This window comes from Micromonospora sp. NPDC051543, assembly GCF_044454415.1.
Lineage (GTDB): Bacteria > Actinomycetota > Actinomycetes > Mycobacteriales > Micromonosporaceae > Micromonospora.
In genome coordinates, this window is sequence record NZ_JBITDT010000013.1 from 1 (window position 1) to 185,525 (window position 185,525).

Genomic DNA, 185,525 nt, shown 5'->3' on the forward strand with positions numbered 1-185,525 from the left:
AACTCAACGGCCGCCCCCGCCAGACCCTGGGATGGGACACTCCCGCAGAAGCCCTTGATCGGCTACTGCTTGCACCGACACCCTGAACCCGCCGCGGTCCGGATGACGCGAACCTCTTGATCAACCCCGCTGGGTGGGGAGGTGGACCGTGAAGGTTGAGCCTTTTTCGGGGGTGCTTTCGGCCTGGACCGTGCCCTCGTGGGCTTCCACCAACTTGCGGACTATGGCCAGGCCCAGGCCGCTGCCGCCGGTCTGCCGGCTGCGGGACTTCTCCGCCCGCCAGAAGCGGTCGAACACCCGGGGGAGATGCTCGGCGCTGATGCCGCTGCCCGTGTCCGCGACGGCGATCCTCACCTGCCCGTCGGCCGTCCCGGCGCTGATGGTGACACGCCCGCCGTTCGGAGTGTGGCGTACCGCGTTGCCGACCAGGTTGCCGACGACCTGACGCAGTCGCACCGGGTCGGCGTACACCTGCGGGTCGGCGTCGAGGAGCACCGACAGCGTCACGCCGGCCAGGTCGGCCTGCACGCGGTACGCCTCGGCCACCTGGCCCAGCAGGTCGGCGAGGTAGACCGTCTCGGGGTGCAGCCGCAGCGCGCCCGCCTCCGCCTCGGCGAGATCCTGCAGGTCGGCGATCACGTGTTGCAGCAACGTCGCCTCCTCCAGCAGCGACGACACCAACCGCCGGTCCAGCGGTGCCACGCCGTCCTCGGCGGCCTCCAGCCAGCCCCGGATCGTGGTGACCGGGGTGCGTAGCTCGTGGGCGATGTCGCTGACCATGGCGCGTCGGAGCTGTTCGAGGCGTTCGCGCCGCTCGGACATGTCGTTGAACGCCTCGGCCAGCCGGGCGATCTCGTCCCGGCCGGTGACGCGGACACGGGCCGCGCCGTCGCCGTCGCGCATCCGCTGGGCAGCGCCGGTCAGCGCGTGCAGTGGACGGGTCAGCCGGACACCGGCCAGCACCGTGACGCCGACGGTCACCAGCAGCACGAGACCGGCGACCGCCACGATGCGGGCCTGGTTGGCGCGGGACAGGTCGAAGGTCGTGGTGGGCCGGCCGCCCGGATCGGAGACGAACAGGCTCGCCGCCGGCGCGACGTACGGGAGGAGTTGTTCCCTGCGGCTGGTGCCCAGACAGGCCTTGACCGCCTCGCTGTGGTCCTGGTCGGCCTCGGTGACGTCGGCGCGGCTGCTCCGCGTGGGGGCAGGCTGCGTCTTCCACGTCCAGTCCAGGTCGACCCTCACGGGCGCCAGTTTGCGACGGGCCAGGCAGGTGTTCACCAACGCGTTGAGCTGCGCCAGGCCCTTGCTCTCGGTGGCGGTCGGGTCGGCCAGCTTCCGCCGCGACTCGCCGCAGATGGCGTCGTCGCCCAGCTCGGTGCCGGGGGTCTCGATCCGGGGCCGGCCGGTCGGCCCCTGCGCCACGACGGCCGCGATCCTGGGCCGTACCCGAAGGCACAGCACGGCCTGGTCCGCCCGGTCGAGCAGCGTGCGGCGCTCGTCGGGCGGGAGCAGGTACGGGCCGGCGGCGCGGGGGTCGATCCGCGCGGCGTCGACGACCGCGGGGGAGCCCGGGGTCAGCGTGGTGTCGACGGCGAGCGCGTCGATGGTCGCGGAGGGCTTGGTGGGCAGCGGACCGGCCTGCGGCGCCGAGTCGGCGAGCGGCGTACCCGACTCGGTGGTCAGGGTGATCCGTCGGCCCACCCGCTCGGCGAGCGGTCGCAGGGCGGTGTCGACACCGTCCCAGCTCGGGTGGGTCGCCGCGTAACCGATCAGGGTGTCGTAGATGCGGGCGTCGTCGGCGAGCGCCTGGCCCTGTTCCTGCCGGATCGCCCCGGTCGTGGTGCGGACGGCCAGCCAGGCCGTGGCGGCGATCGAGCCCACGGCGATGAGGACGGCCAGCGCGAGCAACCGGAGCAGCAGGCTGCGGTGCAGCGGCACCTTACGCCGCATGGTGGCTCGCCTCCGCCAGCTTGTAGCCGACGCCGTAGACGGTCAGCAGGCGGACCGGTCGGCGCGGGTTCGGCTCGATCTTCCGGCGCAGGTTCATGACGTGGACGTCGACGGTCCGGCCGGTGATGTACTTGTCGAAGCCGTGCAGGTGGCTGAGGAGTTGGTCCCGGGTGAAGGCCCGTCCCGGCTGGGCGGCCATCGCCTGGAGCAGTTGGAACTCGCCCGGCGTGCAGTCGACGGGTCGTCCGTCGACGCGTACCTCGTGGCGGATCGGGTCGACGTGCAGGTCACCGACCCGCAGCACCGGGTCGGCCGCGTGCGTCGTCCGCTGGCTGCGGCGCAGCAGCGTCCGCACCCGGGCCACCAGCTCGCGGGGGCTGTACGGCTTGGTCATGTAGTCGTCGGCGCCCAGGTCGAGGCCGAGCAGCAGGTCGTCCTCGGTGGCGCGGGCGGTCAGCATGAGCACGGGCAGGTCGGATTCGCGGCGCAGGATGCGGCAGACGTCCAGGCCGTCGACCTTCGGCATCATCACGTCGAGGATCAGCAGGTCCGGCGGGCGTTGGCGAAGGTGCTCCAGGGCGGCCCGCCCGTCGCCGACGACGACGACCGTGTGCCCCTCCCGCTCCAGGTAGCGGCGGACCAACTCGGCCTGCTTCTCGTCGTCCTCGGCTATCAGCACCCGCGCGGTCACGGCAGCGACTGTACGTGTTGCGGGCCGTCCTGAGCCGCCCTCGGCGACGCCCGTGAGCTGGGGCTACCGGATGAGGACCGCTTCCTGACAGGTCTCTGACAACTGTTCGTGAGGCTGCCGCCATGACGAACGCACCACGACGAGCCGGGCTCGCCGCGCTCACCCTGTTCGCCACGGTCCTCGCCGGCTGCGGCGGTGAGAAGTCCGCCGCCGACGGTGCCGCCGATGTCGCCTCCCTCGCCACGGCGTCCGCCACGCCGAGCACCTCCACGTCCGGCGCGACCACGATCGGTCGGCCGCAGTTGCGCCTGGACACGACCGACGAGGAGGAGAACCGGCTCTGGTACGCGTACCACCTCTGCCTGCGGGACAACGGCGTGAAGGAGAACAAGGGCCGCTCGGCCGGCGCTACGGGGAGCGGCCCGGGCATCTCGCTCGACCAGAGTGGCGAGCCGAAGGCGGCGTACGTGGCGTGCGCCAACAAGCTGCCCCTTCAGCCGCCGGAGCTGGACGAGAAGAGGAACCCGAACTACGAGAGCCAGTGGAACGACTACGTGCAGTGCCTACGGGGTCGCGGCATGAAGATCCACTCGCTCCCGGACGGCTCCGGCTGGACGTACGACGACGGGGTCGCCGACCCCTCGGGCGGCTTCGACGGACCGGCGCTCTCGCAGGTGGAGCGCGAGTGCACGATGGAGGCCTTCGGTGGACGGTAGGCCGAAGCGGCGGACCGCGCTCGTCGTGGCCGTGGTGACAGTCGTGGTCGCCGTCGGCGCGGGCGTCACGGCGCTGACCCTGCGGCGGCACGACGACGGTACGGCGAGCGGCCCGCCGCCGGTGACGACGGCCACGGTGAGCCGCACCGACCTGTCGGACAGCCGCTCTCTCGACGGAACGCTCGGCTTCGGCCCGGAGCGGGTGGTCAAGGGTGCCGGCGAGGGCGTCGTCACCCGCCTGCCGAAGGTCGGTGACACGGTGGCCCGGGGCACGCCCCTGTACTGGGTCGACGACCGACCGGTGCCGGTGCTGTTCGGCGGCACCCCGCTCTTTCGTACCCTCGACAAACCCGGCCTGGTGGGCAGCGACGTGCTGATCGTGCGGGACAACCTGAAGGCGCTCGGGTACGCCATCGGCACGCAGCCGACCCGCGCGAAGGACGGCACGAGGATCGGCCCGGGTCGGGCCCTGCTCACCGACACGCTGGTGGCCGCGATCAAGAAGTGGCAGCAGGCACTCGACGTGGAGCCCACCGGCCGGATCGAGGTCGGGCAGGCGGTCGTGCTGCCGGGGCCGGTCCGGGTGAGCGCGGTGAAGGCCCTGCCCGGTGACCCGGTCGGCGGTGAGTTGGTGGCCGTCACCGAGAAGGTCAAGCTGGTGACCGTCGCGGTCGAGGCGACCGAGGTCGGCAGCATCCGGGTGGGCGCCACGGTCGCGATCACCCTGCCCGACACGACCGAGGTCCCCGGCCGGGTCGCCTCGATCTCCCACACCGTGCAGGGCGCAGGCCCGGACGCGGGGACCGGTCAATCCGGCCCACCCAGGGTGGACGTCCTCGTCACGCCGGCCAAGGCATCGGACGTGGGGAAGCTGGACGCGGCGTCGGTCCAGGTCACGTTCACCACGAGCGCCCGCCGGAACGTGCTGGCCGTACCGGTCGGCGCGCTGGTGGCGCTCCGCGAGGGCGGGCACGCCCTCCAACTGCCCGACGGCGGGCTGCTGGCCGTGGAGACCGGGATGTTCTCCCGGGGGCTCGTCGAGGTCAGCGGGGACGGTGTCACCGAGGGGCTCACGGTGGTGACCGCCGCGTGAGCACGGTCATCCCCTTCCCGGTCCGGGACGCGCCGACCGAGGTGATCCCGGCGTACCCGGAACCGGTCCTGCAACTCGACGGGGTGAGCCGGACGTACCCGGGCGGCGTCACCGCCCTGGACGACGTCTCGCTGACCGTACGCGCGGGAGAACTCCTCGCCATCGTCGGACCGTCCGGGTCCGGCAAGTCGACCCTGCTGAACATCATGGGCACGCTCGACCTGCCCACCAGCGGCCGGGTACGCGTCGCCGGGCAGGAGGTGACGGACCTGTCCGACCGGCGGCTCTCCGCGCTGCGGGGTCGGTGGCTCGGCTTCGTGTTCCAGCAGTTCCACCTCGTCGGAGGGCTCGACGCCGCCGAGAACGTCGCCACCGGGCTGCTCTATGCCGGCGTACCCCGTCGTCGCCGTCGCCGCACGGCCATCGACGCGCTGGCCCGGGTCGGCCTGGCGCACCGGGTCGACCACCTGCCGCACCAGCTCTCCGGCGGGGAACGCCAGCGGGTCGCCATCGCGCGGGCGCTGGTCAACGACCCGGCGCTGGTCCTGGCCGACGAGCCGACCGGCGCCCTGGACACCGCCAACGGCGAGGCGGTCCTGGCGCTACTGCTGAGCCTGCACGCCGAGGGCACCACCATCGCCATGATCACCCACGATCGGGACCTCGCCGCCCGTACCCCTCGGCAGGTGGACATCCGCGACGGGCGGATCGTCTCCGACACCCTCGACAGGACGCACCGATGACCACACCCACGGCGGCACCCGGCGGCCGGCCGCCCCGGCTCGCCCCGAGCGACGTACTCCGGCTCGGTCTGCTCGGGCTGACCAGCCGGCGGATGCGGGCGGCGCTGTCCGCCCTGGGCATCTCCATCGGCATCGCCACGATGATCGTCGTGGTCGGCATCCCGGCGTCCAGCCAACGCGACCTCATGGACCAGCTCTCCGCTCTCGGCACCAACCTGCTGCGCGCCGAACCCGTGCCGGACCAGGACCCGCCCGTGCTGCTGCCGGCGGAGTCGGTGGCGATGGTGGACCGGATCGGGCCCGTGGAGACGGTGAGCGCGGTCGCGAACACCCACGTCGCGGTCCGCCGCAACGACCTGGTGGACCGCTACGACACGTCGGGACTCACGACCCTCGCCGCGCGCCCGGATCTGCTGGCCACCGTCAACGGACGGGTCCGCGTCGGCCGGTTCCTGGACGACGGCACGGCCCGGCTGCCGACCGCCGTCCTCGGCTACGTGGCCGCGAGCCGGCTCGGGTTCGCCACCGTCGACCCGGCCCGGCCGCCCCAGGTGCTCGTCGGCGAACGGTGGTTCACCGTGATCGGCGTACTCGATCCGCTGCCCATCGCCCCCGACCTGGACCGGTCGGTGCTGGTCGGCTGGGACGCGGCCCGGAACCTGCTCGGCTTCGACGGGCATCCCACCGTCGTGTACGTGCGGGCCCGCGAGACCGCGCTGGAGGACGTGCGTGCCGTGCTGCCGGCCACCCTCGACCCGCAGTTGCCGGGGCTGATCCAGGTCAGCCGCCCCTCGGACGCGCTCGCCGCCAAGCGGGCCACCGAGAACACGTTCTCCGCGCTGTTTCTCGGGCTGGCCGCCGTGGCGCTGCTGGTCGGCGGGATCGGGGTGGCCAACACCATGGTCATCTCGGTGCTGGAGCGCCGCCGGGAGATCGGTCTACGCCGGGCGCTCGGCGCGAACCGGGGCCAGATCCGGGTGCAGTTCCTCACCGAGTCGGTGCTGCTGTCCGTGCTCGGCGGGGCCGCCGGAGCGGTGCTCGGCGTGCTCGCGACGGTCGGGTACGCCAGCTACCAGGGCTGGCCGCCGACGATCCCGGTGACCTCGGTGGCCGGCGGCATCGCCGGCGCGATGGTGGTCGGGATGGCGGCGGGCGTCTACCCGTCGATCCGCGCCGCCCGCCTCACCCCCACCGAAGCGCTCGCCAGCGCGTGATCAGCTCGACCGCTGGGCGCGCCAACGCGAGAGTGCCAGGGTGGCGGAGTAGCCGGCCAGGACGATCACGTGGAACACGTACAGCCACAGGAGCACGGCGACGCCCGCGCCGATCGGGTCGAAGCCGCCGAACGGCACGCCGAGGTCCAGCGGCAGGGACGCGAACAGCACGAAGCCGTGCAGGAACCCGGAGAGGTTGGCCGCCGTGAACGAACCGATCGCGAGGGTGGAGAGCCAGTCCGGCGACGCCGGCCCGACCACCCGGAACACCCACATCAGCACCGGTGTGAGCACCAGCCAGACCGCCAGGAAGGACAGCACGATGCCCAGCACGCCGACCCAGCCACCCTGACGGACCAGGCGGGTGGTGAGCGGCAACGCCAGCAGGATCGACAGCAGCAGCGCAGGGGCCGGCGCGAGCAGCGGCAGCAACAACAGCCGTCCCCGCCACCCCACCAGGTGCTCGTCGCTACGCGGCGCCGCCACCGACACGAACGCCCGGCGCAGCCCCTCGCCGTAGAGCGACGCCGGCAGCAGTGAGGCCAGCGCCAGCAGCGGGGTCAACTGCACCCCGGCGTCGACCAGTGCGGCCACCGCCCGGGGCGCGCCGATCGCCGTCGGCAGGGCCTCCACGGCGTACGACGTGAGTCGGCGTACCCGATCGGCGCCCGCGATCAGCGAGGTGAGCCAGAGGGCCAGCAGCGCCACCGGGACCACGGCGATCGCCCCGTAGAAGGTGATCGCTGCGGCGTGCAGCGACAGGTCGCGTCCGCGCACCGGACGGAACGCGGCACTGATGATCCGTTTCGCGCGCTGCCAACCGCTGCCCATCGGCTTCTCCTTCCCTGTCGTGCGGGCGGTCACTCCCTAAGATCGCCGTTCATGACCGTTGTCACCACCGAACGCCTGAACCTGCGCGACTGGACCGACGACCCGGCGGATCTGGCCCGGATCTACGACATCTACTCGCGGGCCGACGTCACCCGGTGGTTGAACGTGGTCGGCCTGCCGATGAGCGACCCCTCGCAGGCGGCCGAGCGGCTGCGGTTCTGGCAGGAGCGGCACGCCAGCGACCAGGGACGGTACGGCACCTGGGCGATCGAGGTACGCGACACCGGGCAGGTGGCCGGAACCGTCCTGCTCAAGCCGCTGCCGGGGCGCGACGGGACACGGCGTACCGACGACATCGAGGTGGGCTGGCACCTGCACCCCGATTCGTGGGGTCACGGCTACGCCACCGAGGCGGCGCGTGCGCTCATCGCCCGGGAGTTCGCCACCGGCACCTCCGAGATCTACGCGGTCGTGTCGCCGGGCAACGAGCCGTCGATGGCGGTCTGCCGGCGACTCGGCATGGCGCACGTGGGCCGGCGCACCGACTGGTACGGCGGCGAGGCGCTGGAGACCTTCGTCCTGCGCTGACCCGCGAGCACGCCCATCAATAGTCACGTGGGTCGAAGTGTTGACGCTCCCGTAGCACGTCAGTAACCTTTGGCCAAACTCGTGCAAGATTTCGACAAAGCGATGCTTGGTTTCGTGCATCCCTTCGGAAATCCTCGCTAGTCGTGTCTTGCATGTCGCCGCACCCCTCACCCCCAGCCGCGGTCACCCCCGCCCGCGGCAACCGTCCCCCGACGACAGGACAGTCATGAGACGACGAGCGACACTGTTCAGGATGGTGGCGGCGACAGTCGCGACCACGCTGATCGCGACCGCCCTCGCGAACCCGGCCCTCGCCACTGCGGCCTCCGCCGCCCGCCCCGCCGACCAACCGGCCGCCGCCAGCAGCGCCCTCGCCGCGGCGGCCACCAACCTCGCCCAGGGTCGTCCCACCCAGGAGAGCGGGCACGCCGACGTCTACGACTCGTCGAAGGTCGTCGACGGCAACGCGGGCAGCTACTGGGAGAGCGTCAACAACTCGTTCCCGCAGTGGGTGCAGGTCGATCTCGGCTCGTCACAGTCGGTCAACCAGGTCGTGCTGAAGCTGCCGACCTCGGGCTGGGGCACCCGTACGCAGACGTTGAGCGTGCGGGGCAGCGCCGACGGTTCGTCGTTCACCGATTTGGTGGGGTCGCAGACCTACACCTTCAACCCGGCGAGCGGCAGCACCGCCACGATCAACTTCAGCGCCACCGCCACCCGCTACGTCCGGATCACCATCACCGCCAACAGCGGCTGGCCGGCCGGGCAGCTCTCCGAGCTGGAGGTGTACGGCAGCGGCGGCACCACCCCCGACACCACCGCCCCCAGCGCGCCGGGCAACCTCTCGTACACCCAGTCGGGCACCACCATCAGCCTCGCCTGGGTCGCGTCCACCGACAACTCGGGCGGTAGCGGTGTCGCCGGCTACGACGTCTACCGCAACGGCGCGTTCCTCCAGTCCGTCGGTACCGTGACCACGTTCAACGACACGCAGCCCACCACGGCGACCGTGTCGTACTACGTCCGGGCGCGTGACGCCGCCGGCAACGTCTCCGGCAACAGCAACACGGTGACCCGCACCGGCAGCGGCGACACCACCGCGCCGAGCGTGCCGGGGACGCTGTCGCAGAGCACGTCGGGCAGCACGATCACGCTCACCTGGGGCGCCTCCACCGACACCGGTGGCAGCGGCCTGGCCGGCTACAACGTCTACCGGGGCGGCAGCCTGATCGCGACGCTGGGCACCGTCCTCACGTACCAGGACAGCCAGCCGACCACGGCGACGGTGTCGTACTACGTCCGCGCCCGCGACGGCGCCGGCAACCTGTCCGGCAACAGCAACACCGTCACCCGGACCGGCAGCAACCCCCCGGCCTGCACGAACGTGGCGCAGGGCAAGAGCATGACGGCGAGCGGCTCCACCTTCACCTTCACCCCCGACAAGGCGAACGACGGGCAGCTCGGCACGTACTGGGAGGGCGCGGCCAGCTACCCGCAGAACCTCACCGTGGCGCTCGGCGCGAACCACTCGATCTCCGGCGTCACCGTCAAGCTCAACCCCGACTCGTCCTGGGGCACCCGTACCCAGACGATCCAGATCCTCGGCCGCGACCAGGCGTCGTCGTCGTACACCAGCCTGGTGTCGGCGGCGGCCTACCAGTTCGTCCAGGGCGTCAACACGGTGACCATTCCGGTCAGCGCGACCACGGCGGACGTGCAGTTGCGGTTCACCGGCAACACCGGCGCTCCGTCCGGCCAGGTGGCCGAGCTGGAGGTCTGCGGCACGCCGGCCCCCAACCCGGACCTGGTCGTCAGCTCGCTGTCCTGGTCGCCGACGTCGCCCAGCGAGGTCTCCGCGATCACGCTCTCGGCCGTCGTGCAGAACATCGGCACCGCCGCCGCGGCGGCCACCACGGTGAACTTCAGCCTGGCCGGGGCCCTCGTCGGTAGCGCCACGGTGGGCGCGCTCGCCGCCGGTGCCTCGACGACCGTTTCGTTCAACGCCGGTACGCGACCGATGGGCAGCTACGCCGTGTCGGCGGTGGTCGACCCGACCAACACGGTCGTCGAGCAGAACAACGGCAACAACAGCCTCACCGCGGCGTCGCCGCTTGTGGTGGCGCAGGCGCCGGGGCCCGACCTGCAGGTGCTGAGCATCGCCTCGAACCCGCCGAACCCGGCCGTCGGGGCGTCCGTCACCTTCACCGTGGCGGTCCGCAACCGGGGCACCACCGCGACCGGCGCGACCACCGTCACCCGACTGGTGGTGGGCAGCACCACGCTCAACACGAACACCGCCTCGATTGCCGCCGGCGCGACGACCACCGTGGCCGTCAGCGGTAGCTGGACCGCCACCAGCGGCGGCGCGACCATCACCGCCACCGCCGACGCCACGAACGTGGTCGCCGAGACCAACGAGAGCAACAACACCTTCAGCCAGTCCATCGTGGTCGGACGCGGCGCGGCGGTGCCGTACGTCTCGTACGAGGCGGAGGCCGGCCGTTACTCGGGCACGCTGCTGGAGGCCGACCCGCTGCGCACGTTCGGGCACACCAACTTCGCCAGCGAGTCCTCGGGCCGCAAGTCGGTACGCCTCACCGGCACCGGCCAGTTCGTCGAGTTCACCTCGGCGAACCAGGCCAACGCCATCGTGGTGCGCAACTCCATCCCGGACGCGCCCGGTGGCGGCGGCATCGAGGCGACCATCAGCCTCTACGTCAACGACGTCTTCTCCCGCAAGCTGACCCTGTCGTCGAAGCACAGCTGGCTCTACGGCAACACCGACGGGCCGGAGGCGCTGACCAACACCCCGCAGGCCGACGCCCGCCGACTCTTCGACGAGTCGAACGCGCTGCTGTCGCAGTCGTACCCGGCGGGCACCCGCTTCAAGTTGCAGCGCGACTCGGGCGACACCGCCTCGTTCTACGTCATCGACATGATCGACCTGGAGCAGGTGGCCCCGCCGCTGAGCCAACCGTCCGGCTGCACCTCGATCACGCAGTACGGCGCGGTCCCGAACGACGGGCTCGACGACACCGCCGCCATCCAGCGGGCGGTGACCGACGACCAGAACGGCGCCATCAGCTGCGTCTGGATCCCCGCCGGTCAGTGGCGGCAGGAGCAGAAGATCCTGACCGACGACCCGCTGAACCGGGGCATGTACAACCAGGTCGGCATCAGCAACGTCACCATCCGGGGCGCCGGCATGTGGCACTCGCAGCTCTACACGCTGACCGAGCCGCAGAACGTGGTGGGCGGCATCAACCACCCGCACGAGGGCAACTTCGGCTTCGACATCGACAAGAACACCCAGATCTCCGACATCGCCATCTTCGGCTCCGGCCGGATCCGGGGCGGTGACGGCAACGCCGAGGGCGGCGTCGGTCTGAACGGCCGGTTCGGCACCGGCACCAAGATCAGCAACGTCTGGATCGAGCACGCGAACGTGGGCGTCTGGGTGGGCCGCGACTACGACAACATCCCCGACCTGTGGGGGCCGGCCGACGGGCTGGAGTTCAGCGGCATGCGGATCCGCGACACGTACGCCGACGGCATCAACTTCAGCAACGGCACGCGCAACTCGCGGGTGTTCAACTCGTCGTTCCGGACCACCGGCGACGACGCGCTCGCCGTCTGGGCCAACCCGTACGTCAAGGACCGCAGCGTCGACATCGCGCACGACAACCACTTCGTCAACAACACCGTCCAGCTGCCCTGGCGGGCCAACGGCATCGCCATCTACGGCGGCTACGACAACTCGATCGAGAACAACCTGATCTACGACACCGCCAACTACCCGGGCATCATGCTGGCGACCGACCACGACCCGCTGCCGTTCTCCGGCACGACGCTGATCGCCAACAACGGGCTCTACCGCACCGGCGGCGCGTTCTGGAACGAGGACCAGGAGTTCGGCGCCATCACGCTCTTCCCCTCGACCCGGGACATCACCGGCGTCACCATCCGGGACACCGACATCATCGACTCGACGTTCGACGGCATCCAGTTCAAGAACGGCGGCGGCAACATGCCGAACGTCGCCATCACCAACGTACGGATCGACAAGTCGAACAACGGTGCCGGCATCCTCGCGATGAGCGGCGCGCGCGGTAACGCCAACCTGACGAACGTGACCATCACCAACTCGGCCGACGGCAACATCGTCATCCAGCCGGGCTCGCAGTTCGTCATCAACGGCGGCTGACCCGCCGCTTAATCAACACGGTTTCAATGAAATCGGGGTGTCCGCGAGCCGCGGACACCCCGATTTTCATGAATCCGAGTCGATCGCCATTGCGCAGCGTCCGTCGTGGGCGTCGGGCCGCCGGCACCGGCCCGCGCCGTCGAGCCGGGCGTCACAGAACACTCGGGTACGCAGAAACTGTGCGTCCTCCTCGCTGAGCGTGGTCTCGCCGAAGTCGACGACGGTGAGGTGACCGAGCGAGTCGCGCAGCGCCACGGCCAGGGCGGTGACCTCGTCGAGGCTGGTCAGCGTGGTCGGCAGATGGATGATCCAGCGGGGCGCGGTTGCGACGTTCATGGCAGGACCACCGTTCCGCCGTCCACCAGCGTCTGGATCTGGCCGTCGGTCAGCCCGCGCTCGTGCAGGACGCGGCGGCCCCAGCGGTGCAGCCGGCACGGGTGCCGAGCGTCATCCCTGCGGCAGTGCTCGCCGTCCGGTCGCTGCACGGGGGCGTGCACGCTGATCGCCCGCAGTGCGAACACGACGTCCTCTTTGGTCACGTAGGGCGGCAATGGCAGATCGTCGGTCGCTTCCATGGCCGTCCTTCGGTGGGATTTTCGCGGTCGCCGTCATCAATGAGGGTCATTCCACTGATGGCCCAGCACAATCTTTCGGAGCAGAATCCGGACCAAGGGACGAGGCGTCTTACGCGACGACAGTCAGGGAGATGACGTGGACGACTCCGGCAGCACAGTTCCACGCAGGCAGCTCGGCAGATATCTGAGAGAGCTTCGCGAAAACGCGTACGTGACGGTCACCGCGGCGGCCAAGGAATTGGAATGGTCGGCACCCCGGATCTGGCGGTACGAGACCGGCCAGGTCTCCATGCACCCGAACGACGTGGCGGCCATGTGTCGCGTCTACGGCGCGTCCCCGGAGACGATCGAGACGATGCGGTCGCTGGCTCGGGAGACCAAGGCGCACGGTTGGTGGCACAGCTACGGCGAAGCGATCAAGGACTGGTTCAAGCTCTACGTCGGCCTGGAAGCCGCCGCCACCCGTATTCGCAAGTACGAGGCGGACCTTATCCCCGGGTTGTTGCAGACGGTCGAGTACATGACCGAGGTGATCGCCACCGATCATCCGCAGATGAGCGAGGCGGATCGCCGGGCGAAGGTGGACGTGCGGCTGCGCCGGCAACGCCTGCTGGCCCGTGCGATACCGCGTGCTCCGCGCCTCGACGTGATCCTGGACGAGGCGGTGCTGCGCCGGCCGCTGCGGGATCGCGCGGCGATGGCCCGGCAACTGGACTCCCTGGTGGTGTCGTCGCGGCAGCACAACATCGGCATCCGGGTGTTGCCGCTCGCCGCCGGCCTGGTCCGCTGGGCGCAGGCCGGCACCTTCACCATGCTCGACTTCCCGTCCGACGTGCGCGAGCCGGAGCCGACCACGATCTACATGGACGGGCCGTGCGGCGCGGTCTACCTTGACAAGACCCACGAGATCGAGATCTATGAGGACGCCTGGCGCTCCCTTGGCGAGCGGGCGCTGAGCGCCGACGAGTCCCGTGAGCTGATCGCGGCCACAGCGAAGGAGATGACCCATGGAGCGTGACGGAGTCTGGCGCACGTCCACCCGATCCGGCGGCGAGGGCGACTGCGTCGAGGTGGCCGGTTTCGCCGACACGGTCGGCGTCCGCGACAGCAAGGACCGGCAGGGGCCGACGCTGACCTTCACACCCTCGGCTTGGGCCGCGTTCGTCCAGTTCACGGCGGTGCACCAGCCCGTGCAATGATCACGGCCGGCTCGCTCGCGGGAGGCTGAGAATCACGATGGGTGTCGTCGCGACCGGTCTCTGCCTCGCCGTACCCGCTGTGTTCGTGCTCTGGCTGTGGGGCGGACCTCTATTCACCGGCAGGTGGAGGACCCCGGGCTGGTTTGTCGCGACGGCCGGGCTTTCGATCGCTGCCGCCGCCGTCACCTGGTTCGTCGGGGCGTTCGCGGGTTCCTCCATGAGCTCGGAGGAGTCTTGCCGACAGGCCGGCGTCAGCTACGACAGTGCCTACCGCGCCGTGCACTGGCGTGAGTCGTCGCGATGGTTCCCCCTGCGCGATCGATGCAATGCCACCTACGACCTGGTGCCCGTCTGGGTCAACCCGGCCCTGGTGCTGCTGTCCCTGCTGGCCGTCTCCTGCATCGGCGCAGCGGTCTGGCTGGCCGTCGTACGGCACCGGACCACGACGAGCCGGCGGCGCCGCCCTTGATCGACACGGTTTCGGCGATGTGGGGGTGTCGGGGAGCGGGGATACCGCCAGGCCGGCGATGTGGTGTTGATCTTCGCGCTTCTCGGCTGCGGTAGGGCAGCATGCTGGGGATCTCCGGGAAGGGGCCCGTCGTGACCGATCACCACACCTACCTGAACGTTCACTCCCGCTGTGCAGCGACCTTCGATCTTTCAGTCAGATTGCCTGACCAGGTCTTTCGTGAGATCGAGGGGGAGTCGCTGTTCGGTGAGTTCGACGCGGTCCTCGCCCCGGATTTCTGGCCGGCGCTCTCTGCGATGGCCCGCTGGCATGGCGACGAGCGCGTCGAGCTGTTGGTCCTGGAGCCGGATTGCGATACGTACTACCTGTCGGAGTACGGGTCGTACCCGGCGCTGTCGTTGTCCGTCGAGGCCAGCGAGGACGACTACTGGGCGCTGATCGGCCACGAGGCCGCCAGCGACATCTTCGGTTCGATCGCGATCTCGGCGAACGTCATCGCGGTGACCGGACCGTCCCGCAGATGGGGGTGCTGGGGCGAGCGGGATCCCGAAGTAGCGGTCTTCCGGGGGTTCCCGACCTCGGCCGTACGCCGCGAATGGCAGGAGCGGTTCGGCCCCATGCTGGACGCGGGCGGCGCGTTGCAGGAGTACCTCCCGCTGGCCTTCCGCGGTAGGACCGTTCCGGACGTGTGGGCCGCGACCCTGGCCACCAACTACGGCGACGGCGTGGTGCCTGCCCGGCCCGTGGATCAGAACCAGTGCGGCTGAGCGTGCGGCAATCGCGCGTCGGACGGGGTGTGCGATGACGCACATCGTGGGCGGCGGTGGCTAGGCTGACCTGAGCATGATGGTCCGCTGAGGGGGTGAGCCCGGATGGCCCAGGCAGCGTTCGCGCCGGAGCCGGCGCCGCAGCACACCGAGCCGTCGTTCGACGTGCTGCGGTGGCATGACGAGCCGTGGACCGCGCAGCTCGCCCTCGACCTGTTGCCGGAGACCAACGGCCCCAAGGTTGAGGTCCTGAGCGGAAGCGTGATCGTGACACCACATGCCGGGTACGACCATCAGGACGCGGAACTGGACCTCGCGTTCCACCTCAAGCAGGCAGCCCGCCGGGCCAAGCTGTGGCTCTACCTTGAGACGAACATCGTCTCGGGCCAGGACCTGTTCATCCCGGACATCGTCATCCTCGACGCCCCGGGTGGCGGTCGAACGACCATGGCCATCGACCACGCCGTGCTCCTCGGGGAGATCGTCTCTGCCGGAAACCGGCGAAAGGACATCATCGACCGGCCGCGTGAGTACGCCGCCGTCGGCGTGCCGTTCTTCCTCCGGGTCGACCTGCGCAATCGGGTCCCCACCATCGCGCTGTACGAGTTGACCGAGGGCGAGTACCGGCCGGTGGCCGCCGCTGCGGCCGGGACGCGTTTCGTCATGCGGGAGCCGTTCGAGTTCTCGATCGACCCGGCCGACCTGCTCGGCGAGGAGGCGACACCCGACGAGCCGGCCGGGGAGGGGTGAGGCCCGCACGCGCTTGATCGACTCGGGTTCGGTGATGTGGGGGTGTCCGGGAGCTGCGGATACCCCGAGGTCGGCGAAGTCGTGTGGATCAAGGTTGGCGGCGGCGGGCGGGGTGGGCTGAGGCTCCCAGCGGGCACACAGCGGCGGTGGGGGAGAATGGTCCGGTGACTTCCCCCCGCGATCTTGTTCTGCTCGGGTCCACCGGTTCGATCGGCACACAGGCCATCGACATCGTCCGGCGTAACCCGGACCGGTTCCGGGTGGTGGCGATCGGGGCGGGTGGCGGCAACGTCGAGTTGCTCGCCGCGCAGGCCCTGGAGCTGGGCGTCGAGGCGGTCGGGGTGGCCAAGGCGTCCGCCGCGCAGGACCTGCAACTCGCGTTCTACGCCGAGGCGAGCCGGCGCGGCTGGGCCACCGGCGACTTCAAGCTTCCCAAGATCGTGGCCGGGCCGGACGCCATGACCGAGCTGGCGCAGTGGCCCTGCGACGTCGTGCTCAACGGGGTGGTCGGCTCGCTGGGCCTCGCTCCTACGCTGGCCGCGCTGCGCGGTGGTCGTACTCTGGCGTTGGCCAACAAGGAGTCGCTCGTGGCCGGCGGCCGGCTGGTCAAGGCCGCGGTGACGCGGCCGGGGCAGATCGTGCCGGTGGACTCGGAGCACTCGGCGCTCGCGCAGTGTCTGCGGTCCGGGTCGCGCGGCGAGGTGCGGCGGCTGATCGTCACGGCCAGCGGCGGCCCGTTCCGGGGGCGGCGGCGCGACGAGTTGACGCAGGTCACACCCGAGCAGGCGCTCGCGCACCCGACGTGGAACATGGGCCCCGTCGTCACGATCAACTCGGCGACCATGGTCAACAAGGCGCTTGAGGTGATCGAGGCGCACGAGCTGTTCGACGTGCCCTACGGCGACATCACCGTCATGGTGCACCCGCAGTCGGTGATCCACTCGATGGTCGAGTTCGTGGACGGGTCGACGATCGCCCAGGCCAGCCCACCGGACATGCGACTGCCGATCGCGCTCGGCATCGGCTGGCCGGACCGGGTGCCCGAGGCTGCCGCCGCCGTCGACTGGACGGCAGCGCACACCTGGGAGTTCGCGCCGCTGGACGACGAGGCGTTCCCGGCCGTGGCGCTCGCCAAGGCCGCCGGGAAGGCCGGGCGCTGCCGCCCGGCGATCTACAACGCGGCGAACGAGGAGTGCGTGGCGGCGTTCGTTGCCGGGCGGCTGCCGTTCCTCGGCATCGTCGACACCCTCGGACGCGTGTTGGAGGAGGCTCCGGACTTCGGCGAACCAGGTACCGTCGAGGACGTGCTCGCGGCCGAGTCGTGGGCGCGCGCGCACGCGCAGGAGATCATCGCGGGTTCGGTGGAAGGAGCTTGATGTCTAACCTGCTCGGGGTGGTCCTCTTCGCCCTGGCCATTCTCATCTCGGTCAGCCTGCACGAGGCGGGTCACATGCTGACCGCCAAGGCGTTCGGGATGAAGGTCACGAAGTACTTCGTCGGTTTCGGCCCCACGATCTGGTCGTTCCAGCGGGGCGAGACCGAGTATGGCATCAAGGGCATCCCCCTCGGTGGCTTCTGCAAGATCGTTGGGATGACGCCGCACGACGACGACGTCGACCCGGCCGACGAGCCGCGTGCGATGTGGCGGTTCCCGGTGTGGAAGCGCACGATCGTCATGTCCGCGGGCTCGATCACCCACTTCGCGCTGGCGCTCGTCACCATCTGGCTGGCGGCCGTCACCCTCGGCCTGCCCAATCCCAAGTTCCCCACGAACGACGCGCAGGTCCGGCAGGAGCCGGCGGTGATCGCGCTCTCCGACTGCGTGCTGCCGAAGATCGACCAGCGCGCCTGCGCCCCCGGTGACCCGGCCAGCCCGGCGGCCCAGGCCCAGCTTCGCGACGGCGACCGGATCACCTCACTCAACGGCAAGCCGGTCAACAACTACGGTGAGATGCTCACCGGCCTGCGCGCGTTGAAGCCCGGCGAGACCGTGAAGATCGGGTACGTCCGCGACGGGCAGGCCGCCGAGACCAGCACCGTGCTGGCCCAGACGGAGCGTCCGCCGCTCGACAACCCGAAGGGCACCGTCGGCCCGGTCGCCGCGCTCGGCGTCGGGCTCACCATCACCACCCCGAACCTCGTCACGTACGGTCCGGTCGCCGCGTTCGGCGCCACCGGCGACTTCACCCGCGGGCTGGCCGTCGGCACCGTCGAGGCGTTGCAGCGGCTGCCGCAGAAGGTCCCCGCCCTGTGGACCGCCATCACCGGCGGCGAACGTGACGTGGACACCCCGATCAGCGTGGTCGGGGCCAGCCGCCTCGGCGGCGAGGCGGTCGCCCACGGGGCCTGGCTGATGTTCATCCTGCTCTTCATCTCGCTGAACTTCTTCATCGGCGTGTTCAACCTGCTCCCGCTGCTCCCCCTGGACGGCGGCCACATCGCCATCGCCTGGTTCGAGCGGGCCCGCTCCTGGCTCTACGCGCGGATCGGTAGGGCCGACCCGGGTCGGGTGGACTATCTCAAGCTGATGCCCTTCACGTACGCGGTGATCCTGATCGGTGGCGTGTTCACGCTGCTGACCATCACCGCGGACGTCGTCAACCCGATCACGCTCTTCCCAAGGTGAGTGCTGAAGTGACCGCTATCAGTCTCGGCATGCCCGCTGTGCCGCCCCCGCCGCTCGCACCCCGCCGGGCCAGCCGCCAGATCATGGTCGGCTCGGTGCCGGTCGGTGGCGGCGCGCCGGTGTCCGTGCAGTCGATGACCACGACCCTCACCTCCGACGTCAACGCGACCCTGCAGCAGATCGCCGAGCTGACCGCGTCCGGCTGTCAGATCGTCCGGGTGGCGGTGCCGTCCCAGGACGACGTCGAGGCGCTGCCCGCGATCGCCAAGAAGTCGCAGATCCCGGTGATCGCGGACATCCACTTCCAGCCCAAGTACGTCTTCGCCGCCATCGACGCCGGCTGCGCGGCCGTCCGGGTCAACCCGGGCAACATCCGGCAGTTCGACGACAAGGTCAAGGAGATCGCCGCAGCGGCCTCCGCCGCCGGTACGCCGATCCGGATCGGCGTCAACGCGGGCTCACTGGACAAGCGACTGCTCGCCAAGTACGGCAAGGCCACCGCCGAGGCGCTCGTCGAGTCGGCGCTGTGGGAGTGCTCGCTGTTCGAGGAGCACGGCTTCCGCGACATCAAGATCTCGGTGAAGCACAACGACCCGGTCGTGATGATCCGGGCGTACCGGCAGCTCGCCGAGCAGTGCGACTACCCGCTGCACCTCGGCGTCACCGAGGCCGGGCCGGCCTTCCAGGGCACCATCAAGTCGGCGGTCGCCTTCGGCGCGCTGCTCGCCGAGGGGATCGGCGACACCATCCGGGTGTCGCTCTCCGCCCCGCCGGTCGAGGAGATCAAGGTCGGCAACCAGATCCTGGAGTCCCTCGGCCTGCGCGAGCGCGGCCTGGAGATCGTCTCCTGCCCGTCCTGCGGCCGTGCCCAGGTGGACGTCTACAAGCTCGCCGAGGAGGTCACCGCCGGCCTCGAAGGGCTGCCGGTGCCGCTGCGGGTCGCGGTCATGGGCTGCGTCGTCAACGGTCCGGGCGAGGCCCGCGAGGCCGACCTCGGTGTCGCCTCCGGCAACGGCAAGGGCCAGATCTTCGTCAAGGGGCAGGTCGTCAAGACCGTGCCCGAGGGGCAGATCGTGGAGACGCTGATCGAAGAGGCGCTGCGTATCGCCGACGAGATGGGCGCGGAGCTGCCCGAGGAGCTGCGCGGGCTGGTCACCGGCCCGACGGTCACCGTGCACTGAGCCAGTTCGACGAAAGCGGGCCGTTCCCCCTCGGGGAGCGGCCCGCAGTCGTTCCGGCGCGCTGTTTCCCCTCGGGAGCGGCCCGCATTCGTCCCGGCGCAGCTCAGTCGGATTCGGCGAGGATCGCGTACAGCCTGCGTCGGGTCTCGTCGAGGACCTGGGCCGCCCGCTCACGCTGGTCGTCGGTGCCGTTCATCATCACCTGCCGCAGGGCGTTCATCGCCTGAGCGCCGGAGTCGCGGATGTCGTGCCAACTGCTCACGGTGTCCTGAGCGACGTCCGCCCAGGGCGGCGTCTGCGCGGCGGCGGTGGCCTCGGCCTGACCGTCCTCGGTGACGGTGAACCGCTTCCGTCCGCCGCTGGACTCCTCGGTGCTGGCGGCGATCACACCCTCGTCCTCCAGGAGTTGGAGCGTGGGGTAGATCGAACCCGGGCTGGGCCGCCAGGCCCCGCCGGTGCGGGAGTCAATCTCCTGGATCATCTCGTAGCCGTGCATCGGCCGCTCGGTGAGCAGGGCCAACACCGCGCCACGGACGTTGGGGCGTCGCCCCCTGCCTCGGCCGTGCCCGCGACCGCGGCCGCGCCCGCCGTGCTCGTGGCCGTGCTCGTGGGGGCCGGGCGGGACCGGCGGGAAGCCGAAGCCCCGCATCCGAGCCTCGTGCATCGGGTGGTGCTGTCGATGGAACCGCATGGGGTTCTCCTTCTCTACGTACTGTCGCTGATGCATCAACGATATATCGGCAATGCATCACCGACAAGTCGGGGGGAGTATGTCGGGGCTGCAAGAGCTGTGGCACTCCGCCGCCGGCTGGGGAATCTCCTTCGGGCTGGCGCCGGCCGACGCGCACGGGCAGTACCAGGGGACGTACGGCATGGGTTACGAGCTGGGCAAGATGCTCGCGCCCGTCGTCGTGACCAGCCTCGCCCTGGGTTGGGGCGTACCGGGATGGCTCGTGCTGGCCGGGCTTTTCCTCCTCCTCGGCGCCCTGGTGTCCCCGGTCGTCCAGTGGGCGGGCCGCACCCGACCGGCCAGCCGGGTCAGCGAGCCGGCGACCATCTGAGGTCGGGCTCGCCACTCGGCCGGCGGGGCGGGGGTCGATCTGGCAGGCTGGTAGTCGTGCTGACGGTGCCGGTACGGCAACTGGGGGAATCGGAGCGCCGCGCGGTCGAGCGCCTGCTCGACCGTGACCCGTTCGCGGGCGCGCAGGTCGCCGAGCGCATCGCCGCGCGCGGACTGTCCTGGTGGCGGGCTGAAGGGCGGATCCTGGGGTACGGCGCCCGGCGCAACCTCGAATCACTCTGCTGGCTCGGCGGCAACCTGACGCCGGTGCTCGCCAGCGACGCCGCCGTGTCGGCCTTCGCCGACCTGCTCGCCGGGGAAGACCGGCTCTGCTCCTCGATCGTCGGCCGTGCGGACGCCGTCCTCGCCCTCTGGGACCGGCTCTCCCACACGTGGGGCCCGGCCCGCGACGTCCGTCCCAACCAGCCGCTGCTGGCCACCGACACAACGCCGGCCGTTCCGGCCGATCCAGAGGTACGCCGCGTTCGCTCCGGCGAGGTCGACCGACTCTTTCCGGCGGCGGTCGCCATGTACACCGAAGAGGTGGGCGTCTCCCCGCTCGCCGAGGACGCCGGACGCAGCTACCGACGCCGGGTCAACGACCTGGTCCGCGCCGGCCGCGCGTACGCCCGGTTCGTCGACGGCAAGGTCGTGTTCAAGGCCGAGTTGGCCGTCGTGACCAAGCGGACCGCCCAGGTCCAGGGCGTCTGGGTCGCCCCGGAATGGCGGGGCCGTGGCATCGCCGCCGCCGCGATGGCCGCCGTGGTGTGCGACGCGCTGGCCCGGGTCGCTCCCACGGTCAGCCTGTACGTCAACGACTTCAACCTCCCGGCCCGCCGAGTCTACGAACGCTGCGGCTTCCAACCGGTCGGCACGCTCGCCACGGTCCTCTTCTGAAGCATCTTGCTGGGAGTACGGCGATGGCCGGCACCCGTTGTCGGGTGCCGGCCATCGGTGGTTTCTTAGCTGTTCCAGTTGTGGGCGACGAGGTCGGTGGCCTGCTGCTCCCACTGGGCGTAGGCGTCGGGGTAGGCGGAGACCTGGACGGTCTGGGCGGCGTCGGTCAGGGGCATGTCCTGCCAGCCGTCGACCTGCTTGAGGCCCTTGAGGAACGCGGTGGTGGAGTATTCGGGGTTGGTGATCTGCTCGGGGGTGCCCCAACCGGAGGTGGGGCGCTGCTGGAACAGGCCGAGGGAGTCGTGGTCGTTGGCGTCGCCGAGGTGGCCGAGGTTCTCCAGCTTGGACTCCTGCAGGCTGGTGGCGATGGAGATGACCGCGGCCCGCTCGGGCAGACCCGCCTTCTTCGTGGCGGCGATGATGGCCTTGACGTTGGCGGTCTGCTCACCGTTGAGGGTGATGTGGGACTGGTCGCCCTGCGGCTTGGGTGCGGTGGTCTGCACCGCGACGGCGGCGGGTTTGGCGTCCACGGCCGGGGTGGCGGCGTGGGCGGCGATGGGGCCGGCGAAGATGCCACCGGCGAACGCGAGACCAGCGACGGACAGCATGCTCTTGCGGAAGATCGTGTTCATGGGGGTTGCTCCTTCGGGGGTAGGAAACACCCACACCACCCGTTCGGGGGGATCAGGTGACGCGGGGTGTCAGCACCTCGTCCGGGCGCTCAAAAAGTTTGGGGGGCCTGCGAGCCGGGGGGCTCGTGGCGGCCGGTCCGTGTGTAACGACCTGCCGGCCGGGGCCATTCCCGGGGGCTGGCGATCCGGGGGGGATCGGGGGTTGCCGCGCCGGGACCGTGTGTAACGACCTGCGGTCCGGGGTCATTCCCCCGGGGGGTGGGCGGCCTGCGGGCGGGTTCCTCGCAGCGGCCGGTCCGTGTGTAACGACCTGCCGGCCGGGGCCATTCCCCGCAGGCGGCGGCCCTGTGATCAGGGGGTGCTCGTCGCGGCGGGTCCGGGTGTAACGACGGGCGGTCCGGGGCCATTCCCCGGGCCGGGGGGCGGTGGTGACCCGCCTTTGCTCTGCTTCAACCGAGGAAACACCTGCCGTCCGATAATCGGACACTGGGTGTCTCCTGGGTTGAAGCAGAGCAAAGGACGCGCGGTGATGAGGCCCGACCTGACGGGCGGCGGGCGGTGACGTGCGCTCCTGCGATCGCCGGGGGGCCACGACGGCCGGACGCGCCAACGACCCGCCCGCCGAGGCACACCCGGTCACCCCGTGAAGACGCCCACAGCCGGACATACCGCCGGCCGGGGCGATCGGCGGGGCGCAACCGAGCGGTGATCGGCTCGACGTCGCCGAAGTCGGGGTGTCCGGGGCCGGATGACACCGCGATATCGGTGATCTCGTGTCGATCATGCTGGTCCGGGGTGGGGCCGATTGGGCATGGTGCCGATCTGGTGCCGCCGGGGTGCGCCGGGCTGCGCGGGGTGACGCATTGGAGTTGGTCGGTGGTGATCCACACGAGATCGCCGAAGTCGGGGTATCCGGGGCCGGTTGATGCCCCCGGGTCGGCGATGTCGAGTCGATCATTGCGGTCCGGGGCCGGTCGATACCCCCAGATCGGTGATCTCGTGTCGATCATGTCGATCCGGGGTTGCGCAGGTCTCGCGCGCCCGTTGTCGGCGCACCGTGCATCGGGGGATGTCCTGCTCAGGGGCGGCTAAATCGGTTGAAGGGACCGGGGAGCTGCCGGCACGCTGGGTGTTCCGCCACCCACGTCCGGAGGAACTTTCCATGCGCCTGCTCCGTGATCTGTGGGACACCTCGCCACGCCGTCTGACGCTCGTGGCCATCCTCATCGTGCTGGGCGCCGCCGGTCAGGCGGGCGCGTCCGCGCTCGCCGGCTCGGTGCTCGTACACCGGTCGGCCGTTTCCTTCACCGTCCTCGCTGCCGCGTTGGCCGCCGTGGTGCTCAGCGACCTGGTGGTGAGCCTGGTGATGGCCGGGCTGACCGCCGACTGGTCCGCCGACGTCCGTCGGCGGCTCTGCCGGGTCGCGCTCGGGCAGGATCTGCCGAGCCTCGAGACCACCCCGGTGGGCGAGCTGCTGGACCGCATCGACGGGGATGTCTACCAGGTGGCGTCGGCAGTTCGTAACCAGGGTTCGCGGCTCGCCCAGGGGCTCTGCGTCGGTCTGCTGTCGATGGTCGTCGCGCTCGCCGTGTGGTGGCCGGCCGGCATCGCGATGCTGCTGCTGACCGTGGTGCTCGGGGCGGGGCTGCGCCGGCCCACGGCACGGATCGGTCCGGCCCGGATGATCGAGGAAGAGGCATGGTCGGACCTGGCGGCCGTGATGGAGGAGGCGGTGCACGGCCAGGACGACGTGCGGACCAGCCTGGCCCAGCCGTACGTGCTGCGGCTCTATGCCCGGCGGGCCGCCGCCGTGCTGTCCCGTGGCCATCGGGTCTGGGTGCTCTCCGCCAAGGTGGCGACCGTCGCCACCGCCACGATCCGGGTCGGCGTCGGCGCGGTGGTGCTCGGCGGGGCCTGGGCCCTGGCCACCGGCCGGGTCGACGCCGCCCGACTCACCGCCATCTGGCTGCTCGCCCTGGCCTTCGGGGCCACCGCGGAACACGTCGGCCGGATGGTGCCCGAACTACAGGAGGCCCTCGGCGCGTGGGCCCGCGTCCAGTTGCTCCAGAAGGTTCGGCAGGAACCGGTTGGCGGGGCCACCCCGGTCGAGGGCGACCTGCGCATCCGGGACCTGACGTTCGGGTACGAGGTGAGCGGCCCGGAGAGTGGTCGGGGTCCGGCCCTGCGCGGGCTCAGCCTCACCTTCGCGCGGGGGCGCTCGTACGCCCTGATCGGGCGTACCGGGTCGGGCAAGTCGACCCTGGCGAAGGTGCTCACCCGGGCCGTGGACGTGCCGCCGGGCACCGTCTTCCTCGGCGGCACCGACCTGTGCGACCTCGACGTGGAGGAGTTGCGCCGCTGGGTGGCGCTGGTGCCGCAGCGCACCGAGATCGTGGCCGGCACGCTGGCCGAGAACGTCGCGCTCTACGACCCGGAACTGCTGGACGCCGCCGCCCGGGCGCTCGACGAACTGGGCCTGGCCGGCTGGATCGCCGAGCTGCCCGACGGGTTGGCGACCCGGCTGGGGGAGGGCGGGCACGTGCTCTCCGCCGGCCAGGAGCAGTTGGTGGCGTTCGCCCGGATCCTGGTGCGTGACCCGCACGTGGTGATCCTCGACGAGGCCACCGCCCGGTTGGACCCGGTGACCGAGGCGCGGGTGCAGCGGGCCACCGAGCGACTGCTGCGCGACCGGATCGGCATCGTGATCGCGCACCGGCTCTCCTCGGTGCGCCGCTGCGACGAGGTGGTGGTGCTCGCCGACGGCGCGGTGGTCGAGGCCGGTCCGTTGGAGACGTCGACGCGGTTCGCCGAGTTGCTGGCGAGCAGTCACGCCGCCGTCTACGCCGGCGGGGCGTCGGCGTCCCGCACCGGCGGCGGCACCGACCTCCTGACCGGCCCGAGCATCGCCGCCGCCGACCTCCTGGCCAGCCCGAACACGGCGGGCACCGACCTGCTGCCCGGCCCGAACGCGGCCGGCCCGAACACGGCCGGTCGGGACACCGCTGGTTCGGTCGATGCGGCGGCGGCGGCGGGGGCCGGGTCGGTGCCGGCGTCGCGTACCGAGCCGCCGCCGTTGCCGCCGACGCCGCCGGCGCGGACCTTCCGGGAGATCATCCGGCTCTGCACCAACGATCCCCGGTACGGAGCCGCCGCGATCGCGCTGTTCCTCGGGCTCAGCCTGCTCGGACTGGACGGTCCGCTGCTGCCGTGGCTGTGGGCCGACCTGGTCGACGGATCCGGCAGTCCGTACCTGCCGGCGTTGGGCATCGTGGCCGGGCTGCTGGTCACCCTGCCGCTGCCGTTCTACACGCATGTGTGGTTCCCGCACTGGTGGGTGCGGCAGATGCTGCGGATCGGTCTGCGGCTGGTGCACGGCCAGACCGGCCCTCGCCGGGTCAGCTCGCACAGCCCGGCGGAGGTGGTGGCCCAGGGTGGCGACACCGAGCGGGTGGTGCAGCTCGCCGACAACGTGCTGGACCAGACCGTGGCGGTGGTGCTGGTGGTGGCCATGACGGCGGTCACCGGCAGCGTCGTACCGGGGCTGTTCTTCCTCGGCACGATGGTGGTCTCCGGCCTGGCCGCGACGTTGTTCGGGCCGAAGCTGGAGCGCGCGGCGCGGGCGACCGTCGCGGCGCGGGCCGCCTTCGCCACCGCGCTGGTCTCCGCGCTCTCCGCGGCGCGGACGGTCAAGCTCGCCGGTGCGACGTCGGCGGTGCTGCGTCACCTGTCCGACCTGGACGTGCTGCGCAGTGACCGGCAGCGCCGGGAGATCGCCGTGCAGGTGTGGTCCCGCTCGACGCCGGCGGTGGTCAGCGGGCTGCTGCCGATCGGCGCGTGGGCCCTCTACCTGGGCGGCGAACTGTCGGCCGGCACGGTGCTGGTGGCCGTCTCCACGCTGGGTGCGGCCCGGTGGTTCGCCTGGACCACCGCGTCGTTGATCTCCCAACTGCCGTCGGCGCGGGTGTGGACCCGGCGGACGGTGGCGATGACGGGCGTGGGGGCGTACTCGGTGGGGGTTCCGGCGGTCGACCTGGCCGGCGGCACCGCGCCCGCGCCGACGCCGCCGCCCCGCCGCCCACTGCGCCGGTTGGAGCTGCGCGGCTTCTCGGTGGTGCACTCCGACGGCACGGTCGCCGTGCGCGACGTGGACCTGACGGTCCAGCGCGGGCAGTTGGTGCTGGTCGTCGGGCCGGTCGGAGCGGGCAAGTCCTCGCTGCTGCGAGCGCTGGCCGGCATCGTGCACCACACCGGCGAGCTGCGGTGGAACGGTGACACGGTCACCGAGCCCGAACTGTTCCTGCGCCCGAACCAGGTGGGGTACGTCGGCCAGCTACCCCGGGTGCTCTCCGGCACGGTGGTCGAGAACATCGCGCTCGGCCACCAGGTGGACGCGGCGGACGCGGTCAGCACGGCCCAGCTCGACCACGACCTGGCCGCCGCCGGGGGTGGGCTGGGCCTGCTCATCGGGCACAAGGGCACCCGGCTCTCCGGCGGGCAGCTTCAGCGCCTGGCCCTGGCCCGGGCGCTGGCGCCGCGTACCGAACTGCTGGTCGCGGACGACGTGTCGTCGGCGCTGGACGTCACGACGGAGCTGGCGCTGTGGCAGGCGCTGCGGGCGCACGGCGTGACCGTGGTGGGGTCCACCGCCAAGCGTGCCGCGTTGGTCCGGGCCGACCACGTGGTGGTGTTGGGGGAGGGCACGGTGGTGGCCCAGGGGACCTGGCGGGAGCTGGAGGGCGACTGGTCGCACCTCGCCGGCTGAGAGCGCGTACGGGCGGCTGTCCGGATCGACAGCCGCCCGTACCGCGTTCGGATCAGGCGCGGGCGTACTGGGCGGGACCGCTGTACGCGACGCCGAGCTTGGCGGCGGCGCGGCGCGGCCAGTACGGGTCGCGCAGCAGTTCCCGGCCGAGCAGCACCAGGTCGGCCTCGCCGCTGGCGACGATCTGCTCGGCGTGCTCCGGCTCGACGATCAGGCCGACCGCGCCGGTGGGTACGCCGGCCTCGCGGCGGATCTGGGCGGCCAGCGGCACCTGGTAGCCGGGGCCGAGCTGCGGGATGCGCTGCTCGGTGCTGACGCCCCCGGAGGAGGTGTCGACGAGGTCGACGCCGACGGCGGCCAGCTCCCCGGCGAGCACCACGCTGTCCTCGACCGTCCAGCCGCCCTCGACCCAGTCGGTCGCGGAGATCCGGGTGAGCACCGGCACGCTCTCGCCGACGGCGGCGCGTACCGCGCGGGCGACCTCCAGGGTGAGCCGCATCCGGCCGGCCCGGTCGCCGCCGTAGGAGTCGGTGCGGTGGTTGGTCAGCGGCGACAGGAACTCGTTCAGCAGGTACCCGTGCGCGGCGTGGACCTCCACGGCGGCGAAGCCGGCGGCGAGGGCCCGCTCGGCGGCGGCGGCGAACGCGTCGATGACGCCCGCGATGCCCGCCGCGTCGAGCGTGGTCGGCGTCCGGTAGCTGGGGCTGAACGGGTCGGCGCTCGGGGCGACCGGCGTCCAACCGCCCTCGGCGTCCGGCACCCCGCCCTTGCCCGAGTCCCACGGTCGGTAGGTGGAGGCCTTGAAGCCGGCGTGTGCGAGCTGAACCGCCGGCACCGCGCCGTGCGCGGCGACGAACGCGGCCACCGGCCGCCAGGCGTCCACGTGCGCGTCGGACCACAGCCCGGTGTCCTGCGGGGAGATCCGACCCTCGGGGAGTACGGCGGTCGCCTCGGTCAGCACCAGTCCGGCCCCGCCGATCGCGCGGGTGCCGAGGTGGACGAGGTGCCAGTCGGTGGGCAGGCCGTCCGGGCCGGCGGAGTACTGGCACATCGGTGCCATGGCGACGCGGTTGGGCAGGGTGACCCCACGCAGGGCCAGCGGTGTGAACAGGGAACTCATGTGCTCATCCTCTCGGTACGACGACGGACCCCGCTGTCGAGGGGTCCGTCGTCGTGGGAAAACGGGTCAGGCGGGTACGGGGTTCAGCTCCGGGCGGGTGTCGGCGGCCACGGTCTCCGGCTCGGTGAGGTCACGTCGGCCGGCCGAGTCGTACGCGGCCCGGTCGAGGGTGCCCTCCCGGGCGGCGACGACGGTCGGCACCAGCGCCTGCCCGGCAACGTTGGTGGCGGTGCGCATCATGTCCAGGATCGGGTCGATGGCGAGCAGCAGGCCGGCCCCGGCCAGCGGCAGGCCCAGCGTGCTCAGGGTGAGGGTGAGCATCACGATCGCGCCGGTCAGGCCGGCGGTGGCCGCCGAGCCGACCACCGAGACGAAGGCGATGAGCAGGTAGTCGGTGAGGCCGAGCTGCACGCCGAACACCTGGGCCACGAAGATCGCGGCGAGGGCCGGGTAGATCGCGGCGCAGCCGTCCATCTTCGTGGTGGCGCCGAACGGCACCGCGAACGAGGCGTACTCGCGGGGGACGCCGAGGCGCTCGACGGAGCGCTGGGTCACCGGCATGGTGCCCACCGAGGAGCGGGACACGAAGGCCAGCTCGATGGCGGGCCAGGCGCCGGCGAAGAAGCGCAGCGGGTTGAGTCGGCCGGCGAGGATCAGCACCAGCGGGTAGACCACGAACAGCACGATGGCGCAGCCGACGTAGACGGCGGTCGTGAACTTCGCCAGCGGAGCCAGCAGGTCCCAGCCGTACGAGGCGACGGCGTTGCCGATCAGGCCGAGCGTGCCGATCGGGGCGAGCCGGATGACCCACCACAGGGCCTTCTGCACGATCTCCAGCAGCGAGCGGTTCAGCGCCACGAACGGCTCGGCGGCCTCGCCGACGAGCAGAGCCGCCGCGCCGATGACGACGGCGAGGAAGACGATCTGCAGGACGTTGCCCTCGACGAACGCGCCGACCGGGTTGGTGGGCACGATGCCGGTGAGGAAGTCCGTCCACGAGCCGGTCTTCTTCGGCGCGGCCGCGCCGCCCAGGTCGAGGGTCACGCCCCGGCCCGGGTCGACGAGCAGGCCGAGGCCGATGCCGATGCTCACCGAGATCAGCGCGGTGATGCCGAACCACATGAGGGTCTTGAGGGCGAGCCGGGCGGCGTTGGCCACGCCGCGCAGGCTGACCACGCTGACCACGATGGCGGTGAAGACCAGCGGCGGTACGGCCAGCTTGAGGAGCTGGACGAAGAGGGAGCCGACAGTGTGCAGGGTGGTGGTCAGCCAGCTCACGTCGTTGGCGCGGGCCAGGAAGCCGAGCGCCACGCCGAGTACGAGGCCGAGCAGGATCTGCACGGAGAAGGGGATTTTGCGCAGGCCGAAGGGCATGGGATGTCCAAGTGGGGTGGTCTGGTCGGGGTAGGCGTGTGGAGGACGGCTACGCCGGACAGATGCCGCTGGCCTGCAGTCGGAGATCGACATACAGGCGGACGGTGAGGCCCCAGACATTGTTCATCGTTGGTCGACGATACGCCGATAAGTTCGATCTGCAAGGTGTGATGCTCGTGACGCTCCTTACAGACTTCTCTCGCGGAAAGTCAGGGCCAGTGCGGTGCCGGTGGCCACGCCCCACAGCACGGCCAGCGCGAGAACCACCCGCTCCACCACGCCCACCAGCGAGCCCCGCCCGACCACGAGCATTGCCAGGCCGATCGTGGCGCACAACGGCAGGGCCAGCGCCGCCGTCACCGCGGCCAGACGGCGTACCACCGGCCCGGCCGGCCCGGACACGGCCAACGCCACCATGGCGAGGACCACCGCCGCCGTCGCCGCGATGCTCGCGCCGCCGTGCACCAGGTCGGCAACCGTGGTCCGCTCGAACGGCGGCAGCGGGCATCCGGCAGAGCAGGTCACCGCCCCGGAGACCGCCGTGAGCACCGCGCCGCCGGCGAGCAGCGCCGGCGCGACCCGGACCCCGGGCGGCAGCGCCGCGGCGATCAGCAGCAACGCGCCGGCAAGGGCCAGAATCCCGATCCGGTACGTCACGGCGTGCGCGCTGCCCGCGATACCGGCCTCGCTCACGTACCCGGTGAAGCCCGGACCGGGACCGGCGACCACCGCGACCGTCACCGCGACCGCCCCGGCCACCGCGCAGCCGGCGGCAGCGGACGCGGCGACCCGGCGGGCCAAGCTCCCCTGGCCGGGAGGCGTCGTGGCGGTGCCGGCCCGACCCGGCTCAGCCACGTCCGTGCGGCGTCGTCCAGCCGGACTCGTCGGGCCCCAACGGCACGATGCCGGTCGGGTTGATCTCCCGGTGGGTGCCGTAGTAGTGCCGCTTGATGTGGTCGAAGTCCACCGTCTCGCCGAAACCCGGCGTCTGGAACAGGTCCCGGGCGTACGCCCAGAGCACCGGCATCTCGGTCAGCTTGTTCCGGTTGCACTTGAAGTGCCCGTGGTACGCCGCGTCGAAGCGGACCAGCGTGGTGAACAGCCGCACGTCCGCCTCGGTGATCGCGTCCCCCATCAGGTAGCGCTGGCCGCCCAGCCGCTCGGAGAGCACGTCCAGCCGGGCGAAGAGCGCCCGGAACGCCTCGTCGTACGCCTCCTGCGAGGTCGCGAAGCCGCACCGGTAGACGCCGTTGTTGACGTCGGTGTGGATCTCGGCCATCAGCGCGTCCATCTCGGGGCGCAGCGCGACCGGGTACAGATCCGGGGCGTCGGGGGCGTGCAGTGACCGCCACTCGGTGGAGAAGTCGAGGGTGAGCTGCGGGTAGTCGTTGGTGACCACCCGGCCGGTCAGGGTGTCGACCAGCGCCGGCACGGTGACCCGGCCGGTGTAGTCCTCGTCGGTGGCCAGGTACGCCTCGGAGAGGAAACGGACGCCGAGGACCGGGTCGAAGCCGTCCGGGTCGAGCGCGAACGCCCAACCCCGCTCGTCCCGGATCGGGTCGACGGTGCCCAGCGAGATCGCGTCGTCCAGCCCGAGCAGGCCACGCACGATCCTCGCCCGGTGCGCCCACGGGCACGCACGGCACCAGATGAGCCGGTACCGGCCGGCCTCCAACGGCCAGCGGTCCTGCTCGTCCGGACCGCCGCCGGGAGGGGAGGTCGAGTCGGCGGTGACCCGACCGGTGAACCGGTTGGGCTGACGGACGAACGCGCCGCCACGGCTGGTCTCTGCGCTGAACTGGGCCCGGGCCATGCCGTCAACCTATCCGTTGCCGGCGTGGATATCCTGGCGGCCGGCAGCCCCCGCGATCCGGTGGGCGTGCCCCACCCCCCGCCGTCTGCACCCCTGAAGGACTCGCGATGACCGTGGCATACCTGGTGGCCGGTGTCCGTACCCCGATCGGCCGGTACGCGGGCGCGCTGGCCGGCGTCCGCCCCGACGACCTGGCCGCCCACGTGATCCGCGAGCTGGTCGCCCGGCACCCGTCGGTGGACTGGGCCCGCGTCGACGACGTCGTGCTCGGCTGCGCCAACCAGGCCGGCGAGGACAACCGCAACGTGGCCCGGATGGCGGCGCTGCTCGCCGGGCTGCCCGAAGAGGTGCCGGGCAGCACGGTCAACCGGCTCTGCGGCTCCGGCCTGGACGCCCTCGCCACCGCCGCCCGCTCCATCGTGGCGGGGGAGGCCGAACTGGTGATCGCGGGCGGGGTGGAGAGCATGAGCCGGGCGCCCTTCGTCGTGCCGAAGGCGACCTCGGCGTACTCCCGCTCCGCCGAGATGTACGACACCACCCTGGGCTGGCGGCTGGTCAACCCGCTGATGCGCGACGGCTGGGGGATCGACTCGATGCCCGAGACGGCGGAGAACGTGGCCGCCGAGTACGGCGTCGACCGCGCCGAGCAGGACGCCTTCGCGTACCGCTCGCAGCAGCGCGCCGCCAAGGCGCAGGCCGACGGCCGGTTCGCCGAGGAGATCGTCCCGGTGTCCGTTCCCGCCGGCCGTCGGGAGACCCGGCTGGTCGAGGTCGACGAGCACCCGCGCGAGACGTCGCTGGAGAAGCTGGCCGCGCTGCCCACGCCGTTCCGCGACGGCGGCACGGTGACCGCCGGCAACTCGTCGGGCGTCAACGACGGCGCGGTGGCCCTGCTGGTGGCCGGCGAGGCCGCGGTGCGGCGGTACGGCCTCACCCCGCTGGCCCGCGTCGTCGGCGCGGCGACGGCCGGCGTGCCGCCCCGGATCATGGGGATCGGCCCGGTGCCGGCCACCCGCAAGCTGCTCGACCGGACCGGCGTCGACCTGGCCGCGGTGGACGTCGTCGAGCTGAACGAGGCGTTCGCCGCGCAGTCCGTGGCGGTGCTGCGGGAACTGGGACTGCCCGTCGACGCCGAGCACGTGAACCCCAACGGCGGCGCGATCGCGCTCGGGCACCCGCTGGGCGCGAGCGGCGCGCGGCTGGCGCTCACCGCCGCGCTGGAGCTGCGCCGCCGGGGCGGCCACCGGGCGCTCGCCACCATGTGCATCGGTGTCGGTCAGGGCATCTCGCTGCTGCTGGAATCCGCCACCTGAGTGCGGAAAGTTACGTGAGGGGATCTCCCGTACGCGGTGGCCGGCGGCCTAGAGTGGTCCACACCACACGACCCGCGGGGTCGGCCGGCGGCCGCGTACGCCCGTCGACGCCGGTGCCGCCTCGCGCCGCGGCGACGAACTGGGGGGCACACCGATGCCGGACGCACTGCCGACCGAGATTGACCTGACCCGGCCGAGTGCGGCCCGGGTGTACGACTACTTCCTGGGCGGGGCGCACAACTTCGAGATCGACCGGCAGTTGGCCGAGCAGATCGCCAGCATGACCCCGAACCTCGCGGCCACCATGCGCTCCGGCCGCGAGTTCCTGCGCCGCGCCGTCCGGGCGCTGCTCGACGCCGGTATCGACCAGTTCCTCGACATCGGCTCCGGCATCCCGACCGTGGGCAACGTGCACGAGGTGGCTCAGGCGGCCAACCCGAAGGCCCGGGTCGTCTACGTCGACATCGACCCGGTGGCGGTCGCGCACAGCCGGGAACTGCTCGCGGGCAACGACCTGACCGGAGTCATCCACGCCGACCTGCGCGAGCCGGAGCGGATCCTCGCCGAGACCCGACGGCTCGGGTTGATCGACTTCGAGCGTCCCATGGGCATCCTGCTGGCCGGGGTGGTGCACTTCGTTCCGGACGCCTACCGTCCCGACGAGATCCTGGCGACCCTGCGGGCCGCCGCCGCGCCGGGCAGCTTCCTGGTCGTCTCGCACTCCACCTTCGAGGACCAGCCGCAGGAGATGCTGGACGCCCAGCGCCTCTCCTCCCGGACCGACACCGAGATCACCCTACGCTCCCGCGCGCAGGTCACCGGCTTCTTCGGCGACTGGACGGTGCTCGAACCGGGCGTCGTGCACATGCCACTGTGGCGCCCCGACTCGCCCGAGGACGTCGACGAGCACCCCGAGCGGTTCGGCGCCTTCGGCGGCGTCGCCCGGTACGACCAGCCCGCCGGCTGACCCCGTGGCCGCCGTCCCGGACCCCACCGGGGTCGACGTCGGCCGGACCGGTGTCGAGGCGTACGCCGCTGACTGGGCCCGTGTCGTACGCCGCATCGGTTTCGTGCCGCTCAGCGCGGCCGAGACCGAGCGGTTGCTGCTGCTGCACACCGTCCGGCTGGCGGAGATCGTGCGCGCCGAGCCGTTCAGCGCCCGTCCCGCCGAGGAGGTGGGGCGGGCCCTGGTGGAGGCGCACCTGACCGAGCCCCGGGCGTTGGAGTGGTCGCTGCGTGCGCTCGGTGACGACTTCCCCGCCCGGGTGCTGGCGGCCGACGGTCGACCCGCCGATCTGGGCGACCGGATCGCGGCGGCGCAGGGCGCGTTGGCGGCCGGGTTCGCCCGTGCGCTGCGCGACCGCACCTTCGCCCAACAGGAGCGCATCGCCCGTTCGGCGTGGCAGGCGCGGGACGAGGTCGAGCAGGCGTTGCGCGACAGCGAGGCGCGGTTCCGGGCGGTCTTCACGGGCGCCGCCATCGGTATCGGCATCGCCGGGGTGGACGGGCAGATCATCGACGTCAACACGGCCTTCGCCGAGATGCTCGGCTACTCGATCGAGGAGCTGCGCCGGATCAACGTGGCGGCGCTGTTCCACGCCGACGACGCCGCCGGCATGTGGGAGCTGTACCAGGAGCTGATCGAGGGCAAGCAGGACTCGGCCCGGGTCCAGAAGCGCTACTACCGCAAGGACGGCAGCGTCGTGTGGACGGATCTGGCCGTGTCGCTGATCCGGCACGACGACGGCCGGCCACGGTTCACCGTCGCGATGATCGAGGACATCACCGAGCGGTACGAGCTCCAACAGCGGCTGCGCTTCCAGGCACTGCACGATCCACTCACCGGGCTCCCCAACCGGACGTTGTTCTTCGAGACGTTGGGCCGGGTCTTCGACACCGCCGCCCCCGGCCAACGAGTCGGGGTGTGCTTCCTCGACCTGGACGGCTTCAAGGCAATCAACGACAGCCTCGGCCACGACCTCGGCGACCGGCTGTTGGTCACGATCGGCCGGCGGCTCGCCGAGTGTGTGGCCGACCGGGGTCACCTGGTCGCCCGGATGGGCGGCGACGAGTTCGTCATCCTGGTCGACGGCGGTGGTGACGTCGAGGACGCGGTGGCGGTGGCGGAGGCCGCGCTGGCCGCCGTCGCCGCGCCCGTACACGTCGGCGACCAGCAGTTGGCGGTCTCGGCCAGCGTCGGGATCGTGGACTGCCCGGCCGCGGAGACCACCGCCTCGGAGCTGATGAAGGCCGCCGACACGACGCTCTACTGGGCCAAGGCGGCCGGGCGGGGTCGGTGGGCGGTGTACGACCCGGAGCGCAGCGCCCGTGACCTCGCCCGCTCGGCGTTGGTCGCCGGACTGCCGGCCGCGCTGGACCGGGGCGAGTTCGTGCTGCACTACCAGCCGATCGTGTCGCTGCTGGAGGGCACGATGCTCGCCGTGGAGGCGCTGGTCCGCTGGGAGCACCCGGAGCTGGGTCTCATCGGTCCGGATCACTTCATCGGCCTCGCCGAGGAGACCGGTCTGATCGTCCAGCTCGGCGAGTGGGTGCTGCGGCAGGCCTGCCGCGACGCCGAGCGGTGGTGGCGGGAGTTCCCCGAGGCGCGGGTCGTGGTCAGCGTCAACCTGGCCGCCCGGCAGGCCGACGACCCGGCGATCGTCGCGACGGTGGCCGACGCGCTCGCCACCAGCGGTCTGCCGGCGGAGCTGCTGCAACTGGAACTGACCGAGAGCGCCGTCATGGGCAGCGCGGGCGAGCCGCTGCGCAGCCTGCACCGGCTCGCGGCGCTGGGCGTCCGGCTCGCGGTCGACGACTTCGGCACCGGCTACTCCAACCTCGCGTACCTGCGGCGGCTGCCGATCCACTGTCTGAAGCTGGCCGGCCCGTTCGTCGAGGGCATCCGCGCCGACGGTACGGATGAGGCGGCGGACCACCGCGACGAGCGGATCGTCGACGCGTTGGTCAGGTTGGCGCACGCGTTGGAGCTGTGGGTCACGGCCGAGGCGGTGGAGACCGGCGTGCAGGCGGAGCGGCTACGGGCCCTGCGCTGCGACACCGGGCAGGGGCGGTACTTCGGCGCGCCGGTGCCCGCGCAGGACATTACGGCTCGGCTCCGGCAGGCTACGGCGTGAGGCGCGCGGGCTGGCCGGCGACGGACGGCGACGGCGTGAGCGGCGGGCCGGTCCGGTCCGCGTGGTGCCGACGGAAGGCGACGGCGTGAGCCTGAACGACTCGCAGACGGTGGTGACCGTGGTGGCCGCGCTGGCCATCGTGGCCGGGCTGGCGGGTGTGGTGGTGCCCGGCCTGCCGGCGCTCCCGCTGTGCTGGGGCGGGGTACTGGTGTGGGCGATCTTCGGCGGGGCCGGCCTCGCGGGTTGGGCGGTGTTCGCCGCCGCCACGCTCGTCGCGGTCGGCGGCATGATCGTGAAGTATCTCTGGCCGGGGCGGAACCTCAAGCGGACCGGCGTGCCGACGTCGTCCCTGCTGGCCGGGGGCGCGCTCGGGCTGGTGGGGTTCTTCGTGATCCCCGTGGTCGGCCTGCTGCTGGGTTTCGTCCTCGGGGTGTGGGCGGCCGAGCGGCTGCGGCTGGGCAGCAACCGGCTCGCCTGGCCGTCCACCGTGCAGGCCCTCAAGGCGGTCGGCCTGTCCATGCTGGTGGAGTTCCTGGCCGGCCTGACCATCGGCGCCCTCTGGGTCGGCGGCCTCCTGCTGACCTGAGCGGATCCGCGACGGGCGGGGTGCCCGGCCGTCCGGCCAGGCACCTCGCCCCGACCGTCGGCCTAGTAGTCCTCGGAGCGGGTGAACTTGCGACTGCCGTTTGCTCCGTCCTGAACCCACACGGTCACCCGGACCTTTTCGTTGGGCGTGGGGTTGGCGTAGTTGCCCCCGTCGCAGGTGTTGACGCCGCTGGCGGCCTCGGCTCTGGCGATGATTTGGCCGGTGCGGACGATCTTCATCTCCGCCTTCGCCCGGTAGCCGTCCTTCGCGTCGTCGCAGACCGACAGATCCCAGGCGTTGTAGACACTCAGGTACGCCGTCGCGGAGCCGTTCGTGGTCCCGACGACGATCTCGTAGAGGGCGGCGGTCCGCGCGGCAGCGGTGCCCGCCTGGGCCGCCGTCGCGCCGACGGGCAACAGCATGAGCATGGCCAGGGCGATGGTTGAGATCCTTCGCAGCACTGGGCGTCCTCCCGATCGTGTGCCGGCCGCAATCAGGTCGGCCGGATGACTCCACGGTGGGGGCGCCGGATCAACCGGGGCAACGGTGGTGGGCGTTCGGGACGGTTCCGAACAGCCGGCCAGGGCCGGGCGCGGCGGCGCGGGGCGCCTTTGTCGGATACGGCGGGAGGCCGTACGCGAGAGAGAGGCGGCGCCCCGCGCCACCGGGTGCCGGACGTTGCCGAGCGCCCGGCGGAGCCCGTCGCGATCGGGCCTGGTCACGGGTAACAGCATGCGGTCGTCCACGGTCCGGTGGCAACGGGATTAGCGGGACGGCACCCACGACGTATTGACCGCCCCTGATCATCGGGACGACACTTTGCGCACTCGTTCACGGAACCACCTCAGGGAGGTGCGCAGTGGCCACGACGCCCGTTCCGACCGCAGAGCAACCAATGGACGACGACGCCCGGCGACTCGCCGAACTCGGCTACAAGCAGGAACTGCGCCGCAAGTGGAGCGGCTTCTCCAACTTCGCCATCTCGTTCTCGATCATCTCTATCCTGGCCGGCTGCTTCACCACGTTCGGCCAGGCGTGGAACAACGGCGGGCCGGTCGCCATCTCCTGGGGCTGGCCGCTGATCTCACTGTTCATCCTGATCATCGGCTTCTGCATGGCCGAGCTGGTGTCGGCGTACCCGACAGCGGGCGGCATCTACTGGTGGGCGGCGACCATGGGTCGTCCGGTGCACGGGTGGTTCACCGGCTGGTTGAACCTCATCGGCCTGGTCGCCGTCACCGCGTCGGTCGACTACGGCTGCGCTACCTTCCTCAACCTCACCCTGTCGGCGCTCTTCGACGGGTGGGCCGGGACGCTGCGGCAGGCGTTCGTCCTGTTCGTGATCATCCTGGCCCTACACGGGCTCATCAACATCTACGGGCACCGGATCATCGACGTACTCCAGAACGTCTCGGTCTGGTGGCACGTGGCCGGCGCGGCCGTCGTGGTGGCCATCCTGGTGTTCGTCCCGGACAACCACCAGAGCTTCCAGTTCGTGTTCACCGAGCGGTTCAACAACTCCGGCTTCGGTGACGGTGACACCGGCGGCCTGACGTTCTGGTTCTACGTGCTGCCGCTGGGCTTCCTGCTCACCCAGTACACGATCACGGGCTTCGACGCCTGCGCGCACGTGTCCGAGGAGACCCGGGGCGCGTCCCAGGCCGCCGCCAAGGGGCTCTGGCAGTCGATCTTCTACTCGGCGGTCGGCGGCTGGATCCTGCTGCTGGCCTTCCTGTTCGCGGCCACCGACGTCGAGGCGGTCAACGCCGCCGGCGGCTTCTCCGGCGCCATCTTCGAGTCCGCGCTGACCCCGGTCTTCTTCAAGATTGTCATCATCATCTCCACCATCGGGCAGTTCTTCTGCGGCATGAGCTGCGTGACGTCGATGAGTCGCATGGCGTACGCGTTCAGCCGCGACCGCGCCGTGCCGGGCTGGCGGCTCTGGTCGAAGGTCGACCGCAACGGCACCCCGGTCAACGCGATCATCGGCGCCACGATCGCCGGCCTGGTGCTCACCCTGCCGGCGCTCTACGAGAGCTCGGCCGGCATCCCGATCGCCTTCTACGCGGTGGTCTCCGTCGCGGTGCTCGGCCTCTACCTGTCCTTCCTCATCCCGATCGCGCTGCGGCTGCGCATGGGCGACCGATTCGTGCCCGGTCCCTGGACGCTGGGACCCAAGTACAAGCTGCTCGGCTGGATCGCCGTCATCGAGATCGCGGTCATCGCCGTGTACTTCGTGCTGCCGATCGTGCCCGCCGGGGTGCCCGGCAACGACGAGTTCACCTGGTCGGCGGTGAACTACGCGCCGCTGGCCGTCGGCGGGGTGCTGCTGGTGGTCGCCGTCTGGTGGTACGCGTCGGCCCGCAAGTGGTTCACCGGCCCCGTCCGTACCGTCGAGGAACGTGCGCCGGCGGCCGAGCCGACGCCTGTCGACGGCCCGGCCTGACCCGCGCCCGGCGGGGTGGCCATCGCGGCCGCCCCGCCGGGTTTGCCGCCCGCGCCGGCGGGGGCATTGACGGTGATCCGGTTTGCCAGTAGACCTTGGTGATGGAGGCCCGCTCATGAGGAATGCGCCGCTCACGCTGGAACAACTGCGGGTCGCCGTCGACGATGGCGAGATCGACACGGTGGTGCTGGCCCTGGTCGACATGCAGGGCCGGTTGCAGGGCAAGCGGTTTCACGCGCCCTTCTTCCTCGACCAGGTCGTCGAGGGCGGCAGCGAGGGCTGCAACTACCTGCTGGCGGTGGACGTCGACATGAACACCGTCGACGGGTACGCGATGTCGAGCTGGGAACGCGGCTACGGCGACTTCGCCATGGTGCCGGACTTCGACACCCTGCGCCGGGTGCCCTGGCAGCCCGGCTCGGCGATGCTGCTGGCCGACCTCGCCTGGCTGGACGGCTCCGGTGACGTGGTCGCCTCGCCCCGGCAGATCCTGCGCCGGCAACTGGACCGGCTGGCCGAGCACGGGCTGACCGCGTACGCCGGCACCGAGCTGGAGTTCGTGCTGTTCCGCGACTCGTACGAGGACGCCTGGCGGCGCGGCTACCGCGACCTCACGCCGGCGAACCAGTACAACGTGGACTACTCCCTGCTCGGCACCGCCCGGGTGGAGCCGCTGCTGCGACGGATCCGCACCGAGATGGCCGGCGCCGGGCTCACCCCGGAGAGCGCCAAGGGCGAGTGCAACCTCGGCCAGCACGAGATCGCCTTCCGGTACGACGAGGCGGTGGCCTGCGCCGACCACCACGTCATCTACAAGAACGGCGCGAAGGAGATCGCCGCCCAGGAGGGCATGTCGATCACCTTCATGGCCAAGCCGAACGAGCGGGAGGGCAACTCCTGCCACATCCACTTCTCGCTCCGGGACGCGTCCGGCTCGTCGGCCATGCTCGGTGACGGGCCGGCGCACCTGAGCGAGACCGGGCAGCAGGTGCTCGCCGGGCTGCTCGCCACCATGCGGGAGTTCAGCCTGCTCTTCGCCCCGAACATCAACTCCTACAAGCGTTACCAACCGGGCTCGTTCGCCCCGACGGCGCTTCGCTGGGGCGTCGACAACCGCACCTGCGCCCTGCGGGTGGTCGGGCACGGGCAGGGCATGCGGGTGGAGAACCGGGTGCCCGGGGCCGACGTCAACCCGTACCTGGCGATCGCCGGGCTGGTCGCGGGCGCGCTGCACGGCATCGAGCAGGGGCTGGAGCTGGGCGCGGAGTGCACCGGCAACGCGTACGACGACCCGGACGCCGAGCGCGTCCCCACCACGTTGCGCGACGCCCTGACCCTGTGGGAGAAGTCCGACGTGGCCCGCGAGGCGTTCGGCGACGAGGTGGTGGCCCACTACGCCAACCAGGCAAAGGTGGAGCTGAGCGCATTCGACGCGGCGGTAACGGACTGGGAGCTGACCCGTGGCTTCGAACGCCTCTAGCCCGGGGCCGTCCTCCGCCGCGATCTTGCACTTTCTGTCGTTGGTTTGGGATGACCCACGGCTTATGTCGGCACAGAAACTGCAAGATCGCGGGGGATTGGGCGAGGGGTGGGGCGCGTGAGCGTGCTTGTTGATCCGGCTTCCGGGGTGGGGTTTCGGGAGGTTGTCGGGGCTTCGGTTGGGGACGTCGACGCCGCGATCTCGCGGGCCGCGAAGGCGTTTGCGACGTGGCGGGACGTTGCTCCGGGGGATCGGGGGCGGTTGTTGCGGCGGTTCGCCGCCGTTGTCGACGCGCATCTGGACGAGCTGGCCCGGTTGGAGGTGCGCAACTCCGGGCACACCATCGGCAACGCCCGCTGGGAGGCCGGCAACGTCCGCGACGTGCTGGACTACTACGCCGGTGCGCCGGAGCGGTTGACCGGCCGGCAGATCCCCGTACCCGGTGGCCTCGACGTCACCTTCCACGAACCGCTCGGTGTGGTCGGCGTGATCGTGCCGTGGAACTTCCCGATGCCGATCGCCGCCTGGGGGTTCGCCCCGGCCCTCGCCGCCGGCAACACGGTGGTGCTCAAACCCGCCGAGCTGACCCCGCTCACCGCGCTGCGCCTGGCCGAGCTGGCCCGCGAGGCCGGCCTGCCCGAGGACGTGTTCACCGTGCTGCCGGGCGAGGGCGCGGTGGTGGGGGAGCGGTTCGTCAGCCACCCGGCCGTCCGCAAGATCTGCTTCACCGGCTCCACCGAGGTCGGCACGCGCATCATGGCCGGCTGCGCCGCCCAGGTGAAGCGGCTCACCCTGGAGCTGGGCGGCAAGAGCGCCAACATCGTGTTCGCCGACGCCGATCTGGAGACCGCCGCCGCGACCGCGCCCGGCGCGGTCTTCGACAACGCCGGCCAGGACTGCTGCGCGCGGTCGCGGATCCTGGTCCAACGACCGGTGTACGACCGGTTCCTGGAACTGCTCGAACCAGCGGTACGCGCGGTGCGGGTCGAGGACCCGTCCCGCGACACCGCCGAGATGGGCCCGCTGATCAGCGCCGCTCAACGGGACCGCGTCGCCGGTTACGTGACCGGCGCGAACGTCGCCTTCGCCGGCTCGTGCCCGGACGGCGCCGGCTTCTGGCACGCGCCCACCGTGCTGCTGGCCGACTCGCCGGCCGACCGGCACTGGCGGGAGGAGATCTTCGGGCCGGTGGTCTCGGTGCTGCCGTTCGACGACGAGGCCGACGCGGTGCGGCTCGCCAACGACACCGAGTACGGCCTCTCCGGCTCGATCTGGACCCGCGACGTCGGGCGCGCGCTGCGGATGGCGCGTGCCGTCGACTCGGGCAACCTCAGCGTCAACTCGCACTCCTCGGTGCGCTACTGGACCCCGTTCGGCGGGATGAAGCGCTCCGGACTCGGCCGTGAGCTGGGCCCGGACGCGCTGCACTCCTTCACCGACGTCAAGAACGTGTTCATCGCGACGAAGGAGTGAGGCCAGTGCAGGGTCGGTTGCAGGACCGGGTGGCTGTGGTCACCGGAGCGGGCAGCGGGATCGGGTTGGCCACCGTCCGGCGGTTCGCCGCCGAGGGGGCGCGGGTGGTCTGCGTCGACATCGACACGGAGGCCGGCGAGAAGGCCGCCCAGGAGTGCGGGGGCGAGTTCGTCCGCGCCGACGTCGCCGACGAGGCGGCGGTACGTGACCTGTTCGACGGGGTGGCCGAGCGGCACGGCCGGGTGGACATCGCGTTCAACAACGCCGGCATCTCCCCGCCGGACGACGACTCCATCCTGGACACCGGCCTGGACGCCTGGGAGCGGGTGCTGCGGGTCAACACCACGAGCGTCTACCTGTGCTGCAAGTACGCGATCCCGCACATGCGGCGGCAGGGCAAGGGGTCGATCATCAACACGGCCTCGTTCGTGGCGTTGATGGGGGCGGCGACGTCGCAGATCGCGTACACCGCGAGCAAGGGCGGGGTGTTGGCGATGACCCGCGAGTTGGGTGTGCAGTTCGCCCGCGAGGGCATCCGGGTCAACGCGCTCTGCCCCGGACCGGTGGCCACCCCGCTGCTGCTGGAGCTGTTCGCCGCCGATCCGGAGCGGGCCGCCCGCCGGCTGGTGCACGTGCCGATGGGTCGCTTCGGGCAGCCGGCGGAGATCGCCGCCGCGGTGGCCTTCCTGGCCAGCGACGACGCCTCGTTCATGACCGCCGCGCAGTTCGTCGTCGACGGCGGGATCACCGGCGCGTACGTCACTCCCCTATGAAGCGGCCACTGATCGGGATCAGCGCGTACGCCGAGCCCGTCGACTGGGCCGTCTGGCGCGGTGTGCGGGCGGTCCTGGTGCCCGAGGCGTACGTGCGGGCGGTGACCGCCGCCGGTGGCCGGGCGGTGGTGCTGCCCCCGGACGACGCCGACGCCGACGTGCTGGCGGTCCTCGACGGGCTGCTGCTGGCCGGGGGCGCCGACGTGGGCCCGGGGCGGTACGGCCAACAGCCGCACCCGCGGACCGAGGACCGGCCGGAGCGGGACGCCGGTGAGCTGACGCTGCTGGCGGCAGCCCTCGCCGCCGACCTGCCCGTGCTCGGGGTCTGCCGGGGGATGCAGCTGCTCGCCGTCGCCTACGGCGGCACCCTGCACCAGCACCTGCCGGACGTGCTCGGCTCCGAGGCGCACCGGCCGGCGCCGGGCGTCTACGGCGCCCACCCGGTGCGCTTCGCGCCGGGCAGCCTCGCGGCGCGGACCCTGGCCGGGGTCGAGCAGGTCAACTCGTACCACCATCAGGCGGTCGCCACCCCGGGCCGGCTCACGGTGACCGGCTGGGCGGCCGACGGTGTGATCGAGGCGGTGGAGGATCCGGACCGCGCGTTCGTGCTGGGCGTGCAGTGGCATCCGGAGAACGAGCCGGACCCACTGCCGATCACCGCGCTGGTCCGGGCCGCCCGGGGGTCCGGCCCGCCGGTGAGTGATCAGGACGAGGAGGTACGCGTGGCGGAGTCACCGGTGCTGTGACGCAGGTCGCCCCCGCCGCGTGGGTCGGGCGGTGGGAGGATCAGGGCATGGGCAAGGTCTATCCGGAGATCGACGGTCGTCTGCGGGAGTTCATCGCGGCCCAGCAGGTCTTCTTCGTGGCTACCGCGCCGTCCGGTTCCGAGGGGCATGTCAATGTCTCACCGAAGGGCATGACGGGCACCTTCGTGGTCCTCGGCCCGCACCGGGTGGCCTACCTCGACTATCACGGCAGCGGGGCGGAGACCATCGCCCACCTGCGCGACAACGGCCGCATCACGCTGATGTTCTGCGCCTTCGACGGGCCGCCGAAGATCGTGCGCCTGCACGGCAGGGGTCACACCGTGGCGGTGACCGAGGCGGGCTTCGCCGACCGTCTCGCCGAGTTTCCCGCTCCACCGGACGTGCACGCCGTGCGGGCCGTCATCACCGTCGACGTGCAGCGGGTCAGCGACTCCTGCGGCTACGCGGTGCCGCTGATGGACTACCGCGCGGAACGCGACCTGTTACTCACCTCACACTCCCGCCGTACGGCCGATGATCTGGTGACCTATCGCGCCACCAAGAACGCCGCGAGCATCGACGGCCTGCCGGTCTTCTGAGTGGTCAGAGCCCTCTGAGCCCTCGTCGGCGGGCCGCGTCCGTCGCCTGTTCCCGGGTCGCCGACGACCGGACCGCCACTAAACAGCGTCCACGGGTCGTCATGCGTTACGTTGCTGGTCCGCCGGGGTACAAGTCGGAGCACGGCGCTTGAAGATCAACGGCTGCGGGGTACGGCCGAGGCGGGGAGGCTGCATGAGCTCGGCCCAGGGGGGCGCGGACGCGGGGAGTCCGTTCGCGTACGGCCACGAGGTCCCCCCGCTGTTGGCCGCCGCCTTCGCGAACGGCGGTGAGCTGGGCGAGCGTCTCCGCGCCTTCGACTGGGCCACCGCGCCACTCGGCGGGCCGTCGCACTGGCCGACCGCGTTGGCCAGCGCCGTCGGCATGATGCTCTCCTCCAGCGCGCAGATCGTCATGTTCTGGGGCGACGACCATCTCGCCTTCTACAACGACGCGTACCGGCCGACCATCGGCAGCAAGCACCCGCACGTGCTCGGTCGACCGGCCCGACACCACTGGGCCGAGACGTGGGACGTCCTCGGTCCGCTGCTCGAAGGCGTCCGCAGCACCGGGCTCTCCTACCGGGGCGCCGACCACCCCTTCCTGCTGGACCGCTCCGGTTTCGTCGAGCAGACCTACTTCGACGTCTCGTACGACCCGATCCGCGGCGCCGACGGCTCGGTCAGCGGCGTCTACTGCATCGTCAACGAGACCACCGGCCGGGTGGTCGGTGAACGCCGACTGCGGGCGTTGTCCGAACTGGGCGCCGAGCTGGCCGACGTGAGCAGCGCCGGCGAGCTGGGCCGGACCGCCGCCGACGTGCTCGGCCGATACTCCGCCGACGTGCCCTTCACGCTCATCTACCTCGCCGACGACACCGGTCAGTTCCGGTTGACCGGGGCCAGCGGCGTCGATCCGGCGGCGGTCGACGCGCCACCGGCGAGGTTCGCCGAACTGGTCGCCGAGGGCGCCTCCGCCACCGTGCGGGTGCGCGACCTGGTCGCGCAGCGACCGGCCGACGCCTCCGACGTGGCGCTCGTGCTGCCCGTGAAGGCGACCAATGAGACCGTCGGCGCGCTGGTCGTCGGCGTGGCCCGCCTGCTGCCGCTCGGCGACGAGTACCGCGACTTTCTCGACCTGGTGGCCGCGCAGGTCTCCCGGGCGGTCGGCACCCAGCGGGCGTACGAGCAGGAGCGCGCCCGGGCCGCCGAACTGGCCGCGCTGGACCGGGCGAAGACCAACTTCTTCGCCAACGTCAGTCACGAGTTCCGCACCCCGTTGACGCTGGTGCTCGGCCCGCTGGAGGACATGCTGGCCGACCCGGAACTGCCAGCCGCCTACACCGACCGGCTCGTCGTGATGCACCGCAACGCGATGCGGCTGCTCAAGCTGGTCAACACCGTGCTCGACTTCTCCCGGCTGGAGTCCGGCCGGCTCGCGGCCCGCTACCAACCCACCGACCTGGCCGACTACACCGCCCGACTGGCCAGCACCTTCCGCTCGGCCACCCAGCGCGTCGGCCTGCGACTGGTCGTGGACTGCCCGCCGCTGCCCGCGCCGGTCTTCGTCGACCGGGACATGTGGGAGAAGATCGTCCTCAACCTGGTGTCGAACGCCGTGAAGTTCACCTTCGACGGCGAGATCCGCGTCCGGGTCCGGGCCGACGGCGATCTCGCCCGGCTGGATGTCGTCGACACCGGCGTCGGGATCGTCCCGGACGAACTGCCGCATGTCTTCGAGCGTTTCCACCGGGTGCCCGGGGCGCGCGCCCGTACCCACGAGGGCACCGGTATCGGGCTGGCGCTGGTCCGCGAGCTGGTCGAGATGCACGGCGGTACGGTCGGGGCGACCAGCCAGGTCGACGAGGGCAGCACCTTCACGGTGACCGTCCCGTTCGGGTCCGATCACCTGCCCGCCAACCGTGTGGTCGCGTTCGCCCCCCTGCCGACGGGCGAGCCCGAGCAGGCCCGGCTCTTCGTGGCGGAGACCGCCCTGTGGGCCGCCGAGGACGCCACCGGGGAGGCCGGCCAGCAGCCGGCCGACGTCGCCCCGGGCGGTCGGATCCTGGTCGTCGACGACAACGCCGACCTGCGTGAGCACGTCACCCGGTTGCTCTCGCCGACCTGGGAGGTGGTCACCGCCAGCGACGGTCTGGCGGCCCTGACGCTGGCCCGTGAGGGCGGGTTCGACCTGGTGCTCAGCGACGTGATGATGCCCCGGTTGGACGGGTTCGGTCTGGTCAGCGCGCTGCGCGCGGACCCCCGTACCCGTGATGTGCCGATCGTGCTGCTCTCCGCCCGCGCCGGCTCCGCGGAGGCGGTCGCCGGCCTCGCGGTCGGCGCCGACGACTACCTGACCAAGCCGTTCTCCGGGCAGGAGTTGGTCGCCCGGGTCCGGGCGAACGTCGAGCTGGGTCAGCTACGCGGCCAGATCATCCGTCGTCTGCGGGCGCTGGCCGACGCGGCGGTGGCGGTCAACACGGCCCGGTCCACCGGCGACGTGCTCCAGGTCGCCGCCCGGCACGCGCTCAGCCTCGCCGAGGCGGCCCGGGTCGTGGTCAGCGCGGCCGGCTCCCGGTTCGAGGCCGACGCCGGCGGTGACACGGCCGCCGATCCGACCTTCGTGACCCCGCTGACCGGGACCAGCCGCGAACAGCTCGGCGAGCTGCGGGTCTGGCGGGCCGCCGACGACGACGCGCAGGCCGACGAGGCCGCGCTCACCCAACTGGCCCGGCTGGTCGGCGTCCGACTGGAGAACGCCCAGCTCTACGAGGCCGAACACCACATCGCCACCACGTTGCAGCACAGTCTGCTGCCGAGGTCGCTGCCCCAACTGCCGGGCGCCGTCGTCGCGAGCCGCTACCTGCCGGGCAGCGCCGACGTCGAGGTCGGAGGGGACTGGTACGACGTGCTCGCGCTCGACGGCGACAACCTGGTGCTGGTCATCGGCGACGTGGTCGGCAAGGGCGTCCAGGCCGCCGCGGCCATGGGCCAGCTGCGCAACGCGCTGCGGGCGTACCTGCTCGAGGGCTTCGACCCGGGTGAGTCGCTGACCCGGCTCAACCGGCTGGTCGTGTCCACTGAGGAGTCGTCGTTCGCGACGGTGGTCTGCCTGCTGTTCAGCCCCCGTACCGGCCGCCTGCGCTACGCCAGCGCCGGCCACCCGTCCCCCCTGCTGATCCGAGGAGACGACGTGGCGTTCCTGCACGACCGTGCGCTCGGCCCGCCGGTCGGCGCCATCCCCGGCGCCACCTACCGCACCGTCGAGGGTGAGCTGCCCGCGGGCAGCCGACTGCTGCTCTACACCGACGGGCTGATCGAGGACCGTCACCTCGGCATCGACGCCGCCCTGGCACAGTTGCGGGTCGACGCCGCCGCACCGAGCCACCACGTGGCGGATCTGGTCGACACGGTCGTCGAGCGGGTGACCGGGCGACAGCGTCGCGACGACGTGGCGGTGCTCGCCGTGGAGGCGGCGGAGCTGAACCGGTTCGTGTTGCGGCTGCCGGCCGACCCGACCCGACTGAGCGTGCTCCGCAAGCGCCTGGAGGACTTCCTCGTCGCGCACAACGTCGGCGAGACGGACCTGTTCGACCTGACCGTGGCGGTCTCGGAGGCCGCCGCGAACGCCATCGAACACCCCGTCCAGCCCGCCGAGGCGGTGATCACCGTGGAGGTGGCCATCGAGGACCAAACGGTGATCGCCACCGTGCGGGACACCGGCCAGTGGCGGGAGTCCACCGACTCCGGCTTCCGGGGGCGCGGACTGTCGCTGATCAAGGCGTTGGGTGACCTGATGGTGCGGCGTACCGACGAGGGCACCGAGGTGACGCTGCGCCGGCAGTTGCAGGGCTGACGGCGCGCGGCCGGGGCTCAGACCGGATCGAGCCAGGGCTGGTCGCCCAGGCCGGAGATCTCCAGCACGCGGCGTACCTGCCGGGACGGCAGCACGGTGAGCGCGCCGGAGAACCGCTGGGCGAGCCGGACCACCGCGTGGATGGCCGCCGAGTCGAAGAAGGTCACCGCGCGCAGGTCGAGGGTGATCCGGCTGGCGGGCTCACGTAGGGCGGTCTGCAGCATCGTGTCGGCCGTCGCCATGTCGACCTCGCCGGTCACCACCACGTGGAGGTGCTCTCCGTCGATCTCCGCGCGGGCGGAGAAGACGGGTGGTGCTCCCCCTTGATCCACGCAGACACGATGGCACAGCCGCCCTGGCGGGGCAACAACCGCTCCCGACCGGCCGTGGCGCGGGTCACCGACTGCCACGGCGATAGGCTTGCGGCATGACCGTCCGTGCGCCGCTGACCCCCGGCACGCTCTCCCCGACGCGACCGGTGCCCGCCCACATTCCCCGCCCGGAGTACGTGGGTAAGAAGGGCCCGCAGCCGTGGCACGGCTCGCACGTGCAGACGCCGGAGACCATCGAGAAGATGCGGATCGCCAGCCGCCTCGCCGCCCAGGCGACGCAGCTCGCCGGCGAGCACTGCAAGCCCGGCGTCACCACCGACGAGATCGACCGCGTGGTGCACGAGTTCCTCTGCGACCACGACGCGTACCCGTCGACGCTCGGCTACCGGGGGTACCCCAAGTCCTGCTGCACCAGCCTCAACGAGGTCATCTGCCACGGCATCCCGGACTCCACGGTCCTGACCGACGGTGACATCATCAACGTCGATGTGACCGCGTACATCGGCGGTGTGCACGGTGACACGGATGCCACCTTCTGCGTCGGCGAGGTCGACGAGGAGGCGCGGCTCCTCGTCGAGCGCACCCACGAGGCGATGATGCGCGGCATCCGCGCGGTCGCGCCGGGTCGCCAGATCAACGTGATCGGTCGCGTCATCGAGTCGTACGCCAAGCGGTTCGGCTACGGCGTGGTCCGCGACTTCACCGGGCACGGGATCGGCGAGACCTTCCACAGCGGCCTCTACGTGCCGCACTACGACAGCCCCCGACCGACGGACGTCATGGAGCCGGGGATGACCTTCACCATCGAGCCGATGATCACCCTCGGCACCTACCAGTACGACATGTGGGACGACGGGTGGACCGTGGTCACCAAGGACCGCAGGTGGACCGCGCAGTTCGAGCACACAATCGTCGTCACCGACGACGGCCACGAGATCCTGACGCTCCCGTGAGCGCGAGGAACGCAGCGAAGCGGAGTCCCGCAGTCGCGAACGAAGGGCATGCGCCGTGACGGAGACCCCCGCCGCCCTGCGTGAGGCACACCACGCGGACGTCTCCGGTGGCTGGCTGCGCCCGGCGGTCTTCGGCGCGATGGACGGCCTGGTGACCAACATCGCCCTCATCGCCGGCGTCGGCGGCGGTGGCGTCTCGCCGCACAGCATCGTGCTGACCGGCACCGCCGGCCTGGTGGCGGGCGCGATCTCGATGGGGCTCGGCGAGTACACCAGCGTGCGCTCGGCCAACGAGCAGGTCGCCGCCGAGGTCGCCAAGGAGCGGCGCGAGCTGGAACGGCACCCCGAGGCCGAGGCGCGCGAGCTGGCCGACGCCTGGGTGGCCCGGGGCCTGCCCCGCGACCTCGCCATGCAGGTCGCCGAGGCGGTACGGCGCGACCCGGAGGAGGCGCTGCGGGTGCACGTCCGCGAGGAGTTGGGCGTCGACCCCGACGACCAGCCGAGCCCGTGGGCGGCGGCGATCTCCTCGTTCGTGTTCTTCTCGCTGGGGGCGCTGATCCCCCTGCTGCCGTACCTGCTCGGTGCCACCGAGCTCTGGCTGGCGCTCGCCGTCGGCGGGCTCGGGCTGTTCGCCGCCGGCGCGGTGGTGGCCCGGTTCACCCACCGACCCTGGTGGACCAGCGGCCTGCGTCAACTCGTACTGGGCGCCGCGGCGGCCGGGGCCACCTACCTGGTCGGTTCGCTGATCGGGGTGCAGGGCGGGCTGTGACGCCCGGTCAACCGCCGAGCAGATCGTCGATCGTGCCGTCGACCGGGCGGCCGCGCGCCGCCAGCTCCTCGGCCTGCCGGGTCAGTACCGCACCGACCTCGGTCATGTCCGCGCCGGCCAGACCCGTACGCCGCACCGCGTCACCCGGATCGCGGTAGTAGGTGCGACCCAGCAGGCCGGTCACGGTCGCCGCGGCCAACCGCGCCTCACCGAGCATCAGCAGCGCCTGGTCGGTCTCGTACCACTCGGCCAGTCGGGCCGCCCGCGCGTGCGCGGCGCTGCCCCGGTACCAGGCCTGCCGTGCCGCCGTGCTGAACTCCGCCGGCCGGGCCCGGGCGAGTCGGCCGAGGTGCTCGTCGCGCAACGTCCGCAGCCAGCTCGTCGGGTCGAACAGCGACCGGGTGGTGACGTACCGGTCGGCCGTCAGCGGCCACAACGGAGACAGCATCCGGGCCTGACCGAGGTAGTCGTCGGCGGCGGCCACGGTCAGGTCGACCAGCACGCCGTCTACCCGCCGGGTCGCCGGCGGCGGCCCGCCTCCCGGCCGGTAGGTGACCACCAGCATCCCCACCTCGCCGTTGCCGCCACCGTCGTCGTCGCCGTGCGCCAGGGGGCCGTGGACCGCGATCGCCAGCACGTCGGCCGGGAAACGTCGCTGGACCGCCTCGGCCACCCGCTCCGCCACCGACCACCGCCGGTCGTCACCTAGCGCGCTCACGGATCTGGCACTGTTCGCGACTGCGGGGCTCGCAGGACCGGCTCACTCCTCGCGCTCACGGGTCCACAACCTCCCCCTGGGGCGACTGGCGTCAGCCTAGCCAGCCGACGGCGGGCTGGCCGGCCCGCCGCGCCCGGTCGGCACCAGCCGGAAGATGCGGATCTCACGGCCCCCGGCCCGCTCGACGTACGTGCGGTACGCCGGCCACTGGGCAACGAGCAGGTCCCACAGACGGTCCCGCTCGGCCCCGGACGCCGGCTCGGCCCGCACCGGGAGCCGGCGGCCCTTCACGTCCACCTCGGCGGCCGGGTCGGCGAGCAGGTTCATCGCCCAACCGGGCTGGTGGGTCTGACCCCAGTTGGAACCGATCACCACGTACGCGTCGCCGTCCGGCACGTAGAGCAGGGGGTTGCTGCGCGGTTTGCCGGACCGGCGGCCGGTCGTGGTGATCACCAGGGACGGCAGCAGGCCGAGCGCGACCACCCGTCCGCGGGTGAGCCGGCCGACGATCCGGTCGGCGGGTACGAGCAAGCGGGCGGCGGTCCCGAACCAGCGGTGGTGGCCGAGTCGGCGGGTGAGGGTGGTGAGCGCTGACACGCGGATCAGTCTGCCGGTTGCCCCGCACCGACGGCACCCCCGGACGGTCCGCTTCCGATCGTGCGGTCGAGGACTCAGTCCAGGCGACGTTCGATCGGCAACCGGGCCCGGGTGAACAGGCCCGCGCCGAACATCGCCACCACCGGCACCAGCACCAGGACGCCCAGCGCCGGCCACGGCACCAGGTAGGGGTACGGCTCCAGCGCCGGCCAGGCCGTCGCGTACTCCCGGTTGGCCGAGAACAGCACGATCGCCGCCGTGCCGAGACCGGCCACGATGCCGAGCACCGAACCGAGAACCGCGATCACCCCGGCCTGACAGATCGCCAGCAGTCGGCGTACGGCGGGGGCCGCGCCGACCGCCGCGAGCGTGGACAGTTCGGCGCGGCCCTCGGCGGCGGCGAGCGCCGTGGCGATCCCGGCCGCGCCCATCGTGATCACTCCGGCCGCGGCGGCGAGCAGCAGCAGCAGCGGCGAGTCGTCACGAGGGGCGGCACCCTGCTCCACCTGGAGGGAGAACGTTCCGAAGCCCCGCAGGTCGGCGGTGAACCGGTCCTGGCGGCGTTGGCTGGGCGGCGTCGACGTGTTGATCACCCAACCGTTCGAAACCGGCTTCAGGGCGAGCTGCCGGGCTGCTGTCGGGGACAGCAGGAGGCGAGGCTGGCCTCTCGTCGGCGTCAGGGCGTACCCGGGCAGGTCCCAGCGCGTGGTGGTCACCTCGTCCCGGCCGGCCCGTACCTCGTTCACCTGCACGGTCACCAGGCCGTCGTGCAGGTATTGCGGATCGGTCACCACCACGCCCCCGGCGTGCAGCACGGCGATCGCGGCGGTGGTCGCCGCCGGGTCGGCGCCGGTGAGGAGCGGCAGCGCGCTTCCGTCGTCCACGAGCGTCTGCACGTAGCTCCCGAAGTAGTCCGCCGAGCGGTCCCGGCAGCGCGGGTCGGCCAGCGCCTGCCGACGTTGGGTCGCGGACAGGTTGTCCCCGGGCTGGAAGGGGCAGGCGTGATCCGGCAGGAGTTCCGGTACGACGTAGCAGTAGCTGGCCGGGCCGCCCACCGACGGGCAGGCCGTGCCCTGCACCAGGGCGACGGCGCTGGCGCCGAAGTGTTGCCGGGCGGCGGCGCTGACCTGCTCCAACGACGGTTCCGGCCGCAGCGCGGGGTCATCGCGGTTGACCAGGACGTGACCGGTGGGCAGCAGCGGCTGATAGGTGCGGGCGTCGCGGACCGCGTCGCTGGCCAGGTAGCCGCCGAGCGCGACGCTGCCGGCCACCGCCGCCATCACGGCGCAGATGGCCGGCGCCGCGGCGGCCCGGTTACGGCTCGCGTCGCGCAGCGCGATCCGCGGCGCCGGCGGCAGCACCCGACCGAGCCGGGCGAGCCCGCCGATCAGGGTGGGTGTGCAACAGACCAGGCCCAGCTCCCCGAGGATCAGACCGGCCAGGATGACCGCCGGGGACGTCCGACTGGCCCCGAACGCCGCGAGCGCCGCTCCGCCGACGACCAGCGCCAGTCCGCTGACGAGCGCCCGGGCCCGGGGCGGGGGAGGGGTCCGTCGACCGGCGAGCCCGGCCATGACGTCCTGCCGGGCCGCCGTCCAGGCCGGCGCCAACGCCGCGAGCACTCCGGCCAGCACCGCGACCCCGCCGAGCACGACCAGGGCCAGCGGCCAGCAGCGGTACGCGCCGAAGCGGGCGCCGAACACGTACTGCTCCATGAGCGGACGTCCGGCGAACGCCGCGCCGACACCGAGCAGCAGCCCGGCCGCGGCGCCCAGCACCCCCAGCACCACCCCGTCGGCGAGCACGACCCGGCGGAGGTGGGCCGCGTCACCGCCGGCCACCGCGACCAGTGCCAGGTCTCGGCGTCGACGGCGAACCCCGACCGCGAACGCCGGCCCGACCAGCAGCACCACCTCCAGCAACCCCAGCCCGACGATCAGCACCATCGTGCTCAGGTCGCTGGCGTCGGCGGGCCCGACGTACCCGATCAAGCTCCGGGAAGACGTCGTCGAAGCCGGCACGTGGCGACGCGCCACCACGACTCCGCGTTCGTTGAGCCGGGCGACCATCGCCGCGTCGACGGTGCCGGGCACGTCGATCAGCCACCGACTGTCCGGCTGCCCGTCGGCCCGGCCGACGGCCGCCGGGTGCAGCGCGATCACCGGGCCGAGGTCGTCGGGGAACTCGACCACACCGACCACCGTGTACGTCCGGGTCCGGTCGGCGGTGGGCACCGCCTCGCCGAGGCGTCCGTCGAGCCGGCGCAGCGCCGTCGGACTCAGCGCGACCTCTCCGGGTTGCTGCGGCGCCCGCCCCGAGCGGAACCGCACCAGACCGCGGGCCAGCGGGTCGCTGAGGTCGAGGATCCAGGCCTGGAGGGTCTCGTCACCGCGCGGGCCCCGCACCGTCACCGGGCTGCCGGCACGTATCTCGGTGACCCGGCTGCCGGGGCCGAGCAAAGCGGTCACCTCGTCGGCCGTGGTCGGACGGCTCATCGCCGACTGGCCGTCGTCACGGGGGTACCAGGTGTCGCCCCACTCGTCCTGGACGACCGGGGCGTCGGCGAACCACCGCAGCTCCGCGTCGGCGACGCCGAGCCGGCGGTCGAGCTGTTCCCGCGGTGTCAGCTCGGCCATGTCGTAGCTCGCCGCCAGGAAGGCCAGCACCAGCACCGGAAGCGCGATCATCGCCAGCACCAGGGCGGTACGCCGTCGCGCCCGTCGTGACTCCCGGCGGGCGATCCGCAGCGCCGCCCGCCACGAGCCGGTCAGTTCGGCGAACCGTCGCCGCCGCCCGGGTTCGAGCGGTGTCGGTGGCCCGACCGGAGCGTCGACGCTGCGGCCTGTCACCGGCGTCCGGCGCAGGGTCAACGGTCGCTACCGGAGAGGAGCTGCTCGACGCTGCCCAGCGGCGCGGTCGTGTCGACCAGCACGCCGTCGCGCAGGAACACCACCCGGTCGGCCCAGCCGGCGTGCCGCGCCTCATGGGTGACCAGGATGCCGGCGGCGCCCGCGTCGACCCGGCGGCGCAACAGGTGCAGCACCGCCTCACCGGTCTGCGAGTCGAGCGCCCCGGTGGGTTCGTCGGCGAGCACCAGCCGTCGCTCGCCGACCAGCGCGCGGGCGATGGCGACCCGCTGCTGCTGGCCACCGGAGAGTTGATCGGGGAAGCGGTCACCCAGCGCCGGCAGGCCCACCTCGGTCAGCGCGGCCAGGGCGGCTGCCCGGGCCCGCCGGCCGCCGACGCCGTCGAGTTCCAGCGGGAGCGCGACGTTCTCCAGCGCGCTCAGGCTGCCCAGCAGGTTGAGGTGCTGGAAGATGTAACCGATGCGCCGTCGGCGTAGCTGCGCCAGCCCGCGGCGGTCCAGCGCGCCGAGCGGCTGCCCCTCCACCCGGACGTCGCCCCGGGTCGGGCGGTCGAGGCCGCCGGCGAGGGCCAGCAACGTCGACTTCCCGGAACCGGACGGCCCCATCACGGCGACCAGCTCGCCCGGCCGGACGACGAGGCTGACACCGCGCAGCGCGTGCACCGCCGCCGGGCCGACCCCGTGGGTGCGGTGGACGGCGCGCAGGTCAAGCACGGCGTCGTCCGATCCGCTCACCGTCGCGCCTCCTCGTCGGCCCACCGTGCGGCGTCGGACGCGTCGCCGGCGCCCGGTCGGGGAGGGCTGCCCGGTGAATGCCGCACCAGACTGCTCTCGCAGTGGTCCAGCCAGCGCACCTCGGCCTCGGCCTGGAACACCATCGAGTCCAGGACCAGCCGCCACGGCAGGTCCTCCGGCCGGTCGTTGCCGTACTTCAACCTGGTCAACTCCTGCAACGCCCGCATCGTCGCGCTGCGCTGGGCCTGCACCACCGAGCGGACGTCCACGCCGGGCGTGGTGAGCGCCAGGGCCAGTTTGATCGCCAGCTCGTCGCGCGGCCGGTCGGTGCGGCTGATCGGCGTGGCGAACCACAGGGTGAGGTCCGCCCGGCCGGCGTCGGTGATCTCGTACGGGCGCTGCCCGGCCTCGCTCTCCGGCAGCGGGCGCACCAGACCGTCCCGTTCCAGCCGGGCCAGCGTGGTGTAGACCTGCCCGATGTTCAGCGGCCAGGTCGAGCCGGTCGACTCCTCGAAAGCGGCGCGCAGCTGGTAGCCGTACATCTGGCCGCGTTCGAGGAGGGCGAGCAGCCCGTGACGGATGGACATGGCAACGGAGTATGCATACCTGGTATGGGCTCCGCAACCGGGGCGGATCGGTTCAGCTCGGGCGGCCGGGAAATGCGACAGTCGGCGGGGCCACCCCGGCGGCCTTGCGCCACTTGGTGGCCCGTACGGCGTACTCGACGAGGGCGGCCAACGCCTGGTCCCGGTCGGCGCCGGTGGTGGACGCCAACGCGGCACGCCAGTGCGCCGCGGTGCGCTCCTCCACCTCGATGGCCAGCCGGAGGGCGCTCGCCCGATTGGTGACCGGGAACGGCAGCGCGTAGCCGGCCCGGCCCGGTGGAACGGTGCCCCCCGCGGCGCTCAACTGCACCACCACCGCGTCGCGTCGGCGTCGGTGCGCGGCCTCCGCCTGGTGCGCGGCGTCGCGAACCGCGCCGGTGAGTCGGACCCCGATCCGCCCGTACGCGTAGATGGCCGCGTACTCGGCGGTGAGCGCGGCGGCGAGGGCCTCCTCGGCGGTGGGCAGCTTCACTTCAGTGCCTCCTGGTGGGTGGCCCGCGCCGCGGCGATCGATCCGAGCAGCGCGGCCCGTGCGGCGGGCGCGGCGGCGCAGGCGGCGGTGGCGGACTGCTGGGCGGCCTTCTCCCGCGCGCGAAGGTCGGCGAGCGCGCCCGCGGGCTCGGTGGCCGCGGTGGCGCTCGGGTCGACGGCGGGTGCGGACGGCAGGGTGATGCCGACGACCCGGGCGAGTTCGGTGGCGTGCGCGGTGTGCGTCTCGGCGATGGGATTGAGGCGGTCGGCCAGGTCCGGGTGGGCGGCGGCGCTCGCCCGGTACGCCGTGGCGAGGCTCAGTGACTCGTCCACCATCGACCGCAGTGGGTCCGGCGGTGGCGTCGGTTCGTCGTCACGGTCGAAAAGATCACAGCCTGTCAGCGGCGCCACCGCGCCGCCGAGCGCCAGGAGAGCGCCGGCTCGTAGAAGCTTTCGCCGAGATTGTCCGAATACTTGGTCGCGCTGAGTCGTTCTGCCGATCCCCACCGGGCAAGTCAACACCATCAGGTCGGGTCCGGGCGTCACCGGCGTCGGTGCGCCGCCCGGCCCGCCGCCCGGCAGGCGCGTTACGCTCTGCGCAGCCACCGGCGCGTCCGCTCCGGTGGCGTGCCGGCATGGCGGGACGACGTCCCGATCGACCAGGGAAAGGGTGCGTACATGACGCAGCGTGGCCGTGCCACCAGGTCGACGGGTCGACCCCGCGACGGCGCGGGCCCCCGCGCTCCACGTGGCGGCGGTGATCTCGCGGCCCGACGCACCCGGTTGCGGACCGTGATCGAGCCGGTGGTCAACGGCGTGGGCTACGACCTGGAGGACCTGTCGGTGTCCCGAGCCGGACGCCGGCACGTGGTGCGGGTGATCGTGGACGCGGACGGCGGGATCGACCTGGACGCCGTCGCGGACGTCTCCCGCGCGGTCTCCAAGGCGCTGGACGCGGCCGAGGAGGCCGACGGCGACATCGTCGCCGGGGAGTACCAGCTCGAGGTCAGCTCGCCCGGCGTGGACCGGCCGCTCACCCTGCCCCGGCACTGGCGACGCAACGTGGGCCGACTGGTCAAGGTCACCGTCCGGGGCGCCGCGGCGCTGCCCGGCCAACGCGGCGAGCAGCCCTCGGGGGACCGCCAGGTGACCGGCCGGGTGCTCGGGGCCGACGACGAGGGCGTACGGCTGGAGACCGACGGCGGCGAGGCCCGGTGGGCGTACGCCCAGCTGGGCCCGGGCCGGGTTCAGGTCGAGTTCACGCGCCTCGCCGAGCTGGGTGAGCCGGACGAGTTCGACGACGTGGACGAGACCGACGAGTACGACGATGCAGACGACATCGACGACGATGATGATGTGGAGGACGAGGAGAGGTGAACATCGACCTCGCGGCGCTGCGCGCACTCGAGCGCGAGCGGGAGATCCCGTTCGACACGATCCTCGCGGCGATCGAGACCGCGTTGCTGACCGCCTACCGGCACACCGACGGCGCCGAGCCGCACGCCCGGGTGGAGATCGACCGTAAGTCCGGCGCGGCCCTGGTGTACGCGCAGGAGATGGACGACGACGGCTCGCTGGTGCGGGAGTGGGACGACACCCCGCACGACTTCGGCCGGATCGCCGCCATGACCGCCAAACAGGTGATCCTTCAGCGCCTGCGGGAGGCCACCGACGAGGTGCACTTCGGCGAGTACGTGGGCCGCGAGGGTGACCTGGTCACCGGCGTGGTGCAGGCGCACGAGACGCGTACCGAGAAGGGCATCGTCAGCGTCGACCTGGGCAAGTTGGAGGGTGTCCTGCCGCAGTCCGAGCAGGTGCCCGGCGAGCGGTACGCGCACGGCGAGCGCGTCCGGTGCGTGGTGGTGCACGTGGCCAAGGGCATGCGCGGGCCGCAGATCACCCTGTCCCGCTCCCACCCGGCGCTGGTCAAGAAGCTGTTCGCGCTGGAGGTGCCGGAGATCGCCGATGGCACCGTCGAGATCGGCGCGATCGCGCGTGAGGCAGGTCACCGTACGAAGATCGCGGTCCGCTCCACGACCCCCGGCGTCAACGCCAAGGGCGCCTGCATCGGTCCGATGGGCCAGCGGGTGCGCGCCGTGATGAGCGAGCTGCACGGCGAAAAGATCGACATCATCGACTGGTCGGATGACCCGGCCACCTTCGTCGGAAACGCGTTGTCGCCGGCCAAGGCGCTGCGGGTCGAGGTCGTGGACCTGGCTGGCCGGGCCGCCCGGGTGACCGTCCCCGACTTCCAGCTTTCGCTCGCCATTGGCCGCGAGGGGCAGAATGCCCGCCTTGCTGCCCGGTTGACCGGTTGGCGGATCGACATTCGGTCCGACGCGGAGCAGATCGCTCCGGCGGCGCGGGGGGCGGCGGATCAGGTGCCGGAGCCGGGCGGCGCGATCTCGGGCAGCTAGGGGTAGACTTCTTCCAGTGGTACGACGCGCGCAGCCGGAGCGCACCTGTGTGGGCTGCCGGAAACGTGCGCCGGCCAGCGAATTGCTGCGGATCGTCGCGATCAGGGACGAGGCTGGTCACAGCCTCCGGCCTGATCCGCGCCGCAGGCTGCCGGGTCGGGGAGCGAACATGCACCCGGATCCGGCCTGCTTCGCGCTGGCGGTGCGGCGCCGCGCCTTCGGGCGAGCGCTGCGGATCACCGAGGTCCTCGACCACGGTGTGCTGGCAGAGCACGTCGATGCGCCAACCACTACGTCCGGTCAGCCCGACCGGGCGAGGGTCGCTAGCAGGGTAGGACGACCGACATGAGCACACGATGAAGTCCCTGAAATGACCAGGCTTCAAGTGCACGAGTGAGGTCGCTGCGGGTGCTGCCCGCACGACCTCGGAGTGAGGAGTGCAGTGGCAGGCAAGGCCCGCGTACACGAGCTTGCAAAAGAGCTCGGGGTCGAGAGTAAGACCGTTCTCGCCAAGCTCAAGGAGATGGGCGAGTTCGTCAAGTCCGCGTCCAGCACGGTCGAGGCGCCCGTCGCCCGACGGCTGAGGAACGCATTCGTCGCGTCCGCCGGTGCTTCGGCGCCGGCCGCCCCGTCGGCGCCCGCGCCGACGCCGGCTTCGACGCCGACCCCGACGCCGTCACCGACCCCGGGCGCGCCCCGGGTCTCGGCCAAGCCGATGCCGCCTCGGCGGCCGGCCGCGCCGGTGCCCGGTCCGAAGCCCAAGGGTCCGGTGCCCGGTGCGCCGCAGACGGCGGCCCCGGTCGCCAAGCCGGCGAGTGCCCACGACATCGAGGTGGCGGCCGCCGAGGCGCGCGCCGCCGCGCTGAAGGCTGAGCAGGAGGCCGCGGTCAAGGCCGCGCAGGCAGCCCGCCAGCAGCAGCGTGACAACCCCGTCCGCCGGGAGCCTCCGGCCGACGGCAACCGGCCCGGTCCTCGGCCGGGTCCCGCGGCGATGCCGCCCCGTCCCGGTTCACCGGCAGCTCGTCCGAGCACGCCGGCTCCGGGTCCGGGTGCCCGCCCCGGCGGTCGTCCGCCGGCGCGCGGCGCCGGCAACAACCCGTTCGGCATCCAGGGTGGCCAGCAGCAGCGGCCCCCGGCCGCCGGCGCGGGTGGCCCCCGGCCGAACAGCCCGGCGGGTATGCCGCCGCGGCCGAGCCCGAACTCCATGCCGCCGCGGCCCAGCCCGGCGTCCATGCCGAGTCAGCGTCCGGCCGCCGGTCGTCCCGGCCCCGGTGGCGCGGGTCGCCCCGGTGGCGGCGCGGGTCGTCCCGGTGGCGGTGGCGGCGGGTTCCGTGGCGGTCCCGGCGGTGGCGGTGGCGGCGGTGGTTACCGCGGCGGCCCCGGTGGCGGCGCGGGTGCCGGCGGTGGCGGTGGCTACCGTGGCGGTCCCGGCGGCGGTGGCGGTGCTCCCGGTGGCGGTTTCCGTCCGGGTGGTCCGGCCGGTGGCGGCGGTCGTCCGGGTGCGGGCGGTCGTGGCCGTGGCGGCGGCGCCGCGGGTGCCTTCGGGCGTCCGGGTGGTCGGCCGACGCGCGGTCGCAAGTCCAAGAAGCAGCGCAGACAGGAGTTCGACAACCTGTCGGCTCCGACCATGAGCTCGGGTGCTCCCCGGGGTCAGGGTCAGGTCGTCCGGCTCTCCCGTGGCGCCTCGCTGTCGGACTTCGCCGACAAGATCAACGCCAACCCGGGTTCGCTGGTCCAGGAGATGTTCAACCTGGGCGAGATGGTCACCGCGACCCAGTCCTGTTCTGACGACACCCTGCACCTGCTGGGTGAGCACCTGGGCTTCGACATCCAGATCGTCAGCCCGGAGGACGAGGACCGCGAGCTGCTCGCGCAGTTCAACATCGACCTCGACGCGGAGGTGGCCGAGGAGCGTCTGGTCAGCCGTGCGCCGGTGGTGACCGTCATGGGTCACGTCGACCACGGTAAGACCAAGCTGCTCGACGCCATCCGTAAGGCGAACGTGGTGGCCGGTGAGGCGGGTGGCATCACCCAGCACATCGGTGCGTACCAGGTCCACGTCCCGCACGAGGGCGAGGACCGGGCGGTCACGTTCATCGACACCCCGGGTCACGAGGCGTTCACCGCCATGCGTGCCCGTGGTGCCCAGGTCACGGACATCGTGATCCTGGTCGTCGCGGCCGACGACGGCGTGATGCCGCAGACCATCGAGGCGTTGAACCACGCCAAGGCGGCCGACGTGCCGATCGTGGTCGCGGTCAACAAGGTCGACAAGCCGGACGCCAACCCGGACAAGGTCCGCCAGCAGCTGACCGAGTACGGCCTGGTCGCCGAGGAGTACGGCGGCGACACCATGTTCGTCAACGTGGCCGCCAAGCCGGGCATCGGCATCGAGGAGCTGCTCGAGGCCGTCCTGCTCACCGCCGACGCGTCGCTGGAGCTGACCGCTCCGATCGACGGGCCGGCGCAGGGTGTGGCCATCGAGGCGCACCTGGACAAGGGCCGCGGTGCGGTGGCGACGGTGCTGGTGCAGAAGGGCACCCTGCGGGCGGGCGACTCGATCGTCGCCGGTGGGGCGCACGGCCGGGTCCGGGCCATGCTCGACGAGAACGGCAACCAGCTCTCCGAGGCTGGTCCGGCGCGTCCGGTCATGGTTCTGGGTCTGACCGCGCCGCCCGGTGCGGGTGACACGTTCCTCGCCGCGGCGGACGACCGTACGGTGCGGCAGATCGCCGAGCAGCGCCAGGCACGGCGGCGGGCGGCGTCCTTCGCCAACTCCCGTGGCCGGGCCACCCTTGAGACGCTCATGGAGCAGCTCAAGGAGGGCGAGAAGACCTCGCTCAACCTCATCCTCAAGGGCGATGTCTCCGGTTCGGTGGAGGCCCTCGAGGACGCGCTGTTCAACCTCGACATCCCCGAGGAGGTCCAGCTCAAGGTCCTCGACCGGGGCGTCGGCGCGATCACGGAGAGCAACGTCATGCTCGCCAGCGCGTCGTCCGAGCCGGTCACGATCATCGGCTTCAACGTGCGGGCCTCGAACAAGGTCCGCGAGATGGCCGACCGCGAGGGCGTGGAGATCCGGTACTACACGGTCATCTACCAGGCCATCGAGGAGATCGAGGCAGCGCTCAAGGGCCTGCTCAAGCCGGAGTACGAGGAGGCCGAGCTGGGCACCGCGGAGATCCGCGACGTGTTCCGCTCGTCCAAGATCGGCAACATCTCCGGTTGCATCGTCCGGTCGGGCATCATCCGACGCAACGCGAAGGCTCGGCTGCTTCGGGACGGGACGGTCGTGGCGGACAACCTCACGATCACCTCGCTCAAGCGGTTCAAGGACGACGCGACCGAGGTCCGCGAGGGCTTCGAGTGCGGTCTGACCCTGGGTGGTTACAACAACGTCCAGGTCGGCGACGTCATCGAGACCTTCGAGATGCGGGAGAAGGTTCGCGCCTGATCCGGCAGTGACACGCTGATCAAGGGGTTTACGCCGACCGGCGTAAACCCCTTGATCATGCGGGGTGGGGTGGCGGTATCGTCCGGGGCGATGTTCACCGGAACCGCGGTCTTCGACCTGCTGCTGCCGGGCGACTCCCGGTCGCTCAAAGCCAAGAGATCATATGTACGGCCGATCGTGGCGGCCCTGCGCCGCTTCGAGGTGTCGGCCGCCGAGGTGGGTGCGCTCGACCTGCACGGTCGGGCGGAGATAGGGGTGGCCGTGGTCGCCGCCGAGGCGGCGCACGTCCGCGAGGTGCTCGACTCCTGCGAGCGCCTGGTGGCCGCCCGTCCCGAGGTCGAACTGTTGTCGGTTCGACGCCGGTTGTACGGCGTGGACGACGACTGACCCACGGGCCCGGCGGTGCCCGGCGACCGGCGCCGCCGCGAAGGTAGTGTTCGAGATGTTGGCCGGTCGGCCGGCGGCCTCCAGGGCCGCCGGGCCGGCCGGGAGCGGGACGCCGTGGAGGTGGCGAGATGTCTGATCCGGCCAAGGTACGCCGGCACGCGGAACGAGTGCGTGAGCTGGTCGCTTCGGTGGTGCGGAGCCAGATCAAGGATCCGCGCCTGGGCATGATCACCATCACCGACGCCCGGATCACCGCCGACCTGCGCGACGCGACGGTCTTCTACACGGTGCTGGGTGACGCGGTGGCCCAGGCGGACACCGCGGCGGCTCTGGAGAGCGCCAAGGGGTTGCTGCGCAGCACGGTCGGTAAGGCGCTCGGGCTGCGGCACTCGCCCACGTTGACGTTCGTTCTCGACGACGTGCAGGACCAGGTCAAGCACATCGACGACCTGCTCGCCGCCGCCCGCAACGCCGACGCGGAGGTGCAGCGGCTCGCCGCGCGCGCCGAGTACGCGGGCGACGCGCAGCCGTACCGCGTCGAGGACGAGGACGAGGACGACGAGACGGGCGAGGAGGCCGACGCGGCCGCCGACGTCACGGAGACTCCCCGGGGTGGGGCGGCGCGGTGACGGGCGCCGCCGGTGCCCAACTCGCCGCGACGGTCGACGTCGGCCCGTCCGAGGCGGACTGGGCGGCGGCCGAGGCGCTGATCCGTGCTCTCCCGTCGACCGGCCGCGTGCTGCTGATCTGCCACGTCAACCCGGACGGCGACGCGTTGGGCAGCATGCTCGGCTTCGGTCTGGGCCTGCGTCAGTTCGGCGTACAGCGTTTGCAGGCGACCTTTCCCGGGCCGCCGGAGGTGCCCGAGCCGTTGCGGGGTCTGCCCGGGTTGGAGCTTCTGGTCCCGGCGGGCGACGCCGACCCCGCGCCGGACCTGGTGATCTGCTTCGACGCGGCAAGCGAGTCGCGCCTCGGTGCGCTGGCCGACCGGCTGTCGACGGCCGGTGCGGCGCTGGTGCTCGACCACCACGCCTCGAATCCCGGCTTCGGCACGGTCAACCTGATCGACCCGGGTGCCGCCGCCACGTCGGTGGTCGCCGATCGGCTCCTGGCGCGGCTGGGCGTGACGACGGACCGGGCCATCGCCGAGTGCCTGTACGTGGCGCTGACCACGGACACCGGCTCGTTCCGCTTCGAGGCGACCACTCCGGCCGTACACCAGATGGCCGCCCGGTTGCTCGCCACCGGCATCTCGCCCGGTGACATCTCCCGGCGCGTCTTCGACACCCGGCCCTTCGGAGCGGTTCGGCTCTTCGGCGAGGTGCTCGGCCGTGCCTGTCTGGAGCCGGCCGCCGCCGACGGCCGGGGCCTGGTGTGGACTACCGCCACCCTCGACGACCTGGCCCGTCACGACCAGCCGCCGTACGTGCTGGAGGCGCTCATCGATTCGGTGCGGTGCACCGCCGAGGCGGACGTGAGCTGCGTCCTGAAGCAGACCGCGCCCGACGAGTGGGCGGTGTCGATGCGCAGCAAGGGCGCGGTGGACGTCAGCCGCGTGGCGGTCGCGATGGGCGGGGGCGGCCACCGGTTCGCGGCCGGGTTCACCGGCCGGGGGAGCGCCGAGCAGGTCGTCGAGGCGATCCGCGGCGAGTTGGTCGCGGCGCTGATCTAAGGCGTCGGCTGACCCCCGGCGGCCCGCCCGCTGCGGTGGCGCTGTGTGGTGGGCACGCAAGTTCAGGGTCAGCTCCGGGGGGTGTTGGCCTTCCCGCGCTGGGTGAGACCGGGAAGAATTGCGGGATGGAGCAGCCGCACGACCTCACCGTGGAGGCCCCCCGAGCCTGGGACCGGCCCGCCGTCTCCGTTCCGGTTCTCCTCTGCCTGTCCCTCGTCGGGGGCCGGTTCGCGTCCTTCTCCACGGAGGCGAATCTCTACACGCTCGGCACCGGCGGGGTGTTGATCTGGCTCGGTCTGAGCAATCGGGTGCCTCGGCGTCCGGCACCGCCCCGGCTGGGCGCGGGGGCGGCGTGGTGGGCCCTGCCGGTCGTGATCTTCGGGGTCTTCGAGGGCGTCACCTTCGTACTCGCGGTGGGCGACGACTTTCCCACCTTCTCCCGGCTCGCCGACCCCCTGTTGGAAGATCATCTGACCCGGTCGGTGGCGTGGTTCGCCTGGTTGGCCGCGTTCTGGGGATTGGTGCGGCGATGATGCGGGCCCTCGCGATCGGCGGTTTCCTGGCCGCGCTCGTCCTCTTCGCCGTCATCGAGGTGCTGGCCCGCCGGGAGGGCTCCCGGATCCCCACGATGAGCGATGTGTGCGCGTATGTGATGCGCTACGAGGTCGGCTCGGTGCCGGTGGGCAGGATCGGTCTGTTCGGCTTCTGGTGGTGGTTGGGCTGGCACTTCCTGGCCCGGTGAGGCGGGTTGCCGATGGTCCAAATGGCGGGAACCGTGGGCAGCATATGGACCTGAACGATAACTTGGGAAGTGGCCGGCGCCACGGTGTGGTGCAGGTCGTGGGTGGTGGTGCCACACCTCGCGCCGCCTCCCTCCAGGGTCGGACCGACCCGGGCTCGCTGCCCAGTCGGCTGCTCCGGTAACCCCGGACCGCCGTGGGGCGCTCAGCACGACCGCCCGTGAGGGCTGCCGCGTGCCGGTGGCTCGCACCCTGGAAGGAGCGCCACCATGCCGAACAAGCCCAAGCCCGAGACCACCGACGACGCTCGCGAGCAGGCCCGCCGCGCGCTGCAGACGTCGATGGACACCCGCCAGTAACCCCGACCCGCGCAGGCCAGGGCACGCAACACCCCCCGGTCTGCCGATCTTGCACTGCTGTGGTGACAAAGCTGGTCCAAAGGCGCACTTCGCAAGCACAAAGTGCAAGATCGACGAGGGTGGGCGCCGCTCCAGGCGCACCGCGGCGGTAAGCCTCTGACGCGCTTGCGATCCTTACCGGGCTCGTGTCAGGATCGTCGGCGATGAGCCAGACCGCCACTGTCGACCGATCCGCCTCGCCACGTCGGATCGCGAGCCTCGCCCTGCCGGCGCTCGTGGTGCTCGCCGCCGAGCCGCTCTACGTGCTCGTCGACACGGCCGTCGTCGGACACCTCGGTCGCGTACCGCTCGCCGCGCTCGCCGTCGGCGGCACGGTGATGACGCTCACCGCCTGGCTCGGAACGGTCGTCGCGTACGGCACCACGGGGCGTTCGGCCCGTCGCTTCGGCGCCGGCGACCGGACGGCGGCGGTGGCCGAGGGAGTGCAGTCGTCCTGGCTGGCGCTGGGTGTCGGACTGCTGGTCGCGATCGGCATGCAGATCGGCGGGGGCGCTCTGGCGCGTACTCTCGCCGGAGGTGGTGGCGACGTGGCCGGCGCCGCCGCTGCGTGGCTGCGCGTCGCGGCGCTCGGCGCTCCTGGCCTGCTGCTCGCCGCAGCCGGCAACGGCTGGCTGCGCGGCGTGCAGGACACCCGCCGCCCGCTGTACTTCGTGCTCGGCCCCAACCTGGTCTCCGCCCTGCTCTGCCCGCTGCTGGTCTACCCCGCCGGCCTGGGCCTGGCCGGCTCGGCGGTCGCCAACGCGGTCGCCCAGACCCTCTCCGGCGTGCTCTTCGCCGGGGCGCTGGTCGCCGAGCGGGTGTCGCTGCGGCCCCGGCCGCGCCTGATCCGCGACCAGTTGGTGCTCAGCCGGGACCTGCTGATCCGGGGCGTGGCGTTCCAGGCCAGCTTCCTCTCCGCGACGGCGGTCGCCGCCCGCTTCGGCGCCGCCGCCGTCGGCGCCCACCAGATCGCCCTGCAACTGTGGTTCTTCACTGCGCTGGTGCTCGACGCGCTCGCCATCGCCGCGCAGTCCCTCATCGGTGCCGCGCTCGGGTCGGGCGACGCGGCGGGCGCGCGGGCGCTGGCCCGCCGGATCGGCCTGCTCGGCGGCGTCTGCGGCGTCGCCTTCGCGGTGGTCATCGCCGCCGGCGCGGGCGTCGTGCCGTCCTGGTTCAGCTCCGACGCTCAGGTACGGGAGCAGGCGATGGTCGCCTGGCCCTGGTTCGTCGCCATGCTGCCGCTGGCCGGCGTCGTGTTCGCGCTCGACGGCGTGTTGATCGGCGCCGGTGACGTCCGTTACCTGCGCAATCTCACCATCGTGGCGGCGCTCGGCGGCTTCCTGCCGGCGATCTGGCTGGCGTACGCGCTCAACCTGGGACTCGGCGGCATCTGGGCGGGGCTCGCGCTGCTCGTGGTGATCCGGCTGGTCGGCCTGCTGCTGCGGATGCGCTCCGGCGGCTGGGCGGTGGTGGGGGCGGTTCGCTGACCCGCTCGCCGGTCAGCAGCGGACGGTGGTCGGCGGGGGCGCGTCGAGATCGAAGATCGTGTCCGGGTCGCCGGCGGGTCTCCGATCCCCGTGCGTGTCGGCCATCCAGAACTGCTCCTGGATCCAGCCGTCACGGAGCTTGCCGCAGTCCGCGTTCCAGGTCACCGCCTCCGCCGAGACGATCCACAGGCCACGAGCGGAAGCCGGCACGTCCTTGGGGTGCGGCACCTTCCACACCACACGGTCACGCAGCGCCACCACACTGGCGCCGGCCGGCGCCCGCAGGTCCACGTCGAAGGGGTACGCCCACACGAACTCCGTGTCGACCTCCAGCATCCGGGTGCCGTTCTCCGTGGTGGCCCGGTAGCTGACCCGTCCGTCGGCTCGGATACCGGGCTCCCACTCCGAGGGCGACGCCATCCGGGTCGCGTACCGCAGGAAGGCGTTGCCGGTGAAGTCCGACCTGAGCTGCTCGCGAATGTCCGGGGCGAGCAGCCGGAGGAACGGTTCCGGCTCGCCCGAGAGCATGGACGTGTCCAGTCGGCTCTCGATCAACGCCTTACGCACCGTCTCCAACGCCGCCGCTACCTGGGCCTCGGTGAAGGGCCCGGTGGCCTTCGCCACCGGCATCCGCACGGCCTGTTCACCGGGAGCGAAGGCGGCCGCCGGTGAGCCGGCGAACAGGTCCCGCGGTTCGCCCACCCTGCTCAGCGGCGGGGTGCCGCTCGGGGTGGGAGTCGCCGAGGTGGACGCGCGGACGCCATCGGCCAGCCGGTCGACGATCACCAGGCCCCCGCCGACCATCGCCAGGGCCAGCAGCAGTCCAAGTCCCAGCATCAGCGAGCCGTTGTGCCGGGCGGAGAAGAAGCGGACCCGTTCCCAGCCGGCGGGCTGGTGCTCGGTCTGCGCCGAGCTCATCCATTCCGGTAGCGCGACCGGGTGGACCTCCGCGACAGCGGCCGGCGGCGAGGGCGGATCGGTCGGGCCCGGGGGTGTGGGCTCGTTCGGCGCATTCTGCGTCATGGTTCTTCCCGTCAGTAATCGCCGCTGGCGGCCAGCGCGAGCACATAGTAGGCGGCCGTCACCAGGGCGGTGCCGAGGACGCCGGCCACGAGAAAGGACAGCACGGCGACGAGGTGTGGATGCGTCTCGCTCCACCGAGCCCGGTCGCGCCGGCGCCAAGTCGCGCGGCGGGCCGTCCGCAGCGCCGGCGAACGTTCGATCAGGTCGTCGACGTAGCGTGCCGGGCTTCGCCGCTTCGGTGTCGGATGCCGCATCCAGTGCGGCAGATCGACCCGGGCGTGGTGCTCGTGGGCCGGACGGCGGTCGGGGGTCATCGGAGTCCTGGTCCTCGTCTACGGGAGCGGGCGGGTGATCTTCGCACCTTCGGGAAGTCGCTGGCCGACCCGTGGGACAAACCGGCCGAACCAGCGAATCGGCCGGACCTGCGCAAGCGGAGGCTCTGGTCACGGCGGGCGTGCCCACGCAGCGCGCGGTCCGGGTCGTCTGGCAGGCTTGGCCGACGTGAGCACCGATGGTCTGATCGTCGTCGACAAGCCCGGCGGCATGACGTCGCACGACGTGGTGGCGCGGTTCCGCCGACTGGCGAAGACCCGGCGGGTGGGGCACGGCGGCACCCTCGACCCGATGGCCACCGGCGTACTCGTCATCGGCGTCGGCCGGGCCACCCGGCTGCTGACCTACGTGATCGGTGCGGGCAAGAGCTACACCGGCACCATCCGGCTGGGCCAGGCCACCGTCACCGACGACGCCGAGGGCGACGTGATCGCCACGACCCCCGCCGGTCACGTCACCGACGAGGCCGTCCACGCCGCGCTGAGCGCGCTGAGCGGCGAGGTCGACCAGGTGCCGAGCGCCGTCAGCGCCATCAAGATCGACGGGCAGCGGGCGTACAAGCGGGTACGCGACGGTGAGAGCGTCGACCTGCCCGCGCGTCGGGTGACCATCTCCCGGCTGGAGGTGCTGGCGATCCGCCGCGGCGAGCCGGACGTGGTGGACGTGGACATCGACGTGACCTGCTCCTCGGGCACGTACATCCGGGCCATCGCCCGGGACGCGGGCCTGGCCCTCGGCGTCGGCGGGCACCTCACCGCGCTGCGGCGGACCGCGGTGGGTGGCTTCGCCCTCGCCGAGGCGGCCACCCTCGAGCAGCTCGAGGAGCGCGCCCCGGAGGTGGTGAACCTGCCGCTCGACGCGGCGGCCGACCGGTTCTTCCCCCGCCGTGACGCGACCCCCGACGAGGCGAAGGTGCTCGGCCACGGCGGGCCGCTGGATCCGGCCGGCATCGCCGGGCCGTACGCCGTCTTCGGCCCCACCGGAGGTCTGATCGCTATCGTCAGCGAGCGGGACGGCCGGGCCCGCGCGGAGATCGTGCTCGCCCCGGCCTGACGGCGGGACGCAGGTCCGCCGGCCCCCCGGCCGGCGCAGTCGACCCGCCGACGGGCGGGACAGCAGGGGAGGATTGGCATGCAGCGGTGGCGGGGGTACGACGCGGCGCCCGGAGGATGGGGGCGCTCGGTCGTCACCATCGGCGTCTTCGACGGCGTGCACAAGGGGCACCAGGCGACCATCGGGCACGCCGTGGCCCGCGCCCGGGAGCTGGGCGTGCAGTCAGTGGTGGTCACGTTCGATCCGCACCCGGCCGAGGTGGTCCGCCCCGGCTCACACCCCGCGATCCTCACCGAGCCGGGCCGCAAGGCCGAGTTGATCGAGGCCCTCGGCGTGGACGTGCTCTGTGTGGTGCCGTTCACTCCCGAGTTCTCGCGGCTGACGCCCGAGCAGTTCGTGCACGACATCCTGGTCGAGCACCTGCACGCGGCGCTGGTGGTGGTCGGCGACAACTTCCGCTTCGGGCACCGCGCGGCCGGCGACGTGGCGCTGCTGGAGCGGCTGGGCCAGACCTTCGGCTTCGGGGTGGAGGGGAGCCCGCTGATCGCCGCGGCCGGCACGGTCTTCTCCTCCACGTACATCCGCTCCTGCGTCGACGCGGGCGACGTGGGCACCGCGGCGGACGCGCTGGGTCGCGCGCACCGGGTGGAGGGCGTGGTGGTCCGTGGTGACCAGCGCGGCCGGGTGCTGGGCTTCCCCACCGCGAACCTGCTCTGCCACCGGTACGCGTCGGTGCCCGCCGACGGGGTGTACGCGGCCCGCATGATCCGCCGGGGCCAGCCCGAGCCGCTGATGGCCGCGGTGTCGGTGGGCACCAACCCGACCTTCTCCGGCCGGGAGCGGCGGGTCGAGGCGTACGCGCTGGACTTCTCCGGTGATCTCTACGGCGAGCGACTGGCGCTGGACTTCGTGACGCACCTGCGCGGTCAGGTCCGGTACGACTCGATCGAGCCGCTCATCGCCCAGATCGAACAGGACGTCGAGCGCACCCGACGCGCGCTGGGCTGATCATCCGCCGGGCCACGCGGGCCCTTGGCCGGGTGTTACCGGCGGGTGCTGGTAGTCTTGCGGAGACGTCGGGTGACCGGCGTGGGGCCTCGCGTGCCTGCTCGACGCCGCGGGTGCGAGGAACCGGTCCGTTCCCGGTCTCGTCGGGACGACGGACACCTACTTGATCAACCCACTGAAACAGGGAGAACATGGCGCTCGACCAGGAAGCCAAGGCCAGCATCCGCGCGGAGTACGCGACCGCCGAGGGCGACACCGGTTCGCCGGAGGTGCAGGTCGCGGTCCTCACCAAGCGGATCGCCGAGCTGACCGAGCACCTGAAGGTGCACAAGCACGACCACCACAGCCGCCGTGGGCTGCTGCTGCTGGTCGGCCGTCGCCGTCGGCTGCTCAACTACGTCCAGAAGAAGGACATCGCCCGCTACCGGACGCTCATCGAGCGGCTCGGTCTGCGCCGGTGACGTGACGGGGGAGCGGCCGTACGGCGGCTCCCCCGACCCGCGTCCCACCTGAAAGAAACACGGGCCGCGCGACCACCCGAGAGGGAGCCGGTCAGCGTACCGGTCTCCGGTAGTGGCCCCCGGGAACCCGGCAGCACGCCGGCCACCCGGGCGCTTCGATCGAAGACCGGCCGGCTGAGCAGCTCCCCGACGTCGTGGGCCCACGACGCGAAGGAGCACGACAGCACATGACCGAGACCAAACTCGGCACCGAATCCCGCACCGCCGTGATCGACAACGGGTCCTTCGGCACCCGCGAGATCACCTTCTCCACCGGTCGACTGGCTCGCCAGGCCGCCGGTTCCGTCATCGCCCAGCTGGGCGAGACGGTCGTCCTCTCCGCCACCACCGCCGGCAAGCAGCCGAAGGAGCAGTTCGACTTCTTCCCGCTGACCGTCGACGTCGAGGAGCGGATGTACGCCGCGGGCCGCATTCCCGGCTCGTTCTTCCGCCGCGAGGGCCGGCCCAGCGAGGACGCCATCCTCACCTGCCGCCTGATCGACCGGCCGCTGCGCCCGTCGTTCGTCAAGGGCCTGCGCAACGAGGTCCAGGTCGTCGAGACCATCCTCGCGCTCGACCCGGCGCACCCGTACGACGTCGTGGCGATCAACGCCGCCTCGATGTCGACCAAGCTCTCCGGTCTGCCGTTCTCGGGCCCGATCGGCGCGACCCGCGTCGCGCACATCGATGGCCAGTGGGTCGCCTTCCCGACCCTGGAGGAGCTGGCTCGCGCCACCTTCGACATGGTCGTGGCCGGCCGCACCCTCGAAGACGGCGACGTCGCGATCATGATGGTCGAGGCCGAGGCCACCCCGAACGCCGTGACCCTGATCGCGGGCGGCGCCACCGCGCCGACCGAGGAGGTCGTCGCCAGCGGCCTGGAGGCCGCCAAGCCGGCCATCCGCGAGCTGTGCCGGGCGCAGGCCGAGCTGGCCGAGGTCGCCGCCAAGCCGGTCGCCGAGTTCCCGGTCTTCCTGGACTACCAGGACGACGTGTTCGACGCGGTGGCCGACGTGGCCCGCGCCGAGGTCGCCGAGGCGATCACCATCGCCGGCAAGGCCGACCGCGAGGAGGCCCTGGACCGGGTCAAGGCTCGGGTCGCCGAGGAGCTGGGCGCTCGGTTCGAGGGTCGGGAGAAGGAGCTGTCCGCTGCCTTCCGGTCGCTCACCAAGTCCGAGGTGCGCAACCGCGTGCTGCGCGAGCAGGTCCGCATGGACGGGCGTGGCCCGCGCGACATCCGGGCGCTGACCGCCGAGGTCGGCGTGCTGCCCCGGGTGCACGGTTCGGCGTTGTTCGAGCGCGGCGAGACCCAGATCCTGGGCGTCACCACGCTGAACATGCTCCGCATGGAGCAGATGGTGGACACGCTGTCCCCGGAGAACCGCAAGCGCTACATGCACAACTACAACTTCCCGCCGTACTCGACCGGCGAGACCGGCCGGGTCGGCTCGCCGAAGCGGCGCGAGATCGGCCACGGGGCGCTCGCCGAGCGGGCGCTGATCCCGGTGCTGCCGTCGCGCGAGGAGTTCCCGTACGCCATCCGGCAGGTCTCCGAGGCGCTCGGCTCCAACGGCTCCACCTCGATGGGCTCGGTCTGCGCGTCGACGCTGGGCCTGCTCTCCGCGGGTGTCCCGCTGAAGGCGCCGGTCGCCGGCATCGCGATGGGGCTCATCTCCGACGAGGTGGACGGCAAGACCCAGTACGTGACGCTGACCGACATCCTCGGTGCCGAGGACGCGTTCGGTGACATGGACTTCAAGGTCGCCGGCACCCCGGAGTTCGTCACCGCGCTGCAGCTCGACACCAAGCTCAACGGCATCCCGTCGGACGTGCTGGCCGCCGCGTTGCAGCAGGCCAACGAGGCCCGGCAGGTCATCCTCGGTGTCATGAAGGCGGCGATCGAGGCTCCGGCCGAGATGTCCGACTACGCGCCGCGGGTCACCACCGTCAAGATCCCGGTCGACAAGATCGGTATGGTGATCGGCCCGAAGGGTCAGACCATCAACGCGATCCAGGACGAGACCGGCGCCGAGATCTCCATCGAGGACGACGGCACGATCTACGTCGGCGCCACCAACGGCCCGTCGGCCCAGGCGGCCGTCGACCGGATCAACGGCATCGCCAACCCGACGCTGCCGAAGCAGGGCGAGCGGTTCCTCGGCACGGTGGTCAAGACCGCCGCGTTCGGCGCGTTCATCTCGCTGCTGCCGGGCCGCGACGGCCTGCTGCACATCTCCAAGGTGGGCGACGGCAAGCGGGTCGAGCGCGTCGAGGACTTCCTCAACGTCGGCGACCGGGTCGAGGTCGAGATCGCGGACATCGACGCCCGCGGCAAGATCTACCTGGACAAGGTCCGCCCGGAGGGCGCCGAGGCGCCGGCCGCTGGTGAGGCCGCGGGTGGCGACCGCCCGTCCGGCCGGGACCGGGGCGACCGGGGTCCGCGTGACCGGGGTGACCGCGAGCGTGGCGGCGACCGGGGCGGGCGTGGCCCGGAGCGCGGCGGCGAGGGCGGCAACGGCGGCGGCGAGGGTGGTGGCGACGGCGGCGAGCGTCCGCGTCGCCGGACCCGGCACAGCTGACCACCAGCACCTGTGACACCCACCCCTCGTCGAACCGGGAGCACCACGTGAGTCGGGCCTTCAGTGCGCCGTTTCCACCGGATCGACGGGGGGTGGCACCGTCTCGGGACACCGCGGCGGGCCGCTCCGGCGGCACCGCCCGCGCGGTGACCCGGACGCTCAGCGACGACCCGCTGGGCGGCACGATACGACGTACCGTGCTGCCCAGCGGCCTGCGCGTGCTCACCGAGGCGATTCCGGCGATGCGCAGCGTCTCGTTCGGCATCTGGGTGGCGGTGGGCTCGCGGGACGAGACCCGTCCGCAGGCCGGCGCCGCGCACTTCCTGGAGCACCTGCTCTTCAAGGGCACCCACAAGCGGACCGCGCTGGAGATCTCCTCGCAGATCGAGGCGGTCGGCGGTGAGACGAACGCCTTCACCACGAAGGAGTACACCTGCTACTACGCCCGCGTGCTGGACGAGGACCTGCCGCTGGCGATCGACGTGATGTGCGACCTGGTCGCCGACTCCCTGCTGGAGCCGGCCGACGTGGAGACCGAGCGTGGCGTGATCCTCGAGGAGATCGCCATGCACGACGACGAGCCCGGTGACGAGGTGCACGACCTCTTCGCCCGCGCCGTCTACGGTGACCACCCGCTGGGTCGGCTGATCTCCGGTACCGAGGAGACCGTCACGCCGATGACCCGCCGGCAGATCCAGACCTTCTACCGGGGGCGCTACACGGCCCCGCAGATCGTCATCGCCGCCGCCGGCAACCTCGACCACGCCGCCGTGGTCAAGCTGGTCCGCCAGGCCGTGCGCGGCACGCCGCTGGACAGCGACCCGGCCGCGCCGGCCGCACACCGCGCGGCCACCCCGGCGGTACGCACCAAGCCGGCCACGACCGTGGTCGAGCCGAAGGAGACCGAGCAGGCGCACGTCATTCTCGGCTGCCCGGGCATCGACCGCATCGACGACCGGCGCTTCGCCCTCGGGGTGCTCAACAACGTCCTGGGCGGCGGCATGTCCAGCCGCCTCTTCCAGGAGATCCGCGAGCAGCGCGGCCTCGCGTACTCGGTCTACTCCTACGCCAGCCAGTACGCCGACAGCGGCCTGTTCGCCGTCTACGCCGGCTGCGCCCCGGGCAAGGTGGACGAGGTGCTGGCCCTGACCCGCGCCGAGCTGGCCCGGGTGGCCGCCGACGGGTTGACCGAGGCCGAGGTGGCCCGGGGCAAGGGCATGAGCAAGGGGTCGTTCGTGCTCGGCCTGGAGGACACCGGTTCACGGATGAGTCGGCTGGCCAAGGGGGAGCTGCTCTACGGCGACCTGATGCCGGTGGACGAGCTGCTCCGCCGGGTCGACGAGGTCACCGTCGAGGACGTGAACACCCTCGCCGCCGAGTTGCTGAGCCGGCCGATGTCGCTGGCCGTCGTCGGTCCGTTCGGCGAGGGCGACTTCTCCAGCTGAGGCCGTACGGGATCTGTCCCGGCCGGAAGGGCACGTCCCGATTGGGATAGGTTGTGCCCCGTGACTGACGAGCAGGAGAAGACCCGGGTCGGCGTTTTCGGTGCCCGTGGTCGGATGGGCGTCGAGGTCTGCAAGGCCGTCGACGCCGCTGACGATCTCGAACTGGCCGCCGCGATCGACCAGGGCGACGGCCTCGACGCCGCGTCCGCCGCCCAGGTGGTCGTCGACTTCACCACGCCGGACGTCGTCATGGACAACCTTCAGTGGTGCATCGAGCAGGGCATCCACGCGGTCGTCGGCACCACCGGCTTCACCGAGCGGCGGCTGGAGCAGGTGCGTGGCTGGCTGGCCGACAAGCCCGAGGTGGGCGTCGTCATCGCCCCGAACTTCGGTATCGGCGCGGTGCTGATGATGCAGTTCGCCGCGCGGGCCGCCCGGCACTTCGAGTCCGTCGAGATCATCGAGCTGCACCACCCCGGCAAGCTGGACGCCCCGAGCGGCACCGCCACGCACACCGCCCGGCAGATCGCCCAGGCCCGCGCCGAGGCCGGCCTCGGCCCGGTTCCGGACGCGACGAAGGACGAGGTGCCGGGCGCGCGGGGCGCCGACATCGACGGGGTACGCGTGCACGCGGTACGCGCCACCGGACTGGTCGCCCACCAGGAGGTGCTGTTCGGCGGCACCGGCGAGACGCTGACGATCCGGCACGACTCCTACGACCGGGTGTCCTTCATGCCCGGCGTGCTCCTGGCCGTCCGCGCCGTCCGCACCCGCCCCGGCCTGACCATCGGCCTGGACCCCCTCCTCGCCTAACCCCGAGCCCGCCCACCAGCGCCGACCCGCCCGCCCTCCGCGATCTTGCAGTTTCTGTCGCGACAAAGGCGGGCATTCCCGCCCATCTCGGCAACACAAACTGCAAGATCGCGGCGGCCTGGGCGGCGGGCCTCGCCTCGCCTCTCCGCCGGCTGGGCGGGGCGGGGTTAGCTCGGGAGGGGGGTTCGGGAGGTGCGTTGGGTGGGGAGGGTTGCGGCGGTTAGGGGAGTGGGGAGGCCGGTTATCTCGGCTTCGCCGGCCTGGTTGACCGTGACACTCACCGGGGTGCCGGCTACCCGGAAGTTGTCCACGCGCACCGCGCCGAGGTCGGGGCCGGCCAGCGGGGCGACGCGGACCGTGCCGCCGGGAACGTCCGGGTAGAGGCCGGTCGCGGCCTGGATCAGCAGGACCGCACCCGCTGCGGCCCACGCCTGTGGACGGCAGGCCGCCGGGTACGGCACCGGGCGGCGCAGCGCGGCCCGGTCGTCGCCGCCGTACAGTTCGGGCATCCGGTAGTCGAACGCCTCCGCCGCCGAGAGCAGCCCCTCGGTCAGGCCGAGCGCGGCGTCCCGGTGCCCGGCGCGAGCCAGTCCGGCGAGCACGATCGCGGTGTCGTGGGTCCAGATCGAACCGCAGTGGTACGACAGCGGGCTGAACCCGGCGTCGTCGGTGGACATCGTCCGTAGTCCGAAACCGCCGGCCAGCGTGTCCGTGGTGAGCAGGCGGGCGATCTGCGCCTCCTCGTCGGCGTCGAGCAGACCGGTGCCGAGCAGGTGACCGATGTTGCTGGTCAGCGAGTCGACGGGCCGCTTGTCCCGGTCGAGGGCCAGGGCGGGCTGCGGGCCGTACCGGCCGTCGACCCAGAAGCTCTCCCGGAACCGGCGGGCCAGGGCGGCGGCGTGTTCGCGCCAGCGGTCTGCGCCGGGGCGGCCGAAGGCGTCCAGCAGTGCCGCGCCGTTCACCGCCGCCTCGTGCGCGTACGCCTGCACCTCGGCGAGCACGATCGGCGCGGTGGCCAGGCTGCCGTCGTGGAAGCGTACGGCGTCACCGGAGTCCTTCCAGCCCTGGTTGGACAGTCCGTGCCCGGTGGTGTCGACGTACTCGACCAGGCCGTCGCCGTCCGGGTCGGCGTGTTCGCCGAGCCAGCGCAGGGCCGCCTCCAGGTGGGGGAGCAGCGGCTCGACCTGCTCGGCGGGAAGGCCCCAGCGCCAGGCGTCGTGCAGCAGGTTGATCCAGAGCATGGTGGCGTCGACGGTGCCGTAGTAGGCCGGGGGAAGCCGCAGGCCGTTGCCGGGCACCGTGAACTCGTGCCGACGCAGCTCGTGCAGGATCTTGCCGGGGGCCTCACCCGTCGCCGGGTCGATCCGGGTGCCCTGACGTCGGGCCAGTACGCGCAGGGTGCCGGCGGCCAGGTCGGTGCCGAGCGGCAGCATCATCCGGGCGGCCCAGAGGCTGTCCCGCCCGAAGAGGGTGAGGAACCAGGGGACGCCAGCGCCGAGGAAGACGTCCCCGGGAGCGCCGGTCTCGGCCAGTCGTAGCCCGCGCAGGTCGTCGAGGCTGCGGTCGAGGAGACGGACCAGCCGTCGGTCGTCGGCGGTCACCTCCGGTCGGGCCCACTCCGGCTCGCCGACGGGGCCGACCACCACGGCGCGGGGGTCCGCGACGGCCACCTGCCAGCGCAGCACCGTCTCGCCGCGCGGAGGCAGGTCGATCGCCCAGGTCAGCCGGGGCGCGGTGGCCCGCTCGCCGGTGGCGAGCACGTCGGCGTCCGGCGCGGTGACGGTGACGGTGATCCCGTCGGCGGTCCAGGTGAGCAGGCCCGGCTGGCCGGTCTTGGCCTCCAGCGGCGCGGTGGCGCCACCGGATTTGACGGCCTCGATGGGCGCCAGGTCGCAGGCGAGGTCGACGCTGACGGTGGCCCGTACGCCGACCGTGGCGGTCGAGACGATCCGCAGCTCCTCGGTGAGGCCGTTGCGGGTGGCCCGACGGGAGCGGTCGACGCGGACGGTGGGGTCGGGAGTGGGATCGCCGAGCCAGCGGGCCAGACCCACGAAGCGGGCGCCGTGTGGGCCGTCCTCGCCGTGGGTGAGCCCCTCCAACTCCTGGTCGTCCACGCGCAGCTCGGCCCGGGAGAGCACGCGGGCGTCGGCGTGGAAGACCCCCTGGACGCCGGTCGGGCGGATCTGCCCGGTCGCGTCCCCCAGCGCGCTGGTGGGGGCGAGCACCACCCCCACCAACTCGTGCAGAAGGGGTTGCAGCTGGCGTTCGGTCACGGTGCGGCTCCAGATCATCGGGGTGCGGGGCGGATGTCTTGACAACGCGTCCCGGGCGGTGCAAAGTGCGAAACATTCCAGAAACTTGAACGATCTAATCCTGCACTATCCGAATTGGATCGTTCAAGACGGCGAGAGGGATTAAGTGCCTGAAAAGGTAACCATCGCGACGGTGGCCCGGCACGCCCGAGTGAGCCGCCAGACGGTCTCCAACGTGCTCAACGCCCCGCACATCGTGCGGCAGGAGACCCGGCAGCGGGTCGAGGACGCGATCACGGCGCTCGGCTACCGGGCCAACCAGGCCGCCCGGCAGATGCGCACCGGCCGCTCCCGACTCATCGCCGCCCGCATCGAACCCACCCGCGACGGCATCAACGGCTCCGTGCTCGACCGTTTCCTGCACGGCCTCACCGAGACCGCCGACGCCGCCGGCTACCGGGTGCTGCTCTACACCGCCCCCGACGACGAGCGGGAGATCGCCACCTACGACGACCTGCTCGGCACGTACGAGCTGGACGCGTTCGTGCTGGTCGGCACCAAGTACGGCGACCCGCGTACCGCCTGGCTGGCCGAGCGGGAGGTGCCCTTCGTGACATTCGGCCGGCCGTGGGACGCGCTCGACGCGCACCCCTGGGTCGACGTGGACGGCGCCGCCGGCACCGCCGCCGCCACCCGGCACCTGCTGGACGCCGGGCACCGGCGGATCGCCTTCATCGGCTGGCCGACCGGCTCCGGCGTCGGCGACGACCGACGTGCCGGCTGGCGCGACGCGCTGCACGCCGCCGGCGTCGATCCCGCCGGACTGCACCGGGAGACCGAGGACGGCGTCGCCGAGGGCGAACGTCTCACGCGCGACCTGCTCGCCGCCGAGACGCCGACCGCCGTGGTCTGCGCCAGCGACTCGCTCGCGCTCGGCGCTCTCCAGGCGATCCGCGACCTCGACCCGCCGGTGTCGGTGATCGGCTTCGACGACACGCCGGTCGCAGCCGCCATCGGCCTGACCAGCGTCAGCCAACCCCTCGCCGAGGCGGCCGCCCGCTGCGTGGACCTGCTCACCGGCGTCCTCGACGGCAACCAGACACCCACCCCCGTGCTGCTCGCGCCCTCGCTGGCCCTGCGGCACACCGCATAACCCCACCCCCTCACCAGGAGAAACCCATGGCACCCAGAACCCTCACCCGGGCAGCGGTCGCCGGCCTCGCCGCCGTCGCGCTGCTCGGCTCCGCGGCCTGTGGCAGCGGCTTCGACGACTCCGGCGACGCCGCCCAGTCCAGCGGCCCGGCCAACCTGCAGATCCTCATCGGCTCGTCCGGTGATGCCGAGACCAAGGCCGTGCAGGACGCCGCCGCGAAGTGGGCCAGCAGCTCCGGCAACAGCGCGACGGTCACCCCGGCGCAGGACCTCACCCAGCAGCTCGGCCAGTCCCTCGCCGGCGGCACCCCGCCGGACGTCTTCTACGTCGACGCGGCCCGCTTCGCCGACTACGCGAGCGTCGGCGCGCTCGAGCCGTACGGCGACAAGCTCGCGGACAAAGGCGACTTCTACGAGAGCCTGCGGATGACGTTCAGCTACGACGGCAAGCTCTACTGCGCGCCGAAGGACTTCTCCACCCTCGCCCTGCAGATCAACACCGACCTGTGGGCGAAGGCCGGGCTGACCGACGCCGACGTGCCGACCACCTGGGACCAGCTCACCGCCACCGCCCAGAAGATCAAGGCGAAGGGGCAGGTGGCCCTGGCGCTCGGCGACACCCGGGACCGGATCGGCGCCTTCCTGGTGCAGAACGGTGGCTGGCTGATGAGCGAGGACGGCAAGCAGCCCACCGCCGACAGCGCGAAGAACCTGGCCGCCCTGGAGTACGTCAAGACCCTGCTCACCTCGGGTCTGGCCAAGTACCCGAAGCAGCTCGACTCCGGCTGGTCCGGTGAGGCGTTCGGCAAGGGCAAGGCCGTGATGACGATCGAGGGCAACTGGATCAAGGGCGCCATGCAGAACGACTTCCCGAACGTGAAGTACAAGGTGGTGCCGCTGCCGGCCGGGCCGAGTGGCCAGGGCACCCTCTCCTTCACCCAGTGCTGGGGCATCGCGGCGAAGAGCAAGTACAAGGACCAGGCGATCAAGTTCGTCGAGGCGATGACCGCCGGCGAGCAGCAGCTGACGTTCGCCAAGGCGGTCGGCGTCATGCCGTCCCGCCAGTCGGTGCGCGACCAGTACATCGCCGCCTCCCCGGGCGACAAGGTCTTCATCGACGGCGCCGCGTACGCCCAGGGCCCGGTGAACGCGCCGAAGATGGACAGCGTCCTCAAGGACCTCGACACCGGTCTGCAGGGCCTCGCCAACGGCGACCCGAAGACCGTGCTGCAGAACTTCGACAAGAACGCCAAGGCCGCGCTCGCCGGCAGCTGAGGTGACGGCGGGGGCCCGCACACCAGCGGGCCCTCGCCGCACGTCGACCCGAGAGAGGAAGGGAGGGGAGATGGCAACCGAGACACTGACCGCCGCGGCCACCGCGCCCGGCGCGAGCCGCCGCCGACGCCGTCGTGGCGTTCGCGGCAACGAGAACCTCGCCGGGTGGCTGTTCGTCGCGCCGGTGATCGTCATCCTGGGGCTGTTCCTGCTGCTGCCGATCCTGATGGCGCTCTGGGTCAGCCTGACCGACTGGAACGGTCAGGGCAGCCCGTTCACCGGCGACGTCCCGATCGTGGGGGCACACAACTACACCCAGTTGTTCACCGAGGACGGGCTGGCCCGCCGCGACTTCATGACCAGCATCCGCAACACCATCTACTACGTGGCGATCGTCGTGCCGGCGCAGACCGTGCTCGCGCTCGGGTTGGCGCTGATCGTCAACAACCGGATGCTCCGGGGCAAGAGCTTCTTCCGCAGCGCCTTCTACTTCCCCTCGGTCACCAGCTCGGTCGCGATCAGCGTGGTGTTCCTGTTCCTGTTCGCCAACTCGGGCGCGGTGAACGCGCTGCTCGGTTTCGTCGGGATCGACGGACCGGAGTGGTTCGCCGACTCCCGGGGCGTCCTGCACCTGCTGTTCGGCGCCGTCGGCGTCGACACGCCCCCGACGGCGCTGACCGACGGGGGCCCGTTCGGGCTGAGCTGGTGGGACTGGCTGGCCGGCCCGAGCGTGGCGATGACCTCGATCATCACGCTTGTCGTCTGGTCCACCTCCGGCACGTTCATGCTGATGTTCCTGGCCGGGCTCCAGAACGTCCCGGTGACCCTGGACGAGGCGAGCACCCTCGACGGCGCGTCCCGCTGGCAGCGCTTCCGTCACGTCACGCTGCCGATGATCAGGCCGACCACCTTCCTGGTGCTCACCCTCGGCCTGATCGGGTCCTGGCAGGTCTTCGACCAGGTGTACGTCATGAGCCAGGGCGACCCGGCCAAGACCACCCTCACCCCGGCGTACCTGTCGTACCGGACCGCCTTCCGGGACTTCGACTACGGCTCCGGCGCGGCGATCTCGTTCGTGTTGTTCCTGATCATCATCGTGCTCACGTTGATCCAGCGCCGTGTGCTGGCCGAGCGGGACACCGACCGGCCGCGTCGCGGCTGGTGGCGTCGGCGCGTACCGGAGAGGTCCTGAGATGGCCGTGCTCACCGACCGCCCGGCGGGGCCCGCGCGCGGCGACCAGCGCGGGGCCCGCACGCTGGCCACCCGCTTCCTGGGGTACGCGACGCTGGTCTTCTTCGGGTTGGTGTTCCTCTACCCGTTCGTCATCCAGATCGCCAGCTCGCTCAAGACCGAGCCGGACGCGGCGGCCAACCCACTCTCGCCGTTCCCGGACCCGCTCACCCTGGCCGGCTTCGAGCGGATCTTCGCGGGCACCAACTTCCCGCTCTGGCTGGGCAACTCGCTGCTGGTGACCGTGCTGGTCACCCTCGGGCGGGTGTTCTTCGACTCGCTCGCCGGGTACGCCCTGGCCCGGCTGCGGTTCGCCGGGCGCGGCGGGCTGTTCGCGGCCGTCATCGCGGTGATGGCGGTCCCCGGTGTGGTCCTGCTGATCCCCAAGTTCCTGGTGCTCAACCAGCTCGGCATCTACAACAGCTACGCCGGGCTCGTGGTGCCGCTGCTGGCCGACGCGGCGGGCGTGTTCATCATGAAGCAGTTCTTCGAGTCGATCCCCGTGAGTGTGGAGGAAGCCGCCCGCATCGACGGGGCGAGCATCTTCCGCACCTTCTGGTCGGTGGTGCTGCCGATGGCGAAACCGGCGTTGATCACCCTGACCATCCTGTCGTTCCAGGGCTCCTGGAACGAGTTCCCGCACAGCCTCGTGTCGGTACAGAACCCGGACCTGTTCACCCTGCCGCGTGGCCTCGCCGACCTGGTCAGCGGCTCGCTGGGCAGCGGCAACCAGTACCCGCTGAAGCTGGGCGCGGCGCTGCTCGCCACCATTCCCGTGGCGATCATCTTCGTGGTGTTCCAGCGCTACTTCGTCCGCGACGCCAACGACGGTTCGGACAAGGGCTGACCGTGCCGGTGCGGCGGCCCAGGGCCGCCGCACCGGTTCACTCGCTCTTCTCAGGCGGTACGGCCACGTGCAGGCGCACCTGAGGCACCAGCATGTCGTCGACGTCCAGCGCCCGGGCCGCGCCGTCGGGTTCCCAGCCGGTGCTGGTGAGGAACTTCCGGGTCGCCTCGTCGCCGTCGAACGCCCAGGCCACCGCCCGACCCATCCCGTCTTCGCGCCACAGGTCGACGGTGGCGGCGAGCAGCCGGCTGCCGTGCCCACGCCGACCCCAGCGCGGCTCGACCAGCAGGTCGGTCACCGCCGCCACGTCCGGGCCGAGCGCGTCGGCCGGCTCGCCCGGCGCCAACGCCTCGCCGTCGGCCGGGCCGGAGGCGGCGAACCCCACCAGATACGATTGCTCGGCCTGTTCGACGGCGACCAGCACCCGGTGCGCGCCCGAGGGCGGCTCCAGCACCGCGGCGCTCCACCGCCGGGCGAGGAACGCCTCGTCCAGGTTGTCGAGCACATGCCGAGGCAGGATCCGGCGGTACGCGACCCGCCAGGTCGCGAGCTGGATGCGTGCGATCTCGCCGGCGTCCTCGGGACGCGCCGGGCGGACGTACCCGAGAGCCATGGGACGGAAGCCTACGCAGGGCGGGGGAGGCGGCGGTGGCGCAGGGTGCCAACAGGACGGCCGTGCAGGTCGTCGGGGTGGTGGTGCTCGCCGCGGCGGTCACCGCGTTCCTCTCCGTCGCGGCCGTACGGCACGGCTTCTTCGACCTGAAGGTCTACTACGGCGCGTTGACGTGGTGGGTGCACGACGGTGGCGAGATCTACGACTACCTCAAGCCCAGCACCCAGTACGGCTTCACCTACCCGCCGTTCGCCGCGCTGGTCATGCTGCCGATGGCGTACCTGCCGTGGACGGCCGCGATCGTGGTGAGCGTGCTCGCCAGCGTGGCCACCACCACCGTGCTGATCTGGTGGTTCGTCGACCCGATCGCCCGGCGGGCCGGGTGGACCCGCTGGTTCGCCCTCGCCGTGGCGCTCTGCCTGGCCGCCGCCTTCGAGCCGATGCGCGAGACGATCAACTTCGGGCAGGTCAACACGCTGCTGCTCTTCCTGGTCGCGGTGGACCTGCTCCGGCTGCTGCCGGCCGGCAACCGGTGGGCGGGCGTGGGCATCGGGCTGGCCACCGCGATCAAACTGACCCCGGGCATCTTCATCGTCTACCTGCTGGTCACCGGGCGGTGGCGCGCGGCGCTCACCGCCAGCGGCGCCGCCGCCGCGGTGACCGTGCTGGCCGGCGCGCTCTTCCCGGACGCGTCCCGGGAGTTCTGGACCGAGGCGCTGTGGAACACCGCCCGGGTCGGCGAGCTGGCCTTCGTCTCCAACCAGTCGCTGCGCGGCGTGGTCGCCCGCCTCGACCCTCAGCACCCGAGCACCCTGCTCTGGCTGCTGCTGGTGCTCGGCACCCTGGCGCTCTGGGCCTGGCGTTCCCGCGCGGCCGTCGCGGCCGGTGACGAGGCGACCGGCCTGGCCCTGACCGGCGCGGTGATGTGCCTGGTCAGCCCGGTCACCTGGGTGCACCACCTGGTCTGGCTGCTGCCCGCGCTGATCCTGCTGGTCGACAACGCGATGGCCGCGCCGGCCGGCCGCCGCCGGCGCGTCCTGCTGCTCGCCGCGACCATCGGGTACGCGCTGCTGATCAGCCGGACCGTCTGGTTCTGGGAGAAGGACTTCACCGGCGTGGACGGCTTCCTCGGCAGCAACGCGTACATCTGGATCAGCCTGGCCCTGCTGGCCTTCCTGCCGATCCGCCGGTGGCTGACGCCGGGCGGGTCAGCCGTCGAGGCGTCCGGCGTACCGCAGCTCGACGAGCCCGACCGGCCCGCGCCCGCCGGCGAGCGGCACCTGGTAGGTCGACCACTCACCGTCCGGTGACAGCCCGGCCCGTTCATAGAACCGGCGGGCCCGCCCGTTGTCGGCCAGCACCCACAGCCGGTAGCCGGTCCAGCCCCGCTCGACGAGACCGGCGCGGGCCGCCGCGAGCAGCGCGGTGGCTGTCCCGTCGCCCCAGAACGCCGGCTCGACGTAGAGCGCCAGCACCTCGCCGACGCTCGGGTCCAGGTCGTCCCGGTCCTGGTTGCGGCGGTACGGCCCGAAGGTGGTGAAGCCGACGGCCAACCCGTCCACCTCGCCGAGGAGCGTGGTGAACGGGTGCTCCGGGTCGGCGGTGCCCACCTCACGGCGGCGCTGCGCCCAGGCCGCCACGTTGAGCCGGCCGAGCACCTCGTCCGGCATGACACCGGCGTAACCCGACTGCCAGCCGTGCACGTGCACCCGGGCGATCGCCTCGGCGTCGTCCGGCTCCTCCCGGCGGATGGTCAGCATTGCACCGTTCTATGCCCCCGTGACGGTCGGAGTCCAGCTTCCCGCACCGACGTCGTACCGATGATTTATCGTCGCCGACGATGGCCGCACCGGAATCACTCTCGCTCGCCCAGGCCCGGCGGGTGGCGCTCGCCGCCCAGGGCTTCGCCGACCCGCCGCCGACCGGCGTGCCCACCCGTCGGCACCTGCGCCGGGTCCTCGACCGGGTCGCCCTGATCCAGATGGACTCGGTCAACGTGCTGCAACGGGCGCACTACCTGCCGCTCTACAGCCGACTCGGTCCCTATCCGACGAGCCTGCTCGACCAGGCCGCCTACCGCCGCCCCCGGGAGCTGTTCGAGTACTGGGGCCATGAGGCGTCCCTCGTTCCGGTCGGGCTGCACCCGCTGCTGCGCTGGCGGATGGCCCGGGCCCGCAGCGAGGCCTGGGGTGGCATGCGGCGCATCGCCCAGGAACAGCCGGACCTGGTCGCCTGGGTACGCGACGAGGTGGCCGCCCGGGGTCCGTTGACCGCCGCCGAGATCGAGCACGACGCGCCCCGGCAGACCGGCAACTGGGGGTGGAACTGGTCGGCCGTCAAGCAGGCGCTGGAGTTCCTGTTCTGGGCGGGTGAGGTGACCGCCGCCGAGCGCAGCACGTCCTTCGCCCGCCGCTACGACCTGCCCGAGCGGGTTCTGCCGGCGTCCGCGCTGGCCGCGCCCACACCGACCGACGCCGAGGCGTACCGCGGTCTGGTGGCCCTGGCCGCGCGGTCGCTCGGGGTGGCCGCCGAGCCGGAGCTGCGCGACTACTTCCGGCTGCCGGTCGCCGGCGCCCGCCAGGCGGTCGCCGAGCTGGCCGAGGCCGGCGAGCTGCTGCCGGTCACCGTCGCGGGCTGGCGGCAGCCGGCCTGGCTGCACGCGTCGGCACGGCTGCCGCGCTGGGTCCGGGGCAACACGCTGGTCAGCCCGTTCGACCCGCTGATCTGGGAACGTGGCCGCACCGAGCGGCTGTTCGACTTCAGCTACCGGATCGAGATCTACGTGCCGGCGCCGCAGCGGGTCTACGGCTACTACGTGCTGCCGTTCCTGCAGGGCGACCGGTTCACCGCCCGGGTCGACCTGAAGGCCGACCGCAGGGCCGGGGTGCTGCTGGTGCCGGCCGCGTGGCTCGAGCCCGGCGCCGACGCGGGGGAGACCGCCGTGGCGCTCGCCGCCGAGCTGTACCGGCTGGCCGGCTGGCTCGGGTTGGACGCGGTCGCGCCACCCGCCGCCGGCGACCTGGCCGGTCCACTCACGGCCGCCCTGGCGAGCGTGTCGGGTGTACCGTGAACGCGTGACGAGCGTTCCCGGACCGGTCGACCAGTCACCGCCCACCGCCGGCTCCGTCCACACGGTGCCCGCCCCCGATGCTGCGCAGAGCGGATGGTCGGCGGAGACGCCCGTCGGTTACCACTACCCGGCGCCCGAACCCGACCGGCTCACCCGGCTCGTCCTACGGATCCACGAACGTTCGCCGCGCTGGGCCGTGCCACTGGCCGCGGTCGGCTGCGTCGGGCTCGGCATGGCCTACGCGCTGGTGAGCAACCCGACCCACGCCGACCCGGACGCCGCGCCCACCTGCATTCTCAAGCTGACCACCGGGTTCGACTGCCCGGGCTGCGGCGGCACCCGCGCGCTCTGGTACGTGCTGCACGCCGACCTGCCGGCCGCCGCCCGACACCACTTCCTGTTCGTGTTCTCGCTGCCCTTCCTGGCGTACCTCTTCGTGGCCTGGGCGGGCAACCAGGCGTTCGGCTGGCGGCTGCCCCAGCTGCAGATCAGCCCCAAGGTCATTAGCGGCTTCATGGCCGCGTGGCTGGCGTTCACGGTGGTGCGCAACCTGCCCTGGGCACCGTTCACCTCGCTCTACGTCTGACCGCAGGCCTCTTCGTCTGACCGCGCTGCTCTTCGTCTGACCGCGCTGCTGTCGCATCTGGCGCTGCTGCCTGACGCGGCCCTGCCCACACCCGTTCCCCAGCGGAAGGCAGGACGTGGTGTCGTGCCCCTGTCGAGCTGCCCCAGATGTGGGGCGTCAGAAGACGGTAGCGGCGGCACCTTAAGCGAGGGCGTGCGCGCAGTGGGCGGGCCCTGTGGGGCAGGGCTCCGGGTGGGTGCTACGGGCGTAGGGCTGCGTATGGGCGCTGCGGGCGTGGGGCTGTGGGTGGGCTCCGTGGGGTAGGGCTCCAGGTGGGCGCCGCGGGTGGGCTCTGTGGGGTGGGGCTGCGTATGGGCGCTGCGGGCGTGGGGCTGTGGGTGGGCTCTGTGGGGTGGGGCTGTTCCGGAGGCGGCGTTGTGGGGCCGGTGCGCTGTGGGTGCCGGTTCCGTCGGCGGGAGGGTGCTCTTGGCCGCACGGCTCCTGCCCCGGATCTGGGGCAGCTCGACAGGGCGCGAGGGAGACCCACGGTTCCGCGCGGAGCCCGGACACGGCTGTCGAGATCTTGGACACCACCGGCCCCCGGTGATTCGGGAAGGGGCCGCCGGCCACTACAGTCCCAGGCATGCCGGAGATGGTGCAGCCCCAGGTCAAGTTGATCGCGTGGACCCAGTTCGCGGCCCCGGACGACGTGCCGTGGTCGACCGACGCTGAGGGCGGCCAGGCGCTCGCCGAGTTCGCCGGGCGGGCCTGCTACCAGTCCTGGAAGAAGCCGAACCCGGCCACGGCCACCAACGCCGGCTACCTGGCGCACATCCTCGAGGTGGGTCACCTGAGCGTGCTGGAGCACGGCTCGGTCACCTTTTACTTCACCGGGGTGTCCCGCTCCTTCACGCACGAGCTGATCCGGCACCGGCACTTCTCGTACTCCCAGCTCTCGCAGCGGTACGTCCCCGAGCGGGATGCGGCCATGGTCGAGCCGGCGGTCATCGCCGACGACCCGGAGCTGCACAAGAAGTTCGTCGAGGCCGCCGAGGCGAGCGTGCGGGCGTACACGGAGCTGTTGGAGGGTCTGGAGCAGCGCTTCTCCGACGAGCCGAACCCGACGCTGCGCCGCAAGCAGGCCCGGCAGGCGGCCCGCGCGGTGCTGCCGAACGCCACCGAGACCCGGATCGTGGTCTCCGGCAACTACCGGGCCTGGCGGCACTTCGTCGCGATGCGGGCCACCGAGCACGCCGACGTGGAGATCCGCGAGCTGGCCGTGGAGTGTCTGCGCCAGCTCCAGGGGGTCGCCCCGAACGTCTTCGCCGACTTCGTGATCACCACCCTGCCGGACGGCACCGAGGTGGCGGCCAGCCCGCACGAGGCGTCCTGAGCCCTTCCCCGGCGGGCTCCGGCTGGTCGTCCGCTAGGTTGGAGGGTATGACGCAGGACCACCCCGACGCCGCCGCCCGACCGGTGTCCCGCCCCTTCGGGCGGGTGCTCACGGCCATGGTGAGCCCCTTCACCGCAGACGGCTCACTCGACCTCGACGGCGCCGCCCGGCTGGCGAGCCACCTGGTCGACGAACAGGGCAACGACGCGCTGGTGGTCAACGGCACCACCGGCGAGTCGCCGACCACCACCGACGCGGAGAAGGAACGCCTGATCCGGGTCGTGGTCGAGGCCGTCGGTGACCGTGCGCGGGTCGTGGCCGGTGTCGGTACCAACGACACCCGGCACACCATCGAGCTGGCCGCCGCCGCCGAGAAGGCCGGCGCGCACGGTCTGCTGGTGGTCACGCCGTACTACAACAAGCCGCCGCAGAGCGGGCTGCTGCGACACTTCACCGCCGTGGCCGACGCCAGCGGACTTCCGGTGATGCTGTACGACATCCCGCACCGTTCCGGCGTGCCGATCGACACCGAGACACTGGTCCGGCTCGCCGACCACGGCCGCATCGTCGCGGTCAAGGACGCCAAGGGCGACCTGATCGCCACCAGCTGGGTGACCAGCCGGACCGGCCTCGCCTACTACAGTGGCGAGGACGCGCTCACCCTGCCGGCGCTGGCCGTCGGATGCGTGGGCGTGGTCGGCACCTCCACGCACTTCACCGGGGCGCTGACCGCACAGATGATCGAGGCGTACGACGCGGGGGACCTGCCCACCGCGCTGGCCCTGCACCGGCGGCTGCTGCCGCTGTTCACCGGCATCTTCCGCACGCAGGGCACCATCCTGGTGAAGGCCGGTCTGGCGTCGCTGGGCCTGCCAGCCGGCCCGGTGCGACCCCCGCTCGTGGACGCCACCAACGACGAGATCGCCCAGCTGCGCGCGGACTTCGCGGCAGCGGGCCTGGAGCTACCCGAATGATGGAACGACACGACGGACGCCGAGTGACGGCGTCGCAGAATGAGGTGGACGCGTGACCGAGGCGCACATCGAGGCGGAGCTACCCCCGCCGCTGCCGGAAGGTGGCCTGCGGATCATCCCGCTCGGCGGGCTCGGCGCCATCGGTCGGAACATGACCGTCTTCGAGTACGACGGCAAGTTGCTGATCGTCGACTGCGGGGTGCTCTTCCCCGACGTCGAGCAGCCGGGCGTGGACCTGATCCTGCCCGACTTCGGCCCGATCCTGGACCGGCTGGCCGACGTGCAGGCGATCGTGCTGACCCATGGCCACGAGGACCATATCGGCGCGGTTCCGTACCTGCTCGCCCACAAGCCCGACATCCCGCTGGTCGGCTCGCAGTTCACCCTCGCCCTGGTCGAGGCGAAGCTGGCCGAGCGGCGGATCCAGCCGTACACGCTGACCGTGCGCGAGGGCGGCCGCGAGCGGCTCGGCCCGTTCGAGTGCGAGTTCTTCGCCGTCAACCACTCCATCCCGGACGCGCTCGCGGTGGCCATCCGCACCCCGGCCGGCCTGGTGCTGCACACCGGCGACTTCAAGATGGACCAGCTCCCGCTGGACGGCCGGATCACCGACCTGGCCGGTTTCGCGCGGCTCGGCGCCGAGGGCGTGGACCTGCTGCTCTCCGACTCCACCAACGCGGAGATCCCCGGCTTCGTCACCCCGGAGCGGGAGATCGGGCCGGTACTCGACTCGATCTTCGCGAAGGCCAAGGGTCGGATCATCGTGGCCTCGTTCGCCTCGCACGTCCACCGGGTGCAGCAGGTCTTCGACTCCGCGCTGGAGCACGGCCGCAAGGTCGCCCTGATCGGCCGGTCCATGGTCCGCAACATGGGCATCGCCCGCGACCTCGGCCTGCTCAACATCCCGGCCGGCCTGGTCATCGGGATCGAGGAGGCGACGACGCTGCCTCCGGACCAGATCGTGCTGATGTCCACCGGGTCGCAGGGCGAGCCGATGAGCGCGCTGGGCCGGATGGCCAGCGGCGACCACCGGCACATCACCATCGCCCCGGGGGACACCGTCGTGCTGGCCTCCTCGCTGGTGCCGGGTAACGAGACCTCGGTCTACCGGGTCATCAACCGGCTCGCCCGCGCCGGGGCGGTGGTCGTGCACAAGGACGTCGCGAAGGTGCACGTCTCCGGGCACGCGCCGGCCGGCGAACTGCTCTACCTGCTCAACGTGGTCCGGCCCAGCAACCTGATGCCCGTGCACGGCGAGTGGCGTCACCTGCGGGCGCACGCCCGGCTGGGCATCGAGTCCGGGGTCGCTCCCGACCGGGTGGTGATCTGCGAGGACGGCGACGTGGTCGACCTGGTCGAGGGCCGTGCCAGCCTGGTCGGGCACGTGAAGAGCCGGTACGTCTACGTCGACGGCCTCGCCGTCGGTGACGTCAGCGAGTCGCTGCTCACCGAACGGCGGATCCTCGGTGACGGCGGGTTCATCGCCACGACCGTCGTCGTGGACTCGGTCACCGGCAAGGTGGTCGCCGGTCCGACGCTGTCCGCGAAGGGCTTCTCCGAGGACCCGGAGGCGTTCAACCCGGTGATCCCGCTGGTCACCGAGGCGCTCAACCGTGCCGCCTCGGACGGCATCACCGATCCGCACCAGCTCCAGCAGATCGTTCGGCGGACCGTGGGGCGGTGGGTCAACGACGCGTACCGGCGGCGGCCCATGATCGTGCCCACCGTCGTCGAGGTCTGACGCACGCGTGACCGGGCCGGCCGCCGACGTCCCCCGTGGATGTCGGTGACCGGCCCGGATTCGGTGGCGGGCCACGGAGGTACCACAGCCGTCGCGCACGTCCGGTTGCGTGCTGTCGGAAGTCGCACAGTCACCCGTCGGGCCGCGACCTTCGGGCCCTCTCGCGGGTCAGGGCAGGGCGGCGACGGCCTCCGCGTACGCGACGCCGGTCGCGATGGCGGCGTCCACCAGCACCCGCAACTGCGCCGGGGCGACCCCGTGCGCCAGGTCGGTGGCCGCGTCCCCGGCGAGCACGATCTCGCTGTCGAGGTCGTGCGCGTACGCCTTGGGTAGCAGCCGGTCGTGGTTCCACGCGTTGCAGAAGGCGTACGCCTCGGACCGCCGCGTGGCCGGCAGCCGCCGGTCGGCCATCGCCCGCGTGTGCAGCACCTCGCCCCGCTCGCCGGCCCGCCGGAACTGGATCACCGCGGCGCCCCATCGGCCGACCACCGTGCCGTCATCGCCGACCAGGTACCGGTCGCCGCGCCGGTCCAGCGTCGTGGTGATGAGGTCGGCGGTGAGCGCCATCAGCTCCCGCTCGGACTCCCGATCCGGCCCGGGATCGGCGTCGTCCTCCTCGTCGGCGACGTCGCCGCCACTCGGCAGCGGCACCGCCGCCGCAGCGGGACGTTCGGCCAGCCAGGCCGCGATCCTTCCGGACTGGTGACCCGTGCCGTTGCGGGCGTCGAAGCTGCCGGCCAGGTCGGTGGCGAGGCCGAGCAGGAGCGCGCCGAGCGTCGAGACGTCCAGCTCGGTGGCCGGACGCTCGCCGTACGCCGGGCGCCGCACCCGTCGCTCGCCCAGCCCCGTCTCGTCGGCCAGCCCGCAGACCAGCGCGCCCGCCGCGGCGAACTCCATGGCGGCGAGGTCGTCGGTGGGCCGGTCCAGTCGGGGCAGCTGCTCGGTCAGGATGGCCAGCCCGCGTTCCAGATGCCCGCCGAGCGCGCAGAACCGCAGGTGGGTCGCGAGATGCCCGAACGCGGCGCGCTCGCGCCGGTGCCGCCGGTACGCCCGCACGTGCGCCGCCGCGGCCGCCTCGGGTTCGCCGAGCCGTAGCCGTGGCAGCATTCCGGCGACCAGCGCCCGTTCGGGCTGGTCGGTGCAGGCGGGGGCGTCGGTGTCGTACGCCTCCAGCTCGGCGCGGGCCTCCCGCCACTCGCCCCAGCCGGCCAGCAGTTCCGCGCGGCGGGCCGGGGCGCAGCCGGGGCACCCGCCGGCCGGACCGCCACGCGTACCCGCCCACTGCCGGTAGAAGTGCCGGGCGGTGGGTTCGTCGCCCAGGTGGTCGGCGATCCGGCAGCGCAGTTCGGCGATGGTCGGCCCGTCGAGCCCGTCCGTTCCCACCCGCTCGGCGAGGTCGGCCAGGAGCAGTCGGGTCTGGTCCAGCCCCACCCGCGGGGTGCCGAGCAGCGCCTCCACCGCGTACCGCTGGTAGCGCGTCAGCAGTACGGTCTCGGCGTCGCCGAGCAGCGTGGGCCACTTCTCGGCGGCGGCCCGGCAGCGCCGGACCGGCTCGACGATCCGCCACCGCTCGCCGTGCAGCAGGTACGCCTCGATGAGCGCGAACCTCGCGTCCAGCGCGGACCGGGCGTCCCCGGCGGCGTCGGCGCGCTCGGCGACCCGTTCCAGCGCGGCCAACCGGCCCGACCCGTCGGGAAGGTCCCGGGCGTCGGCGAGCGCGGCCACCAGCGCCGGGACGCGCTGCCCGACACCCCGGCCGTCGTCTCCGCCCACGGGCGCGTGCGCCCGGTCGGTACGACTGCCCGTGGTCTCCTCCCGGCCGGTCACGTCGACACCGCGCCGGGTAGGCGACCGACCGCCACGGCGAGTTGGCAGCCGGTCGTGATGCCACAGTCGAGCAGTCGGTCGAGCTGGTGGGGCGTGACGCCACGTTCCAGGTCGGTGATCACCTCACCGTGGATCCGGGCCCGGCCGGCGTCGTCGACGTGCACGAACGCCTTCGGCCAGAGCCGGTCGTGGTTCCACGCGTTGCAGAAGGCGTACAGGTCGGGCACCCGCTCGATCCCGAAGGTCGGCGCGACCATCGTGCGGACCTGGAGCAGCTCGCCATCGGCACCGAGGCGTAGGAACCAGATCAGGTTGTCGTCGAAGCGTCCCACCAGGTCACCGTCGGGGGCACGGCCGACCGGGCGGCCACGCGCGGCGAGCACCGCGGCGATCAGCTCGCCGGTCAGCGGGCGTACCGCACCGGGGTGCCCGGCCAGCGGATCGTCCTCGATTCCCGGCGACGCCATCGGGCATCCCTTCTGAGGCGGATATCACGACCGGCGGCGGGGTCCGTGCTGCGACGCGCGGACACGACCCGGAAAAGCGGCGATCTGCCCGGCCCCACCGTTACCGTGACTCTATGGCGGGCCGTACCTCTCAGGCGAGCCGGCGACGCGGCGCGTCGCCGCGCGGTGGCACCAACAGCCGTGCCCGTCAACCGGCGAAGAAGACCCGGGCACCGGTACGGCGACGCACCACACCCGCCCGTCCGGGCCCCGCCGTCTACGTGGGCCGCGCTGTCGGTGCACTGTGGATGGGGCTGGCGCACGGGATGGGGTGGGCGGTGCGGGCCGCCGGCCGGCAGGCCGCCTCCGCCCGCGACCTGGACCCGGAGCACCGCCGCGACGGTGCCGGACTGCTGCTGTTCGGGCTGGCCCTGCTCAGCGCCGTGGCGCTGTGGTTCTCCGGCGCGGGCCCGGTGGGGGCCCGCCTGGCCGACACGGTCCGGCTGTTCCTCGGCGCGATCTCCGTCGTGGTGCCGGTGCTGCTGATGATCGGGGCGTGGCGGCTCATGCGTCAGCCGGCCGACCCGGAGCACCGGGGCCGGGGTCTGATCGGGTGGGGTTCGCTGCTGGTGTCGACCGCCGCGCTGCTCCAGATCGGTCAGGACCCGGTGGACACCGTGGAGCGTGACTTCGCCGGTGGCCTGGTCGGCGCCGGCGTGGGCGGGTTGCTGGAACGGGCGGTCACCGCTTGGGTGGCCGTACCGCTGCTGGTCCTGCTCCTGCTCTTCGGTCTGCTCGTGGTCACGGCGACGCCGATCAACAAGATCCCGGAGCGGCTGGGCCTGCTGGCCGGAGGGTTGGTCGCGCCCCCGGAGACCACCGAGGAGGACGACGAGCCGGTCGCGCGGCCCGCGCGGAAGCGTCCGTCGAAGCGGATGCCGCCACCGATCGACCCGGACGACTTCGAGGACATCGAGGGCGCGGACCTCCAGGAGACGATGGTCCTGCCGCGCAAGGCCCCGGCGAAGGTGCCGGCCAGCCGCAAGCCGGCCGAGCCGCCCGAGCACTCGCCCGCGCCCACCCGCGCCGAGCAGCTCGCGTTGACCGGGTTGGCCGGCGACTACACCCTGCCGCCGGCCAACATGCTCAGCGGCGGGGCCGCGCCCAAGACCCGCAGCAAGGCCAACGACGAGGTGATCGCCGCGCTGACCGGCGTCTTCGACCAGTTCGACGTGGACGCCGCCGTCACCGGCTTCACCCGGGGCCCGACGGTCACCCGCTACGAGGTGGAGTTGGGGCACGGCGTCAAGGTGGAGCGGATCACCCAGCTCTCCCGCAACATCGCCTACGCGGTGAAGTCGCCGGACGTACGGATCCTCAGCCCGATCCCGGGCAAGAGCGCGGTCGGCGTGGAGATCCCGAACACCGACCCGGAGAACGTGGCCCTCGGCGACGTGCTGCGTTCGCGGGCGGCGACGAGCGACCACCATCCGATGGTGGTGGCGCTCGGCAAGGACATCGAGGGCGGCTACGTGGTGGCCAACCTCGCCAAGATGCCGCACATCCTCATCGCCGGCGCCACCGGCGCGGGCAAGTCGAGCTGCCTCAACACCCTGCTGGTGTCGATCCTCACCCGGGCCACGCCGGACGAGGTGCGGCTGCTGCTGATCGACCCGAAGCGCGTCGAGATGACCGGCTACGAGGGCATCCCGCACCTGGTCACGCCGATCGTCACGAACGCCAAGAAGGCGGCCGACTCGCTGGACTGGGTCGTCCGCGAGATGGACATGCGCTACGACGACCTCGCGGCCAACGGGGTCCGGCACATCGACGACTTCAACCGCAAGGTACGCAACGGCGAGATCAAGGCGCCGCCGGGCAGCGAGCGGGAGATGCGCCCGTACCCGTACCTGCTGGTGATCGTGGACGAGCTGGCCGATCTGATGATGGTCGCGCCGCGTGACGTCGAGGACTCGGTCGTCCGGATCACGCAGTTGGCGCGGGCCGCCGGTATCCACCTGGTCCTGGCCACCCAGCGGCCCTCGGTCGACGTGGTGACCGGTCTGATCAAGGCGAACGTGCCGTCCCGGCTGGCGTTCGCCACCTCGTCCCTCGCGGACTCGCGGGTCATTCTCGACCAGCCGGGCGCGGAGAAACTGCTCGGCCGTGGTGACGGGCTCTTCCTGCCGATGGGCGCCTCGAAGCCGGTCCGCATCCAGGGCGCCTGGGTCACCGAGCGCGAGATCGCCGACGTGGTGAAGTTCTGCAAGGACCAGCGTGAGCCGGAGTTCCGCAAGGACGTGCTGGCCCCCGCCCAGGACAACAAGAAGAAGATCGACGAGGACATCGGCGACGACCTCGACCTGCTGGTGCAGGCCGTGGAGCTGGTGGTCACCTCGCAGTTCGGCTCGACCTCGATGCTCCAGCGCAAGCTGCGGGTCGGTTTCGCCAAGGCGGGCCGACTCATGGATCTCATGGAGACCCGTGGGGTCGTCGGGCCGTCCGAGGGGTCGAAGGCGCGCGACGTGCTGGTCAAGCCGGACGAGCTGGAGGACGTTCTGGGCGGCCTGCGCGGCGACGTGGACTGACCACTCGCGACTCCGCACACACGACGGGCCCGCCGGTATCCGGCGGGCCCGTGACGTCGGGGTGGGTCAGTTGTTGATCAGAGCCGCGACGACCACCAGGCCGATGATCGCGGCCACGCCGCTGGCCGCGGCGGCGTACCAGCCCAGCGGCTTGTCACCCAGGACCGCGCCGACGATGCCGGCGATGATGCCGAGCACGCCGAAGATGATCGGGTTGAGCAGCAGGGCGAGCACCGCGAACACGAAACCCACGATGGTGAGGATGCGGGCGGCGTTGCTGCGCGGGCGGGCGGTGGTGGGGATGTCGGCCATGTCGTCCTCCGGATGAGAGCCTGTCGTGACGAACCGATCACTACCCACTGTGGGCGCCCGCCACGCGTGATCGTCAATGGAAGATCTTCAGGCCGACCACGCCGGCGACCACCAGCAGCAGGCAGAAGAGCCGGGGCAGGCTCACCGACTCGCCGAGCGCCACCATTGAAACCAGCGCCGTGCCCACCGCGCCGATGCCGACCCAGACGGCGTACCCGGTGCCGACCGGGATGTCGCGCAGCGCGTACGCCAGGCCGCCCATGCTCAGCGCCAGGGCCACCACGAACACCACCGAGGGGAGCAGCCGGCTGAAGCCGGCGCTGCGATCCAGGGCGACGGCCCAGGCCGTCTCCAGCAGCCCGGAGATCACGAGTACGAGCCAGGCCATCGTTCACCTCACGAGGACGAGTCGGGTCGGTCTGCCGGGGCGTCTTGGCCTGACCGGGTACGCCCACCGCTCGTCCGGAGTGACCACCGCATCCGGAGCCACCACCGCCGACGCTAGCACCGGCTGGCGGCCCCGGACGATGACCCACGCCACCACGGATTGACCTCTACTTGGCTTCAACTTGCACTATGGCGGGCATGGCCCTGCTCTATGCCGACCCCGAGGTCGCCGCCGCCCTGGACGCAGCCACCACCGTCGACGCCATGCGGGCCGCCCTCGTGGCCGCGTACGAGGGGTGCCTGGTCGCCCCACCCCGGGCCGCCGCCCCGCTCGGTGGCGGGCGGATGGTGCTCACCGCCGGGCACCTGGTCGGCCAGTGGTACGGCTACCGCTCGTACGACACGTTCGGCCACCCGCAGGGAGAGCAGCTCGTCGTGCTGCACGACGCCTCCACCGGGGCGGTGCGGGCCGTCGCCGTCGGTGAGGAGCTGGGCTCCCGTCGTACCGGTGGACTGGGCGGCGTCGCGGTGGACGCGCTGGCCCGGCCGGACGCGACGACCCTCGGCGTGATCGGCTCCGGGCGGCAGGCGTGGACCCAGGTGTGGGCCACCGCAGCCGTACGCCCGCTGCGCGAGGTGGTGGTGCACAGCCGTTCGACGGCGCGCAGGGACGCCTTCGCCACCCGGGTACGCGCCGAACTGGGCGTGCCGGCCCGCGCGGTCGCCGACCCCGGCGCGGCCGTCACCGGCCGGGACATCGTGGTGCTCGCCACCACGAGCCCCACGCCGGTGCTGCGCGCCTCCGACGTGAGCCCCGGCACACACGTCAACACGGTCGGCTTCAAGCAGCACGACCGCAGCGAGTTCGGCACCGACCTGCTGGACGCCGCCGACCTGCTGGTCACCGATTCGCCGGCCCAGGCGGCCGACTACCAACCGCCGATGCTCGCGGCGCTGCCCGCGTACGCCGGACGGCTGCGGGACCTGGGCGGAATCCTGGCGGGCGCGGTTCCCGGCCGGACCACGGCGGACCAGGTCTCCGTCTTCTGCTGCACGGGCCTGGCCGGTACCGAGGTCTTCCTGCTCGACGCCCTGACCCGGGCGACCGCCGTGACCCGGTGACCGACCCTCGCGGGCGGGACGTCCCGGCCGGCCAGCGTGCCCGCGTGCGTGGGCTACCGCGAGCGGCCCGGTACCCTCGGATGGTGTCTGCCACCTCTCCTTCCGCTCCCGACAACGCCGAGGGCCGTCGCGTCGCCCTGCTCACCCTGGGCTGCGCCCGCAACGAGGTCGACTCGGAGGAGCTGGCCGCCCGGCTGCACGCCGACGGCTGGCAGGTGAGCACCGACGGCGAGGGCGCCGACGTCGTGGTCGTGAACACCTGCGGCTTCGTGGAGAAGGCCAAGCAGGATTCGATCCAGACGCTGCTCGCCGCCGCCGGGACGGGCGCGAAGGTGGTGGCCGCCGGCTGCATGGCCGAGCGGTACGGCAAGGAGCTGGCCGACAGTCTGCCCGAGGCGCAGGCGGTGCTGAGCTTCGACGACTACCCGGACATCGCCGCCCGGCTCAACGCCGTGGTCGCCGGTGAACAGGTCACCGCGCACACCCCGCGGGACCGCCGCGAGCTGCTGCCGCTGACGCCGGTGAAGCGCCGCGACAGCGGCGTGTCCCTGCCCGGGCACGGCACCGTGGCGCGCGCCACCGTCGAGACCGACGAACACACCCCGGCGCACCTGCGTCAGGTGTTGCGCCGTCGACTGGACACCGGCCCGGTCGCGTCGTTGAAGCTCGCCAGCGGTTGTGACCGGCGCTGCGCGTTCTGTGCCATCCCGGCGTTCCGTGGGGCGTTCGTCTCGCGTACGCCGGACGAGCTGCTCGCCGAGGCGGAGTGGCTGGCCAAGACCGGCGTACGGGAGCTGGTGCTGGTCAGCGAGAACTCCACCTCGTACGGCAAGGACCTGGGCGACCCGCGGGCGCTGGAGAAGCTGCTGCCGCAGCTCGCCGCGGTGTCCGGCATCGTCCGGGTGCGGGTGAGTTACCTCCAGCCGGCCGAGACGCGGCCCGGGTTGGTCGAGGCGATCGCCGGTACGCCCGGTGTGGCCCCGTACTTCGACCTGTCGTTCCAGCACTCCAGCGAGCCCGTGCTGCGCCGGATGCGGCGTTTCGGCTCCACCGACCGGTTCCTGGAGTTGCTGGCGAGCGCCCGGGCGCTCGCTCCGGAGGCCGGCGCGCGGAGCAACTTCATCGTCGGCTTCCCCGGCGAGACCCGCGCCGACATCGACGAGCTGACCCGGTTCCTGACCGAGGCCCGGCTCGACGCGATCGGCATGTTCGACTACAGCGACGAGGACGGCACCGAGGCCGCCGGACTGCCCGGCAAGGTCTCCGCCGCGACCATCAAGCGGCGGTACGACCGGCTCAGCGCGCTCGCCGACGAGCTCTGCTCCCAGCGTGCCGAGGACCGGCTCGGCTCGACCGTCGAGGTGCTCGTCGACGCGATCGTGGACGGCGTGGTGGAGGGTCGGGCCGCGCACCAGGCGCCGGAGGTGGACGGATCGACCACCCTGGTCGCGCCGGTCGACGGCGGCGTCGACCTGAGCGCACTGCGCCCGGGTGACCTGGTGCGGGCCACGGTGACCGGCACCGAAGGGGTGGATCTGCTCGCGGTGCCGGATGAGATGATCTCGGCGGCGCCCGGCGCGGCACGGTGACGGCGGGCCCGGACGGAGCGGGGGAGCCAGGTGGTGCGGTGTCGGGAACGCCGCGGCGGCCCGAGCGGAGCGAGACGGTGACCGGGGCGACGGAGTCGACGCCGGCCCGGGTGGTCGCGCGGGTGCCCGTGCTCAACGCGGCCAACGCCCTGACCGCGCTGCGGCTGGTGCTGGTGCCGGTCTTCGCCGCCTCGGTGATCGTGTCGGGGATGAGCCACTCCGGCTGGCGGATGGCAGCCTGCCTGATCTTCGCGGTGGCCTCGGCGACCGACCTGGTGGACGGTTGGATCGCCCGCCGGTTCGGGCTGGTCACCTCGGTCGGCAAGGTGGCCGACCCGATCGCCGACAAGGCGCTCACCGGCGCGGCCCTGGTGCTGCTCTCCTGGTACGACCGGCTGCCCTGGTGGGTGACGGCGCTGATCCTCGTCCGCGAGCTGGGCATCACCGGGCTGCGGTTCTGGGTGATCCGGCACGGTGTGATCGCGGCCAGCCGTGGCGGCAAGATCAAGACCGCGCTGCAGATCCTCGCCATCGCCTGGTACCTCTGGCCGATGCCGGCCGCCCTCGCCGCCGTCGGCCCCTGGATCATGGGCGCCGCCGTCCTGGTTACGGTGGCAACCGGCTTCGACTACATCCTCCAGGCCCTCCGCCTCCGCCGCCCCCACCCCTAACCCCCACCCCCCTAACCCCCCCACCCACCCCCGGCCCCGCGCCGCGCCCGTCGCCCAGGCGCGGTGATCATGAAGTTGTTGCGGCTCGGGCCGGCGTGTCGAGGCGATAACTTCATGATCGACGGGGTTCGGGCGGGGGGTTGGGCCCGGAGGGGTGGGCCCGGGGGTGGGCCTGGAGGGTTGGGGGGTGGCCGGTGGGGAAGGACGGGATCATGCAGCGGGACGAGAACGCGATGGGCAGCGCGGCGGCGGCTGTCGTGCACAGCCTCTCGCAGCGGCACGAGACCCTCGCCACCGTCGAATCGCTCACCGGCGGGCTGCTGGCCGCGTCGATCGTGGAGATCGCTGGGGTCAGCCGGATCTACCGCGGCGGGCTGGTCGTCTACGCCACCGAACTGAAGGCCACGCTCGCCGACGTGCCGCCCGACCTGCTGGCCGAGTGCGGACCGGTCGACCCCGACGTGGCGGCGGCGCTCGCCGAGGGCGGTCGGCAGCGCTGCGAAGCGGACTGGGGGCTCGCCACCACCGGGGTCGCCGGCCCGGAGCCGCAGGACGGCAAGCCCGTCGGCCTGGTCTACGTCGCGGTCGCCGGCCCGACCGGCGTCGAGGTCCGCGAACTCGACCTCGACGGGGGGCGGGACCACGTACGCTCGGCCGCCGTCATCGAGGCGCTGCGGCTGCTCGCCGAACACATCCACGCCTCCGACGAGGCCGCCATCGCCGGCCCGGAGACAACGGACGAGGCTGCCATCGCCGGCCCGGAGACAACGGACGAGGCCGCCCCCGCTGGCGAGAAGACCGTCGCCGGAGTCGCCGGGAACGGCTCGGAAACGGCCGCTGAAGGCGTCCGGGACGGTCTGGGTACGGCCGGCGCGGGGCGTCGGTGAGCCGTCCCGCCAGGATCCGACGGGCGGGGTGGGATGTCGCCGGGGCGCGCAGCGGGTACGGTTGCGGGAAGGCTCCGACGCTCGGAGCCGGCGCGGTCCGCCGCGGCCGGCTGCCCGACGCCGGGCGTGAGGTATCCCTCAGGGGGAGGTGCGATGGTCCTGCTACGCCGGGTGATCGGTGACGCACTGCGGGCGCGCCGGCAGGGACAGCAGCGCACACTGCGTGAGGTGTCCACCGCCGCCAATGTCAGCCTCGGTTACCTCTCCGAGATCGAGCGGGGGCACAAGGAGCCGTCCAGCGAGCTGCTGGCCGCGATCTGTGACGCGCTCGGCGCCCGCCTTTCCGAACTTCTCCGCGAGGTGAGCGACACCGTGGCGCTCGCCGAGCAGATGCCCGCCGGGGTGCTCGTCGGCATGCAGGACGAGCCGGCCGAGGCCGTCGCGCCGGCCGCCGTGCGCAAGGCCGCCAACCGGGGTGTCCGCCAGGTCACCTCCGACGGCAAGGTCGCGGTGTCGGTCCGGCAGGATTCCCCGCTGCGGGCGACGCTGCGCAGCACGCGGGTCCGGCCCACCGAGCGCGACCGGGACGTGGTCTGCGCCGCCTGAGCGCCGTGCGTCCGTTGCCCATGGGCGACGTGGCCCCGGCCGCGTAGGGTTGCCCGCAGGAGCCGACGGTGCCCGTCGTGCGCCCGGTACGGATGCCGCGCTGGCGTTCGGCTGGGACGATGGAGACCGGCCGGGTCGCGGTCGGTCGGCGCAATCCGGCCCGACCGCGGTGGAGCGACGCTACTGAGGGGATACCGCGGAGATGGCGAACCCGTTCGTCAAGGGCTGGAACTACCTGATGGCGCTCTTCGGCGCGAAGATCGACGAGCACGCCGACCCGAAGGTGCAGATCCAGCAGGCCATCGAGGATGCCCAGCGGCAGCACCAGGCGCTGGTCCAGCAGGCGGCCGCCGTCATCGGCAACCAGCGTCAGCTGGAGATGAAGCTGTCCCGGCAGATGTCCGAGGTCGAGCGGCTCCAGGGCAACGCCCGGCAGGCCCTGGTGCTGTCCGACCAGGCCCGCGCCAAGGGCGACGAGGCCGAGGCGGGGCGGTTCGAGCAGTCCGCGCAGGCCCTGGCCACCCAGCTGGTCTCCGCCGAGCAGGCCACCGAGGACCTGAAGACCCTGCACGACCAGGCGCTCGGCGCGGCCGCGCAGGCCCGCCGCGCCGTCGAGAACAACTCGATGATCCTCCAGCAGAAGCTCGCCGAGCGCACCAAGCTGCTGAGCCAGCTGGAGCAGGCCAAGATGCAGGAGACCGTGGCCCGCTCGTTGGAGTCGATGTCGTCGCTGACCGCACCCACCAACACCCCCTCCCTGGACGAGGTGCGGGACCGGATCGAGCGGCGGTACGCCAACGCGATGGGCCGCGCCGAGCTGGCCGGCAACTCCGTCGAGGGTCGGATGCTGGAGATCCAGAAGGCGACCATCGACTCGGCGGGCTCGGCCCGGCTGGAGCAGATCCGTTCCAGCATGGCGGGAGAGCAGCTCGGCGGCACGGCGCAGCGCCCGGCGGTCCCGCAGGCCGAGCAGGCGGGCCCGGGCAGCGACCCGACAGCCGCCGCCCGGCTGGACGAGCTGCGCGCCAGCATGGCCCGCGAGCGGGGCACCGGCGACCCGACCGCCGCAGGCTGAACGACCGGACCGAGGGGGTCTTTCGGTGGCAGACGAGCGGACGCGCTACTTCCGTCAACTGGGTCGGCTGCGCCGGTCCGCCCGGCGGTGGAGCGTACTGGCCGGTGGGCTCGGCGGGGCCACGGCGGTGCTGACACCGTACGCCGGGCTCGGTCTGCCGGACGCGGCCTGGGCCGGCGCCGCGGGCAGCGCGCTGGCGTTGGCCGCCTGGCGCTGGATCGACCTGCGGGCGCTGGCCGCCCGACCCGCGCCCCCGGCGCTGGACCCGGCCGAGGCCGCCGCCCGGTCCCGGGCCCGGCTGGTGGCCGCCGTGGAGCGACTGCCGGTCGGCTCGGGTGTGCTGGCCGAGGTACGCCGGGTGCGCGGCCGCGTCGCGCTGCGTGGCACCACCGCCGGGCAGCAGTGGGCGCGACTGGACCGTGCCTCGCTCACCCTGGCGGGGATGGCGCCCCGGCTCACCGGGCTGGCCGAGCCGGCCGTGCTGGAGGCCGCTGCCGCCGACCGGTCGCTGCGGGAACTCGCCAACCGGGTGGCCAGCGTCGAACGGGCCCTGCGGCTCGCGCCGACCGACGCCCGGACGCCGCTGGCCGACGCGCACGCCGCGTTGAACGCCCAGTTGGAGAGCGGGGTGGCGGCGTACGAGCGGTTGGTGGTCGCCGCCGCCGGCTATCTCGCCGAGGACGCCCGCCCGGAGCCCACCCACCCGGCCGCCGACCGACTCACCGAGGCCACCGACCTCCTGCACGGCGTGGCCTCGGCCCTGGCCGAGCTGCGCGCCGGCGGCGCCGGCCTGCGCGCGCCCACCCGCTGAGCCGCACCCCACGCGCCGCGCCCGCCCGTCACGGTGGCGTCGTCACCGGGATCGGACCGGTGTACGGCGAGCTGCCCACGACGTTGAACGACCGGATCCGGTAGTGGTAGGTCACGCCCCGGGCCAGGCCCGTGTTGGTGAAGCCGCGACCGGTCACCGTGAAGGTCGCCACCTCGTGGGCGAACGCCGGGTCCAGGGCCCGCTGCACGATGAACCCGGCGCCCGGGCCGACCGGGGTGTCCGCCGTCCAGGCCAGCACCACCGCGGCGGTGTCCGGGCCCGGCGTGCTCGCGGTGGCGTTCACCTCGCCGGGGGTGCTCGGCGCGGGCGGGGTGCTCGCCGCGGCCACCGTCGACCACGCCGAGGCGGCGCCCAGGTACGTGGTGCGGACCCGGTAGTAGTACGTGGTGTCGGGCGCGGCCGTGGTGTCCAGGTGGTTGTCGCCGACCCCGATCGCGGTGGTGCCCGGCCCGCTGGTGAAGGTCGGGTTGGTGGCCCGCTGTACGTCGATGCCGGTGGCGAAGGAGCGGTTCGTCCAGCGCAGCGCCACCCGCAGCGGCGCGGCGGGCGGGATCGCCGCGATCAGGCCGCCCGGCGCGGCGAGGTGCACCGAGGCGGGCACGCTGTTCGACCAGGACGAGTAGCTCACGTCGTTCTCCGCCCGGATCCGGTAGTGGTACGTGACGCCGGGGGTGACCGTCGCGTCGGTGTAGCGGGTCGCGGTGGCCGCGACGGTGATCGTGGTGACGTCGCCGCCGAAGGACCCGTCGGTGGCCCGTTGCAGCAGGTGACTCGTCGCGGGCGGGCGTCCGCCGTTGCCGGTCCAGGTCAGCGCGATCGCCGGTAGGGCGGTGGCCGAGCCGGGCACGGGTGTGGCGGTGAGGCCGGTGGGCGCCCGCGGCGTCACCCGCAGCACCAACGGTCGGCTCATCCCCAGGTCGCGATGGCCGGCGAGCTGGCTGTGCCAGCGGTACTCCCAACCCAGGTTGACCATCTGGTTGACGACCACGGCCGGTCGCCCGTCGGTCGGGCTGACCGGCGTCGACCCGGTCCGCGCGCCGGCCGGACGTCCGGGGTCGAGCAGCCGCACGCTGTCACCCAGCTTGAACGGCAGGGCCGGGGCGACCGGACGCAGCGCCACCACCACGTCCTCGCGGGGGTTGACCCGGACGATCTGCTTCCAGCCCAGCTCCGCCGGGTGCGGGGGTCGCTGCGTGCCGTCCCAGCCCACCCGGTTGACGATCTGCACGTCGCAGCCGCCGAAGCGCAGCGGCTCGGTCTGCCGTACGTTGCCGCTGATCCGCCAGAGCTGCGTGCCGTCGGTCGGCGCGCCCACCGGTATGGCCGGGTCGGCCGCGAAGAGCACCTCGGTCACCGGATCGGTCGGCCCGAGCGGCAGGGTCGCCGGGGCGAGCGGCCCGATGTGCGGGTGACCGACCCCGAGACGCCCGGCCAGCCGGCCGTGACCGGGCTCGAAGACCTGCTGCGCGGCCTTGACCTCGATCGGCAGGGTCACCGGACCCGTCCCCGCGAGCGGCGTGAACGTCACCGTGTCCGCGTGCGCCGAGACGACCGTCTCGGTCGTGGTCCGGCTGCCGAACGCCGGGTCGTACGCCGGCTGCGGCACGATCGGCGGGCGCTGGCTGGCCGCGTACGCCACCGGCAGCCGCTGACGCAGCCGCTGGAGGTCGTACGGCCCGCCGGGCGTGCCGGCCACCCGGAACTGCAGCAGGGTACGGGTGTTCGGGCCGTACCCCGGTTCGGTGGCCGGTGGGCCCCCCGACGCCGTGCGGTCCGGCGCGTTGGTGTGCTGGTCGTAGCGCTCATCGAAGCCGGGCAGCGGTGCCGGGGCGTCGTTGTAGAGGATCAGCGTGCTGCCCGGTTCCACGGTGGAGAAGTCGACAAGCACGTCGGCTGCCTCACCCGGGGCGAGCAGGAGCGTGTGCCCGTCGACGTTCAGCACGGTCGGGTCGAGGCGGTCGTAGCGGTAGCCGATCGGCCGGTTCGGCAGCACCACCGGGGCGGGCAGCAGCCCGGCTTCGTTGCCGATCTGGATGAACTCCGGGCCGGTGGCGCGCGGGTCGGGCACACCGCCGTCACGCCCGTCGCTCGGCCAACCGGACGGCCGGTCCGCCGACCGCACGGCGGGCACCATCGGCACCTCGCCGGCGTCCGCGTCGGCCAGGCTGCCGTCCTCGGTCCACATCGGCGCGTCGGAGCAGGCCCGGTAGAGCTGGAGGTTGAGGCTGCGGTCCAGGCAGGCGTTGAGGATGCGCAGGCGGTAGACCGTGGGACGCACCCGCAGGTACGGATACGCGACACCGTTGACCAGCGGGGTGTCCCCGTACGCCGCGGGCACCGCCGACGGGTGCGGCACCCCGGGGCGCAGCGGTGGTTCGGCGCCACCGCCGACGGGGTCGTGGTGCGGGTTCGGCACCGGTCCCGGGCCGGTCAGCGGCGGCTCGCCGGCGATCCGTTCGGCCATCGGCCAACCGTCCACGGTGGGACCGGTGTCGTCCCGACCGCCGTCCGGCGCCGGACGGCGCGACCAGGGGCCGTAGTCCCACCGACCGGTGGGGTTGCGCCCGCCGGACCGGTACGGGTTCTGCCGGGGCTGGTAGACGTGGGGGTACCACAGGCTGCCGCGAGCCCCCCAGCGTTCCCGGTCCCAGGTCGGATCCTCGGCGGCCAGCTGGGTGTCGTCCGGCACGAACGTCTTGTCCTCGATCACCAGGGGCACCTGCTCGGCCGGCAGCACCTCCTCGGCGACGAGTTCGTCCTCGACCGGGTCGGTGAGCAGGTACGGCGCGAGCTGCCCACCGTAGACGGTGAGCCGGGCCAGCCCGAGGGTGTTGTCGTGCAACGACAGCAGCCGGCCGCTCTGCTCGTTGGGGAAAAAGAGCGTGGTGGCGCCGACGCCGGGCGCCGGCATGTCCGGCACGGGCGTGAGGCCGGTCCCGGTCGGGTACGGGGTGATCTCCCCGGCCGGGGTGATCCAGTGTCCCGGGTTGCCCGCGCTGGTCCAGCCGGTCTGCGCCCCGGCCAGGTGCAGCACCGCCCGGTTCTGCGGGTACGGAGCCGGGCCGTCCAGCGGCCCGGGACCGGCGCCCTCGACCGTCTCGTCGACCGGCAGGAACAACTCGCCGGCCCGGCCGGTGGGAAGCTGGTTGATGAACTTCACCCGGACCGGTCGGCCCCGCCGAGCGCGGATCATCGGGCCGAGGTGCCAGGGCCGCTCCGGTGGCGCCACCGTGTTGTGGCCGGACGGGTCGGTGCCCAGGTTGAGCTGCCGGTAGCCGCGCAGCCGGGTGACCGGCAGGTCCCGGTGCAGGCGTTGCGCGTACTCCTGGAGCCCGATCTCGTAGTAGTCGCAGCCCGGGTAGCTGATCGTGTCGGGCACCGCCACCGGCAGCGCCTGCTCGCCGGGTACGGGCAGCGCGTCGACGAACTTGCGCAGGCCCGTGCCCGGCACCAGCCGGCCATCGGGGTCACGCGTCGGGCGGGGACTGTACGCGACGTTCGGCACCGTTCCGAAGCAGCGTGGCTCGGCGGACGGATCCAGACTCGCCGTGGGCGCGGCCTCCTCGGGGGTACGCGCCGTGGGAACGGACGCCGTCCGACCGAGGCCGTCAGGGGCGGTCCGGTAGAAGAAGGTGGAGCGGAGTCTGCGGAAGATCGCCATGACTCTCCCCGGGGTCGGGGCACGAGGAAGAACGCCACCCCGGCGTGGCGATCCTCGGCACTCTGCTGACAGGCGGTAAGCACCCAACCGCAGCATGCGACGTCGAGGGGTCGGTTAGGAATTACCCAATCGTCCGTATCTGGGATGACCTCGATCCACAACGCCCGGTCAGCCCGGCGTCGGACTCCCCGACCGCTCGGGCTGGCAGACCGGGCACCAGTAGGTGACGCGCTCGCCCAGCTCCTCCTTGCTGATGGCGGTGCCGCAGCGGCGGCACGGCTGGGCGCGGCGGCCGTACACGTAGCTGGTCTGCCCCCGGTGCAGCGAGCCGGTGGTGCTCTGCGTCCAGCGTCCGCGGTTGGCGGCCAGCAGCCGCTGCGCGAGGGCGACCATGCCCGGCAGGTCGGGCACCGCGCCGACGGGCGTCCACGGCGACACGCCCCGCAGGAACAACACCTCACACTTGTAGAGGTTGCCGACCCCGGCCAGGTTGCGCTGGTCGAGCAGGGCCTCGCCGATGGTCTGCTCGGGGTGCGCGGCGAGGCGCTGGGTCGCCTCGGCCGGGTCCCAGTCCGCGCCGAGCAGGTCCGGCCCGAGGTGGCCCACCAGGGCGTCCTCCTCGGCGGTCGGTACCAGATCCAGCTCGTGCAGGTGGTAGCCCACCGCCACCGCGCCGGGGCTGCGCAGCACCACCCGGATCAGGTGCGCGGGCCGCCCGCTCCACCGTTCGCCCGGCGCGTACGCCCGCCAGGCGCCGTCCATCCGCAGGTGGGAGTGCAGCGTCCACGGCGCGTCGTCCGGGGCGGCAAGGCGGAGCAGCAGGTGCTTGCCCCGGCTGGCCGACTCGCGGACGGTCCAGCCGGTGAGGTCGGTGGTGGCCAGCCGGGGTACCCGGAAGTCGGAGCCGGTCAGCCGCGCGCCGGCCAGCGCGCGGTGCAGCACGCGGGCGGTGTTCCAGACGGTGTCACCTTCGGGCACGCTGCCATCCTCCCTCTTTCGAGCAAGATTCGCATGTGTCGCTATTTGTAGCCAGGTTCCTCATGATCTCCGGACATGCGATGGTCAGGGGGTTCTGAGGAGAATGCCCATGAGACGACACCATTGTCGTATCCGACCCTCCACCCTCGCCGCCATCCTCGCTCTCGCGCTCATCGCAGCCCTGGTGCCCGTCAGCGAAGCCGCCCGGACCCCCGCCCCGGCGACCGCCGGCTCGCTCACCCTGACCGCCGCCGCGCCGGCCGGGGAACGGTGGAGCGCCGACCTGTCGGTCGTCGACCGGGACGACGTCAACGTCCGCCGCACCGCCGCCGGACTGCGGCTGCGCGAGGCCCGCGCGGGCGGACGTAGCCCCCGCAGCCCACACAGCGCGCTCGCCGAGGGCATGCTCCTCAGCGCCCCACGCACCCTCGCCCGTCCGGCCACCCGGGTCCGCGCCGAGATCGACGCGGACGTCCCCGCCGGCGCGAGCGCGGAGGCGCAGGTACGCGGATGGCGGCTCAATGGCTGGACCGAGTGGCGGGCCGCGACCGCCGGCGCGACCTTCGACCGCCCGGTCAGCCGCGTGCAGACCCGGGTGGTGCTGACCGCGCGGGCCGGCGGGGCCACCGCGACGGTACGCGGCGTCCAGCTCACCGCCGACGCGACCGCCGCCGTCTCCGCCGCCACACCCGGCCTCACCTACCGGGTGTACGCCACCCGGATCGGACTGGTCGGCGAACTGACCGCCAACGGCCGCACCGTACAGCCGCGCGACCACTTCGTGGCCCTACCGTCGCGCCGGGGCCTCTCGCCGCTCAACACCGGCGACTACACCGTGCGGGTCTGCACCACGACGGGCGCGCGCTGCGAGTACGCCCCGGTCTGGGACGTCGGGCCGTGGAACACCCGTGACGACTACTGGAACCCGTCCGCCGTACGCGAGAACTGGAAGAACCTGCCGCAGGGCCGGCCCGAGGCGCAGGCCGCCTACCAGTCCGGCTACAACGGTGGGCGGGACCAGTTCGGGCGTACCGTGCTCAACCCGGCCGGCATCGACCTGGCCGACGGCACCTTCTGGGACGGTCTGCAACTCACCACCAACGCCTGGGTGGACGTCGCGTACCTGTGGACCGGCGGCGGTCCGCGCGCCGTGGTGGGCGACGGCCCGCTCAACATCCGCAGCGGGCCCGGCACCTCGTACGCGATCCGTGGCCTCGCAGCGCGGTTCGCCAACGTGCCGGTCCAGTGCTACGTCACCGGGCAGTCGGTCGCCGGCCCGTACCGCACCACCACCAGGTGGAACCGCCTGGCCACCGGGCAGTACGTCAGCCACGCGTACGTCTCCACCGTCTACGGCGGCACCGTACCGGTCTGCTGAGACGACCTCGCTTCGGCGGGCGCCGCGTCAGGGGCGCTCGTCGGGGCGGGCGGGACGCACCATGTCCTGGTAGCGCGGGTGACTCGCCCCGTAGACGGCGTAGTTGAGCCGGGCGTGTGACAGGCTCAGGTCGCCGTTGGCGCCGCCCCGCACCGCGTCCGCGTCGGCGTCGCTCTGGCCGTCGTCCGTCCAGAAGCAGACCGGGCAGGTCCCGCCGCCGGTCCGGGAGGCACAACAGGGACAGCCCACGGGAACTACGTGTTCACCCACCGGTTCACCCACCGGGGCAGCATTCCACAGTCGAATGTCACCCGGCCACCCGCAGGAGGTCACCCGGGCGTACGCCGAGGACGTCCACCTCGCCCGGCGCGGCCAGCTGCACGTTGCCGGCTGACCCGGTTGGCAGATAGCGGACAGCGTGCTGGCCGACCGGCCCCTCCCGCCACCCGGCGTGGTTGGGCAGACTTCGCCTGTGACACATCGGAGCCTGCCCGCCGTCGGGGTCCTGCTGGTCGCCGCTGCCGTCGTCGCCGGCTGCGGCCGTGGTGACGACGCCCCGCCGTCGAGTGCCGCCGCCGGTGTTACGTCCTCGGCCGTCCAGGCCACGGATCTGCCGAGCGTGCCGAGCACCTCGGCGGGCCCGTCCCGCACCGACGGCGCTACACCGCAGCCACCACGGTCCGCCACGCCAACCACCGTGCCGTCGGCGCCGCCGCAGGGACCGGTCGAACGCCGGCCGGCCAGTCCGCCGCCGGTGGTACTGCCCCAGCGCCCGGCGGGTGCTCCCAGCGCCCGGCAGGTCATCGACGCGTTCCAGGCCGCCGGCCTACGGGTCACGCACCCGAAGGACCGCTCGGTCGACTGTGGCCCGGACGGTCTCGGGCTGGGCTGCTCCGAGATCGTCACCACGGACGGCGTCACCGTCTTCGTGTTCCCCGACGAGACCAGCGCCGGCGACGTCGCCGAGACGTGGGGCGGCCAGTCGTACCGGCGTGGGGCCGTGGTGCTCAACTACCTCGACGCGAAGACCCCGGCAGCCGACCGCGTCCGCTACGAGAAGGTTCTCAACGGCCTCCGTTGAGGCTGCCTCGCGGCGGCGCTGGCCCCGCTGCCTCGCGGCCGCGCTGTCCATCGGGTGGCTGCCGAGGGGCACAACCTGGTGGCTGTGATGCCTGTGAGTCATCTTGATGACTCACAGGCATCAACGTCCCAGAGGTGGTCGCTGGTGCCTGGGCACGGCAGAGCTACCGAATCGCGTGTGGATGCCGCGGACGCATCCACGGGTTGAGCGAGCGGCAGGCGTAGGCCGTGCGGGTCGGGTCAGCCGCGTAGGCGTAGGCCGCGCGGGGTGGCCCGGAAGCCGGCGGCGGTCAGCGCCTCACGCAGTGGCGACGAGTGCACCGCCTCGCCGTCGGCCCGTTCGACCGACATCGCGCCCAACGCACCGGAGTGGACGGCGTCGGCCAGCGCCTTACCGGCCGCCGCGAGCGTCTCGGTGTCGTCGGTGAAGGAGAGTAGGGTCCGGCCACCACGTTCCACGTACAGCACGAGGTCGCCGCCGACCTGCACCACCAGGGCGCCGGCCTTACGGCCCGCCCGGTGCCCGGTCGCGGCGGTGGCCCCGTCGCCGGAGTCGACGACGCGGTCCGGCCAGGGGAGCGCCGCACCGTACGGGTTGGCGGGATCGGTGGCCGCCAGGACGGTGGCCGGCCCGCCCCGACCCCGCGCGCCGTCGGCCGGCTCGGCCAGGGCGCGGAGCCGGTCCACCGCGCCGGGCACCGCGAACTGTGCCGCGCCGAGGCCCTCGACGAAGTAGCCCCGGCGGGCCGCGCCACGCTCCTCCAACGCCGACAGCACCGGATAGACCGCCGAGAACCCACCGACCACCTGCTCGGCCATGACCGCGCCCCGGGTGACGACCCCGTGCCGTTCCAGCAGGACGTCGGCGAGGGCGGCAGCCCGCCTGGTCGGGTCGAGATCCCGGTCCGGAAGCCGCGACCAGCGGCCGGCGACGGTCGGTGGACCGCTGCGGGTGGGCAGCGCCACCCGGCCGGGCCGCCGGTAGCGGGTGCGCGGCGCGGACGGGCGCGAACGGTGCGCTCCACCCGCGCCGAGCACCGCCCGCAGCGGGGCGAGCGTGTCGTTGGTGAGGTGCCCGGCCCAGACCAGGTCCCAGATGACACCGGTCAGCGCGGCATCGTCGGTGGCGCCGACCCGGTCGGCCAGCGCGCGGAAGAACAGCGCCTGCCCGTCGCCGAGGGCGTCGAGCACCGCGTCGTGCAGCGGGGTACGCGTCAACGCCTCGTCGGGCGGCGGAAGCAGCAGCGGCGCGGCGTCCGCGTACGCCAGGGTGACCCAGCCGTCGCCTCCGGAGATCGCCCCGGAACCGGCCCAGAGCACCTCCCCGCTGGCGCACAGCTCGTCGAGCTGGGCGGGGGAGTAGTCGGCGACCCGGCCGGGCAACACCAGCCGTTCCAGCGCGGACGCGGGCACGGCGGCGCACTGCAGCTGCTCCACCGTGGCGGCGAGCGCCTCCACACCTCGGGCGGACGAGCCGACCTGCTGCCAGCGGGGCAGGAACGTGGCGAGGGTCCGCGGTGGCACCGGCTCGATCTCCCGGCGCAGCGCTGCGAGCGAGCGGCGGCGCAGCATCCGCAACACCTCGGCGTCGCACCACTGCGCGCCGGCCGTGTCGGGCGTGAACTCGCCGGAGACGACGCGGCCGGTGGCGGCCAGGCGGCGCAGCGTCTGCTCGACCACGAAGACGCCGAGCCCGAAGCGGGCCGCGCAGGTCGCGGCGGCGAACGGGCCGTGGGTGCGGGCGTACCGGGCGACCAGGTCGCCCAGCGGGTCGGCCACCGGGGCGAGGTACGCCTCGGCCACCCCGACGGGCAGCGCCACGCCGAGCGCGTCGCGCAGCCGGGCGGCGTCCTCGATGCCGACCCAGCGCTGCTCGCCGGCGATCCGTACGCGCAGCACCCGGCGGGCGGCCTCCAGCTCGCTCAGCCAGCCCTCCGGCACGCCCCGCTCGGTCAGCTCGGCGTCACTGAGATCGCCCAGCACCCGCAGCAGCTCGACCACGTCCTCCGCGTCGCGCGGGCGGCGCTGCTCCGTCAGCCAGCGCAGTTGCCGGTCGGTCTCGGCGAGCACCTCCGGATCCAGCAGCTCGCGTAGGTCGACCCGGCCGAGCAGCTCACCGAGGAGCGTGGAGTCCAGGGCCAGCGCGGCGGCCCGGCGCTCGGCGAGCGGGGCGTCGCCCTCGTAGAGGAACGCGCCCACGTAGCCGAAGAGCAGCGACCGGGCGAACGGCGACGGCGCGCTGGTCTCCACCTCGACCAGGCGGACCTTGCGGGCGGCCAGGTCGCGCATCAGGTCGGCCAGCGCCGGTTGGTCGAAGACGTCCTGGAGGCACTCCCGGGCGGCCTCCAGGGTGACCGGGAAGTCGGCGTACTCGCGGGCGACGTCGAGCAGTTGCGCGGCGCGTTGCCGCTGCTGCCACAGCGGCTGGCGGCGGCGTGGGTCGCGGCGGGGTAGCAGCAGCGACCGGGCGGCGCACTCCCGGAATCGTGCGGCGAAGAGCGCCGAGGTGCCGACGGACTCCTGCACGAGCTGGGCGATCTCGTCGGGTTCGAAGACGACAACGTCGGCGCCGGGTGGTTCGTCGGCGGTGTCCGGGAGGCGTACCACGATCCCGTCGTCCGAGGGCATGACCTGGGCGTCCACCCCGTACCGCTCGGCCAGCCGGCGGCCCACGGCGAGGGCCCAGGGCCCGTTGACCCGCGCACCGAGGACGCTGTGCACGGCGAGTCGCCAGTCGCCCAGCTCGTCACGGAAGCGCTCGACGACGACGGTGCGGTCGTCGGGCAGGGAGCGGGTGGCCTCCCGCTGGTCGCGCAGGTAGGCCATCAGGTTGGTGGCGGCCCAGTCGTCCAGGCCGCCCTCGCGGAGCGTGGCCAGCGCCGCGTCGTCACTCTGGCGCAGCAGGGCGCGGACCCGCGCCCCGATGGCCCGGCCCAGCTCCACCGGGCGGCCGAGCTGGTCGCCCTTCCAGAACGGCATCCGCGCGGCCTGACCCGGCGCGGGGGAGACCAGCACCCGGTCGGCGGTGATCTCCTCGATGCGCCACGAGGACGAGCCGAGCAGGAAGACGTCGCCGACCCGCGACTCGTAGACCATCTCCTCGTCCAGCTCGCCGACGCGGGCGGCCCGCTCCGCACCGGCCAGGAAGACCCCGAACAGACCCCGGTCCGGGATCGTGCCGCCGCTGGTCACCGCCAACCGTTGCGCGCCGGGACGGCCGGTGAGCTGGTCGCTGGCCCGATCCCAGACCAGTCGGGGACGCAGCTCGGCGAACGCCGTGGACGGGTAGCGACCGGAGAGCATGTCCAGTACGGCGTGCAGGGCCGAATCGGGAAGCTCCGCGAAGGGCGCGGCCCGCCGGACCAGCACCGCCAGGTCACCCACCTGCCACGGCTCCAGGGCCACCATCGCGACGATCTGCTGCGCCAGCACGTCCAGTGGGTTGCGCGGGTAGTGCAGCTCCTCGATCGCGCCGTCGGTCATCCGCTCGGCCACCACCGCGCAGGACAGCAGGTCGCCCCGGTGCTTGGGGAAGACCACACCCCGGGACACCGCGCCCACCTGGTGCCCGGCCCGCCCCACGCGCTGCAGGCCGGAGGCGACGCTCGGCGGGGCCTCGATCTGCACCACGAGGTCGACCGCGCCCATGTCGATGCCCAGCTCCAGGCTGGAGGTCGCTACCACCGCCGGGAGCTGGCCGGACTTGAGCGCCTCCTCGATGTGTTTGCGCTCCTCCCGCGAGACACTGCCGTGGTGCGCGCGGGCGATCACCGGAGCGGCTCCGGCCGCCGCGCCGGACTGGGCCATCACCTCGGCCGGGGGCCGGTTGCGCACCGGGCCGGCGGGGCCACCCCACCGCTGCGCGCCGGTCGCCGGGCCGTCGTCGGCCGCCGGCTCGTCGCCCGACGACGACCCCGGGGGTACGACCATCGTGCCCTCGCCCGACGTGGAGGCGATCGCGGCGGTGGCCACCTCCTCGGCGGCCAGCTCGTTGAGCCGTGCACACAGGCGCTCGGCGCTGCGGCGGGAGTTGGTGAAGACGATGGTGGAGCGGTGCTGCCCGATCAGCGAGAAGACCCGCTCCTCGACGGCCGGCCAGATCGAGGCCCGGCGCGGCCCGGGCCCACCGAGGGCGTCCTCGGGTGGCTGCTCCTGCTCGTCGAGCCGGGTCATGTCCTCCACCGGCACCTGCACGCTGACCTCGATCGTCTTCGCCGTGGGCGGCTGCACGACGTCGACCGGCCGGGCGCCGCCGAGGAAGCGGGCGCAGGCGTCGATCGGCCGGACGGTGGCGGAGAGGCCGATCCGTTGTGCCGGCGTGGGCAGCAGCTCGTCGAGGCGTTCCAGGGAGAGGGCGAGGTGCGCCCCGCGCTTGCTGCCGGCCACCGCGTGGACCTCGTCGACGATCACCGTCTGGACGCCGCGCAACGAATCCCGGGCGGCCGAGGTGAGCAGCAGGAACAGTGACTCGGGTGTGGTGATGAGGATGTCGGGTGGGGTGCGGGCGAAGGCCCGTCGCTCGTCGGCTGGCGTGTCACCGGTACGCATCCCGACGGTGATGTCGGGTGGCGGGACGCCGAGCCGGGTGGCCGCCTGCCGGATGCCGGCCAGCGGCGCGCGTAGGTTGCGTTCGACGTCGACGGCGAGGGCCTTGAGCGGGCTGACGTAGAGCACGCGGCACCGCTGGCGTGCCTCGGTCGGCGCGGGCTCGCGGGCCAGCCGGTCCAGCGACCAGAGGAAGGCCGCGAGCGTCTTGCCGGAGCCGGTGGGCGCCACGACCAGGGCGTTACGGCCGGCCGAGACCGACTGCCAGGCGCCGGTCTGGGCGGCGGTGGGCGCGGCGAAGGCGGCGTCGAACCAGGCGCGAGTGGCGGGACCGAACCCGTCCAACACCTCGCCCTTGCCCGCCTCTGCCCCGCTCACCGATCCATCGTGCCCCGCCGGTACGACAACAACGAACGACCCACGGTGGATCGTGCCGCGCTGCGTGAAAATTGCGCGTGATGCACCTTTAATACGTTAAGTCTCACTTAACTGCTTGCTTGTGAGGAGCAACATAAAGTAACTTCACCCGCAACGCGAATCGGGTGGGAGGGATCGGATGACCGGCGAGCCGCGACACGTCGAGCCCGGCACCGATGTGCTGATCCGCAAGGTCGACAGTCATCTCGCCACGCTCCGCGGCGGTCTGCACGGGCCCGAGCTGGAACTCGCCGAGCGTCTCGCCGGCTGCCTGCGGGAGCTGGTCGTCTCCACCGCCCAGGCCAGCGCCGCCGACCGGGGCCAGGTCCGCGTCGCCGTGCACTACTTCGTGCTGCGCCGGGAGAGCCGGGGCCGGTTGCTCTCGATGCGGTCCCTCGCCGTCGCGGAGCGGGTCGTCGCCAAGGTCGCCCGCCAACTCGGTCGCGTCGACCTGCTGGCCGACCTGCGCCGAGGTCGCCAGGATCTCGACGACGCGCTGCCCGTCGGCGACGCTCTTCTGCGCTGACCGCCGCCTCTGGCGATCGCCACTGATCGCACATTGCGCCCCATAGAGGAGCAATTCCGGTAAAACCGCCCACGAGGCGGGGATCTGGCGTCTGATCGCTGGAGACACCACCGCTGTACGGGTGTCGGCCACCTCGATCGGGAGCGCGAGTGCTGGTACTGCTCATCCTCCACCTCGTGGCGGCCCTCGTCGCGCCGCTTCTCGTCCGGTGGTGGGGTCCGCGCGCGTGCTATCCGCTGGCGCTCGCGCCGGCCGCGGCGTTCGGCTGGGCGCTGGCCCGTACCCCGGCCGTCGCGCACGGCGGCGCGGTCGTCGAGACGTACCCGTGGATCGGGCAGTTGGGCCTCGACATCGCGCTGCGCGTCACCACGCTGTCCTGGCTCATGACCCTGCTGGTCGGCGGCGTCGGCGCGCTGGTGCTGGTCTACAGCGCCCGGTACTTCGACGCCGGCTCCCCCGGGATGGCCCAGGTCGCCGCCGTCCTGGTGGCCTTCGCCGGCGCGATGCTCGTCCTGGTGTTCGCCGACGACCTGCTGCTGCTCTACGTCGGCTGGGAGTTGACCACGATCTTCTCGTACCTGCTGATCGGGCACAGCACCGAACGCCGGGCCAGCCGCTGGGCGGCGGCGCAGGCGCTGACCGTCACCACGCTGGGCGGGCTCGCCATGCTGGTCGGGTTCATCCTGCTGGGCGAGCACGCCGGGAGTTACCGCTGGTCCGAGATCGTCGCCCACCCGCTGCCCGGGGGCGGCTACCTCGTCACGGCGGTGCTGCTGATCCTGGCCGGGGCGCTCTCCAAGTCGGCGGTGCTCCCGTTCAGCTCCTGGCTGCCGGTCGCGATGGCGGCGCCCACCCCGGTCAGCGCGTACCTGCACGCGGCCGCCATGGTCAAGGCCGGCGTCTACCTGGTCGGGCTGCTCGCGCCGGTGCTCGCCACGGTGGGTCCGTGGCGACCGCTGGTCCTCATCGCCGGGGTGGCGACCATGCTCGTCGCCGGTTGGGCGGCGCTGCGACAGAACGACCTCAAGCTGCTGCTCGCGTACGGGACGGTCAGCCAGTTGGGCCTGCTGGTCGCGGTGACCGGCTCGGGCACACCGGACGCCGCGCTGGCCGGCACGGCGATGCTGCTGGCGCACGCCCTGTTCAAGGCGGCGCTGTTCCTGGTCGTCGGTGTCATCGACCACGGCGCCGGGACCCGTGACCTGCGCGAGTTGTCCGGGTTGCGCCGCTGGTCCCGGCCGCTGTTCGTGGTCGCGGTGCTGGCGGCGGCGTCGATGGCGGGCGTACCGCCGCTCGTCGGGTTCGTGGCCAAGGAGGCGGTGTTCGCGGCGTTCACCAGCGATCCGGTGGTCCTCGCCGGGCTGGTCGCCGGAACGGTGCTCACCGTCGCGTACAGCGCCCGCTTCCTCTGGGGCGCGTTCGCCGACCGGCCGGGCGTCGAACCGGTACCACCCGCGCCGGTCGCCGCGTCGATGCTGTTCCCACCGGCGGTGCTCGCCGTCGTCGGGCTGCTCGCCGGTCCCGCCGCCGGCGTGCTCGACGGTCTGCTGAGTCCGTACGCCGAGCTGCTGGGGACCCTCGACGCGCACCTGACGCTCTGGCCCGGACCCACCGCGGCGCTCGGTCTGTCCGTGTTGGCGCTTGCCGGCGGCATCCTGCTCTTCGCGCTGCGCGGGCCGCTCGCCCCCGCGCTGGCCCGGCTCCGGTCGCCGGTGGGCGGCAATCAGGGGTACGAGTGGGTCGTGGGCCGGTTCGACCGGTTCGCCATCGGGGTCACCGGCGCGACACAGCGCGGCTCGCTACCGCAGTACCTCGGCCTCATTCTCGTCACCCTCGTGCTGCTGCCCGGTGGGGCGATGCTCGCCGCCGCGCCGTGGCGGGCCCGACTCCCGCTCTGGGACAACCCGCTGCAACCGGTGGTCGTGGTGGTCATCGCGGTGGCCGCGCTGCTCGCGGTCGGCGCTCGTCGGCGGTTGACCGCGATGCTGCTGGTCGGCGTCACCGGCTACGGCACCGCCATGCTCTTCATCCTGCACGGCGCGCCGGATCTGGCGCTCACCCAGTTCCTGGTGGAGACCGCGACCATCGCGGTGTTCGTGCTGGTGCTGCGCCGCCTGCCGCAGCGGTTCTCGGCCCGGCCGCTGCGCCGCAGCAGGTGGACGCGTCGGGCGATCGGCGTGGCGATGGGCGTGGTGGCCGGCGGGCTCGCGCTCGTCGCGGCCGGCGCCCGCCGCGCGCCGGACATCTCCACCGTCTTTCCGGCCCTCGCCGTGGGCGAGGGGTACGGCCGCAACGTGGTCAACGTGACCCTCGTCGACATCCGGGCCTGGGACACCATGGGCGAGGTGTCGGTGCTGGTGGTGGCCGCGACCGGGGTGGCCAGCCTGATCTTCGAGCGGTCCCGTACCGGGCCGAGGCCGCGCCGGCCGGAGTCCGCCGAAGGGGCCGCCCCGCCGCACCGGCCCGTCTGGTTACGGGGTGGCCCGACCCTCTACGAGGAGCAGCGCTCGATCGTCCTGGAGGTGATCACCCGACTGATCTTCCACACGGTGGTGCTGTTCTCGCTGTTCCTGCTCTTCTCCGGGCACAACGCGCCGGGCGGCGGATTCTCGGGCGGCCTGGTGGCCGGGCTCGCGCTGGTCGTCCGCTACCTGGCCGGCGGCAGGTACGAGCTGACCGACGCCGCCCCGGTGGGCGCCGGACTGATCCTCGGCGCGGGGCTGGCCCTGGCGGTGGGTACGGGTGCGGTGGCGCTGCTGGCCGGTGGATCGGTGCTTCAGAGCGCGAAGCTCGACGTGTCCCTGCCGCTGGTCGGCGACGTCCACCTGGTCACGTCGCTCTTCTTCGACGTCGGCGTGTACCTGATCGTGATCGGGTTGCTGCTCGACATCCTGCGCAGTCTCGGCGCCGAGGTGGACCGGCACATCGAGGCCTCCGGTACGGAGAGCGGCGGTCTGGCCGTCGACAAGGGCGGCCGGCCGTGAGCGCGAGGAGTGAGCCGGGTTTGCGAGCCTCGCAGTCGCGAACCTCAGGTGGTGCCGTGAGCGCGAGGAGTGAGCCGGGTTTGCGAGCCCCGCAGTCGCGAACAGAGGAAGAACTGTGACGGCGGGCGGCGCCGGGCCCACGTTGGTGCTGGTGCTCGCCGTCGCGGCGCTCGTCGGGTGCGGGGTGGTCCTGCTGCTGGAGCGCAGTCTCACCCGGATCCTGCTCGGCGTCATCCTGCTGGGCAACGGCGTCAACCTGCTGATCCTGCTGGGTGGCCGATCGGGTGGCGCTCCCGTCGTGGGCACCGGCCCCGTCGAGCGGATGAGTGACCCGCTGGCGCAGGCGATGGTGCTGACCGCCATCGTGATCACGTTCGGCTTCACCGCGTTCCTGCTCGCCGTGGCGTACCGGAGCTGGTATCTCACCGGCGACGACGAGGTGCCCGACGACCTGGAGGACCGCCAGATCATCCGTCGCGCGGAGCACCACGAGGTGGGCGCGGTCGACCGTGGCGGCGAGGGCCCGAACGGCGATCCGGAGCAGGTCGACCCGGAGCCGGCCCGCCGCCGACTCCGACGTGGCCAGCGGGACGACGCGTCGTGAGCCGGCTCCTGCCCCTGCCGGTGGTGGTGCCGCTGCTCGGCGCGGCGCTGACCCTGCTGCTGGCCGACCGGCCCCGGGTGCAGCGTACGGTCAGCGTGCTCTGCCTGGCGGTGACGTTCACCGTCGCGCTCGTGCTGCTGGTGCAGGCGTACCGGCACGGGCCGGTGGTGCTCGCGGTCGGTGGGTGGCCGCCACCGGTCGGCATCGTGCTGGTGGCCGACCAGTTGGCCGCGCTGATGCTGGTGGTGTCCTCGGCGGTGACGCTGTGCGTGCTGGTGTACTCGATCGGCCAGGGTCGCAGCGAGACCAGCGAGAGCGCGCCGGTGGTCATCTTCCACCCGACCTACCTGGTGCTCACCGCTGGCGTCACCAACGCGTTCCTGGCGGGCGATCTGTTCAACCTGTTCGTCGGCTTCGAGATCCTGCTGGCGGCCAGCTTCGTGCTGATCACGCTGGGCGGCACCGAGACGCGCATCCGCACCGGATCGACGTACGTGGTGGTCAGCGTCCTCTCCTCGATGATCTTCCTGACCGGTGTGGGGCTGGTGTACGCGGCCACCGGCACGCTCAACATGGCGCAGCTCGCCCAGCGTCTCGACGACCTGCCGGACAACGTCCGCGTGACTCTGCAACTGATGCTGCTGCTCGCGTTCGCGATCAAGGCCGCGGTCTTCCCGCTGTCGGCCTGGCTGCCGGACAGCTATCCCACCGCTCCGGCCCCGGTGACCGCCGTGTTCGCGGGGCTGCTCACCAAGGTGGGCGTGTACGCGATCATCCGTACCGAGACGTTGCTCTTTCCGGGTGGCCAGGTCGACGACCTGCTCATGGTCGTCGCCGGCCTGACGATGGTGGTCGGCATCCTCGGCGCCGTGGCGCAGTCGGACATGAAGCGGCTCTTCTCGTTCACCCTGGTCAGCCACATCGGCTACATGATCTTCGGGGTGGCGTTGAGCACCGCGGCCGGGCTCGCCGGGGCGATCTTCTACGTGGTGCACCACATCACCATCCAGACGACCCTGTTCCTGGTCGCCGGGCTGGTCGAGGAGCGCGCCGGCAGCACCGACCTGCGTCGTCTCGGCGGACTGGCCCGGGTGGCGCCCCTGCTGGGCGTCCTCTTCTTCGTCCCGGCGATGAACCTCGCCGGGGTGCCCCCGTTCTCCGGGTTCCTGGGCAAGCTCGGTCTGCTCCAGGCCGGCGTGGCGGCCGGCGGCGCGCTGCCCGCGACGCTGGTGGCGGCCGGGACGCTCACCAGCCTGCTCACCCTGTACGTGGCCTCCCGGGTGTGGAACATCGCGTTCTGGCGGGCGCCCCGGATCGCCACCGACGAACCCACCGTCCGGCTGCCCGCCCTGACGGTCGGCGCGACCGTCGCCCTGGTCGCCCTGGGGGTGTCGCTGACGGTGCTGGCCGGCCCCCTGTTCGACGTCACCGCCGACGCGGCCACCGACCTGCTCTCGCGTACGCCGTACGTGCGCGCTGTCCTGCCCGGCGGCGTGCCGTGACGGGCCCGCGCGGCGCACCCCCGACGGACGCCGCCCGGGGAGGTCGGCTCGGGCGGTGGCGGGACCAGACGCTGGCGCTGGGCTGGCTGGTGCTCGTCTGGAACCTGCTCTGGGGTGAGATCAACCTGGCGAACGTCATCGCTGGCCTGCTGGTGGGCGGCGCGGTCCTGCTGTTCTTCCCCCTGCCGGCGGTCACCTTCGGCGGGCGGCTGCGCCCGGGGGCGCTGCTGGCGTTCGCCGGTCGGTTCGTCGTCGAACTGGTCACCGCGAGCCTGCACATCGCCCGGATCGCCGTGCAACCCGGCTACCGGCCCCGTGGCGCGATCATCGCCGTCCCGCTGCGGGTGCGTACGGATCTGAACCTGGCGCTGACCGCCGAGGCGGTGTCGCTGGTGCCCGGGACGCTGATCCTCAAGGTGGATCGCGAGCCGGGGGTGCTCTACCTGCACGTGCTGGACACCCACGGCCCGGCGGACCTGGCGCTCGCCCGGGACCGCACCCTCGAGGTCGAACGACGCATCATCCGGGCGGTGGGCAGTGCGGACGAACTGCGCCGCGTGGAACCCGGCCCCGCCGAGAAGGGAATCGCCCAATGATCATGTTGCTGGCCGTCGTCCTCACCGTCCTGCTGTCGGTGACCGCGCTGCTCGTGTTGATCCGGCTCTACCGGGGGCCCTCGCTGCTGGACCGGGTGATCGCGGCGGACATGCTGCTCGCCACCATGGTCGGCGCGGTGGGCGCGGAGGCGGCGGTCAACCGGCACGCCACCACGCTGCCCGTGCTGGTGGTGCTGTCCCTGCTCGGCTTCGTGGGCTCGGTCTCGCTGGTCCGCTTCGCCGTCCGGGAGCCCTCCTGATGCCGGGCGTGCTCGCGATGATCGCCGACTGGCTCGGGGCCGTCTGCCTGGTCGCCGGCGCGCTGCTCGCGCTGTGCGCCGGCATCGGCGTGCTGCGCTTCCCGGACGCCCTGTCCCGGATGCACGCGGCCACCAAGCCCCAGGTGCTCGGCGTGCTCCTGCTGCTGCTCGGGATCGCGCTGCGGCTGCGGTCCCGGTCCGACCTCGGCATGATCCTGTTGGTCGGGGTCTTCCAGTTGGCCACCGCCCCGGTCGCCGCGCAGATGATCGCCCGGGCCGCCTACCGGTCCGGCCGGCTCGACCGGAGCCTGCTCGACGCCGACGAGTTGGCCGGGACTGAGTCGACCGGTGGGCGCGGCGACGGCCGGTCCCGGCCGGGCTGAACAGGACGATCGACTCCTTCGGCCCACCCCCAGCGGAGTCCCAGGCAACGCCGATAAAATGACGGCATGATCGACTCCTCTGCCCAGGAGGGCAGCAGTAGCCAGCCGGGTCGTGCCCGGCATATCCCCGCCCCGACGGCCCCGGGAGCCCTGAGCGTCCCGTGTTGATCGTCGTCGGTCTTCTTCTCATCATCGTGCTCACCGCCGCCACCGGTTACTTCGTGGCGCAGGAGTTCGGCTACGTCGCCGTGGACCGGGGCAAGCTGCGCCAGCTCGCCGACGACGGCGACCAGGCCGCCGCCCGGGCCCTCGCCGTCACCAGCCGGCTCTCCTTCATGCTCTCCGGCGCGCAACTCGGCATCACCGTCACCGCGCTGCTGGTCGGTTACGTCGCCGAGCCGTACCTCGGTGGTGGCCTCGCCGACCTGCTCGGCGTCGCCGGCGTCAGCGAGTCCGTGAGCCTGCCGCTGTCGGTGGCGCTGGCCCTGGTCATCGCCACCGTCGTGCAGATGGTCCTCGGCGAGCTGGCGCCCAAGAACCTCGCCATCGCCCGGGCCGTACCGCTGGCCCGGGCGCTGAGCCGGTCCACGCTCTTCTACCTGGCCATCGCCGGTCCGGTGATCCGGCTCTTCGACCGGGCGTCGGTCCGGCTGCTGCGCCGGGTCGGCATCGAGCCGATCGAGGAGCTGCCCAGCGGCGCGACCCCCGCCGACCTGGAACAGATCATCGCCGAGTCGCGCGAGGAGGGCAGCCTGGACGCCGAGATGTCCACGCTGCTCGACCGGGGGCTCGACTTTCGTGAGCTGACCGCCGGCGAGGCCATGGTGCCCCGGGTCGACGTGCACACCGTCCGGGGGCACGAGCCGGTGAGCCGGGTGGTCGAGCTGCTGGACACCGGCCACTCCCGCTTCCCGGTCCGTGGCGCGGAGGGCGTCGACGACCTGCTCGGCATCGTCGGCATCGCCGACGTGCTCGGCGTACCCCCCGCCGAACGGGCCACCACCCCGGTCAGCGCGGTGGCGGGGCCGCCGCTGCTCGTACCGGAGACCCTGCCCCTGCCCACGGTGCTGGACCGCCTGCGCTCCGGGCACCGGCAGATGGCCTGCGTGGTCGACGAGTACGGCGGGTTCGCCGGCGTGATCACGCTGGAGGACATCGCCGAGGAGCTGGTCGGTCCGATCCGGGACGAGGACGACCCGCCGGAGCGGGCGCCCGCCCGCCAGGACGACGGCTCCTGGGTGGTGCCGGCCCGCTGGCGGATCGACGAGGTCGCCGACAGCACCGGCATCGCCCTGCCCGAGGCCCCGGAGTACGACACGCTCTCCGGGCTGGTCATGCGGGAGCTGGGCCGGGTGCCGGAGGTCGGCGACCGGCTGGAGATCAGCCTGCTGCCCGAGGGCGTCGAGGCCGACGAGGGCGAGGCGGACCCCCGGGCGCTGGTCGAGGTGCTGGCCGTGGACCGGCACGTCGCCGACTCGGTACGGCTGCAACTCACCGACCGTGGCGAGCGGCGCGAGGTGTCCGCATGAGCCCCGGCATCGCGTTGATCAGCTCCGGCGTCCTGCTGGGGCTGAACGGGTTCTTCGTGGCCGCCGAGTTCGCCCTGGTGGCCAGCAAGCGGTACCGGCTGGAGCAGGCGGCGGCCAGCGGTGGCCGGGCGGCGCGGGCCGCGCTCGACGGTGTCCGCGAGTTGTCGCTGATGCTGGCCGGTGCGCAGCTCGGCATCACCCTGTGCACCCTGGGGCTCGGCGCGCTGGCCGAGCCGGCGATCGAACACCTGGTCAGCCCGCTGCTGCACGCGGTGGGGCTGCCCGACGCGGCCAGCCACGTCATCGCCCTGGTCTTCGCCCTCGGGTTGGTGACCTTCCTGCACCTGGTGGTGGGGGAGATGGCACCGAAGTCGTGGGCGATCACCGACGCCGAACGGTCGGCGACGCTGCTCGCGCTGCCGTTCCGGGCCTTCGCCCGGGTGTCCCGGCCGGTGCTGTCCGCGCTGAACGCGCTGGCCAACGCGATCCTGCGCCTGGTCGGCGTCCACCAGCAGGACCAGTTGGCCCAGGTGCACGGCCCGGACGAGCTGCGGATCCTGCTGGAACAGTCCCGCGAGCACGGGCTGCTCGGCGCGGAGCAGCACCAACTGCTCACCAGCATGCTCGAGTTGCAGGGCACGTCGGTGGCGCAGGTGATGGAGCCGTTCGCCACCATGGTCACGGTCCGGCGCGACGACCCGGCCGAGCGGATCGAGCAGGTCAGCCGGGACAGCGGCCGGTCACGGCTGGCGGTGCTGGACGCGGGCGGCGACGTCTGCGGTCTGGTGCACGTCCGGGAGGCGGTACGGGCGGTCACCACCGGCCGGGCCGCCCTGGCCGGTGAGCTGATGACACCGGCGTTCACCCTGCCGGCGACGTCCTCGGTCACCGAGGCGGTGGCCGCGATGCGCGCCCGGCAGTCGCAGCTCGCCCTGGTCCGCAACGGCGGCGGCCCGGCCCGCCCGATCGGCTTCGTCGCGTTGGAGGACCTGTTGGAGGAGGTCATCGGCGAGTTCGACGACGAGACCGACACGGTGCCGCGCGGCCGCCGACTCCGCTAGGAAAATTCCGGCAAGTTCCGGGTGGTCCCCCGCCAGGTCCGCGACAGTTGAGGTGACCTGGCGGGGGGCGCGATGCGGTTGACGGGGATGTCTCGGGAGTCCGGCTGGACCGGCCTGTCCGTACAGACCACGCTTGGAAACCCGAGCACCCGTCCGGGCCTGCGCCTGCCCGGGCGGGTGACCCTCGCCGCCGGCCCGGACGACGTGCTCGTACGCCACCTCCGGCTCGGCCTGGTCACGACGGTCGAGCCGGACGACCCGGCGGCTCCGCGACGCCTCATGCAGTTCTTCCAGCTGCCGATCGCCGGGCGGTTCGTGGTCCCGGCGGGCCGTCGCCGGGCGGTGGACTTCGCGTTACCGCTGCCGTGGGAGACCCCGGTGACCACCTTCGGCGGGGTGCCGCTGCTCAGTCTGCGGATGGGTCTGCGGACCGAGGTGTCCGTCGAACCGGACCTGGACCAGGGCGCCATGGTGCCGGTCTTCGTGCACCCGGTTCCCACCCAGCAGCACGTGCTGGCGGCGCTGGACACGCTGGGCTTCTCGATCCGCCAGGCCGGGCTGGTAGAGGGCGGCCTGCCCGGGGTGGAGCACGCTCTACCGCTGCACCAGCGCTGGGGCTACTGGGTGGGGCCGCTCTACGCCGGCCCGATCACCGAGCTGGAACTGATCTTCGTGACGAACTCGGCGGGCCTCGAGGTGATCACGTGGATGGACCGGAAGCTGTCCCTGGCCGGGATCACCCACCAGAGCATCAGCCGGTTCCGTGTCTGGCACGCCGACGCCGGGCAGCGGGACTGGGTCGCCACGGTGGACAGCTGGCTGCGCCACGCCATCAACCGCCACGCGGCGGCCGCCGCCCACGCCGACTGGTCCGCCCAGATCGGCCATTCCGCCCATGTCAGCCGCCATCCCGACAGGCCCATCAAACCCGGCTACGGCCTGGGCGGCACGGCCGGAGGGGCCGGGGTCGGCGGCGGAGGCGCCGGCGGAGGCGACGGCACCTGACCCCGCGCCCGCGCGCCCCCGCGCCCCCGCGCGTCGATCTTGCACGTTCTGTGGTGACAAAGCAGCGTGAAAAGCGCAAAAGGGCAACACAAAGTGCAAGATCGCGAAGGGAGGGCGGAGGCGTCGCGGCGGGGTGGGGTGGGGTTGGGTCAGCCTGCGCTGGCGGTGGCTAGTTTGAGGCTGAAGGCCAGGAAGAGTGTCGCCACTGCCGTGGTGCCGCCCACCGCTAGGCGACGGCGGCGGCGGAACTGGGTCGCCAGGAACGTTCCCGCGAAGATCAGCGCCGTCAGGTAGAGCGCGCTGGTGACCTGCGCGATCAGGCCGAGCAGCAGGAACGACAGCGCCGGCCAGGCGTAGCCGGGGTCGACGAACTGGATGAAGAACGAGATGAAGAAGAGGATCGCCTTCGGGTTCAGCAGGCTGATCACCAGCGCCTTGCGGAAGGGGCTGCGCAGCTGCGCCGGCTCCGCGGCGTCGATGAGCCGCGGCGTGGTCGGGTCGTTGCGGTCGCGCCAGCGCCGCCAGGCGCCGCGCAGCATGGTCAGCCCGACATAACCGAGGTACGCCGCGCCGGCGTACTTGATCACCAAGAACAACGGTGGGTACGCCTTGAGCAGCGACGCCACCCCGGCGGCGGAGAGGACCATCAGCACCCCGTCGCCCACGAACACCCCGCCCGCCGCCCGGTAGCCGGCCCCCACGCCCCGCTTTGCGGCGGTGGAGAGCACGAAGAGCGAGTTCGGCCCGGGCAGCAGGATGATGGCCACGGTGCCCAGCACGTACGTCCAGATGTCGGTGATCCCCAGCACGCCCGCCATCATCACGCCGCCGGTGCCGTACGGCGAAGTCTTTTCCGCAGCGTGGCCTGTGCGTTCGGCCACTCGTCGACGGTCATGGCGTACTGCACCGTGTCCCGCCACGAGCCGTCCGGACGCTGGCGGTGCATTCGCAGCACCCCCTCCCGGGTCGCGCCGAGTCGTTCGATGGCCGCCTGGGAACGAACGTTGCGGATGTCGGTGTGCCAGGCCACCCGTACCGCGCCCAGCTCGTCGAAGGCCCGGCCGAGCAGCAGCAGCTTGGCCTCGGTGTTGATCCCGGTACGCCACCATGGACGGCCGAGGAAGGTGTGCCCGATCGCCACCGACCGCCGTTCCGGGTCGATCTCGTAGTACGAGGTGCTGCCGACCACCGTCCCGGTCGCCGCGCAGCGCTGCACCCAGGCCACCCGTTCGCCGCTCTGCTGGGCGGCCAGCGCGGCGGCGATCACCTCGGCGGTCCCGGTCGGCTCGGTGGGCCGCGGAACGGTCAGGTGCCGCCAGACGTCGTCGTCCGCGGTGGCGGCGTGCAGGTCGTCGGTGTGTGCCAGGTCCAGGGGTTCCAGCCGGACGTGCTCGCCGCTCAGGGTCGCCGGGTCGTGCCAGGGCGTACGGATCGTCCGCAGGTACGCCGGCAGCGGCGCGGTGACCCCGGCGGCGGGCTGCGGCAGTCCGACAGTCAGCCGTAGCGGCAGGACGCCGGCCCAGTGCGGCAGGCGCAGGTCGGCCTCGTCCTCGCGGACGCCGCCGGTGCGCGACCGGACGGACACCTCGCGCAGCGGCAGCGCCAGCACGGCGGTCTCGGCCAGCTCGCGCCGGTTCGGCGGGCGACTGGCCGTGCTGCGGCCCGCGCCCACCTTCTCGACGAGCGCCGTGAGCATCGCGCTCTTCTCGGTGGCGTCGGTGACCAGCCGGGCGGTGCCGTGTGCGACCACCGAGCGGTAGTTGGCGCTGTGGTGGAACTGGGAGCGGGCGTACACCAGCCCGTCGAGCAGCGTGACCGCGACGCAGACGGCCAGCCCTTCGCCCCGGGCGCCGAGCAGGGGGCGACTGCCGTTGGAGCCGTGCAGGTAGAGGGTGTCGCCGATGCGGACGTGCAGGGTGGGCAGTACGCGGGGCTCGCCGTCCACGGTGAAGCCGAGCGCGCAGTGGTACGCCTCGTCGAGGACGGCGTGTGCCGCCTCGCGGTCGTAGCTCATCCGCTCGCGGGAACGGGTGGCGGTGGTCCGGGCGGTGGGTGGATACATGCGCGCCCCTTTGTTCTAGTACAATCTCTTGTTTGTGTCAGCACGCTATCAGTTCACCGGGACGACGGCCGCCACGATTTCGGCCAGTATCGAATCGGGCATCCGTACCGGCGCTCTGCCACCCGGCGCGGCCCTGCCGCCGGTCCGGGCCCTGGCCGCCGACCTCGCCGTCAGCCCGGCGACCGTCGCCCGCGCCTATCAGGAGCTGCGCCAGCGCGGCGTGCTCACCACCGCCGGCCGGCACGGCACCCGCGTCCGCCCACGCCCACCGGTGGCCGCCCGTCGCTCCGCGTTGCGCCCCGCGCCCCTGCCCGGCGCGCGTGACCTGTCCCGCGGCGAGCCCGACCCCCGGCTGCTGCCCCCGATCGGTCCGCACCTCGCCGCGCTCGCCGCCGACGCCGGCGCGCCGATCGGCTACTCGCAGGCCGGGGTGCTCCCGGAGCTGGCCGAGCTGGCCCGCGCCCGGCTCCGCGCCGACGGCGTACCCGCCGAGGACCTGACCCTCACCGGTGGCGCGCTGGATGGCATCGAACGCCTCCTCGGCGCCCACCTGCGCCCCGGCGACGCGGTCGCGGTGGAGGACCCCGGCTGGGCCAACCTGCTCGACCTGGTCGCCGCCCTCGGGCTGCGTCCGATCGGCGTGCCGGTGGACGACGAGGGGCCGCTTCCGGCCGGGGTGGCGGCCGCGCTGACCGCTGGCGCGCGGGCGCTGGTGGTCACCAGCCGCGCCCAGAACCCGACCGGCGCGGCCGTCTCCGCCGCCCGCGCCGACGAGCTGCGCGCACTGCTCGCCGAGCGGCGGGACCTGCTGCTCATCGAGGACGACCACGCCGCCGAGCTGGCCCGCGTACCCCTGAAACCGCTCGCCGGCACGACCACGAGCTGGGCCTTCGTGCGGTCGGTGAGCAAACCCTTCGGCCCGGACCTGCGACTGGCGGTGCTGGCCGGCGACGAGACCACCGTGGCCCGGGTGACCGGCCGGACGCGGGTCGGCGCGGGCTGGGTGTCCACCGTGCTGCAACGGCTGGTGCTGGCCCTGTGGCGGGACCCGGCGGTCGACGACCTGGTGGGCCGTGCGGCGCAGAGCTACGAGCTGCGACGCGCGGGTCTGGTGGCCGCGCTCGCCGAGCACGGCCTGACCGCCCACGGCCGCAGCGGCATCAACGTCTGGCTGCCGGTGCCGGACGAGACCAGCGTGGTCACCGCGTTACGTGACGCGGGCTGGGTGGTGGCGCCCGGCGCGCTCTACCGGATCGCCGCCCCGCCCGCCGTGCGCGTCACCGTCAGTTCCCTGGCCGTGGAGGACCTGACGCCCCTGGCCGCCGCCCTGGCCCGCGCCACCCGTCCCGATCTCCCGCCCGGTTTCGCCACCTGACCCGTGGCGACCCGCTCGGGAGGTTTGCCGGATCCGTGGTGGGTATGCGCGCCGGTGGAGGTGGCTGACATGGCTTCAGGCGGCAATCGAGGACTCTGGATCGGGGTCGCGGTCGCGGTCATCGTGATCATCATCGTGCTGATCGCGCTCGCGTCGTGTGGTGGCGGCGGCGGTGGGGGCGGGTACTGACGGCCGACCGTCGGATCTCACCTGGGGCGTATCCGGCACGGCCTGCCGAACAGGTATATAACAGTCGGCATGGCCGAGCAGACCGACGCCGCCCCCGGCGCCCAACGGTTCATCCCTCCCGGTGCCGACACCATCGACGAGTTGCGGGCGGCCTCGGGCGGCTGTCGCGGCTGCGAGCTGTACCGGGACGCCACGCAGACCGTCTTCGGGCGGGGTGACGAGAGCGCCCGCGTGGTGCTCGTGGGCGAGCAGCCCGGCGACATGGAGGACCAGAAGGGCCTGCCCTTCGTCGGTCCCGCCGGTCGGCTGCTGCGCAGGGCCGTCGACGACGCCGGCCTCGACCCGGCCACGCTGTACCTCACGAACACTGTGAAGCACTTCCATTTTGAGGTGCGCGGCAAGCGGCGCATCCACCAGACGCCGGACCCGATCCACATCGCGGCCTGCCGTCCCTGGCTGGTCGCCGAGTTCGCCCGGCTCGACCCGGCGGTCGTGGTGGTGCTCGGCGCCACCGCCGCCAAGGCGCTGCTCGGCCCGTCCTTCCGGGTGACGAGGCAGCGCGGCGAACTGCTGCCCTGGCCCGCGTCGGCCCAGCACCCCGAGGACTTCCAGCGGGTCCCGGTGGACCGCTCCGGCGCGGTGGCCGACGCTCCGCCGACCCGGCTGCTGGCGACCATCCACCCGTCCGCGGTGCTGCGCGCCGACGACCAGGACGCCGCGTACGAGGGGCTGGTCGCCGACCTCACCGTCGCCGCCCGCGCCCTCGCCGGATGAGCGCGCGGCGCCGTCGCGCCCGCTCGCGTCCGGCGGGGCGTCAGCCGGCGGTGTCGGAGTAGACCTCGACGTCGTAGAGCAACTGGACGTTGCGGCGGCCGTTCGTGACGCCGACGAAGACCGGCTCCCCAGCCGGGGTCCGGCCCTGCCGCCACGCCTGTTCCCGGGCCGCCTGCCGCGACTCGTGATGGCTCCTGCCCTCCAGGTGCAGTTGCAGGACGCGCCGAGCGGTGCTCCGGTCGGTGTCGACGTGGACTCGCAGAAGAGGCATGGGGGACCTCCGTGCGGGGGCCGTTGTACGGATGTTCAGCTAGCTTACCGACGTTAAGTTTCCTGTCCACCGTATTAGGGTGACCGCATGACAGAGCGCCGTCCTCCACCGTCGGTGTGGCTACGCCCGGAGCCCTCCCGGGCGCAGCGCAGGCCACCACTGACGATCGAGCGGATCGTGGGCGCGGCGGTCGACCTGCTCGACGAGCACGGCATCGACGGCCTCACGATGCGCAGCCTCGCCCAGCGCCTCTCCGTGACGGCGACCGCCCTGTACTGGCACGTGCGGACCAAGGACGACGTGCTGGACCTGGCGATGGACCAGATCTTCGGCGACGTGCCGATCCCCGACGCGACCGAGGACTGGCCGGAGGACGTCCGCGTCCTCGTCCGAGGCTGGCGCTCCGCGATGCTCCGGCATCCCTGGGCGCCGGGCCTGGTCGGGCGTCCGATGCTCGGCCCCAACGTGTTGGCCCGCACCGAGTTCCTCCAGGCGGCGCTGGTGCGTGGCGGCTGCCGGGACCGCCACCTCGCGGTGGCCACGCGGACACTCGCCAACTACGTCATCGGCGCCTCGCTCACCGAGGCCACGTGGCGCAGGAGCACCGACCCGGACGCGCGGGCCGCCGCCCGCGACCATGTCACCGCACACGCCGACGCCTACCCGACCCTCAACGCCTCCGGCCATCTCGACGACTCCCGGTGGGGCGACGACCTGCTGTTCCAGGAGGGCCTGGACGGCATTCTCCGCTCGGTTGTGCGGCACCGACCGTCCTGAGTGTCCACGTGTTCAGAAGACCGGATACCTACCGGAAACCGCGTTGCGTGAACGGCGTAACACGCCCTCCACAGACTCACGTGAGTCGATCTTGATGGGGAGGGCGTTCATGAGTGATCAGACGCAGTCGACGGTGAGCCGGCGTGGATTCCTGCGCGCGGTCGGGGTCAGCGGTGGGGCCGGCGCGATGCTCGCCACGATGGGCGCCATGGGTCTCGCGCCCAGCGCCGCCGCGTCGCCGACGCCGGCCTTCCGGGCACCGGAACCGTCCGACTTCACCCTGTCCGGGCGGCCCGGCGCCAGCGTCGTCGTGCTGGGCGGCGGCATCGCGGGGCTCACCGCCGCGTACGAGCTGGGCAAGGCGGGTTACCACTGCACGGTCCTGGAGGCGCGGCACCGCGTCGGCGGGCGGAACCTGACCATCCGTGGCGGTGACGTCGAGACCGACCTCGACGGCCACACCCAGCGGGCCGGCTTCTCCGACGGCGTCTACTTCAACGCCGGGCCGGGCCGGATCGCACAGTGGATGGTCACCATGGACTACTGCCGGGAGTTGGGCGTACCCGTCGAGGTCTTCACCAACCAGAACGCCGACGCCTGGATCTACAACGAGTCCGCCGGGATGACCGAGCCGGTCCGCTACCGCACCGCCAAGGCCGACGTCTACGGCTACGTCTCGGAGATGCTCGCGAAGGCCACCGACCAGGGCTGGACGCGCGACTCACCACCGAGGACCGGGAGCGGCTGCTGTCGTTCCTGCAGAGCTTCGGCGCGATCGGCGGGCGTGCCAGCGACTGGGCGTACACCGGGACCAGCCGTCGCGGCTTCTCCACGTACCCCGGCGCGGGTAACGACGTCGGCAGCCTGCTCGGTGCGCCGCCGGCGCTCTCCGACGTCTTCGCCAGCAACGTGGGCCGGTACTTCTCCTTCGAGTTCGGCTACGACCAGGCGATGCTGATGTTCCAGCCGGTCGGGGGGATGGACCAGATCCCCCGTGCCCTCGCCAAGGCCGTCGGCGGGCACCGGATCCGCCTCAACGCCGAGGTGACCGGAGTGACGGACCGGGGCAGTCGGGTCGAGGTGACCTATCGCCAGGGCGGCCGGCTGTCGCAGATCACCGCCGACTACTGCGTGGCCGCGCTGCCACCGCACCTGATGGCCCGGGTGCCGCACAACCTCGGCGTCGACGTGACCGCCGCCCTGGCCGACTTCCCCGTCACCGCCGCCGGCAAGATCGGTCTGGAGTACCGCAGCCGTTGGTGGGAGACCGACCAGCGGATCTACGGCGGCATCACCGAGACCGACCTGGACCTGTCGCACATCTGGTACCCGTCCTACGGCTTCCACGGCAAGCGCGGCCTGGTCGTCGGCTACTACAACACCGGGGCGAACGCCCGGGCCTACAGCGGGCTCACCCCCGAGCTGCGCCAGGAGCGGGCGGTCAGCCAGGGCGTGAAGATCCACGGCGACAAGTACCGCAGCGAGCTGGTCACCTCGTACTCGCACGCCTGGGACCGGACCCGCTACATCGAGGGCGCCTGGACCTCACCCCGGTACGGCACCGCCGGGTACGACCGGCTGCTCCAGCCGGCCGGGCGGGTCTACTTCGCCGGGGACTGGCTCAGTCACGAGGTGGCCTGGCAGCACGGCGCGTTCGTGGCGGCCCGCGCGGCGGTGTCGTCCCTGCACCAGCGGGTGATGACCGGCTGACGTCCCACGCGTCCCCTCCGACGCCGACCAAGATCCGCGCACCTTCGGGGAAACTGCTGCTTCCCGGCGCGCCGAGCCAGCAACTTCCCTGAAGTTGCGCGGATCTTGCGGGCGTCCCGGTGTGCGGGCGTCCGGTGTGCGGGTGTGCGGTGTGCGGGCGTGCGGGGCGGGGCGGGGCGGGTAGCGCCGCCTGCGGGACGTCGGGGTCGGAGTGGGTGCGCGAGGATGGGGACCCCCGTCCTCGAGGAGCACCGATGGCCACCGACCTGACCGAGCCGCGTACCGCCGCCCGACTCGACTTCGCGCCGGTTCAGCGGCGCACCATGCGGCTGCTCTTCACCACCCAGATCATCGGCGGCATCGGCGTGACCATCGGCATCTCCGTGGGCGCGCTGCTCGCCGACCGGGTGGCCGGCACCGCGCTGGCCGGCATCGCGCAGAGTGCCGGTGTGGTCGGCGCGGCGCTGCTCGCCGTCCCGGTCACCCGGATCATGGCCCGGCACGGTCGGCGGCCCGGCCTGGTGCTGGCGTACACGGTGGGCGCCGTCGGTGGCGTCCTCGTGGTGTTGGCGGCGGCCACCCGCTCGGTGCCGCTGCTCCTTCTCGGCATGCTGCTGTTCGGTGGCGGCACCGCCGCCAACCTCCAGGCCCGCTACACCGCCGTGGATCTCGCCGAGCCGGCCCGTCGGGGTCGCCAGCTCTCGCTGATCGTCTGGGCCACCACCATCGGCGCGGTGGCCGCGCCGAACTTCGCCGCCCTGGCCGACCGGGTGACCACCGGCTGGGGGCTGCCCGCGCTGGCCGGCCCGTTCGCGTTCAGCGCGGCAGCGTTCGTGCTGGCTGCCGTCGTACTCCTCGGTCTGTTGCGGCCCGATCCGCTGCTCACCGCCCGGCGACTCGCGGCGGCCGACGCCGCATCCGTGCCCGACGGTCACGGGCCGGTCGCCGCCGTGCCGTCGGGCGGTGCGGCGGCGGCGACCGCGCCCGGCCCCACCGCCGGGACCGCCGGGTCGCCGGCGGGCGGTGGCGTCGGGCCGGCCGCCGCGCCGGTCGGTGCCCGCGCGCCACGCGGCGCCGGGATGCGGGCGGCCTGGTCGGTGGTACGCGCACAGCCCGCCGCCCGGCTCGGCATCGCCGCGGTGGCGGTGGGTCATCTGGTGATGGTGGCGGTGATGGCGATGACCCCGGTGCGGCTCGGTGAGTCGCACGCCGACGCCGACGTGCTGCGGCTGGTCGGGATCGTGCTGAGTCTGCACATCGCCGGCATGTACGCGTTCTCCCCGGTCGTCGGCTGGCTCACCGACCGGCTCGGGCGGCGGGCGGTGATCCTGGGCGGGGTCGGACTGCTGCTGGCCGCCTGCGCGGTGGCCGGCACCGCCGGGCACCACACGCCTCGGCTCTCGGTCGGTCTCGTCCTGCTCGGGCTGGGCTGGTCGGGGACGATGGTGGCCGGCTCGACGCTGCTCTCCGAGTCGGTGTCGGCCGATGTGCGGCCGAGCGTCCAGGGATTCTCAGACATGATCATGGGGTTGGCGGGCGCGAGCGCCGCGGTGCTCAGCGGGTTTGTCATGCAGGTGGCCGGTTATCCCGTGCTCACCCTGCTCGCGGCGGTCGCGACCGTGCCCCTGGTGGCGCTAGCGTTGCGCCCGGTGCCGACCGGGGCGCCGGATGAGGAGGGTTGATCACGTGCGGCTGACCGACTTCTGGGCGCGGTTGGAGGAGGCGTTCGGGCCGGGCTACGCGGCCAGCATCGCCCGGGATCAGGTGCTGTCCCAGCTTGGCGGCCGGACCATCGAGCAGGCGTTGTCGGCGGGGGAGCGGACGAACGTGGTGTGGCGGGCGGTCTGCGCCGCGTATCCCGACCGCGTACCCGCGCGACTACGCTGAGCAGCCTTTTCGTCGGTTCCGCGTGTCGCTTGTCGAGTCGTACACCTGTTCGGCTATTGTCCACAGCGGGGTGCTCGTCCACAGCTCGCGGCCCGTCGGCTGGTTTTCTGTCGGACCTAGCGCCTAGCGTGTCCGCGTGACGCGAAGCTCAGCAAAGACGCCGGCGAAGGCAGGGGTGGCAACCATGGCAGCAGGGCCTGACCGGGAGAAGGCACTCGACCTTGCTCTCGCTCAGATTGACAAGCAGTTCGGCAAGGGCTCGGTGATGCGGCTGGGAGAGCGGCCGGTCGTCCAGACCGCCGTGATCCCGACCGGTTCCATCGCGCTCGATGTGGCGCTCGGCGTGGGCGGCCTGCCGCGCGGCCGGGTGGTCGAGATCTACGGCCCCGAGTCCAGCGGTAAGACCACGGTGGCCCTGCACTCGGTGGCCAGCGCCCAGCGGGCCGGCGGCATCGCCGCCTTCATCGACGCCGAGCACGCGCTCGACCCGGAGTACGCGAAGGCCCTCGGCGTCGACACCGACGCGATGCTGGTCTCCCAGCCGGACACGGGCGAGCAGGCGCTGGAGATCGCCGACATGCTGATCCGCTCGGGCGCGATCGACATCATCGTGATCGACTCGGTGGCGGCCCTGGTGCCCCGCGCCGAGATCGAGGGCGAGATGGGCGACAGCCACGTGGGTCTCCAGGCCCGGCTGATGAGCCAGGCGCTGCGCAAGATCACCGGTGTGCTCAGCAACACCGGCACCACGGCGATCTTCATCAACCAGCTCCGGGAAAAGATCGGCGTGATGTTCGGCAGCCCGGAGACCACGACCGGTGGTCGGGCGCTGAAGTTCTACGCCTCGGTCCGGCTCGACGTGCGCCGCATCGAGAGCCTCAAGGACGGCACCGACGTGGTCGGTAACCGCACCCGGGTCAAGGTCGTCAAGAACAAGGTGGCCGCGCCGTTCAAGCAGGCCGAGTTCGACATCATGTACGGCAAGGGCATCTCGCGCGAGGGCTCGCTGATCGACGTCGGCGTGGAGCAGGCGATCATCCGCAAGTCCGGCGCGTGGTACACGTACGACGGCGACCAGCTCGGCCAGGGCAAGGAGAAGGCCCGGGAGTTCCTGAAGGAGAACCCGGACGTGGCCGCCGAGATCGAGAAGAAGATCCTGGAGAAGCTCGGCGTCGGGGTCGGCGCGGGCGACGCCGCCGGTGGCCCGGAGCTGCCGCCGGTCGACTTCTGACCGGTCGCTGACCGATGGCAGGACGACGCGCCCGTACGGGGCGGGGCTGGGATGCCAGTCCGCCTCGTACGGGCGACGACGCCGCTCCGCCGCGCCCCCGCCGGGGCAGCCGTCGGGCCGAGTCGCCGGCCGACGAGCAGGCGTCCCCACCGCGCGACGAGTCCGAGCTGGCTCGCGAGATCTGCCTGCGCCAACTCGCCGTGCGACCGCGCACCCGCGCCGAGCTGGCCGGGGCGCTGGCCAAGCGGGGCATCTCCGAAGAGGTGTCGGCCGACGTGCTCGACCGGTACGACGAGGTCGGCATCATCGACGACGCCGCGTTCGCTCGAGCCTGGGTGTCGAGTCGACACTCCGGGCGCGGTCTCGCCCGCCGGGCGCTCGCCAACGAGCTGCGCCGCAAGGGCGTGGACGGCGAGGTGGCCACCGAGGCGTTGGGCGAGTTGGACGAGGAGACCGAGGCGGAGACCGCCCGCGCCCTCGTGGAGCGCAAACTGCGGACCGCCCGGGGTGAGCCGGACGCGGTCTTCCGCCGGCTGGTGGGCATGCTGGCCCGCAAGGGTTACCCGCCCGGCGTGGCCATCCGGGCGGTGAAGGACGCGCTCGCCGCGCAGAGCGCCGAGGCGGCCGAGTTCGCCGAGCAGATCGACGCCGACGCCCTGGCCGACGCCGAGGGCGAGCCGGAGCGGGACAGCCGCCCGACCGACTGAGCGGCACGCGCCGAGTGCTGCGGTCGATCCCGCGCTGACGCAGGAACGGGTCCGATGGGCCGGCATCAGGTCGCGGGTGTCACATCCAAGGGTCGTCGGTGGACCTGTGCGGTCGCTGAACAGGCACGACGGTCGAATCGAGGCGTCAGCTCGCCGCCTTTGTCCTGCCGTGTCCGACACGACATCACCTTTGCGTGACGCCGCAACTTCTCTCCGTTCGGGGGGTTTGATCATGAGTCCTTGACCAGACCGCCCTCGGAGACCTAGCCTCGCCATACAGGCTCACATTGCCCGACCATTGCAGGCTAAGCGCACAACATAGATCTCGTAACAGAACAGCATCACTTTGGCCGGCTCCACGGCCTTTGGCGGCAGTTCCGGACTGGCCGGTCCGGGACGCCGCGACAACTGCACCCGGTCGCCGACGATGCCCGAGGGCACCGCCGGCGGAGAGAGCTATCTACGGCCAGCCGCTCCGGTCGGGCGTCCACAGCCGCAGGAGTGTGCCCTGGGCACAGTCGCTGCGGTCATGACGTTCAGGGGAGGCGGCCATGGCGGGGCGGCGGCACAGGCGCACGGATGGACCTCGCGGGGTTCCGGCATGAACGCCCTCGACGTGGTGCTCCTCGCGGCCGTCCTGATCCTCGCGGTGGTCGTGGTCGCGGCGGTGCTGGTCGGCATCCGGACGCTGCGCCGGATCGGCTCGACGCCCGCCCCGGAGGATCCCGCCTTCATCGCCGAGAAGGACCGTCAGGAGCAGTCCCTGGCCGCCCTGCGCGACGCGGCCGACCAGGCGAACAGCACGATCGACGTGGCGAAGTCCGCCGCCTCCGCGGCCCGCGCCGAAGCGGCGGCGGCCAAGGCCGAGGCGAAGGCGGCCCGGGCCGAGGCCCGGCGGGTGCTCGACGACGCCCGCGCCGAGGCGGACACCGTGCTGGAACGGGCGCACAAGCAGGCCGAGGCGGACGCCGAGCAGCTCCGCACCACCGCGCGCCGCAGCGGCGAGCGGGAGGTCGCGGTGCTCGCCGCCACGACCCGCGAACAGGCCGCCGAGGTGGAGCGGCGGGCGGCCCGGATGGACGAGCGGGAGCGGCTGCACACCGAGGAGGTGGAGCGGTTCGCCGAGCGGGAGCGACAGCTCACGGCGGCGGGCGCTGCCCTGGCCGCCCGGGAGTCCGCGCTCGCCCAGCGTGAGACCGAGCTGGCCGAGGCCGAGGAGCTGCGCCGCCGGGAGCTGGAGCGGGTGGCCGGCCTCACCGCCGAGTCCGCCCGGCTGGAGCTGGTCGAGGCGATCGAGACGTCCGCCAAGCGGGAGGCGGCGCTCCTGGTGCGCGACATCGAGTCCGACGCGCGCAACACCGCCGAGCAGCGGGCCCGGCACATCGTGGTGGACGCGATCCAGCGGGTCGCCAGCGAACAGACCGCGGAGAGCGTGGTGAGCGTCCTGCACCTGCCCGGGGACGAGATGAAGGGCCGCATCATCGGCCGTGAGGGCCGCAACATCCGGGCCTTCGAGTCGGTCACCGGCGTCAACCTGATCATCGACGACACTCCCGAGGCCGTGCTGCTCTCCTGCTTCGACCCGGTGCGCCGCGAGGTCGGGCGGCTCACCCTCGAGAAGCTCGTGCTGGACGGGCGGATCCACCCGCACCGGATCGAGGAGGTCTACGACCTGGCCCGCCAGGAGGTGGAGCAGCTCTGCCTGCGCGCCGCCGAGGACGCCCTGGTCGAGGTGGGCATCACCGAGATCCACCCGGAGCTGGTGACCCTGCTTGGCCGGCTGCGCTACCGCACGTCGTACGGCCAGAACGTGCTCAAGCACCTCGTGGAGACCGCGCACATCGCCGGCATCATGGCCGCCGAGCTGCGGCTGGACGTGCCCACCATCAAGCGGTCGGCGTTCCTGCACGACATCGGCAAGGCGCTCACCCACGAGGTCGAGGGCAGCCACGCCATCATCGGCGCCGACCTGGCCCGCAAGTACGGCGAGCACGAGGACGTGGTGCACGCCATCGAGGCGCACCACAACGAGGTGCCGCCACAGACCATCGAGGCCGTCCTCACCCAGGCGTCCGATGCCTGCTCCGGTGGTCGGCCGGGCGCGCGGCGGGAGAGCCTCGAGGCGTACGTCAAGCGGCTGGAGCGGATCGAGGAGATCGCGGCCGGCAAGCTCGGCGTGGACAAGGTCTTCGCCATGCAGGCCGGCCGGGAGATCCGGGTGATGGTGAAGCCGGACGACGTCGACGACATCGGCGCTGCCGTGCTGGCCCGTGACGTGGCCAAGCAGATCGAGGAGGAGCTGACCTACCCGGGTCAGATCCGGGTCACCGTGGTCCGCGAGTCCCGGGTCACCGAGATCGCCCGCTGACCGGCCCGATCACCGCGACTTCAGCAATATCGGGGTGTCCCCTCAATGGGGACACCCCGATATCAGCCAAACTGAGTCGATCACACCCCTGGCGGTCGTCCGGTCAGATCATCCGGGCCGAGTCCGCGCCCGCGTCCTGGGCGGGCAGCACCTTCGCTGCGGTGCGTGGCGCGCGGCCCATCCGCTTCTGCAACCACCAGGCCAGGACCGACAGCGCGCCGCAGATGGCGATGTAGATCGAGGCCACGATCAGGTACGTCGGCACGTAGGGCAGCCCGAACGGCAACCGGCCGCCGATCTGCTTACCGACGAACAACAGCTCGGGGTACGTGATGATGAAGCCCAGCGCGGTGTCCTTGAGCAGCACGACGAGCTGGCTGACGATCGCCGGGAGCATCGACCGGACGGCCTGCGGCAGCAGGATCAGTCGCAACACCTGGTTCTTGCGCAGGCCGATCGCGTACCCGCCCTCGGTCTGCCCGTACGGCACCGCGTTGATGCCGGCCCGGAAGATCTCCGCGAGCACCGAGCCGTTGTAGAGCATCAGTCCGATGACCAGCGCCCACAGCTTGTCGATCGACCAGCCGTACTGCAGCGGCACGTAGTAGCCGAAGAAGATCAGGATCAGCAGGGGGATCGCCCGGAACAGCTCCACCACGAACGTCGACGGAGCGCGCAGGATCCACTTGTCGCTGAGCCGACCGCTGGCGAAGATCGCGCCGAACAGCAGCGCCAGGACCGCGGCGATGCCGGCGGCCTTCAGCGTGGCCCACAGGCCGCCGAGCAGCTCGCGTTGCACCGAGGCGTACTGGAACTGCTCCCACTTGCGGGCCTCGAACTGGCCGGTGTCGGCGAACTTGTAGCCGATGTAGGCGAGCAGGGCGATGATGCCGGCCGTGGAGACGACGCCCAGGAGCGCGTTGCGCCGCTTGGCGCGGGGACCGGGCAGGTCGTAGAGAATCGACGCCTGGCTCAACTCAGCCACCTCCGTTCACGACTGCGGGGCTCATCGGGCCACCCGCCACTTGCGCTCCAGGAACCGCTGCAACGCCACCAGCGGCAGGATCAGGATCAGGAAGCCGATGGTGATCCAGAGCAGGACGGCGAACTGCGGCTCGCCCCGCTCGGCCATGTACGCCGGGATGGCGCCGGCCTCCAGCACCGAGAAGCCGGCGGCGATCGTGGTGTTCTTCAGCATGGCGATGAACACGCTCACCATCGGCGGGACCATCGCGCGCAGCGCCTGCGGCAGCACGATGAGCGTGAGCACCTGACCGAAGGTCATGCCCAGCGCGCGGGCCGCCTCGGCCTGCCCGGCGGCGACCGTGTTGACGCCGGAGCGGATCACCTCACAGACGAACGCGGAGGTGTAGACGGTCAGCGCGATGGCGGCGCTGGGGAAGTAGTCGATGTTGACGTCGAGCTTCGGCACCGCGAACACGAGGAACGCGAAGACCAGCGTCAGCGGGGTGTTGCGCACCAGGTTGACGTACGTGGCGCCGAACGCGCGCAGCGCCGGCACGGGCGAGACCCGCATCGCGCCGAGCAGCGTGCCGAGGACGAGGCTGCCGACCGCGGCGATCAGGAAAAGTTTGACGGTGTTGGTGAACCCGTCGACGAACAGTTGCCCGTTGTCCGTCAGTACGCGGAAGAACTCGCCCATGCCTCGCTCTCAGTCCCTCTCCACGGGCGCCGGACGGGGACGAACCCCGCCCGGCGCCGCTACTCGTGTCGAGCCGGGTCGATCAGTACCGCTCGACCTTCGGCGGGGTGCCGGCCGAGCCGGAGAGGCCGAGCGTGCCGTCGTAGATCTTCTGCCAGGTGCCGCTGGTGAAGGCGGCCTCGATCTGGTCGTTGACGTAGTCGCGCAGCGCCTTGTCGTCCTTCGGCAGGCCGATGCCGTACTTCTCGGTGCTGAACGGCTGGCCGACGACCTTCAGCTCGTCCGGGTTCTGCGCCGCGTAGCCCTTGAGGATCGCGTCGTCGGTGGTGACGGCGTCGACCTTCTTGTCCAGCAGCTGCGAGACGCACTCCGAGTAGGTCTTGAACTCGACGATGTTGTTCGCCTCGGTCAGACCCTCGTCGCGGACCTTCTGGATCGGCGTCGAGCCGGTGGCCGAGCAGACCTTCTTGCCCTTGAGGGTGTCCTTGCCGGTGATCGACGACTCGTCCTTGCGGACCAGCAGGTCCTGACCGGCGACGAAGTACGGGCCGGCGAAGGAGATGTCGTTCTTACGCTTGTCGGTGATCGAGTAGGTGCCGACGTAGTAGTCGACCTCACCACCCTTGATCGCGGTCTCCCGGTTGGCCGACGCGATCTCCTTGTACTGGATCTTCGCGGGGTCGATGCCGAGCGTGCTCGCGACGTACTGGGCGATCTCGATGTCGAAGCCGCACCGCTTGCCCTGGGCGTCCTTGTAGCCGAGGTTCGGCTGGTCGAACTTGACCCCGACGGAGACCGTGCCGGCCGTCTTGATCTTTTCGAAGGTCGGGCTGCCGGCGACGGCAGCGTCCGTCTTCGGGGTGAAGGTCGCGCCGGAGCTCTTGCAGGTGTCCCCCTGGGCGGCGCCGGAGGCGTTTCCACCGGCGCTCGGCGTCGGCTCACCCTCCTTGCCGCAGGCTGCGGCGGACAGGGCGAGGGAGGCCATCATGGCGACCGCCGCCACGCGCGTCATACGCATACTCTTCTCCTTCTTCGACGGAGCCCGCCCTTGTGCGGCGCGCTCCACTACGGACGCCTAGTGCGTGAGGATCTTGGAGAGGAAGTCCTTGGCCCGGTCGCTGCGCGGGTTCGCGAAGAACTCCGCGGGCGGGGCGTCCTCGACCAGTTGGCCGTCGGCCATGAAGATGACCCGGTTGGCGGCGTGCCGCGCGAAGCCCATCTCGTGGGTGACCACGACCATGGTCATGCCGTCGCGCGCCAGTGACGTCATGACGTCCAGCACCTCGCCGACCATCTCCGGGTCGAGGGCGCTGGTGGGCTCGTCGAACAGCATCGCCTTGGGCTGCATGGCCAGCGCTCGGGCGATGGCCGCCCGCTGCTGCTGGCCGCCGGAGAGCTGGGCCGGGAACTTGTCCGCCTGGTTGGCGATACCGACCCGGTCGAGCAGGGCCAGACCGCGTTCGCGGGCCACGGCGGGCTTCTCCTTGCGGACCTTGACCGGCCCGAGGGTGACGTTCTCCAGGATGGTCTTGTGGGCGAAGAGGTTGAAGGACTGGAACACCATGCCCACCTCGCTGCGCAGCCGAGCGAGGGGCTTACCCTCGGCCGGCAGCGGCTGGCCGTCGAAGGTGATGGTGCCGGAGTTGATCGGTTCCAGTCTGTTGATGGCGCGGCACAGCGTCGACTTGCCGGAGCCGGACGGGCCGATGACCACGACCACCTCGCCCCGACCCACCGACAGCGAGACGTCGTCCAGCACGTGCAGCGGTCCGAACCACTTGTTGACCGCGTCCAGCACGATGAGCGGTTCGCCCGTCGTCACGTCGTCCACCGTCCCTGTCGTCTCCCCGGATCGGGGTCGGTCGACCCCCGGTTGGGCAACTGTAGGCGGCCTGATGTGGCAGAACGCAACCCAGTTGGTCACGGAGCGGTAACACCGGTCACGATCGGCTACGGGGGTCCGGTTTCGGTCACCCGTGGGCCGCGACGGTGGCGGCGGCACGGCGTTGCCGAGAAAATGGGGGGATGACGGAACCCGTACGGCTGACCCGTTACGCGCGCGGCGGCGGCTGCGCCTGCAAGATCCCCCCGGGCGAGTTGGAGGTCATGGTGGCCGGTCTCGGCCCGGCCACCGGCACCACCGAGCTGCTCGTCGGCCTGGACCACGGCGATGACGCCGCGGTGGTCCGGCTGGACGAGCGTACGGGCCTGGTCAGCACCGCGGACTTCTTCACCCCGGTCGTCGACGACGCGTACGACTGGGGGCGCATCGCCGCGGCCAACGCGCTGTCCGACGTGTACGCGATGGGCGGCACCCCGCTGGTGGCCCTCAACCTGCTCTGCTGGCCGCGCGACGTGCTGCCGCTGGAGTTGGCGCGGGAGGTGCTGCGCGGCGGCCAGGATGTGGCCCGGGAGGCGGGCTGTCACCTGGCCGGCGGGCACAGCGTGGACGACGACGGTCCGAAGTACGGCCTCGCGGTCACCGGCACCGTACGCCCCGAGGAACTGATCACTCTGGACGCGGGTCGGGCCGGGATACCGCTGTCCCTGACCAAGCCGCTCGGTGTGGGCGTGCTCAACACCCGGCACAAGTCCACCGGCGAGAGCTTCCCGGAGGCGGTCGCCTCGATGAGCGCGCTGAACCGGGACGCGGCCCGCGCGGCGGTCGCCGCCGGTATCCGGTGTGGCACCGACGTGACCGGGTTCGGCCTGCTCGGGCACGCCTCGAAGCTGGCCCGTGCCAGCCGGCTGACGGTGGCCATCGACATGGCGCGGGTGCCGTACCTGGCGGGCGCGCGGGAGGCGCTTCGTGACGGGTACGTCAGTGGCGGGAGCCGTCGCAACCTGGAGTGGGTCACCCCGTGGACGGACTTCGGCGCGGCCGACGAGGGGGAGCGGCTGCTGCTGGCCGACGCGCAGACGTCCGGTGGTCTGCTGGTCGCGGGTGAGCTGCCCGGCGCACCGGTGGTGGGTGAGCTGCTGCCCCGCGGGGAGCACCTGATCGTCCTGCGCTGACCCACGGGCTACCGAACCGCTACCGATGGTGCCGGGACACGCTGGCCCGGTGGTACCGGTCGGCGCACGATACCCGATAAACTGTCACCTTCCCGCTACTCCGAGCAATGCCGCTCAGGGAAATTTTGCCCGGAATGGTCACAGACCGGTAACTTGCCCCCGGCTGGGGTCAAATGCCCCCCACCATCGTCAGTAAGGCCCGATCCGGAGGCCGGTGGGACGAACGCAGCGAGGAGGCGGAATGACCGAGCTGTGGAACTGGAGAATCGACCGGGTACGACCCGTGGAGGTCTACCCGGCGCTGGCCGAGGCGCTCGGTCGGGTGGTGATGCCGCTGGCCGCGGCGGATCCGCCGCGACTGCCGGCGTACGCGGTGGTGTGTGACGTCTGGCAGGCGCCGGGCGAGTTCCCGACGGTGATCGACTGTTACGGGGTGCCCGAGCGGCTCTCCGAGCACGCCAGCATCGCCGCGCTGGCCCGGCTGCTGGGCCGGGACTGCCTGCTGCGGGACGACACGTTGGACGCCAGCCGGCACCTGCTCGTCGCACCGGACGGCACGGTCCGCCCGGTGCACTTCGACGTCCGGGACACCGACGACGGCGAGGTGCTCAGCCGGCGACGGCTCTGCTCGCTGGGTGACCCCGGCTGCCGGGGTTGGTCGCAGTGTCACCGCTCCCGCTGGGCGCCCGACACGGTCGCGCCGGTCCTCGCCGCAGCCTGACCGCCACCGAGCCGGCCTGACCGCCAACCCGTCGGCGCCGCCGGCCGGGCCGCTCACGCCGAGCCGGCTGGGCTACTCACGCCGAGCCGGCTGGGCTACTCACGCCGAGCCGGCTGGGCCGGGGCGTCAGCCGCGCCCGGTGGCGGTGGCGGCCGGTCGATCGGCGGTGTTCGACCCACCCCGCACGACCAACTGGTCGAGCAGGGTGCGGGTGGCTTCGGTCACGGCGGCCACGGCGGCCTCGAAGGCGGCGGCGTTGTGCGCGGCGGGCGCCCGGAAGCCGGAGATCTTGCGGACGTACTGCAACGCCGCCGCCTCGATGTCCGCGTCGGTCACCTGCGGGGTGAACGGCTCCCGCAACGTCTTGATGCTTCGGCACATGTCGGGTGCTCCTCGGTTCGGGGTGATCCGGTCGACCCGGATACGCTGTCCTGGTCATGACTACCGCAGCGGCGGGCAGCCCGCGCACCTACCAGGTGCGCACCTACGGCTGCCAGATGAACGTGCACGACTCCGAGCGCATCTCCGGCCTGCTCGAACAGGCCGGCTACGTGCGCGCGCCCCAAGCCGACGACACCCCGGACATCGTCGTCTTCAACACCTGCGCGGTGCGGGAGAACGCCGACAACCGGCTCTACGGCAACCTCGGTCATCTGCGCCCCGTGAAGGACAAGCACCCGGGGATGCAGATCGCCGTCGGTGGTTGCCTGGCGCAGAAGGACCGTGGCGAGATCGTCCGCAAGGCGCCCTGGGTGGACGTGGTCTTCGGCACGCACAACATCGGCGCGCTTCCGGTCCTGCTCGAACGGGCCCGGCACAACGCCGCCGCCGAGGTGGAGATCCTGGAGTCGCTGGACGTCTTTCCGTCCACGCTGCCGACCCGCCGCGAGTCCACGTACGCCGGCTGGGTCTCGATCTCGGTGGGCTGCAACAACACCTGCACGTTCTGCATCGTGCCCTCCCTGCGGGGCAAGGAGAAGGACCGCCGCCCCGGGGACATCCTCTCCGAGGTGCGCGCGCTCGTCGACGAGGGCGTGCTGGAGGTGACGCTGCTCGGGCAGAACGTCAACTCGTACGGCGTCGAGTTCGGCGACCGGTACGCGTTCGGCAAGCTGCTGCGCGCGACCGGTGAGATCGACGGCCTGGAGCGGGTCCGGTTCACGAGCCCGCACCCGAAGGACTTCACCGACGACGTGATCGCCGCGATGGCCGAGACCCCGAACGTGTGCCACTCGCTGCACATGCCGTTGCAGTCCGGCTCGGACGACGTGCTGAAGGCGATGCGCCGGTCGTACCGTTCCGAGCGGTACCTGGGGATCATCGAGAAGGTCCGGGCGGCGATGCCGGACGCGGCGATCACCACCGACATCATCGTCGGCTTTCCGGGCGAGACCGAGGCCGACTTCCAGCGCACGCTTGACGTGGTGCGCGAGGCCCGGTTCTCGTCGGCCTTCACCTTCCAGTACTCCAAGCGCCCCGGCACCCCCGCCGCGACCATGGACGGCCAGCTGCCCAAGCAGGTCGTGCAGGAGCGTTACGAGCGGCTGATCGCCTGCGTCGAGGAGATCACCTGGGCGGAGAACAAGCGCCTGGTGGGGGAGACCGTCGAGGTGCTGGTCGCGGTCGGCGAGGGGCGCAAGGACGAGCGGACCGGACGGCTGTCCGGCCGTGCCCGCGACGGTCGTCTCGTGCACTTCGACGCCGGCAGCTTCGCCGGGTCGATCCGGCCCGGCGACATCGTGCACACCGAGATCACGTACGCCGCGCCGCACCACCTCAACGCCGACGGCGCGCCCCTGTCGCACCGCCGCACGCGGGCCGGTGACGCCGCCGAGGCCGGCCGCTCACCGCGTACCCCCGGGGTGTTGCTCGGACTGCCGACGGTCGGCGCCCCGGCCGCGATGCCCGCGCCGACGACCGGCTGCGCCGCCCACTGACCCCCGGTCGGGGCCCGCCGGCACGGCGGACCCCGACCGAGCCACGGTCAGACCGTGATGCGACCGGCGCCGGCGCCGCCGGTCACGATGGACTTGACGTTGCTCGCGGTGTCCAGTTGGTACGAGTACGGGATGCTGGCGACGCTGCCACCGGTCTGGCCGGCGGGCGAGTTGACGAAGTGGTTGTTCCGGGCGACCAGCCGGCCCGGTCCGGAGTCGGCCTCGCCGAGGTGGTACGTGTCGGGGACGTTCTCGAAGTAGTTGCCCTCGACGAGCACGCCCGCGTTCTCGGTGGAGGCCACGCCGTAGCCGGTGTTGGCCCGGTAGTAGTTGTTGTAGACGTGCACCGGGTTGCCGAAGCGCACCCGGGGGTTGCGCTGCTTGCTGCCGTCGAACCAGTTGTGGTGGTAGGTGACCCGCAGGTGCCCGGTGTCCTGGGCGCCGTTGTCGTCGCTGTGCCCGAGCAGCATCGTCTTGTCGTGGTTGAAGACGCGGTTCCACGACACCGTCACGAAGTCCGAGCCGCGCTTGATGTCGACCGCGCCGTCGTACCCGTTGCTGAAGGTGTTGTGGTCGATCCAGATGTTGGTGGCCGACTCCTGCACGTTGATCGCGTCGTCGTTCCAGTCCCGGAAGGTCAGGTTCCGGATGATGACGTTGCGGTCACCGCTGACGTTGAGCCCGCAGCCGACGATCGTCGCGCCGGAGTTGCCGAGGATGGTCTTGTTGGACCGCACCCGGAGCATGCCCGAGCAGGAGATGGTGCCGGACACCCGGATCACCGCCGACCCGGTCGCGTTCAGCGCGCTGGTGAGCGCCGAGGCGTTCGTGACGGTGGTCGCCGGTGCGCCGCCACCGCCGGTGGTGCCGCCGTTCTGGGTGGCCCAGCCGACCAGGCCGGTCGGCGGGGGGACGCTCGGCGGCGGATCGCTGGGGATCGGCGGCGTGGTGGGCGGGTTGGTCGGCGTGCCCGGGTTGGTCGGTGGGACGGTGCTCGGTGTGGTGGTGCCGCCGGTGCAGGCCACGTTGTTCAGGGTGAAGCTGGTCGGCACCGGGTTGCTGGAGCTGTTCCAACTCGCGTTGAAGCCGAACGAGGCGCTGCCGTTGGTGGCCAGGTTGCCGTTGTAGTCGACGTTGGCGGCGGAGACCTGGCTGCCGCTCTGCGTGACGGTGGCCCCCCACGCCTGGCTGACCTGCTGGCCGGCCCCGTACGACCAGCGCAGCGTCCACCCGGAGACCGGGTCGCCGAGGTTGGTGACCGTGACGTTGCCGGTGAAGCCGCCCGGCCACTGGCTGGCGACGGAGTAGGCGACCTGACAGCCGGCTGCCGCCTGGGCCGACACGGCCGTCAGGAGACCGCCGGTGACCAGCGCGGCGGTCGCGGCGGCGGTGGTGGCGAGCAGCGTCGTACGACGCTGTGCTGTGCGCATGCTGCTTCCCTTCGATGAGGCGGACACACCGTCGCGACGCCCATGCCCGTGGGCGGCGAGGTGGGCCGGGATCTCAGGTCCCGGGGTCCGCCGGTGCGGTTCGGTGCGGAGAGCGGCTCCCGCGCTCGCGCCGGCCGCCACGGAGGCAAGCGCTTTCCCGATGGAAACATAGAAGCATCTGGATGTAAATGCTCCGTGCGGCCGGGGCGCGGTCGCCCCCACGTCGCCGCACGTGAGCTGGCGCGCCCCTGGCCCGAGGTGGCCGACGCCCTCGGCGTGGGCGTCGACCACCTCGGTTGCTCAACAGCTCGCGCCGTTGAGCTTCACGGTCGCCGGGGCGCTGGCCGTACCGTTGGCGGTGAAGCCCACGGTGACCGAGGCGCCCGCCGCCAGAGACGGCGCGTGGCTGGGCGCGGCGGCCGTGACCGTCGTACCGGACTGGGTGACGGTGGCGTTCCACCCGCTGCCCAGCGTCACGCCGGACGGCCAGGTCCAGGTGGCCGACCACGGATTCACCGCGGCAGTGCCGGTGTTCTTCACGGTCAACTCACCCTGGAAGCCGCCCTGCCAGGCGTTGACCTGCCGGTAGGTGGCCGTGCAGGCGCCGGGAGGCGCGCTCGTCGGCCCGCCGGTCGGCCCGCCCGTGGGCCCGCCGGTCGGCCCGCCGGTGGGTCCGCCGCCGCTCGGGGCGATCAGGTACGGCTGCAGGATCGCCTGCTTGGTGGTGTTGATGTTGGTCCAGTCGTCCAGCGCGATGCCGCCGGTGTCACCCGAGTTCGGGTTCCACGACCAGTAGGTGAACGACATCCCGGTCACGCCGGTGCCGGTGTACGCCATCAGCTTCTCCAGCCACACCCGGTCCTTCGGGTCGGCCAGGGTGCTGCCGAACTCACCCATCATGATCGGGGCGATGTTCTGCTTGTAGAGGTAACCGAAGTACTTGTCCCAGATCGCCGGCATGTTCGCCGGGTAGTCCGGGGCGTCGAACCAGGTCTGCCGGTACACCGACGTCGCGTACTCGTGCGGCGAGTAGACCAACCGGTTCGCCACGTTCAGCCGTACCGGGTACTGACCGGCCTTCGACAGGTTGCCACCCCACCAGCCGCAGTCCTCGTCGTTGCTCGGGTCGTTGTCCCACACGTTGGAGAGACCACCGCTCGGGCAGCTCACCCCCTCCACGAAGATCAACCAGTTGGGCTGCACACCGAGAATGGCGTTACCGGCCCGCTCCGCGGCGAGCCGCCAGTCCCGCGCCGTGTCGCCGCAACCCCAGCACGCGCCGGTGGCCGCCGGGTTCGTACCCTCGGCGTGCGGCTCGTTGTGCAGGTCCGCGCCGATCACCGTCGGGTTGGCCGCGTACCGCTGGGCCAGCATCTTCCAGTCGTTGATCCAGGTCGCCTCGGAGACCGTCGAGGTGTACCACAGCGGCGACTGCCCCGCCGACGTCGGCCGGTGCCGGTCCAGGATGATCCGCATCCCCTTGCTGCCGGCGTAGGCGATCACCTTGTCCAGGATCTGCAACGGCGACAGCCCCACCAGGTCCGGATTGACGAAGTCGTTGATCCCGGTGGCGGTCGCGCCCGCCTTCAGCGCGTCGTTCGAGTACGGCACCCGCAACGTGTTGTAGCCCAGCCGGGCCATCGTGTCGAGCTGACCCCGCCACGGATTGCTCGACCAGAGCCCGTGGAAGGTCTTGTTGTCGGTCTCCATGCCGAACCAGTTGATGCCGGTCAACCGGACCGTGGCCCCGGTGCTGTCCACGATCTGGCTACCGTTCGTGTGCAGATAACCGGTGCCGGTACCGGCGGCGGAAGCCGGGGTGGTGCTGACGGTGGCGGCGAGGAACACGCCGGCCGCAGCGGTGGCGAGCGCGGTCAGCGCGCTGCCGAGAGCTTTCGTACGGGTCATTCGAGCTCCACTTCGGACGCACGACGCCGTCCATCGACGACGCCGGCAGGCGGCCGTGCGCACATCACGGCCCCTTGGGGGTACGCGGACAGTGCGCGACGGCCCATGTCACGCGGACGGGAAACTCGCGGCAGCTCACCGGCCGATCCTCGACGGCGATGCTCGCCGTCGGCGCCCTCGGCCCGGTGGCCCTACCTGACTCCGTCGCCCATTCTCATCAGCGCACCTCAATGCGTCAACTGCCCACCCCAGTCCCGCCCCCGTCCCGCCTTCGCGCCGCCGCCGCGACGCCCGGGGGCGGCAAGATCGTGCTCGATCCTGGATGTAGTGGTGTCACGGCGACGCGCTCCAAGATCGTCACAACTTCGGGGAAGTTGCTGCTTCCGGCGCGTCCGAGGCAGCAACTTCGGGGATGTTGTGAGGATCTTTGCGGGGCGTGGCGGGCTAGCTCCGTGACACGCGCGAGCCCCCGGTCCCTTTCGGGGGACCGGGGGCTCGTGGCTTGCGTCAGGTCAGCCGGCCTGCTCGGCGAGCTGGAGGAACTGCCGCTTGGAGGCGAGGGCCTGCTCGGCCTCCTTGATGCGCCGGGCGTCCCCGGCGCTCTGCGCCCGGGACAGCCGCTCCTCGGCCTCCGCCACCTGGGCCCGCATCTGGGCGAGCAGCGGGTTGTCCTCCTTGGTGGTACGTCGCCACGCGGAGTCCATCACCTCGCGGACCTTGTCGTCGATGACGCGCAACCGGCGCTCCAGGCCGGCGGCGGCCTCGCGGGGCACCCGGCCGGCCTCGTGCCACTGCGCCTGGATCTCGCGCAGCTTGGCCTGGGCGCCCTTGGGGTCGGCGTCGATGTCCAGGGCCTCGGCCTCGGCCAGCAGGGCCTGCTTACGCTCCAGGTTGCCGCGCTGCTCGTTGTCCCGTGCCGAGAAGACCTCGCTGCGCCGGCTGAAGAAGGCGTCCTGCGCGGCCCGGAATCGCTCCCAGAGCTTCTGCTCGGCCTCCTTGGAGGCGCGGGGCGCGGCCTTCCACTGGGTCATCAGCTCCTTGAGCTGGTTGGCCGTGGCGGCCCACTCGGTGGAGTCCTTGATCTTCTCGGCCTCGGCGACCAGCTCTTCCTTGACGGTCTGCGCCTGCTTGCGCTGTGAGTCCAGGGAGGCGAAGTGGGCGCCGCGGCGTCGGGTGAAGCCGTCCCGGGCGGCGGCGAAACGCTTCCACAGCTCGCCGTCGGCCTTCTTGTCGACCCCGCGAATGGTCTTCCACTCGTCGAGGATCTCCTTGAGCCGGTCACCGGCCGTCTTCCAACCGGTCGACTCGGCGGCGAGCTTCTCGGCCTCCTCGACCAGGGCGGTCTTGCGGGCCAGGGCCTCACCGCGGGCGGCGTCCCGGGCGGCGCGCGCCTCGGTGGCCTTCTCCTCGGCGAGGGTCGCCAGTTTGTCCAGTCGGGCGGTCAGGGCGTCGATGTCGCCGACCACGTGGGCCTCCGGCAGCGTGGCGCGGATCCGCCGGATCGTGCTCAACGAGTGCCCGGCGTCCGCCGCGCCCGAGTTGAGCCGCGCTTCGGTCAGGTCCACCTCGGTGACCAGGTCGGCGAAGCGGCGCGCGAAGTGCGCGAGCCCTTCCTCCGGCGCTCCTGCCTGCCAGGATCCGACCACCCGCTCGCCCTCGGCGGTCTTGACGTAAACGGTGCCGTCCGCGTCCACCCGTCCGAAGGCAGTCCAGTCGCTCATGTGCCCATCCTCGTTCTCCCGGCGTCGAGGGACCCGTCCCCCGTCGCCGCCACGGCGCAGCCAAGTTACTTCCGGCATTGTCACAGGTCCGACCCGGTCCGCGTCGAGCGCCTATCGCCGACCGTGACCATACGGTGTCCTAGGGCCTGATTGACCGGATCGCGGCGGAGACGCACCGGGGATTCCCGCTACGGTGAGCGGGTGCCACTGGTCGCCGCCGCCGTCTGCCCACATCCGCCCCTGCTCGTGCCCGAAGTGGCCGGTGCCGCCGCCAGCGAACTGGACGACCTGCGGTCGGCCTGTGATCTCGCCGTCGGCCGGCTGCTGGCGACCGGCCCGGACGTGGTGGTGCTGCTCGGCGTCGGCCCGGTGACCGGCCCGGTCCAACCCCCGGCCACCGGCTCGCTCCAGCCGTGGGGCGTCGACTTGGACGTGCCCCTGGTCCCCGGTCAGCCGGACCGGGGTGCCGTGCTGCCGCTGAGCCTGACCATCGGCGCGTGGCTGCTGTCCCGGCACGTCCCGACGACGACCGCGACGCGGGTGACGGCCGGGCCTCAGACGGCAGCGCAGGTGAGCGCCGTGCAGGTGGCCGCCGACGCCGGGCTGGTCGAGGTGGCCGCGCTCGGCGCCCAGGTCGCCGCCGCCGGTGACCGGGTGGCGCTGCTGGTGCTCGGTGACGGGTCGGCCTGCCGGGGTCAGCAGGCCCCCGGGTACGACGACCAGCGTGCTCTGCCGTACGACAAGGGGGTCGCCACGGCCCTGGCCGAGGCGGACCTGGACGCCCTCAGCGACCTGGACCCCGGTCTGTCGGCGCAGTTGAAGGTCGCCGGCCGGGCGGCGTGGCAGGTGCTCGCCGACGCGGCCCGGGCCAGCGGCGGCGGGTGGCGCGGCGAGTTGCTGCACGAGTCGGCGCCGTACGGTGTGGCCTACTTCGTGGCGTCCTGGGAGCGGATGTGACAGTCGTCGCGGTGGTGGGGCCGACGGCGGCGGGCAAGTCGGCGCTGAGCATCGCGCTCGCGCACGCCCTCGACGGTGAGGTGGTCAACGCCGACTCGATGCAGCTCTACCGGGGCATGGACATCGGCACCGCGAAGCTGACCACCGACGAGCGGGACGGCGTGCCGCACCACCTGCTCGACATCTGGGAGGTGACCGAGCCGGCCAGCGTCGCCGAGTACCAGCGGCTGGCCCGCGCGGCCGTGGACGACATCCTGTCCCGGGGGCGGGTGCCGCTGCTGGTGGGCGGCTCGGGGCTGTACGTGCGGGCGGTGCTCGAACGCTTCGAGTTCCCGGGCACCGACGCGGCGCTGCGGGAACGGCTGGAACGGGAGTTGGCCGACTTCGGGCCGGCGCCGCTGTACGCCCGGCTGCGCGCCGTCGACCCGGTGGCCGCCGAGAGCATCCTGCCGGGTAACGGCCGGCGGATCGTCCGGGCGTTGGAGGTGATCGAGCTGACCGGCGCGCCGTTCGCCGCGTCGCTGCCGCAGCCCACCCCGTACTACCCGTCGGTGCAGCTCGGCGTCGACCTCGACACCGGGCTGCTCGACGAGCGGATCGCGCTGCGGGTGGACCGGATGTGGGCCGACGGGCTGGTCGACGAGACCCGCGAGCTGGTCGGCCGGGGTCTGGCCGAGGGGCGGACGGCGAGCCGGGCGCTCGGCTACCAGCAGGTGCTCCGCGCGCTCGACGGGGAGCTGACCGAGGAGCAGGCGCACGACGAGACGGTCCGGGCCACCCGGCGGTTCGTCCGCCGGCAGCGGTCCTGGTTCCGGCGTGACCCTCGCATCCAGTGGCTCGACTCGGCCGCGCCGGACCTGATCGAGGCCGCCGTGCGTCTGGTGCCGGCCGCTGCGCGATGATGGGGTCGTGGAGTTCACCAAGGGCCACGGCACCGGCAACGACTTCGTCCTCCTGCCCGACCCGGACGGTCAGCTCGACCTGACCCCGGAGCTGGTCGCGGCGCTCTGCGACCGGCGGCGCGGCATCGGCGCGGACGGCGTACTGCGGGTGGTCCGCGCGGCCAAGCATCCCGACGGCGCCGGCCAGGCCGGCGAGGCCGAGTGGTTCATGGACTACTGGAACGCGGACGGCTCGTTCGCCGAGATGTGCGGCAACGGCGCCCGGGTCTTCGTGCGCTACCTGCTCGACAGCGGGCTCGCCACGCCCGCCGGCGCGGCGTTGCCGGTGGCCACCCGCGCCGGCGTCGTGCGTGCGCTGGTCGAGGGCGGCGCGGTCTCCGTCGAGATGCGCAGACCCCGGATGTACGACGAGTCGACCGCCACCCTGGGCGGTCTGACCCTGTCCGGCACGGTCGTGGACGTCGGCAACCCGCATCTGGTGTGTGTCCTGCCGAGCGGCGTGGAGTTGTCCGCGCTGGACCTGACCGTCGCGCCCGGGTTCGACCCGGCGGTGTTCCCGGCCGGCGTCAACGTCGAGTTCATCGTGCCGGGCGACCCGGTCGGCGACACCGACGGGCACAGCCTCATGCGGGTGTACGAGCGCGGCAGCGCCGAGACCCTGTCCTGCGGCACCGGCGCCTGCGCGGTGGCGGCCGTGGCCCTGCGCGACGCCGGCCGGGACACCGGTGTGGTGGCCGTGGACGTCCCGGGCGGACGCGTCACGGTCACGGTCACCCCGGACTCCTGCTGGCTCTCCGGTCCCGCCGTTCTGGTGGCCACCGGCGAGGTCGACCTCTCCGCTCTGCCCGCTGACGCTCGGCGCTGACGCCGCTCGCTGAGGCCGGGGCACCCTGCTGAAGGGCTTCCGCTCACCTGCCGTCGGCTGTTGTTGCTCCTTTGCTCTGCTTCACTCCAGGCAACACCCCGTGTCCGGTTATCGGACGCCAGGGTGTTGCCTCGGTTGAAGCAGAGCAAAGGGCGCGAGGCGATCGGGGTCGCCCCCGAGCTTCCCTCGCTCTCGACGCGGCAATGCGCCGGGCCCTCGGTCAGGGGGTGGCGCTGGCGGTTGCGGCGATCTCGGGGAGGTCCGCCGGGCCGGGGTCGGCGGCCGGGAGGGGGCTCGGGTTGTGCGCGGCGGCGCGGACGGCGGCGGCGACCGCAGGGGCCACCCGGGAGTCGAAGACGCTCGGCACGATCACCGTCGGGTTGATCTTTTCCTCACCGACGACGTCGGCGATGGCCCGGGCCGCCGCGATCGCCATCTCCTCGGTGAACTCTTCGGCGTGCGCGTCCAGCATCCCGCGGAACACGCCCGGGAACGCGAGCACGTTGTTGATCTGGTTCGGCTGGTCCGAGCGGCCGGTGGCGACCACGGCGGCGTGCTTGCGGGCCTCCCGCGGGTCGACCTCCGGGTCGGGGTTGGCCAGCGCGAAGACGATCGCGTCCTTCGCCATGCCGGCGATGTCGTCGCCGGTGAGCAGGTTCGGTGCGCTGACCCCGATGAACACGTCCGCGCCCCGGATCGCCCCGGGCAGGTCGCCCGAGTAGTTCTCCTTGTTGGTGTTCTCCGCCAGCCACTGCCAGGCCGGGTTGAGGTCGGTCAGGCCGCGGTGCAGGGCGCCCTGGCGGTCGTACGCGATGATGTCGCCGACGCCCTGACGCAGCAGCAGCTTCATGATCGCGGTGCCGGCCGCGCCCGCGCCGGAGACGACCACCCGGACGTCCGAGAGCTGCTTGCCCACGACGCGCAGCGCGTTGGTCAGCGCGGCCAGCACGCAGATCGCGGTGCCGTGCTGGTCGTCGTGGAAGACCGGGATGTCCAGCGCCTCGCGCAGCCGGGCCTCGATCTCGAAGCAGCGCGGCGCGGCGATGTCCTCCAGGTTGATCCCGCCGTACGCGGGCGCGATCGCCTTGACGATCTGCACGATCTCGTCGGTGTCCTGGGTGTCCAGCACCACCGGCCAGGCGTCGACCCCGCCGAAGCGCTTGAACAGCGCGGCCTTGCCCTCCATCACCGGCAGCGAGGCGGCGGGACCCAGGTTGCCCAGGCCGAGCACGGCCGAGCCGTCGCTGACCACCGCGACGGTGTTGCGCTTGATGGTGAGCCGCCGGGCGTCCGCCGGGTTCTCGGCGATCGCCATGCAGACCCGGGCCACCCCCGGGGTGTACGCGCGGGACAGCTCGTCACGGTTGCGCAGCGCGACCTTCGAGGTCACCTCGATCTTGCCGCCGAGGTGCAGGAGGAACGTCCGGTCCGACACCTTGCGCACGTCCACGCCGTCCAGCGTCCGGAGCGCGTCGACCACCTGGTCGGCGTGCTTGGCGTCGGCGGTGTCGCAGGTCAGGTCGACGATCACGTGGGTCGGGTCCGAGTCCACCACGTCCAGCGCGGTGACGATCGCCCCGGCTTCGCCGACGGAGGTGGTGAGCCGACCGATCGAGGATGCGTCCGCGGTCACGGCGATCCGGATGGTGATCGAAAATCCGGCGCTCGGCAGTCGGGTGATGGCCACGGGATCCCTCCGTCACGGCTGTGCGGCCGGTCGGCCGCCGCCTGAGCATTTCTACCGGGTTGTGGAGGTCGACTGGTATTCGCCCCCGCTTTTGGCGACCTCCAGCACGGGCATATAGCAGGTGCGCTGGGCGTTGTGACGTGTCAGGATTACGTTCTACTTATCAAAACGGACAGGAGAACCGCTTGCGAGACCAGGAGAACTTCGTCCCTGTCGAGGACGAGTTCGACGATGTCACCACCGGCGAGCTGGACCTGTCGGAGCGGCAGTCTCTCCGGCGCGTCCCAGGCCTCTCCACCGAGCTCAGCGACGTCACCGAGGTGGAATACCGCCAGCTGCGGCTGGAGCGGGTGGTCCTGGTGGGCGTCTGGACCGAGGGCACGGTGACCGACGCCGAGAATTCCCTGACCGAGCTGGCCGCGCTCGCCGAGACGGCGGGTTCGCAGGTGCTCGAAGGGCTGATCCAGCGTCGTACGCGACCCGACCCGGCCACCTACATCGGTCGCGGCAAGGTCGACGATCTCGGTGCGGTGGTGCTCTCCACCGGCGCCGACACGGTCATCTGCGACGGCGAGTTGTCCCCGTCGCAGCTGCGCAACCTGGAGCAGCGCACCAAGGTCAAGGTCGTCGACCGGACGGCGCTGATCCTCGACATCTTCGCCCAGCACGCCAAGAGCAAGGAAGGTAAGGCGCAGGTCGAGCTGGCCCAGCTCGAATACCTGCTGCCCCGGCTGCGCGGTTGGGGTGAGACGCTGTCCCGCCAGACCGGTGGTTCCGGTCGCGGCGGCGGCGCCGGCGGCGGTGTGGGTGTCCGTGGTCCCGGTGAGACCAAGCTGGAGACCGACCGGCGGCGCATCCGCCACCGCATCTCCCGGCTGCGTCGCGAGATCAAGAGCATGAAGACGGTACGCGTCACCAAGCGCGCCCGTCGTACCCGCAACTCGGTGCCCGCCGTGGCCATCGCCGGCTACACCAACGCCGGCAAGTCCAGCCTGCTCAACCGGCTGACCGGCGCGGGCGTCCTGGTGGAGAACGCGCTGTTCGCCACGCTGGACCCGACGACCCGCAAGGCCACCGCCTCGGACGGGCGGCTCTACACGCTCTCCGACACGGTGGGCTTCGTACGGCACCTGCCGCACCAGATCGTCGAGGCGTTCCGCTCGACGCTGGAGGAGGTCGCGGAGGCCGATCTGGTGGTGCACGTCGTCGACGGCACCCACCCGGATCCGGAGGAGCAGGTGCGGGCGGTGCACGAGGTGCTCGCCGAGGTGGGCGCGGACCGGCTCCCCGAGTTGCTGGTGGTCAACAAGACCGACGCCGCCGACGAGGACACGCTGCTGCGGCTCAAGCGCCTCTGGCCGGACGCGATCTTCGTCTCGGCGCACTCCGGTCGGGGCATCGACGGGTTGCGCGCGGCGATCGAGGAGCGGCTCCCGCAGCCCGCCGTGGAGGTGCGGGCCGTCCTGCCGTACGACCGTGGCGACCTCGTGTCCCGGGTGCACCGTTCGGGCGAGGTGCTCAGCACGTCGCACCTGGCGGAAGGCACTCTGCTGCACGTCCGGGTCAGCGCAGCGCTCGCCGCCGAGCTGGCGCCGTACGACGTGGCGCGCGAGGGCGAGGCCGTCGGCAGCCGGCCCTGAGCGGCCCCGGCGTCATCCATCGGAAACGCGCGGCATGCGACACTGGCCGAATGCGCCGCGTTGTTTCCTCGGTCACGGTTGCCCTCGGCCTGTTCGGGGCAACCGTGGCGCCGGCCGGAGTCGCCGTAGCCGCTCCCGCTTCCGTGTCATCCCAGCCGCTCGCCGCGGTCGCCGGCAAGAAGCGCTGTACGGTCACCGACGAGCGTCTGCGGGAGCTGTCCGGCCTGGTGGCGACCAAGAGCGGTTACATTGTCATCAACGACGGCACCGAGGTCGACTCGCGTAAGCGGATCTTCTTCCTCGACAGCAAGTGCAAGGTCGTCAAGGAGCCGGTCCGCTACTCGGGTGCGGGGCCGTTCGACACCGAGGATCTCGCCGTCTCGCCGAAGGGCGACACCCTGTGGATCGGTGACATCGGCGACAACGCCACCAGCAAGGAGCGGCGGACGCGGATCGCGGTCTGGACGATGCCGATCGCCGGCAACAAGCAGCCGGTACTGCACCGGCTCTCCTACCCGGAGAACAAGCCCCGTGACGCGGAGGCGCTGTTGGTGGGGGCCGACGGCCTGCCATTGATCATCACGAAGGTGGCGAACGGCAACTCGGAGATCTTCACCCCGGCGGCGAAGCTGAAGAGCGGTGACACCCCGCCGGTGCCGATGAAGAAGGTCGGCGAGATCAAGCTGCCGAAGACCACCACCGAGAATCCGCTGAGCGTCTACGGGCGGCTCGCGATCACCGGCGCCGCCCGATCGCCGGACGGCACCCGCATCGTCGTCCGCACCTACGCGGACGCCTTCGAGTACGACGTCACGGGCGACAACATCGTCGGAGCGCTCACCACCGGCAAGCCACGGGTGACACCCCTGGCCGATCCGTTCGGCGAGGCCATCTCCTACACCCCGGACGGCAAGTCCTTCGTCACGGTCTCCGACGCTGGTCAGTTCGCCGCCGACGAGCCGGTCGACATCCTGAGCTACACGCCGTCCACCAGCGCGGCGGAGCCGTTGGCGGCGACCGCGGGCGACAAGCCGGCGGCCAAGAAGTCGTGGATGGACGGGCTCAGCTTCACCGACATCACCTATCTCGTGGGCGCGGTCGGCGTACTCGGTGTGCTGCTCGTCGGCGCCGGCATCGTCGGCATCGTGCGCGCCCGCCGTCGGCCGCCCGCCGCCGACGGTTCGACGGACGACGCCGATGACGGCGCTGGCACGCCCGGGGCCGACCGTGCGCCGCCGGGCGGCGGCCGTCCCAACGCCGGCGTGTACGGCGGCGGCGCGGCAGCCAGCGGCGGGGTCTACGGCGGCTCCGGCCGGGGTGGTCCCGCTCCCGCTGGCGGTGCCGTCTACGGCGGGGGAGGCGAACGCCCCAGCGGCGCGGGCGGCGGCGGTGCACGTCCGGCAGGCCCGGCAGGAGGCGGCGGCTACGGCGCTGCCCGGCCCGGTGGGGGTGGCGGCGCTCCGGCCGGCGGCGGTGTGTACGGCGGCGGCCGTGCCGGCGGTCCCGGAGGGGGCCGGCCCGGTGGTGGCGGTGGCCGGCCGGGCGGCGGCGTGTACGGCGGCGGTGGCCAGCCCGGCGGCGGTCAGCCTGGCGGTGGCCAGCCCGGCGGCGGTCAGCCTGGCGGTGGCCAGCCCGGCGGTGGTCGGGCCGGCGGCGGTCGGGCCGGCGGCGGTCGGGCCGAGCCGCCGCGGCGCGGTGGGCAGGAGCCGGACTATCGGGGTCAGCGGCCCGGTCGCCGGCGTGAGGATGACGCGCCGGTCGACCCGTACGGGCAGTATCCCGGCGGCGGTCGTGGCCCTCGGGGCGACCGCTACTGACGCGAACGGCATCACCTGGGCCGCAGCGCGACGGCCCTGCCCGGATCACCCGGTCAGCAGGGCGTGAACGGTCGAGCGACGCGGGTGAGCGCCGACGGCACCCACCCGCGTGTCGGTCAGATCCGGCGGAGTACCGCCACGACCCGGCCCATGATGGTGGCGTCGTCACCGGCGATCGGGTCGAAGGCCGGGTTCTGCGGCATCAACCAGACATGCCCGTCGCGGCGACGGTAGGTCTTGACGGTGGCCTCGCCGTCGAGCATGGCGGCCACGATCTCACCCGAGTCGGCGGTCGGCTGCTGCCGCACGACGACCCAGTCGCCGTCGCAGATCGCCGCGTCGAGCATCGAGTCGCCCTTGACCTGGAGCATGAACACCTCGCCCTCGCCCACCAGTTCGCGGGGGAGGGGGAAGATGTCCTCCACGGCCTGCTCGGCGAGGATCGGCCCACCGGCGGCGATCCGGCCGAGCATCGGCACGTACGCCGGGGTGGGCCGTTGGGCGCGCGACAACTCGTCGTCGATGGCTTCGCTGGGCGCGCGGACGTCCACGGCGCGCGGCCGGTTGGGGTCGCGTCGCAGGAAGCCCTTCTTTTCCAGCTCCTTGAGCTGGTAAGCGACGCTCGACGGTGACACCAGGCCGACCGCCTCGCCGATCTCCCGGACGCTCGGCGGGTAGCCGTGCCGCTCCACCCAGGTGCGGATGAACTCCAGGATGCGGCGCTGGCGGGCGGTCAGGTCGACCGTCGCCGGGTCGGGGAAGGCGCTGACCACCGGCGTGACCGGGCGCACGGCGGGCTGACCCGTCCGGCTGCGCGCGGCGGTGCGGCGTCGGGTGGCCGGCGGGCCCGCCTCGGTAATCTGCTGCGGGCTCTTCGGCCGGCTGGCCCGGTCCTCGGTCACGTCCGTCCTCCCTGGTCGGCGCTGGGTGCCTCGTCGGCTCGTGGTGCGTGCGGTTGTTCCTGACCGTATAGGTGAGATCGGTCATTTTCAAACATCTGTACGACCTCCCACCGGCGTGTCGGGGTGAAAAACCGCTCTCCTCGTACGGATGTTCTGATAAATGGTACGTCGGGTAGCACGAGTGTTCGATTGGCGGCCGATTCCGGTCGCGCTGGGGGTGGGTGGCCGGTAACCCGGGCGGGGTGTCGGCGTTGGTCTCGCGGGGGATGGACGACGGCGGTGGTCCGTGACGCGCCGGACACGCCGGTCAACTTGACCCGGGTTCGTCGGCGACATACCGTCGACCCCTAGATGTAGTAGTGACACGGGCGTAAGTTGCCCACAGATTGGGTCTGACTACCGACCGCACTCCCGTAGGGTCGACCACGGCGGGCGCCATGAGCGCATGGCACCGTTGCGGCGGCCTGTGCCCGGGTGTGTCCGGTAGGACGCGATTGATCATGATTAGGGGGTCCGCGATGCGGTGTCCGTACTGCCGGCACGCCGACTCCCGGGTGGTCGACTCGCGGGAGGCCGACGACGGTCAGCTCATCCGGCGGCGGCGTTCCTGCCCGGAGTGCGGCAAGCGGTTCACCACGGTCGAGGAGGCGGTCCTCGCGGTCGTCAAGCGCAGCGGGGTGACCGAGCCGTTCAGCCGCACGAAGATCATCGGCGGGGTGCGCAAGGCGTGCCAGGGTCGGCCGGTGGACGACGACTCACTCGCGCTGCTCGCGCAGCGGGTGGAGGAGACCGTCCGGGCCAAGGGGGCCGCCGAGATCCCCAGCCACGACGTGGGCCTGGCGATCCTGGGTCCGCTACGCGACCTGGACGAGATCGCCTACCTGCGGTTCGCCAGCGTCTACCGCTCCTTCGACTCGCTCGCCGACTTCGAGCGCGAGATCGAGACGTTGCGGGCTGCGGCGCTGGCCCGCGAGCAGGGTCGGGCCGACGCGGTCGAGGCCGCCGGCCGTACCAACTGAGACTTCACTGTTTTCCGAGAGATCAGGACGCGCGGTGGGTGACCGCGCAGACGAGGGGGGCGACGGCGTGACTACGAGCCGTTCACGGAACAAGGCAGGCGCGGGGCTGAAGATGGAGCGCGTGTGGACGACGGAGGGGGTCCACCCGTACGACGAGGTCTCGTGGGAGCGCCGGGACGTCGTGATGACGAACTGGCGGGACGGCTCGATCAACTTCGAGCAGCGGGGCGTGGAGTTCCCGGAGTCGTGGAGCGTCAACGCGGCGAACATCGTCACCACGAAGTACTTCCGGGGCGCGGTGGGGACCCCGGAGCGGGAGTGGTCGCTCAAGCAGCTCATCGACCGGGTGGTGAGCACCTACCGCACCGCCGGCGAGGAGTACGGCTACTTCGCCAGCCCGGCCGACGCCGAGATCTTCGCGCACGAGCTGACCTGGATGCTGCTGCACCAGGTGTTCAGCTTCAACTCGCCGGTCTGGTTCAACGTCGGTACGCCGTCGCCGCAGCAGGTCAGCGCCTGCTTCATCCTGGCCGTCGACGACTCGATGGACTCCATCCTCGACTGGTACAAGGAGGAGGGGCTGATCTTCAAGGGCGGCTCCGGCTCCGGCGTCAACCTGTCGCGCATCCGCTCGTCCCGTGAGCTGCTCTCCTCCGGCGGCAACGCCTCCGGCCCGGTCAGCTTCATGCGCGGCGCGGACGCCTCGGCCGGCACCATCAAGTCCGGCGGCGCCACCCGGCGCGCGGCCAAGATGGTCATCCTCGACGTGGACCACCCGGACATCCAGGAGTTCGTGGTCACCAAGGCGCGTGAGGAGGACAAGATCCGCGCGCTGCGGGACGCCGGGTTCGACATGGACCTCGGCGGCTCCGACATCGTCAGCGTGCAGTACCAGAACGCCAACAACTCGGTCCGCGTCTCCGACGAGTTCATGTCGGCCGTCGAGAACGGCAAGGGCTTCGACCTGCGCGGCCGGCTGGACGGCGCGACGATCGAGACCGTCGACGCCAAGAACCTCTTCCGTGCCATCTCCCAGGCCGCCTGGGAGTGCGCCGACCCGGGCCTGCAGTACGACGACACGATCAACGACTGGCACACCTGCCCGGAGACCGGGCGGATCACCGCGTCGAACCCGTGCTCGGAGTACCTGCACCTGGACAACTCCTCGTGCAACCTGGCCTCGCTCAACCTGATGAAGTTCCTCCGTGCCGACGGTGGCTTCGAGGTGGAGAAGTTCGTCAAGTCCGTCGAGTTCGTCATCACCGCGATGGACATCTCGATCTGCTTCGCCGACTTCCCGACCGAGAAGATCGGCGAGACCTCGCGCGCCTACCGGCAGCTCGGCATCGGCTACGCCAACCTCGGCGCCCTGCTGATGGCCACCGGCCTGCCGTACGACTCGGACCAGGGCCGCTCGGTCGCCGCCGCGATCACCTCCCTGATGACCGGTACCGCGTACCGCCGCTCGGCCGAGCTGGCCGGGGTCGTCGGCGCGTACGACGGCTACGCCCGTAACGCCGAGCCGCACAAGCGGGTCATGCGCAAGCACGCCGCCGCCAATGACGAGATCAAGCCGACCAGCCCGGTGGCCACCGCGATCGTCCGCGAGGCGACCAAGCAGTGGACCCAGGGCAACAAGATCGGCGACAAGAACGGTTGGCGTAACGCGCAGGCCAGCGTCCTCGCCCCGACCGGCACGATCGGCTTCATGATGGACTGCGACACGACCGGTGTGGAGCCGGACCTAGCGCTGGTCAAGTTCAAGAAGCTGGTCGGCGGCGGCTCGATGCAGATCGTCAACCAGACCGTGCCGCGCGCCCTGCGCAGCCTCGGCTACCCCGAGGAGCAGGTCGAGGCGATCGTCGAGCACATCGCCGACCACGGTCACGTGGTGGACGCCCCCGGCCTCAAGCCGGAGCACTACCCGGTCTTCGACTGCGCCATGGGCGAGCGGACCATCGCCCCGATGGGCCACGTGCGGATGATGGCGGCCATCCAGCCGTTCGTCTCCGGCGCCATCTCCAAGACGGTCAACATGCCGGAGGCGGCCACCGTCGAGGACGTCGAGAAGATCTACTTCGAGGGCTGGAAGCTCGGCCTCAAGGCCCTGGCGATCTACCGGGACAACTGCAAGGTCGGCCAGCCGCTGTCGGTGGCCAAGAAGAACAAGGCCACCGAGCCGGCCGCCGTCGAGACCACGACCGCCGCGCCGGCCGCGGTGGAGAAGGTCATCGAGTACCGGCCGGTGCGCAAGCGCCTGCCGAAGAAGCGCCCGTCCGAGACGGTCAGCTTCTCCGTCGGTGGCGCCGAGGGTTACCTGACCGCGTCGTCCTACCCGGACGACGGCCTCGGCGAGGTCTTCCTCAAGATGTCCAAGCAGGGCTCGACCCTGGCCGGCGTGATGGACGCCTTCTCGGTGGCCATCAGCATCGGCCTGCAGTACGGCGTGCCGCTGGAGACGTTCGTCAGCAAGTTCACCAACATGCGCTTCGAGCCGGCCGGCATGACCGACGACCCGGACGTGCGGATGGCGGCCTCGGTGATGGACTACATCTTCCGCCGCCTGGCGCTGGACTTCCTGCCCTACGAGCGCCGCGCCGAGCTGGGCATCTTCACCGCGGGTGAGCGGGCCGCCCAGCTGCGGGCCGAGGCCGACGCGGAGGCTGCCGCCGCCGTCACCGGTGCGGACCTCACCGCGATGGCGTCCTCCGCGCCGGTCGAGGCTCCCGCCAAGACCGAGGCGGTCGCCCAGCCGGCTCAGGAGATGGCCGACGTGGCCGCCGCCAAGCCGGTGACGAGCGTGGGTTCCAGCACCGAGCTGCTGGAGGCCGTGATCGGCAAGGCCGCCGACGCGCCGCTCTGCTTCACCTGCGGTACGAAGATGCGCCCGGCCGGTAGCTGCTACGTCTGCGAGGGCTGCGGCTCCACCAGCGGCTGCAGCTGACGTACGGAGAACGCTAGCGAGCGCGGCAGGGGCACCTGCCGCGCTCGCGGCGTTCCGCCTGTTGATACCCCGATTTCAAGGAAACCGGGGTATCAACCCCGTCGGGATGCCCCGACATCATGAAACGCGAGTCGATCTTCGCGACGTCGGCTTCATTCCGTGCCAGATCAGTGGTCTTCATCGCCCCGGTTGGGCGCGGTGCGAGGCTGGCGGCATGACTTCTCCCCTTGCGCGTCGCGTCTACGAAACGTGTCACCTGACCGGGTCGTTTCTCCTGCGGTCCGGTCGGACGAGCGATGAGTACTTCGACAAGTACCTGTTCGAGGCGGAGCCTGGCCTGTTGCGTGAGGTGGCCGAGGCGATGGTCGCGCTGCTGCCCGAGTGTGACGTGCTGGCGGGGATGGAGATGGGCGGCATTCCGATCGCGACCGTGATGTCTCAGTTGACCGGGCTGCCGACCGCGTTCGTGCGCAAGCAGGCGAAGGAGTACGGCACCGGCAAGGCGGCCGAGGGCGCCCCTGTGGACGGTCGGCGGGTCGTGGTGATCGAGGACGTGGTCACCACCGGCGGGGCATTGCTGGCGTCGTGCCGGCAGCTACGGGTCGGCGGCGCGAAGGTCGACTCGGTGGTCTGCGCCATCGACCGGGAGCAGGGCGGACGGGAGAGCCTGACGGCCGAAGGGCTCCGGTTGCGAGCCGCCCTCACCCGTCGCGATCTGGAACTCCCCCTGCCGGGCTGATCGTCCGACAAGCCGGCTGCTCAAATGCCCCGCTAGACGCCCGGAATGCCCCCGGCCGAGGCAGCCCAGGTGCGGACGGAGGCGGATTCCTCGCGGCATCGCGAGCTAGCAGATCAGCGGTCTTCGTCGCCCTCGGTCGGGCGTGGCGGGCGATTGTGCTTGGCCCACTCGTCGACCTCGTCCGCGTCCCAGATGGTCGTTCCGATCAGCCGGGCCAGCGGCTCGGGGAAACCCGGTCGGCGGGTGATCTGGAGAACCCGCTGCCGAGACACGCTGAACAGGGCGGCCAACTCGCCAGGCCCGTACAAGCGCGGTCGCTTCACGGCCTGAAAGTAAGCTTGACTACCGATTGACTATTGCAACTTACAGATTGACAAGACAGCCGAAGGTGATGTGTGCTGAGGTGGTTACGCCGGGCAATGGCGGAATGGGCCACCGGAAGGCTGAGTGCCGAAGCACGTGTCGTACGACGAGTACGTACTGGCCGTGGCGCTGACTCTGGCTCGAAGACATCGGCCGGTCTGGTCGTGGCGGCTGTGGCGACGGATCTGTCGGTGCGGTGCGGATCTACCGTGCCGAGTGCGACATCGCATCCCGATCCGACGCGGCCACTGGCCGGGGGAGGGGCAGGAGTGACCGAGAGCCAGTCCCGGATGCCCATTCGTGATGCGGTGCTTACAACGCGGCCGGTCATGAGCGCACACAGCCCGGTCCTTCCGCTATGGACCTGTGCTGGATGTGACGCGCCCTGGCCTTGCCGAACCCGACGCGCCGAGCTGCGGGCCGAGTTCCAGGGCGTTCCGGTTTGGTTGGCCCTGTACATGGGTGCTTATTACCTCTCGGCAGCTGAGGACCTGACCTGGGTGTCTGCCGAGCTGCTGCATCGTCGCTTCCTGGGCTGGATGCGTGAGCCACACCCTGCTCAAGACTCCGGCGTGATCGTCTGATGCTGACCAGTCGCAGCAGCTCGGCCACGACTGGTCAGCATCAAGGGATCATGCAGAAGCGTGTTCCGTCGAACGTGACCGTGAACCGTCCCACCGGGCTGTACGGCGAGGAGACCCGGGACGTCACCTCCACAGTGGCCCGTAGTTCGAGCCGAACATCTGCTCGCCGAGGCCGCGCAGCACCAGCTCGCACCGCGCCTTGGGCGGCCAGCCGCCTCAATGGTTCGGTAACACCCGTGCCCTGACGTACGAAGAAGGTGTGTGAGGGCGACGAGGGAGGGCGGCCCGTGAATGAGCCGAGCCGAGCTGATGACGACATTTCCGCGATCGGGGTGGATCCAGCGGCCTTCGAGGTCTTCTACCGGCGGCACCTGGAGGCGGTGGGCCGGTTCGTGGCGCGGCGGGTCGACGACCCACATCTCGCCGCCGACCTGACCGCCGACGTGTTCCTGGCGGTGATCGAGTCGGCGGCCGGCTACCGGCCGGACCGGGGTAGCCAGATCGGCTGGCTGTACGGGGTGGCCCGAAACGTCATCGGCGACGAGCGGCGACGGGCGGCGCAACGACTGCGGGTGACCGGCCGCCTGGCCGGACGTCGGGACCTCGGCCCCGACGACATCGCGCGGATCGAGGAGCGGATCGACGCCGAGTCGGCGGCCCGGCGTACCCATCGGGCGCTCAGCGAACTACCCGAGGGCACCCGGTCGCTCGTCGAACTCGTCGCCGTCGACGGTCTCGCCGTCGCGGAGGCGGCGACAGCGCTCGGGATGTCGCCGGTCGCCGCTCGGGTCCGCCTGCACCGCGCCCGCCGCCTCGTCCGCGCCGTGCTCGCCGGCCCGGTCACCACCCTCGCCTGAGATGAGACGGAGCTGACGATGAACACGACCGAACAGTCGCCGCAGGGTTTCGAGGAGCAGCTTCTCAGGGACCTCAGCGCACACGTCGTCCAACGGGCCGAGCTGGCGTCAGCGGGCCGTCCGGCCGGACGCCGTACCCGGTTCCTGCGTGGTTGGCGTCTCGCCGGAGCGATCGGGATGGCGGTGACGCTTACCGCCGGTGCGCTGGCGGTCCAGACCATGAGGGTCGGCGACCAGTCGCCGCCCAGGGCCAGCGCGTCGGAGATCTTCCACCTGGCCGCCGACGCCGCCCGACAGCAGCCGGAGCTCACCGCCCGCCCCGACCAGTACGTCTTCACGGAACGTCTCGCGACGTTCCGGGACCTGCCGGACAGCGGCCCGTACCGGACGATGCGGAACCAAATGTGGCAGTCGGCCGGTGGCGTCGCCCACACGCAGGCACGCTATCGACCGGAGACCGACCCGAAGGGGTGGGGCGAGCTGAAAGTGCTTCGCATCGAAGACCCGGACGATCCCGAGAAGGAGCTCGACGCGTTCCCGCCGCCCGCGTACCACGGCGACCTGCCCACCGATCCGGACGAGCTGCTCCGATACCTCCGGGAACACCCGGTCGACCTGCATCTTTCCAAAGGGGCCGATGAGGAGGCCGTCTACGGGGGCGAGAGCATGCCGTACACCACCGCGCGGTCGATGGTCCGCGAGGGTTACGTGCCGCCCCGCGCGCTCGCGGCGCTGTTCGAACTGCTGGCGCGGCAGCCCGGAGCGGTCGTCATCTCGGGTGACGTGGTGGACGCCGCAGGCCGACACGGGGTGGCGATTCGAATGCCCGGCGTGATCGGTGGTAACGAGGATCTTCTCTTCGACCGGGACACCCACGTCTTCCTCGGCACCAGAAGTTCGGTGGTACGAAACGGCAAGGAGTCCCTGTACGCGGCTGTCGCTCTACTGCGCATCGCCATCGTCGACCGACCGGGCCAGCTGCCCTGAGCGGTGCGGGGTCTCATCGTTCCGCGTGGTCCGCTGGTGGGGCCGACCCGGCCGCGGTCCACGACTGGGTCAGGCCGGGGCAGCGCCGTTTGCGAGGCTGGCAGCATGACTTCTCCCCTTGCGCGTCGCGTCTACGAAACGTGTCACCTGACCGGGTCGTTTCTCCTGCGGTCCGGTCAGACGAGCGATGAGTACTTCGACAAGTACCTGTTCGAGGCGCAGCCGAGCCTCTTGCGTGAGGTCGCCGGGGCGATGGTCGCGCTGCTGCCCGAGTGTGACGTGCTGGCGGGGATGGAGATGGGCGGCATTCCGATCGCGACCGTGATGTCGCAGCTGACCGGGCTGCCGACCGCGTTCGTGCGGAAGCAGGCGAAGGAGTACGGCACCGGCAAGGCGGCCGAAGGCATCCCCGTGGACGGCCGGCGGGTCGTGGTGATCGAGGACGTCGTCACCACCGGCGGCGCGTTGCTGGCGTCGTGCCGGCAGTTACGGAACAGCGGCGCAGAGGTCGACTCGGTGGTCTGCGCCATCGACCGGGAGCAGGGCGGACGGGAGAACCTGGCGGCCGAAGGGCTGCGGTTGCGTGCCGCCCTCACCCGTCGCGACCTGGAATCCCCCCTGCTCAGGTGACGGTCGCAGGCTCGGCTGCCGGCCGAGCTGAATGCTCAGTGGTCACATGCCGTCCGGTGCGGGTTCCGGACCGGCGCCGGGGAGCGTGAGGATGCCCGGGTTGCACTCGACCGCTCGTACGACATGGCCGCCCTGACCGGGCTCGACGAGCAGCAGGCCGTAGTCCGGCAGGGTTTGCAGGACGTTGGGCTCGACAGCATATTCGTACGTCCGTGCTGTCGACGTTTCCTGGTTCCACTGAAGCGTCTCGGCCACCGTCGCGGTGGTGGTCCAGTCGCGGGTGAGTCTGATCATCGGGCTGGTAGCGGCGTCACCGCTGATCGATTCGCTGTGGGTGGAGGCGCCACCCAGGGATCGACTCAGCTGTGAAAGGATGAATTTGTGCTGCCGGCCGATGTAGTCGGCCGCGCGGGTGGCTTCCTCGTGATTACCGAGCCGCATGAACACCACCGGTCCGCTGCCCAGGACACGCAGTGCGGTTTCGCGTAGGTGTCGGAACATCAACACCAGACGTACGCCCCGGCGGGAGCAGACATCGGAGAGTGACTCGATGTGGCGAGCCGACAGCGCATCGGCGCCAGCGATCAGTAGCGTGGAGGGCTGGTCCGGGGTGTTGGCTATTCGGTGGGTCAGCCATTGCACGATCAGATCGTCGAGCAGTTCATGGCGGACGGCGGGTCCCTTGACGTCAATGGTCATGCAGCCCAGCGAGGTCGACGGTCGAGGGTGATTTCGGGTGCCGAGCGCTCGTAGTGGATGCAGGTAGGCGTCGAGTTGCTGCAATCGCCCGTGGGCCTGTCGTCGGTAGTCGGCAGAGAACAGGTTGTCGCCGATGTGCGCCTGTTCAGCGGCGGTGAGTGTCGTCGCGTCGGCAGGCTCGCCCATCAACACCCCGATCGCGTCGACCAACCGCGCGATGGTCACGTCGTTGCCCAGCTGCTGGCACAGCGTGCTCAGGATCCGATGGTCGACCGTGCTGTCGCCCGTCTCGGCACGGCTGTTACGTTCGCGACGGTCTGCACCCACCGAGCCACCGTGGATCGACTCGACCAGCACGTCGACCAGCTGATCGGCGGCCAATCCGACGAGCAGGTCGCTGTCGGCAAGGTCTCGGGGTAGAACCTGCGAGTCGACGGAGTAGCCACGCGCGGCAGCCAGGGTGAGTAGCTCGTGGCTCACCTGCTGTCCGGAGACGTCGACAAGCGTCAGCGACTTCCCGGCGGCCAAGGTGGACGCACCGTAGACGGTCAGGAAGGCCTCCCACCCCCACAGGTCGCCACCGATCACGTCGATCCGGCGATTCCCGCCTGGTGCGGGCGTCGGCACCCATTCCTGACTCGACGCCACCCGGTTCCACTCGGCCTGACGGAATTCGGTCATCCGTGTCTGCCACGCCGCCAGCGAGTTCTCGTATCGCCATTGAAGACGCTGGGTGCGAGACCGGATCCACGCGTAGCGCGATACGTAGAGTGTGACCGGCGTGAGGACCACCGCCGTCACCGCCACCAGCACAATCTGTAGATAGATGTGGGCGGCGATCCCGCAACAAAGTATCGGGATGGCCACCAGGACCGCCCGATAGAGCCACCGCCAGGCTCCCCACGGGAGTTCTTCCCGTACGACAGCCGCCTCGGCGACCATCTGCGGAGTGATGCGTGGCGGTTGCGGTGGCGGTTCCGCGAAGGGACGTTGCAAAGCGGTCCGGTCCCGGAATGTCCACCCGATTCGCTCATCCGGAGTAAAAAGCGCCTCGACGGGTGCTCCCGGGACGTCCACCGTGTTGTCATCGATCACGCGACGTCCCCCCAGATTCACGAGATCCGATGGCAGGGGGTTGAGCGTAGCTGAGGTCGGGTCTAGCTTCATCGTCACAATGGACGCTTCCGGGCTGACTGACGGGTTGACGGCGGTGCGCGCCTGTCGGATTCGGCAGCTGTATCGCACGCCGGAATACGCGCGCGCCGACCAGGGCCGGGCGCAGCGTCACGCGGCCCTGATCTCGGCCTATCACCTTGCTTCGGGGGCCCGGCCCGGCCCGGTGGTGGTGGGCTGGCAACGCACCGGCGATTCTTCCTCGATCGAGGTTTTCGCCGGCGGCTTCGTCGTGGGGCCGGTCGGTGACGACGGTGGGGTGTTGTTGAGCGTGCCGGCGGGGGGCCGCGGTGACCCTCTCGACGATGGAGCGCTGATCCGGGCACTGCGGGCTGTTCCGTACTGGACACGGGTCGTCGGTATCCCTGACGGCCTGCTGGTCGGTGACCTCACGCCGGACCGAACGGCGGACCTGCGGCCAACCCTGGATGACTGCCTGCTCCGGGTATGGCGGGAACCGTTCGCCTGGTTCGTACTCGCCGAACCGGTATCTCCTGCGGATGTCACCAGCGAAGCTGCCGCGGTCGCTGCCCTGGAGCGCGATGCGAAGGCCCGGTCTTCGCCCGAGTACGTGGTCCGGGGTGCCCGGCTGGAGGCGCGCCACCGGGACCTGCGGCGAGCCGAGTCGGCCGGTTGGTGGCGCATCCATCTTCTGGCCGGCGCGGACAGCCCTGAGGCGGCGACCACTGTCTCGGCACTGCTGAGTGCGTCGATCGACCTCCATCAACTTCCGTACGCGCTGGCGCCGTCACACGTCACCGGTGACCTGGACACCGTGCTGGGCAGCGGCGTGGGCGCCTTCACGGGCAGCTCGCTCCTGCTCGCCGCGCTGACGAACGCTCCGAACGAGGAGGTCCCCGGCGTACGCCTCACCGCACGACCCGATTTCGACGTGACCGCCGAGCGGGAGCCCGGTGCTCCCGTGCTGCCGTTGGGGCGGGTACAGGACCACAACGAGGCCGACGCGGACCCGTTCGTCGTGACCACCGGGAGCCTCAACCGGCACACGTTCGTGAGCGGCGCGACCGGCACCGGAAAGTCGCAGACCATCCGCGCGTTGTTGGAAAGCGCCAGCCGGTTCGGGTTGCCGTGGCTGGTGGTCGAACCGGCGAAGGCCGAGTACCGGTTGATGGCTGCCCGGCTCGGCGACAGTTCCCCGGTAGTCGTGATCCGGCCCGGCGACCCAGGGAGCCTGCCGGCCGGAATCAATCCGTTGGAGCCCGCGCCGGGATTTCCGCTGCAGACTCACGTCGACCTGTTGCGCGCGCTGTTCATGGCCGCTTTCGAGCCACACGAGCCGTTTCCGCAGGTCCTCAACGCCGCGATGACCCGCTGCTACGAGGACCTCGGCTGGGACCTGGTCACCAGCGGTCCGCTGCACCCCCACCTCACCCCCCGCTACCCGACCCTGGGCGACCTGCAACACACCGCCGAGCGGGTCGTCGACGAGATCGGTTACAGCCAGGAGATCACGAACAACGTGCGGGGATTCGTCAAGGTTCGGCTGTCCAGCCTGCGACTGGGCACCACCGGACGGTTCTTCGAAGGTGGACATCCTCTCGACTTCCCCACGCTCATGCGCAGCAATGTCGTCCTGGAGATCGAAGATGTCGGGGACGACCGGGACAAGGCCTTCCTCATGGGTGCTGTGCTCATCCGGCTCGTGGAGCATCTCCGGATCGCCGTCGGTCCGTCCGCGCAGCTGCGACACCTGACCGTGGTCGAGGAAGCTCACCGCCTGCTACGACACACCTCGAACCAGGGCCCGTCCCCGGCACGGCACGCGGTCGAGCTCTTCGCCGCCCTACTCGCCGAAATTCGCGCGTACGGTGAAGGTCTGATCGTCGCTGAGCAGATTCCCAGCAAACTGATTCCCGACGTCATCAAGAACACCGCCGTCAAGATCGTCCACCGGCTGCCGGCCCGTGACGATCGCGACAGCGTCGGCGCGACGATGAACATCACCGACGCTCAATCCCGGCACCTGGTGACCCTGCCACCCGGCACCGCCGCCGTATTCACCGACGGCATGGACAATCCCATCCTGGTCCGCATGCCCGACGGGACCGAGCGAGAGCAGGTCCCCCGCCGAACAGAGTCACCGGCCGGCATGATCGGACGTCGTAGCGGCAGCTGTGGTGCCGACTGCCAGACCCAGGCCTGCACCCTCACCGACATGAGCCGAGCCCGCCGGGTCCTGGCCCACCCCGACAACCGCCGGCTGACCATCTGGGCCGAACTCGCCGTACTGGCCCACCTCACCGGCTGGCTGGCGCCCCTGCCCGGGGCGGATCTGAAGTCCGCGTTGAACAGCCTGGCGGTCCGCCTGCGTGACTGCGCCATCAGTCACGCCGTCGACGCCGCGGTAGCGGCCCGTACGTCCGGCGTCGGCGGTGTGGCCGCACCGCGCGACCTAGCGATCCATGTCGCCAGCGCACTGCGCGATCAGCTCGTCGGCAACCAGTCCTGCTCCTCGGAGGAATCCCATTGGCTCGCCAGACCGTACCGGTGGGCGTTGGTCCGTGACGCACTCGCCTTCCACAACCGCACGCATCTGCTGGGCAGGCATCCCTGGTCCGACGGATGGGCGGAGTCCTACGGCCGGCCGATACCCGGGGAAACCTGTGTCGGGCAGAAGGCAAGCGTCGACGCCTGGTACGACTCCGACCAGAAGGACGGCGCCACCCGCGTTCTTGTCGCCTTCGGAGCGTCGCAAGCGCCTTCGCCCATCGAAACGGCGGTCGGAAGTAGTCGACAGGCTGAGGACTGGACCGATCGGGTCAGCGAGGAGTTGCGACACTTCGAGCCGGCGCAGCTCTCCTGGCCGCTGCTCTACCTGACCGCGGCGGCGTCCACCGCTGCCGAAGCGCCCAACCGCTACGACCAGCCGAACGGCGAGACGCCTGCCGACAACGTGGCCCCATACGACGAGTGCGGCGAGTGCCAGCACCGCTGCGCCTACCGCCGGCACGCCGAATCCGTCGTGGCTCGTGATCCGGCCGGGACAGGCAAGCTCCTTGAACTGGCCATCGCAGGCCCCAGGCAGGGCTCCGCAGCGGAGATCGTCTCGCAGTTGGTGCATGTCGCCGGCGCAACGCCGGGCGGCGGCGCCACGACGGCGGTCGAGGACTACCTGGTGTGCGTCTTCGTCCACGCCATTCACACCCGATACCCGGTGAGCCAGCGCAACGCCGGAGGCGCCGCAGCCGCGGTCTCCGGCATCGCCCTGACCCGTCGCCGCGTCCGAGCGGAGGGACCACATGATTGAGGGAGCGGGAGATGTTGCCGCGGGAGCCGCCAAGGCTGCGAGCGAGGTTGTCGACGCAGCCGTGCAGGGTGCCCAGAAGGCCGCCGAGGGTCTAGCGAAGGCGGTCGACGCAGCGACAAAGGCCGGCGGCGAGGTCGCGACGAGTGTGGCGGACAAGGTCCAGCAGGCCGCACAGCCCGTTGAGACAGCGATCGCCTCGACCGCGGTGAACCCACTCGAAAGCACCGGCCTGGCGACCTTGCGGGCGGAGGACGCCGTCGGCCTCCCGGCATCGCGAGGGTTTCCGCCAATGGCGGGTGATGGTCCGTACCAAGCGCCGGTTATCGAACCATCGACGGCAGAGGCCCCAGCGCCGCAACCAGTGAGCGCCCCAGGCGTCGAAGATGTTCATGCGGTCGCAGAACTCCAGGTCGTATCTGACCAGGCGCCGGGAGTCCCTGACGCCGAAGCCGCCGACCCGGTTTCGGCACATGAAGTCGCCGACGTGTCCCCCGACACTCAAATGCAGGGTGTAATCCCGACGGCGGCTCCCAACGGCGCAGCGTCCGCCGTCACCGAATCTCCAGTCCTGGCCCCGCTGACCGCAGACGCTTCAGCGCCTGACGCAACGCCGTCCAGTGAGGGTGCAAATCCTGCTGATACGCCTCGTGGTGGATCCGCACCGGCCGACGTGGCAGGCGAGGCGAAGCCCGACGGCGGTCGCGAGTCAAAGTCGGCGGCACTGGATCCTGAAGGAGTGCATGACGCAACAGAACATGTTGCAGGCATAGTCGTCGACATTGCTGGAACTGATGTCCATGTCGTGTTCGCGGAAGTGGAGAATCCGGTTCAACCAACTCCGGAGGAGGTTGCTGCCGCCAACACCCCGAGGGCGTCAGCGTTGGTGGTTGTGCAAACGTTGGATGGAGATCCACCCCCGGGCCTGCCACCTGGTTTGGCCGATGCTGCCACGGTGGGCTTGGCTGCTGCCATAGCAATAGAACGTGGCGCTGAGGCTATTAAGTCTGCTACGTCCGAGGCATCGGAACGAGTCGTTGAATTTGCCAGGACCGTTACTGAGACGGCAAAGGAAAATATCAGTAACTTCCTGGACGCGAGGTTTGGTGGCGGAAGAACGTGACGACGAGCATTGATAGCCGGGGGTTCCGGAGGGGCGGCGGTTCCGCGAGTCTCAGCAGTGTCGCCCCAGAGAGGGCGAGGTACGCATCATGAACGCGCATCTAGAGGTGGCCGACCTGGTTCGAATGCTGGCGCAGGGTGACCGGGAGGCCGTGGACCTTGTTCTCACCGAGATATCGCGATCTGGGTGGCGTAACGCGGAGGTGGTCATCGCTGCCACCTTCGGGCTCGCCGTCAACCTGCGATTCCCCGACGGAGCAGTGAGCCCTGCCGACGTTGCTCGGTTCGCCGCCGAGGCGCATTCCCACTATCCCGCCGCTGGATCGGCGTCAGTCGCCGACGTGGAGAGCATGATTCAAGCCGCTCTTGGTAAACCGGATCGGGCGGACCATATCGCCGCCGAGCTGGCCGCGCGCATTCAAACTGCCGTTCTCGACAAGTTCCTGCGGGACTCCGGTCCCACCGAAGCGGAGCTCGAAACCTTCCTCGGCCAAGCGGAGGAGGCCGCTGCCCCGTACCTGACGTGAGGCTCAAACGAGGGCTGAGCCCGGAGGGTAATGGCTGACATGATCAGGGCATGACAACCGCCGAGGCGTACGTCGAGTTCGCGCAGCGCGAGGCACACGGGGTTTCACCCACGTACGAGCGGCTGTCGTACGCCGTCGCCGACGACCACGACCTGCTCGCCCTCCTCGACGCGCTCCCGCCCGCCAAGCGACAGCCGAACCTGCTGTACGGCGTGGTCCGCTGGTTGGGCGGCCCGGTCGACGACCCGGCCGCGTTCCACGACTACGTGCTGACGCACTGGCCGGTCATCGACACCGAGCTGAAGCGCCGGGCCACCCAGACGAACGAGGCCGGTCGCTGTGCCGTGCTGCTGCCGGTGCTCGCCGCGCTGCCGCAGCCCCTCGCCCTGCTGGAGGTCGGCGCGTCCGCCGGGCTCTGCCTCTATCCCGACCGGTACGCCTACCGGTACGGCGACCATCAGGTCGGCGACGGCGTGCCCATCCTGAAGTGCGCGGCCAGCGGGTTGACGCCGCCTGCGCGCGTACCCCAGGTGGTGTGGCGGGCTGGCCTCGACCTGAACCCGCTCGACGTGACCGACCCCGACGACGTGTCCTGGTTGGACGCCCTGATCTGGCCGGAGCACGCGCACCGGCGGTCCCGGCTGCGCGCGGCGGCGGCGGTCGCCGCCGTCGACCCGCCGCTGCTGGTGCGGGGTGACCTGGTGGACGACCTGCCGGCGCTGGCGGCCCACGCGCCGGCCGACGCAACGCTCGTGGTCTTCCACACGTCGGTGCTCTACCAGGTGCCCGCCGCGCGCCGGGACGCGTTCGTACGGCTGGTCGGTGAGCTGCCGGGGAACTGGATCGCGAACGAGGCCCCGGAGGTGCTGCGCTACGAACAGTTGCCCGACTCGCCGGATGCGGCGCTGCACAACGTCCTCGCGCTGGACGGCGAGCCGCTGGCCTGGACCCGGGGCCATGGTCAGGCGATGACCTGGTTCGGCTGAGAGCGAGCCTCGAGGGGCATCCGGGAGCGCAGAGCCCGGACGAACCAGTCCACGGCCGGCGCGACCGCACCCCCACCCGACCAGCCGTTGATCACCGACAGCAGGTCGAGGTAGCGGTCCCGGCGAGGGTCGTTCGCCAGGACCAGCCGATCCAGCAACCGCTGGCGCAGGTCGGCGTCCTCGGCGAGGCCGTGCAGGCGGGCGTACCGGCGGGTGACCGCCGCCACCACCGGCCCGGCCTCGTCTCCGGTCGGATCGATGCCGGCGGCCAGCGCGCCCGCCACCTCCTCGCGCACGATGGCGACGGCGTCCGGGCGGGGGAGACCGGGCACGTCGTTGTCGGCGGAGTGCTGACGGGCGAGCCGCCGCATACTCGTCCGGAACGTGGGATCCCGGCACAGCTCGGCCAGCTCCACCCACGCCTGAACCTGCTCGGTGCTGGGGTCGTCGGGCAGCTCCGGCGTCATCGAGACGATCACCCCGGGGTAGGTCTTCCAATCGTCGGTGAAGACGCTGGCCAGGAAGTCGTCCACCAGGTGCCCTCGTTCACGGGCGGTGAGCTGGGCCAACCGGTGCAACTCGTCGACCTCCGCCGGGCCGGCGCCGCGCCTCGCCGCGACGGTCAGCACCGCCTGCCGCAGCCGCAACACGCGGATCTGCGCCGCCAGCGCCTCGGCGTGCGTGGCGGCCACCTCGTGTAGCGGTACCTCGCGTTCCACCACGCGACGGATGGCGGCCAGGTCCACACCCAGGTCCCGCAACGTCCGGACCAGTTCCAGCCGGGCGACCGCCTCGGCGTCGAACACGCGGTAGCCGGCGGAACTCCGGTCGGTGGGCGGCACGATCCCGCTGTCGGCGTAGTACCTGATGGTCTTGACGCTCAGGCCGGTGCGCCGGGCCAGCTCGCCGATGGAGTACCGCTCGTCACCGCTCATGCCCCCACCCTCACGTCTCCCCCCGGTGGAGACTCAAGCCACCGGATCAGCGCAGAAATGCCGAGACGGTGGCGGTGAACAGGTCCGAGTCGTCCAGCCACGGGTAGTGCCCCGCGCCCGGCTGCACCACCAGTTCGCCGCCGGGTGCCAGCTCCGCGAACTGGGCCACCAGACCCGGCGGGGCGCCGAGATCCAACTCACCGGCGAGCAGCAGCACCGGGCCCGGGTGGGCGGCGAGCGCGGCGCGGGTGGCCGACGGGTCGAAGGCGCCGTCGCCGCCGAACACCTTGGCGGCCTCCTGGTTGCGCTGGGCGGTCTCCAGCGCCTGGTGCGCACGAGCGGCCGAGTCCCACCGGCCGTAGAAGAACGGCGCGATGGCCGCCCAGGCGTCGCTGGTGGCTCGACCGGCCACCATGGACTCCAGCGCGGCGGCGGCCTCCGGGTACCACTGCTCACCGGCGCGGGCCCGGGTGACCTCCCGGCGCAGCGTGGCGGTGGCCTCCAGCCCGACGGCACGGGTGCTCGGCGTGATCAGCGCGAGCCGGCCGATCCGGTCGGGGTGCCGGGTCGCGTACCGCAACACCAGGTTGGCGCCGGCGGAGTGCCCGAGCAGGTCCACCCGGTCGAGCCCGAGGTGCACGCGGAGCGCCTCGACGTCCGCGACCAGGCGGTCGCACCGGTACGAGGAGGTGTCCGACGGCACCGCCGACCGGCCGGTGCCGCGCAGGTCCAGCCGTATCAGCATCCGGTGCGACGGCAGGCCGCCCAGGTCACCGAGGTACGCCGAGTCGCGCATCGGCCCGCCCGGCAGGCAGATCAGCGGGTCGCCCCCGCCGAGACTCCGGTACGCCAGCGTGGTGCCGTCGGGCGCGGCGAAGGTGGGCATGACCCACCCTCTCAGACCGTCGGCGTGTCCCGCAGCCGGCGCAGCGGCGAGCAGACCACGAACAGGCATGCCGCGCCGCACGCACACCGAGCGCTTCCTAGACTGCGCGGGTGAGCGGAGAGCGACGACCCCTGGCTGACCGGCCGCTCACCGAGCCGCACCCGTCCCGCCTGCCGCCCGACCATCCGGACCGGGCCCGGACCATCGCCGCACACGACGCCGCGCTGGCCGCCGGAGAGGCCGGCTACCTCGACCCGGCGACGGGTCTGTTCGTGCTCAGCGCCGCCTTCCTGGCCCGTCGCGGCACGTGCTGCGGACGGGGTTGCCGGCACTGCCCGTACGTGGACGATCCACCCTCGGAATGAGGACTTCCGCCCGACCCGGACACCCCGTACGGTTTCCGACGGACATCCGGCGGGCCCCTTCCGCCGTCGGTCGGCGAGAGGGTGGAACGTGCGCGGGCGGATCGTGGTCGCCGGGCTGGCGGGCCTGCTGGTGAGCGGCTGTGCCGCCGAGGCCGGGTCGGTGGCGGTGCCACCACCGGCGCCGGTGGCCCTGGACGTGTCGGCGGCCTCGTCCGGCGGCGCGTGCCGGCTGCTGGACTTCGCGGTGATCGAGCAGATCGTCAAGGTGCGCTTCGACGTGGCGGCGGCCAGCGAGCGGAACGACACCCACACCTGCGTGGTCCGGGCCGAGCGCGCGGCGCTGCCGGAGCTGATGCTCAGCGTGTCCGAGACGAGCATCGACAAGACCACCTTCGGCGCGGACGTGGTGCCCGACAAGGCGACGAAGATCACCGGCCTGGGTCAGCAGGCGTACCGGCGGACGGCCGCCGCGGGCGGCGGACATGGGCCGGTCGCCGAGGTCGGTTGGCTGGCCACCGACGGCCGACTCGCCACCCTGACCTGGACCGGTGCCAAGGGCGAGCGCACTGCTGCGGACAAGCTGGCCGCTGAGCTGATCGCCCTGGCCAAGAAGGTCGACACTCGGGCGCTGTGACCGCCCGTGAGCGGTCAGCTGGCGGCGACGAAGACCCGGGAGGCGACCTCGCGGGGCAGCCGCACCCGGTCGCCGGAGCGGTCGATCGACACCCCGTCGCGCTCCTGGGCCACGGTCACCGTGGCGCCCGGGTCGACGCCCGCGGCGTGCAGCTGGCGCAGCACGTCGGAGTCGGTCTGCACGCTCTCGCAGATGCGGCGGACCACGACCGGCCCGGACAGCCCGGGGAAGGCCAGGTTGCGCTCGCCCTCGCCGGCCTCGCTGGCCGGGGCCCCGGGGGAGCCCAGCTCCTCCAGACCCGGGATTGGGTTGCCGTACGGCGAGCGGGTCGGCCGGTTGAGCAGGTCGTACACCCGCTTCTCGACGGCGTCGCTCATCACGTGCTCCCAGCGGCAGGCCTCCTCGTGGGCCTCCTCGTAGGGCATCCCGATGACGTTGACGAGCAGCAGCTCGGCGAGGCGGTGCTTGCGCATCACGGCCACGGCGGAACCCCGGCCGAGCGCGGTGAGCGTCAGGTGCCGGTCGCCCTCGACGGTGAGCAGGCCGTCGCGCTCCATCCGGGCCACGGTCTGGCTGACGGTGGGGCCGCTCTGCTTGAGGCGCTCGGCGATCCGGGCACGCAGCGGCGGCACTCCCTCCTCTTCCAGCTCGAGGATGGTGCGCAGGTACATCTCGGTCGTGTCGACCAGATCGTGAGACTTCATAAGGTAAGCGGCCCTCCGATGAACGATGCTACCCTGCCGCGCGCCGAGCGACCGCTGCCGAATCGCGCCGGGGTGACCCGGATGGTGTTGGATGGTCGCCATGTCCGGTACCGAGGAGCTGCTCGTCGAGGTCGACCGGCTCGCCGCCGAGCTCGACCACGCCGACCCGCCCACCCTGCTCGATGTCCGCTGGCGGCTCACCGGCCCGCCCGGCCACGACGACTACCTGGCCGGTCACCTGCCCGGCGCGGTCTTCGTCGACCTGGACACCGCGCTGTGCGGGCCGCCCGGCGTTGGCGGCCGGCACCCGCTGCCCGACCCGGGCGCGCTGCGGGGGGCGCTGCGGGCCGCCGGCGTCCGTTCCGGTCACCCCGTGGTGGTGTACGACGGCGGCGACGGCCTGGCCGCCGCGCGCGCCTGGTGGACGTTGCGGTGGGCCGGGCACCGGCCGGTGCGCCTGCTGCACGGGGGCTTCCCGGCGTGGGTGGCCGCCGGCCGACCGGTCTCCACCGAAGCGCCCGTCCCGCGCCCCGGCGACGTCGAGGTGCACCCCGGTGCCCTCCCGGTGCTCGACGCCGGGCAGGCCGCCGCCCTGGCCGCCGCCGCCGACGCCGTGCTGCTCGACGTACGGGCGGCACCGCGCTTCCGGGGCGAGGTCGAACCGATCGATCCGGTCGCCGGTCACGTGCCCGGCGCGGCGAACCTGCCCGCCGGCGAGTACGTGGGCGCCGACGGGCGCTTCCCGGCCGCCGAGGTGTTGCGGGACCGGTTCGCCGCCGTCGGCGTCCAGGGGGCGCGGGAGGTCGGGGCGTACTGCGGTTCCGGTGTCACCGCCGCGCAGGCGGTCCTCGCGCTGCACCTGGCCGGCCGGCCGGACGCCGCGCTGTACGTCGGGTCGTGGAGCAACTGGGTCGCCGACGCGTCCCGGCCGGTAGCCACCGGGCCGACACCGGAGCGCTGACCAGCGCGTGCGACGGGCCGACGACGGTCCTCGTGCGACGATGGGCTCATGTCCGACGACACGGTGGTGGTGTGGGACCCCGCGCTGCTGGCCTACAACCTGGGTGACCATCCGCTCGACCCGGTCCGCGTGGAGCTGACCGTCGCGCTCGCCCAGGAGCTGGGCGTCCTGGCCCGACCCGGTGTGCGCGTGGTCAAGCCGGAGCCCGCCGACGACGCCCTGCTGACCCGCGTGCACGACCCGGCCTACCTGGCCGCCGTACGGGCCGCGCCGCGCGACCCGCTGTTCGCCGGGTACGGGTTGGGCACCTCCGACAACCCGATCTTCGAGGGGATGCACGAGTCCAGCGCGTTGATCGCCGGCGCGACGGTTGCCGCCGCGGAGGCGGTCTGGCGGGGCGACGCCCGTCGGGCCGTCAACGTGGCCGGTGGCCTGCACCACGCGATGCCCGCCCGGGCGTCCGGTTTCTGCGTCTACAACGACCCGGCGGTGGCCATCGCCCGGCTGCTCGACCTGGGCGCGGAGCGGATCGCGTACGTCGACGTGGACGTGCACCACGGCGACGGGGTGCAGGACATCTTCTGGGACGACCCCCGGGTGCTCACGGTCAGCCTGCACGAGACGCCACTGGCGCTCTTTCCCGGTACCGGGTTTCCCGACGAGACCGGCGGTCCGGGCGCGCAGGGCAGCGCGGTGAACATGCCGCTGCCTCCGGGCGTCGACGACACCGGCTGGCAGCGGGCGTTCCACGCGATCGTGCCGTCGGTGCTGCGCGCGTTCCGCCCGCAGGTGCTCGTCACCCAGTGCGGCGCGGACGGGCACCGGCTGGACCCGCTGGCCGACCTGAACCTGACGGTGGACGGGCAGCGCGCCACCTACCTCGCGCTGCGGTCGCTCGCCGACGAGCTGTGCGAGGGCCGCTGGATCGCGACCGGCGGCGGCGGGTACGCGCTGGTCGAGGCGGTGCCCCGGGCATGGACGCACCTGCTGGCCGTGGCGACCGGCGACCCGATCGACCCGGCGACGCTCACCCCGCTCGCCTGGCGGGAGTTGGCGGCGGCCCGTCGACCGGGCCGGGAGATCCCGCTGCGGATGACCGACGACGCCGACCCGTCGTACGAGCCGTGGCAGCCGACGGGCGAGCCGAACGCGGTGGACCGCGCCATCGCGGCGACCCGCAAGACCGTCTTCCCGCTGCTCGGGCTCGATCCGTACGACCCGCGGGACTGAGCCGGGCCGTTTTCGGTGACGAGCGTGGACCAACCCGTGGACGTGCTGCTCAGCGATGGCAGCACCGTCCAGTTGCGACAGATCGACCCGACCGACGCGCCGGGCGTGGTGGCGATGCACAGCCGGTTCTCCGAGCGCACCCGCTACCTGCGGTACTTCTCGCCGTACCCGCGCATCCCGGAACGGGACCTGATCCGTTTCGTCACGGTCGACCACCACGACCGGGAGGCGTTCGTGGTGCTGGCCGCCGACCAGATCGTCGCGGTCGGCCGGTACGAGCGGCTGGGCCCGCAGGCGCCGGAGGCCGAGGTGGCCTTCGTGGTGGAGGACGCCTTCCAGGGGCGGGGTATCGGCTCGGTGCTGATGGAGCACCTGGCCGACGCCGCCCGGCGCAACGGCATCATGAGCTTCGTCGCCGAGGTGCTGCCGGCCAACGGGACGATGCTGCGGGTCTTCTCCGACTTCGGCTACCAGGTCCAGCGCGCGTACGCCGACGGCGTGGTGCACCTCAGCTTCCCGATCGCCCCGACCGAGGCCACCCTGGAGGTGCAGCGCGGCCGGGAACACCGCACCGAGGCGCGGTCGATCGCCCGTCTGCTCGCGCCACGGGGCATCGCCGTCTACGGCGCGAGCGCCACCGGGCAGGGTGTCGGCGCGGCGGTGCTCGGGCACCTGCGCGACGGCGGTTTCACCGGCGCGGTCGTGCCGGTGCATCCGAGCGCGTCGACGGTGGCCGGGCTGCCCGCGTACCCCAGCGCTGTCGACGCCCCGATGGCGGTGGACCTGGCGGTGGTGGCGGTCCCGCCGGAGGCGGCGACCGCGGTGGTCGCCGACGCGGCCGCCGCCGGCGTGCACGGCCTCGTCGTGATCTCGGCCGGCTTCGCCGAGGCCGGCGGCGAGGGCGCGGCCACGCAGCGGTCGCTGGTCCGCGCGGCCCACGCCGCCGGCATGCGCGTGGTCGGCCCGAACTGCCTCGGCGTGGCCAACACCGATCCGACGGTACGCCTCAACGCCACGCTCGCGCCCGCGCTGCCGCCGGCCGGTCGGGTCGGCATCTTCAGCCAGTCCGGCGCGTTCGGGGTGGCGCTGCTCGCCGAGGCGGACCGGCGTGGCCTCGGCCTGTCCAGCTTCGTCTCCGCCGGCAACCGGGCCGACGTGTCCGGTAACGACCTGTTGCAGTACTGGCAGGACGACCCCGGCACCGACGTGATCATGTTGTACCTGGAGACGTTCGGTAACCCGCGCAAGTTCGCCCGGCTGGCCCGTCGGATCGGTCGCGCCAAACCGGTGGTGGCGCTCGCCTCTCCGGCCCGCCCACCCGGGGTCGGTGACGCCGCCGGCCCGGACGCGGTGGCGGTGGCCGCGCTCTTCGCCCAGTCCGGGGTGATCCGGGTGGACACCGTGGCGGAACTGCTCGACGTGGGAGTGCTGCTGGCCAACCAGCCCCTGCCCACCGGCGACCGGGTCGGCGTGGTCGGCAACTCGTCGGCGCTGACCGGGTTGGCGGCGACGGCGTGCGTCGCGCAGGGCCTGACCGTGGCCGACGGCTACCCCCGTGACGTCGGCCCGAGCGCCGGCGCCGCCGAGTTCGCCACCGCCCTCGCCGAGACGGCCGGCGACGACCGGGTGGACGCCCTCGTGGTGGTCTTCGCCCCACCGCTGCCCGGGCAACGCACCGACGTGGACGCCGACGTCACCGCCGCCCTGCCGGCGGCCCTCGCCCTGGGCAAGCCGACCGTGGCGACGTTCCTGGTCGGCCGGCTGCCCGCCGGGGTGCCCGCGTACGGCGGCGTGGAGGAGGCCGTCCGCGCCCTGGCCCGGGTGCACCGGTACGCGCGCTGGCTGGGCCGCCCGTCCGGCGTGGCACCCCAGCTGCCCCGCATCGACCGGGACGCCGCGCAGGCCGCGCTGCGCGCCGACCCCGTCGACGCGGGGGCGCTGCTGGCCGCGTACGGCATCGGGACCGTGCCGTCGACGCTCGTGGACACGGTCGACGCGGCGGTCGAAGCGGCGGCGCGGGTGGGTTTCCCGGTGGCGCTCAAGGCCGCCGACCCGGGGCTGCGGCACCGGCTCGACCTGGGCGCGGTCCGTCTCGACCTGCGCGACGAGGCGAGCGTCCGTCGCGCGTACACCGAGATGGCCGCCGGCTTCGGCGCGGACGTGCTGGTGCAGCCGATGGTCCCGCCCGGGGTGGCCTGCGTGGTAGAGCTGGTGGAGGATCCGGCGTTCGGGCCGGTGGTCGGCTTCGGACTCGGGGGAGTCGCCACCGACCTGCTCGGGGACCGGGCCTGGCGGGCGGTGCCGCTCACCGACACCGACGCCGCCGAACTGGTCGACGAGCCCCGCGCGGCACCGCTGTTGCGGGGGCACCGGGGCGCCGCGCCGGTGGACCGCGCGGCCCTGGCCGACCTGCTGCTACGGGTCGGTCAGCTCGCCGACGAGCAGCCCCGGGTGCGTTCGGTCACCCTCAACCCGGTGCTCGCCCGCCCGGACGGCATCTCGGTCCTGCACGCCCAGGTACGCGTCGGCGGTGTGGCCGCTCGCCCGGACACCGGCCCCCGCCGCCTCTAAAGGGGCGCGCCGCTCAGGCGCGGCTGGAGATCTGCTGCACGCCCCAGGTGTTGCCGTCCGGATCGGCGAAGAAGACGAAGCCGACATTGTCCAGCGGGTCGGGCACCGGTCGGGGGTTGACGCCCAGCGTCTGGATCTCGCTGACCTGCACTCCCCGCTCGACCAGCTCGGCGTGGGCCCGCTTCAGGTCGGGCACGACCAGTTGCAAGCCCTTGAGGGAACCCGGCGGCATCTCCGGGATGACGCCCTTGCCGATCACGATCGAGCAGCCGGAGCCGGGCGGGGTCAGCTGCACGATGCGCGCGTCGTCGCTGATCACGGTGTCGTGGTCCACGGTGAACCCGATCTGCTCGGCGTAGAACCGCTTCGCCCGGTCCACATCCGAGACGGGCACGATCACGACTTCCAGCGTCCAGTTCACGGGTGCCCTCTCGTCGGGGTCTCCAGTCAACCATCGCGGCAAGGAGGAAGGCCCCGGCGAACCGCCAGGGCCTTCCACAACTTCGGGCGCGTCAGCAGGCGTACGCCTCCAGGCGCTGCGCCCGCTCCGGCGCGCGCAGCTTCAGCAGCGTCCCCTTCTCGATCTGCCGGATGCGCTCGCGGGACAGGCCGAACTCCCGGCCGACCTCGTCCAGGGTGCGCTGCCGACCGTCGTCCAGCCCGAACCGGAGCCGGATGACCGCCTGCTCCCGCTGCGACAGCGTGGCCAGCACGACACTCACCTCGTTACGCAGCTCGCCCTGCGCGGCCCCGTCGCCCGGGTCGGTACGCGGGTCCACCGCGGCCACGAAGTCACCGAGCGCGCTCTCCCCGTCGTCGCCGACGGCCTGGTCCAGGCTGACCGGCTCCCGGTCGTACGAGATGAGTTCGATGACCTGGAACTCGGGGATCTCCAGGGCCCGGGCGACCTCCGCGACGGAGGGCTCGCGGCCCAGCGTCACCGCCAGCTCGCGGCGGGCCCGGACCATCCGGTTGACCTGCTCGACCATGTGCACCGGGATGCGGATGGTGCGGGCCTGGTCGGCCATGGCGCGGGTGATGGCCTGACGGATCCACCAGGTGGCGTACGTGGAGAACTTGTAGCCCTTGGCGTAGTCGAACTTCTCCACCGCCCGGATCAGACCGAGGTTGCCCTCCTGGATGAGGTCCAGGAAAGCCATCCCGCGTCCGGTGTAGCGCTTGGCGATGCTGACCACCAGCCGCAGGTTCGCCTCCAGCAGGTGGTCCTTGGCCGCGCGGCCCTCGACGACGATCAGCTCCAGGTCGGCCCGCAGTTCGTCCGAGACCGGAGTGCAGGTGGCGAGCTTCTCCTCGGCGAACAGTCCGGCCTCGACGCGCCGGGCCAGCTCGACCTCCTGCGCGGCCGTCAGTAGCTTCGTCCGACCGATGCCGTTGAGGTACGCCCGCACCAGGTCGGTGGAGATCCCGCGCTCGTCGGTGGCGTCCAGGTCGGTGAGGGCGTCGGTCTCGGTGCTGATGGCTGGGCGCGTCCGCTGTTCCGTCATCTCTGTCTCCCCGTATCCCACGTCTGTGCCGTGTCTCCGGCCCAGTGGTGCCGGTGTGAGACACAGCTTGGCGGGCGGGACGTGAAACGGGAGTGAGCTGATCGTGGACCCGACAGCAAACGCGCCAGATCCCCCCCAAAATCTGTAACCCCAACGACTGCGCCCCCCGACCCGCCCCCGACCCGCCCCCGATCGCCCTCGGCGCTCCCGACGATCCCGGTGATCAAGAGGTTTGCGTCAAGAATCGTGCGGCGGGTTCAGGGTGTCGGTGCAAGCAGTAGCCGATCAAGGGCTTCTGCGGGAGTGTCCCATCCCAGGGTCTGGCGGGGGCGGCCGTTGAGTT

The 185,525-nt window shown here is 72.1% G+C and carries 162 protein-coding genes, 1 pseudogene and 1 riboswitch; of the genes and pseudogenes, 109 read left to right on the forward strand and 54 right to left on the reverse strand.

Annotated features, from left to right (window positions below; all coding sequences use genetic code 11):
- Nucleotides 1-120: 120 nt before the first annotated feature.
- Nucleotides 121-1,953, reverse strand: coding sequence for an ATP-binding protein (locus tag ACIA3K_RS23320; RefSeq protein WP_396803690.1), 1,833 nt, complete (start codon nt 1,951-1,953; stop codon nt 121-123).
- The gene (locus ACIA3K_RS23325) at nt 1,943-2,644 is read right to left on the reverse strand and encodes a response regulator transcription factor (RefSeq protein ID WP_396803692.1); all 702 of its coding nucleotides are present in this window, start codon (nt 2,642-2,644) and stop codon (nt 1,943-1,945) included. Before ACIA3K_RS23325 ends, ACIA3K_RS23320 begins: the two co-directional genes overlap by 11 nt.
- Nucleotides 2,645-2,766: 122 nt before the next feature.
- Here ACIA3K_RS23325 and ACIA3K_RS23330 point away from each other — a divergent pair, with 122 nt between their 5' ends.
- From ACIA3K_RS23330 to ACIA3K_RS23345, 4 genes are read left to right on the forward strand one after another with little or no spacing between them, the layout of a single operon-like run.
- Nucleotides 2,767-3,360 carry a hypothetical protein gene (locus ACIA3K_RS23330; protein ID WP_396803694.1) on the forward strand — a complete coding sequence of 198 codons (594 nt, stop codon included), beginning with the start codon at nt 2,767-2,769 and terminating at the stop codon, nt 3,358-3,360.
- The gene (locus tag ACIA3K_RS23335) at nt 3,350-4,453 is read left to right on the forward strand and encodes an efflux RND transporter periplasmic adaptor subunit (RefSeq protein WP_396803698.1); all 1,104 of its coding nucleotides are present in this window, start codon (nt 3,350-3,352) and stop codon (nt 4,451-4,453) included. The genes ACIA3K_RS23330 and ACIA3K_RS23335 overlap by 11 nt, the downstream gene beginning before the upstream one ends.
- A gap of 44 nt (nt 4,454-4,497) precedes the next feature.
- Nucleotides 4,498-5,196, forward strand: coding sequence for an ABC transporter ATP-binding protein (locus ACIA3K_RS23340; protein WP_396803928.1), 699 nt, complete (start codon nt 4,498-4,500; stop codon nt 5,194-5,196).
- On the forward strand, nt 5,193-6,410 hold the full coding sequence (locus ACIA3K_RS23345; protein WP_396803700.1) for an ABC transporter permease: 1,218 nt from the start codon (nt 5,193-5,195) through the stop codon (nt 6,408-6,410). The genes ACIA3K_RS23340 and ACIA3K_RS23345 overlap by 4 nt, the downstream gene beginning before the upstream one ends.
- Here the strand turns inward: ACIA3K_RS23345 and ACIA3K_RS23350 are convergent, their stop codons facing one another.
- On the reverse strand, nt 6,411-7,241 hold the full coding sequence (locus tag ACIA3K_RS23350) for a YhjD/YihY/BrkB family envelope integrity protein (protein WP_396803702.1): 831 nt from the start codon (nt 7,239-7,241) through the stop codon (nt 6,411-6,413).
- A 51-nt stretch (nt 7,242-7,292) separates the two neighbouring features.
- Between ACIA3K_RS23350 and ACIA3K_RS23355 the strand changes: the two genes are divergently transcribed.
- Together ACIA3K_RS23355 and ACIA3K_RS23360 are read left to right on the forward strand one after the other, a co-directional pair.
- Nucleotides 7,293-7,829 (forward strand): GNAT family N-acetyltransferase, encoded by a 537-nt coding sequence (locus tag ACIA3K_RS23355; RefSeq protein WP_396803704.1) that lies wholly within the window; start codon nt 7,293-7,295, stop codon nt 7,827-7,829.
- Between the two features lie 253 nt (nt 7,830-8,082).
- A complete protein-coding gene (locus ACIA3K_RS23360; protein ID WP_396803706.1) occupies nt 8,083-12,033 on the forward strand; it encodes a CARDB domain-containing protein in 3,951 nt (1,316 codons plus the stop codon).
- A gap of 66 nt (nt 12,034-12,099) precedes the next feature.
- On the opposite strand, the gene ACIA3K_RS23365 is transcribed toward ACIA3K_RS23360, so the two are convergent.
- Nucleotides 12,100-12,369 carry a hypothetical protein gene (locus tag ACIA3K_RS23365; RefSeq protein WP_396803708.1) on the reverse strand — a complete coding sequence of 90 codons (270 nt, stop codon included), beginning with the start codon at nt 12,367-12,369 and terminating at the stop codon, nt 12,100-12,102.
- Entirely contained in the window at nt 12,366-12,608 is a 243-nt protein-coding gene (locus ACIA3K_RS23370) for a hypothetical protein (RefSeq protein ID WP_396803710.1), read from the reverse strand. The genes ACIA3K_RS23365 and ACIA3K_RS23370 overlap by 4 nt, the downstream gene beginning before the upstream one ends.
- A gap of 136 nt (nt 12,609-12,744) precedes the next feature.
- Between ACIA3K_RS23370 and ACIA3K_RS23375 the strand changes: the two genes are divergently transcribed.
- The 8 genes from ACIA3K_RS23375 to ispG all read left to right on the forward strand — a co-directional run bounded on the left by ACIA3K_RS23375 (nt 12,745) and on the right by ispG (nt 19,600).
- Nucleotides 12,745-13,626 carry a helix-turn-helix domain-containing protein gene (locus ACIA3K_RS23375; protein WP_396803712.1) on the forward strand — a complete coding sequence of 294 codons (882 nt, stop codon included), beginning with the start codon at nt 12,745-12,747 and terminating at the stop codon, nt 13,624-13,626.
- On the forward strand, nt 13,616-13,807 hold the full coding sequence (locus ACIA3K_RS23380; RefSeq protein WP_396803714.1) for a DUF397 domain-containing protein: 192 nt from the start codon (nt 13,616-13,618) through the stop codon (nt 13,805-13,807). Before ACIA3K_RS23375 ends, ACIA3K_RS23380 begins: the two co-directional genes overlap by 11 nt.
- A gap of 217 nt (nt 13,808-14,024) precedes the next feature.
- Nucleotides 14,025-14,276: a hypothetical protein gene (locus tag ACIA3K_RS23385; protein ID WP_396803716.1), complete on the forward strand. Its 252-nt coding sequence runs from the start codon at nt 14,025-14,027 to the stop codon at nt 14,274-14,276.
- Between the two features lie 101 nt (nt 14,277-14,377).
- Nucleotides 14,378-15,043 carry a hypothetical protein gene (locus ACIA3K_RS23390; RefSeq protein ID WP_396803718.1) on the forward strand — a complete coding sequence of 222 codons (666 nt, stop codon included), beginning with the start codon at nt 14,378-14,380 and terminating at the stop codon, nt 15,041-15,043.
- Between the two features lie 105 nt (nt 15,044-15,148).
- On the forward strand, nt 15,149-15,793 hold the full coding sequence (locus ACIA3K_RS23395) for a Uma2 family endonuclease (protein WP_396803719.1): 645 nt from the start codon (nt 15,149-15,151) through the stop codon (nt 15,791-15,793).
- 164 nt (nt 15,794-15,957) lie between these two features.
- The gene (gene dxr, locus ACIA3K_RS23400) at nt 15,958-17,169 is read left to right on the forward strand and encodes a 1-deoxy-D-xylulose-5-phosphate reductoisomerase (protein WP_396803721.1); all 1,212 of its coding nucleotides are present in this window, start codon (nt 15,958-15,960) and stop codon (nt 17,167-17,169) included.
- Nucleotides 17,169-18,419, forward strand: a complete 1,251-nt coding sequence (locus ACIA3K_RS23405; protein WP_396803723.1) for a M50 family metallopeptidase — start codon at nt 17,169-17,171, stop codon at nt 18,417-18,419. Before dxr ends, ACIA3K_RS23405 begins: the two co-directional genes overlap by 1 nt.
- A gap of 8 nt (nt 18,420-18,427) precedes the next feature.
- The gene (gene ispG, locus ACIA3K_RS23410; RefSeq protein WP_396803725.1) at nt 18,428-19,600 is read left to right on the forward strand and encodes a flavodoxin-dependent (E)-4-hydroxy-3-methylbut-2-enyl-diphosphate synthase; all 1,173 of its coding nucleotides are present in this window, start codon (nt 18,428-18,430) and stop codon (nt 19,598-19,600) included.
- Between the two features lie 103 nt (nt 19,601-19,703).
- Here the strand turns inward: ispG and ACIA3K_RS23415 are convergent, their stop codons facing one another.
- A complete protein-coding gene (locus tag ACIA3K_RS23415; RefSeq protein ID WP_396803727.1) occupies nt 19,704-20,291 on the reverse strand; it encodes a PadR family transcriptional regulator in 588 nt (195 codons plus the stop codon).
- Between the two features lie 79 nt (nt 20,292-20,370).
- On the opposite strand from ACIA3K_RS23415, the gene ACIA3K_RS23420 reads away from it, so the two are divergent.
- A complete protein-coding gene (locus ACIA3K_RS23420) occupies nt 20,371-20,661 on the forward strand; it encodes a hypothetical protein (protein ID WP_396803729.1) in 291 nt (96 codons plus the stop codon).
- A 56-nt stretch (nt 20,662-20,717) separates the two neighbouring features.
- Nucleotides 20,718-21,557: a GNAT family N-acetyltransferase gene (locus ACIA3K_RS23425; RefSeq protein WP_396803731.1), complete on the forward strand. Its 840-nt coding sequence runs from the start codon at nt 20,718-20,720 to the stop codon at nt 21,555-21,557.
- A gap of 65 nt (nt 21,558-21,622) precedes the next feature.
- On the opposite strand, the gene ACIA3K_RS23430 is transcribed toward ACIA3K_RS23425, so the two are convergent.
- A complete protein-coding gene (locus ACIA3K_RS23430) occupies nt 21,623-22,189 on the reverse strand; it encodes a hypothetical protein (protein WP_396803733.1) in 567 nt (188 codons plus the stop codon).
- 1,162 nt (nt 22,190-23,351) lie between these two features.
- Between ACIA3K_RS23430 and ACIA3K_RS23435 the strand changes: the two genes are divergently transcribed.
- Nucleotides 23,352-26,951: an ATP-binding cassette domain-containing protein gene (locus ACIA3K_RS23435; protein WP_396803735.1), complete on the forward strand. Its 3,600-nt coding sequence runs from the start codon at nt 23,352-23,354 to the stop codon at nt 26,949-26,951.
- Nucleotides 26,952-27,003: 52 nt separating this feature from the next.
- Here ACIA3K_RS23435 and ACIA3K_RS23440 read toward each other — a convergent pair whose 3' ends face one another.
- From ACIA3K_RS23440 to ACIA3K_RS23455, 4 genes are all read right to left on the reverse strand, one after another.
- Nucleotides 27,004-28,071 carry an NADH:flavin oxidoreductase/NADH oxidase gene (locus tag ACIA3K_RS23440; RefSeq protein ID WP_396803737.1) on the reverse strand — a complete coding sequence of 356 codons (1,068 nt, stop codon included), beginning with the start codon at nt 28,069-28,071 and terminating at the stop codon, nt 27,004-27,006.
- A gap of 66 nt (nt 28,072-28,137) precedes the next feature.
- Nucleotides 28,138-29,433 carry a dicarboxylate/amino acid:cation symporter gene (locus tag ACIA3K_RS23445; RefSeq protein ID WP_396803930.1) on the reverse strand — a complete coding sequence of 432 codons (1,296 nt, stop codon included), beginning with the start codon at nt 29,431-29,433 and terminating at the stop codon, nt 28,138-28,140.
- A gap of 198 nt (nt 29,434-29,631) precedes the next feature.
- Nucleotides 29,632-30,300 carry a DUF998 domain-containing protein gene (locus ACIA3K_RS23450; RefSeq protein ID WP_396803739.1) on the reverse strand — a complete coding sequence of 223 codons (669 nt, stop codon included), beginning with the start codon at nt 30,298-30,300 and terminating at the stop codon, nt 29,632-29,634.
- A complete protein-coding gene (locus ACIA3K_RS23455; protein WP_396803741.1) occupies nt 30,293-31,258 on the reverse strand; it encodes a glutathione S-transferase family protein in 966 nt (321 codons plus the stop codon). The genes ACIA3K_RS23450 and ACIA3K_RS23455 overlap by 8 nt, the downstream gene beginning before the upstream one ends.
- A gap of 107 nt (nt 31,259-31,365) precedes the next feature.
- On the opposite strand from ACIA3K_RS23455, the gene pcaF reads away from it, so the two are divergent.
- The 4 genes from pcaF to ACIA3K_RS23475 all read left to right on the forward strand — a co-directional run bounded on the left by pcaF (nt 31,366) and on the right by ACIA3K_RS23475 (nt 36,291).
- Entirely contained in the window at nt 31,366-32,571 is a 1,206-nt protein-coding gene (gene pcaF, locus ACIA3K_RS23460; protein ID WP_396803743.1) for a 3-oxoadipyl-CoA thiolase, read from the forward strand.
- Between the two features lie 154 nt (nt 32,572-32,725).
- Nucleotides 32,726-33,538 carry an SAM-dependent methyltransferase gene (locus ACIA3K_RS23465; RefSeq protein WP_396803745.1) on the forward strand — a complete coding sequence of 271 codons (813 nt, stop codon included), beginning with the start codon at nt 32,726-32,728 and terminating at the stop codon, nt 33,536-33,538.
- A gap of 4 nt (nt 33,539-33,542) precedes the next feature.
- Nucleotides 33,543-35,705, forward strand: coding sequence for a putative bifunctional diguanylate cyclase/phosphodiesterase (locus tag ACIA3K_RS23470; protein WP_396803747.1), 2,163 nt, complete (start codon nt 33,543-33,545; stop codon nt 35,703-35,705).
- A gap of 85 nt (nt 35,706-35,790) precedes the next feature.
- The gene (locus ACIA3K_RS23475; RefSeq protein ID WP_355051621.1) at nt 35,791-36,291 is read left to right on the forward strand and encodes a DUF456 domain-containing protein; all 501 of its coding nucleotides are present in this window, start codon (nt 35,791-35,793) and stop codon (nt 36,289-36,291) included.
- A gap of 62 nt (nt 36,292-36,353) precedes the next feature.
- Here the strand turns inward: ACIA3K_RS23475 and ACIA3K_RS23480 are convergent, their stop codons facing one another.
- Nucleotides 36,354-36,752, reverse strand: a complete 399-nt coding sequence (locus ACIA3K_RS23480; RefSeq protein ID WP_396803749.1) for a hypothetical protein — start codon at nt 36,750-36,752, stop codon at nt 36,354-36,356.
- A gap of 434 nt (nt 36,753-37,186) precedes the next feature.
- Between ACIA3K_RS23480 and ACIA3K_RS23485 the strand changes: the two genes are divergently transcribed.
- From ACIA3K_RS23485 to ACIA3K_RS23515, 7 genes are all read left to right on the forward strand, one after another.
- Nucleotides 37,187-38,737 (forward strand): amino acid permease, encoded by a 1,551-nt coding sequence (locus ACIA3K_RS23485; RefSeq protein ID WP_396803751.1) that lies wholly within the window; start codon nt 37,187-37,189, stop codon nt 38,735-38,737.
- Nucleotides 38,738-38,852: 115 nt separating this feature from the next.
- Complete coding sequence (locus ACIA3K_RS23490; RefSeq protein ID WP_396803753.1) at nt 38,853-40,217, forward strand: glutamine synthetase family protein; 1,365 nt, start codon at nt 38,853-38,855, stop codon at nt 40,215-40,217.
- A 123-nt stretch (nt 40,218-40,340) separates the two neighbouring features.
- A complete protein-coding gene (locus ACIA3K_RS23495; protein ID WP_396803932.1) occupies nt 40,341-41,690 on the forward strand; it encodes an aldehyde dehydrogenase family protein in 1,350 nt (449 codons plus the stop codon).
- A gap of 5 nt (nt 41,691-41,695) precedes the next feature.
- Nucleotides 41,696-42,463 (forward strand): 3-oxoacyl-ACP reductase, encoded by a 768-nt coding sequence (locus ACIA3K_RS23500; protein ID WP_396803755.1) that lies wholly within the window; start codon nt 41,696-41,698, stop codon nt 42,461-42,463.
- Nucleotides 42,460-43,209: a gamma-glutamyl-gamma-aminobutyrate hydrolase family protein gene (locus ACIA3K_RS23505; protein ID WP_396803757.1), complete on the forward strand. Its 750-nt coding sequence runs from the start codon at nt 42,460-42,462 to the stop codon at nt 43,207-43,209. Before ACIA3K_RS23500 ends, ACIA3K_RS23505 begins: the two co-directional genes overlap by 4 nt.
- A gap of 47 nt (nt 43,210-43,256) precedes the next feature.
- Nucleotides 43,257-43,808 carry a pyridoxamine 5'-phosphate oxidase family protein gene (locus ACIA3K_RS23510; protein ID WP_355051628.1) on the forward strand — a complete coding sequence of 184 codons (552 nt, stop codon included), beginning with the start codon at nt 43,257-43,259 and terminating at the stop codon, nt 43,806-43,808.
- Between the two features lie 193 nt (nt 43,809-44,001).
- Nucleotides 44,002-47,661, forward strand: a complete 3,660-nt coding sequence (locus tag ACIA3K_RS23515) for a SpoIIE family protein phosphatase (protein ID WP_396803759.1) — start codon at nt 44,002-44,004, stop codon at nt 47,659-47,661.
- Between the two features lie 17 nt (nt 47,662-47,678).
- On the opposite strand, the gene ACIA3K_RS23520 is transcribed toward ACIA3K_RS23515, so the two are convergent.
- Nucleotides 47,679-47,993, reverse strand: a complete 315-nt coding sequence (locus ACIA3K_RS23520; RefSeq protein ID WP_396803761.1) for an STAS domain-containing protein — start codon at nt 47,991-47,993, stop codon at nt 47,679-47,681.
- Between the two features lie 95 nt (nt 47,994-48,088).
- Between ACIA3K_RS23520 and map the strand changes: the two genes are divergently transcribed.
- Both map and ACIA3K_RS23530 read left to right on the forward strand, forming a co-directional pair.
- A complete protein-coding gene (gene map / locus ACIA3K_RS23525; RefSeq protein ID WP_396803763.1) occupies nt 48,089-48,946 on the forward strand; it encodes a type I methionyl aminopeptidase in 858 nt (285 codons plus the stop codon).
- Between the two features lie 55 nt (nt 48,947-49,001).
- Nucleotides 49,002-49,715: a VIT1/CCC1 transporter family protein gene (locus tag ACIA3K_RS23530; RefSeq protein ID WP_396803765.1), complete on the forward strand. Its 714-nt coding sequence runs from the start codon at nt 49,002-49,004 to the stop codon at nt 49,713-49,715.
- A gap of 7 nt (nt 49,716-49,722) precedes the next feature.
- Here the strand turns inward: ACIA3K_RS23530 and ACIA3K_RS23535 are convergent, their stop codons facing one another.
- The 7 genes from ACIA3K_RS23535 to ACIA3K_RS23565 all read right to left on the reverse strand — a co-directional run bounded on the left by ACIA3K_RS23535 (nt 49,723) and on the right by ACIA3K_RS23565 (nt 56,232).
- Complete coding sequence (locus ACIA3K_RS23535) at nt 49,723-50,433, reverse strand: nucleotidyltransferase domain-containing protein (protein ID WP_396803767.1); 711 nt, start codon at nt 50,431-50,433, stop codon at nt 49,723-49,725.
- A 96-nt stretch (nt 50,434-50,529) separates the two neighbouring features.
- Nucleotides 50,530-51,030, reverse strand: coding sequence for a nitroreductase/quinone reductase family protein (locus ACIA3K_RS23540; RefSeq protein ID WP_357122395.1), 501 nt, complete (start codon nt 51,028-51,030; stop codon nt 50,530-50,532).
- A 74-nt stretch (nt 51,031-51,104) separates the two neighbouring features.
- Entirely contained in the window at nt 51,105-53,900 is a 2,796-nt protein-coding gene (locus ACIA3K_RS23545) for an FtsX-like permease family protein (RefSeq protein ID WP_396803770.1), read from the reverse strand.
- Nucleotides 53,897-54,631 (reverse strand): ABC transporter ATP-binding protein, encoded by a 735-nt coding sequence (locus ACIA3K_RS23550; protein ID WP_396803771.1) that lies wholly within the window; start codon nt 54,629-54,631, stop codon nt 53,897-53,899. Before ACIA3K_RS23550 ends, ACIA3K_RS23545 begins: the two co-directional genes overlap by 4 nt.
- Nucleotides 54,628-55,218, reverse strand: a complete 591-nt coding sequence (locus ACIA3K_RS23555; RefSeq protein WP_396803773.1) for a PadR family transcriptional regulator — start codon at nt 55,216-55,218, stop codon at nt 54,628-54,630. The genes ACIA3K_RS23550 and ACIA3K_RS23555 overlap by 4 nt, the downstream gene beginning before the upstream one ends.
- Nucleotides 55,219-55,270: 52 nt before the next feature.
- Nucleotides 55,271-55,708 carry a ferritin-like domain-containing protein gene (locus tag ACIA3K_RS23560; RefSeq protein WP_396803775.1) on the reverse strand — a complete coding sequence of 146 codons (438 nt, stop codon included), beginning with the start codon at nt 55,706-55,708 and terminating at the stop codon, nt 55,271-55,273.
- Nucleotides 55,705-56,232 (reverse strand): hypothetical protein, encoded by a 528-nt coding sequence (locus ACIA3K_RS23565; protein ID WP_396803934.1) that lies wholly within the window; start codon nt 56,230-56,232, stop codon nt 55,705-55,707. Before ACIA3K_RS23565 ends, ACIA3K_RS23560 begins: the two co-directional genes overlap by 4 nt.
- A 153-nt stretch (nt 56,233-56,385) precedes the next feature.
- Between ACIA3K_RS23565 and rimP the strand changes: the two genes are divergently transcribed.
- From rimP to ACIA3K_RS23615, 10 genes are all read left to right on the forward strand, one after another.
- Nucleotides 56,386-57,084 carry a ribosome maturation factor RimP gene (rimP, locus tag ACIA3K_RS23570; RefSeq protein WP_396803777.1) on the forward strand — a complete coding sequence of 233 codons (699 nt, stop codon included), beginning with the start codon at nt 56,386-56,388 and terminating at the stop codon, nt 57,082-57,084.
- On the forward strand, nt 57,081-58,124 hold the full coding sequence (nusA, locus tag ACIA3K_RS23575; protein ID WP_396803779.1) for a transcription termination factor NusA: 1,044 nt from the start codon (nt 57,081-57,083) through the stop codon (nt 58,122-58,124). The genes rimP and nusA overlap by 4 nt, the downstream gene beginning before the upstream one ends.
- A 16-nt stretch (nt 58,125-58,140) precedes the next feature.
- A complete protein-coding gene (locus tag ACIA3K_RS23580) occupies nt 58,141-58,473 on the forward strand; it encodes a YlxR family protein (RefSeq protein ID WP_396803781.1) in 333 nt (110 codons plus the stop codon).
- 93 nt (nt 58,474-58,566) lie between these two features.
- Nucleotides 58,567-61,578 carry a translation initiation factor IF-2 gene (gene infB / locus ACIA3K_RS23585; protein ID WP_396803783.1) on the forward strand — a complete coding sequence of 1,004 codons (3,012 nt, stop codon included), beginning with the start codon at nt 58,567-58,569 and terminating at the stop codon, nt 61,576-61,578.
- A 90-nt stretch (nt 61,579-61,668) separates the two neighbouring features.
- Nucleotides 61,669-61,965 (forward strand): DUF503 domain-containing protein, encoded by a 297-nt coding sequence (locus tag ACIA3K_RS23590; RefSeq protein WP_355051643.1) that lies wholly within the window; start codon nt 61,669-61,671, stop codon nt 61,963-61,965.
- A 128-nt stretch (nt 61,966-62,093) separates the two neighbouring features.
- Nucleotides 62,094-62,594, forward strand: coding sequence for a 30S ribosome-binding factor RbfA (gene rbfA, locus ACIA3K_RS23595; RefSeq protein WP_396803785.1), 501 nt, complete (start codon nt 62,094-62,096; stop codon nt 62,592-62,594).
- Entirely contained in the window at nt 62,591-63,637 is a 1,047-nt protein-coding gene (locus tag ACIA3K_RS23600) for a bifunctional oligoribonuclease/PAP phosphatase NrnA (protein ID WP_396803787.1), read from the forward strand. Before rbfA ends, ACIA3K_RS23600 begins: the two co-directional genes overlap by 4 nt.
- Nucleotides 63,638-63,762: 125 nt before the next feature.
- Nucleotides 63,763-64,170 (forward strand): hypothetical protein, encoded by a 408-nt coding sequence (locus ACIA3K_RS23605; RefSeq protein ID WP_396803789.1) that lies wholly within the window; start codon nt 63,763-63,765, stop codon nt 64,168-64,170.
- A complete protein-coding gene (locus tag ACIA3K_RS23610; RefSeq protein WP_396803935.1) occupies nt 64,170-64,379 on the forward strand; it encodes a DUF6186 family protein in 210 nt (69 codons plus the stop codon). Before ACIA3K_RS23605 ends, ACIA3K_RS23610 begins: the two co-directional genes overlap by 1 nt.
- Before the next feature lie 560 nt (nt 64,380-64,939).
- Nucleotides 64,940-66,262, forward strand: a complete 1,323-nt coding sequence (locus tag ACIA3K_RS23615; RefSeq protein ID WP_396803791.1) for an MATE family efflux transporter — start codon at nt 64,940-64,942, stop codon at nt 66,260-66,262.
- A gap of 12 nt (nt 66,263-66,274) precedes the next feature.
- Here the strand turns inward: ACIA3K_RS23615 and ACIA3K_RS23620 are convergent, their stop codons facing one another.
- The gene (locus tag ACIA3K_RS23620) at nt 66,275-67,285 is read right to left on the reverse strand and encodes a hypothetical protein (RefSeq protein ID WP_396803793.1); all 1,011 of its coding nucleotides are present in this window, start codon (nt 67,283-67,285) and stop codon (nt 66,275-66,277) included.
- An 11-nt stretch (nt 67,286-67,296) separates the two neighbouring features.
- A complete protein-coding gene (locus ACIA3K_RS23625; protein WP_396803794.1) occupies nt 67,297-67,599 on the reverse strand; it encodes a hypothetical protein in 303 nt (100 codons plus the stop codon).
- A 187-nt stretch (nt 67,600-67,786) separates the two neighbouring features.
- Here ACIA3K_RS23625 and truB point away from each other — a divergent pair, with 187 nt between their 5' ends.
- From truB to dapB, 6 genes are all read left to right on the forward strand, one after another.
- Nucleotides 67,787-68,671 carry a tRNA pseudouridine(55) synthase TruB gene (gene truB, locus ACIA3K_RS23630; RefSeq protein ID WP_396803795.1) on the forward strand — a complete coding sequence of 295 codons (885 nt, stop codon included), beginning with the start codon at nt 67,787-67,789 and terminating at the stop codon, nt 68,669-68,671.
- Between the two features lie 78 nt (nt 68,672-68,749).
- On the forward strand, nt 68,750-69,679 hold the full coding sequence (locus ACIA3K_RS23635) for a bifunctional riboflavin kinase/FAD synthetase (RefSeq protein WP_396803796.1): 930 nt from the start codon (nt 68,750-68,752) through the stop codon (nt 69,677-69,679).
- Nucleotides 69,680-69,870: 191 nt separating this feature from the next.
- On the forward strand, nt 69,871-70,140 hold the full coding sequence (gene rpsO / locus ACIA3K_RS23640; protein ID WP_007456699.1) for a 30S ribosomal protein S15: 270 nt from the start codon (nt 69,871-69,873) through the stop codon (nt 70,138-70,140).
- Nucleotides 70,141-70,367: 227 nt separating this feature from the next.
- On the forward strand, nt 70,368-72,758 hold the full coding sequence (locus ACIA3K_RS23645; protein WP_396803797.1) for a polyribonucleotide nucleotidyltransferase: 2,391 nt from the start codon (nt 70,368-70,370) through the stop codon (nt 72,756-72,758).
- A gap of 47 nt (nt 72,759-72,805) precedes the next feature.
- Nucleotides 72,806-74,203: a M16 family metallopeptidase gene (locus ACIA3K_RS23650; protein ID WP_396803798.1), complete on the forward strand. Its 1,398-nt coding sequence runs from the start codon at nt 72,806-72,808 to the stop codon at nt 74,201-74,203.
- 60 nt (nt 74,204-74,263) lie between these two features.
- On the forward strand, nt 74,264-75,016 hold the full coding sequence (gene dapB, locus ACIA3K_RS23655) for a 4-hydroxy-tetrahydrodipicolinate reductase (RefSeq protein WP_396803799.1): 753 nt from the start codon (nt 74,264-74,266) through the stop codon (nt 75,014-75,016).
- 167 nt (nt 75,017-75,183) lie between these two features.
- Here the strand turns inward: dapB and ACIA3K_RS23660 are convergent, their stop codons facing one another.
- On the reverse strand, nt 75,184-77,289 hold the full coding sequence (locus ACIA3K_RS23660) for a glycogen debranching N-terminal domain-containing protein (protein WP_396803800.1): 2,106 nt from the start codon (nt 77,287-77,289) through the stop codon (nt 75,184-75,186).
- A 145-nt stretch (nt 77,290-77,434) separates the two neighbouring features.
- Between ACIA3K_RS23660 and ACIA3K_RS23665 the strand changes: the two genes are divergently transcribed.
- The 4 genes from ACIA3K_RS23665 (at nt 77,435) to ACIA3K_RS23680 (ending at nt 81,773) form a co-directional block, all read left to right on the forward strand.
- Nucleotides 77,435-78,421 (forward strand): LacI family DNA-binding transcriptional regulator, encoded by a 987-nt coding sequence (locus ACIA3K_RS23665; RefSeq protein ID WP_396803801.1) that lies wholly within the window; start codon nt 77,435-77,437, stop codon nt 78,419-78,421.
- Nucleotides 78,422-78,447: 26 nt separating this feature from the next.
- Nucleotides 78,448-79,695 (forward strand): extracellular solute-binding protein, encoded by a 1,248-nt coding sequence (locus ACIA3K_RS23670; RefSeq protein WP_396803802.1) that lies wholly within the window; start codon nt 78,448-78,450, stop codon nt 79,693-79,695.
- A gap of 70 nt (nt 79,696-79,765) precedes the next feature.
- Nucleotides 79,766-80,887 (forward strand): carbohydrate ABC transporter permease, encoded by a 1,122-nt coding sequence (locus tag ACIA3K_RS23675; RefSeq protein WP_396803803.1) that lies wholly within the window; start codon nt 79,766-79,768, stop codon nt 80,885-80,887.
- A gap of 1 nt (nt 80,888) precedes the next feature.
- The gene (locus ACIA3K_RS23680) at nt 80,889-81,773 is read left to right on the forward strand and encodes a carbohydrate ABC transporter permease (RefSeq protein WP_396803805.1); all 885 of its coding nucleotides are present in this window, start codon (nt 80,889-80,891) and stop codon (nt 81,771-81,773) included.
- A 37-nt stretch (nt 81,774-81,810) separates the two neighbouring features.
- On the opposite strand, the gene ACIA3K_RS23685 is transcribed toward ACIA3K_RS23680, so the two are convergent.
- Complete coding sequence (locus tag ACIA3K_RS23685; protein ID WP_396803807.1) at nt 81,811-82,386, reverse strand: GNAT family N-acetyltransferase; 576 nt, start codon at nt 82,384-82,386, stop codon at nt 81,811-81,813.
- A gap of 35 nt (nt 82,387-82,421) precedes the next feature.
- Here ACIA3K_RS23685 and ACIA3K_RS23690 point away from each other — a divergent pair, with 35 nt between their 5' ends.
- Nucleotides 82,422-83,696, forward strand: a complete 1,275-nt coding sequence (locus tag ACIA3K_RS23690; protein ID WP_396803808.1) for a glycosyltransferase 87 family protein — start codon at nt 82,422-82,424, stop codon at nt 83,694-83,696.
- On the opposite strand, the gene ACIA3K_RS23695 is transcribed toward ACIA3K_RS23690, so the two are convergent.
- Entirely contained in the window at nt 83,595-84,146 is a 552-nt protein-coding gene (locus ACIA3K_RS23695; RefSeq protein WP_396803810.1) for a GNAT family N-acetyltransferase, read from the reverse strand. The two genes, ACIA3K_RS23690 and ACIA3K_RS23695, sit on opposite strands and share 102 nt — an antisense overlap.
- Before the next feature lie 80 nt (nt 84,147-84,226).
- Between ACIA3K_RS23695 and ACIA3K_RS23700 the strand changes: the two genes are divergently transcribed.
- From ACIA3K_RS23700 to ACIA3K_RS23720, 5 genes are all read left to right on the forward strand, one after another.
- Entirely contained in the window at nt 84,227-85,456 is a 1,230-nt protein-coding gene (locus tag ACIA3K_RS23700; protein ID WP_396803811.1) for a winged helix-turn-helix domain-containing protein, read from the forward strand.
- Nucleotides 85,457-85,520: 64 nt separating this feature from the next.
- Entirely contained in the window at nt 85,521-86,042 is a 522-nt protein-coding gene (locus ACIA3K_RS23705) for a DUF2752 domain-containing protein (protein ID WP_396803936.1), read from the forward strand.
- Nucleotides 86,043-86,673: 631 nt separating this feature from the next.
- Nucleotides 86,674-87,414, forward strand: a complete 741-nt coding sequence (gene thyX / locus ACIA3K_RS23710) for an FAD-dependent thymidylate synthase (protein ID WP_210786506.1) — start codon at nt 86,674-86,676, stop codon at nt 87,412-87,414.
- A gap of 47 nt (nt 87,415-87,461) precedes the next feature.
- Nucleotides 87,462-88,388, forward strand: a complete 927-nt coding sequence (gene dapA, locus ACIA3K_RS23715; protein ID WP_396803813.1) for a 4-hydroxy-tetrahydrodipicolinate synthase — start codon at nt 87,462-87,464, stop codon at nt 88,386-88,388.
- Between the two features lie 52 nt (nt 88,389-88,440).
- Nucleotides 88,441-90,129, forward strand: coding sequence for a ribonuclease J (locus ACIA3K_RS23720; protein ID WP_357122486.1), 1,689 nt, complete (start codon nt 88,441-88,443; stop codon nt 90,127-90,129).
- Between the two features lie 168 nt (nt 90,130-90,297).
- Here the strand turns inward: ACIA3K_RS23720 and ACIA3K_RS23725 are convergent, their stop codons facing one another.
- Together ACIA3K_RS23725 and ACIA3K_RS23730 are read right to left on the reverse strand one after the other, a co-directional pair.
- Nucleotides 90,298-91,956, reverse strand: a complete 1,659-nt coding sequence (locus ACIA3K_RS23725) for a YbjN domain-containing protein (protein ID WP_396803814.1) — start codon at nt 91,954-91,956, stop codon at nt 90,298-90,300.
- Nucleotides 91,953-92,423, reverse strand: a complete 471-nt coding sequence (locus ACIA3K_RS23730) for a YbjN domain-containing protein (protein WP_355051666.1) — start codon at nt 92,421-92,423, stop codon at nt 91,953-91,955. The genes ACIA3K_RS23725 and ACIA3K_RS23730 overlap by 4 nt, the downstream gene beginning before the upstream one ends.
- 113 nt (nt 92,424-92,536) lie before the next feature.
- Between ACIA3K_RS23730 and ACIA3K_RS23735 the strand changes: the two genes are divergently transcribed.
- The gene (locus tag ACIA3K_RS23735; RefSeq protein WP_396803815.1) at nt 92,537-94,990 is read left to right on the forward strand and encodes a DNA translocase FtsK 4TM domain-containing protein; all 2,454 of its coding nucleotides are present in this window, start codon (nt 92,537-92,539) and stop codon (nt 94,988-94,990) included.
- 66 nt (nt 94,991-95,056) lie between these two features.
- Here the strand turns inward: ACIA3K_RS23735 and ACIA3K_RS23740 are convergent, their stop codons facing one another.
- Both ACIA3K_RS23740 and ACIA3K_RS23745 read right to left on the reverse strand, forming a co-directional pair.
- Nucleotides 95,057-95,302, reverse strand: a complete 246-nt coding sequence (locus tag ACIA3K_RS23740; protein WP_357122493.1) for a hypothetical protein — start codon at nt 95,300-95,302, stop codon at nt 95,057-95,059.
- Nucleotides 95,303-95,375: 73 nt separating this feature from the next.
- Nucleotides 95,376-95,690: a DMT family transporter gene (locus tag ACIA3K_RS23745; RefSeq protein WP_396803817.1), complete on the reverse strand. Its 315-nt coding sequence runs from the start codon at nt 95,688-95,690 to the stop codon at nt 95,376-95,378.
- 33 nt (nt 95,691-95,723) lie between these two features.
- A riboswitch (guanidine-III (ykkC-III) riboswitch) is annotated at nt 95,724-95,795 on the reverse strand.
- Between the two features lie 92 nt (nt 95,796-95,887).
- Here ACIA3K_RS23745 and ACIA3K_RS23750 point away from each other — a divergent pair.
- The 7 genes and pseudogenes from ACIA3K_RS23750 to ACIA3K_RS23780 all read left to right on the forward strand — a co-directional run bounded on the left by ACIA3K_RS23750 (nt 95,888) and on the right by ACIA3K_RS23780 (nt 102,450).
- Entirely contained in the window at nt 95,888-96,811 is a 924-nt protein-coding gene (locus ACIA3K_RS23750; RefSeq protein ID WP_396803819.1) for an ornithine cyclodeaminase family protein, read from the forward strand.
- 80 nt (nt 96,812-96,891) lie between these two features.
- Entirely contained in the window at nt 96,892-98,400 is a 1,509-nt protein-coding gene (gene rimO / locus ACIA3K_RS23755) for a 30S ribosomal protein S12 methylthiotransferase RimO (RefSeq protein WP_396803821.1), read from the forward strand.
- 77 nt (nt 98,401-98,477) lie between these two features.
- Nucleotides 98,478-99,071, forward strand: coding sequence for a CDP-diacylglycerol--glycerol-3-phosphate 3-phosphatidyltransferase (pgsA, locus tag ACIA3K_RS23760; protein WP_396803822.1), 594 nt, complete (start codon nt 98,478-98,480; stop codon nt 99,069-99,071).
- Nucleotides 99,072-99,283: 212 nt separating this feature from the next.
- Nucleotides 99,284-99,796 (forward strand): annotated as a pseudogene (locus ACIA3K_RS23765) (CinA family protein); the annotation flags it as partial.
- A gap of 315 nt (nt 99,797-100,111) precedes the next feature.
- Entirely contained in the window at nt 100,112-100,564 is a 453-nt protein-coding gene (locus ACIA3K_RS23770; RefSeq protein WP_355051673.1) for a helix-turn-helix transcriptional regulator, read from the forward strand.
- 202 nt (nt 100,565-100,766) lie between these two features.
- On the forward strand, nt 100,767-101,639 hold the full coding sequence (locus ACIA3K_RS23775; protein WP_396803825.1) for a PspA/IM30 family protein: 873 nt from the start codon (nt 100,767-100,769) through the stop codon (nt 101,637-101,639).
- Nucleotides 101,640-101,664: 25 nt separating this feature from the next.
- Complete coding sequence (locus tag ACIA3K_RS23780; RefSeq protein ID WP_396803827.1) at nt 101,665-102,450, forward strand: hypothetical protein; 786 nt, start codon at nt 101,665-101,667, stop codon at nt 102,448-102,450.
- 28 nt (nt 102,451-102,478) lie between these two features.
- Here the strand turns inward: ACIA3K_RS23780 and ACIA3K_RS23785 are convergent, their stop codons facing one another.
- Together ACIA3K_RS23785 and ACIA3K_RS23790 are read right to left on the reverse strand one after the other, a co-directional pair.
- Nucleotides 102,479-106,132, reverse strand: coding sequence for a hypothetical protein (locus tag ACIA3K_RS23785; RefSeq protein WP_396803828.1), 3,654 nt, complete (start codon nt 106,130-106,132; stop codon nt 102,479-102,481).
- Nucleotides 106,133-106,300: 168 nt separating this feature from the next.
- A complete protein-coding gene (locus ACIA3K_RS23790; RefSeq protein ID WP_396803829.1) occupies nt 106,301-107,110 on the reverse strand; it encodes a DNA-formamidopyrimidine glycosylase family protein in 810 nt (269 codons plus the stop codon).
- A 109-nt stretch (nt 107,111-107,219) separates the two neighbouring features.
- Between ACIA3K_RS23790 and ACIA3K_RS23795 the strand changes: the two genes are divergently transcribed.
- Nucleotides 107,220-108,488 (forward strand): hypothetical protein, encoded by a 1,269-nt coding sequence (locus ACIA3K_RS23795; protein ID WP_396803830.1) that lies wholly within the window; start codon nt 107,220-107,222, stop codon nt 108,486-108,488.
- Between the two features lie 27 nt (nt 108,489-108,515).
- On the opposite strand, the gene ACIA3K_RS23800 is transcribed toward ACIA3K_RS23795, so the two are convergent.
- Both ACIA3K_RS23800 and ACIA3K_RS23805 read right to left on the reverse strand, forming a co-directional pair.
- A complete protein-coding gene (locus ACIA3K_RS23800) occupies nt 108,516-108,758 on the reverse strand; it encodes a CPCC family cysteine-rich protein (protein WP_039905669.1) in 243 nt (80 codons plus the stop codon).
- 37 nt (nt 108,759-108,795) lie between these two features.
- Nucleotides 108,796-108,969: a hypothetical protein gene (locus tag ACIA3K_RS23805; RefSeq protein WP_396803831.1), complete on the reverse strand. Its 174-nt coding sequence runs from the start codon at nt 108,967-108,969 to the stop codon at nt 108,796-108,798.
- On the opposite strand from ACIA3K_RS23805, the gene ACIA3K_RS23810 reads away from it, so the two are divergent.
- Nucleotides 108,961-109,569 (forward strand): hypothetical protein, encoded by a 609-nt coding sequence (locus ACIA3K_RS23810; RefSeq protein ID WP_396803832.1) that lies wholly within the window; start codon nt 108,961-108,963, stop codon nt 109,567-109,569. The genes ACIA3K_RS23805 and ACIA3K_RS23810 overlap by 9 nt on opposite strands.
- A gap of 239 nt (nt 109,570-109,808) precedes the next feature.
- Here the strand turns inward: ACIA3K_RS23810 and ACIA3K_RS23815 are convergent, their stop codons facing one another.
- A complete protein-coding gene (locus ACIA3K_RS23815; protein WP_396803833.1) occupies nt 109,809-114,491 on the reverse strand; it encodes a DEAD/DEAH box helicase in 4,683 nt (1,560 codons plus the stop codon).
- A 178-nt stretch (nt 114,492-114,669) separates the two neighbouring features.
- Between ACIA3K_RS23815 and ACIA3K_RS23820 the strand changes: the two genes are divergently transcribed.
- From ACIA3K_RS23820 to ACIA3K_RS23865, 10 genes are all read left to right on the forward strand, one after another.
- The gene (locus ACIA3K_RS23820; RefSeq protein WP_355051682.1) at nt 114,670-115,056 is read left to right on the forward strand and encodes a hypothetical protein; all 387 of its coding nucleotides are present in this window, start codon (nt 114,670-114,672) and stop codon (nt 115,054-115,056) included.
- Nucleotides 115,057-115,205: 149 nt separating this feature from the next.
- On the forward strand, nt 115,206-118,040 hold the full coding sequence (locus ACIA3K_RS23825) for a Na+/H+ antiporter subunit A (protein WP_396803834.1): 2,835 nt from the start codon (nt 115,206-115,208) through the stop codon (nt 118,038-118,040).
- 115 nt (nt 118,041-118,155) lie between these two features.
- Complete coding sequence (locus tag ACIA3K_RS23830) at nt 118,156-118,644, forward strand: Na(+)/H(+) antiporter subunit C (protein WP_396803835.1); 489 nt, start codon at nt 118,156-118,158, stop codon at nt 118,642-118,644.
- Nucleotides 118,641-120,146 carry a Na+/H+ antiporter subunit D gene (locus tag ACIA3K_RS23835; protein ID WP_396803837.1) on the forward strand — a complete coding sequence of 502 codons (1,506 nt, stop codon included), beginning with the start codon at nt 118,641-118,643 and terminating at the stop codon, nt 120,144-120,146. Before ACIA3K_RS23830 ends, ACIA3K_RS23835 begins: the two co-directional genes overlap by 4 nt.
- The gene (locus ACIA3K_RS23840; protein WP_396803839.1) at nt 120,143-120,742 is read left to right on the forward strand and encodes a Na+/H+ antiporter subunit E; all 600 of its coding nucleotides are present in this window, start codon (nt 120,143-120,145) and stop codon (nt 120,740-120,742) included. Before ACIA3K_RS23835 ends, ACIA3K_RS23840 begins: the two co-directional genes overlap by 4 nt.
- Nucleotides 120,739-121,002, forward strand: a complete 264-nt coding sequence (locus ACIA3K_RS23845) for a monovalent cation/H+ antiporter complex subunit F (RefSeq protein ID WP_396803841.1) — start codon at nt 120,739-120,741, stop codon at nt 121,000-121,002. The genes ACIA3K_RS23840 and ACIA3K_RS23845 overlap by 4 nt, the downstream gene beginning before the upstream one ends.
- On the forward strand, nt 121,002-121,385 hold the full coding sequence (gene mnhG, locus ACIA3K_RS23850) for a monovalent cation/H(+) antiporter subunit G (RefSeq protein WP_396803843.1): 384 nt from the start codon (nt 121,002-121,004) through the stop codon (nt 121,383-121,385). The genes ACIA3K_RS23845 and mnhG overlap by 1 nt, the downstream gene beginning before the upstream one ends.
- A 161-nt stretch (nt 121,386-121,546) precedes the next feature.
- Nucleotides 121,547-122,914: a hemolysin family protein gene (locus ACIA3K_RS23855; protein ID WP_396803845.1), complete on the forward strand. Its 1,368-nt coding sequence runs from the start codon at nt 121,547-121,549 to the stop codon at nt 122,912-122,914.
- Nucleotides 122,911-123,975, forward strand: coding sequence for a hemolysin family protein (locus tag ACIA3K_RS23860; RefSeq protein WP_396803846.1), 1,065 nt, complete (start codon nt 122,911-122,913; stop codon nt 123,973-123,975). Before ACIA3K_RS23855 ends, ACIA3K_RS23860 begins: the two co-directional genes overlap by 4 nt.
- Before the next feature lie 72 nt (nt 123,976-124,047).
- Nucleotides 124,048-124,980 (forward strand): sporulation protein, encoded by a 933-nt coding sequence (locus ACIA3K_RS23865; protein ID WP_396803847.1) that lies wholly within the window; start codon nt 124,048-124,050, stop codon nt 124,978-124,980.
- A 149-nt stretch (nt 124,981-125,129) separates the two neighbouring features.
- Here ACIA3K_RS23865 and leuE read toward each other — a convergent pair whose 3' ends face one another.
- Together leuE and ACIA3K_RS23875 are read right to left on the reverse strand one after the other, a co-directional pair.
- The gene (gene leuE / locus ACIA3K_RS23870; protein WP_396803937.1) at nt 125,130-125,801 is read right to left on the reverse strand and encodes a leucine efflux protein LeuE; all 672 of its coding nucleotides are present in this window, start codon (nt 125,799-125,801) and stop codon (nt 125,130-125,132) included.
- Nucleotides 125,801-127,042 (reverse strand): bifunctional pyridoxamine 5'-phosphate oxidase family protein/GNAT family N-acetyltransferase, encoded by a 1,242-nt coding sequence (locus tag ACIA3K_RS23875; RefSeq protein ID WP_396803849.1) that lies wholly within the window; start codon nt 127,040-127,042, stop codon nt 125,801-125,803. Before ACIA3K_RS23875 ends, leuE begins: the two co-directional genes overlap by 1 nt.
- Before the next feature lie 34 nt (nt 127,043-127,076).
- On the opposite strand from ACIA3K_RS23875, the gene ACIA3K_RS23880 reads away from it, so the two are divergent.
- Both ACIA3K_RS23880 and ACIA3K_RS23885 read left to right on the forward strand, forming a co-directional pair.
- Complete coding sequence (locus ACIA3K_RS23880) at nt 127,077-128,417, forward strand: aminotransferase class I/II-fold pyridoxal phosphate-dependent enzyme (RefSeq protein ID WP_396803851.1); 1,341 nt, start codon at nt 127,077-127,079, stop codon at nt 128,415-128,417.
- Between the two features lie 258 nt (nt 128,418-128,675).
- Entirely contained in the window at nt 128,676-129,380 is a 705-nt protein-coding gene (locus ACIA3K_RS23885) for a UdgX family uracil-DNA binding protein (protein ID WP_396803853.1), read from the forward strand.
- A gap of 40 nt (nt 129,381-129,420) precedes the next feature.
- On the opposite strand, the gene ACIA3K_RS23890 is transcribed toward ACIA3K_RS23885, so the two are convergent.
- Nucleotides 129,421-129,651, reverse strand: coding sequence for a hypothetical protein (locus ACIA3K_RS23890; RefSeq protein ID WP_396803854.1), 231 nt, complete (start codon nt 129,649-129,651; stop codon nt 129,421-129,423).
- A gap of 87 nt (nt 129,652-129,738) precedes the next feature.
- Between ACIA3K_RS23890 and ACIA3K_RS23895 the strand changes: the two genes are divergently transcribed.
- The 8 genes from ACIA3K_RS23895 (at nt 129,739) to rny (ending at nt 138,331) form a co-directional block, all read left to right on the forward strand.
- Complete coding sequence (locus tag ACIA3K_RS23895) at nt 129,739-130,428, forward strand: TetR/AcrR family transcriptional regulator (protein ID WP_396803855.1); 690 nt, start codon at nt 129,739-129,741, stop codon at nt 130,426-130,428.
- A gap of 109 nt (nt 130,429-130,537) precedes the next feature.
- On the forward strand, nt 130,538-131,386 hold the full coding sequence (locus ACIA3K_RS23900) for an FAD-dependent oxidoreductase (protein ID WP_396803857.1): 849 nt from the start codon (nt 130,538-130,540) through the stop codon (nt 131,384-131,386).
- A complete protein-coding gene (locus tag ACIA3K_RS23905; RefSeq protein ID WP_396803859.1) occupies nt 131,338-132,138 on the forward strand; it encodes a flavin monoamine oxidase family protein in 801 nt (266 codons plus the stop codon). Before ACIA3K_RS23900 ends, ACIA3K_RS23905 begins: the two co-directional genes overlap by 49 nt.
- A 254-nt stretch (nt 132,139-132,392) precedes the next feature.
- Complete coding sequence (locus tag ACIA3K_RS23910) at nt 132,393-133,820, forward strand: MFS transporter (protein ID WP_396803861.1); 1,428 nt, start codon at nt 132,393-132,395, stop codon at nt 133,818-133,820.
- Nucleotides 133,821-133,824: 4 nt separating this feature from the next.
- Nucleotides 133,825-134,025: a DUF3046 domain-containing protein gene (locus tag ACIA3K_RS23915; protein WP_355053234.1), complete on the forward strand. Its 201-nt coding sequence runs from the start codon at nt 133,825-133,827 to the stop codon at nt 134,023-134,025.
- 184 nt (nt 134,026-134,209) lie between these two features.
- A complete protein-coding gene (gene recA / locus ACIA3K_RS23920) occupies nt 134,210-135,256 on the forward strand; it encodes a recombinase RecA (RefSeq protein WP_354884861.1) in 1,047 nt (348 codons plus the stop codon).
- A 14-nt stretch (nt 135,257-135,270) separates the two neighbouring features.
- Nucleotides 135,271-135,963: a regulatory protein RecX gene (locus ACIA3K_RS23925; protein WP_396803863.1), complete on the forward strand. Its 693-nt coding sequence runs from the start codon at nt 135,271-135,273 to the stop codon at nt 135,961-135,963.
- Between the two features lie 601 nt (nt 135,964-136,564).
- Nucleotides 136,565-138,331, forward strand: a complete 1,767-nt coding sequence (gene rny / locus ACIA3K_RS23930; protein ID WP_396803865.1) for a ribonuclease Y — start codon at nt 136,565-136,567, stop codon at nt 138,329-138,331.
- Between the two features lie 103 nt (nt 138,332-138,434).
- Here the strand turns inward: rny and ACIA3K_RS23935 are convergent, their stop codons facing one another.
- The 4 genes from ACIA3K_RS23935 to ACIA3K_RS23950 form a co-directional block, all read right to left on the reverse strand.
- Nucleotides 138,435-139,307, reverse strand: coding sequence for an amino acid ABC transporter permease (locus ACIA3K_RS23935; RefSeq protein WP_396803866.1), 873 nt, complete (start codon nt 139,305-139,307; stop codon nt 138,435-138,437).
- A 30-nt stretch (nt 139,308-139,337) separates the two neighbouring features.
- Complete coding sequence (locus tag ACIA3K_RS23940) at nt 139,338-139,994, reverse strand: amino acid ABC transporter permease (RefSeq protein ID WP_355053238.1); 657 nt, start codon at nt 139,992-139,994, stop codon at nt 139,338-139,340.
- Between the two features lie 82 nt (nt 139,995-140,076).
- Nucleotides 140,077-141,012, reverse strand: coding sequence for a glutamate ABC transporter substrate-binding protein (locus tag ACIA3K_RS23945; RefSeq protein WP_396803868.1), 936 nt, complete (start codon nt 141,010-141,012; stop codon nt 140,077-140,079).
- 57 nt (nt 141,013-141,069) lie between these two features.
- Nucleotides 141,070-141,825 (reverse strand): amino acid ABC transporter ATP-binding protein, encoded by a 756-nt coding sequence (locus ACIA3K_RS23950; protein ID WP_355053240.1) that lies wholly within the window; start codon nt 141,823-141,825, stop codon nt 141,070-141,072.
- A gap of 194 nt (nt 141,826-142,019) precedes the next feature.
- On the opposite strand from ACIA3K_RS23950, the gene selD reads away from it, so the two are divergent.
- The gene (gene selD / locus ACIA3K_RS23955; RefSeq protein ID WP_396803870.1) at nt 142,020-143,009 is read left to right on the forward strand and encodes a selenide, water dikinase SelD; all 990 of its coding nucleotides are present in this window, start codon (nt 142,020-142,022) and stop codon (nt 143,007-143,009) included.
- 241 nt (nt 143,010-143,250) lie between these two features.
- Nucleotides 143,251-143,730 carry a hypothetical protein gene (locus ACIA3K_RS23960; protein ID WP_396803872.1) on the forward strand — a complete coding sequence of 160 codons (480 nt, stop codon included), beginning with the start codon at nt 143,251-143,253 and terminating at the stop codon, nt 143,728-143,730.
- Nucleotides 143,731-143,856: 126 nt separating this feature from the next.
- On the opposite strand, the gene ACIA3K_RS23965 is transcribed toward ACIA3K_RS23960, so the two are convergent.
- Complete coding sequence (locus ACIA3K_RS23965) at nt 143,857-144,111, reverse strand: DUF2277 family protein (protein ID WP_396803874.1); 255 nt, start codon at nt 144,109-144,111, stop codon at nt 143,857-143,859.
- A 56-nt stretch (nt 144,112-144,167) separates the two neighbouring features.
- On the opposite strand from ACIA3K_RS23965, the gene miaB reads away from it, so the two are divergent.
- Nucleotides 144,168-145,667 carry a tRNA (N6-isopentenyl adenosine(37)-C2)-methylthiotransferase MiaB gene (gene miaB / locus ACIA3K_RS23970; RefSeq protein ID WP_355053244.1) on the forward strand — a complete coding sequence of 500 codons (1,500 nt, stop codon included), beginning with the start codon at nt 144,168-144,170 and terminating at the stop codon, nt 145,665-145,667.
- A 47-nt stretch (nt 145,668-145,714) separates the two neighbouring features.
- On the opposite strand, the gene ACIA3K_RS23975 is transcribed toward miaB, so the two are convergent.
- The 3 genes from ACIA3K_RS23975 to ACIA3K_RS23985 all read right to left on the reverse strand — a co-directional run bounded on the left by ACIA3K_RS23975 (nt 145,715) and on the right by ACIA3K_RS23985 (nt 150,726).
- Complete coding sequence (locus tag ACIA3K_RS23975; protein WP_396803876.1) at nt 145,715-147,097, reverse strand: cellulose binding domain-containing protein; 1,383 nt, start codon at nt 147,095-147,097, stop codon at nt 145,715-145,717.
- A 300-nt stretch (nt 147,098-147,397) separates the two neighbouring features.
- The gene (locus ACIA3K_RS23980; RefSeq protein ID WP_396803877.1) at nt 147,398-149,005 is read right to left on the reverse strand and encodes a cellulase family glycosylhydrolase; all 1,608 of its coding nucleotides are present in this window, start codon (nt 149,003-149,005) and stop codon (nt 147,398-147,400) included.
- A 512-nt stretch (nt 149,006-149,517) separates the two neighbouring features.
- Complete coding sequence (locus ACIA3K_RS23985) at nt 149,518-150,726, reverse strand: DUF349 domain-containing protein (RefSeq protein ID WP_396803879.1); 1,209 nt, start codon at nt 150,724-150,726, stop codon at nt 149,518-149,520.
- Nucleotides 150,727-150,927: 201 nt separating this feature from the next.
- Here ACIA3K_RS23985 and ACIA3K_RS23990 point away from each other — a divergent pair, with 201 nt between their 5' ends.
- Genes ACIA3K_RS23990 through dapF form a run of 3 tightly spaced genes read left to right on the forward strand, consistent with a single transcriptional unit; the run spans nt 150,928 to nt 153,450 of the window.
- Complete coding sequence (locus ACIA3K_RS23990; protein WP_396803880.1) at nt 150,928-151,683, forward strand: hypothetical protein; 756 nt, start codon at nt 150,928-150,930, stop codon at nt 151,681-151,683.
- A complete protein-coding gene (gene miaA, locus ACIA3K_RS23995; protein ID WP_396803882.1) occupies nt 151,608-152,585 on the forward strand; it encodes a tRNA (adenosine(37)-N6)-dimethylallyltransferase MiaA in 978 nt (325 codons plus the stop codon). Before ACIA3K_RS23990 ends, miaA begins: the two co-directional genes overlap by 76 nt.
- A 7-nt stretch (nt 152,586-152,592) precedes the next feature.
- Nucleotides 152,593-153,450 (forward strand): diaminopimelate epimerase, encoded by an 858-nt coding sequence (gene dapF / locus ACIA3K_RS24000; protein ID WP_396803884.1) that lies wholly within the window; start codon nt 152,593-152,595, stop codon nt 153,448-153,450.
- A 220-nt stretch (nt 153,451-153,670) separates the two neighbouring features.
- Here the strand turns inward: dapF and ACIA3K_RS24005 are convergent, their stop codons facing one another.
- The gene (locus tag ACIA3K_RS24005) at nt 153,671-155,137 is read right to left on the reverse strand and encodes an NAD-dependent malic enzyme (RefSeq protein ID WP_357393627.1); all 1,467 of its coding nucleotides are present in this window, start codon (nt 155,135-155,137) and stop codon (nt 153,671-153,673) included.
- A 185-nt stretch (nt 155,138-155,322) separates the two neighbouring features.
- Here ACIA3K_RS24005 and hflX point away from each other — a divergent pair, with 185 nt between their 5' ends.
- On the forward strand, nt 155,323-156,777 hold the full coding sequence (hflX, locus tag ACIA3K_RS24010) for a GTPase HflX (protein ID WP_396803885.1): 1,455 nt from the start codon (nt 155,323-155,325) through the stop codon (nt 156,775-156,777).
- Nucleotides 156,778-156,827: 50 nt separating this feature from the next.
- Nucleotides 156,828-158,594: a hypothetical protein gene (locus ACIA3K_RS24015; protein WP_396803887.1), complete on the forward strand. Its 1,767-nt coding sequence runs from the start codon at nt 156,828-156,830 to the stop codon at nt 158,592-158,594.
- Nucleotides 158,595-158,710: 116 nt separating this feature from the next.
- Here the strand turns inward: ACIA3K_RS24015 and lexA are convergent, their stop codons facing one another.
- The gene (gene lexA, locus ACIA3K_RS24020) at nt 158,711-159,496 is read right to left on the reverse strand and encodes a transcriptional repressor LexA (RefSeq protein WP_355053253.1); all 786 of its coding nucleotides are present in this window, start codon (nt 159,494-159,496) and stop codon (nt 158,711-158,713) included.
- 518 nt (nt 159,497-160,014) lie between these two features.
- Between lexA and nrdR the strand changes: the two genes are divergently transcribed.
- The 3 genes from nrdR to pyrE (ACIA3K_RS24035) all read left to right on the forward strand — a co-directional run bounded on the left by nrdR (nt 160,015) and on the right by pyrE (ACIA3K_RS24035) (nt 164,198).
- The gene (gene nrdR, locus ACIA3K_RS24025; RefSeq protein ID WP_396803888.1) at nt 160,015-160,515 is read left to right on the forward strand and encodes a transcriptional regulator NrdR; all 501 of its coding nucleotides are present in this window, start codon (nt 160,015-160,017) and stop codon (nt 160,513-160,515) included.
- A gap of 34 nt (nt 160,516-160,549) precedes the next feature.
- Nucleotides 160,550-163,459 carry a vitamin B12-dependent ribonucleotide reductase gene (locus tag ACIA3K_RS24030; RefSeq protein ID WP_396803890.1) on the forward strand — a complete coding sequence of 970 codons (2,910 nt, stop codon included), beginning with the start codon at nt 160,550-160,552 and terminating at the stop codon, nt 163,457-163,459.
- 214 nt (nt 163,460-163,673) lie between these two features.
- Nucleotides 163,674-164,198, forward strand: a complete 525-nt coding sequence (gene pyrE, locus ACIA3K_RS24035; protein ID WP_396803892.1) for an orotate phosphoribosyltransferase — start codon at nt 163,674-163,676, stop codon at nt 164,196-164,198.
- 113 nt (nt 164,199-164,311) lie between these two features.
- Here pyrE (ACIA3K_RS24035) and ACIA3K_RS24040 read toward each other — a convergent pair whose 3' ends face one another.
- Entirely contained in the window at nt 164,312-164,521 is a 210-nt protein-coding gene (locus ACIA3K_RS24040; protein WP_396803893.1) for a DNA-binding protein, read from the reverse strand.
- Nucleotides 164,522-165,432: 911 nt separating this feature from the next.
- Here ACIA3K_RS24040 and ACIA3K_RS24045 point away from each other — a divergent pair.
- The 3 genes from ACIA3K_RS24045 (at nt 165,433) to pyrE (ACIA3K_RS24055) (ending at nt 167,619) form a co-directional block, all read left to right on the forward strand.
- Nucleotides 165,433-166,002, forward strand: coding sequence for an RNA polymerase sigma factor (locus ACIA3K_RS24045; protein ID WP_396803895.1), 570 nt, complete (start codon nt 165,433-165,435; stop codon nt 166,000-166,002).
- An 18-nt stretch (nt 166,003-166,020) separates the two neighbouring features.
- Nucleotides 166,021-166,989, forward strand: coding sequence for a CU044_5270 family protein (locus ACIA3K_RS24050; RefSeq protein WP_396803897.1), 969 nt, complete (start codon nt 166,021-166,023; stop codon nt 166,987-166,989).
- 105 nt (nt 166,990-167,094) lie between these two features.
- On the forward strand, nt 167,095-167,619 hold the full coding sequence (gene pyrE / locus ACIA3K_RS24055; RefSeq protein ID WP_396803899.1) for an orotate phosphoribosyltransferase: 525 nt from the start codon (nt 167,095-167,097) through the stop codon (nt 167,617-167,619).
- A gap of 42 nt (nt 167,620-167,661) precedes the next feature.
- Here pyrE (ACIA3K_RS24055) and ACIA3K_RS24060 read toward each other — a convergent pair whose 3' ends face one another.
- Nucleotides 167,662-169,260 carry a hypothetical protein gene (locus ACIA3K_RS24060; protein ID WP_396803901.1) on the reverse strand — a complete coding sequence of 533 codons (1,599 nt, stop codon included), beginning with the start codon at nt 169,258-169,260 and terminating at the stop codon, nt 167,662-167,664.
- Between the two features lie 10 nt (nt 169,261-169,270).
- On the opposite strand from ACIA3K_RS24060, the gene ACIA3K_RS24065 reads away from it, so the two are divergent.
- From ACIA3K_RS24065 to ACIA3K_RS24080, 4 genes are all read left to right on the forward strand, one after another.
- Complete coding sequence (locus ACIA3K_RS24065; protein ID WP_396803938.1) at nt 169,271-172,759, forward strand: ATP-binding protein; 3,489 nt, start codon at nt 169,271-169,273, stop codon at nt 172,757-172,759.
- The gene (locus ACIA3K_RS24070) at nt 172,752-173,879 is read left to right on the forward strand and encodes a hypothetical protein (RefSeq protein ID WP_396803903.1); all 1,128 of its coding nucleotides are present in this window, start codon (nt 172,752-172,754) and stop codon (nt 173,877-173,879) included. Before ACIA3K_RS24065 ends, ACIA3K_RS24070 begins: the two co-directional genes overlap by 8 nt.
- 88 nt (nt 173,880-173,967) lie before the next feature.
- Nucleotides 173,968-174,405 carry a hypothetical protein gene (locus ACIA3K_RS24075; RefSeq protein WP_396803905.1) on the forward strand — a complete coding sequence of 146 codons (438 nt, stop codon included), beginning with the start codon at nt 173,968-173,970 and terminating at the stop codon, nt 174,403-174,405.
- A 50-nt stretch (nt 174,406-174,455) separates the two neighbouring features.
- The gene (locus ACIA3K_RS24080) at nt 174,456-175,391 is read left to right on the forward strand and encodes a DUF2332 domain-containing protein (RefSeq protein WP_396803907.1); all 936 of its coding nucleotides are present in this window, start codon (nt 174,456-174,458) and stop codon (nt 175,389-175,391) included.
- On the opposite strand, the gene ACIA3K_RS24085 is transcribed toward ACIA3K_RS24080, so the two are convergent.
- Together ACIA3K_RS24085 and ACIA3K_RS24090 are read right to left on the reverse strand one after the other, a co-directional pair.
- Nucleotides 175,367-176,326, reverse strand: a complete 960-nt coding sequence (locus tag ACIA3K_RS24085; RefSeq protein ID WP_396803909.1) for a MerR family transcriptional regulator — start codon at nt 176,324-176,326, stop codon at nt 175,367-175,369. The genes ACIA3K_RS24080 and ACIA3K_RS24085 overlap by 25 nt on opposite strands.
- A 46-nt stretch (nt 176,327-176,372) precedes the next feature.
- Nucleotides 176,373-177,212 (reverse strand): alpha/beta fold hydrolase, encoded by an 840-nt coding sequence (locus tag ACIA3K_RS24090; protein ID WP_396803911.1) that lies wholly within the window; start codon nt 177,210-177,212, stop codon nt 176,373-176,375.
- Nucleotides 177,213-177,322: 110 nt separating this feature from the next.
- Here ACIA3K_RS24090 and ACIA3K_RS24095 point away from each other — a divergent pair, with 110 nt between their 5' ends.
- Both ACIA3K_RS24095 and ACIA3K_RS24100 read left to right on the forward strand, forming a co-directional pair.
- Nucleotides 177,323-177,577, forward strand: coding sequence for a DUF5522 domain-containing protein (locus ACIA3K_RS24095; RefSeq protein ID WP_396803913.1), 255 nt, complete (start codon nt 177,323-177,325; stop codon nt 177,575-177,577).
- Nucleotides 177,578-177,665: 88 nt separating this feature from the next.
- Complete coding sequence (locus tag ACIA3K_RS24100; protein ID WP_396803915.1) at nt 177,666-178,211, forward strand: hypothetical protein; 546 nt, start codon at nt 177,666-177,668, stop codon at nt 178,209-178,211.
- 14 nt (nt 178,212-178,225) lie between these two features.
- Here the strand turns inward: ACIA3K_RS24100 and ACIA3K_RS24105 are convergent, their stop codons facing one another.
- Nucleotides 178,226-178,915, reverse strand: coding sequence for a metal-dependent transcriptional regulator (locus ACIA3K_RS24105; RefSeq protein WP_357393611.1), 690 nt, complete (start codon nt 178,913-178,915; stop codon nt 178,226-178,228).
- A gap of 100 nt (nt 178,916-179,015) precedes the next feature.
- On the opposite strand from ACIA3K_RS24105, the gene ACIA3K_RS24110 reads away from it, so the two are divergent.
- The 3 genes from ACIA3K_RS24110 to ACIA3K_RS24120 are packed head-to-tail and all read left to right on the forward strand — an operon-like array spanning nt 179,016 to nt 183,677.
- Nucleotides 179,016-179,876 carry a sulfurtransferase gene (locus ACIA3K_RS24110; protein ID WP_396803918.1) on the forward strand — a complete coding sequence of 287 codons (861 nt, stop codon included), beginning with the start codon at nt 179,016-179,018 and terminating at the stop codon, nt 179,874-179,876.
- Between the two features lie 48 nt (nt 179,877-179,924).
- Nucleotides 179,925-181,106: an acetoin utilization protein AcuC gene (locus ACIA3K_RS24115; protein WP_396803920.1), complete on the forward strand. Its 1,182-nt coding sequence runs from the start codon at nt 179,925-179,927 to the stop codon at nt 181,104-181,106.
- A 15-nt stretch (nt 181,107-181,121) separates the two neighbouring features.
- Complete coding sequence (locus tag ACIA3K_RS24120) at nt 181,122-183,677, forward strand: GNAT family N-acetyltransferase (protein WP_396803922.1); 2,556 nt, start codon at nt 181,122-181,124, stop codon at nt 183,675-183,677.
- A 13-nt stretch (nt 183,678-183,690) separates the two neighbouring features.
- Here the strand turns inward: ACIA3K_RS24120 and ACIA3K_RS24125 are convergent, their stop codons facing one another.
- Nucleotides 183,691-184,098 carry a VOC family protein gene (locus tag ACIA3K_RS24125; protein WP_396803924.1) on the reverse strand — a complete coding sequence of 136 codons (408 nt, stop codon included), beginning with the start codon at nt 184,096-184,098 and terminating at the stop codon, nt 183,691-183,693.
- Nucleotides 184,099-184,189: 91 nt separating this feature from the next.
- The gene (gene sigB, locus ACIA3K_RS24130) at nt 184,190-185,182 is read right to left on the reverse strand and encodes an RNA polymerase sigma factor SigB (protein WP_396803926.1); all 993 of its coding nucleotides are present in this window, start codon (nt 185,180-185,182) and stop codon (nt 184,190-184,192) included.
- Nucleotides 185,183-185,525 lie beyond the last annotated feature (343 nt).

Coding starts and splice junctions, on each gene's coding strand:
- ACIA3K_RS23320 (WP_396803690.1), bottom strand. CDS start 1,953: ATGCGGCGTAAGGTGCCGCTGCACCGCAGCCTGCTGCTCCGGTTGCTC.
- ACIA3K_RS23330 (WP_396803694.1), top strand. CDS start 2,767: ATGACGAACGCACCACGACGAGCCGGGCTCGCCGCGCTCACCCTGTTC.
- ACIA3K_RS23345 (WP_396803700.1), top strand. CDS start 5,193: ATGACCACACCCACGGCGGCACCCGGCGGCCGGCCGCCCCGGCTCGCC.
- ACIA3K_RS23350 (WP_396803702.1), bottom strand. CDS start 7,241: ATGGGCAGCGGTTGGCAGCGCGCGAAACGGATCATCAGTGCCGCGTTC.
- ACIA3K_RS23355 (WP_396803704.1), top strand. CDS start 7,293: ATGACCGTTGTCACCACCGAACGCCTGAACCTGCGCGACTGGACCGAC.
- ACIA3K_RS23360 (WP_396803706.1), top strand. CDS start 8,083: ATGGTGGCGGCGACAGTCGCGACCACGCTGATCGCGACCGCCCTCGCG.
- ACIA3K_RS23365 (WP_396803708.1), bottom strand. CDS start 12,369: ATGAACGTCGCAACCGCGCCCCGCTGGATCATCCATCTGCCGACCACG.
- ACIA3K_RS23370 (WP_396803710.1), bottom strand. CDS start 12,608: ATGGAAGCGACCGACGATCTGCCATTGCCGCCCTACGTGACCAAAGAG.
- ACIA3K_RS23380 (WP_396803714.1), top strand. CDS start 13,616: ATGGAGCGTGACGGAGTCTGGCGCACGTCCACCCGATCCGGCGGCGAG.
- ACIA3K_RS23385 (WP_396803716.1), top strand. CDS start 14,025: ATGAGCTCGGAGGAGTCTTGCCGACAGGCCGGCGTCAGCTACGACAGT.
- ACIA3K_RS23390 (WP_396803718.1), top strand. CDS start 14,378: ATGCTGGGGATCTCCGGGAAGGGGCCCGTCGTGACCGATCACCACACC.
- ACIA3K_RS23395 (WP_396803719.1), top strand. CDS start 15,149: ATGGCCCAGGCAGCGTTCGCGCCGGAGCCGGCGCCGCAGCACACCGAG.
- ACIA3K_RS23405 (WP_396803723.1), top strand. CDS start 17,169: ATGTCTAACCTGCTCGGGGTGGTCCTCTTCGCCCTGGCCATTCTCATC.
- ACIA3K_RS23415 (WP_396803727.1), bottom strand. CDS start 20,291: ATGCGGTTCCATCGACAGCACCACCCGATGCACGAGGCTCGGATGCGG.
- ACIA3K_RS23420 (WP_396803729.1), top strand. CDS start 20,371: ATGTCGGGGCTGCAAGAGCTGTGGCACTCCGCCGCCGGCTGGGGAATC.
- ACIA3K_RS23430 (WP_396803733.1), bottom strand. CDS start 22,189: ATGAACACGATCTTCCGCAAGAGCATGCTGTCCGTCGCTGGTCTCGCG.
- ACIA3K_RS23435 (WP_396803735.1), top strand. CDS start 23,352: ATGCGCCTGCTCCGTGATCTGTGGGACACCTCGCCACGCCGTCTGACG.
- ACIA3K_RS23440 (WP_396803737.1), bottom strand. CDS start 28,071: ATGAGTTCCCTGTTCACACCGCTGGCCCTGCGTGGGGTCACCCTGCCC.
- ACIA3K_RS23455 (WP_396803741.1), bottom strand. CDS start 31,258: ATGGCCCGGGCCCAGTTCAGCGCAGAGACCAGCCGTGGCGGCGCGTTC.
- pcaF (WP_396803743.1), top strand. CDS start 31,366: ATGACCGTGGCATACCTGGTGGCCGGTGTCCGTACCCCGATCGGCCGG.
- ACIA3K_RS23465 (WP_396803745.1), top strand. CDS start 32,726: ATGCCGGACGCACTGCCGACCGAGATTGACCTGACCCGGCCGAGTGCG.
- ACIA3K_RS23485 (WP_396803751.1), top strand. CDS start 37,187: ATGGACGACGACGCCCGGCGACTCGCCGAACTCGGCTACAAGCAGGAA.
- ACIA3K_RS23490 (WP_396803753.1), top strand. CDS start 38,853: ATGAGGAATGCGCCGCTCACGCTGGAACAACTGCGGGTCGCCGTCGAC.
- ACIA3K_RS23505 (WP_396803757.1), top strand. CDS start 42,460: ATGAAGCGGCCACTGATCGGGATCAGCGCGTACGCCGAGCCCGTCGAC.
- ACIA3K_RS23510 (WP_355051628.1), top strand. CDS start 43,257: ATGGGCAAGGTCTATCCGGAGATCGACGGTCGTCTGCGGGAGTTCATC.
- ACIA3K_RS23515 (WP_396803759.1), top strand. CDS start 44,002: ATGAGCTCGGCCCAGGGGGGCGCGGACGCGGGGAGTCCGTTCGCGTAC.
- map (WP_396803763.1), top strand. CDS start 48,089: ATGACCGTCCGTGCGCCGCTGACCCCCGGCACGCTCTCCCCGACGCGA.
- ACIA3K_RS23555 (WP_396803773.1), bottom strand. CDS start 55,218: ATGTCCATCCGTCACGGGCTGCTCGCCCTCCTCGAACGCGGCCAGATG.
- ACIA3K_RS23565 (WP_396803934.1), bottom strand. CDS start 56,232: ATGGTGTTGACTTGCCCGGTGGGGATCGGCAGAACGACTCAGCGCGAC.
- rimP (WP_396803777.1), top strand. CDS start 56,386: ATGACGCAGCGTGGCCGTGCCACCAGGTCGACGGGTCGACCCCGCGAC.
- ACIA3K_RS23590 (WP_355051643.1), top strand. CDS start 61,669: ATGTTCACCGGAACCGCGGTCTTCGACCTGCTGCTGCCGGGCGACTCC.
- rbfA (WP_396803785.1), top strand. CDS start 62,094: ATGTCTGATCCGGCCAAGGTACGCCGGCACGCGGAACGAGTGCGTGAG.
- ACIA3K_RS23605 (WP_396803789.1), top strand. CDS start 63,763: ATGGAGCAGCCGCACGACCTCACCGTGGAGGCCCCCCGAGCCTGGGAC.
- ACIA3K_RS23610 (WP_396803935.1), top strand. CDS start 64,170: ATGCGGGCCCTCGCGATCGGCGGTTTCCTGGCCGCGCTCGTCCTCTTC.
- ACIA3K_RS23615 (WP_396803791.1), top strand. CDS start 64,940: ATGAGCCAGACCGCCACTGTCGACCGATCCGCCTCGCCACGTCGGATC.
- ACIA3K_RS23620 (WP_396803793.1), bottom strand. CDS start 67,285: ATGACGCAGAATGCGCCGAACGAGCCCACACCCCCGGGCCCGACCGAT.
- ACIA3K_RS23625 (WP_396803794.1), bottom strand. CDS start 67,599: ATGACCCCCGACCGCCGTCCGGCCCACGAGCACCACGCCCGGGTCGAT.
- ACIA3K_RS23635 (WP_396803796.1), top strand. CDS start 68,750: ATGCAGCGGTGGCGGGGGTACGACGCGGCGCCCGGAGGATGGGGGCGC.
- rpsO (WP_007456699.1), top strand. CDS start 69,871: ATGGCGCTCGACCAGGAAGCCAAGGCCAGCATCCGCGCGGAGTACGCG.
- ACIA3K_RS23645 (WP_396803797.1), top strand. CDS start 70,368: ATGACCGAGACCAAACTCGGCACCGAATCCCGCACCGCCGTGATCGAC.
- ACIA3K_RS23670 (WP_396803802.1), top strand. CDS start 78,448: ATGGCACCCAGAACCCTCACCCGGGCAGCGGTCGCCGGCCTCGCCGCC.
- ACIA3K_RS23675 (WP_396803803.1), top strand. CDS start 79,766: ATGGCAACCGAGACACTGACCGCCGCGGCCACCGCGCCCGGCGCGAGC.
- ACIA3K_RS23680 (WP_396803805.1), top strand. CDS start 80,889: ATGGCCGTGCTCACCGACCGCCCGGCGGGGCCCGCGCGCGGCGACCAG.
- ACIA3K_RS23685 (WP_396803807.1), bottom strand. CDS start 82,386: ATGGCTCTCGGGTACGTCCGCCCGGCGCGTCCCGAGGACGCCGGCGAG.
- ACIA3K_RS23695 (WP_396803810.1), bottom strand. CDS start 84,146: ATGCTGACCATCCGCCGGGAGGAGCCGGACGACGCCGAGGCGATCGCC.
- ACIA3K_RS23700 (WP_396803811.1), top strand. CDS start 84,227: ATGGCCGCACCGGAATCACTCTCGCTCGCCCAGGCCCGGCGGGTGGCG.
- thyX (WP_210786506.1), top strand. CDS start 86,674: ATGGTGCAGCCCCAGGTCAAGTTGATCGCGTGGACCCAGTTCGCGGCC.
- dapA (WP_396803813.1), top strand. CDS start 87,462: ATGACGCAGGACCACCCCGACGCCGCCGCCCGACCGGTGTCCCGCCCC.
- ACIA3K_RS23730 (WP_355051666.1), bottom strand. CDS start 92,423: ATGGCGTCGCCGGGAATCGAGGACGATCCGCTGGCCGGGCACCCCGGT.
- ACIA3K_RS23735 (WP_396803815.1), top strand. CDS start 92,537: ATGGCGGGCCGTACCTCTCAGGCGAGCCGGCGACGCGGCGCGTCGCCG.
- ACIA3K_RS23740 (WP_357122493.1), bottom strand. CDS start 95,302: ATGGCCGACATCCCCACCACCGCCCGCCCGCGCAGCAACGCCGCCCGC.
- ACIA3K_RS23745 (WP_396803817.1), bottom strand. CDS start 95,690: ATGGCCTGGCTCGTACTCGTGATCTCCGGGCTGCTGGAGACGGCCTGG.
- ACIA3K_RS23750 (WP_396803819.1), top strand. CDS start 95,888: ATGGCCCTGCTCTATGCCGACCCCGAGGTCGCCGCCGCCCTGGACGCA.
- rimO (WP_396803821.1), top strand. CDS start 96,892: ATGGTGTCTGCCACCTCTCCTTCCGCTCCCGACAACGCCGAGGGCCGT.
- ACIA3K_RS23770 (WP_355051673.1), top strand. CDS start 100,112: ATGGTCCTGCTACGCCGGGTGATCGGTGACGCACTGCGGGCGCGCCGG.
- ACIA3K_RS23775 (WP_396803825.1), top strand. CDS start 100,767: ATGGCGAACCCGTTCGTCAAGGGCTGGAACTACCTGATGGCGCTCTTC.
- ACIA3K_RS23785 (WP_396803828.1), bottom strand. CDS start 106,132: ATGGCGATCTTCCGCAGACTCCGCTCCACCTTCTTCTACCGGACCGCC.
- ACIA3K_RS23795 (WP_396803830.1), top strand. CDS start 107,220: ATGAGACGACACCATTGTCGTATCCGACCCTCCACCCTCGCCGCCATC.
- ACIA3K_RS23805 (WP_396803831.1), bottom strand. CDS start 108,969: ATGTGTCACAGGCGAAGTCTGCCCAACCACGCCGGGTGGCGGGAGGGG.
- ACIA3K_RS23820 (WP_355051682.1), top strand. CDS start 114,670: ATGACCGGCGAGCCGCGACACGTCGAGCCCGGCACCGATGTGCTGATC.
- ACIA3K_RS23845 (WP_396803841.1), top strand. CDS start 120,739: ATGATCATGTTGCTGGCCGTCGTCCTCACCGTCCTGCTGTCGGTGACC.
- mnhG (WP_396803843.1), top strand. CDS start 121,002: ATGCCGGGCGTGCTCGCGATGATCGCCGACTGGCTCGGGGCCGTCTGC.
- ACIA3K_RS23860 (WP_396803846.1), top strand. CDS start 122,911: ATGAGCCCCGGCATCGCGTTGATCAGCTCCGGCGTCCTGCTGGGGCTG.
- ACIA3K_RS23865 (WP_396803847.1), top strand. CDS start 124,048: ATGCGGTTGACGGGGATGTCTCGGGAGTCCGGCTGGACCGGCCTGTCC.
- leuE (WP_396803937.1), bottom strand. CDS start 125,801: ATGATGGCGGGCGTGCTGGGGATCACCGACATCTGGACGTACGTGCTG.
- ACIA3K_RS23875 (WP_396803849.1), bottom strand. CDS start 127,042: ATGTATCCACCCACCGCCCGGACCACCGCCACCCGTTCCCGCGAGCGG.
- ACIA3K_RS23885 (WP_396803853.1), top strand. CDS start 128,676: ATGGCCGAGCAGACCGACGCCGCCCCCGGCGCCCAACGGTTCATCCCT.
- ACIA3K_RS23890 (WP_396803854.1), bottom strand. CDS start 129,651: ATGCCTCTTCTGCGAGTCCACGTCGACACCGACCGGAGCACCGCTCGG.
- ACIA3K_RS23895 (WP_396803855.1), top strand. CDS start 129,739: ATGACAGAGCGCCGTCCTCCACCGTCGGTGTGGCTACGCCCGGAGCCC.
- ACIA3K_RS23900 (WP_396803857.1), top strand. CDS start 130,538: ATGAGTGATCAGACGCAGTCGACGGTGAGCCGGCGTGGATTCCTGCGC.
- ACIA3K_RS23910 (WP_396803861.1), top strand. CDS start 132,393: ATGGCCACCGACCTGACCGAGCCGCGTACCGCCGCCCGACTCGACTTC.
- recA (WP_354884861.1), top strand. CDS start 134,210: ATGGCAGCAGGGCCTGACCGGGAGAAGGCACTCGACCTTGCTCTCGCT.
- ACIA3K_RS23925 (WP_396803863.1), top strand. CDS start 135,271: ATGGCAGGACGACGCGCCCGTACGGGGCGGGGCTGGGATGCCAGTCCG.
- rny (WP_396803865.1), top strand. CDS start 136,565: ATGAACGCCCTCGACGTGGTGCTCCTCGCGGCCGTCCTGATCCTCGCG.
- ACIA3K_RS23940 (WP_355053238.1), bottom strand. CDS start 139,994: ATGGGCGAGTTCTTCCGCGTACTGACGGACAACGGGCAACTGTTCGTC.
- ACIA3K_RS23945 (WP_396803868.1), bottom strand. CDS start 141,012: ATGCGTATGACGCGCGTGGCGGCGGTCGCCATGATGGCCTCCCTCGCC.
- selD (WP_396803870.1), top strand. CDS start 142,020: ATGACGGAACCCGTACGGCTGACCCGTTACGCGCGCGGCGGCGGCTGC.
- ACIA3K_RS23960 (WP_396803872.1), top strand. CDS start 143,251: ATGACCGAGCTGTGGAACTGGAGAATCGACCGGGTACGACCCGTGGAG.
- ACIA3K_RS23965 (WP_396803874.1), bottom strand. CDS start 144,111: ATGTGCCGAAGCATCAAGACGTTGCGGGAGCCGTTCACCCCGCAGGTG.
- miaB (WP_355053244.1), top strand. CDS start 144,168: ATGACTACCGCAGCGGCGGGCAGCCCGCGCACCTACCAGGTGCGCACC.
- ACIA3K_RS23975 (WP_396803876.1), bottom strand. CDS start 147,097: ATGCGCACAGCACAGCGTCGTACGACGCTGCTCGCCACCACCGCCGCC.
- ACIA3K_RS23980 (WP_396803877.1), bottom strand. CDS start 149,005: ATGACCCGTACGAAAGCTCTCGGCAGCGCGCTGACCGCGCTCGCCACC.
- ACIA3K_RS23985 (WP_396803879.1), bottom strand. CDS start 150,726: ATGAGCGACTGGACTGCCTTCGGACGGGTGGACGCGGACGGCACCGTT.
- ACIA3K_RS24015 (WP_396803887.1), top strand. CDS start 156,828: ATGCGCCGCGTTGTTTCCTCGGTCACGGTTGCCCTCGGCCTGTTCGGG.
- nrdR (WP_396803888.1), top strand. CDS start 160,015: ATGCGGTGTCCGTACTGCCGGCACGCCGACTCCCGGGTGGTCGACTCG.
- pyrE (WP_396803892.1), top strand. CDS start 163,674: ATGACTTCTCCCCTTGCGCGTCGCGTCTACGAAACGTGTCACCTGACC.
- ACIA3K_RS24050 (WP_396803897.1), top strand. CDS start 166,021: ATGAACACGACCGAACAGTCGCCGCAGGGTTTCGAGGAGCAGCTTCTC.
- pyrE (WP_396803899.1), top strand. CDS start 167,095: ATGACTTCTCCCCTTGCGCGTCGCGTCTACGAAACGTGTCACCTGACC.
- ACIA3K_RS24060 (WP_396803901.1), bottom strand. CDS start 169,260: ATGGTCGCCGAGGCGGCTGTCGTACGGGAAGAACTCCCGTGGGGAGCC.
- ACIA3K_RS24065 (WP_396803938.1), top strand. CDS start 169,271: ATGCGTGGCGGTTGCGGTGGCGGTTCCGCGAAGGGACGTTGCAAAGCG.
- ACIA3K_RS24070 (WP_396803903.1), top strand. CDS start 172,752: ATGATTGAGGGAGCGGGAGATGTTGCCGCGGGAGCCGCCAAGGCTGCG.
- ACIA3K_RS24075 (WP_396803905.1), top strand. CDS start 173,968: ATGAACGCGCATCTAGAGGTGGCCGACCTGGTTCGAATGCTGGCGCAG.
- ACIA3K_RS24080 (WP_396803907.1), top strand. CDS start 174,456: ATGACAACCGCCGAGGCGTACGTCGAGTTCGCGCAGCGCGAGGCACAC.
- ACIA3K_RS24085 (WP_396803909.1), bottom strand. CDS start 176,326: ATGAGCGGTGACGAGCGGTACTCCATCGGCGAGCTGGCCCGGCGCACC.
- ACIA3K_RS24090 (WP_396803911.1), bottom strand. CDS start 177,212: ATGCCCACCTTCGCCGCGCCCGACGGCACCACGCTGGCGTACCGGAGT.
- ACIA3K_RS24105 (WP_357393611.1), bottom strand. CDS start 178,915: ATGAAGTCTCACGATCTGGTCGACACGACCGAGATGTACCTGCGCACC.
- ACIA3K_RS24110 (WP_396803918.1), top strand. CDS start 179,016: ATGTCCGGTACCGAGGAGCTGCTCGTCGAGGTCGACCGGCTCGCCGCC.
- ACIA3K_RS24115 (WP_396803920.1), top strand. CDS start 179,925: ATGTCCGACGACACGGTGGTGGTGTGGGACCCCGCGCTGCTGGCCTAC.
- sigB (WP_396803926.1), bottom strand. CDS start 185,182: ATGACGGAACAGCGGACGCGCCCAGCCATCAGCACCGAGACCGACGCC.